At 42.5% G+C, this 230,686-nt stretch carries 216 protein-coding genes, 4 tRNA genes, 2 pseudogenes and 1 riboswitch; of the genes and pseudogenes, 94 read left to right on the top strand and 128 right to left on the bottom strand.

The genetic code is table 11. The features are described 5' to 3' along the window. Window positions 1–265 precede the first annotated feature (265 nt). The 3 genes from ompR to NG55_RS10200 all read left to right on the top strand — a co-directional run bounded on the left by ompR (window position 266) and on the right by NG55_RS10200 (window position 4,319). Complete coding sequence (gene ompR / locus NG55_RS10210; RefSeq protein WP_004657337.1) at window positions 266–1,030, top strand: osmolarity response regulator transcription factor OmpR; 765 nt, start codon at window positions 266–268, stop codon at window positions 1,028–1,030. A gap of 17 nt (window positions 1,031–1,047) precedes the next feature. After that, window positions 1,048–2,502: an ATP-binding protein gene (locus NG55_RS10205; RefSeq protein WP_016542936.1), complete on the top strand. Its 1,455-nt coding sequence runs from the start codon at window positions 1,048–1,050 to the stop codon at window positions 2,500–2,502. Window positions 2,503–2,804: 302 nt separating this feature from the next. Beyond that, window positions 2,805–4,319, top strand: a complete 1,515-nt coding sequence (locus tag NG55_RS10200) for an acetyl-CoA hydrolase/transferase family protein (RefSeq protein WP_016660112.1) — start codon at window positions 2,805–2,807, stop codon at window positions 4,317–4,319. 55 nt (window positions 4,320–4,374) lie between these two features. On the opposite strand, the gene NG55_RS10195 is transcribed toward NG55_RS10200, so the two are convergent. From NG55_RS10195 to NG55_RS10180, 4 genes are all read right to left on the bottom strand, one after another. Continuing rightward, window positions 4,375–5,112, bottom strand: a complete 738-nt coding sequence (locus NG55_RS10195) for a class I SAM-dependent methyltransferase (protein ID WP_065343182.1) — start codon at window positions 5,110–5,112, stop codon at window positions 4,375–4,377. A 97-nt stretch (window positions 5,113–5,209) separates the two neighbouring features. After that, window positions 5,210–5,285, bottom strand: a tRNA-Phe gene (locus NG55_RS10190). A gap of 140 nt (window positions 5,286–5,425) precedes the next feature. Then, a tRNA-Phe gene (locus NG55_RS10185) sits at window positions 5,426–5,501 on the bottom strand. A 100-nt stretch (window positions 5,502–5,601) separates the two neighbouring features. Beyond that, window positions 5,602–5,979 (bottom strand): GNAT family N-acetyltransferase, encoded by a 378-nt coding sequence (locus NG55_RS10180; RefSeq protein ID WP_004657331.1) that lies wholly within the window; start codon window positions 5,977–5,979, stop codon window positions 5,602–5,604. A gap of 104 nt (window positions 5,980–6,083) precedes the next feature. Between NG55_RS10180 and hisB the strand changes: the two genes are divergently transcribed. From hisB to NG55_RS10150, 6 genes are all read left to right on the top strand, one after another. After that, window positions 6,084–6,677 (top strand): imidazoleglycerol-phosphate dehydratase HisB, encoded by a 594-nt coding sequence (gene hisB, locus NG55_RS10175; RefSeq protein WP_065343181.1) that lies wholly within the window; start codon window positions 6,084–6,086, stop codon window positions 6,675–6,677. Beyond that, window positions 6,677–7,294, top strand: a complete 618-nt coding sequence (gene hisH / locus NG55_RS10170) for an imidazole glycerol phosphate synthase subunit HisH (protein WP_016542939.1) — start codon at window positions 6,677–6,679, stop codon at window positions 7,292–7,294. The genes hisB and hisH overlap by 1 nt, the downstream gene beginning before the upstream one ends. Before the next feature lie 155 nt (window positions 7,295–7,449). Beyond that, window positions 7,450–7,983 carry a DUF805 domain-containing protein gene (locus tag NG55_RS10165; protein WP_016542940.1) on the top strand — a complete coding sequence of 178 codons (534 nt, stop codon included), beginning with the start codon at window positions 7,450–7,452 and terminating at the stop codon, window positions 7,981–7,983. Between the two features lie 90 nt (window positions 7,984–8,073). Beyond that, complete coding sequence (locus NG55_RS10160) at window positions 8,074–8,742, top strand: 3'-5' exonuclease (RefSeq protein ID WP_081408988.1); 669 nt, start codon at window positions 8,074–8,076, stop codon at window positions 8,740–8,742. A gap of 66 nt (window positions 8,743–8,808) precedes the next feature. After that, the gene (hisA, locus tag NG55_RS10155; RefSeq protein ID WP_004803807.1) at window positions 8,809–9,540 is read left to right on the top strand and encodes a 1-(5-phosphoribosyl)-5-[(5-phosphoribosylamino)methylideneamino]imidazole-4-carboxamide isomerase; all 732 of its coding nucleotides are present in this window, start codon (window positions 8,809–8,811) and stop codon (window positions 9,538–9,540) included. A 226-nt stretch (window positions 9,541–9,766) separates the two neighbouring features. Further along, window positions 9,767–11,224, top strand: a complete 1,458-nt coding sequence (locus NG55_RS10150; RefSeq protein WP_065343180.1) for a SulP family inorganic anion transporter — start codon at window positions 9,767–9,769, stop codon at window positions 11,222–11,224. Window positions 11,225–11,289: 65 nt separating this feature from the next. On the opposite strand, the gene NG55_RS10145 is transcribed toward NG55_RS10150, so the two are convergent. Continuing rightward, complete coding sequence (locus NG55_RS10145) at window positions 11,290–11,841, bottom strand: helix-turn-helix domain-containing protein (RefSeq protein ID WP_016660111.1); 552 nt, start codon at window positions 11,839–11,841, stop codon at window positions 11,290–11,292. A gap of 159 nt (window positions 11,842–12,000) precedes the next feature. On the opposite strand from NG55_RS10145, the gene NG55_RS10140 reads away from it, so the two are divergent. Beyond that, complete coding sequence (locus NG55_RS10140; protein WP_378319710.1) at window positions 12,001–12,843, top strand: DMT family transporter; 843 nt, start codon at window positions 12,001–12,003, stop codon at window positions 12,841–12,843. 58 nt (window positions 12,844–12,901) lie between these two features. Here NG55_RS10140 and NG55_RS10135 read toward each other — a convergent pair whose 3' ends face one another. Together NG55_RS10135 and NG55_RS10130 are read right to left on the bottom strand one after the other, a co-directional pair. Then, window positions 12,902–14,161, bottom strand: coding sequence for an acyl-CoA dehydrogenase family protein (locus NG55_RS10135; RefSeq protein ID WP_023271175.1), 1,260 nt, complete (start codon window positions 14,159–14,161; stop codon window positions 12,902–12,904). A gap of 12 nt (window positions 14,162–14,173) precedes the next feature. Beyond that, window positions 14,174–15,424 (bottom strand): SfnB family sulfur acquisition oxidoreductase, encoded by a 1,251-nt coding sequence (locus NG55_RS10130; protein ID WP_065343179.1) that lies wholly within the window; start codon window positions 15,422–15,424, stop codon window positions 14,174–14,176. A gap of 354 nt (window positions 15,425–15,778) precedes the next feature. Between NG55_RS10130 and NG55_RS10125 the strand changes: the two genes are divergently transcribed. Next, a complete protein-coding gene (locus NG55_RS10125; protein ID WP_016542946.1) occupies window positions 15,779–17,179 on the top strand; it encodes an LLM class flavin-dependent oxidoreductase in 1,401 nt (466 codons plus the stop codon). Window positions 17,180–17,213: 34 nt separating this feature from the next. Here NG55_RS10125 and NG55_RS10120 read toward each other — a convergent pair whose 3' ends face one another. From NG55_RS10120 to NG55_RS10110, 3 genes are read right to left on the bottom strand one after another with little or no spacing between them, the layout of a single operon-like run. Further along, on the bottom strand, window positions 17,214–17,609 hold the full coding sequence (locus tag NG55_RS10120) for a DUF4870 family protein (RefSeq protein WP_065343178.1): 396 nt from the start codon (window positions 17,607–17,609) through the stop codon (window positions 17,214–17,216). A gap of 32 nt (window positions 17,610–17,641) precedes the next feature. Further along, window positions 17,642–18,259: a DUF1294 domain-containing protein gene (locus NG55_RS10115; RefSeq protein ID WP_065343177.1), complete on the bottom strand. Its 618-nt coding sequence runs from the start codon at window positions 18,257–18,259 to the stop codon at window positions 17,642–17,644. Between the two features lie 9 nt (window positions 18,260–18,268). Then, complete coding sequence (locus NG55_RS10110) at window positions 18,269–19,219, bottom strand: homoserine kinase (RefSeq protein WP_065343176.1); 951 nt, start codon at window positions 19,217–19,219, stop codon at window positions 18,269–18,271. Window positions 19,220–19,320: 101 nt separating this feature from the next. On the opposite strand from NG55_RS10110, the gene hisF reads away from it, so the two are divergent. Further along, on the top strand, window positions 19,321–20,079 hold the full coding sequence (hisF, locus tag NG55_RS10105) for an imidazole glycerol phosphate synthase subunit HisF (protein ID WP_004657307.1): 759 nt from the start codon (window positions 19,321–19,323) through the stop codon (window positions 20,077–20,079). 301 nt (window positions 20,080–20,380) lie between these two features. Here the strand turns inward: hisF and NG55_RS10100 are convergent, their stop codons facing one another. Beyond that, window positions 20,381–21,034, bottom strand: coding sequence for a sterol desaturase family protein (locus tag NG55_RS10100; RefSeq protein ID WP_065343175.1), 654 nt, complete (start codon window positions 21,032–21,034; stop codon window positions 20,381–20,383). A gap of 115 nt (window positions 21,035–21,149) precedes the next feature. Between NG55_RS10100 and NG55_RS10095 the strand changes: the two genes are divergently transcribed. Then, window positions 21,150–22,157, top strand: coding sequence for an AraC family transcriptional regulator (locus NG55_RS10095; RefSeq protein WP_016542951.1), 1,008 nt, complete (start codon window positions 21,150–21,152; stop codon window positions 22,155–22,157). A gap of 175 nt (window positions 22,158–22,332) precedes the next feature. After that, window positions 22,333–23,022 carry an aquaporin Z gene (gene aqpZ / locus NG55_RS10090; protein WP_016542952.1) on the top strand — a complete coding sequence of 230 codons (690 nt, stop codon included), beginning with the start codon at window positions 22,333–22,335 and terminating at the stop codon, window positions 23,020–23,022. Window positions 23,023–23,068: 46 nt separating this feature from the next. On the opposite strand, the gene NG55_RS10085 is transcribed toward aqpZ, so the two are convergent. The 3 genes from NG55_RS10085 to NG55_RS10075 form a co-directional block, all read right to left on the bottom strand. Next, window positions 23,069–23,311 (bottom strand): hypothetical protein, encoded by a 243-nt coding sequence (locus tag NG55_RS10085; RefSeq protein ID WP_016542953.1) that lies wholly within the window; start codon window positions 23,309–23,311, stop codon window positions 23,069–23,071. 68 nt (window positions 23,312–23,379) lie between these two features. Continuing rightward, window positions 23,380–24,453 carry a DNA/RNA non-specific endonuclease gene (locus NG55_RS10080; protein WP_032865896.1) on the bottom strand — a complete coding sequence of 358 codons (1,074 nt, stop codon included), beginning with the start codon at window positions 24,451–24,453 and terminating at the stop codon, window positions 23,380–23,382. A 157-nt stretch (window positions 24,454–24,610) separates the two neighbouring features. Next, on the bottom strand, window positions 24,611–26,491 hold the full coding sequence (locus NG55_RS10075) for a potassium transporter Kup (protein WP_016542955.1): 1,881 nt from the start codon (window positions 26,489–26,491) through the stop codon (window positions 24,611–24,613). Window positions 26,492–26,616: 125 nt separating this feature from the next. Between NG55_RS10075 and NG55_RS10070 the strand changes: the two genes are divergently transcribed. Beyond that, window positions 26,617–26,706: transfer RNA gene (locus NG55_RS10070), tRNA-Ser, on the top strand. Window positions 26,707–26,759: 53 nt separating this feature from the next. On the opposite strand, the gene NG55_RS10065 is transcribed toward NG55_RS10070, so the two are convergent. The 8 genes from NG55_RS10065 to NG55_RS10030 form a co-directional block, all read right to left on the bottom strand. After that, window positions 26,760–27,761, bottom strand: coding sequence for a T6SS immunity protein Tli4 family protein (locus NG55_RS10065; protein ID WP_016542956.1), 1,002 nt, complete (start codon window positions 27,759–27,761; stop codon window positions 26,760–26,762). A 65-nt stretch (window positions 27,762–27,826) separates the two neighbouring features. Beyond that, the gene (locus tag NG55_RS10060; protein WP_016660108.1) at window positions 27,827–28,027 is read right to left on the bottom strand and encodes a hypothetical protein; all 201 of its coding nucleotides are present in this window, start codon (window positions 28,025–28,027) and stop codon (window positions 27,827–27,829) included. A gap of 1,014 nt (window positions 28,028–29,041) precedes the next feature. Then, a complete protein-coding gene (locus tag NG55_RS10055) occupies window positions 29,042–30,904 on the bottom strand; it encodes an esterase/lipase family protein (protein ID WP_065343174.1) in 1,863 nt (620 codons plus the stop codon). 8 nt (window positions 30,905–30,912) lie between these two features. Next, the gene (locus tag NG55_RS10050) at window positions 30,913–31,914 is read right to left on the bottom strand and encodes a T6SS immunity protein Tli4 family protein (RefSeq protein ID WP_065343173.1); all 1,002 of its coding nucleotides are present in this window, start codon (window positions 31,912–31,914) and stop codon (window positions 30,913–30,915) included. A gap of 105 nt (window positions 31,915–32,019) precedes the next feature. Beyond that, window positions 32,020–33,021, bottom strand: coding sequence for a T6SS immunity protein Tli4 family protein (locus NG55_RS10045; RefSeq protein ID WP_065343172.1), 1,002 nt, complete (start codon window positions 33,019–33,021; stop codon window positions 32,020–32,022). A 105-nt stretch (window positions 33,022–33,126) separates the two neighbouring features. Further along, window positions 33,127–34,128 (bottom strand): T6SS immunity protein Tli4 family protein, encoded by a 1,002-nt coding sequence (locus NG55_RS10040; protein WP_065343171.1) that lies wholly within the window; start codon window positions 34,126–34,128, stop codon window positions 33,127–33,129. Further along, complete coding sequence (locus NG55_RS10035; RefSeq protein ID WP_065343170.1) at window positions 34,121–36,859, bottom strand: type VI secretion system Vgr family protein; 2,739 nt, start codon at window positions 36,857–36,859, stop codon at window positions 34,121–34,123. The genes NG55_RS10040 and NG55_RS10035 overlap by 8 nt, the downstream gene beginning before the upstream one ends. Before the next feature lie 56 nt (window positions 36,860–36,915). Next, window positions 36,916–38,172: a hypothetical protein gene (locus NG55_RS10030; protein ID WP_065343169.1), complete on the bottom strand. Its 1,257-nt coding sequence runs from the start codon at window positions 38,170–38,172 to the stop codon at window positions 36,916–36,918. Window positions 38,173–38,397: 225 nt separating this feature from the next. Here NG55_RS10030 and NG55_RS21265 point away from each other — a divergent pair, with 225 nt between their 5' ends. From NG55_RS21265 to NG55_RS10015, 4 genes are all read left to right on the top strand, one after another. Further along, complete coding sequence (locus NG55_RS21265; protein WP_228704173.1) at window positions 38,398–38,634, top strand: hypothetical protein; 237 nt, start codon at window positions 38,398–38,400, stop codon at window positions 38,632–38,634. Then, window positions 38,631–38,879 (top strand): hypothetical protein, encoded by a 249-nt coding sequence (locus NG55_RS21260; RefSeq protein WP_228704172.1) that lies wholly within the window; start codon window positions 38,631–38,633, stop codon window positions 38,877–38,879. The genes NG55_RS21265 and NG55_RS21260 overlap by 4 nt, the downstream gene beginning before the upstream one ends. A gap of 77 nt (window positions 38,880–38,956) precedes the next feature. Beyond that, window positions 38,957–39,283: a gamma-glutamylcyclotransferase family protein gene (locus NG55_RS10020; RefSeq protein ID WP_023271151.1), complete on the top strand. Its 327-nt coding sequence runs from the start codon at window positions 38,957–38,959 to the stop codon at window positions 39,281–39,283. Window positions 39,284–39,383: 100 nt separating this feature from the next. Further along, window positions 39,384–39,459, top strand: a tRNA-Thr gene (locus NG55_RS10015). 9 nt (window positions 39,460–39,468) lie between these two features. Here NG55_RS10015 and NG55_RS10010 read toward each other — a convergent pair. The 4 genes from NG55_RS10010 to NG55_RS09995 all read right to left on the bottom strand — a co-directional run bounded on the left by NG55_RS10010 (window position 39,469) and on the right by NG55_RS09995 (window position 43,327). After that, window positions 39,469–39,891: a GFA family protein gene (locus tag NG55_RS10010; RefSeq protein WP_065343168.1), complete on the bottom strand. Its 423-nt coding sequence runs from the start codon at window positions 39,889–39,891 to the stop codon at window positions 39,469–39,471. 7 nt (window positions 39,892–39,898) lie between these two features. Then, window positions 39,899–40,726, bottom strand: a complete 828-nt coding sequence (locus NG55_RS10005) for an SAM-dependent methyltransferase (RefSeq protein WP_065343167.1) — start codon at window positions 40,724–40,726, stop codon at window positions 39,899–39,901. A gap of 2 nt (window positions 40,727–40,728) precedes the next feature. Continuing rightward, window positions 40,729–42,027: an FAD-dependent oxidoreductase gene (locus NG55_RS10000; protein WP_065343166.1), complete on the bottom strand. Its 1,299-nt coding sequence runs from the start codon at window positions 42,025–42,027 to the stop codon at window positions 40,729–40,731. Between the two features lie 433 nt (window positions 42,028–42,460). Then, window positions 42,461–43,327: a pirin family protein gene (locus tag NG55_RS09995; RefSeq protein ID WP_016542679.1), complete on the bottom strand. Its 867-nt coding sequence runs from the start codon at window positions 43,325–43,327 to the stop codon at window positions 42,461–42,463. Between the two features lie 286 nt (window positions 43,328–43,613). Here NG55_RS09995 and ycaC point away from each other — a divergent pair, with 286 nt between their 5' ends. After that, window positions 43,614–44,240 (top strand): isochorismate family cysteine hydrolase YcaC, encoded by a 627-nt coding sequence (gene ycaC, locus NG55_RS09990; protein WP_016542678.1) that lies wholly within the window; start codon window positions 43,614–43,616, stop codon window positions 44,238–44,240. Between the two features lie 69 nt (window positions 44,241–44,309). Beyond that, entirely contained in the window at window positions 44,310–45,236 is a 927-nt protein-coding gene (locus NG55_RS09985; protein WP_016660103.1) for a LysR substrate-binding domain-containing protein, read from the top strand. A 7-nt stretch (window positions 45,237–45,243) separates the two neighbouring features. Here the strand turns inward: NG55_RS09985 and NG55_RS09980 are convergent, their stop codons facing one another. Continuing rightward, window positions 45,244–46,164, bottom strand: a complete 921-nt coding sequence (locus NG55_RS09980) for a LysR substrate-binding domain-containing protein (protein ID WP_065343341.1) — start codon at window positions 46,162–46,164, stop codon at window positions 45,244–45,246. A 136-nt stretch (window positions 46,165–46,300) separates the two neighbouring features. Here NG55_RS09980 and NG55_RS09975 point away from each other — a divergent pair, with 136 nt between their 5' ends. After that, window positions 46,301–46,978, top strand: coding sequence for a hydrolase (locus NG55_RS09975; RefSeq protein ID WP_065343165.1), 678 nt, complete (start codon window positions 46,301–46,303; stop codon window positions 46,976–46,978). A gap of 65 nt (window positions 46,979–47,043) precedes the next feature. Here NG55_RS09975 and ssb read toward each other — a convergent pair whose 3' ends face one another. From ssb to NG55_RS09960, 3 genes are all read right to left on the bottom strand, one after another. Further along, on the bottom strand, window positions 47,044–47,640 hold the full coding sequence (gene ssb, locus NG55_RS09970) for a single-stranded DNA-binding protein (RefSeq protein WP_016542674.1): 597 nt from the start codon (window positions 47,638–47,640) through the stop codon (window positions 47,044–47,046). Between the two features lie 51 nt (window positions 47,641–47,691). Further along, window positions 47,692–49,056, bottom strand: a complete 1,365-nt coding sequence (locus NG55_RS09965; protein WP_065343164.1) for an MFS transporter — start codon at window positions 49,054–49,056, stop codon at window positions 47,692–47,694. A gap of 155 nt (window positions 49,057–49,211) precedes the next feature. Then, window positions 49,212–50,294: a DUF475 domain-containing protein gene (locus NG55_RS09960; protein ID WP_004657231.1), complete on the bottom strand. Its 1,083-nt coding sequence runs from the start codon at window positions 50,292–50,294 to the stop codon at window positions 49,212–49,214. A 172-nt stretch (window positions 50,295–50,466) separates the two neighbouring features. On the opposite strand from NG55_RS09960, the gene tenA reads away from it, so the two are divergent. Further along, window positions 50,467–51,141: a thiaminase II gene (gene tenA / locus NG55_RS09955; RefSeq protein WP_016542672.1), complete on the top strand. Its 675-nt coding sequence runs from the start codon at window positions 50,467–50,469 to the stop codon at window positions 51,139–51,141. 152 nt (window positions 51,142–51,293) lie between these two features. On the opposite strand, the gene NG55_RS09950 is transcribed toward tenA, so the two are convergent. From NG55_RS09950 to NG55_RS09940, 3 genes are all read right to left on the bottom strand, one after another. Beyond that, complete coding sequence (locus NG55_RS09950) at window positions 51,294–51,647, bottom strand: DUF1304 domain-containing protein (RefSeq protein ID WP_016542671.1); 354 nt, start codon at window positions 51,645–51,647, stop codon at window positions 51,294–51,296. A gap of 66 nt (window positions 51,648–51,713) precedes the next feature. Beyond that, window positions 51,714–52,697, bottom strand: a complete 984-nt coding sequence (locus NG55_RS09945; protein ID WP_065343163.1) for a zinc-binding dehydrogenase — start codon at window positions 52,695–52,697, stop codon at window positions 51,714–51,716. A 3-nt stretch (window positions 52,698–52,700) separates the two neighbouring features. Then, window positions 52,701–53,303, bottom strand: a complete 603-nt coding sequence (locus NG55_RS09940) for a TetR/AcrR family transcriptional regulator (protein WP_065343162.1) — start codon at window positions 53,301–53,303, stop codon at window positions 52,701–52,703. 244 nt (window positions 53,304–53,547) lie between these two features. Here NG55_RS09940 and uvrA point away from each other — a divergent pair, with 244 nt between their 5' ends. Beyond that, a complete protein-coding gene (uvrA, locus tag NG55_RS09935) occupies window positions 53,548–56,379 on the top strand; it encodes an excinuclease ABC subunit UvrA (protein ID WP_065343161.1) in 2,832 nt (943 codons plus the stop codon). A 111-nt stretch (window positions 56,380–56,490) separates the two neighbouring features. Here the strand turns inward: uvrA and NG55_RS09930 are convergent, their stop codons facing one another. Beyond that, window positions 56,491–58,212, bottom strand: coding sequence for a GGDEF domain-containing protein (locus tag NG55_RS09930; RefSeq protein ID WP_065343160.1), 1,722 nt, complete (start codon window positions 58,210–58,212; stop codon window positions 56,491–56,493). 273 nt (window positions 58,213–58,485) lie between these two features. Next, window positions 58,486–58,938, bottom strand: a complete 453-nt coding sequence (gigD, locus tag NG55_RS09925; protein WP_065343159.1) for an Lrp/AsnC family transcriptional regulator GigD — start codon at window positions 58,936–58,938, stop codon at window positions 58,486–58,488. A gap of 147 nt (window positions 58,939–59,085) precedes the next feature. Here gigD and kynU point away from each other — a divergent pair, with 147 nt between their 5' ends. The 4 genes from kynU to NG55_RS09905 are packed head-to-tail and all read left to right on the top strand — an operon-like array spanning window position 59,086 to window position 63,731. Next, on the top strand, window positions 59,086–60,336 hold the full coding sequence (gene kynU / locus NG55_RS09920; RefSeq protein ID WP_065343340.1) for a kynureninase: 1,251 nt from the start codon (window positions 59,086–59,088) through the stop codon (window positions 60,334–60,336). A 40-nt stretch (window positions 60,337–60,376) separates the two neighbouring features. Then, window positions 60,377–61,783: an amino acid permease gene (locus NG55_RS09915; RefSeq protein ID WP_065343158.1), complete on the top strand. Its 1,407-nt coding sequence runs from the start codon at window positions 60,377–60,379 to the stop codon at window positions 61,781–61,783. Window positions 61,784–61,790: 7 nt separating this feature from the next. Beyond that, window positions 61,791–62,546: an alpha/beta hydrolase gene (locus NG55_RS09910; RefSeq protein ID WP_065343157.1), complete on the top strand. Its 756-nt coding sequence runs from the start codon at window positions 61,791–61,793 to the stop codon at window positions 62,544–62,546. A gap of 24 nt (window positions 62,547–62,570) precedes the next feature. Further along, on the top strand, window positions 62,571–63,731 hold the full coding sequence (locus tag NG55_RS09905) for a porin (protein WP_065343156.1): 1,161 nt from the start codon (window positions 62,571–62,573) through the stop codon (window positions 63,729–63,731). 339 nt (window positions 63,732–64,070) lie between these two features. On the opposite strand, the gene NG55_RS09900 is transcribed toward NG55_RS09905, so the two are convergent. Then, window positions 64,071–64,913, bottom strand: coding sequence for an OXA-286 family carbapenem-hydrolyzing class D beta-lactamase OXA-671 (locus NG55_RS09900; RefSeq protein ID WP_081401608.1), 843 nt, complete (start codon window positions 64,911–64,913; stop codon window positions 64,071–64,073). Between the two features lie 726 nt (window positions 64,914–65,639). Between NG55_RS09900 and omp33-36 the strand changes: the two genes are divergently transcribed. Then, window positions 65,640–66,539: a porin Omp33-36 gene (gene omp33-36, locus NG55_RS09895; RefSeq protein WP_016542660.1), complete on the top strand. Its 900-nt coding sequence runs from the start codon at window positions 65,640–65,642 to the stop codon at window positions 66,537–66,539. Between the two features lie 119 nt (window positions 66,540–66,658). On the opposite strand, the gene NG55_RS09890 is transcribed toward omp33-36, so the two are convergent. Then, entirely contained in the window at window positions 66,659–67,309 is a 651-nt protein-coding gene (locus NG55_RS09890) for a response regulator (protein ID WP_016542659.1), read from the bottom strand. Window positions 67,310–67,658: 349 nt separating this feature from the next. Between NG55_RS09890 and msuE the strand changes: the two genes are divergently transcribed. Both msuE and sfnG read left to right on the top strand, forming a co-directional pair. After that, window positions 67,659–68,399, top strand: coding sequence for an FMN reductase (gene msuE / locus NG55_RS09885; RefSeq protein ID WP_016542658.1), 741 nt, complete (start codon window positions 67,659–67,661; stop codon window positions 68,397–68,399). A gap of 24 nt (window positions 68,400–68,423) precedes the next feature. Continuing rightward, window positions 68,424–69,530: a dimethylsulfone monooxygenase SfnG gene (sfnG, locus tag NG55_RS09880; RefSeq protein WP_065343155.1), complete on the top strand. Its 1,107-nt coding sequence runs from the start codon at window positions 68,424–68,426 to the stop codon at window positions 69,528–69,530. A gap of 77 nt (window positions 69,531–69,607) precedes the next feature. Here sfnG and NG55_RS09875 read toward each other — a convergent pair whose 3' ends face one another. After that, on the bottom strand, window positions 69,608–70,021 hold the full coding sequence (locus NG55_RS09875; RefSeq protein WP_016542656.1) for a winged helix-turn-helix transcriptional regulator: 414 nt from the start codon (window positions 70,019–70,021) through the stop codon (window positions 69,608–69,610). A 104-nt stretch (window positions 70,022–70,125) separates the two neighbouring features. Here NG55_RS09875 and NG55_RS09870 point away from each other — a divergent pair, with 104 nt between their 5' ends. Continuing rightward, window positions 70,126–70,668 (top strand): cysteine hydrolase family protein, encoded by a 543-nt coding sequence (locus NG55_RS09870; RefSeq protein WP_065343154.1) that lies wholly within the window; start codon window positions 70,126–70,128, stop codon window positions 70,666–70,668. A gap of 58 nt (window positions 70,669–70,726) precedes the next feature. Here NG55_RS09870 and acs read toward each other — a convergent pair whose 3' ends face one another. Then, window positions 70,727–72,670, bottom strand: coding sequence for an acetate--CoA ligase (acs, locus tag NG55_RS09865; RefSeq protein ID WP_065343153.1), 1,944 nt, complete (start codon window positions 72,668–72,670; stop codon window positions 70,727–70,729). A gap of 339 nt (window positions 72,671–73,009) precedes the next feature. On the opposite strand from acs, the gene NG55_RS09860 reads away from it, so the two are divergent. Together NG55_RS09860 and NG55_RS09855 are read left to right on the top strand one after the other, a co-directional pair. After that, a complete protein-coding gene (locus NG55_RS09860; RefSeq protein WP_065343152.1) occupies window positions 73,010–73,573 on the top strand; it encodes a DUF805 domain-containing protein in 564 nt (187 codons plus the stop codon). 130 nt (window positions 73,574–73,703) lie between these two features. Then, window positions 73,704–74,684, top strand: a complete 981-nt coding sequence (locus NG55_RS09855) for a mechanosensitive ion channel family protein (RefSeq protein WP_065343151.1) — start codon at window positions 73,704–73,706, stop codon at window positions 74,682–74,684. On the opposite strand, the gene NG55_RS09850 is transcribed toward NG55_RS09855, so the two are convergent. The 5 genes from NG55_RS09850 to prfB form a co-directional block, all read right to left on the bottom strand. Further along, the gene (locus tag NG55_RS09850; protein WP_065343150.1) at window positions 74,664–75,374 is read right to left on the bottom strand and encodes a 16S rRNA (uracil(1498)-N(3))-methyltransferase; all 711 of its coding nucleotides are present in this window, start codon (window positions 75,372–75,374) and stop codon (window positions 74,664–74,666) included. The genes NG55_RS09855 and NG55_RS09850 overlap by 21 nt on opposite strands. Beyond that, window positions 75,371–76,690 carry a 3-deoxy-D-manno-octulosonic acid transferase gene (locus NG55_RS09845; RefSeq protein ID WP_065343149.1) on the bottom strand — a complete coding sequence of 440 codons (1,320 nt, stop codon included), beginning with the start codon at window positions 76,688–76,690 and terminating at the stop codon, window positions 75,371–75,373. Before NG55_RS09845 ends, NG55_RS09850 begins: the two co-directional genes overlap by 4 nt. Before the next feature lie 110 nt (window positions 76,691–76,800). Then, window positions 76,801–77,865: an alkene reductase gene (locus tag NG55_RS09840; RefSeq protein WP_016542649.1), complete on the bottom strand. Its 1,065-nt coding sequence runs from the start codon at window positions 77,863–77,865 to the stop codon at window positions 76,801–76,803. A 27-nt stretch (window positions 77,866–77,892) separates the two neighbouring features. Continuing rightward, window positions 77,893–78,195, bottom strand: coding sequence for an ArsR/SmtB family transcription factor (locus NG55_RS09835; protein ID WP_010590065.1), 303 nt, complete (start codon window positions 78,193–78,195; stop codon window positions 77,893–77,895). A gap of 162 nt (window positions 78,196–78,357) precedes the next feature. Beyond that, a protein-coding gene (gene prfB, locus NG55_RS09830) for a peptide chain release factor 2 (protein WP_141669894.1) occupies window positions 78,358–79,453 on the bottom strand; the annotation gives its coding sequence in 2 pieces (ribosomal slippage) (window positions 78,358–79,380 and window positions 79,382–79,453; 1,095 coding nt in all). Window positions 79,454–79,864: 411 nt separating this feature from the next. Here prfB and NG55_RS09825 point away from each other — a divergent pair. Both NG55_RS09825 and NG55_RS09820 read left to right on the top strand, forming a co-directional pair. Then, complete coding sequence (locus NG55_RS09825; RefSeq protein WP_016542648.1) at window positions 79,865–80,677, top strand: putative porin; 813 nt, start codon at window positions 79,865–79,867, stop codon at window positions 80,675–80,677. A gap of 222 nt (window positions 80,678–80,899) precedes the next feature. Beyond that, complete coding sequence (locus NG55_RS09820; RefSeq protein WP_016542647.1) at window positions 80,900–81,757, top strand: putative porin; 858 nt, start codon at window positions 80,900–80,902, stop codon at window positions 81,755–81,757. 48 nt (window positions 81,758–81,805) lie between these two features. Here NG55_RS09820 and recJ read toward each other — a convergent pair whose 3' ends face one another. From recJ to NG55_RS09770, 10 genes are all read right to left on the bottom strand, one after another. Next, window positions 81,806–83,506 (bottom strand): single-stranded-DNA-specific exonuclease RecJ, encoded by a 1,701-nt coding sequence (gene recJ / locus NG55_RS09815; protein WP_065343148.1) that lies wholly within the window; start codon window positions 83,504–83,506, stop codon window positions 81,806–81,808. Then, window positions 83,507–84,157 carry a pyridoxamine 5'-phosphate oxidase gene (gene pdxH, locus NG55_RS09810; RefSeq protein WP_065343147.1) on the bottom strand — a complete coding sequence of 217 codons (651 nt, stop codon included), beginning with the start codon at window positions 84,155–84,157 and terminating at the stop codon, window positions 83,507–83,509. It lies immediately after the preceding gene. Window positions 84,158–84,169: 12 nt separating this feature from the next. Then, window positions 84,170–85,507, bottom strand: a complete 1,338-nt coding sequence (gene glmM / locus NG55_RS09805; RefSeq protein WP_065343146.1) for a phosphoglucosamine mutase — start codon at window positions 85,505–85,507, stop codon at window positions 84,170–84,172. Window positions 85,508–85,635: 128 nt separating this feature from the next. Next, the gene (guaB, locus tag NG55_RS09800; RefSeq protein ID WP_016542643.1) at window positions 85,636–87,102 is read right to left on the bottom strand and encodes an IMP dehydrogenase; all 1,467 of its coding nucleotides are present in this window, start codon (window positions 87,100–87,102) and stop codon (window positions 85,636–85,638) included. Between the two features lie 267 nt (window positions 87,103–87,369). Further along, window positions 87,370–88,176, bottom strand: coding sequence for an oxygen-binding di-iron domain-containing protein (locus NG55_RS09795; protein WP_065343145.1), 807 nt, complete (start codon window positions 88,174–88,176; stop codon window positions 87,370–87,372). A gap of 162 nt (window positions 88,177–88,338) precedes the next feature. After that, window positions 88,339–88,914: a TMEM165/GDT1 family protein gene (locus NG55_RS09790; protein ID WP_065343144.1), complete on the bottom strand. Its 576-nt coding sequence runs from the start codon at window positions 88,912–88,914 to the stop codon at window positions 88,339–88,341. An 82-nt stretch (window positions 88,915–88,996) separates the two neighbouring features. Then, a riboswitch (yybP-ykoY riboswitch) is annotated at window positions 88,997–89,138 on the bottom strand. 34 nt (window positions 89,139–89,172) lie between these two features. Then, window positions 89,173–89,460 carry a hypothetical protein gene (locus NG55_RS09785; protein ID WP_016542640.1) on the bottom strand — a complete coding sequence of 96 codons (288 nt, stop codon included), beginning with the start codon at window positions 89,458–89,460 and terminating at the stop codon, window positions 89,173–89,175. 121 nt (window positions 89,461–89,581) lie between these two features. After that, the gene (locus NG55_RS09780; RefSeq protein WP_065343143.1) at window positions 89,582–91,549 is read right to left on the bottom strand and encodes a 2-oxo acid dehydrogenase subunit E2; all 1,968 of its coding nucleotides are present in this window, start codon (window positions 91,547–91,549) and stop codon (window positions 89,582–89,584) included. A gap of 2 nt (window positions 91,550–91,551) precedes the next feature. Then, window positions 91,552–94,269: a pyruvate dehydrogenase (acetyl-transferring), homodimeric type gene (gene aceE, locus NG55_RS09775; protein ID WP_016542638.1), complete on the bottom strand. Its 2,718-nt coding sequence runs from the start codon at window positions 94,267–94,269 to the stop codon at window positions 91,552–91,554. 204 nt (window positions 94,270–94,473) lie between these two features. Further along, window positions 94,474–95,178, bottom strand: a complete 705-nt coding sequence (locus NG55_RS09770) for a M23 family metallopeptidase (RefSeq protein ID WP_016542637.1) — start codon at window positions 95,176–95,178, stop codon at window positions 94,474–94,476. Window positions 95,179–95,283: 105 nt separating this feature from the next. Between NG55_RS09770 and NG55_RS09765 the strand changes: the two genes are divergently transcribed. After that, complete coding sequence (locus NG55_RS09765) at window positions 95,284–95,724, top strand: DUF721 domain-containing protein (protein WP_065343142.1); 441 nt, start codon at window positions 95,284–95,286, stop codon at window positions 95,722–95,724. A 98-nt stretch (window positions 95,725–95,822) separates the two neighbouring features. On the opposite strand, the gene lpxC is transcribed toward NG55_RS09765, so the two are convergent. The 9 genes from lpxC to NG55_RS09720 form a co-directional block, all read right to left on the bottom strand. Continuing rightward, window positions 95,823–96,725, bottom strand: coding sequence for a UDP-3-O-acyl-N-acetylglucosamine deacetylase (gene lpxC, locus NG55_RS09760; RefSeq protein WP_004657153.1), 903 nt, complete (start codon window positions 96,723–96,725; stop codon window positions 95,823–95,825). A gap of 111 nt (window positions 96,726–96,836) precedes the next feature. Continuing rightward, a complete protein-coding gene (ftsZ, locus tag NG55_RS09755) occupies window positions 96,837–98,018 on the bottom strand; it encodes a cell division protein FtsZ (protein ID WP_016542635.1) in 1,182 nt (393 codons plus the stop codon). A gap of 164 nt (window positions 98,019–98,182) precedes the next feature. After that, complete coding sequence (gene ftsA, locus NG55_RS09750; RefSeq protein ID WP_016542634.1) at window positions 98,183–99,445, bottom strand: cell division protein FtsA; 1,263 nt, start codon at window positions 99,443–99,445, stop codon at window positions 98,183–98,185. A gap of 61 nt (window positions 99,446–99,506) precedes the next feature. Next, window positions 99,507–100,364, bottom strand: coding sequence for a cell division protein FtsQ/DivIB (locus NG55_RS09745; protein WP_065343141.1), 858 nt, complete (start codon window positions 100,362–100,364; stop codon window positions 99,507–99,509). Window positions 100,365–100,370: 6 nt separating this feature from the next. Continuing rightward, window positions 100,371–101,297, bottom strand: a complete 927-nt coding sequence (locus tag NG55_RS09740) for a D-alanine--D-alanine ligase (protein WP_016542632.1) — start codon at window positions 101,295–101,297, stop codon at window positions 100,371–100,373. A 39-nt stretch (window positions 101,298–101,336) separates the two neighbouring features. Further along, on the bottom strand, window positions 101,337–102,782 hold the full coding sequence (gene murC, locus NG55_RS09735; RefSeq protein WP_016542631.1) for a UDP-N-acetylmuramate--L-alanine ligase: 1,446 nt from the start codon (window positions 102,780–102,782) through the stop codon (window positions 101,337–101,339). Window positions 102,783–102,795: 13 nt separating this feature from the next. Continuing rightward, on the bottom strand, window positions 102,796–103,893 hold the full coding sequence (murG, locus tag NG55_RS09730) for an undecaprenyldiphospho-muramoylpentapeptide beta-N-acetylglucosaminyltransferase (protein WP_081408987.1): 1,098 nt from the start codon (window positions 103,891–103,893) through the stop codon (window positions 102,796–102,798). Window positions 103,894–104,118: 225 nt separating this feature from the next. Then, a complete protein-coding gene (gene gshB, locus NG55_RS09725) occupies window positions 104,119–105,063 on the bottom strand; it encodes a glutathione synthase (protein ID WP_016542629.1) in 945 nt (314 codons plus the stop codon). A 225-nt stretch (window positions 105,064–105,288) separates the two neighbouring features. Then, window positions 105,289–105,768: a glutathione peroxidase gene (locus NG55_RS09720; RefSeq protein WP_004803595.1), complete on the bottom strand. Its 480-nt coding sequence runs from the start codon at window positions 105,766–105,768 to the stop codon at window positions 105,289–105,291. Window positions 105,769–105,947: 179 nt separating this feature from the next. On the opposite strand from NG55_RS09720, the gene NG55_RS09715 reads away from it, so the two are divergent. Both NG55_RS09715 and NG55_RS09710 read left to right on the top strand, forming a co-directional pair. Then, a complete protein-coding gene (locus NG55_RS09715; RefSeq protein ID WP_065343140.1) occupies window positions 105,948–106,400 on the top strand; it encodes a MarR family winged helix-turn-helix transcriptional regulator in 453 nt (150 codons plus the stop codon). Beyond that, entirely contained in the window at window positions 106,401–106,598 is a 198-nt protein-coding gene (locus NG55_RS09710) for a DUF3565 domain-containing protein (protein ID WP_065343139.1), read from the top strand. An 88-nt stretch (window positions 106,599–106,686) separates the two neighbouring features. Here the strand turns inward: NG55_RS09710 and NG55_RS09705 are convergent, their stop codons facing one another. Beyond that, window positions 106,687–107,046: a hypothetical protein gene (locus NG55_RS09705; protein WP_228704171.1), complete on the bottom strand. Its 360-nt coding sequence runs from the start codon at window positions 107,044–107,046 to the stop codon at window positions 106,687–106,689. A gap of 512 nt (window positions 107,047–107,558) precedes the next feature. Between NG55_RS09705 and NG55_RS09700 the strand changes: the two genes are divergently transcribed. The 3 genes from NG55_RS09700 to NG55_RS09690 all read left to right on the top strand — a co-directional run bounded on the left by NG55_RS09700 (window position 107,559) and on the right by NG55_RS09690 (window position 109,620). Beyond that, window positions 107,559–108,278 (top strand): SDR family NAD(P)-dependent oxidoreductase, encoded by a 720-nt coding sequence (locus NG55_RS09700; RefSeq protein WP_065343138.1) that lies wholly within the window; start codon window positions 107,559–107,561, stop codon window positions 108,276–108,278. Window positions 108,279–108,460: 182 nt separating this feature from the next. Further along, window positions 108,461–108,940, top strand: a complete 480-nt coding sequence (locus NG55_RS09695) for a hypothetical protein (protein ID WP_032865886.1) — start codon at window positions 108,461–108,463, stop codon at window positions 108,938–108,940. A 35-nt stretch (window positions 108,941–108,975) separates the two neighbouring features. Beyond that, window positions 108,976–109,620 carry a hypothetical protein gene (locus tag NG55_RS09690; RefSeq protein WP_065343137.1) on the top strand — a complete coding sequence of 215 codons (645 nt, stop codon included), beginning with the start codon at window positions 108,976–108,978 and terminating at the stop codon, window positions 109,618–109,620. 433 nt (window positions 109,621–110,053) lie between these two features. On the opposite strand, the gene pyrE is transcribed toward NG55_RS09690, so the two are convergent. Then, on the bottom strand, window positions 110,054–110,704 hold the full coding sequence (pyrE, locus tag NG55_RS09685) for an orotate phosphoribosyltransferase (protein ID WP_065343136.1): 651 nt from the start codon (window positions 110,702–110,704) through the stop codon (window positions 110,054–110,056). A 41-nt stretch (window positions 110,705–110,745) separates the two neighbouring features. On the opposite strand from pyrE, the gene NG55_RS09680 reads away from it, so the two are divergent. Both NG55_RS09680 and NG55_RS09675 read left to right on the top strand, forming a co-directional pair. Continuing rightward, window positions 110,746–111,570: an exodeoxyribonuclease III gene (locus NG55_RS09680; RefSeq protein WP_005209503.1), complete on the top strand. Its 825-nt coding sequence runs from the start codon at window positions 110,746–110,748 to the stop codon at window positions 111,568–111,570. A gap of 424 nt (window positions 111,571–111,994) precedes the next feature. Beyond that, window positions 111,995–112,345, top strand: coding sequence for an arsenate reductase (locus NG55_RS09675; RefSeq protein ID WP_016542622.1), 351 nt, complete (start codon window positions 111,995–111,997; stop codon window positions 112,343–112,345). 69 nt (window positions 112,346–112,414) lie between these two features. On the opposite strand, the gene NG55_RS09670 is transcribed toward NG55_RS09675, so the two are convergent. Next, window positions 112,415–112,852 carry a DUF2147 domain-containing protein gene (locus tag NG55_RS09670; RefSeq protein WP_016542621.1) on the bottom strand — a complete coding sequence of 146 codons (438 nt, stop codon included), beginning with the start codon at window positions 112,850–112,852 and terminating at the stop codon, window positions 112,415–112,417. A 204-nt stretch (window positions 112,853–113,056) separates the two neighbouring features. Between NG55_RS09670 and NG55_RS09665 the strand changes: the two genes are divergently transcribed. Continuing rightward, the gene (locus NG55_RS09665; RefSeq protein ID WP_065343135.1) at window positions 113,057–113,968 is read left to right on the top strand and encodes an alpha/beta hydrolase; all 912 of its coding nucleotides are present in this window, start codon (window positions 113,057–113,059) and stop codon (window positions 113,966–113,968) included. A 271-nt stretch (window positions 113,969–114,239) separates the two neighbouring features. After that, window positions 114,240–115,427 carry a GGDEF domain-containing protein gene (locus tag NG55_RS09660; protein ID WP_016542619.1) on the top strand — a complete coding sequence of 396 codons (1,188 nt, stop codon included), beginning with the start codon at window positions 114,240–114,242 and terminating at the stop codon, window positions 115,425–115,427. A 34-nt stretch (window positions 115,428–115,461) separates the two neighbouring features. On the opposite strand, the gene NG55_RS09655 is transcribed toward NG55_RS09660, so the two are convergent. From NG55_RS09655 to NG55_RS09635, 5 genes are all read right to left on the bottom strand, one after another. Next, window positions 115,462–116,157 carry a glutathione S-transferase family protein gene (locus NG55_RS09655; protein ID WP_065343134.1) on the bottom strand — a complete coding sequence of 232 codons (696 nt, stop codon included), beginning with the start codon at window positions 116,155–116,157 and terminating at the stop codon, window positions 115,462–115,464. 2 nt (window positions 116,158–116,159) lie between these two features. After that, window positions 116,160–118,010: a protein-disulfide reductase DsbD gene (dsbD, locus tag NG55_RS09650; RefSeq protein ID WP_065343133.1), complete on the bottom strand. Its 1,851-nt coding sequence runs from the start codon at window positions 118,008–118,010 to the stop codon at window positions 116,160–116,162. A 77-nt stretch (window positions 118,011–118,087) separates the two neighbouring features. Beyond that, on the bottom strand, window positions 118,088–118,816 hold the full coding sequence (locus NG55_RS09645) for a transporter (RefSeq protein WP_171257963.1): 729 nt from the start codon (window positions 118,814–118,816) through the stop codon (window positions 118,088–118,090). An 80-nt stretch (window positions 118,817–118,896) separates the two neighbouring features. Continuing rightward, on the bottom strand, window positions 118,897–119,442 hold the full coding sequence (locus NG55_RS09640; protein ID WP_016542615.1) for an ankyrin repeat domain-containing protein: 546 nt from the start codon (window positions 119,440–119,442) through the stop codon (window positions 118,897–118,899). A gap of 142 nt (window positions 119,443–119,584) precedes the next feature. Further along, window positions 119,585–119,959: an HPF/RaiA family ribosome-associated protein gene (locus NG55_RS09635; protein ID WP_016542289.1), complete on the bottom strand. Its 375-nt coding sequence runs from the start codon at window positions 119,957–119,959 to the stop codon at window positions 119,585–119,587. A 370-nt stretch (window positions 119,960–120,329) separates the two neighbouring features. On the opposite strand from NG55_RS09635, the gene NG55_RS09630 reads away from it, so the two are divergent. The 3 genes from NG55_RS09630 (at window position 120,330) to NG55_RS09620 (ending at window position 122,560) form a co-directional block, all read left to right on the top strand. Further along, the gene (locus NG55_RS09630; protein WP_065343132.1) at window positions 120,330–121,055 is read left to right on the top strand and encodes an outer membrane protein OmpK; all 726 of its coding nucleotides are present in this window, start codon (window positions 120,330–120,332) and stop codon (window positions 121,053–121,055) included. A gap of 134 nt (window positions 121,056–121,189) precedes the next feature. Further along, complete coding sequence (locus tag NG55_RS09625; RefSeq protein ID WP_065343131.1) at window positions 121,190–121,741, top strand: GNAT family N-acetyltransferase; 552 nt, start codon at window positions 121,190–121,192, stop codon at window positions 121,739–121,741. 81 nt (window positions 121,742–121,822) lie between these two features. Then, window positions 121,823–122,560, top strand: coding sequence for a hypothetical protein (locus NG55_RS09620; RefSeq protein ID WP_065343130.1), 738 nt, complete (start codon window positions 121,823–121,825; stop codon window positions 122,558–122,560). A 267-nt stretch (window positions 122,561–122,827) separates the two neighbouring features. Here NG55_RS09620 and urtE read toward each other — a convergent pair whose 3' ends face one another. From urtE to NG55_RS09585, 7 genes are all read right to left on the bottom strand, one after another. After that, the gene (urtE, locus tag NG55_RS09615; RefSeq protein WP_065343129.1) at window positions 122,828–123,526 is read right to left on the bottom strand and encodes an urea ABC transporter ATP-binding subunit UrtE; all 699 of its coding nucleotides are present in this window, start codon (window positions 123,524–123,526) and stop codon (window positions 122,828–122,830) included. 9 nt (window positions 123,527–123,535) lie between these two features. Beyond that, window positions 123,536–124,363, bottom strand: a complete 828-nt coding sequence (gene urtD, locus NG55_RS09610) for an urea ABC transporter ATP-binding protein UrtD (RefSeq protein ID WP_004657105.1) — start codon at window positions 124,361–124,363, stop codon at window positions 123,536–123,538. Next, entirely contained in the window at window positions 124,364–125,434 is a 1,071-nt protein-coding gene (gene urtC, locus NG55_RS09605; protein ID WP_065343128.1) for an urea ABC transporter permease subunit UrtC, read from the bottom strand. A 4-nt stretch (window positions 125,435–125,438) separates the two neighbouring features. Further along, window positions 125,439–127,061: an urea ABC transporter permease subunit UrtB gene (gene urtB / locus NG55_RS09600; RefSeq protein WP_065343127.1), complete on the bottom strand. Its 1,623-nt coding sequence runs from the start codon at window positions 127,059–127,061 to the stop codon at window positions 125,439–125,441. A gap of 91 nt (window positions 127,062–127,152) precedes the next feature. Next, window positions 127,153–128,433 (bottom strand): urea ABC transporter substrate-binding protein, encoded by a 1,281-nt coding sequence (urtA, locus tag NG55_RS09595; RefSeq protein ID WP_065343126.1) that lies wholly within the window; start codon window positions 128,431–128,433, stop codon window positions 127,153–127,155. Between the two features lie 258 nt (window positions 128,434–128,691). Beyond that, window positions 128,692–130,575, bottom strand: a complete 1,884-nt coding sequence (parE, locus tag NG55_RS09590) for a DNA topoisomerase IV subunit B (protein WP_065343125.1) — start codon at window positions 130,573–130,575, stop codon at window positions 128,692–128,694. A 14-nt stretch (window positions 130,576–130,589) separates the two neighbouring features. Then, the gene (locus NG55_RS09585) at window positions 130,590–131,180 is read right to left on the bottom strand and encodes a YqiA/YcfP family alpha/beta fold hydrolase (protein ID WP_016542281.1); all 591 of its coding nucleotides are present in this window, start codon (window positions 131,178–131,180) and stop codon (window positions 130,590–130,592) included. Window positions 131,181–131,442: 262 nt separating this feature from the next. Between NG55_RS09585 and NG55_RS09580 the strand changes: the two genes are divergently transcribed. Continuing rightward, a complete protein-coding gene (locus tag NG55_RS09580; protein WP_016542280.1) occupies window positions 131,443–132,789 on the top strand; it encodes a PGAP1-like alpha/beta domain-containing protein in 1,347 nt (448 codons plus the stop codon). Window positions 132,790–132,868: 79 nt separating this feature from the next. Here the strand turns inward: NG55_RS09580 and NG55_RS09575 are convergent, their stop codons facing one another. From NG55_RS09575 to gshA, 8 genes and pseudogenes are all read right to left on the bottom strand, one after another. Then, window positions 132,869–133,414 carry a hypothetical protein gene (locus tag NG55_RS09575; RefSeq protein ID WP_065343124.1) on the bottom strand — a complete coding sequence of 182 codons (546 nt, stop codon included), beginning with the start codon at window positions 133,412–133,414 and terminating at the stop codon, window positions 132,869–132,871. 17 nt (window positions 133,415–133,431) lie between these two features. Further along, the gene (locus tag NG55_RS09570) at window positions 133,432–133,962 is read right to left on the bottom strand and encodes a hypothetical protein (protein ID WP_065343123.1); all 531 of its coding nucleotides are present in this window, start codon (window positions 133,960–133,962) and stop codon (window positions 133,432–133,434) included. A gap of 160 nt (window positions 133,963–134,122) precedes the next feature. Then, entirely contained in the window at window positions 134,123–134,644 is a 522-nt protein-coding gene (locus NG55_RS09565; RefSeq protein ID WP_065343122.1) for a hypothetical protein, read from the bottom strand. Between the two features lie 90 nt (window positions 134,645–134,734). After that, window positions 134,735–135,649, bottom strand: a pseudogene (locus tag NG55_RS09560) (hypothetical protein). 104 nt (window positions 135,650–135,753) lie between these two features. Further along, complete coding sequence (locus NG55_RS09555; RefSeq protein WP_065343121.1) at window positions 135,754–136,131, bottom strand: hypothetical protein; 378 nt, start codon at window positions 136,129–136,131, stop codon at window positions 135,754–135,756. 128 nt (window positions 136,132–136,259) lie between these two features. Further along, window positions 136,260–136,571, bottom strand: a pseudogene (locus NG55_RS09550) (contractile injection system protein, VgrG/Pvc8 family); the annotation flags it as partial. A 177-nt stretch (window positions 136,572–136,748) separates the two neighbouring features. Then, a complete protein-coding gene (locus NG55_RS09545) occupies window positions 136,749–137,255 on the bottom strand; it encodes a disulfide bond formation protein B (protein WP_016542271.1) in 507 nt (168 codons plus the stop codon). A gap of 18 nt (window positions 137,256–137,273) precedes the next feature. Next, window positions 137,274–138,848 carry a glutamate--cysteine ligase gene (gene gshA, locus NG55_RS09540; RefSeq protein ID WP_065343119.1) on the bottom strand — a complete coding sequence of 525 codons (1,575 nt, stop codon included), beginning with the start codon at window positions 138,846–138,848 and terminating at the stop codon, window positions 137,274–137,276. 227 nt (window positions 138,849–139,075) lie between these two features. Between gshA and NG55_RS09535 the strand changes: the two genes are divergently transcribed. From NG55_RS09535 to NG55_RS09515, 5 genes are all read left to right on the top strand, one after another. Continuing rightward, entirely contained in the window at window positions 139,076–139,615 is a 540-nt protein-coding gene (locus tag NG55_RS09535) for a DUF924 family protein (protein WP_023271104.1), read from the top strand. A 36-nt stretch (window positions 139,616–139,651) separates the two neighbouring features. Next, entirely contained in the window at window positions 139,652–140,209 is a 558-nt protein-coding gene (locus NG55_RS09530) for a CC0125/CC1285 family lipoprotein (protein ID WP_016542268.1), read from the top strand. An 18-nt stretch (window positions 140,210–140,227) separates the two neighbouring features. Continuing rightward, window positions 140,228–141,535: a DUF445 domain-containing protein gene (locus tag NG55_RS09525; protein ID WP_065343118.1), complete on the top strand. Its 1,308-nt coding sequence runs from the start codon at window positions 140,228–140,230 to the stop codon at window positions 141,533–141,535. A 245-nt stretch (window positions 141,536–141,780) separates the two neighbouring features. Beyond that, a complete protein-coding gene (locus tag NG55_RS09520; RefSeq protein WP_065343117.1) occupies window positions 141,781–142,935 on the top strand; it encodes a pyridoxal phosphate-dependent aminotransferase in 1,155 nt (384 codons plus the stop codon). Window positions 142,936–143,032: 97 nt separating this feature from the next. Then, a complete protein-coding gene (locus NG55_RS09515; RefSeq protein WP_016542265.1) occupies window positions 143,033–144,400 on the top strand; it encodes an MATE family efflux transporter in 1,368 nt (455 codons plus the stop codon). Between the two features lie 437 nt (window positions 144,401–144,837). Here the strand turns inward: NG55_RS09515 and NG55_RS09510 are convergent, their stop codons facing one another. Continuing rightward, on the bottom strand, window positions 144,838–145,665 hold the full coding sequence (locus NG55_RS09510) for an SDR family NAD(P)-dependent oxidoreductase (protein ID WP_065343116.1): 828 nt from the start codon (window positions 145,663–145,665) through the stop codon (window positions 144,838–144,840). A 306-nt stretch (window positions 145,666–145,971) separates the two neighbouring features. On the opposite strand from NG55_RS09510, the gene NG55_RS09505 reads away from it, so the two are divergent. The 4 genes from NG55_RS09505 to NG55_RS09490 all read left to right on the top strand — a co-directional run bounded on the left by NG55_RS09505 (window position 145,972) and on the right by NG55_RS09490 (window position 149,557). Beyond that, window positions 145,972–146,649, top strand: a complete 678-nt coding sequence (locus tag NG55_RS09505) for a TetR/AcrR family transcriptional regulator (protein WP_065343115.1) — start codon at window positions 145,972–145,974, stop codon at window positions 146,647–146,649. Between the two features lie 251 nt (window positions 146,650–146,900). Then, window positions 146,901–147,611: a phosphate regulon transcriptional regulator PhoB gene (gene phoB / locus NG55_RS09500; protein WP_004657056.1), complete on the top strand. Its 711-nt coding sequence runs from the start codon at window positions 146,901–146,903 to the stop codon at window positions 147,609–147,611. A gap of 9 nt (window positions 147,612–147,620) precedes the next feature. Further along, window positions 147,621–148,979, top strand: coding sequence for a phosphate regulon sensor histidine kinase PhoR (phoR, locus tag NG55_RS09495; protein ID WP_016542262.1), 1,359 nt, complete (start codon window positions 147,621–147,623; stop codon window positions 148,977–148,979). 110 nt (window positions 148,980–149,089) lie between these two features. After that, window positions 149,090–149,557 carry a DUF2147 domain-containing protein gene (locus NG55_RS09490; protein ID WP_065343114.1) on the top strand — a complete coding sequence of 156 codons (468 nt, stop codon included), beginning with the start codon at window positions 149,090–149,092 and terminating at the stop codon, window positions 149,555–149,557. A 95-nt stretch (window positions 149,558–149,652) separates the two neighbouring features. Here NG55_RS09490 and NG55_RS09485 read toward each other — a convergent pair whose 3' ends face one another. Then, window positions 149,653–150,105 carry a PACE efflux transporter gene (locus NG55_RS09485; protein WP_065343113.1) on the bottom strand — a complete coding sequence of 151 codons (453 nt, stop codon included), beginning with the start codon at window positions 150,103–150,105 and terminating at the stop codon, window positions 149,653–149,655. 94 nt (window positions 150,106–150,199) lie between these two features. Between NG55_RS09485 and NG55_RS09480 the strand changes: the two genes are divergently transcribed. Then, the gene (locus tag NG55_RS09480; protein WP_065343112.1) at window positions 150,200–151,093 is read left to right on the top strand and encodes a LysR family transcriptional regulator; all 894 of its coding nucleotides are present in this window, start codon (window positions 150,200–150,202) and stop codon (window positions 151,091–151,093) included. A 265-nt stretch (window positions 151,094–151,358) separates the two neighbouring features. Here NG55_RS09480 and NG55_RS21370 read toward each other — a convergent pair whose 3' ends face one another. Then, the gene (locus tag NG55_RS21370; RefSeq protein WP_016542257.1) at window positions 151,359–151,484 is read right to left on the bottom strand and encodes a hypothetical protein; all 126 of its coding nucleotides are present in this window, start codon (window positions 151,482–151,484) and stop codon (window positions 151,359–151,361) included. A 96-nt stretch (window positions 151,485–151,580) separates the two neighbouring features. Here NG55_RS21370 and NG55_RS09475 point away from each other — a divergent pair, with 96 nt between their 5' ends. Continuing rightward, window positions 151,581–152,477, top strand: coding sequence for a LysR family transcriptional regulator (locus tag NG55_RS09475; protein ID WP_065343111.1), 897 nt, complete (start codon window positions 151,581–151,583; stop codon window positions 152,475–152,477). Window positions 152,478–152,735: 258 nt separating this feature from the next. Here the strand turns inward: NG55_RS09475 and NG55_RS09470 are convergent, their stop codons facing one another. Continuing rightward, window positions 152,736–153,545 carry a PhzF family phenazine biosynthesis protein gene (locus NG55_RS09470; protein WP_065343110.1) on the bottom strand — a complete coding sequence of 270 codons (810 nt, stop codon included), beginning with the start codon at window positions 153,543–153,545 and terminating at the stop codon, window positions 152,736–152,738. A gap of 200 nt (window positions 153,546–153,745) precedes the next feature. Here NG55_RS09470 and NG55_RS09465 point away from each other — a divergent pair, with 200 nt between their 5' ends. Beyond that, window positions 153,746–154,351 (top strand): LysE family translocator, encoded by a 606-nt coding sequence (locus NG55_RS09465; protein WP_065343109.1) that lies wholly within the window; start codon window positions 153,746–153,748, stop codon window positions 154,349–154,351. Here the strand turns inward: NG55_RS09465 and NG55_RS09460 are convergent. The 6 genes from NG55_RS09460 to NG55_RS09435 all read right to left on the bottom strand — a co-directional run bounded on the left by NG55_RS09460 (window position 154,332) and on the right by NG55_RS09435 (window position 161,153). Then, entirely contained in the window at window positions 154,332–155,228 is an 897-nt protein-coding gene (locus tag NG55_RS09460) for a LysR family transcriptional regulator (RefSeq protein ID WP_065343108.1), read from the bottom strand. The genes NG55_RS09465 and NG55_RS09460 overlap by 20 nt on opposite strands. 358 nt (window positions 155,229–155,586) lie before the next feature. Then, window positions 155,587–156,438 carry an archaetidylserine decarboxylase gene (gene asd, locus NG55_RS09455; RefSeq protein ID WP_065343107.1) on the bottom strand — a complete coding sequence of 284 codons (852 nt, stop codon included), beginning with the start codon at window positions 156,436–156,438 and terminating at the stop codon, window positions 155,587–155,589. After that, the gene (locus NG55_RS09450) at window positions 156,435–157,283 is read right to left on the bottom strand and encodes a sulfurtransferase (protein WP_065343106.1); all 849 of its coding nucleotides are present in this window, start codon (window positions 157,281–157,283) and stop codon (window positions 156,435–156,437) included. Before NG55_RS09450 ends, asd begins: the two co-directional genes overlap by 4 nt. Window positions 157,284–157,657: 374 nt before the next feature. Further along, on the bottom strand, window positions 157,658–158,875 hold the full coding sequence (gene pncB / locus NG55_RS09445) for a nicotinate phosphoribosyltransferase (RefSeq protein WP_065343105.1): 1,218 nt from the start codon (window positions 158,873–158,875) through the stop codon (window positions 157,658–157,660). A gap of 143 nt (window positions 158,876–159,018) precedes the next feature. Continuing rightward, entirely contained in the window at window positions 159,019–159,504 is a 486-nt protein-coding gene (locus NG55_RS09440) for an ankyrin repeat domain-containing protein (protein WP_065343104.1), read from the bottom strand. Window positions 159,505–159,629: 125 nt separating this feature from the next. After that, entirely contained in the window at window positions 159,630–161,153 is a 1,524-nt protein-coding gene (locus NG55_RS09435; protein WP_065343103.1) for a catalase, read from the bottom strand. A 194-nt stretch (window positions 161,154–161,347) separates the two neighbouring features. Here NG55_RS09435 and dtd point away from each other — a divergent pair, with 194 nt between their 5' ends. Next, the gene (gene dtd / locus NG55_RS09430; protein ID WP_065343102.1) at window positions 161,348–161,788 is read left to right on the top strand and encodes a D-aminoacyl-tRNA deacylase; all 441 of its coding nucleotides are present in this window, start codon (window positions 161,348–161,350) and stop codon (window positions 161,786–161,788) included. 50 nt (window positions 161,789–161,838) lie between these two features. Here dtd and NG55_RS09425 read toward each other — a convergent pair whose 3' ends face one another. The 3 genes from NG55_RS09425 to serB all read right to left on the bottom strand — a co-directional run bounded on the left by NG55_RS09425 (window position 161,839) and on the right by serB (window position 164,429). Beyond that, window positions 161,839–162,318, bottom strand: a complete 480-nt coding sequence (locus tag NG55_RS09425) for a hypothetical protein (protein ID WP_004657026.1) — start codon at window positions 162,316–162,318, stop codon at window positions 161,839–161,841. Between the two features lie 148 nt (window positions 162,319–162,466). Continuing rightward, window positions 162,467–162,802 carry a ciprofloxacin tolerance protein AciT gene (aciT, locus tag NG55_RS09420; protein ID WP_004657025.1) on the bottom strand — a complete coding sequence of 112 codons (336 nt, stop codon included), beginning with the start codon at window positions 162,800–162,802 and terminating at the stop codon, window positions 162,467–162,469. 406 nt (window positions 162,803–163,208) lie between these two features. Further along, a complete protein-coding gene (serB, locus tag NG55_RS09415; RefSeq protein WP_016542246.1) occupies window positions 163,209–164,429 on the bottom strand; it encodes a phosphoserine phosphatase SerB in 1,221 nt (406 codons plus the stop codon). Between the two features lie 61 nt (window positions 164,430–164,490). On the opposite strand from serB, the gene NG55_RS09410 reads away from it, so the two are divergent. The 8 genes from NG55_RS09410 (at window position 164,491) to glmS (ending at window position 172,793) form a co-directional block, all read left to right on the top strand. Continuing rightward, window positions 164,491–165,789: a DUF4175 domain-containing protein gene (locus tag NG55_RS09410; protein ID WP_167539971.1), complete on the top strand. Its 1,299-nt coding sequence runs from the start codon at window positions 164,491–164,493 to the stop codon at window positions 165,787–165,789. 281 nt (window positions 165,790–166,070) lie between these two features. Next, entirely contained in the window at window positions 166,071–167,192 is a 1,122-nt protein-coding gene (ribBA, locus tag NG55_RS09405) for a bifunctional 3,4-dihydroxy-2-butanone-4-phosphate synthase/GTP cyclohydrolase II (RefSeq protein WP_016542244.1), read from the top strand. 11 nt (window positions 167,193–167,203) lie between these two features. Further along, window positions 167,204–167,674 carry a 6,7-dimethyl-8-ribityllumazine synthase gene (ribH, locus tag NG55_RS09400; RefSeq protein WP_004657017.1) on the top strand — a complete coding sequence of 157 codons (471 nt, stop codon included), beginning with the start codon at window positions 167,204–167,206 and terminating at the stop codon, window positions 167,672–167,674. 3 nt (window positions 167,675–167,677) lie between these two features. After that, window positions 167,678–168,127: a transcription antitermination factor NusB gene (nusB, locus tag NG55_RS09395; protein WP_004657014.1), complete on the top strand. Its 450-nt coding sequence runs from the start codon at window positions 167,678–167,680 to the stop codon at window positions 168,125–168,127. Between the two features lie 14 nt (window positions 168,128–168,141). Next, window positions 168,142–169,059 (top strand): thiamine-phosphate kinase, encoded by a 918-nt coding sequence (gene thiL, locus NG55_RS09390; protein ID WP_065343101.1) that lies wholly within the window; start codon window positions 168,142–168,144, stop codon window positions 169,057–169,059. Continuing rightward, on the top strand, window positions 169,037–169,558 hold the full coding sequence (locus NG55_RS09385; RefSeq protein WP_065343100.1) for a phosphatidylglycerophosphatase A family protein: 522 nt from the start codon (window positions 169,037–169,039) through the stop codon (window positions 169,556–169,558). The genes thiL and NG55_RS09385 overlap by 23 nt, the downstream gene beginning before the upstream one ends. A gap of 19 nt (window positions 169,559–169,577) precedes the next feature. Then, window positions 169,578–170,942, top strand: coding sequence for a bifunctional UDP-N-acetylglucosamine diphosphorylase/glucosamine-1-phosphate N-acetyltransferase GlmU (gene glmU, locus NG55_RS09380; protein ID WP_065343099.1), 1,365 nt, complete (start codon window positions 169,578–169,580; stop codon window positions 170,940–170,942). Window positions 170,943–170,954: 12 nt separating this feature from the next. Further along, window positions 170,955–172,793, top strand: coding sequence for a glutamine--fructose-6-phosphate transaminase (isomerizing) (gene glmS / locus NG55_RS09375; protein ID WP_016542240.1), 1,839 nt, complete (start codon window positions 170,955–170,957; stop codon window positions 172,791–172,793). A gap of 187 nt (window positions 172,794–172,980) precedes the next feature. Here the strand turns inward: glmS and NG55_RS09370 are convergent, their stop codons facing one another. The 3 genes from NG55_RS09370 to pncA all read right to left on the bottom strand — a co-directional run bounded on the left by NG55_RS09370 (window position 172,981) and on the right by pncA (window position 175,027). Beyond that, window positions 172,981–173,619, bottom strand: coding sequence for a YitT family protein (locus NG55_RS09370; protein WP_016542239.1), 639 nt, complete (start codon window positions 173,617–173,619; stop codon window positions 172,981–172,983). A 219-nt stretch (window positions 173,620–173,838) separates the two neighbouring features. Further along, window positions 173,839–174,303 (bottom strand): Lrp/AsnC family transcriptional regulator, encoded by a 465-nt coding sequence (locus tag NG55_RS09365; RefSeq protein ID WP_004656983.1) that lies wholly within the window; start codon window positions 174,301–174,303, stop codon window positions 173,839–173,841. Between the two features lie 91 nt (window positions 174,304–174,394). Beyond that, the gene (gene pncA / locus NG55_RS09360) at window positions 174,395–175,027 is read right to left on the bottom strand and encodes a bifunctional nicotinamidase/pyrazinamidase (RefSeq protein ID WP_065343098.1); all 633 of its coding nucleotides are present in this window, start codon (window positions 175,025–175,027) and stop codon (window positions 174,395–174,397) included. A gap of 290 nt (window positions 175,028–175,317) precedes the next feature. Between pncA and dapA the strand changes: the two genes are divergently transcribed. The 4 genes from dapA to NG55_RS09340 all read left to right on the top strand — a co-directional run bounded on the left by dapA (window position 175,318) and on the right by NG55_RS09340 (window position 180,235). After that, complete coding sequence (dapA, locus tag NG55_RS09355) at window positions 175,318–176,211, top strand: 4-hydroxy-tetrahydrodipicolinate synthase (RefSeq protein WP_004656980.1); 894 nt, start codon at window positions 175,318–175,320, stop codon at window positions 176,209–176,211. A 15-nt stretch (window positions 176,212–176,226) separates the two neighbouring features. Further along, window positions 176,227–176,829: a hypothetical protein gene (locus NG55_RS09350; protein WP_023271095.1), complete on the top strand. Its 603-nt coding sequence runs from the start codon at window positions 176,227–176,229 to the stop codon at window positions 176,827–176,829. Window positions 176,830–176,864: 35 nt separating this feature from the next. Further along, entirely contained in the window at window positions 176,865–177,584 is a 720-nt protein-coding gene (gene purC / locus NG55_RS09345; RefSeq protein ID WP_004656976.1) for a phosphoribosylaminoimidazolesuccinocarboxamide synthase, read from the top strand. Window positions 177,585–177,826: 242 nt separating this feature from the next. Continuing rightward, entirely contained in the window at window positions 177,827–180,235 is a 2,409-nt protein-coding gene (locus NG55_RS09340) for a TonB-dependent receptor plug domain-containing protein (protein ID WP_065343097.1), read from the top strand. A 649-nt stretch (window positions 180,236–180,884) separates the two neighbouring features. Here the strand turns inward: NG55_RS09340 and NG55_RS09330 are convergent. The 7 genes from NG55_RS09330 to NG55_RS09300 form a co-directional block, all read right to left on the bottom strand. Next, window positions 180,885–182,624 carry an amidohydrolase gene (locus NG55_RS09330; RefSeq protein ID WP_065343096.1) on the bottom strand — a complete coding sequence of 580 codons (1,740 nt, stop codon included), beginning with the start codon at window positions 182,622–182,624 and terminating at the stop codon, window positions 180,885–180,887. Window positions 182,625–182,769: 145 nt separating this feature from the next. After that, on the bottom strand, window positions 182,770–183,888 hold the full coding sequence (locus NG55_RS09325) for an acyltransferase family protein (protein WP_065343095.1): 1,119 nt from the start codon (window positions 183,886–183,888) through the stop codon (window positions 182,770–182,772). Between the two features lie 127 nt (window positions 183,889–184,015). Then, window positions 184,016–184,900, bottom strand: coding sequence for an aromatic amino acid DMT transporter YddG (yddG, locus tag NG55_RS09320; protein ID WP_065343094.1), 885 nt, complete (start codon window positions 184,898–184,900; stop codon window positions 184,016–184,018). A 105-nt stretch (window positions 184,901–185,005) separates the two neighbouring features. Next, complete coding sequence (locus NG55_RS09315; protein ID WP_065343093.1) at window positions 185,006–186,280, bottom strand: replication-associated recombination protein A; 1,275 nt, start codon at window positions 186,278–186,280, stop codon at window positions 185,006–185,008. A gap of 82 nt (window positions 186,281–186,362) precedes the next feature. Next, window positions 186,363–187,550 (bottom strand): class C beta-lactamase, encoded by a 1,188-nt coding sequence (gene ampC, locus NG55_RS09310; RefSeq protein WP_081408984.1) that lies wholly within the window; start codon window positions 187,548–187,550, stop codon window positions 186,363–186,365. A 25-nt stretch (window positions 187,551–187,575) separates the two neighbouring features. After that, a complete protein-coding gene (locus NG55_RS09305; protein ID WP_065343092.1) occupies window positions 187,576–188,739 on the bottom strand; it encodes a PQQ-dependent sugar dehydrogenase in 1,164 nt (387 codons plus the stop codon). Between the two features lie 106 nt (window positions 188,740–188,845). Continuing rightward, complete coding sequence (locus tag NG55_RS09300) at window positions 188,846–189,298, bottom strand: YcgN family cysteine cluster protein (protein ID WP_065343091.1); 453 nt, start codon at window positions 189,296–189,298, stop codon at window positions 188,846–188,848. A gap of 188 nt (window positions 189,299–189,486) precedes the next feature. Here NG55_RS09300 and NG55_RS09295 point away from each other — a divergent pair, with 188 nt between their 5' ends. The 7 genes from NG55_RS09295 (at window position 189,487) to ahr (ending at window position 194,360) form a co-directional block, all read left to right on the top strand. Then, window positions 189,487–189,645: a DUF1328 domain-containing protein gene (locus tag NG55_RS09295; protein WP_004656956.1), complete on the top strand. Its 159-nt coding sequence runs from the start codon at window positions 189,487–189,489 to the stop codon at window positions 189,643–189,645. A gap of 165 nt (window positions 189,646–189,810) precedes the next feature. Then, window positions 189,811–190,548 carry a dienelactone hydrolase family protein gene (locus NG55_RS09290; RefSeq protein ID WP_065343090.1) on the top strand — a complete coding sequence of 246 codons (738 nt, stop codon included), beginning with the start codon at window positions 189,811–189,813 and terminating at the stop codon, window positions 190,546–190,548. 292 nt (window positions 190,549–190,840) lie between these two features. Then, complete coding sequence (gene mutY / locus NG55_RS09285) at window positions 190,841–191,878, top strand: A/G-specific adenine glycosylase (RefSeq protein WP_065343089.1); 1,038 nt, start codon at window positions 190,841–190,843, stop codon at window positions 191,876–191,878. A 76-nt stretch (window positions 191,879–191,954) separates the two neighbouring features. After that, window positions 191,955–192,452, top strand: coding sequence for a M23 family metallopeptidase (locus NG55_RS09280; RefSeq protein WP_279324151.1), 498 nt, complete (start codon window positions 191,955–191,957; stop codon window positions 192,450–192,452). A 9-nt stretch (window positions 192,453–192,461) separates the two neighbouring features. After that, on the top strand, window positions 192,462–192,707 hold the full coding sequence (locus NG55_RS09275; protein WP_016542223.1) for a hypothetical protein: 246 nt from the start codon (window positions 192,462–192,464) through the stop codon (window positions 192,705–192,707). 36 nt (window positions 192,708–192,743) lie between these two features. Next, window positions 192,744–193,298, top strand: a complete 555-nt coding sequence (locus NG55_RS09270; protein ID WP_065343088.1) for a DNA-3-methyladenine glycosylase I — start codon at window positions 192,744–192,746, stop codon at window positions 193,296–193,298. A 36-nt stretch (window positions 193,299–193,334) separates the two neighbouring features. After that, entirely contained in the window at window positions 193,335–194,360 is a 1,026-nt protein-coding gene (gene ahr / locus NG55_RS09265; RefSeq protein ID WP_016542221.1) for an NADPH-dependent aldehyde reductase Ahr, read from the top strand. A gap of 51 nt (window positions 194,361–194,411) precedes the next feature. On the opposite strand, the gene NG55_RS09260 is transcribed toward ahr, so the two are convergent. Beyond that, entirely contained in the window at window positions 194,412–195,230 is an 819-nt protein-coding gene (locus NG55_RS09260; protein WP_065343087.1) for an isocitrate lyase/PEP mutase family protein, read from the bottom strand. 41 nt (window positions 195,231–195,271) lie between these two features. Further along, on the bottom strand, window positions 195,272–196,699 hold the full coding sequence (locus NG55_RS09255; protein WP_065343086.1) for an aminotransferase-like domain-containing protein: 1,428 nt from the start codon (window positions 196,697–196,699) through the stop codon (window positions 195,272–195,274). A 90-nt stretch (window positions 196,700–196,789) separates the two neighbouring features. Between NG55_RS09255 and NG55_RS09250 the strand changes: the two genes are divergently transcribed. Next, entirely contained in the window at window positions 196,790–197,200 is a 411-nt protein-coding gene (locus tag NG55_RS09250; RefSeq protein ID WP_016660074.1) for a hypothetical protein, read from the top strand. Here the strand turns inward: NG55_RS09250 and NG55_RS09245 are convergent. After that, window positions 197,148–198,050, bottom strand: coding sequence for a LysR family transcriptional regulator (locus NG55_RS09245; protein ID WP_065343085.1), 903 nt, complete (start codon window positions 198,048–198,050; stop codon window positions 197,148–197,150). The genes NG55_RS09250 and NG55_RS09245 overlap by 53 nt on opposite strands. Before the next feature lie 138 nt (window positions 198,051–198,188). Here NG55_RS09245 and dkgB point away from each other — a divergent pair, with 138 nt between their 5' ends. Next, window positions 198,189–198,995 (top strand): 2,5-didehydrogluconate reductase DkgB, encoded by an 807-nt coding sequence (dkgB, locus tag NG55_RS09240; RefSeq protein ID WP_065343084.1) that lies wholly within the window; start codon window positions 198,189–198,191, stop codon window positions 198,993–198,995. Between the two features lies 1 nt (window position 198,996). Further along, window positions 198,997–200,184 carry an MFS transporter gene (locus NG55_RS09235; protein WP_016542216.1) on the top strand — a complete coding sequence of 396 codons (1,188 nt, stop codon included), beginning with the start codon at window positions 198,997–198,999 and terminating at the stop codon, window positions 200,182–200,184. Between the two features lie 38 nt (window positions 200,185–200,222). On the opposite strand, the gene NG55_RS09230 is transcribed toward NG55_RS09235, so the two are convergent. Beyond that, window positions 200,223–200,873, bottom strand: a complete 651-nt coding sequence (locus NG55_RS09230; protein ID WP_016542215.1) for an START domain-containing protein — start codon at window positions 200,871–200,873, stop codon at window positions 200,223–200,225. A gap of 96 nt (window positions 200,874–200,969) precedes the next feature. Continuing rightward, window positions 200,970–201,791 (bottom strand): 4-hydroxy-tetrahydrodipicolinate reductase, encoded by an 822-nt coding sequence (dapB, locus tag NG55_RS09225; protein WP_016542214.1) that lies wholly within the window; start codon window positions 201,789–201,791, stop codon window positions 200,970–200,972. Between the two features lie 108 nt (window positions 201,792–201,899). On the opposite strand from dapB, the gene NG55_RS09220 reads away from it, so the two are divergent. Further along, on the top strand, window positions 201,900–202,328 hold the full coding sequence (locus NG55_RS09220) for a hypothetical protein (protein WP_016542213.1): 429 nt from the start codon (window positions 201,900–201,902) through the stop codon (window positions 202,326–202,328). A 59-nt stretch (window positions 202,329–202,387) separates the two neighbouring features. On the opposite strand, the gene dnaJ is transcribed toward NG55_RS09220, so the two are convergent. The 4 genes from dnaJ to NG55_RS09200 form a co-directional block, all read right to left on the bottom strand. Beyond that, window positions 202,388–203,503 carry a molecular chaperone DnaJ gene (dnaJ, locus tag NG55_RS09215; RefSeq protein ID WP_004656932.1) on the bottom strand — a complete coding sequence of 372 codons (1,116 nt, stop codon included), beginning with the start codon at window positions 203,501–203,503 and terminating at the stop codon, window positions 202,388–202,390. A 144-nt stretch (window positions 203,504–203,647) separates the two neighbouring features. After that, on the bottom strand, window positions 203,648–204,025 hold the full coding sequence (locus NG55_RS09210; RefSeq protein WP_004656931.1) for a hypothetical protein: 378 nt from the start codon (window positions 204,023–204,025) through the stop codon (window positions 203,648–203,650). A gap of 133 nt (window positions 204,026–204,158) precedes the next feature. Further along, complete coding sequence (locus NG55_RS09205) at window positions 204,159–207,287, bottom strand: efflux RND transporter permease subunit (protein ID WP_016542212.1); 3,129 nt, start codon at window positions 207,285–207,287, stop codon at window positions 204,159–204,161. 2 nt (window positions 207,288–207,289) lie between these two features. Beyond that, on the bottom strand, window positions 207,290–208,390 hold the full coding sequence (locus NG55_RS09200; protein WP_016542211.1) for an efflux RND transporter periplasmic adaptor subunit: 1,101 nt from the start codon (window positions 208,388–208,390) through the stop codon (window positions 207,290–207,292). Window positions 208,391–208,541: 151 nt separating this feature from the next. Here NG55_RS09200 and NG55_RS09195 point away from each other — a divergent pair, with 151 nt between their 5' ends. The 3 genes from NG55_RS09195 (at window position 208,542) to NG55_RS09185 (ending at window position 213,537) form a co-directional block, all read left to right on the top strand. Further along, window positions 208,542–209,165: a TetR/AcrR family transcriptional regulator gene (locus tag NG55_RS09195; RefSeq protein ID WP_065343083.1), complete on the top strand. Its 624-nt coding sequence runs from the start codon at window positions 208,542–208,544 to the stop codon at window positions 209,163–209,165. An 84-nt stretch (window positions 209,166–209,249) separates the two neighbouring features. Next, complete coding sequence (gene ppc, locus NG55_RS09190) at window positions 209,250–211,931, top strand: phosphoenolpyruvate carboxylase (RefSeq protein ID WP_065343082.1); 2,682 nt, start codon at window positions 209,250–209,252, stop codon at window positions 211,929–211,931. Window positions 211,932–212,241: 310 nt separating this feature from the next. Then, window positions 212,242–213,537 (top strand): solute carrier family 23 protein, encoded by a 1,296-nt coding sequence (locus tag NG55_RS09185; protein ID WP_004656921.1) that lies wholly within the window; start codon window positions 212,242–212,244, stop codon window positions 213,535–213,537. Between the two features lie 54 nt (window positions 213,538–213,591). Here the strand turns inward: NG55_RS09185 and NG55_RS09180 are convergent, their stop codons facing one another. Continuing rightward, a complete protein-coding gene (locus tag NG55_RS09180; protein ID WP_065343081.1) occupies window positions 213,592–214,347 on the bottom strand; it encodes an SDR family oxidoreductase in 756 nt (251 codons plus the stop codon). Between the two features lie 123 nt (window positions 214,348–214,470). Between NG55_RS09180 and NG55_RS09175 the strand changes: the two genes are divergently transcribed. Beyond that, a complete protein-coding gene (locus NG55_RS09175; protein WP_065343080.1) occupies window positions 214,471–215,376 on the top strand; it encodes a LysR family transcriptional regulator in 906 nt (301 codons plus the stop codon). Window positions 215,377–215,476: 100 nt separating this feature from the next. Then, window positions 215,477–216,367: a LysR family transcriptional regulator gene (locus NG55_RS09170; RefSeq protein WP_065343079.1), complete on the top strand. Its 891-nt coding sequence runs from the start codon at window positions 215,477–215,479 to the stop codon at window positions 216,365–216,367. Between the two features lie 12 nt (window positions 216,368–216,379). On the opposite strand, the gene NG55_RS09165 is transcribed toward NG55_RS09170, so the two are convergent. The 3 genes from NG55_RS09165 to ilvD form a co-directional block, all read right to left on the bottom strand. Further along, complete coding sequence (locus tag NG55_RS09165) at window positions 216,380–217,111, bottom strand: sulfite exporter TauE/SafE family protein (protein ID WP_016542205.1); 732 nt, start codon at window positions 217,109–217,111, stop codon at window positions 216,380–216,382. Between the two features lie 81 nt (window positions 217,112–217,192). Next, on the bottom strand, window positions 217,193–218,482 hold the full coding sequence (locus NG55_RS09160; RefSeq protein ID WP_023271087.1) for a hypothetical protein: 1,290 nt from the start codon (window positions 218,480–218,482) through the stop codon (window positions 217,193–217,195). A 142-nt stretch (window positions 218,483–218,624) separates the two neighbouring features. Next, the gene (gene ilvD, locus NG55_RS09155; protein WP_032864358.1) at window positions 218,625–220,454 is read right to left on the bottom strand and encodes a dihydroxy-acid dehydratase; all 1,830 of its coding nucleotides are present in this window, start codon (window positions 220,452–220,454) and stop codon (window positions 218,625–218,627) included. A gap of 210 nt (window positions 220,455–220,664) precedes the next feature. On the opposite strand from ilvD, the gene fmt reads away from it, so the two are divergent. Both fmt and rsmB read left to right on the top strand, forming a co-directional pair. Continuing rightward, window positions 220,665–221,624: a methionyl-tRNA formyltransferase gene (gene fmt, locus NG55_RS09150; RefSeq protein ID WP_065343078.1), complete on the top strand. Its 960-nt coding sequence runs from the start codon at window positions 220,665–220,667 to the stop codon at window positions 221,622–221,624. Continuing rightward, the gene (rsmB, locus tag NG55_RS09145) at window positions 221,621–222,919 is read left to right on the top strand and encodes a 16S rRNA (cytosine(967)-C(5))-methyltransferase RsmB (RefSeq protein WP_065343077.1); all 1,299 of its coding nucleotides are present in this window, start codon (window positions 221,621–221,623) and stop codon (window positions 222,917–222,919) included. Before fmt ends, rsmB begins: the two co-directional genes overlap by 4 nt. 48 nt (window positions 222,920–222,967) lie before the next feature. Here rsmB and NG55_RS09140 read toward each other — a convergent pair whose 3' ends face one another. The 3 genes from NG55_RS09140 to NG55_RS09130 form a co-directional block, all read right to left on the bottom strand. Beyond that, a complete protein-coding gene (locus NG55_RS09140) occupies window positions 222,968–223,111 on the bottom strand; it encodes a methionine/alanine import family NSS transporter small subunit (RefSeq protein ID WP_065343076.1) in 144 nt (47 codons plus the stop codon). A gap of 10 nt (window positions 223,112–223,121) precedes the next feature. Next, window positions 223,122–224,600, bottom strand: a complete 1,479-nt coding sequence (locus NG55_RS09135; protein ID WP_023271083.1) for a sodium-dependent transporter — start codon at window positions 224,598–224,600, stop codon at window positions 223,122–223,124. 378 nt (window positions 224,601–224,978) lie between these two features. Next, complete coding sequence (locus NG55_RS09130) at window positions 224,979–226,421, bottom strand: aldehyde dehydrogenase family protein (protein WP_016542198.1); 1,443 nt, start codon at window positions 226,419–226,421, stop codon at window positions 224,979–224,981. A gap of 132 nt (window positions 226,422–226,553) precedes the next feature. Between NG55_RS09130 and NG55_RS09125 the strand changes: the two genes are divergently transcribed. Beyond that, entirely contained in the window at window positions 226,554–227,306 is a 753-nt protein-coding gene (locus NG55_RS09125; protein ID WP_065343075.1) for a TIGR04219 family outer membrane beta-barrel protein, read from the top strand. 51 nt (window positions 227,307–227,357) lie between these two features. Here the strand turns inward: NG55_RS09125 and NG55_RS09120 are convergent, their stop codons facing one another. The 3 genes from NG55_RS09120 to NG55_RS09110 form a co-directional block, all read right to left on the bottom strand. After that, window positions 227,358–229,133, bottom strand: coding sequence for an SLC13 family permease (locus tag NG55_RS09120; RefSeq protein WP_065343074.1), 1,776 nt, complete (start codon window positions 229,131–229,133; stop codon window positions 227,358–227,360). 361 nt (window positions 229,134–229,494) lie between these two features. Next, entirely contained in the window at window positions 229,495–229,803 is a 309-nt protein-coding gene (locus tag NG55_RS09115; protein ID WP_016542194.1) for an ankyrin repeat domain-containing protein, read from the bottom strand. Window positions 229,804–229,820: 17 nt separating this feature from the next. Then, window positions 229,821–230,513, bottom strand: coding sequence for a tetratricopeptide repeat protein (locus tag NG55_RS09110; RefSeq protein WP_065343073.1), 693 nt, complete (start codon window positions 230,511–230,513; stop codon window positions 229,821–229,823). Between the last annotated feature and the right edge of the window lie 173 nt (window positions 230,514–230,686).

Raw genomic sequence — 230,686 nt, 5'->3', positions numbered from 1 at the left:
TTTTTGAATATTGTGAGAGTAGTTTATGCAAATCTCGAAATGTTTCTAAAATACCAAGATTTTTTCGCCTAAATATTGAAAAATAGATTGATTGTCATCATTTTGCCTGTATATATTTGGTATCTATCTCTTGATTTTATTGGCAATATTTGTTGCTTTATAACATAGCCAAAACTGTGCAATGAATCGTATACTCAAAGTTGTATTGATATTTCACAATCGCATTGCATAAAGACGATGACAATAAACGATAAAGGAGCACATCATGAGTTTAGTTGTACCTGCCGAATCGACGGAAACTGTGCACCATGAGACAGACCGAGTCGAACGCATCTTAGTGGTCGATGACGATGTGCGCTTGCGTACGCTATTACAACGCTTTTTGGAAGACAAAGGCTTTGTGGTAAAAACTGCCCATGATGCAACCCAAATGGACCGTTTACTGCAACGCGAACTGTTCTCGCTTATCGTGCTTGATTTTATGCTTCCAGTTGAAGACGGTTTAAGCATTTGCCGTCGTCTACGTCAATCCAATATTGATACACCAATTATCATGTTGACTGCACGTGGTAGTGACTCTGACCGTATTGCGGGTCTGGAAGCGGGTGCCGATGACTATTTACCAAAACCATTTAACCCAAATGAATTACTGGCGCGTATTCGCGCAGTATTACGTCGTCAAGTACGTGAAGTGCCAGGCGCTCCAAGTCAGCAAGTGGAAGTGGTCAGCTTTGGTCCATGGTCTTTAGATCTTTCTACCCGCACCTTAACCCGTGAAGGTCAAGTCGTTACTTTAACGACAGGTGAATTTGCCGTATTAAAAGCACTGGTTCAACATCCACGTGAACCATTAACACGAGACAAGCTAATGAATTTAGCACGTGGACGTGAATGGGGTGCAATGGAACGTTCGATTGATGTACAAGTCTCTCGTTTGCGCCGTTTAATTGAGGATAACCCTGCCCGTGCCCGCTATATCCAAACGGTATGGGGTGTGGGCTACGTTTTTGTTCCAGATGGCGCTGAATAAGCTTAGGAAATAAAACGTTGAAACTTGAACCAATTGATCCACAAGAGTTTACGGACTTTTCGACTTATTCAGAAAGGCCTAGAACCAAATGGGAACGTTTTTTAGATAAAATTAAACCGCGTTCCGCCGCTATGCGCACCACCATTCTGGTGCTGTTCATGGTGTTCTTTAGCCTGTTTATGTCCTTGTGGTTCTTTTGGCGAACACTTTATCTACCTGAATTACAACAACATGCCCGCTATCTCGCGATTGAATTAGAACTGGTCAACAATCCAGATATCCGTATTCTACATCGCGATAGTGAAGTCGATGTCGATACATGGTTAAAAAATCGTATTGGCATCGAATATGTAACCGATCCAAAAGAATTTCCTAAAGTCGAAGATAAATTCTTAGCGGAACTGTTTACCAATCAGATTGAATCCAAACTGGCCAAAGAACTGGGCGTAGAAAACGTCACAGTTTATTTTAAATTTAAACCAATCCCACGAATTTGGATTCAAACACCCGAAATGAACGGGAACTGGGTCAGAGAACCATTAAAAACCTATACCAACTATAGCGTCGAACTGATCGCGGGATGGTTATTTGGTGTTCCTATCGTATCCTCCATCATTATTTTAATTTTGGTTCGACAAATGAATCGACCTTTGCGTCGTTTACAAAATACAGCCAACAATTATAGTAAAACAGGTAAAGCCCCGTATCTTGATACCAATCACGGGCCACTTGAAATTCGACAAGTGAATCAGGCCTTTAATCACATGGTGTATACGCTTGAGCAAACCGAACGTGATCGTCAGATTATGCTGGCAGGGATTTCACACGACTTACGTACACCTCTGACCCGTATCCGTCTGACCGCAGAAATGCTGCCAGATGAGTTTTTCCGTGAAGGACTGATCTACGATGTCGATGATATGGATGCAATTCTGAATCAGTTCATTTCCTATATGCGGGATGGTTCGGATGAAGAACTCACAGAAACCAACCTGAATACCCTGCTACAAGAACTGGTGGTGCAATTCAAACCACTGGATATCCGCTTTCAGGCACAAGAGCTCCCTATCATTGCTGCTCGTAGTTTGTCCTTAAAACGCCTGATTGCCAATTTAATTAACAATGCCAAACGCTATGGTGCAGAACCGATTGAATTGTCTGCTAGTCATGTCGACGAGCACATCTTAATTACGGTTGCCGATCATGGTGAAGGGATTCCTCCCGATCAAGTGGAAGAGTTAATGCAACCTTTCGTGCGTGGTAATTCAGCGCGAACAATTCAAGGCAGTGGTTTAGGTCTGGCGATTGTGAAACGGATTGTCGATATTCACCAGGGACAGATTAGCATTCGTAACCGTGAGCAAGGCGGCTTGGAAGTGGTGATTTCCCTACCCATTTCCACAACACCAAGTGACGAACCCCAAAATAATGCCATCGACAAAATCAAACAGACGCTAACAGGGCATTTTTAAAATTGCCTAATGAGCATCCATGCACAGTCTAGTCATAACTCTTCGACTAAAGTCTTCAGTCCCAGCAATACCGGATTGAGGGCTTGAGTTCGATTTTATACGGATTCAAACCAAACCATTGCCCTGTTCTGAAGTTTCTTTCCTGTATAAATTCAAGCAAATATCACACAGAAAATAAGCAACCGAAAAGCAGATGAATAAAGCGTATGCAGCTGTATTAGACCTTAGCCTTATTTCAATTCACTTTTCATGTTTTAGCGCTAAAATCCATAGCCAATGAAAAGCAATATTGAGAATGGATGATGTCTTTAAGTCGTATTCGTCTTGCAGCACTGCATGACAAAGTGATGAGTGCAGAGCAGGCAGCTCAGTTTATTAAAAATGATATGACGGTTGGCATGAGCGGTTTTACCCGTGCTGGCGAAGCCAAAGCTGTTCCACAAGCATTGGTTGAGCAAGCCAAAAAAAATCCGTTAAAAATCACATTAATTACCGGTGCGAGCCTCGGCAACGACTTAGACAAACAATTGACAGAAGCAGGTGTGCTTGCACGTCGTATGCCATTCCAAGTCGACAATACCTTACGTCGTGCCATCAACAATGGCGAAGTGATGTTTATCGACCAGCATTTGTCTGAAACCGTTGAGCAAATGCGTAACCAGCAACTAAAACGTCCTGATGTTGCGGTGATTGAAGCGGTTGCCATTACCGAGGATGGTCATATCGTACCAACCACCTCTGTCGGTAACTCTGCCAGCTTTGCGATTTTTGCAGAAAAAGTCATTGTTGAAATCAATACATCTTTGAGTGAAAACTTTGAAGGTTTACACGATATCTATATTCCGACTTATCGCCCTACCCGTACGCCATTGCCTTTGACACAAGTGGATGACCGTATTGGTTCAACCGCGATTCCAATTGATCCTGCAAAAATCGTAGGGATCGTCTTCAATGACACGGCAGATTCACCATCAACGGTGACTGCACCAGATGCTGAGACTCAAGGCATTGCCAACCACTTGATCAAATTCTTTGAACAGGAAGTGGCTGCAGGTCGTTTAGCGAAAAACTTAGGCCCATTACAGGCAGGCATTGGTTCAATTGCGAATGCTGTTTTAACAGGACTTAAAGATTCGAATTTTGAAGACTTGGTCATGTACTCGGAAGTGCTACAAGACTGTACTTTTGAGTTGATTGATGCCGGCAAGATGAAGTTTGCTTCTGGTAGCTCAATCACCTTATCAGCACAATGTGGCGAGCGTGTATTTGGCAATCTTGAGCATTACAAAGACAAATTGGTACTGCGCCCACAAGAGATTTCAAACCACCCAGAACTCGTGCGTCGTTTAGGTATTATCGGGATTAACACTGCGCTTGAGTTTGATATCTACGGTAACGTCAATTCGACCCATGTATGTGGGACCAAAATGATGAATGGTATCGGCGGTTCAGGTGACTTTGCCCGTAATGCACACCTTGCGATCTTCGTAACCAAATCCATTGCCAAAGGTGGTGATATTTCGTCAATCGTGCCAATGGTTAGCCATGTCGACCATAACGAACATGATGTCGACATCTTGGTCACAGAAGTTGGTTTGGCTGATCTTCGTGGTTTAGCGCCACGTGAACGTGCCCGCGTCATTATCGACAACTGTGTACATCCACTTTATCAAGGTGCGCTCAACGATTACTTTGACCGTGCTTGTGCACGTGGTGGCCATACCCCGCACATTCTTCGTGAAGCCTTGTCTTGGCATGCCAACTTTGAAGAAACAGGTCATATGTTAGCGCCAGCAGCTGTGGCCAAATCTGCTTAACGCTCGGCTCCCATCCAAATAAAAAGCATGTTCCGACATGCTTTTTTTATTCTTCCTATTCTGATGCAGCTAAGCGCCCCACTCTGAGCAAAATTGGAAAAGTGACTCCAATGGATTGCTGTTGTTGTAAAAGGCCCTGTAAGCTCAGCAATGGGCTCTTATGCTGTTGATCTTGGTAATGCTTCACCGCAGACCAAGTATTTAAATAATCCCACAATTGCGGCCCTGTCCAGCTTAACTTAATCTGAAATTGCGGCATGCTGATTTCCTCAAAAGGAAATGGGATCGTTTGATAAAGCTCATCAATATAACGTCGTTCCGCATCCCAAAAGCCCTTTAAAGTATGATGATAGAGCTGATCGATTCGCTGATTTAGATCTGTACCATCCAACTGGATTAAGCCATAACCAATCACCGCAAAAATACCGTCTGCTTTCAGCGTTCGCCTCACTTCTGCATAGAATTTTTCAAAATCAAACCAGTGAATCGCCTGGGCAACGGTAATTAAATCAAAATACTGATCTGGAAATATGGAGTGCTCTGCGGCTTGTTGTAAATACTGTACATTGGCGAAGACTGGAGCCTGATCTAATTGATTTTGACTGAGGTCCGTTGCAACCACTTGCTGAAAATAGGGAGCGATCAGTTGAGTTAGCTGTCCCGAACCTGCCCCGCAATCCCATGCGCAAGCAAAACCATTCAGTTGCTTGACCAAGCTATGGATCAACGAGTGTGGATAGGTCGGCCGTGCTTGTTGATAAAGTTTACTGTGTGCCGAAAATAAATCCTTCATCTGGGTTTATTCTTCAATTTTTCTACTTGTCATCAATATAACAAAATATTGAAGCAATAAAAAAAGCCCCAAACTTTCGTTTGAGGCTTTTTGAATATGGTGGCGAGACCCAGGATCGAACTGGGGACACACGGATTTTCAATCCGTTGCTCTACCTACTGAGCTATCACGCCGATGGGGTGTATTAAGCCGTATCTCAGCTGAATAGTCAATAATTATCATGAGCTTTTGATTTGAATGCACATTTTTCACGCAATCAATTTTAAGGCAAAAAAAATCCCTGATGGGATCAGGGATTGAAAATACAAATTTATGGTGGCGAGACCCAGGATCGAACTGGGGACACACGGATTTTCAATCCGTTGCTCTACCTACTGAGCTATCACGCCAAAGTGGGCGTATTAAACAATGTTTGTCTAAGCCCGTCAAGCAAATTTGTGGTTTTTTCTCTTAAACGCTTAATTTTACTACAAAGCAGTCACCTAGAACTTAGATTTTGCCAAGATGTGATAAACAGCGATGGATGGCCCCACAACCCGGTTCAAACTGTTTAACCCCTTGTTCTTCTTCCATACGGCACACCTCTTCAACCAAGCGTTCAGCGACCCCACGCCCACGATTGGCTGGGTGTACCACAATATATTCCAAAACACGGCTTTCACCTTGTCCTGTCGCCCAAATTGCACCTATAATTTTGGTGTTAAATTCAGCAGTATAAACTGTGGTATATTGCTGTAGATTTTGTTCAAGTTGTTCCATTGCATCTTGCCCATCGCCAAACTCTGGGCTGGTATCGTAAAGTCGCTCTAGCTGAGTACGAATTCCTAGATTATCCAGAGAACTGTAAGCATGTACGGTAATAGGCATTGATTAACCCTCCTGAGCAAACTATGATGCTGTCACTTTTTCGTCACAGCGAAACTATTGGTTTTTAATTCAATCATTTTTGACGTTTTTTGAGGAACGTGTCCATGACGCAACGTATCAGTGAAGTGGTAAGAAATACCAACGAAACAAAAATTCGAGTTCGTCTCAATCTCGATGGTACTGGTCAAGGCACACTCAACACTGGAGTTCCATTTTTAGACCATATGATTGATCAAATCAAGCGCCATGGTCTATTTGATATCGACATTCATTGCGATGGTGACCTAGAAATTGATGACCATCACACGGTCGAAGACTGTGGAATCACCTTGGGACAAGCCTTTGCGCAAGCACTCGGTGATAAAAAAGGCTTACGTCGTTATGGGCATTTTTATGCGCCATTAGATGAAGCACTGTCTCGTGTTGTGGTTGATCTGTCTGGTCGTCCGGGCCTGTTTATGGATATTCCATATACACGTGCTCGCATCGGAACCTTTGATGTCGATTTATTTTCAGAGTTCTTCCAAGGTTTTGTCAATCATTCGCTGATGACACTGCATATTGATAACCTGAAAGGCAAAAATAGTCACCACCAGATTGAAAGTGTGTTTAAAGCTTTAGCACGCGCATTACGTATGGCCTGTGAAATTGACCCACGTGCAGAAAACACCATCGCTTCAACCAAAGGTAGTTTGTAATGACCCGTATTGCTTTACTTGATTATGGCATGGGCAATCTACACTCTGCGGCGAAAGCGCTAGAGCATGTCGGTGCAACAGTTGATGTCACCAATGACCCGAAACTGATTGCCAAAGCTGATAAAATTGTTTTCCCAGGTGTAGGGGCGATGCGTGACTGCATGCAAGGTATGCATGAAGCTGGGATTGATGAGGTGGTCCGTCAGGCTGCATTCAATAAGCCTGTGCTGGCAATTTGTGTTGGTATGCAAGCCCTCTTACAAAGTTCGGAAGAAAATGGCGGTGTGGCTGCATTGGGTATTTTTGATGGTGTAGTGAAACACTTTCCTGAAATTCCTCATTTAAAAGTACCGCACATGGGTTGGAATCAAGTACATCAACTTGATCCAAGTCATCCCATGTGGAATAACATTGAGCAAGATGCACGTTTCTATTTTGTGCACAGCTATTATGTTGAACCAAAAGATTCAGCAGTCACTGCGGCAACGTGTGATTATGGCGTAAATTTCTGTACCGCAATTCATAAAGACAATTTGTTTGCAACTCAGTTCCATCCTGAAAAAAGTCATACCGCTGGTTTACAGTTGTTAAAGAACTTTGTGGAATGGAATATTTAAGCAGCCGTCGATGCAGATCAAGTTTCACGTTATGACTTGATCTGCAACTGATAAAATAAATTAAGCTTTAATTTAGAAAATTTTTCTTTATTATTCTAATGCATACATTTTTCAAATTTTACAACACCCATAAAAACACTTAGATAGGAATAACAATGACTTCATCAACTCAAACCGTGGATCACCCACTGAGCCCCAAAGGTCGCTTTGGCCGACTATCCTATGCTGCTTGGACATTTTTAAGTAGTATTATTTTCTTTATTATTTTCTTCGCACTTGCCCTGTCATCAGGACTATTTACAGCAGGTAGTCCGCAAGAACCTAACTTTCCAATCTTCCTCATTCTCGTAGTGGCAATTGTATATATTGGGTTTATTTATCTATCTTTTATTTTTACAATCCGTCGCTTACATGATCGAAATCAAAGTGGCTGGTTATCCCTGCTCATGATTGTGCCTTTAGCAAATTTATTTCTTATGATTTATCTATTTTGTGCTAAAGGAACAGATGGAGAAAATAACTTTGGTTTGGCGCGAATAACATCTGATTGGGAAAAAGTTTTAGGCTGGATTTATATCATTATCATCCCGCTTGCTTTTATTTTCGGTATTTTGGCAGCAATTTCGATACCTGCTTATCAAGACTATGTACAAAGAAGCCAGCACATTCAAATGGAACAGCAGAATTAAGGCTTACTCGTAAAAAAAGCCAAGTGTTGTGACTTGGCTTTTTTATTTCAATAAAACCCTTTAAGCTCAATCAAACGCTTTGAGCTTTTAATGCAAATGGATACGCCTCAACACACTCCTCCTTTAAGCAAAGAATACATTCGCGCCTTGCCTGCATTTCAGAATCCAAGCACAGATCGTATCTTGGTGATTCAAACACCTGCACAGTGCAAGGCCATTCAAGCGGAACTCGCATCTATTCAAGTTTTTGGTTTCGACACCGAATCTAAACCGACCTTCAAAGTCGGCGAGCAATCGACTGGTCCTCACCTGATCCAGCTGGCAACACCAAACCAAGCTTATCTGTTCCAAATCAGTGCTGAAATTTTAGCCTTCCTCAAACCAATCCTTGAAAATGAACAACAACTCAAAGTTGGCTTTGGATTAAAAAATGATACCCATATCTTCCGTCGCAAAGGTATTCAGTGTAATGCAATGATTGACCTATCCAAGAGCTTTACAAGTTTTGGTTATCGTAGCCAAGTCGGAATTCAAACAGCAATCGCGCTGCTTTTTCAGCGTTATTTTGCCAAAAGTAAAAAAATCAGTACTTCAAACTGGTCTGTTCAACATCTCAGCCCACAACAAATCAATTATGCCGCAGCAGATGCCTATGCCGCACTGCTTTGCTTCGAGCAACTGTATCAGCAACAATTACTCACAACCCAATTATTGCAACAAATCAGCAGAATACTGGAAGGTTCAGCAGACAAGGCTTAGCGATTGACCAATATTTTGCTAAGATGTAGCCAATTTAAACTCTATGATGATGCAAGGAGCGAAAGCATGCTAATCATCCCAGCAATTGACCTGAAAGATGGTAAATGTGTCCGTTTAAAACAAGGACGTATGGAAGACGATACCGTTTTCTCTGAAGACCCTGTGGCAACTGCACAACATTGGGTGGATGAAGGCGCACGTCGTTTACATTTAGTCGATTTAAATGGTGCTTTCGCAGGTACGCCAATTCATAAACCCGTGGTTGAAGCCATTGCGCGCGCACAACCTGAACTTCCAATTCAAATTGGGGGTGGTATTCGTTCACTTGAAACCATCGAGCACTATTTGGAAGCGGGCGTTTCTTTCGTGATTATTGGCACCAAAGCCGTGAAAGAGCCTGAATTTGTTGAAGAAGCATGCAAACGCTTCGCGGGTCATATCATTGTGGGGATTGATGCGATCAATGGCATGGTTGCGACTGATGGTTGGGCCAATGTGACTGATGTAAAAGCGACTGACCTTGCTAAACGTTTTGCTGATGCTGGCGTATCGAGTATTGTGTATACCGATATTGCGCGTGATGGCATGATGCAAGGTGTAAACGTTGAACAAACCGTGAACTTGGCCAACTATTCTGGTCTGCCTGTGATTGCTTCTGGCGGTGTCACCAATTTGGACGATGTACGTAACCTCAAAGACAAAAAAGGGATTTTGGGTGCGATTACAGGTCGTGCTATCTATGAAGGTACTTTAAGTCTTCGTGAAGCACAATTATTGCTAGACCAGCAATCACTCTAATCGTTTCAGGCTCTAGTTATTGTAACAATCGCTAGAGCTTTATCCCCTTGGGTGCTATGCTAGCACCAGTTCAAATAAAGCCCTCTCTGCTCACATGATGCTTACGCCACCTTAAGTTTTACATGCCCTATGTATTAACTCATCACTGTCTAGTGATGTGGTGTAGTCGTGTGTCTGTATATCACATCACTAGCCTTTAAAAATTCCTAAAAAATAGGCTATTTCTATGTTTTCCAATATTCGAGCGCAATGGTTCTCCAATATCCGTGCGGATATTTTGGCTGGACTGGTTGTCGGTTTAGCACTGATCCCAGAAGCCATCGCCTTCTCTATTATTGCAGGGGTCGACCCCAAAGTCGGTTTATATGCTTCATTCTGTATTGCCGTGGTGATTGCTTTTGTTGGTGGTCGCCCTGCCATGATTTCAGCCGCAACAGGTGCAATGGCCTTGGTCATGGCCAGTTTGGTCAAAGAGCATGGTTTACAATATCTGCTGGCTGCCACCTTGCTCACAGGGGTATTGCAAATTATCGCGGGCTATCTAAAGCTGGCGAAACTGATGCGTTTCGTATCCAAATCTGTGGTGATTGGATTCGTCAATGCACTGGCAATTTTGATCTTTATGGCGCAACTGCCTGAATTGATCAATGTCACATGGCAGGTTTATGCCTTGGTACTGTTAGGCCTCATCATTATCTATGCATTTCCGCTACTTCCGAAAATCGGAACATTATTACCCTCGCCATTGGTCTGTATCATTACAGTAACTTTGCTCGCCATCTATTTTGGCATTGATATTCGTACGGTGGGAGATATGGGTTCATTACCCGATACACTTCCCGTCTTCTTAATTCCAGATATCCCCCTTAACGTTGAAACCCTAAAAATCATCTTTCCCTATGCTGTTGCTTTAGCTGCAGTCGGTTTGCTTGAGTCCATGATGACGGCGACGATTATTGATGAAATGACCGATACACCAAGCGATAAATTCCAAGAATGTAAGGGTCAAGGTATTGCCAATATCGCTTCTGGCTTTATGGGTGGCATGGCAGGCTGTGCCATGATTGGGCAATCGATGATTAACGTCAAATCAGGCGGATTGACCCGTTTATCGACCTTCTCGGCAGGAATATTCCTCCTCATCTTAGTGGTATTTATCAGCGACTGGTTAAAGGTGATACCTATGGCCGCTTTGGTTGCTGTGATGATCATGGTCTCGATCAGTACCTTTGAATGGAAATCTATTCGCAGTTTTAGCAAGAATCCGATCAGCAGTAATATCGTAATGCTTGCAACCGTGGTTGTGGTGGTTGCGACTCATAATTTAGCCTTGGGCGTACTCACAGGCGTATTACTGTCGGCTTTATTCCTTGCCAATAAATTAGAACAGGACATTCGAGTTGAGCGATATTTTGAAAATCAGGCACGCGTTTATGATCTAAAAGGTCAGATTTTCTTTAGCTCTTCAGAAAAATTTATGCAAAGTTTTGATTTCAATGAAGATGTAAAAGAAGTCATTATTGATTTAAGCCATTCGCATATTTGGGATGTCACTTCAGTGGCCATGATCGACAGTGTGGTGCATAAATTCCAGCGTAAAGGCGTGCATGTCATGGTACGAGGTTTGAATGAGGCCAGCTCGATCATGATTGATAAGTATGGAACGCATCAACGCTCAAGCTAAGTTGGCATAAATAGCCACAAATGCTAAACGTGCTTAAGCAATCAAACTTAAGCACGTTTTGAGTATTAATAAATCACGTTTCGGATAAAGCGAACGGTGCTACTTCCTTGATTGAGATAACGATAATTGACAGAACTCTCAAATAAAATCGATTCGCCTGCCTGAAGTACTCGATTTTCCTGTTCAAACGAAAGCGTTAATTCTCCCTCTAAGACATAAATCAATTCTTGCCAGCCTTTTTGATCCGCTTCCGCCTGATACACCTCTCCAACTGCTAAAGTCCAGTTCCATAATTCCACCTGCGCATGCGTAGGTACAGCTGCGAGCAAAGTTGCCCGACTTTCAGGAAACTGCCCTTGCCAAGCCAAGCTATTCACAATTGCAGATTCATTTAAGTCCGACGCACTGACCAATCTTTTAAAGTCCACGGCCAAAGCTGTTGCAATCGCATCCAACTTGGCCAAACTAATATTGACTTGCCCAGTTTCTAAGGCTGCAATGGTACGGCGACTAACGCCAGCTTGATCTGCCAACTCCTGCTGACTCAATTGACGTTCCGTTCGGAAAAGGCGGATATTTTGTCCGACATACTCCAATACCACCTCTGAATGACTCATCGACAATCACAACAAATAAAAATATGAGCAATATATTGCACAATAGTATAAAGCAATGCAATATGTGCAGTATATTGCACTATATCTACCTGGAGCGATGTCTTGACTGCTTTATCGCAATCACCTAAAGCCGCACAATTTGCACTTATTGTGATTACCATGATTTGGGGTGGCACCTTTTTAGCGGTGCAATATGCACTGAACTTTAGTACGCCAATGTTTTTCGTGGGTTGTCGTTTTGCCGTTGCGACCTTGGCGATTTTCTTGATTTCAATGAAATCGATGCGTGGTCTAACCTTCAAAGAGACCATGGCAGGCACAGCGATAGGCGTTCTGATTGCCATTGGTTATGGCACGCAAACCATTGGACTCCAAACGATTCTGAGCAGTGAATCTGCTTTTCTAACCGCGCTTTATGTCCCTCTCGTCCCCATTTTGATGTGGGTGATCTTCCAAAAAAGACCATCTTTGATGACATGGGTCGGCACAGCGTTGGCCTTTATAGGATTGATCTTTTTAACGGGTAATGGTTTTTCAAATATTAGCTTCAGTTATGGCCAAGTACTTACCTTGATCTGTGCTTTTGCTGTTGCTTTAGAAATTATCCTGATTGGTTATTTTGCTGGGAAAGTTAATTTGAGACGGGTCACCGTGATTCAATTGGCGGTCGCATCATTACTCTCTTTTGCCAGTATGCCCATGGTTGGCGAACACAGCATTCCCAATTTCTCATGGGGCTTGTTGATTATTGCTGTGGCTTTAGGTCTGGCCAGCGCTTTGATTCAGTTTGTGATGAACTGGGCACAACGCATGGTGGACCCAACCCGTGCTGCGATTATATATGCTGGTGAACCAGTATGGGCGGGTGTAATCGGTCGTATTGCAGGAGAACGCTTAACTTTATTGGCCTTATTGGGTGGCTTATTGGTTGTGCTTGGTATTCTCGTTAGCGAACTAAAATTTAAATTTTTTGCGAAGAAACAACTGCCAGAAAATAAATAAATATAGAAACGTGCACAACTGGTTTTATAGAAAAAAAAACTGTTGTGCACTGGGCCTCCTAAGCAGGGATTTGTTTTTGCTCCGCAGCAACAGGGCTCTTGCCAATCTGCCAGACATAAGGCAATGGCGCCTGATTCACTTCCCAATCACCAATCACTTTCTGTTTATAGACTAATGGATTGTGTGAGGCGACCACACGGGCATTGCGCCAAAAACGGTCTAATTGCTTGTCAGTACTACTGGCCGATGCCCCCAAGGCATTAAACAATTCGGTACTCAAATTCAAGACCAACTCCGCAATCACCACTTGCCCCTGTGCTGATACTAATTCAGCACGCTCATTAGCCTCCAGTTCAGCCTGTTCATCATTCTGAAAATGTTGTAAATACGCAGCATCTAGGGCTTCAGCAGTACCCAGTGCAATCGTTTGCGCCGCATAAGCCTGTGCAGACGCTTTGCCAATCACTTGTAGGATTTGAGCATCGTCACGTACCAGGCTGGCATTGCCATGACTATAGATTCGGGTTCGCTGGCGCACTTCCTGCTTAAAAGTTTCTACTGCACTTTGTGCAATACCCGCCAGAGTGGCTAGATGAACCACTTGATAAAAGGCTGTTTGATATTTAAAGCGGTGTTCAAAAACCAAAATATGATCTCGGGCAATCTCCACATTGCTTAAGCTCAGTGTGCCGCTGCCCGTGGTTTTTTGCCCAAAGCCATCCCAATCATCCACAACATCAATGCCTTCTGCTTGCGTGGACACCGCAGCAATCACATGCTGATTGGTAGTTTCATCCAAAGCGAAGAGATCAATCCAGTCAGCGAATATCGTACCTGTGGAATAATACTTCTGACCATTCACACGGAGTTTTCCATCTGGTGCTGCCGTGACACGGGTCGCCACATCACCGATTTCAACTTGACCAATTTCCGTCCATGCATTACCCACAATCTCTCCACGGACAAAGCGTTCGAACCATAAGGTCTGAGGTTCCGTTTTTTGGGCATTTAAACGGTCTTCGACAAAAGCAAAATGCCCCCGTAAGGCCTGAACCACATTGGAATCTGCCTGAGCAAGCTCAATCAACAACTGAAACAATTGCTTTTGTGAAACACCATCACCGCCAAAAGCGACTGGCACTCGTACCGCACCAAAGCCTGCCTGTTTTAACCATTGAATCGGTTCATAGGGCAATGCTCGGTTTTTTTCCCGTGCTAAAGCACCTTCTGCAATGCGTTGGAAAATCGGACGGAACTTCGCCGCCACCTGTTCATAATGTGCACCCAAGGCAAGATTTTGATTGCTTTGACTTGTCATAATAACGCCCTCTTAGCTCCACGCATGACGTGGCAGTGCCACACCATTCAGATAATAATTACCCACCAGATTGAACTTCCAACGCACAGGATCATGTAGGGTATGGGTTCGTGCATTACGCCAATGCCGATCCAGATTCAACTCCGATAGGGTTGAACGCGTACCCGACAACTCAAATAATTTATTGGCCGCCAACAATGCAATTTCCGTGGTCAGCACTTTCGATTCAGCCGTGAGTAAGGTCGCCTCAGCGACAGTGTCTTCAGTCGGATTGGCCAAAACACGATCAATCGCCTCACCTGCCAAAGCTAAAACCGCCTCGGCTGCACGCTGTTTAATTTTCAGTTCGCCAATATTACTAATGGTATAGGGGTCTTGGCTGGCAAACTCCAAACCGGAGTCAATCCAAGGACGGGCATGCTCACGCACATAACGGATAGTTTCCTCAATGGCCCCACGTGCAATCCCAGCATCAACAGCGGATTGAATAATTTGTGAAATTGCACCTGCTGCGGTTGGGCGTTCAAATGCCTGATGAATCGGAACAACGTATTTCAAATCGACTCGGACTTGATCGAGCTGTACGCTGCCACTGGCTGTAGTGCGCTGACCAAAACTGCTCCAGTCATTTACAATGGTCAAACCTGGGCTATGTTGAGGTACCAGTGCGGCAAATACTTTACCATCGTCACTCACAGCAACCACTGGAATCCAATGTGCCAATAATGCGCCTGTGGCAAAAAATTTCTGACCACTAATCACCGCATAATCATCATGAAATTCAATTTTGGTGGTCAAATCTGCGACGGTTTTCGAGTTTTTTTCAGAGAATGCATTGCCTAAACGCTTGCCTTGCAGCACTTGATCGAAGAAGAACTGCTGCTGCTCAAGTGAAGCATCTAAGCGGATATGTTCTAAAAAGGCCCAATGATTTTGGGCAATTTGCCCTAAAGATGAATCTGCACTGGAAATGATGGTCACCACCTCAGCTAGAGTTTTATAACTCACCCCTGCCCCCCCGAACTGTTTCGGAATATTAATTCCCCACAGACCCGAGGCAGAATATTGCTGGATTTCTTGCAAGGGTAACTTACGCTCATGATCACGCTTTGCAGCCTCTTTGGCAAAAGCAGCCGCTACGCGATGCGCCACAGCAATGGCTTCTTGATCTGAAGCAATCACATGTGCTGGTGCATTATTCAGATAAAAATCTTGTGGAATACTCTGTGCATCTTCCAGTTTTATTTCTATTTTTGAGGTCATTATAAATACTCACTTTCTCAACTCCAAAATAAACTAGCATTATTTTTATTGCCTATTTATAAATTAAATATAGAAACTAATCGTTTTATTTTAAATAACCCAAAAATCATCGCTTAATAATTAAAAACCATTTAAAATCAAAAGAAAAACTCAAAATAACGACACCATACGTCAATACACCGCACTCAAGTAAAAATTAAATAATATTTTGAATTCAATCAAAAATAACCATTCAAACCACAATCCAAAACCCCGTTAAATACATTTGTGATAAAGATTTATTTTTTTATGATTAATCAATACGAGCATTATTCATTAATATCAACAAAAACGATTGATATACGATAGAGCGATATGACCAAGAAAATTAGATTTAATGCCTTTGAAATGAACTGTATTGCGCATCAATCGCCAGGCTTATGGCGTCATCCACTAGATCGCTCGACTGAATATAAAGACCTCGAATATTGGACCGATTTAGCCAAGATTTTAGAGCGTGGCAAGTTTGATGGGGTATTTATTGCCGATGTTTTAGGCATTTATGATGTTTACCATCAATCCGCAGAACATGCGCTCACAGGTGCCGTGCAAGTTCCCGTCAACGATCCCTTGCAAATCGTACCAGCTATGGCGGCAGTGACCGAACATCTAGGTTTCGGTCTCACTACCTCGATTTCTTTTGAACATCCCTACCCTTTTGCACGGCGTATGAGTACTTTGGATCATTTGACCAAAGGCCGTATCGGTTGGAACATCGTCACCTCATACTTGGAAAGTGGCTCAAAAAACTTAGGTCTTAAAACTCAAGTCAGCCATGATCAACGTTATGACATCGCCGATGAATATCTCGAAGTGCTTTACAAACTCTGGGAAGGTTCTTGGGAACAAGATGCAGTGCTGCGTGATAAAGAACGAGGGATTTTTGCGGATCATCGCAAAGTCCATCCGATCAATCATCAAGGTCAGTATTTCAGTGTTCCGGGTATTCATATTTGTGAACCATCACCACAACGTACCCCTGTACTCTATCAAGCAGGTGCATCCAGTCGCGGACAATTATTTGCCAGCCAAAATGCAGAATGTGTGTTTATTTCGGCACCGACCAAAGCAGCCGTGAAAAAGCTGGTCCAAGGTATTCGTTCCAAACTGATTGAACAAGGCAAAGACCCCCATTCGATTTTGATCTACACCATGCTGTCCATCGTAGTGGATGAAAGCGATGCCAAGGCCCAAGCAAAATTTAAAGACTATCAAAGCTACGCCAGCTATCACGGCGGCTTAACTTTAGCATCAGGCTGGTCTGGCGTTGATTTTTCACAATTTCATGCCGAAGACAAAGTGGAATATATTCATACCGATGCGATTCAATCCATGCTCGACTCTTATGTCAAAGCAGATCCAAATCGGATCTGGACCATTGAAGAGATTGCGAAATTTACCAGTATTGGCGGCAATGGCCCAATCTTGGTGGGTGCTGCTGCCACTGTGGCTGATCAACTCCAAGCATGGACCGAAGAAACCGATATTGACGGCTTTAACTTGGCCTATATTTTGGCGCATCAGACTTTTGAGGATGTGGTGGAGTATTTGGTGCCTGAGTTACAACAACGCGGTGTCTATGCAACTGAATATACCAAAGGGACATTACGAGAGAAGCTATTTGGGCAAGGCCCTTTGCTGACCGAACCGCATCGCGGGGCAAACTATCGCTATCATTCAGCAGCGAAAATCAACAACACGATAGAACTCGCTTAGTGCGCTACACGACCCAAGCGAGTGCTGATCAATGTTAGTCTTGATACATCGGTTTATTGTCATTTAAAGCAATTAAGCCACGGATGGCACGATACACGATCCACACCCATGCCCCAAAAATCACCGCAAAGGCAAAAGTGGTTGCAGAAATCGCAACACCTGCAAAGGCCGTCCCGTTATCACCAGTAAAAAACAAGAATGAGAACGGAATAAAGGCAATAATATTCCACGCCAAATACCACCAGAAGGTGCGGATTTGCCAAGTAAAGTGACTTTCAAAAATCGAGCCTTTTACATCACTGCGTTTGACATAGTTGATGATCAAGGCAATGATTGCCAATAGACCACCAGTAAAAATCGCAATGATATAAAGTACATATAACACCAAAGTTAAAGTACGGTTTGGGTCTTGATCAACGGAATAATTCATTTTTATTTATCTCCAGAAACAAAGCTCCCCGATCAATAAAACACATTGAGTGGAGAAATTAACCAACATATCAATAATATATGGAAGACTATGGTACAGAAATAAATCTTACCAAACGGTTGTTTTTGTGTTTTATGTCTCAGTTTTTGCTGGGCAAGCCAACCACCGCACCATCCACCCAAAGCGTCCACAATATGTAAAGTCTGTTCTGGGATGCGTCGATTGCCCAATTGTGCCGCCTCTTTATCTTGCGCGTAAAGCCAATAGCTCAGCACATTCATCAAGCTCACGAACAGAAAAGTGTAAGGTGGCAATAATTTGCTCAAACTTGCAATCACCATGAATACAATATAAATCACAATACCAATCTGCATCGCAGACCAACGTTTCGACGGCTTAGGCTGACTCGGACGAGCACGATGCTCAATCACCTGCGATGCTTTCAAATACGTCGCCTGTTGAGCGCGATAACGACCGCGCTCATCCAGAATCACCATATATTCCAAGGCACAGCCGACCAAGGGTCTTGGCCCAGTGCGAGCAAAGTCTTTAATATGAATAAAAACACGCTCTTTTGTGGTGTCATTGGGTTGGATAAAGCCATAACCCTTATCATCAAACCATTCAACTAAACGACCTTGATCTCGCATGTCTGTTTCCTAAGCTGTGATTCGTTGTAGACGGTCTTGTAACATCATGCGCATTTCCAGCGGATCTTTTTGCAAAATATCATCCCCAGTACGCCCTTGCTCAGCATTTTTCTGCGCCACTTGTAAACGCATACTCCAGAAACGGCACGCCGCCATTGCCAAGAAAATGTTTAAACAAGCCAACTCATCTGCAGTCAGTAGACGAACGCTTTGATATGCTGCAAGAAAGGCATCGGCCTTGGCTTGATCTAAATGTGCTTGAGGATAAGCAGTACAAAAGTCATTGATACTGATCGCAATATCAAACAACCATTCATCTTGATTCAATTCATAAAAATCAAGAATACCTTGTAGTTGATCGCCTTCAAACAAGGTGTTATCTCTGAATAAATCTGAATGAATAAAGCCCGTCGGACGATCTGGATGCTGCTGGGTAATTGCCGCAAACTGCTGGAACACCTGTGCCAATAGCGCCTGATCTTGCGCATTCATTTCTGGTTTAAGTTGCTCAGCGACATCTGACCAATATTGATGATTACGGTTGAAATCACGTTCTAAAGGAAAGCCTTGTAAGGCCAAATGCAATTTTGCCTGTGCTTGGGCAATCGCCTGAATTTGGATAATGCTGGCGTCTTCAGGATGCTCACCCATCAAGCGCGGTGCAATTTGCGCAGGCTTATCAGCAATAGTATGAATGGCCTGCCCACTATGCTTTAAAGGCACTGCCACAGGCACACCTGCCTCACCCAAACAATCCAGTACAGGTACCAGTTCACCTGCACCTTCAGCATCTAATTCTTCAAAAACCGTCAAAACATAGTGTTTCTGTGATTGATCCACCAAAAAATAATTGGTGTTTTGAATACCGCCTTGGATTGGAATCAGGTCAATCACCGCTAAACCATAAGGCTCAGCAAAGGCTTGAACTTCTTCTAAACTCAACGGGGTATAAACCGACATGGAAAACCTGCAAAAAATAGCTGTGAAGTTTGATAGAATACCTGTTCCCTCCATGAAGGTGTAGCACCCCTTTCTTTATTGGCGATTTTTTGGAAAATTTTATGCTCGCAAAACGTATTATCCCTTGCTTAGATGTTGATAATGGTCGAGTCGTCAAAGGCGTTCAATTCCTTGATATTCGTGACGCAGGCGACCCTGTTGAAGTGGCGCGTCGTTATAACGAACAAGGTGCCGATGAAATTACCTTTTTAGATATTACTGCTACCCATCATGGACGCGACACCACTTACCGTACTGTAGAACGTATGGCAGAAAGCGTTTTTGTCCCCCTAACTGTCGGTGGTGGGGTTCGTAAAGTTGAAGATATTCGTTTATTGTTGAATGCAGGTGCGGACAAAGTCAGTATCAACTCAGCTGCGGTCTTTACCCCTGAGTTTGTCCAAGAAGCCTCACAACGCTTTGGCGCACAATGTATCGTGGTCGCGATTGATGCCAAAAAAACGGGAGAAAACAAGTGGGAAATTTTTACCCACGGTGGTCGTAAGCCAACAGGCATCGATGCGATTGAATGGGCGGTGAAAATGGCCGACTTCGGTGCAGGTGAATTGTTAATTACCAGTATGGATGCCGATGGTACTAAAGCAGGTTATGACATTGCCTTGATGCGTCAAATTAATGATCGCGTCAATATCCCGACCATTGCTTCGGGTGGTGTCGGTAATTTACAACATTTGGCCGATGGTATCTTAAAAGGTGGTGCAGATGCAGTACTGGCTGCTTCTATTTTCCACTTTGGTCAACACACCATTCCAGAGGCAAAACAATATCTTGCCGCACAAGGCATTGAGATGCGTCTCTAACTCTTTACGATAAAAAAACCTCTCGCAGAAGAGGTTTTTTTATTTAAAAATAGCGATATATGGACAAAAAAATACCTTGCTGAGCAAGGTATGGAAACTGCGTTATACAACGCTAGAGGGTAAGCATCATCTCGTTATTTTGAACAAATTCTGAGCACTTAAAATGCTTGAGCTAAATTAGCGAGAAAATACACAAAGATATTGACATTAAAAACCAATTTTATTGACAATTCACGACAAAACCTCAGGCTTGATGTCATGATTTGTCAATAAAAAGCTTACTCCCCAACATCTATTCAGTTTAAGCCACCGATTCTTGTTTTGCTTCTGCCTCGGTTGGCTTTGCAGGCGATGCCACCAATTTGGGTTTCTGCTCGACCCACTTCACCGGGAATACCGCTTCCACCGCTTGAGTCAGTGCTTTAGACAATGCGGCTGGCAATGGAATACCTAAAGGATTGGCTTCTTTGAGATCCGTAGAAGAGACCACTCGGGTACCCATCACATAATCAAACCACGGACGCGTTACACACCAGTTGGCATCTTGGTTGGAATTCATATGGTGATCATAATGCCAAGGAATGGTTCGTTTTGCCCAATCAGGCTCTAAATGTGCACGACGATGCACATAATAATAGTTACCCGCACTATATAGTGCCGCTAAAGACATGCCTTTTGAGATTGGGTAAAACGCCACACTGGCAACGCCAGCCACCACAGCCAATGACATGATTTCGTTGCGGGTACGCCAATGCTCCACGCCCTCAACATAGCAATCATCTGAAAACTCCTGCTTACGTACTTCACGGTGATGTGCCCAATGCGACTCCATGCTTTTCGGTACAGGGCTATAACGTGGCTGACCCGAACGATGTACCCCATGCAAAATATATTTATGCGCAAACCATTCAAATGCATTGGCAACCGCTAAACCTGCAATAAAACCCTTAATCATGGTTTTCTCCAAATGTTTCCTTATTTTTATTCAAGATATAAATTTTTGTAGGCGAAGTATTGACGATACGATATATTTATATTGACAAAACACGACAAGATCAGAGGTGGACAGGATGTCTCAACTCAAGAACTATACTGGCTCAGTTTTTGGCGGTTTGGGGCATTTATTAAAAGCCTACTGCGAGGCAAAAAACATTGAAATTCCTGAACAATTACAAAAAATTCAAAATCAGGAACGCTTTGATTATGTGATTTGGCGTGACTTACTTGAAGACCTGAATCAACGCCATCCCAAAATTGGTTTAGGCTTAGAAATCGCAGAATATGTACAACCCAAACATTTGGGGATCATTGCCTATCTGGCCCTGTCCTGTGAAAATCTTGGTGAAGCTTTGGCGCGTTATCATGATTTTCATCGCTTAATTTATGATGGCAGCCCGCTGGTGGTCGAGTTTAGTCAACCTTATGGCTCTATCCGCTGGGAAGCACCTGAACCACATCCGACCCAATTGACCGATGAAATCGCGATTGCCTTGATGGTGCAGTTTCTTAAACTGTTTATGTCGGGTGACACCATTCATCTGCATGAAGTGCATTTCGTCAATGCTGCACCTAAAAATATCAGCATTTATGAGCAGTATTTCCATTGTAAAGTCCGTTTTGAACAGCCTAAAACCCAACTCCTGATCCCTGTCAGTGAAGCTTTTAAACCTCTGCGAACAGGTGATCATACGCTGCAACAGTTGTTGTTACAGCAAGCCCACGCCTTGCTGGATCAATTACCCAATTCGACCCAACTCGATCAACGGCTACAACATGCCATTTTGACTGGTCTACAAAAGAACCAATATCAGATCGATTTTATCGCCGAGAAACTGGGTCTTTCCGTGCGTCAATTACAGCGCCATTTACAACAACAAGACACCACGTTTCAAGAACGGGTACAGCAGGTTCGTTTTATGCTAGCGACCGAATATTTAAAAGACCCTCATCTGAGTTTGCAAGAAATTGCGCTACTGCTCTGTTATTCTGAACAAAGTGCTTTTCAACGGGCTTTTAAGATTTGGACGGGGCAAACCCCGCAACAGTGGCGAAACAACAACATAACTTACAATTCGTAATAAAAACACTCATGAACTAACGGTTTCGCAACTGATCGTTTTTTTCACTCGTTTTATATAAGAGCCTATATACCTATGTGAATTGGTTCACAATTTTTTCACGAGGGTTAAACATATCCATAATAAATTTTGGATGCTTGTTTTTTTATTTTTTATAACTGATGTGGTGATAACAATGAACAAATATTTAGCAGAATTTCTCGGGACCTTTTGGCTTGTTTTTGGTGGTTGTGGTAGTGCTGTACTTGCAGCTGCATACCCAGAACTTGGCATTGGTTTTTTAGGCGTTGCACTTGCGTTTGGTTTAACCGTATTAACTGGCGCTTATGCGTTTGGTCATATTTCGGGTGGTCACTTTAACCCTGCTGTCAGTGTCGGTTTATGGGTCGGTGGACGTTTTGATTCAAAAGACTTAGTTCCTTATATCGTGTCTCAAGTGATTGGTGGTGCGCTTGCAGCATTCGTACTCTACATTATTGTCCAAGGTCAAGCTGGCTTTGCTGGTACAGGCGGCTTCGCAACTAATGGCTATGGCGAACTTTCTCCAAACCATTTCTCAGTTGCTTCAGCGTTCTTGATTGAAGTGGTTTTAACTGCGTTCTTCTTGATTGTGATCATGGGCGCGACAGATCGTCGCGCGCCTGCGGGCTTTGCACCAATCGCAATTGGTTTAGCTTTAACGTTAATCCACTTGATCAGTATTCCAGTCACCAATACCTCAGTAAACCCTGCTCGTAGTACTGCGGTTGCGTTATTTGCGGAAACAGCAGCAATCAGCCAACTTTGGTTATTCTGGGTTGCGCCAATCATCGGTGCCATCATTGGTGCAGTGATCTATAAAGTGGTGGGTAGCGAGAAAAACTAAAGCTCACCTTGCATAAAAAAACAGCCTGCAACGGCTGTTTTTTTATTTATAGGAATGGATTTTCAATATCCTGCTCAGGTTTTCGTTCAATCTGCTCAGGCAAATCACCCTTCTCCAATGCCGCAACCACATCATTGATAAAGCTTTGCAATGCCTTTGCGGTTTTAAGGCCTGATTGATCTTTGGTAATCTGCAAATTGCCATATAAACTCACGCAATCGACCTGATTTTCCAAGGTCAGATCATAAATTGCTGAAGACTCATCACCCTGTTCAAAAGGCTTAAACATCGTTTCCCTCTCATTGTTGTTATCTATACCACAACATGGGCCAAGCAGACTGACTTTGCAAGCCGTACTTATCGCAAGATTTGTAAGAAATACTGCACCAAAGCATTCACCAATTGATTGATCAAGGCTTGCTTGGTCTCTTCATCAATTTGCGGGAATTTACTTTCAGTGGCATTGGTCGGTTGTGAACTAAACTCACGTTGCTGAGCTTGAATCGCATCGGTTTTAGCATCTTCAGCACATTGACTCTGACCATCCCAATGCAAATAGCTAATGTCTTTATTCGGCTTCACTTGCTGCGCAGAAACAGGCAGCTGATAGACGTTACGTTTCTGCTGCTCGGTCAACTGTGGAAATAAATTAATGCCCAGTTTCTCTTCCAAATAGCAAACACTGACCACTTTGACCTGCTGAGAATTATTATTCGGTGCATAATACGCCCCTATAATCCCTTGCTTGGGTAAATACACCGCTTTATAAACCGCAGTCGGGACAATCACGCCACTGCCAATGGTTTTCAGGCGTTTACCTTCAAATACGGGACCTGTCAGCACATAGGCGTCTTTATGCTGTTTGGTCACCATCGAGCGTACCGCTTCTTCTAATTTACGCCACACTTCCTGATTATTCTTCGGCGCTTGTGGCACCATATTGGCCAAAGAAAAGCTGTCATACTGTGCCGCCGTATTATTCATATCACCATTCGGTGCCATATGACCACGGTCATAGCCAGAACCACGATAGTCTGACAATAAAGCACGATGAGCGGGCTTTACTCGTGTTTCCTCGTGGAAATTATCTTCCCGTTTAATTTTGACGCTTAAGCGTTCTGGGGTCAGATATTCTGCTGTCCATAATGGGGTCTTGGAAATACCTGAATACATCACATTAAAATCATTAAAACACAGTGCATAACTGTCTTTTTTCAGACTGTCTTTGCTGAGTAAAGGCGGAACATCACGATAAAACTGTTTTAAACATCCCGTATTACTCGATTGAAATGGGATGAACTTGGAAATTTTTTCACTGCCAAATGCGATCGCAAAACTCCCTGTTGCGACCAGTGCCAACATCATTTTTCCAACATTTTGGCTCAAAAAAGCAAATGGGCTTTTACTCTTTCGGGTTGGTTTCTTTGCCATAACTACATCAAAATCAATATGAACGCGCAGCTTAGCAACTCAAAAGCCCTGTGTATATTGAGTTTCAGCCCAGAGCGACATTTTATGTCGCAAATCTGTACACTCAGGCAACAGACAATAAAAAAGGCACTCGAAAGTGCCTTTTTCTATTGTGTTATTAAATTTCGATCTGACTGCCCAACTCCACCACACGGTTGGTTGGAATCTGATAGAAGTCACTAACAGGACTGGTATTGCGCTGCATCGAGATAAATAACTTTTCACGCCACGGCGACATGCCATCGCCCACGGTATGTACAATACGATCACGTGAAATAAAGAAGCTCATTTGCATCATATCGAATTCAAAACCAAGCTCCTTATAAGCTTGTTCTAATGCATTCGGTACATTCGGCTGATCTTTAAAGCCATAATAAATATAGATACGATAAAAATGCTCATCCAGTTTTTCAACTTTTAAGCGATCTTCATCTGCCACATAGGGAATATCTTGGGTATAGACCGTGACCATGACATTACGCTCATGCAGCACTTTATTGTGCTTGATGTTGTGTAACATCGCATGCGGCACAATGTTTGGGGTTCCTGTTAAGAAAATCGCTTCACCTGGCACAAAATGGGTTTCTTTGCTCATGCCAATGCTCTTGATAAACAGTTCAATCGGCAAGGCATTGGTTTCCATACGGGTATAGACGATTTCGCGACCACGTTTCCACGTCATTAAAATGGTATACACCACCACACCAATCAAGATCGGCACCCAACCGCCCGACAAGATTTTTAATGAGGTTGAACCAACAAAAATTAAGTCAATGATCAGGAATGGTACCGCAAATAAAGCCACTTTCCACAATGGCCAACGCCATACGCCATAGGCCAAAGTCGAAATTAGAATGGTTCCGCAGAGCATGGTCATGGTCACCGCAACACCATAAGCACTGGCCAACTCGGCACTGCTTTCAAACAGTAGAATCAGGATCACCACCGAGATAAACAACACCCAGTTAATGAATGGCAAATAGATCTGCCCTTGTTCCACATCCGAGGTATGGTGCACGGTTAAGCGTGGTAAATAACGTAATTGAATGGCTTGATTGGCCATCGAAAATACACCTGTGATCACCGCTTGAGATGCAATCACGGCTGCTGCCGTCGCCAAGCCAATCATCGGGAATAAAGCCCAATCAGGAACCAGCAAATAGAACGGGTTTTCAATAGCTTTAGCATCACGTAATAGTAATGCGCCTTGTCCTGCATAGTTTAAAAGTAAGCATGGCAGTACCACCAAGAACCACGCCAATTTAATCGGCAAGCGTCCAAAATGTCCCATATCGGCATACAGCGCCTCACCGCCAGTCATGGTCAGAATCACGGCACCCATGGTGATAAAGGCAACTGTCGGTTGATCAAAGACAAAATGGAATGCCCAATACGGATTGACCATCATCAATACATACGGGGTCTGGATAATGCTCCAGAGACCAATCAGACCAATCGAAGCAAACCATAACAGCGTAATTGGGCCAAAGAATTTCCCCATGGTGGCAGTACCATGCCGCTGCACCATAAATAATGCCGTGAGAATACCCAAAGCAATCGGAACCAGCCAGCGATCTAAAGCAGGTGTCACCAGACTCAAACCTTCAATCGCAGACAGGACTGAAATTGCTGGGGTAATGATCCCGTCACCAAAAAACAGTGATGCCCCGATAAAGCCCAATGCAATCAGAAAGATTTTATTTTTATTGCTAAAAACGGAGGAGCGCAGATTCAGTGCGAGCAGTGACATGATCCCGCCTTCGCCATTGTTGTCCGCACGCATGATCATTGAAACATACTTAAAACTGATGGTCAGGTTCATACACCAGAAGATCAGAGAAAGAATACCAAGAATACTCGCTTCACTGATATCAACATGTCCTGTGACAAAGCATTGCCGTATTGCATAGAGCGGACTGGTCCCAATATCTCCAAATACCACCCCTAATGCTGCCAGCGTCACCGCGGGCAATGCGGCTTTTTTTGCAGTACTTTGCATATGATGTTGTCTTCAAAATAGAACGTTATATGGCGCAATATTATCACTAGCCAAAAAGTTTTTCTGCAAATCTGTTCGACTACAACTTGGCAGCGTGCATTTTTTTGGGTACTATCGCACACCTTGGTGAGGTGTCCGAGTGGCTGAAGGAGCACGCCTGGAAAGTGTGTATACGTTTGCGCGTATCGAGGGTTCGAATCCCTCTCTCACCGCCAGAATTTTTTATTCATAAAATCCATACATCAATAACTGCATATATAAATGATTATTAAAACTTTTTGATTGTATTTAATATGGCTTCATACAGCTGAATTGATTCTGTTTCATTCATACTTACTGTCTGGATATTATTTCGATCATAACCAGTATCGATCTCCAATTGAATAAGAGGATCTGTTGCTAATCTTGGTGTACCTAAATACTCCCATGTCGCCAACACACCATCTCTTTCAATTATTGGCGTTTTAATAACCCATTCAAATCCCTCTAATCTATCTCCCGAAATTTGAGCTTTAGCCCCTTTACGAATAGTTTTGATATTTGTCTTTGCCAAGAAACCTTCTTTTTTAAGGTTATAGTTCGTCCGAGTGATTAAATCAGAAGTAGCGCGAGCAAGGGCTTCCGTTTCTAAAAAGATTCGGAGGGAAGGATATTGCTTCAATTCGAGTCCAAACGAATGAACACTATTTCTGTAAGGATCACCAGAGTCCGTAATAAAACCGTTATTGATACAAACTCCTGCTTGCTTTGGCAGATTGGTATTATTTCTAAATGAAATATGATTCACTAAATTATTTAGAGCCTCATCACTTAGATCCTTGTATTTTAGTGAATATGTTCCTGTGATTGAAAAAAGTGTTCCTCGATCTAAAACCCAGGCAAACACATCATTTGCTCCACGACTATCTTTCCCATATTTTGCTTTAAATATCTTTATAATTTTATTTCCATTTTTTATTTCTGCTTTATCTTCAATGACTTTCATATTTTTATTAGAATACTTTTTTAACTGTTCAGCATAAGCATTTCTTAGGGCCTCATCACTAGCGTTCAATTCACTTTTAATCGTAAAAGAGTTGTATTTATCCATGCCACCAATCAGTAATGACTCTTTTGGAATTTTAAAAGTATATCGCCCTAAACACCAGCTTTGCATCTGTTCTACTTTGAACATTGACTGTTCATCTTGTGAATTATCAGCATAAGAACAACCTGAACTTAACAGTAGAATGCTCAATTTGATAAAAATTAATGGATACTTCAAATTCATATCGATTACAGCCTTCACGGTCATCATTGAGTTTATAAAATTAATAACATCTGAATATCAATTCGCTACCCCGCACATGAAAACAGTAACCCAGCAACACCTAACAGAGTAACCATAAGAATAATCATATCGTTTGTCTCTGACTTATTTTTTTTGCTTTTCATTCTGCACAAAGCTGATATACCAGCACCGATTAAAAATACGATACTAATGAGCATAACAATAGCTACCATTATTCCATGGCTAATATTTGCAGCACTCAACATAACTTTTCAAATCCTCTCAAAATAAATTAATTTAACCCCTAGCGAACACCCATAATTTAATATTAAAAACCAACCCTATATATAATGATCATTGATGTTTTTATAACTCGCCTGACCATCAAGTTTGGTCATTTTTGGAAATCACTTTAAATTATTAAACTCCCCAGATATCTCGAATTAAAGTTTGGCATCCACTCAGAAAAATGATAACCAACACACAAGCTATTTTCATAAAATCTGTCTTTTTCATGATTTAAATCCTTTATTTACACACGAATCAACATTTCTAACTCATTATTTCGATCAAAAATTTTAAATACAATGAGCTGCTTATTCTCATTAAATTGAAAATAGTAAAAATATAGCCAAATAAATTAGGCTGCATCCCAATAAGTCATAACAAATATGTCTAACAGCCTTCCATTGTACAAATGAAGGGATAAACTGACCACCCATTCCTTTTCGTAGTATGCCAGTCAGTCCTGTTTCTTACGTACCACTCCACAATGATCTGCTTCGAGCAGTCAAGTATTTAGGAAGGTCAATATGGAAAAATTGTCAGGCAAACCTAGAAGGAATTTACCAAATTAGGCAGACCTCATAGCCAAGTTATGTCTTAAATTTGAGTTGCTTGGGGAAGTATTAACTTTTAAATCTTCGTGCAACAAAGTCCCTTAAAAATAAAATCCAACAAGGTTAAATTAATTTAAACATCCTATATTTTTAACTAAAAATATATCGAACATATTGCATCTATGCTACTTTTTGTTAACTCTATTGTTCTAAGGCTTTATTTCACTTATAGTATTAAAATCAATACAGGAAGTATATGCTATGAATAAAACAATTTTAATCAAATTATTTTTTATTTCTATACCCTTTTTTATTACAGGATGCCAATCCTTTTTTGAAAGTTTCTATCGAGTTTAAGTTAGCAAAATACTCGTATTTAGAAATTTTATCTAAATTAGACCAAGTAAGATACTTACTCGATCTAATTTAAATTTTTAAAATCTAACAGTCTTTCTTAATGGAATCGACTATATTCGCAATACAATATATTGTATTTAGTTGAACATGTGCATTATCGTAGCTACCAGAATGCTCATAACCATTAATCACAAATGTCTCTTTTGGATTTCTTGTACTCGCCCGCACATCCTGTCCCGATTGATAACAAACAGTACCATCACCTTGGGAGGTTGGTTTTAAATCTAAATAAAATGTGGCTTTATTGGTTTTTGAAATATTTGATTTTTCATCTAATAAAATTTCTCTAACACCATCCTCTTTATATGCATTTGCATTTAAGTTATGTGTTTTAGAACCATCTATTACTAAATTCATCTCATCTTCTAGCAGATTGGTTTCATCGCTCTCTGTTGCATTGCTTCGATCTTTAATATTTGGTAGTCCAACCAAATTTTTCTTACCATACAAGCTCATTAGCTCAATCAGCTCAGCTTCTGAACGAATATTGAGCACTTCTTTACAACGCCAAACCACTTGCCCAAACGATTGATGCTCTGTATCTGACCCATAATGCGCATAGGTATTGGGATGATATGAATCTTTAATATGGTCATGTAATTTTACAACTATTTCAATGTTCTTTGCATAAATATCAAAAGTGCTTTCATATCCTTTTTCATTGGCTTCTTGTTTTAACAATCCAGCAGGGTCAATAAAGTCAGGATTCATCATTGCCCACCAACTGTCTTTCCTTTGATAGATTTCAGTATATGGGTCAGCTGTTTGCGGTAATGATGCAGTAATTTCACCCGCGGGTGTTTTGGCTTTAATTAACATCCAAGCTTTTGGATTTTGAGGAAAATCCACAGCATTGGAAAAATTGGCAAATGGCAATAGCTCTAAACCACCAGGCGCACTGGCTAAGGTTGCAGTAAGCCGCTCAGATGTATCTCCAAACATAAACTTGGTCGCCCAAGCCTTAATACTGTTCACGAATCCAGTTGATGCTTTCCAACCATCCCAACCCACTGTAAGTCGTTGATACACAGCTGGCGCACCACTCGCAGGCATAACACCATGCACTACGCCTGCAATTTTATCTTTAACCTTGTCATTTTGAATTAAGGCACGAGTGACCAATCCCCCCATGGAATGGGTCACCACAATAAACTTCTTAAATTTAGCTGTCGGATATTCTCTTTTGATTTGTGCCATAACCTCATTATTCATTCGATCAGCAACTTTGTCCGCAGAATTCATATTGGTATCCAGCCAATTATAACCACAAGCAAATACAGGGAAAACATAATCGGCTAGTTCTTCATGCTGTTCTAAACTAAGTAATTCAACCACTTTGCTACTTGACCAGTTTTTGAGTATTTTTTTAGTTTCCTTATTGCCTGGTTGGACGATTTTCTCCCATTCAGTTGTACCGTTAAATTTATCTTTCTGTTGCTCTTTTAGGGGCTTAAAGGGATTGTTGAGCTGGCTTTCTAAATAAATTAACACTTTGGCATAGCCAATCGGAATCACTGACCCCCAACCCCGTGCTCTGGCAATTTCTTCAGTGATATGCGGCGCTTTCTTTTTATTTATTTTAATATCCCCATCATAACCAACCTCAGTTGTTTTTGGGTTTAAATCAATTTGTCGTTCCTTTGCATCTCTTTTACTGTATTCAATTAAAGTCGAAATGCCAGGATACCAAACTCTCTTTTTATTGCTATCCTTGATATTAGATCCCATAATCCCTGGAATAAAAATAATTGGCACCACATATTTGACTGGTGCTGGGATTTCACATTCGGTATTAACACTATTGGGGGTGGTCTGTGAAACGTAGGAAGTTTTTCCAGACTGATGAAGGGTTTCATACGCCTCATGGTTATGTACATTATTTGACATTATTATTCTCAGAATTTACGAATGGTTTTTAAAATAGACTCATATAGTTTTAACGCTTCACCCTGCGCTAAACTACTGGTCTGATTTCCAAATGATGAATATGAGGTATCTACCTCTAGCCCAATTAAGGGGTCTTTATTATTACGTGCTGTGCCCGTATGTTCCCATAAGGCACTCAGGCCATTCCGACCTTTCATTTTCTCGACCGAAATCCATTCTTGCCCATTTAAATGAGTTGTATTTTTTTCACCTTTTCGAATATTGTCTTTATTTATTTGACGCTGACTTTGTCCTGCTTGGCTTAACTTACTTTCAATCCTTGGAATAAGGGCTGCTGTTTCTCTTGAGTTGGTCTCACTATCAAAACGTAATACGACACTCGGATAATCTTTAAAATCAAAACCCATTTTTTGTTTACTGTGTCTAAATTTTTGATCATTATCTTTGATAAAACCTTGATAAATACATTGACCATTTTCTGTGGGGATTTCATGTTCTGGACGATAGCGTAAATTTTTAACGAGATGCTGTATAGCCTCATTACTTTTTTCGGTCCACTCAGGTAGATCACTATGCCCACCTTCTATTAAAAACAGAGTCTTTTTATCGAGTACAAAACCAAAAACATCAAATGGAACAATTTTTTTGTCTGCTAATTTTCCTTTCATAATTTTAGTAATTCGGCCTTCAACTTTTTGCTCTTGGAAATCATCGAAGATTTTACTTCTGCCCTCGGAGTATTCTTTACTTACTTTTTGAATAGCCGCATCAAAATCTTGACGTGTCGCATTTTCTTTGACTTTAATAATAAATGAGTCGTATTGATCATAGCGATTTAAAGGATTGGCCTCAGCAGGAATCTCCACGGTATAGCGACCAACGCAATAGGTTTTTGTTTTTTCTAAATTTATCATATTATTTCCAGTATTTTCTATGTTCGATTTTGCAGATATACAGCCAGCACTGAATACACATGCAGTTAATAATAGAGAAGCATATATTTTATTCATCAACATATCCTAATAGTGTAATTACAGCCTGAGCTATTACATTGCTAAGTGCCTCTAGCAACTCGGTTTTAAATGATCCTATTACGTTTATTGACATAGTTATTCTCAGAATTTACGAATGGTTTTTAAAATAGTCTCATATAGTTTTAACGCTTCACCCTGCGCTAAACTATTAGTTTCATTACCAGAAGGTGAGTGCGCCGTATCCACTTCAAAACTAATCAATGGGTCTTGGTTGTTATTAGCACTGCCTGTATGTTCCCATAAGGCACTTAGACCATTAGGGCCTTTGATTTTTTCAACCGAAATCCACTCTTGCCCATTTAAATAGCTCGTATTTTTTTCACCTTTCCTAATATTGTTTTTGTCAATTTGACGCTGACTTTGTCCAACTTCTTTTAATCTTTTCTCTATCCTTGGAATCATAGCCAATACATTTTCATCATTACTTTCTGCCTCAAAACGCAATACTACCGTTGGGTAATCTTTAAATCTGAAGCCAAGTTTTTGAATACTATAACGGTACTGTTTCGTTTCATCTTTAATAAATCCCTTATAAATACATTGTCCTACTTCTTTTGGAATCTCTTGTTCATTGCGATAGCGTAAATTCTTAACTAAATTCTGAACGGCTTCATTACTTTTTTTGGTTCTTTCAGGAGAGTCACTATGCCCACCTTCAATTAAAAACAAAGTATTTTTATCCCACACAAAAGCAGCTACATCATAAGGGAGTATTTTTTTATCAGCTAACTTTCCTTTAAAAATTTTCGTTATTCGACCTTCAATTTTTTGCTCTTGTGGGTCTTCAAAAATCTTTCGATTCCCTTTTGAATAGTCACTTCTCCATTTCTGGACAGCCGTATCAAAATCTTGACGTGTCGCATTATCGACAACTTTAATATTAAATGAATCAAACTTATCATATCGAGGTAAAGGATTCGCCTCAGCAGGAATCTCTACGGTATAACGCCCAATGCAATAACTTTTGGTTGTTTCTAAATCCATCCTGTTATTTGCATTATTTTTAATTTCTGCTTTTGTAGATGCACAGCCAGTACTGAATACATATGTAGTTAATAATAAAGAGGCATATATTTTATTCATCAATATATCCTAATAGTGTAATTACAGCCCGAGCCATTACATTGCTAAGTCCTTCTAGCAACTCGGTTTTAAATAATCCTATTGCATTTATCGACATAGTTATTCTCAGAATTTACGAATGGTTTTTAAAATAGACTCATATAGTTTTAACGCTTCACCCTGCGCTAAACTACTGGTCTGATTTCCAAATGATGAATATGAAGTATCTACCTCTAGCCCAATTAAGGGGTCTTTATTATTACGTGCTGTACCCGTATGTTCCCATAAGGCACTCAGGCCATTCCGACCTTTCATTTTCTCGACCGAAATCCATTCTTGCCCATTTAAATGAGTTGTATTTTTTTCACCTTTTCGAATATTGTCTTTATTTATTTGACGCTGACTTTGTCCTGCTTGGCTTAACTTACTTTCAATCCTTGGAATAAGGGCTGCTGTTTCTCTTGAGTTGGTCTCACTATCAAAACGTAATACGACACTCGGATAATCTTTAAAATCAAAACCCATTTTTTGTTTACTGTGTCTAAATTTTTGATCATTATCTTTGATAAAACCTTGATAAATACATTGACCATTTTCTGTGGGGATTTCATGTTCTGGACGATAGCGTAAGTTTTTAACAAGATGCTGTATAGCTTCATTACTTTTTTCGGTCCACTCAGGTAGATCACTATGCCCACCTTCTATTAAAAACAGAGTCTTTTTATCGAGCACAAAACCAAAAACATCAAATGGATCACCTTTATCTTTTGATGTTTTACCTTTAATTATTTTAGTCAAATGCCCCTCAATTTCTTGTTCTTGGAAGTCATCCGTAAGAGACCAATCACCCGTAGAGTATTCTTTTCTTACTTTTTGAACCGCTTCATCAAAATCTTGACGTGTCGCATTTTCTTTGACTTTAATCATAAATGAGTCGTATTGGTCATAACGATTCAAAGGATTGACCTCAGCAGGAATCTCTACGGTATACCGCCCAATGCAATAGCTTTTGGTTGCTTCTAAATCCATCCTGGCATTTGCATTATTTTTAATTTCTGCTTTTGTAGATACACAGCCAGTACTGAATACATATGTAGTTAAGAATAGACAGGCATATATTTTATTCATCAATATATCCTAATAATGTGATCACGGCTTTCGTCATTGAAAGTGAGGTAACTTTTTCAGTTTTACCCTCTGAATCGGTCACTCCCTCAATTGTTTTTCCATCTTCTGTCTTAATTCGATATTTCATATTTGGCATCGCTTTGCCAGCTTTGTTTCGTAAAACAAAGAGCTCATCATAATCCATCTGTAATTTTGGCATGGCTGCGAGATCAGTACTTAATGTGCTACCAGACATCACCTGTACTTGCCCAGCTTTAAGGCTAATTTTACCAGGACAAACGATATCGATATTGCCACCTTCAATTTTGATATAACCACCACCAGAAGCGATTAATATGCCTTTACCACTTTCAACCTTAACGAAATCATTAATTGCATAGACATGCATTAACTCTTGTGAGGCTATTTTCATTGAATCCGCTTGTGCTTCAATTTCAATGGGGCCTTGTCCAGCTTTAATTTTAATACCTGCTGCTTTCGCAAATAGAGAAATTTTATCTAAGACATTCGCCAGAAATCCTCGCCCTGAAAAAATCTGTACATTCCGTTCAGAACTTAGATCTATATTTTCTTTAGCTTGTGCAACAATCCCTTTATCCGCATCTAGAATGATTGAATCTTTAGCATCAATCGCAATATACGGCGTAGAATCAGACTCATTCCACTGAGGAAGTTCAGTTTTTAAGGACTCTTGAAATTCTAATTCAGGTTCCGTGGTTTGATGCCCTTTAGCTGCCTCTTTTATTGCTGAATTAGTCGCTAAGAATTTCTCAATATTTTGTTGTAAATGAGGTCGATCCAGTTGGTTTCCACTCGCATTAGATGCACTTTCAGTCGTAATTAATATCCCTTTAGGTGCACGTATTCCTCCCCAATCATCCGTCCGTAACTCAAAACCTTCGCCACGACCTTCACTTTCAGGCTTGTCTTTAGGATGACTTAAATTGCCTAGGTTCAGTTGGGTTGCACCATGACTACTGTGTAACTGGGCACTGATTTGTCCTGTGGTATCGTCAAACCTCAATTGGTTATAGCCTTCGCCACCGACCTCTTTGGAACGAATGCCACTGAGTTTTTTGGTATCGGGAAGCTGGCCTTTAAGATCAAATTTAGTCGGTGAACGCTGTGCTTCATGGATGCGACCAGTCACAAAGGGACGGTCAATGTTGCCATCAAAGAAGTCAATCACCACGATCTCATCTTTACGTGGTAAGAAGCGCGCACCATAACCTTCACCCGCCCAAGGGGTGAGCACATCCACCCATGCCGAATCCGTATCACTGTCATTTGAACCTGCACCACCATCATGCGCATGATCTTCTGTACGGGTAAATAGAAAACGGACCTTGATCCGCCCCCATTCGTCGACATGGATTTCTTCACCATCACTCACCACTTTAGCACGTTGGACATGTGCGGTCGGACGGTGAGTCAATGGATCATATTCAGGCACAATAGCAATCGTTCGACGTACCAGCATCAATTCATTGGCTTGGCGTTCTTGTTCACTGTCTTTACTGATCGCCCAATGACTGAGACTTAATAGTTTTTCAACTTGCTCTTTAATCTCTTTAGGAAGGTTATTCTGGTTATAAAAATGCTTGCTTAGGATTAAGAACGCTTTATCTTCTGGGTGATTTTTTTCAAGTTCAGGGTGCTCATTTAACAGAAACCAATAGCCAACCTGTGTATCCCGCACACTACTATGCGCAGTAAAATATTTTGCTTGTAAGGCCTGATATTGGTTCAGCTGTTTATTGAGTTTATCTAACTGACTGTTTCCTGAAGCTGTGGCCTGATCTTCTCCTTTTAGATCAGCAATCCAAGCTGGTGAAATACTCCATGCTTGTTCCAGACTTAAACTTTCATTATCTCGCTGAGCACTGTGCTGATGTGAACTGATCACTGAACCACTGGCATCTTCTTGGCTTAAACTGTCCGCCTGCCAGCGCTGCACATGAATCGCGGTGGGTTGCAATTGGCGTTGTGCAATAAAGCTGGTAATACTATCAGCCTGCTCTGTGGCATGAGAGCGATGATAGCGAATGCTTCGACGTTCAAGCGCCTTAAATTGTGCATTATCATCAATTAAACGTAATTTTTGTGGCTCGATACTTTGGCTATTACTTGAAACAATATAATTCGATTCATCAATTAAAAAGTTAATCGACTCTTCGCGTAAAATTCTGGTTAAATAGGCATAATCACTTTCATTCGATTGCATTGAGAAAGGACGAATATCGTAGTTTTTGCTTAAACCGCTGCTATCTAGTTTCAGGCTGGCCGCAAATAAAGGGCTTTTGCTTTGCCATTCCTTAAAAATGATTTCACAAATCTCCACCGCACTTTTATTCATAAATACACGGCTGTTGCGTCTTTTATGCCATAAGCTGGTGGCATCCTGTAACGTCAGTCGATAAAGACTCAATGCGCCATCGCTTTGCCCTTGGCTTGCGCCTGTAATAATCCCCGTGGTTCTAAACAGTTGGCCTGAATCTGTCACTTGATCTACAGCAACTTGGCATCCAATAAATTGTTTGAGTTCAATATAGGGATTGGTCGATAAACAGATCAGTTCTACAGATAATCCATCATTAATGCCATGATAACCCTCTAGGCGTTGCAGCATGATTTGAGTATTTAGAGCTGCATTTGAAAACCGCATACTCATCGCACGTTTTTGAGTACCAACGCCTAGTTTATCTAAGACGCTAAAGATATTATTTAACATTATTATTGCCTTATTCTTGATCAATGAAAGCTACCAGAATGACCTGTCTGATTCAATTATGAACTGTTTTCATTTTGTGTCATTTCAAATAAAAGTCTTCGATAACCTTGAACAACATAGCGACCCAACTGATATTTTTCTTGTATTTTCACAATACTGAATTGCTCCAAATCCTGTTGGTGTTGTTTTACCCAAGCTCTCTTTTGATCCTCAATCGTAATATTTAGAAATTTTCTTAAAATCATACGATTTTTAATAATATATTTTTCACTCCGTTTTAATTTTTTTGCAATTTCAGTCACACTCAAATGTAAGTCTAATAAAATCTCCTGATTTTCTAAACGCCATGCCTGCACTTGATCCTTATGTTTTGGACGTCCTAAACGCTGTCTTAATTCATCTTTCTTCCGAAAAATTTGTTCAAGGCTCAGACCAAGCTTTTTAACTAAATCAGCATTACTCAGCTCAGGATTAAGGAGGTCTTCTTGATGTAACGCGAACCAAGCCTCTTTTTGCGCCTTAATTTTTGGAATATCAAGGATTTCTCTTAATCTTGCTTTTGCTCTTAAAATTTCTCCTGGCATTTTTTGGAATTGATCCGCTAAGACAGCAACCGTTTTTCCTGAGTTTAATAATTCCTCCTGATGATCCAATAGCCATTGCCGCTTTTCTTGCTTATCATTTTGAAATTTTTCAGAAAAACTGAATTCATCTAGCGCTTGCCGAATACGGTTATAAAATTTTTTAGCGATGAATACACTCACATCAAATTTTTCTACGATTTCTTGAACAGTTAAGCCTTTCAGCTGTTGTTTATTGGCTTGAAACCATTGTTCTTGAATCACCTCAGCTTGTTTTTTTCGAAGTCTCTTACGCACAGGAATATCGACAAGTTCAGCCAACCAGATTTTATGTTGATAAACTTGAGGTCGCGTTAGCCCATATTTAGCTTTTAATGTGTCTAAACTGTCATACAACAGTTCATCTTGATGCGCCAAAAGCCATCGATCATTTCGATAGATAAAATTTCTTTGAATACCCAATAATCGCCTGAATTTACCGACCATACTTAAAGACAGTTCAAGCTTATTTGCAGCTTCAAAAACTTTGTATTCCTTTACGAAATCAGCAACTTCTGGCGTTAAAATCACTGAAAATCCTGGCCCAACTCCCTCATCTTTAGCGCTCAGTCCATAAGGCCAGCCACGATAAACCATAATACCTACATGTGTTTTTCGCTCCTCATAGACATCCCAGTACTCCCCCTCCCAATCCTTAACGGTTTTAATTTTAAAATGTTTATATTTTCCCATTATTTTATTTCACTGTTCATAATCCAATATAAAGCCGTATCCATCAGGCTTCTTAATATGCTTGATACTAACTAATCTTTATTTTAAAGATCAACAATCAACCTAATATGGATATTAAACTGACCTATTATGTGTATTGTTTTAAATAATTTTTTTGGCATTCTTTTATTTGAAAAACGTAGAAAAATATGAATTCATCAAATTCAGTATAAAGGAAATTATGAAATGCAAATTTATGGAAGAGATACATTATCTACAGAAGAAATTTGGCAACTCTATCAGTTTATTATTCAAGCACCAGAATTATGGCGCCCTGAAACATTTAAAGAAGCTGCAAAGAAATGTGGTCTAAGTCGAGTTGCTGCTCGCAAAGGTTATTTCAGTTTTACAGGCAAAAAAATATTAAAGGGCAAGCTCATATTATCAATAACTTTGTCGAGGAGATCCGTTTTTTCATTGTGAATGAACCCAGAAATTTAACAGAAGAACTTTATAAAAAAGATCGCCATAAAGTTAAAAAGCTTGCTGCTGAATATTCAACCAAATTTAAGCAACAACTGGGAGAACCAAGAGTATCAAGCAATAATGATATTTTCGAATATAACGATCACCGCCTTAGAGTATTACCGAACAACCAAATTTGGGTGGTCATTTCTAAGCTTTCAATCCTTAAACAATTGCCAAATGACTGGTGGGCCGAGAAATAGAAAAATCATTTTCTCATCTGATACCCGCGCTTATCCATTTTTTGCTACTCTATTTGTTTTACTTTCTAGCTTTCACTATGCTCAGTTTATTTGTTTACGGCACATTAGGACCCAACCGCCCCAATGCCCATATCATGGAAAATATTGGTGGTACGTGGGCAGATGCACATGTATTTGGCACACTCAAACAACAAGGTTGGGGAGCTGAACTCGGCTTTCCGGGCATTGTGCTTGATCAAACAGATCAAAAGGTGTCTGGATTTGTGTTCTTCTCAGACAATCTAGAACAACACTGGCAAGCACTGGATGAATTCGAGGGTGCAGGCTATCAACGTGTCCCTGTTAAAGCACACTTAAGTACAGGTGAAGTGATTGATTCTTTTGTCTATGCACTCAATAGCTAAGCTGAAATTGGCGAAAATTCGACAATCCAATTAAATTTATCTGATTGCTCATTTTTTCGCTTGTTTTTTTAATTAGATTCTGTAGAATTCTCGCCACGTTGCCGGCATAGCTCAGTTGGTAGAGCAACTGACTTGTAATCAGTAGGTCCACAGTTCGAATCCGTGTGCCGGCACCATTTCTCGCTTTATTCTTGTTTCTTCCCCATCATTTTTTCAAAATGCGAAATATTCGGATTTAATAAATCCCATTCATTTGCATGACTCACAAAACATTCTGCTTGTGGTTGATACAAATTAGGATCATCCAGCGTTCCTGCACGGATTGAAATCATTTCGGGTACGAGTTCGGGTAGGCCAAACATTTGTGAGCCACAATTAGGGCAAAATGCACGGCGAATCGGCTTGCCTGATAAACCCAAAGATTCAAAATATTTTAATTCACCTTCAATTTTCAGTTCGGATTGATGAAAGAAGGCAATCGGCGCATAAGCACTGCCTGTAGCTTTCTGACAATCACGACAATGACAATTAAAACGATAACGTGGTGCAACCTCGGCCTGATAGCTCACTGCCCCACACAGGCATGAACCTTTATATTGATTTGGCATCTTGTTCTCACTTTTTTACTGCGCTGATTTGAATATAACGTACTAATTCATCTTGGTAGAGTTTTCGGCACAACTTGGCAGTCATGTTTATTTTGAGTTGGGCCAAATCAAAGGCAGATTTTTCATTTTTTTGTGTTTCGATATATTCAGCAAAACCATTCAATACAGGTTCGGAAAAATCCTGAATTTGAATTTCACCAAAACCATGCCGCGCTAAAGTCTGCGCAAGCTGCTGCTGATCCATCAATTGTTGCCAATTCACATCGGCACTTTTTAATAGATAGCGATATTTTTGTTTTTGTAGAGTAGAACACTGTAGCCAATTATCCGACCACATTAGCGTGTGAAATGCGATGCGACCTTTTGAATTCAAAACTGGAGATGTGGATTCAAGAAATGAATTCAAATCACTGTGATAAGCCGCATCTATACACAGCACCACATCAAATGAATTCAAAAGTCCGAGTGTTTTTAAATTCAAAAAAGATCCACAATGAATTTGAACCTGCGGTAATTGTTTTTGAATTCGTTTGACGCATTCGGGCTGTAACTCAACAGCACTAAGTTGTTGAATGTGATAATGCTGGAGCCAATGCAACAGACTGGCACCTTGTCCACAACCCAGATCTAAAACACGATCTGTAGATTTCAGTTGAATGGATTGTGCAATTTGATCAGCCAGACTTTGGCAGGCTTGTGGATAACTCTCATGTTGGCTTTGCCAAAAACCTAAATTACTCCAAGCAAGCCATGAATCATCACCAAGTCGTTTGGCATCAATCGCATATTTATGCCCAATGACTTTTTCGATCAACGCTTGCTTGAAGGTGGTCATGCTTAATAACCGAGTTCAGGCGCAACTTTAACTTTTGGTTTTAATCCAACAAAAGGTACGGCTGCACCTAAGATTTCAGAAATATGCATCGCTGATGTCACAGCAGATTCTAAAATTGGCAAGCCATCACATGACCATGAACCGCAATAAAACACTTTACGGTTTAAATCTAAATGACGTTGTTGAATTTGTTTATTCAAAGCCACGGTTTCCGAATCAACCACTGCGCGAGTGAGTTTGACTTTGGAAATCACTTTCTTTGGATCGATATCAATCACCGGACACCACGTCTGGAACACGGCATTTTTACCCACCAAGCTGGGTTCAATCGCATTAATCCACACGGTAAATTGCTGACGGGTAAATTTACGATCCATCATATAGCTCAATACCGCCCAATCTTTACGGCGTTGCGGCATCACAATTGGATCGGTGTGAATCACCAAATCACCCTGCTCAAAGCGGAATTTTTTCAGCAAGGCAATATCCTCAGCAAATTGTGGTTGCTTGAGAAAATCTTCAATTACTGGGGTTGGCGTCGCAATCACCACACGGTCAAATAATTGGCTTTCACCCTGTGCATTTTCCACCAAAACTTTTTCGCCCCGCTCTTCAACTTTTTGAACAGGCGAACCACTATGAATTTCAATGCCTTCAATCAAGCGATTGACCAGTGCAGGTGTTCCACCTTTCATTCGCAATAAGGCTTCACCTTCGGTCAACTGACGAATAAATTCCAATAAAGGTTTGGCTGGCCATTCTCCAATGGTTTTAGGATGGCAAGTACAAATGGTATACAGCACAGGCATCACCGTACCATGCCAAAACACTTCCTCAATATGATATTGATTCATGAATTCAGCTAGTGTGATGTCCTGATTCTCTGATTTAAAGAATTGATGTACCGCAGTTTTCAGTTGCAACATGCCTTTGACCAAGCGCCAACCATATTGCTGAATGCCTTTGCGGTTATTAATAATCGGGAAATTGCCGATACGGCTACGTGAAGTGGTGAGCCATGTATCGGTTTTATCTTCAAACAACCAACTGCAAGCCATAAAGGTACGGACAGGGAAAGTTTCGATACCTAAATAGCTGGCTAAACTTAAAGTATTTTGCCAAAGCTTTGGATTCATTACACGTAGCGGGGCATCAATAATGCCACCATCAAAATCAATACTATGACTATCCATGCCTCGCCCTGCGAGTGCTTCGAATATCGTTACCTTATGCCCTGCATCATGTAGGATTCTGGCTGAGGCAAGTCCTGCCATTCCACTGCCAATAATTGCAATATCCAAAATTATGTCCCATCAGTTGATGATTTTTCTTGATTATGACTGATAGTTAAGCGAAACACGGTATTAAAAAATACCAGATTCAGGGCTTCTGCCAGACTTTTGTCGTAATATCGTTGTTGATTTTTTGTTACATTTCATCACAAATTGCATTTCTATCTTAACATAATGAAAAAATTAAATTTATTACATTTTAGGCCACAAAAATATACAGAACATTCTATATTTTTTCATTTTCAGCACTTTACCGACTTCCCATTGCCCTAATTCAGTGCTATGTTTATTGAACAACAACGAGAATAAAGTCACATAACAAGCTGAATAATTATAAGTGACATAATATTAAAAAAATCAATAGAGGACCCTTACAGCGAAAGCCTATCACTCTAACGGAGTGATAGGCTTTCTTATATATGCAACTAATTTAGCTCAGCATTTAAGCTTCCATCGAACCAAATTTACCGCTATTGAAATCACGAACCGCATCCATGATTTCCGCTTTGCTGTTCATGACAAACGGCCCATAACCTTCAATCGGTTCATTCAGTGGCTGGCCTGTCAAGATCAGGAATTTACTGTCTTGTTCGGCCTTGATGCTAAAGTCAATTTCTTCACGGCTCAGTACCACCAAACTCGGTGCTTCTATGCTTTGGTTCTCATTTAAGATCACCTGACCAGAAAGCAAAACCAACAATGTGGTATGACCTTCAGTCGCATAAAAAGTATGTTCCTGATCTTTTACAATCATGCCATCCCAAACATTGACTGGGCTAAAAGTGGTTGCTGCACCAGCGGTGTCTTGATATTGACCTGCAATCACCCGCATTTCGCTACCCGCATCATCCAATTTAATGTGCTGAATTTGATCGGCTTCAATGGCTTGGTATTTTGCTGGCGTCATTTTCGAATGCGCTGGCAAATTAACCCACAACTGAACCATTTCAAACAAACCACCTTGATGGGCAAACTCAGGCGAATGAAACTCTTGATGCAAAATCCCACCACCTGCGGTCATCCACTGCACATCACCTGCTTTGATGGTTCCACCACCGCCACTCGAATCTTTATGGGTGACCTCACCTTGATAGGCAATGGTTACCGTTTCAAAGCCACGATGCGGATGCGAACCCACACCATGCTGAGCTGTGGTTGGATCAAATTGATACGGTGCAGCATAGTCCAAGAGTAGAAATGGACTAATGCTTTGACCTAAACGGTCATAAGAAAACAAGTTATAGACTGGAAAACCATCACCAACCCAGTGCATGTGTTTGTTTTGATACACACCAAGAATTCTTTTCATTCGCTTTCTCCTATAAGGTAGAAACTCTGTTCTTGAGGTCTATTTTACGCCTCCTCACACCGTGCTTATAGCCTCAGAATGACAACACATTATTCTACATATAGGACAATTTAAAATTAAAAACTGTATTGAACCCTAAACACTATCAATCATCCTATTTTTGATATTGTTTATCTCATTTTTTACGCTTCATCTACATGAAAAACTTAACTAGCATAATTTCAAGCACGACGGAAACTCACTGTCTTTTCCGTGTTCTTTTCTACAAAAACATGAGGATACAACCATGACTAAAGACTATATTCGCCTAGACAAAGACAACGCAGCCGTACTTTTGGTCGACCATCAAGCGGGGCTACTTTCATTGGTTCGGGATATTGATCCAGACAAATTTAAAAACAATGTCTTGGCATTGGCTGATGCTGCAAAATACTTCAACCTGCCGACAATTCTCACCACCAGCTTTGAAAATGGCCCAAATGGTCCATTGGTGCCAGAGCTGAAAGAACTGTTTCCCGATGCCCCTTATATCGCTCGTCCAGGCCAAATTAATGCCTGGGACAATGAAGACTTTGTCAAAGCAGTGAAAGCCACAGGTAAAAAACAATTGATTATCGCGGGTGTAGTGACTGAGGTCTGCGTGGCTTTCCCTGCTCTGTCTGCACTGGCAGAAGACTTTGAGGTATTTGTGATTACCGATGCTTCAGGAACATTCAATGCATTAACCCGTGATGCGGCGTGGGATCGTATGTCACAAGCAGGTGCGCAATTGATGACTTGGTTTGGGATGGCCTGTGAACTGCACCGTGACTGGCGCAATGACATCGAAGGCTTAGGTGCTTTATTCTCAAATCACATTCCTGATTATCGTAACTTGATGACCAGTTATTTCACCAATAGCTCAGAAAAATAAATAAAGCCCTCGGAAGATGAGAAGAGTTAATGCTATTCTCATCTTTTGTTATTTCGGATTCGCTTTGCCTTGATCAACTCATTTGATGACTTTCATTATTTCTATTTGGTGGTAAAACACGGCGGATTTAGTGCGGCCAGCGAAGCTGAGAATATCAGCAAATCTAAGCTTAGCCGTCGCATCATTGAACTTGAACATAAATTTAATGTCAGCCTGATCCAACGCACCACCCGTCATTTTAAAGTCACGGATTTAGGTCAAGAGTTTTATGAAGAATGCTGCAAAGTGATTGCTCAAGTCGAATGTGCCGAGAATGTCTTGCTCAAACAGAAAAATGAACCACAAGGCATGGTCAAAATCAGTTGCCCGCCGTTAATGATGCATTTCCAGATTCGGAAATTACTCAATCAGTTTTTAAAAGCCTATCCCAAAGTTGAAATCTCTTTAGAATTGACCAGCCGCCGTGTCGATGTGCTGCATGATGATATTGATATCGCGATCCGCACCAGTTTTGAACCGAATCAAGATTCCAGTTTAATTGTTCGCGATGTGATTCGTACTGAACATTGTTTGGTGGCTGCACCCGAGTTACTGCAAGACAGAACCATTCAACATTATTCAGAATTACAGCACTATCCAAGCGTAGCCCTAGGCATTCAAAAACATCAATATTATTGGCATTTATGTCATATCCACAGTGACGAAACTGTAGATATACCTTATCAACCACGAGTCAAAAGCAATGATTTGGCTGGGGTCTATTATGCGGTTCATGATGGTTTAGGTATTGCGGATTTACCTTATCTCACGGTGCAAGCCGATATTCAAAAAGGTAAACTGATTCACCTATTACCCGAATGGAAGTCCAATCGAGGTACCGTACAGCTGGTCTATGCCTCACGCAAAGGCCAACGTTTGGTGGTGGAAAAGCTGATTGAGACCCTGATGGAGGGCCTGAGAGAATTGGCAAAAACTGACAGTGGTTATTCTTTATAGTGCAGTATTAGTAAAGCACTGAATTGTGTTGTTTCAGTTCTGCAAATTTCTGTACCAGAAAATCAATCAATAATTTCATCGATGGCAATAATCCTCGTCTAGAGGTATAGACCAAATGAATCAGCTCAGGTTTAGGCTGCCATTGGGGTAATACATGAATCAAACGCCCTTGTTTAATGTCTTCAGCTACCATCAATTCTGGTAATTTTGCCACGCCCAAGCCTTGCAGCGTGGCTTCTCTAAGTGCAGTCAAATCCGTGGTGGTCAGTCGTGGATGACATTGGACTTTGAGTTCTTGCTGATCTTGAGAGAATAACTGCCAAGCATATTCAGGCGCAAAGGACTCCATCATCAACACAGGGAACTGCGTCAGTTGTTGTGGCTCATGGATTGAATAAAACTGATGTAACAGGTCTGGACTGGCAACAATCAATTGTCGTGCCAAGGCCAGTTCTCGCACAATCAATTCACTGTCGGCTAAGGGTAAAGGACGAATTCGTATCGCCAAATCAAAACGCTCATTGATTAAATCAACGCGGCGATTGGTGGCTTCGACATGCAGACTGATTTTGGGATATCGCTGCAAAAACTCATTCAGCATTGGACTAATATTGATATGCAATAAATTGGTCGGGCAAGACAGCTTGATCAATCCACGCGGTTCAGCGGTTAAAAATTCAATCGCTTCTTCGGCAGCTTCCGCTTCAATCAACATGGCCTTGCAATGCTGATAATAAATTTTACCCACCTCGGTAATCGACACCTGTCGGGTTGTTCGATTGATCAGCTTCACCCCAAGTCGATCTTCCAATTCGGCAATACGCCGGCTCAGTAAAGACTTGGTCACCATCAATTCTTGGCTGGCTGCTGAAAAACCACCGCAATCAATCACTTTCACAAAGAAATATAAGTCATTTAAATCTTTCATGTTATTTGCTCGACCCACCAATAATGACAACAATTGTTCTTTTGGCATGACAATATATCCTATATTAGATATTTTTCAGCCATCGTCATGCCTATATCATCAATTATACCCCCTAAGACAAGATGAGGATACAACAATGACAATGCCTGCAAACTTCAATGGTCAAGCACCTGTTATCGATGTCAATGATGCCGTGATACTTTTGATTGACCACCAAAGTGGTTTATTCCAAACCGTCGGCGATATGCCAATGCCTGAATTACGTCAACGCGCTGCAGCACTTGCCAAGATTGCCAGTTTGGCCAACATTCCTGTAATTACCACCGCTTCCGTACCACAAGGCCCCAATGGTCCATTAATTCCAGAAATCCATGCCAATGCCCCTCATGCCCAATATGTGGCACGTAAAGGTGAGATCAATGCATGGCACAACCAAGACTTTGTCAATGCAGTTAAAGCAACGGGTCGAAACACCCTGATTATTGCAGGAACCATTACCAGCGTGTGTATGGCTTTTCCAGCGATCAGTGCTGTTGCCGAAGGCTATAAAGTCTTTGCCGTGATTGATGCTTCTGGAACCTATAGCAAAATGGCAGAAGAAATTACCCTAGCTCGTGTGGTGCAAGCCGGTGTGGTGCCGATGGATACCGCAGCTGTGGCTTCTGAGATTCAACGCACGTGGAATCGTGATGATGCATTAGAATGGGCACAGGTTTATACCCAGATTTTCCCGGCTTATCAGCTTCTGATTGAAAGTTACAGCAAAGCTCAAGAAGTGGTGACTAACCACGAAACCTTGGACTCTGCGCGATAAAATCAACACCAAAAAAAAGGCATAGAACTGAGTTCTATGCCTTTTTTCATGCTGAACGCGAAGCGTTAAAACGGTAAATCGTCATCTAAATCCGCTGGCGCTGCCGCAGCAGGTTGAGGTGCTGCTTTTGGTGTATTAAAACCATTGCCTGCTTGTGGGCTACCTGCATAATTACCTTGCTGGTTGCCGCCATTAAAGCCGCCACCTTGGCCATAACCACCTTGGTTGTTGTTATTGTTATAGCCTGTATTTTGGTAACCACCGCCTTGGTTATTATTGTTGTTAAAACGAGGTTGGTTAAAGTCGCCACCGCTCTGCTCGCCTTGTTGACGGCTATCCAACATCTGCATTTGATCGCCACGAATTTCAGTGCTGTAACGCTCTTGACCATTTTGGTCTGTCCATTGACGGGTACGCAATGAACCTTCGATATACACTTTTGACCCTTTACGGAGATACTGTTGTGCAATTTCACCTAAACGGTTGTGCAACACGATACGGTGCCATTCTGTTTGCTCTTTACGCTCACCCGTACTTTTATCCATCCACGATTCACTGGTTGCAATCGAGAATTGAGTTAATGATCCACCATTTGGAAAAGTTTTAGTTTCTGGATCTTTACCTAAAGTACCTACTAAAATAACTTTATTCACACCACGCATTAGCTGTCTTCATCCTATATATTTCTATGTTTTACTTTATAAGAGTTATGATTAAATGGCTACCTCTTTGCCAATCAAGTGCGTTAAATCTTGTCGCCCAGCATCATCAATGCACTGTTTATCGACTTTAATATACGCAACTTGCTGTTCTGGCATCACCACGACTTCTTCAATACCACGAATCGCCAACAGTTTTGAAGTCCATTCATCTGTTTGTATTGCTTGAGGTAAAGGCAACACAATAGAAGACAAATATCTCGGCTGAGCCAGACCAAAACTAATTAGCAGCCATATTATAGCAATCCCCGTCAGCACACTCCACCCGAGCGCAGTATTCTGTAACATCAAAAGCTGACCACCCAAGGTTCCGCCAAAAAACGCTCCCAAAAACTGGCTGCTGGCATTGACGCCCATGGCAGTGGCTTTGGATTGGATCGGAGCTGCTTTGGATAACCAAGAGGGTAATAATGCTTCCATCACGTTAAATGCAATAAAGAATAAACCCAGTCCTGCCAACAATACATATTTAGACTCATAGCCAAAGATCAGAATCAGTAAACCACCAATAATCCCAGCAATGGCAGTGAGAAAAATGCCGCGCATTTTGCGATATTTTTCCGCAATGATAATGCTTGGGAAGGCAAAAAACAGGCTGATCACTAACAGAGGTAAATAGACTAAACCATGCTTTGCCAATGGAATTTGCGCGTACTCAATCAACTGTGAAGGCACATAAATAAACATGGCCGTCAGCAATAAATGTAGTGCAAACACCGACACATGCAAACGGTTCAACTCACCCATTTGGATGACTTGCTTGAGCTGATTCAAATAGCCTTGCTGATAATTTCGGTGGTGTCGCGTAACTTTAGGCACCAATAGCAACATCGAAATCGCAGCCAACCCCATAATGGTGGTGACAAAGAATAGACCTGATATACCGACCAAACTGGTCAGCCATGGCCCCAAACTAAAAGCAACAACGAAGGATAAGCCAATACTCATGCCCATCGCCGCCATAGCTTTGGTCCGTTGTTCTTCACGGGTGACATCGGCCAGTAATGCCATCACCACAGCCGAAACCGCACCTGCACCTGCAATCGCACGGCCAATAATCACCCCATAAATGGTGTCGGATAGACCCGCAATGGCACCGCCAATGGCAAATAACAATAAGCCGAGCACCACCAAAGGCTTCCGGCTGAAGCGATCGGCCAAGAGGCTAAATGGAATTTGTAAAATTGCTTGGGTTAAGCCATAGACCCCCACCGCGAGACCGATTAAGGCAGGTGTGGCATATTGATAGGATTGTCCTGCAACTGAAAATACAGGAATAATCATGAACAAGCCCAACATGCGTAAGGCAAAAATGCTACTTAAGGCAAAGGTTGAACGGCGTTCTAAAGCATTCATTATTGATAAGACACTATAACTGGCTCAGCGAATTATAAGCCATTCGCCTACAAAGGTTGTACGTAGATTATGAAAAACACAATCTTTCTGCAGAGAAAAAAATAAAGGAGCGATATTCGCTCCTTTATTTACACTAACTGATCAAGCTGAAAACAAGCTTAAGAAGCTTGCTGTTCTCGCTTGCTATACTGAATCGAAGCCAACACCGCCCACACAATAAAGGCCACCCCGATCAAACCCGTGACTACTTCAGGTACATGCAAGCCCGTACCACTTGCGATCATGATGAATGCCAGTGCACCAATCGCATAATGTGCGCCATGCTCTAAGTAGATATACGCATCCAAAGTGCCCTTTTCGACCAGATAAATGGTCATTGAACGGACAAAGATCGCACCAATCGCTAGACCGAGCATAATGATCACCACATCACTGGTAATCGCAAAGGCACCGATCACGCCATCAAAACTGAAGGATGCATCTAGCACTTCGAGGTAGAGGAAGCCACCAAAACCAGCTTTTACCACACCCGAAGCTGCGCCACTTGAATCATGGCCAATGGCATTGCCATTTTCATCAATCTCAGGCTCACCACCCAATAAATGACTCAAGACCTGCACCCCGATGTATACCACGATGCCCCAGATTCCTGCCATAGTCACAGCCAAGCGAGCAGACTCATCGACATTCGCCGCCATAATGATCATCGCGATCAAGGCCAAGAACACCGACATGGCCGGCACGTTGGCCAAATGGGCTAATTTCGCTTCCAACCATTTAAACCAATGGGTTTCTTTACCATCGTCAAAGAAGAAGTTTAAGAACACCATCAATAAGAAGGTCCCACCAAAAGCTGAAATTTCAGCATGATGCGCCATCAAACGCTCTGAATAGGTCTTCGGATCATTCAGGGCCATTTTGGCGACTTCAACCATGCCCATATCGGCAGTTACCGCGACAATCACCACAGGGAAGATTAAACGCATCCCAAATACGGCAATCAGGATACCCACCGTTAAGAAGATCATTTTCCAGAAATGATCCCAACCCCGCAGTACTGAGGCATTCACCACCGCATTGTCGAAAGAAAGAGACACTTCCATCACCGCTAGAATGGCAGTAATGGTCAGTGCTTTTAGCATGGTGGCAACACCCGCTTCAGGGCCATGCGTATAGCCCCAGTAGGCCGAAAGTGCTAAACACACAATCGTAAAAAATATTGAGAAACGGAAATGCTTCATGAGCAGCCTTTTATCCAAATGTAGAGTGATAAAAATGTGCTTATTGTAGGCGAGTTTTGACCCAAAAACAGAAAAGATTGTTGGACTTGTTTGGCAAAAAAAACCATCCCGACCAGACTCTGCTATAGTGCTGAAAAGATTTCTTTTATATGTACTTTCATAGGTTCATTCCATGACGTTTTCTCAAGATGTTTGGCAACGTAATCAAGATTTATATCAAAAAATATTAGCACTACCTTTTAATCAGGAGCTTGCAGCAGGCACACTCGATCGTTCAGCCTTTTGTCATTATGTGATTCAAGATGCGCATTACTTATTGGCCTATGGACGTGCCTTGGCTGTTGCTGCCGCTAAAGCCTATGAAGCTGATGATGTGATTCAATTTTCTGAAGCGGCTAAAATTGCCATTATTGTAGAACGAAGTTTACACAATGATTTTATGCAGGAATTTGATGTCAGCAAAACCGAGTTTGAAAACACACCACTAACACTGGCCTGCCATCATTACACATCTTTCCTGACAGCAACCGCATGGTCGGAAAGCTATCCTGTAATTTTAGCGGCCTTATTGCCATGCTTCTGGATTTATGCCGAAGTAGGTAAAGACATCGTCAGTCAATCGGTTGCCAACAATCCCTATCAAGCATGGATCGATACCTATGCAGGGGAAGAATTTAATACCGCGGTGCGTAATGTGATTGCGACGGTTGATAAAGTCGCTGCACGGTGTGATGAGGATACCTTAGCCAAGATGCATGCGGCTTATCGCATGGGTGCAAAACTGGAATGGTTATTCTGGGACAGTGCCTATCAACAACGTCAATGGTTAGGACTCGATCAAGCCTAAGTATCAGTTTAGTCGTATTTTCTCCAGACATAAAAAAGCCCCAATTAAGGGGCTTAGTCGTATATCGTATCGTCCGATATACTGTATGAGGCTCATCTCAAACTGAGCGCATTAAAACATAAATAGGCTCAAATGCCTATATCAATTTTCGATTAAAAAACATTCACTACTATTAAAGCAATCAATGCAGGCACCGCCTGAATGTAGATAATCTTTTTACTCGCAGTCAGACCCCCATAAATCCCGGCAATCAACACACAGCCTAAAAAGAAGTTGGCAATCGCCGTTGCATAGTCGGCAGGTGCCAGTAATGACCAAAATAAACCTGCGGCAAGGAAACCATTATACAGCCCCTGATTTTGTGCCAATACTTTGGTCAGTTGTGCTTTTTCCAGACTATTGCCAAAGGCCTTTAAACCATAGGGCTTGTCCCACAAAAACATTTCCAGTACCAAGATATAAACGTGCAATACTGCAATTAACCCGATCAATACTTGTCCCAACATGCGATTTTTTCCTTTTTATTGTGTTTGAATTTAATTGGATCAGTCGCAAAACTGACCCCTTATTTTTTACAATGATGGTGTTAACAACACTTTACCCTGACGCGCACCTTGAGTTGCTTTCAACGCGGCAGTATTAATCTGGTCAAAACTGAATACACCTTCAACTGGTAAAATTAGTTTTTTCTGCGTCGCCAATGTAATCAGTTCTACAAACAAAGCCTTTTTACGTTCCACTGGCATTTCTTTATTGACCACACTGGCCCAGAACCCTTTAACCGTGGCTTGTTTAAAAATCAGATCGCCCGATGAGATCTGCATGGTCTCGCCAGTCATACTGCCAAATGAAACCAACAGACTATTTTCACTGAGTAAACTCAACATTTCCCCGCTGGCGCTGCCACCAATTGAATCCACCCCAGCAATTAAGGGCTGATCTGTATGTATGGCTTTGACTTGTTGTTTCCAATCTGGCTGATCCGTCGCCACGATGTGCTGAATCCCCAAAGCCTGCATTTCTGCTATCGCATCAGTACGGCGAACTAAATTAATGACGTGTAGTCCACGCGCTTGGGCAATCATCGCAACGGTTTTACCCACTGCACCATTGGCCGTATTTTGAATCAACCATTGGCCTGCTTGTAGATTAACAAAATCAAGTAGCATCAAGGCACTGATTGGCATGCCGATCAGTTGAGCTGCCGTTTCATTGTCGATTGCATCATTTAACGGAATGATGCTTTGTGCAGGTGCAATAAAATATTCTGCCCAACTGCCATGTACGCCAGCAACCGCAACACGATGTCCTAATTTACTTGCATCAACACCTTCACCTACTGCATCGACGATACCTACCGCTTCGCTGCCACCAATGGCAGGGAGCGTTGGCTTATAGCCATAGCTACCACGTACGGTCCAAACATCATGGTTATGCATAGGAGACATGATGGTTTTAATGCGAACTTCACCTGCTTTAGGTTCAGGCTGTGGCATTTCTGCCAGCTGCAATACCTCTACAGGTTCACCAAAACTGTGATGAATAATACTTTGCATGGTTTATTCCTTAATCGGCTGTAACAGCTGTTGTGTGGTTTCTAAAGCTAAATGTAGCGGTGCTTTGTCTTGCGCTAACTTGGTCATCAGGGCCGCACCCAGCCACAATTGATACAACACCTGAGCGGTTTTAAGTGGGTCAAGATGGGCAGGAATCGAGCCTTGTTGTTGCCCTTCTTGTAATAACAAGGCCACACGTTGCGTCAATCGATGCACACCAAGGTTGAGAATTTGACGCATGTCGTCGGACAAATCAGCAACCTCTGCTGCTAATTTCACAATCAGACAATTCTCTGCCCAGCTGCCATAAACAGGATCATCGATCCATGCCTGCCATAACGCCATCAAACGTGCATGCGCACTTTGTTCGGTATGTTGCCAGAGCTGTTCGACACGGACTTTATAATCCGCCATATATTGTTCGAGCAAAGCACAGCCAAATGCTTCTTTAGAAGCAAAATAATGGTAGAACGACCCTTTCGGGACATCACAGGCTTTGAGAATTTCTTGCAAGCCAACACCGACAAAACCCTTACGTAATACCAATTCAAAGCTGGTATCGAGAATATGTTGTCGCGTGGCTTCACTTTTATTTGATCGTTTCATGCACACACTATAAATCAATATTAGACCAGTCGTCTAGTAAATTATGTATTTTAATAAGTGATCAATTTTTACATGGTAATCTGCGGCATTGAATGCTAAAAATACGAGGCGCATCGCGTGAGATAAATGTGAACCAGTTCATTAACCGTCACAATTTGTCGTTTTAATTATTTTTATACCACTTGAACGATTTTAAATCGCTATCATATACCTGTTTTCATATTCAGCTTATTGAGATGTATTTATGAGTCAAAGTCATATCCGTATTCGAGGCGCACGTACCCATAATTTAAAAAATGTGTCACTCGATATTCCACGTGACAAGTTTGTGGTGATTACGGGACTTTCTGGCTCAGGTAAATCATCCTTGGCCTTTGATACCTTGTATGCCGAAGGTCAACGTCGTTATGTCGAATCACTTTCGGCTTATGCGCGTCAATTCCTGTCACAAATGGAAAAACCAGAAGTCGACTCGATTGAAGGTTTATCCCCTGCAATTGCGATTGAGCAAAAGTCGACCAGCCATAACCCACGTTCAACCGTGGGTACCATTACCGAAATTTATGACTATTTACGTTTGCTCTATGCGCGCGTAGGTACACCCTACTGCCCTGAACATGATTTGCCGATGGTGGCACAAACCATTTCAGAAATGGTCGATGCAGTCAAAAGCCTTGAAGAAGGCACTGCCTTGATGTTGCTTGCGCCTGTGGTGCGCGAGCGTAAAGGCGAATACACCCAACTGTTTGAACAGCTGCAAGGCCAAGGCTTTGTGCGTGCCCGTGTCGATGGTGAAATCATTGATATTGATACTCCACCTGAACTGGACAAAAAGAAAAAACATACCATTGAAGTGGTAGTCGATCGCTTTAAAGTACGTGATGATCTGGGTAACCGTATTGCAGAATCATTTGAGACCGCACTGCGTCTAGGCGGCGATATTGCGGTGTTATCGTGGATGAATGGCGAACATCCTGAACGTGTGTTTTCAGCTAAACACTCCTGCCCTGAGTGTGACCGTGCCGTGGCTGAACTTGAACCACGTCTATTCTCATTCAACAACCCATTCGGCGCTTGCCCTGTCTGCGATGGTTTGGGAACGCGTAGCCATTTCAGTGCTGATAAACTGATTCCGAATCCAGAAGTATCCATTAGCCAAGGGGCGATTCGCGGCTGGGACAGACAGCGTCCGTATTACTACACCATGCTGCAAAAAGTCGCGGATCATTTCAATATTGACCTCGACCAACCGTGGAACACACTGGATAAAGACACGCAGAAAAAGTTCTTACAAGGCTCAGGCAAAGAGAAAATCGATCTGAGTTATATTGATGAACGTGGTCGTAAACACAGTCGTGTGCAAGCCTTTGAAGGGATTTTGCCGCATTTAGAACGTCGCTACCGCGAAACTGAATCGAATTATGTGCGTGATGATCTGGCGCAATATCTGTCGAATGCGGCTTGTGATGCTTGCGGCGGTTCACGTCTGAATGAAATCTCTCGCCATGTGCGGGTCAAAGACAAGACCATTGCCCAAATCACCAAAATGTCGATTGGCGATGCTGAACACTATTATCAAGACCTGAACCTTGAAGGGGCCAAGGGTGAAATCGCCGATAAAATCTTTAAAGAGATTCGTGAACGCTTACACTTCTTAGTTAGTGTTGGCCTGAATTACCTCAGCTTGGCACGTTCAGCTGAAACCCTTTCAGGCGGTGAAGCGCAACGTATCCGTTTAGCCTCACAGATCGGTGCAGGTTTAATGGGCGTGATGTATGTACTGGATGAACCGTCAATTGGTCTACATCAACGTGATAATGATCGTCTACTGCAAACCCTGATTCGTTTACGTGATCTCGGCAATACCGTGTTGGTGGTTGAGCATGATGAAGATGCAATTCGTGCGGCTGACCATATTATTGATATCGGTCCAGGTGCGGGGATTCATGGCGGTGCGGTGATTGCTGAAGGCACTTATGATGAATTGGCCAATCATGCGGACTCGCTCACAGGCCAATACCTGTCAGGCAAGCTCAAAATTGAAGTACCGAAACAACGTACCGTCTCACCGCGTCCAGATGAAGTTATCAAATTGTCTGGCGCTAGCGGGCATAACTTGCAGAATGTTGACCTGACCATCCCATTGGGCATCATGACCTGTGTCACAGGAGTTTCAGGTTCAGGGAAATCAACGCTGATTAACCGTACCTTATTGCCTTTAGCTGCGACTCAACTCAATGGTGCGACTACCCTGACTGCGGAAAAATTTGATTCAATCGATGGTTTACAGCATTTAGATAAAGTGGTCGATATTGACCAAAGTCCAATTGGTCGTACCCCTCGTTCAAATCCAGCAACTTATACGGGTTTATTCACACCGATTCGTGAGTTATTCGCACAAACCCCTGAAGCCAAAGCCCGTGGTTATAGTGCAGGTCGTTTCTCGTTTAACGTGAAAGGTGGCCGTTGTGAAGCCTGTGAAGGCGATGGCATGATCAAGGTCGCGATGCACTTCTTGCCTGATATGTATGTGCCATGTGATGCCTGCCATGGCAAGCGTTATAACCGTGAAACTTTAGAAGTCGGTTATAAAGGCAAAAACATTTCTGATGTACTGGAAATGACGGTAGAAGATGCAGCTGAATTCTTTAGCGCCATTCCGGTGATTCATCGTCGTTTAGATACCTTAACCCAAGTCGGACTCGGCTATATTCGCTTAGGGCAAGCCGCAACCACGCTTTCTGGTGGTGAAGCACAACGGGTCAAACTGGCACGTGAGTTGGCAAAACGCGATACAGGTCGAACCTTATATATCTTGGATGAACCGACCACAGGTCTGCATTTCCACGATATTGCCAAGTTACTCGACATTTTGTATGAGCTCCGCAATAAGGGCAATACCATCGTGGTGATTGAGCATAATCTGGATGTGATCAAAACTGCCGATTGGGTGATTGATCTTGGCCCTGAAGGTGGTTCGGGTGGTGGTCAGATTATTGCTGAAGGGACACCAGAACACGTGGCGCAAGTTGAAATTTCACATACTGGTCGTTTCTTAAAACCAATGTTGAAATAATATTCCCATTCAATAAATGTTAATGTTCTCAAGCAGGATGACGTATTGCAATTTCATCCTGCTTTTCATTTTTTATGAAAGGTGCTTGAATAAATCCAGCCTCTGTTCCCATCAAGTCTCTACGATATTCTTCCCTTTCGCTTTTGCCTTGAGCAAGGACTGATCCGCTTTTTCCAACAGCTCCAACCAACTTTTGGCGCCAATCGCCACACCGATACTGACCGAAACATGAAGCGACGCCGCTACATTCGGCACGACAATCGTTTCTTTTAAAATAGCCGCGCGGATACTTTCTGCAACCACTTTGGCAGCGCCCATCTGGATATTTTCAATCACCACCAAGAACTCATCACCGCCATAACGCACAATTAAATCCGAGGCCCGCACATTATGTTTTAGTTGATCAGCAATCATGCTAATCACCTGATCCCCGACAATATGCCCATACTGGTCATTCACGAACTTAAAATTATCAATATCAATTGCAATCACGCAGGTCTGTGACAAAGATTCAGGTTTGGATTCCAACATTTGAATATATTCATCCAAAGCCAAGCGATTGGCGACTCCGGTTAACACATCGGTATTCGCAATTTGTTTAAGTTGCAGTTCCATTTGATCACGCTGTGTCAACATGACTTTGAGTTTATCAATCGCCTCAAACAAGGAGAAAAATTCGCCTTTCCGCTTGTTTTCCGCAGGCAGCTCATCAGACGTTCCCGAAAGGCGTAAAATCATATTACGCGCATGAATTAATGGACTAAACACCCTTCGCTTGGCGTAGATCATGGTAAAAATAGCGATCAATAAAGATAGGCTAGAAATAATTAAAGTAAAAATAAACTGCCGCTTTGCGAATTTATTTTCATTCACTGCAACTTGGATGCTGTAATCCAGAATATAGTTTTGCAAATCCATTACCGTGGTAAATTTCCCCACCATTCGTTCTGTCAGCTCCGTACCCGACAGAAAATACGCCTGGTTATTCTTGCTTTCATCAAGCAGCTTCGCCACGATCGGCAAGCCTTTATCTAAAAATTCGGTTTTCACACGGCGATATAAACGCACATATTCAGGCGTCTTTGACTGTTCCGGCTGAATCGTGTCAATTAATTCCCAGAGATAAATGGCTTGATGTTGAGTCTGTAACGAGCGCGCTCGGTTCTCATCTGAAATTTTCTCATCAAAGGTCACAGGCGCCATAATATTAGATGCCACCCGCCCTGCCTGATCACGCATATCCGTGAGCACCAGAATTGCCGTAAAGTAATTCGACATCTTGCTATTCTTGCTGTTGGAACGTACCAATAACCACGTTAAAAAATCACGGCTTTCATCCCAGACACTAAACATCGATAAAATTGCATGATCATACTGTTTCGATGTTCGCTCAGCATGGGGTGTATTGGCATAGGCATCAACAATACCGCGCGCTTTGGATAATTTAACTTTTAAATCTGTTTCCAATTCATAGGCAATTAGCCTAAAACCGTTTTGCTTTAAGATCGCAATGGTGTCATCAATTTCTGCATCAACAATTTTACGGTACTCGAATAACTCCTTTTGATTTTCTAACAGCACCTCAGGCTGACTCGACATCAATTTATTGGCAGGAGCTCGTTCTCTGGAAATTTTATTGGATGTTTTGACTAAGGCGCGCAGACAGGTAATTTCTGTGAGGGTCTGGTCAGATTTTATATATTCTTGGTAACTATTGATAATTAAAGGAATGGAAAGATAAAAAATCGAAAAGATAATGACAATCATGCAGAAAAAGAGGCGACGGCTAATTTGCTCAGATCGTAATTTCGAGCTTTTTAATTTACGCCCCATTCACACACCTTGCACTTTTCAAGAACGATCTCAATTGATTTTTAAACAGAGATTAATTTTACCCGAATTCTAAATCGCACTACCACGCTTAAACCGAGGTTTTTGGTTACATTAATTGCGATGCAATGGATTAAATCATTATTTTAAGATCAATGTTATTTGTTAAAACCAAAAGTGAGAATGATTTTTATTTAAATTAAATTAACTAAGTAATTTATCTTATTAAAATAAATTTTTTGAAATCCAACCCAATTCGCCATATCCTCCTGTCAGTTAGAGCAGTTTTTTCTGAATTACCTTATCTAAGATGATCTTAGAATTAATACTCATAATGCCTTTAATCTTATTCAATTTATTAATAATGAATTGTGAAAACGCATTCAGGTCTTTGGTTGCGACATGCAGCACATAGTTGGACTCACCTGTAATCACATAAGCATTGACAACTTCTTCAAAGCCATCAATCTGCTTTAAGAAAAAATTATGATCAGTTTCAGTAAGTTGAATTAATTTTATTTCAACAATTGCCTCAATTTTAATACCCAGTTTTTCATAATTGAGCTTGGCTTGGTACTTCTCGATAATGCCATTGCTTTCCAAAAGCTTGACTCGTCGATGACAGGCGGAGGGGGAAAGATTCACCAGATCGGCCAATTCCTGATTACTCAGGCGTGCATCATTTTGCAAGAAATTTAGAATTTTCAGATCAATCGCATCAATATTCATATTCGGAAATTATTCTAATAATTTAAATATTATTGAAATCATATCCTAATTTTCAATTTTATCTACTGATTTTATCGGATAAAAAACAAAAATTGCAGTGATAAAATTTAACAGTGAAATTCAATGAATAAAGGGATGAAATTCAATATGGTGACACATGAACAATGTCTGTATTGGGATAAACAAGACGAGCTCGGCACATTTAAAAATCAATTTTCCTTGCCTAACAATGTGATTTATCTAGACGGTAACTCTTTAGGTGCAAGACCGAAGCAATCTTTAAATTATGCGCAGCATATTATTCAACAAGAATGGGGTGAAGATCTCATTAACAGTTGGAATAAAGCAGATTGGTGGGGCTTACCGACCCGTTTAGGCGATAAAGTCGGGCAACTGATCGGGGCCAATGCTGGCGAAACTGTGATTTCTGATTCGACCACCTTAAATTTATTCAAGGTATTATCGGCCGCAGTTAAAATTCAGGCTGAAAAATATCCACAGCGAAAAATTATTGTCGCGGAAAAAGACGCTTTCCCCACCGATATTTATATTATCGAAGGCTTCATTGACTTGATCAATCAAGGCTATCAGGTCGAATTGATTGAGGGTGTGGCAGGTTTAAGCGAAATTTTAACGACTGATGTCGCTGTTGTGGTGCTGTCTCATGTCAATTATCGCACTGGTTATTTCTATGATATGGCCGCAATTAATCAGCAAATCCATGCCCATAATGCCTTAATCATCTGGGATTTATGTCACTCTGTTGGCGCTGTACCCATCGACCTCAATCAAACTCACAGTGATTTTGCCATTGGCTGTACCTATAAATATCTCAACGGTGGTCCAGGCTCACCTGCGCTGCTCTGGGTCAACCCTAAACATCGGGATCAGTTCTGGCAACCACTTTCTGGCTGGTGGGGACATCAAAAGCCTTTCGCCATGGCTCAGCATTATCAGCCAGCCAACAATATTCGCCGTTATCTGTGTGGCACTCAGCCGATTATTTCCATGAGCCTGATCGAATGTGGGGTGGATATTTTCCTGCAAGCCAACATGCAGAAAATTCGTGAGAAATCGCTTAAATTGACTGACCTATTTATTGCGCTGGTTGATCAAGAATGTGCTGAGTATGGTTTCGAGCTGATCACCCCAATAGCGCATCAATATCGCGGCAGCCATGTCAGCTATCAACATCCGCATGGCTATGAAATTATTCAGGCACTGATTGCCCGTGGCGTAATCGGAGACTATCGTGAACCTGAAGTCTTACGCTTTGGTATCACCCCACTGTATCTTGGATTTGAAGATATCTGGCATGCGGTGCAACATCTCAAAGCCATCATGCAGCATCAAGAATGGAACAATGAAAGCTACCTGGTACGGGGGGAAGTGACCTAAGTCGTCACTTTCGGATTGAGCTGATGGCTAGGAGAGGCCAATGAATAATTTTGATAAGATTCAAGCACGTGAAGCAGGATTACATAAAAAATTATCCGCTAAACAGATGGCAATGATTGCCATTGGTGGTGCGATTGGAACTGGGCTGTTTATGGGGAGCAAATTTGCGATTAGCTTTGCTGGCCCTGCTGTCATTTTGAGTTATGCCATTGGTGGGCTGATTGCCTTTGCGCTAATGGCATGTCTCGCCGAAATGACAGTGCAACACCCGACTTCAGGCTCATTTGGGGCCTATGCTGAACATTATATCAGCCCCTTGGCGGGTTTCTTGGTACGCTACAGTTATTGGGCCTGTATCGTACTGGCGGTTGGAACAGAGATCACCGCCGTCGCAGACTATATGAAAATGTGGTTTCCCGATCTGCCCGCATGGATCTGGATCGTGTTTTTTTCAGGTACTCTGCTTGCAGTGAATGCTTATAGCGTCAAAGCATTTGGACTGGTGGAATACTGGTTTTCCACCATTAAAATCTTTGCCATTATCGTGTTTATTCTGTTAGCAATCGGCATTTTGACTCAAAACTCTCAGCAAAGTCATCATGTGCTGACTAATCTGACTGGACACGGTGGCTTCTTTCCCAATGGATTCAGTGGCGTCTGGATTGGGGTGATTATTTCTATTTTCAGTTATTTAAGTATTGAAATGATTGCTGTCGCTGCAGGTGAAGCATCGAACCCAGAAAAAGCGGTCAAATACGCCTTTAAAAGTACCGCACTGCGTCTGATTTTATTCTATTTACTGTCCCTGTCTTTAATCGTAGCACTGGTTCCATGGACAGAACTGATTGGCAAAGATGCCAGTAGTCCCTTTGTGACCGTGATGAAAATTGTCGGGATTCCATATGCTGATAGCATTCTCAATTTCATCGTAATTGTCGCCGCCCTCTCTGCCATGAATAGCATGCTGTACATTGCAACCCGAATGTTATTTAGCTTGTCACGGGCAGGCGATGCACCTCAAATTTTCGGTAAAATCCGCCCCAATGGCGTGCCCATCAATGCGCTGTTTTTATCCGCCATGGGGATTGCTGTTGCCAGCGTGGTGTATACCATCAATCCTGAATCAGCTTTCCCCATCATGATTGCCTTATCCATGTTCGGCGCATTATTTACTTGGGGCAGCATCTTTGTGACCCATATCTGCTTTAGACGGCATATGGCGAAAAATGGTATTGGATTAAAATACAAAATTCCAGCAAGTCAGTTCATTTCACTGTTTGGTTTATTCAGTATTCTGAGCATTACCCTCACCACGTGGTTCACTGCCGAATTTAAATCTACGCTACAGTTTGGCATTCCCTTTATTCTGCTGTTAATCGTTTTTTATATGCTAAAACGCAGCTCGGCAAAGCTCGATTTAAGCACAAACACCGAAGCTTCTGAGTAAACACGCCATGAAGCTTTATGATAATTCTCGAACGGTTGCAAATGAGCAAGCTATTCTGATGGAGTTTCAACAGCGTAGTCGGTTGAGCTATCAGCAACACCCCTGTATTCAGAATATTGCTTATGCTGAGACGGTTCGATCCTGCTTAGATCTCTTTCCTTTAGCACAGGCACGCAAAACTGTCGTGTTTGTGCATGGTGGCTATTGGCAATGGTGCAATAAATCCGATTTTGCCTTTATTGCCACTGATGTGCTTGCAAATAATATGCAATGTGTCTTGCTTGAATATGACTTGGCTCCGCAACGCAACATGGGCGAAATCGTCCAGCAAATCCAACAAGCACTTGATTTTATCCAACAACAAGCATGGAGCACTCAAGAGATGATGTTGGTTGGGCATTCTGCGGGGGCTCATTTATCTGCATTAATGCTCACCCATCCTGCTGTAAGTGAAGCCGTTTTATTGAGTGGCATTTATGATCTCGCACCCATTCAGCAGACCCATTTAAATACAGCATTGAATCTTTCTGAACAGGAGATTCGACAATATAGTCCCATCCTACTTGAGACCGCTGTCCAAAAGCCCTATGCCATTTTCTGTGGTGCGCAAGAGCTCGATGAATTGATCAGGCAAAGTCAGTCGTATTTTCATCGAAGGAAAGCCATCGACCCAGACTTTGTCTCCTTCCAGTTACTGGATAACACGCATCATTACAACATCTTAGATGAATATTTTCATCGGAGATTAACCGCTCACCCTTAAATCTATACATGGACGTATGTAAAAATGGTTAAGTTCAAACTTCAATACCATCGGGTTTTTATTGCCCTGAGTTTTGCACTCTGCTCTTCGGCATTTGCACAGATTGAATTGATCAATCAGGATCAGATTTTCACTGCGCAGGACAACTTTAAACTGAGCAGTGCTGGCAGTCTCCGACTGCAAGCCCTGAATTTCGATCAGTATCAGCCATCCAATGCAGCACAGAAATATCGTCGCAATGGCTATAGCTCAACCAGCAGGATCTATCTCAATAGCGACTATAAAATCAATGATGATCTACATTTGATTACGGGTTATCAAAATTTTATTAATCCAGCCAAAATTTTAGATTGGGATGGGCATTATCAAAGCAATGATGAGCGTCTGACCACAGAACAAGCCTATGCGGGAATCTCGAGCCATCGCTATGGCACTTTAAAATATGGAAAAATTTATAGTCTGTATTACGATGTGGTGGGAGCCAAAACCGATCTTTGGGACTACAGCACATTGGCACAACCGCAAACGTGGAGCCCTTTTGCTTATTTCGATGGGACTCAAGCAGCCCGTCAGACTTTAAGATATGAGAAAAAAACAGAAAATATTGATTTTTATGCGGCTTATTTATTTGAAGATCACACCAGTCTGAATCAGCTCCGTTATCAACGCAAATCTGGTCAAGAAGCCGCTGTCGATATTCACTTAAATAAAAACTTAAACTGGGCAATTTCATGGAAACACAACAAAGCTCAGCTGCAATCTGATCATGCAACATCTAAGCTCTCTCAAGATATGCTTGCGTCTGCCCTGTTCTATTTTGATGGGACATGGATGCTCAGTACTGGTGTTGGCTGGTATAAAAATCTATTGCCTAACTTTGATGCACTGGATCAGACCACCGCCCAATCTGTTGAAAACCTGTTAGACACTGAAGCGTATGGGCTTGAATATTATGCAGGCTATCATATCGACCTTGGCCATCATGGCATGCAATACATACAGCCTTATCTGATGGGGAATTATTTAAAATATCGGAGCGGCTACGATTTCTCTCGACGCGATCATGGCATTGGCGTGGCAATCCGTTTCAATCATGGTGTTGGCTTTGACTACGAGCACCTGTATACCCAAGACAGCAACCATACGCCTGACATGCATTTATTTCGCTTACGTTACGAGTGGTAATCACGAAATTTAATTCATTCAATGGGCAAAACGTTTTGAATCTCATTGCACATCAGCAGTGCTCTAAACGTTTTGCCGCTAAACTTCTAGTTTAAATAATATCAATCATATTTCACTTGGGTTCAGCGCAGGTTTTCAATCTTGAACCTACTTTAAAATCGAAAAATTCTATTCCAAACATATAAATTATCAATTTCACAAATCACCTTCCAAAGCACATAATTTAAACATACAGAGATTACAGAATTTTACCCCTAACCCTCTAGGATGTTTTCTCCCCCAAGTTAAACATCCTTTCTCAGCCCAGCTTTCCCCAAAAGCTGGGTCTTTTTTGAGTATTTAAGTGGCTAACAATCCCAACTGTTGCAAGGCTTGATACACAATCGCTTTACGTGCATCTGCATGTTCAGGCTGGCTCATTTGCATATTCAGTGAGAATGCAATGACCTTACCATTTGGCTGTTCAATCCACCCCGTCCACCAACCCACTTGCGGGCTGACATCCATTCCCCAACCGCTTTTGGCATAGATTTTGGTATCCTGGATCTGATCCACCAATAACATCGCTTTGACTTGTTGCTGTGTCGGCTGATCAAAGGGTAATTTCTGTTTTGCTAATGCATAGGCAAAACGAACTTCCTCTACGGGAGTAATTTTTAAGGGACCAACTAACCAGAAATTATCCACTTGCGTCCCAATATTTTTATTACCATAACCTACACGCTTCACTTCACGGGTCATCAGTTCTAAACCAATCCGTCTTGCCAACTCTTGATAAACGGGTACCGCCGATGCCTGCATCGCTTCAGCTAAGGTTAAATCTTTTTCCCAGCTACTAAATGCTCGCTTTTTTCCATCCCATTTAAACACTTCATTTGGTGCAGTCTTATGATGTTGTATCCCGATCAAAGCATTCAACATTTTAAAGGTTGAGGCGGGAATATAACGCTGCTCTGCACGATCAAGCGCATTGCCATAGCTTTGAATTTTCTTGCCGTCATAAATCACCAAAACACCACTGGTTTGAGCGCTCTGGAATAAACTTGAGATCTGCTGCTGATCATTTTTTTCTGTCGTGAGCTGTTGCTTTTGTTGGCTTAAACTTTGACAAGCAGCCATAGGAATTGCAAAAAAGATGGCTGTAAAAAGCGTCAGACATTTTAATTTTTTCGACATGATCATAAAGCTGGAAAAGTAGAATAATCTGTCACTATAAGTGTTTTATCGTCATTGTTCTGTAGTGTTATTTTCATCAATAATGTGTAAAAAACAAATAAAAAAAAGCTCAGCCTTGGGGAAAGCCGAGCTAGTAAAACGATGATGTAAAACATCAAAAAACTCAAAAGAAAATGTTATGAGATATTTAAATGCAAATTAGATATCTCTTGCTATGTATTATGTGAATTAGCTCTCAGAAAGTAAAGTTGATTAAATAGATCGGGTTTATCGTTACAATCGATTTTGTTAATTGATCATTAAAAGTTCGATTTTTATGTGATTTTTAGTTTATATTAACTGAGAATGAATATCATGATTTTGCAAAGTTCATCGCAGAAAAACTCAAAAACCAGATTAAATCTCACACTTTTAGCTGCATGTTTATGACAATAATAAGAATCTTTTGAGCGAAAAAAACGATTAATAAGATCGAATAAACCAATCAAAATAGTGATACATGACATTCTGATTACTTGCTTGATATTGTCAAAAAATAAACTTATCTATTTGTTTGATATGTATTTTATAAATGGTTGACACGATTTATTTTAATCGCTCATTTTTCACACACTAGCTGATCAGCATTTGTTCGTTTATCGGAAGCCCAAATTTATTACATTGACTTCATACTTTGTTACAATACAATGACTCCAACTTTACTCTTTAATTGTTTTAAAGCTGGAAATCATTATGAAAAAACTCGGTTTAGCCACTGCTTTAGTTTTAGCCATGACCGGTGCTCACGCATACCAATTCGAAGTTCAAGGTCAATCTGAATTCATCGAAGCTAAAGACTTAAATGACAAAGACTTTACAGGTGCTGCTCAAGGTACTTACTACTTTAAAAATGTAGATGCATCTAAAGGTCCTTTAGCTGAAGCTGCGTTCTTAAACCAAGCTTCTAATGTATCTGTAGCTTACAGCTTTGCAAAATTAAGCGGTGACGAAGTTGCAACTGTTAAGAACAACTCTTTCGGTGCAAAAGGTGAAGCTTACCTTCCAACACCTTACTTACCAGTATATACAAGCGCTTCTTATAGCCACTCTCAGACTAAGTCTGAAGGCGAAAAAGACAATGGCGACCGTTTTGCATTAGAAGTAGGTACAATGCTTACTCCTAACTTCTTAGTTGCTGTTGGTTATACAAACATCGCTGACCAATTTGCTTTAGACGCAAATAGCGTTCTTTCAAATGGTATTGCTAAATCAGTAGCTCAACCATTAGTTATTGGTGAAGACCAAGATGCGATTACTGCACGTACTAAATACGTAGGTAACATCGACGGTACAAACATGGCTGTAGGTTTTGAAGCTGGTCTTGTTTACGGTGACTTCCAAGCATACGAATTGAAAACTGACGTATATGTAACGCCTAAGTTAAGCGTTGGTGCGTCATATGCAGAAGCTAACTTCAGCTCAAACCCATTAAATGAAGACAACTTCTCTCCAATCAAATCTGCTTGGGGCGCGAATGTCAACTACTTCATCACTCCAGCAATTGCTGTAGGTGCAACATATGTAAACGCGAATGCAGTACATGCAAACGTAGATACACAAACTGTTGGCTTAAACGCGAAGTTCCGTTTCTAATATTGGATTTAGGTTCTATACAGAACATCTAATTCATAGCAAAAAACCAGTTCTTATGAACTGGTTTTTTGTTTTTCGATCTGATTAAGCGAAGACATTCAATCCCTCAGTTTTAAACCTTACATCTTCTTATCTTCAATATTTAAGGCACTAATCGCCAAGACAGCTTGGGTGCGATTTTGTACGCCTAGTTTACGGAAAATCGCAGTCACATGCGCTTTAATCGTCGCTTCTGATACCTCTAACTCATAGGCAATTTGTTTATTCAACAGGCCTTCTGCCACCATCATCAACACACGGAACTGCTGAGGGGTGAGCGATTGTAAACGTTCGGCTAAAGCCGTCTCATCTGCCGCACGCGGATCAAAGCCCGCATGGGTTGGTAAGTTCGGTGGTAACCAGATCTCGCCTTCTAACACCTGCTTAATCGCTTCACCGATATGGCTTGGATGAGAAGATTTTGGAATATAGCCCATTGCACCATGCGCAATCGCACGTTGAATAATTGAAACTTCTTCATGTGCTGAGACCACAATAATCGGAATTGCGGGATATTGTGCGCGCACATACACCAAGGCAGAAAAACCGGATGCACCTGGAAGATTTAAGTCCAGCAACACCAGATCAGGCTCTGAGCCATGCTCTAAACGTGCATAAAACTCATCAACATCAGCTGTTTCCTGAATCTGCGCCTGTGGCAAACTATAACGAACCGCTTGAATCAAAGCATGTCTAAATAAAGGATGGTCGTCTACAATTAAAATATTCATAAGCGCTTAAGCTATCTGCAAGTACGTCACTGTACGATGTTTATTTAAATTCAATCCGCTTAAGCCTATTTTCAATTCAAGGCTAGGTCAAGCACAAGACAGGATTTATTTCCTTTTCGCGCAAAATAAATCAAATATTGATATAACTTCATTAAAATGTTCTGTAAATAAAATAGATTCAAAAATCTTGAATAGAAACAGAAAATTAACCACCTGAAATTTGATATTTATTGTGATTTATCGACATATCTTTAAAAAAGATAAGCTTGCAGCATTTCCTTATTTTACAGCTTGGCCTGCGGTGTAGATAAATAAATAGCAATTCGAAATGATCTTTTAGGCCGTTATTATGTCCAATCGCAATACTCTCACAACTCCTCTCAATATTGTCGCTGTATCAGGTGGTTTAAACAGCCCATCAAAAACTGAAAGTTTGGTTCAGGCGATTCTGGATGAACTTTCAGAAGCGATCGATATCAAAGTCCATTTCGTTAAACTCAGTGAAATCGGGCCATTATTGGGTGGAGCCATTTACCGCAATCAATTGCCACAACGCGTACAAGATGATCTCGCAGCGGTAGAAGCAGCAGATGCACTGATTGTCGGCACCCCAGTTTATCGTGCTTCGTTTACAGGTTTATTTAAACACTTCTTCGATTTTGTTGAACAGACGGCTTTGGTCGATGTACCCGTTTTACTGGCAGCCTCAGGTGGCAGTGACCGTCATGCGCTGGTATTAGAACATCAATTACGCCCTTTATTTAGCTTTTTCCAAGCACAAACCTTACCGATTGGGGTCTATGCCACTGACCGTGACTTTACGCCTGAATATACGGTCAAAAGCGAGCAATTATCAGATCGCGTGACCCTCGCCGTGGCACGTGCCTTACCGATTTTAGAGTGGGCACCAGCCAAAGGCCAACGTGCAGCGGCAATCAAAACCAAAACTGAACAAGCCAATCAAAATCTCGGCATCAATAAACAGATTGAACAGGCAGAGGTACTCCCATCTGCTGCGGTACCGAATCTGGATGCAGCTGAATCTCGCTTACACCCCAAGTCAGCCAAGAATCTTACTCACGTGGCATAAGCATATTGAATGGAGGATACAACGATGACAACAACAGCATCCGCAATTAAATTTGCCTACTGGGTTCCGAATGTGAGTGGCGGTCTCGTTGTAAGCAACATTGAACAACGTACCGACTGGAGCTATGACTATAACGTGCGTCTCGCACAGGCAGCCGAACGCAGTGGCTTTGAATATGCCCTCACCCAAATCCGTTTTACCGCGGGCTATGGCGCAGACAACCAACATGAATCGGTCAGTTTCAGTCATGCCCTCTTGGCAAAAACTGAAAAACTGCGGGTGATTGCCGCTATTCTGCCCGGCCCTTGGAAGCCTGCGTTGGCCGCCAAACAACTGGCCACGATTGACTATCTCACCCAAGGCCGTATCGCCATTAATGTCGTCAGTGGTTGGTTCCGCGGCGAATTTGATGCGATTGGTGAACCTTGGCCTGAACATGATGAACGTTATGTCCGTTCAGAAGAATTTATCCGCACCCTAAAAGGGGTATGGAGCACTGACAATTACAGCTTTGATGGCAAATACTACCAATTTCAGAATTACACGCTTAAACCAAAGCCGCTGCAAAAACCTTATATCGAAGTGTTTCAAGGCGGTAGTTCACGTGCCGCACGTGATATGGCTGCGCGTGTATCGGACTGGTATTTTACCAATGGCAATAGCGTTGAAGAAATCAAAAAGCAGGTTGATGATGTGCGCAGCAAAGCCAAGTTAGCCAATCGACAGGTCAAAATTGGCGTCAATGCTTTTATTATTGCTCGTGATACTGAGGCGGAAGCCAAAGCAGTCCTGAATGAAATCATTGCTCAAGCCAACGTCGAAGCAGTGAATGCCTTCGGTGATGCGACTCGTGAAGCAGGTGCAGCAGCGCCTGAACGTGAGGGAAATTGGGCAAAATCGACCTTTGACGATCTGGTTCAATATAACGACGGTTTTAAAACCAATCTGATTGGCACACCGCAGCAAATTGCGGAACGCATTCTTGCTTTAAAAAATGTCGGGGTAGATCTTGTTCTTTCAGGCTTTCTGCATTTCATTGAGGAGGTGGAATATTTTGGAGAAAAAGTTTTACCGCTGGTCCGTCAACTTGAACAACAACAGGAACATCATCTCGCAGCAAAATCAGCGTAGTTTTCAGCGTTAAATAAAAAGAATAACAAAACAAATGGCAGATACTCCCCCAAGGCTCGGCTTGGGGCTTTTTTATTTTAATGGGTCTCAATTTCACGCATGACGGTTTCAACCGAATAACGGCACCACTGCGACAGCTGTTCAATAAATTCATTTAATTGTGGCGGGTTAAAGTGGCTCACGATCATATAGCAGGCATTGCCAAGAATTTTAAAACACTCATCCACTTGCTCATATTGTTTAACCAAACGCTCAACCTCAATAAAAGCTTGCTGATCATTCATAAACAATTGGATGAATTGTTGATGTTCATACTTTATCGCGATGGTGTAATTTTTGATAATGCCTGCATCCATTAACTGTGCAATACGAGCACCCACTGCCTGCCCAGTACGATGCACGCGCTGTCCAATTTCTTTATGGCTTAAACGTGAGTCTTGCTTCAGCAATTCAATAATTTTTAAGTCGATGGGATCAAGTTCAATATTCATTTTTCATTACGAAAGAAAACCAGCAACAATGCTTTCACCTGAATATAGCCGATTTCTCTGTTTCACCCTATGCTTGTTTTATCTTAATCTTGGAACTAAACATAATGAAACAGGCCCTACTAATTATTGATGTGCAAAATGATTATTTTAAAAATGGCAAAATGGAATTGGTCAATCCAGAGCTTGCTCTGCAATATACCAACCAATTAGAAGATCATTTTATCCAAAACAATTTACCGATTATTTATATTCAACATATTAATCCAGCTTCAGCCAGTTTCTTTCAGGAAAATACCGTCGGTGTTGAATTACATCCACAACTGAAAGTGACCGAGAACTCAATCATTGTTGAAAAACATTTTCCCAATAGCTTTCTAGAAACCAATCTTCAAGCGTTGTTACAGCAGCATCAAGTTGAGCAGTTAGTGATAACTGGCATGATGACCCATGTCTGTATTGATTCGGGTACACGTGCAGCCAAAGAACTCGGCTATCAACCTATTGTGATTGCAGATGCCACTGCAACCCGTGATCTCGAACATGCGGGTAAAACCGTCAAAGCCGCAGATGTGCAAACGGCGTTCTTATCTGCACTGGGTTTCTTCGCCACTGTACAAAACACGGCAGATTTTTTGGCGCACAATTAAATAATACAGATAAAAAAAGAGCGTTCCATCGAACGCTCTTTTCACATTTGCATCGGGTTTATCGGTTTGGATAAACCGTGGCAATCAAATGTTCAACCACAGCAGGTTCAGCCAACGTTGAGGTATCCCCCAAAGTATCCAATTCATTTGCCGCGATCTTTCTTAGGATACGGCGCATGATTTTACCTGAACGGGTTTTGGGTAATGCAGGCGCCCAATGCAGTGCATCTGGGGTGGCCACAGGCCCAAGCACTTTACGCACCCAATTGACCAATTCCTTACGTAGCTCCTCAGACTCAGCCACATCAGCTTGTAAAGTGACAAAAGTACAAATGCCTTGACCCTTAATCTCATGCGGCATGCCGACCACCGCAGCCTCAGCCACGGCCTCATGTGCCACCAATGCACTCTCAATTTCAGCCGTCCCTAGACGATGACCAGATACATTGAGTACATCATCGACACGTCCAGTAATCCAGTAATAGCCATCTGCATCTCGGCGTGCGCCATCACCAGTGAAATAACTGCCTTTAAAGGTCGAGAAATAGGCTTCAATAAAGCGTTCTGGATCGCCCCAAATGGTTCGCATTTGACCTGGCCATGAATCTTTAATCACCAGATTACCTTCGGTTGCACCTTCAAGCTCATTGCCCTCAGCATCGACCAAGGCGGGTTGTACCCCGAAAAATGGACGTGTCGCGGAACCTGGTTTTAAGGCGGTTGCACCCGGCAATGGGGAAATTAAAATACCGCCAGTTTCAGTTTGCCACCATGTATCGACAATTGGACAGCGACCTTCACCCACCACTTCGTGATACCAGTTCCATGCCTCTGGGTTGATCGGTTCACCGACCGAACCCAGTAGGCGTAAACTACTGCGATCACTTTCACGCACATAGGCATCGCCTTCACGCATCATGGCACGAATCGCAGTCGGCGCCGTATATAGAATGGTAATGTTGTGCTTATCAATTACATGACCGATACGTGCCCAAGTTGGGTATTGTGGAATCCCTTCAAACATCACGGTGGTGGTGGCATTACTCAACGGACCGTAAAGTAAATAACTATGCCCTGTAATCCAACCTACATCGGCGGTACACCAATACACATCATCTTCGCGTAGATCAAAGACTTCTCTAAAGGTGGTATTCACATAGACCAGATAACCACCTGTGGTATGCAATACACCTTTCGGTTTACCTGTTGAACCAGAAGTGTACAGAATAAAGAGTGGATCTTCGGCTTTCATTGGTTCTGGTGGACAGTGCTCATCCACTTCCATGATGGCAAGGTGATACCAAATATCACGCTCAGCATTGAACTGAATCGGATTACCTGTACGATGCACCACAATGACATTTTGGACACTATCCGTTCCATCAATTGCTAAAGCAGCATCGACATTTTCTTTGAGTGGCAGTAACTTGCCACCACGCATCCCCGCATCTGCGGTAATCACTAATTTCGCTTGGCTGTCTTCAATACGGCTGGCCAATGAGTCTGGCGAGAAGCCACCAAACACCACACAATGCACTGCACCGATACGTGCGCAGGCCAGCATGGCTATTGCCGCTTCAGGCACCATTGGCATATACAGCACCACACGGTCGCCTTTACCAATACCTTGCTTCTTTAACACATTGGCAAAACGGCAGACTTCATCATGCAGTTCAGAGAATGAGATGATTTTATGACGTGAGGGGTGGTCACCCTCCCAGATAATGGCAGGCTTTAATGGATTATCTTTAAGATGACGATCTAAACAGTTGGCTGAAACATTCAACTCACCATCTGCAAACCATTCGATTTTGAAATTGTCTTGCTGGAAACTGGTATTCTTAACCTGTGTGAATGGCTTGATCCATTCAATCTTGTTGGCTTCTTCTGCCCAAAAAGCATCAGGCTGCTCAATCGAATGCTGGTAACGTTTGAAATAGTCTGCTTCAGAGATTCTGGCCGTTTCTTTGAATTTATCAGGCACTGGGTAGATTTCTTTCATAGCTCACTTCCTTGGTTTTTTATCTTATACCTTAGATGTTCTCATCTATTGCTCGGGTATGCTTTGTTCTCTCTCGCAGTATGGGCACCATTTACAAGCGCAAACAATGCGGCTTTGGTCGTAGAAATGTCAGGACGATGCTGTTGCAACTTTTTAGCTGACATGCTCAACTAAAATAACAAAGCCTGTTGTTTTACAACCCACTTACTTTCAAAAATTTACTCAAAATAATTTAAATTTGAACTGCTTGTCTATGCTTTTTGTTCTTAAAATAAGTGATTATTTTGATCATTGCCAAAAGCTTAAAAGATTTAATAATCAGAAAAATAGGAATACACTATGTTTGATCCCGCAACAACTGTGCAAGTACAGCCCCGCAGTGACCATCCACTCTCGCCAAGCGGCCGTTTCAACCGCCTCAGTTATCTAGGCTGGTATGGTTTACTCAGTGTGACCTGTCTGGCTGCATTTATCTTGATCTTTGCCTTCGCGGGTATTTTTGCAAGCAGCAATGTTGATGCTGCCATATTCAGTGCATTTTCAGGCATGTCTGTCTTTGCCATGATTGCCGTGTGGTTAGGTGCCTTTTATTTGCAAATCGTGTTTTTGATTCGTCGCCTGCATGACTTAAATAAAACAGGCTGGCTCTGTTTGCTGTTATTGGTGCCTGTGATTCAGCTGCTATTTACACTATATGTTCTATTGGCACCAGGTACACCTCATCGCAATGATTATGGTGATATTCGCCCCTCTCGTGCTTGGGAAAAACTACTGGCATGGTTGATGATTTTGGTCACCTTACTGATGATGTCAGGTATCTTCATTTTTGCTTATTATTTTGCCAGTCCAGATCTCTGGGAAGCCCCAACACAGATCATTCAAAATAGCACCGAATATTTTTAAGCGACCGCATTTAGCGAATTGATTTAATCATGAGCGGAAGCAAATATTGAATTTCACATGCGTATTGAGCATAAATTCATTATGATTGCTCCCCTCATTTACTCCTCCTTTGCGAAATAGAGATCTTGCTGTGGCAAACGAACAAACAACATTGACTGAAGTGGCGAAAGATACGGGCGCGCTGATTCATCAAGCAAGCACCAAGACCACTGAAACGGTATTGGCCCATACCGAAAAGTATCACGATGCCTATACCACCATTGATAAAATCATGGATAGCTTTTGGGAGCGCATTCCCTATATCGGGATTGCGATTACTGTTTTCATTATTTTTTGGCTGCTCACCAAGTTGTTTAAACTCTTTATTCGCAAGACTTTAGAAAATCGCAGCTATACCCGTCAAAATCTAGTTCTCGTCCTCAATCGTGTCGGTAGTACCTTTATTATCTTCTTTGGCTTCTTGATTGCGTTGGTGATTGCCATTCCAGGCTTTACCCCGAGTCAATTGATTGGTGCTTTGGGGATTGGTTCAGTTGCGATTGGTTTTGCCTTCAAAGATATCTTCCAGAACTTATTGTCAGGAATTCTGATTTTGATCAGCGAACCCTTCCGCATTGGCGATGATATTGTGGTGAATGGTTTAGAAGGCAATGTCGAAGATATTCAGATTCGTGCCACCTTCTTACGCTCACCAGATGGCCGCCGTATTGTGATTCCCAATGCCACAGTCTATACCAGTGCTGTCACGGTCAATAATGCTTATCAACGTCGTCGTTGTGAGTTTGTGGTCGGTATTGGCTATGAAGATGACATGCAAAAAGCCAAGAAGATTATTCTGGATATCTTAGACCGTAATCTGAATGTACTGAGTCAACCAGGCTTCTCGGTCAATGTCACCGCACTGGCAGATTTCTCAATTAATTTAACCGTACGCTGGTGGGTCAATACCACTGAAACCAGTACCTCAGCATCTATCAGCGAAATTCAAGAACTGGTGGTGACGGCTTTTGACGAAAAAGGCATTTCAATTCCTTATCCAGTGCAGGAAGTCAAAGTCTATCGGGGTGATCAATCTGAACAGAGCGATGCTTTAGACAAACAAACGTCCTAAAATATTCGACACCGCTGTTTCAGTTCGTAAAATTCGGTTGCCTAAGCTCATTGCTTGGCAGCCGTTTTTAATGAGCAGATCGACCTCATAAGGAATAAATCCTCCTTCTGGACCAATGATCACACTACAAGGCTGTTGAACTGCATACGGCATTGGCTGCTCAGCATAAGGATGCGCCACATAAGCAGGCTGTTCTGCACTCATCAAGGTCGGTAAAACATCTTCAACAAAAGGCTTGAAGCGTTTATAGAGCTGAATGTCTGGTGCAATGGTATCGCCTGCTTGTTCCAAGCCCAAAGTTACATAATCATTCAGTTGCTGTAAAAATGGCGTTTGCCAATAGCTTTTATCCACACGATAACTATGAATCAAGCTAATCCGCTCCACCCCCAAAGTCACTGCATCCATGATGATGCGACGCAATACTTTAGGGCGGGGTAAAGCCAAGATCAGATGGACTGGAAGCTTGGCAGGAACGACTTCTGTTTGAATTGGACGAACCGTAATACCATGTTCGCTGATACAAACAACCTCCGTAAGGTAGCGCTGACCTGCACGAACTCCAACTTTCAGGGTATCACCAACATTGAGCTGTAAGTGCTGGCGTAAATGTTGTAATTGTCTAGCTTGGTTAATCTGCCATGCATCGATTGAGTGACATTGTTCGGTTTCAAGTAAAACAATATTCATGATAATGCTGTTTGCTGTAAATAGTGATCAAGGCACTGAATGTGCTGCTGTAACGAGCCTTTATTTGCCTGTAACACCTGATCAGCCTGTCGAACCAATTGCTGAGTCTGTGCATTACCCCCTAGGCAGGCTAATAACTGCTGCCCCACCTGTGCTGCATCCTCTCCAATCAAAATGCCTTGTTGCGCCACAAACTCATCCACAATCGTTTGAAAATTGAAATGACGCGGACCAATGACGGTTGGCACATTCAAGACCATCGGTTCTAAAATATTATGCCCGCCACCTGGCTCATTCAATGAACCACCAACAAAACAGGCTTGGCTGAGGGCATACCAGAGCCACATTTCCCCCATACTATCAGCCAGAAATACTTGAGTATCCGCTTGAATGGATTGTTGCAAACTACGGCGTTGGGTTTTTAAATTTAAACCCTGACAAACTTGGTACACCTCATCAAAACGTTCTGGATGACGCGGCACCACAATACACAGCAACGCTGGATTTGAATTTAAATGCGGCTGCAATTGTTTGAGTAAACTTTGTTCTTCGGGTGCATGCGTACTGGCTAAAGTGATGATCTGACGATTCGCCAATTGCCACTCTTGTTTGAGTTGCTGTGCTTGCACAACAAAGTGCTCTGGCGCAGCAATATCAAATTTAATATTGCCAACCACCTGACTTTTGACTGGATCAAGACCTAGATCGACATAGCGTTGTTGCGTTGCCACATCTTGGGCCAATAGCCAAGTCAACTGTTGCAGCATCGGTTGAGTTAAACGACGAACCTTGCCATAACCTTTGGCCGATTTTTCGGAAAGGCGTGCATTCAATAAAATACAGGGAATCTGTTGCTGCTGTGCTTCGGCAATTAAATTGGGCCAGATCTCCGTTTCAACCAATGCCAATAGCCGAGGTTGATACAAATTAAAAAAACGTTTTAATAATGCTTTTTGATCGACAGGCAAATACACCGCCTGAAATAAATCCAGATAAGGGTCTTTTAAAAACAGGGATTTTGCCCGAGCTTGCCCCGTCTTGGTGGTATTGGTCACTAAAACGGGATGACCTAATTTTAAATAATGTTCAATTAAAGGCTGTGCCGCGTTGGTTTCACCAACAGAAACAGCATGAAACCAAATTGCCCCTAAATTTTTAGCAGGCTTAAACGGCCCAAAACGCTCGATACATTCCTGCTGAAACAGCGCATCAGTTTCTGCCCGTTGTTTGATTTTCCAACGGTATAAGGGCTTGATAACAGCCAATAGAACGTTATACCAAAACGGTGTTTGCTGTGCTGCTGTGTTCTGCGCCATCCGAGACCATAATTGACAATGTGATTCCCGCTCATTATGCGGAATTTAAAACAAAAACTCATGCAATTTTGGTAAATCACATGAGTCATTTTTTAAAGTTTTAAAGCAGATTAAGCTTCTAACTGTTCAAAGGCCGGATAATCAGTATAACCCTCAGCGCCGTCACCATATAGCGTTTGTGGTTGAAGTGGGTTTAAAGGTAAATCATGTTGTAAACGTTCAAATAAATCAGGGTTCGCGATATATTGTTTACCAAATGAGACTGCATCGGCTTGGCCTGTCGCCAGAATACGTTTCGCAGAATCCGCAGTTAAACCTTCATTGGCAATCCACACCCCTTTAAATTTAGGACGGAGTTTTGGCAATACACTATCTTCAGCTTCATACTCGCGTGTGAAAATAAAACCAATATTGCGTTGATTCAATTGCTCAACCACATAACCAAAAGTTGCCAATGGATTTTCATCGCCCATATCATGCGAATCACCACGCGGTGCAAGATGCACACCGACTCGACCAGCACCCCACACCTCGATAAATGTATCTACAACTTGGAGCAATAAACGCGCACGGTTTTCAATTGCACCGCCATATTCATCATTTCGCTGGTTAGTTGTGCTTTGTAGAAATTGGTCAATCAGATAACCATTGGCTGCGTGCAATTCCACACCATCAAAACCAGCAGCTTTGGCCTGTTCAGCAGCATTTCTATATTGCGCGACAATTTCTTGAATTTCTTCATGCGATAAGGCACGTGGTGTCACAAAAGGACGCTTTGGACGAAGTAAGCTCACTTCACCTGCAGGTTGAATCGCACTGGGTGCCACAGGTGTATCACCATCCAATAAGTCTGGATGTGAAATACGACCGACATGCCACAGCTGAACCACAATTTTTGAACCTTGTGCGTGCACGGCTTCAACAATTTTATGCCATGCCTGTGCTTGTTCTTGCGACCACAAACCTGGTGTATTGGCATAACCTGCTGCTTTTGGGCTAATCACCGTTGCTTCGGTAATAATAAGGCCAGCATTAGCACGTTGTTGATAATATTCCACCATCAAATCGTTTGGAATACGCTGTGCACCACTACGTGCTCTAGTTAAAGGAGCTAAAACCAAGCGGTTTTTAATCGTGAAATCACCTACTTGCAAAGTAGAATTTAGTTCAGCCATGATCGCCTCAACTTACACTTCTTCGATTTAAAGTGCTTGTTTTAAATGTTCGATATATTGCTGAATCAAAGCTTCATTGCGCGTGAAATAAGACCACTGTCCATATTTCTCAACCTTAATCAAACCTGCCTGTTGCAATACAGACAAATGATTCGACATAGTTGATTGTGCAACTTTTCCTAAACGTTCGATGTGCCCTGCACATACACCCCGTTCAAAACTACCACCACATTGCTCAACGGGTAGAAATTGCTCAGGCTCTTTCAGCCATTGCAAAATCTGTCGACGTAATGGATTGGCTAAGGCTTTGCTTATAACATCAATATCCATAGACTCACCACGTTTCTCAAGCGGCAACGCTTTGTTCAGCACCTGAAACCAGTATATCGAAGTTTTTAAATATTAATATCCATTTTTTTCGATATTAATATCATATTTTTTCGATTAACCAGCCGATGCTGAACGAGATTGCCGTTTTAATTGGATTAAAACTTATAAACCTTGCTTCAAACTTGCTTCGATGAACTTATCTAAGTCACCATCTAACACTGCTTTGGTATTGGAATTTTCCACACCAGTACGCAAGTCTTTAATGCGTGAGTCATCGAGAACATATGAACGAATTTGACTACCCCAACCAATATCTGACTTCGAGTCTTCTAAGGCTTGAGCAGCTTCATTACGTTTGCTCATCTCTAATTCATAGAGTTTGGCACGTAATTGCTTCCACGCATGGTCACGGTTAGCATGTTGTGAGCGTTGGTTCTGACAAGCCACTACAATCCCTGTCGGTGCGTGAGTTAAACGTACTGCAGAATCGGTTTTGTTAATGTGCTGACCACCCGCACCCGAAGCACGGTAAGTATCGGTACGAACATCGGATGGATTGATATCAATCTCGATATTGTCATCAATCTCAGGGGAGATAAATACCGCAGAGAATGAAGTATGACGGTTGTTATTACTGTCAAATGGTGACTTACGGACTAAACGATGTACGCCACTTTCAGTACGCAACCAACCATAAGCAAACTCACCATCAACACGGATGGTTGCTGATTTAATTCCAGCCACATCACCGTCTGACACTTCCATCAATTCAGCTTTAAAGCCATGACGTTCGATCCAGCGCAAATACATACGCAATAACATCGACGCCCAATCCTGTGCTTCTGTACCACCTGAACCTGATTGAATTTCAAGGAAGCATGGATTTGGATCCATTGGATTGCTAAACATACGGCGGAATTCAAGATTGCCCAATGCTTCTTCAGCACTATCCAACTCGGCCTGAACATCCAATAATAAACTTTCATCATCTGCTTCAACCGCAAGGTCAAGCATGGCTTTGGCATCATCTAACTGTTCAGCAAGGCGATCAAACACACCAATCGTATTTTCTAAGCTGCCCTTTTCTTTGGCGATGGTTTGAGCACGGTTTTGATCATTCCAAATCGCTGGGTCTTCTAATTCTCTTAAAACTTCTTCTAAACGCTCAACCTTTAGATCGTAGTCAAAGATACCCCCGTAGTGTTTGGCTACGATCAGATAAATCTTTCAATTGAATTAAATACGGATTAATTTCCACGCGTCTGTTCTCACACTATTTTTTCACTTAATCCGTTATTTTAACATAACTGTTTTAGTCGACACAGCCATGTCATTTTTAATACTTTTATTTATTAAAATAAAAATTATAAATAAATTTATTTTATCTTTTAAATATTTCTAAGCCCTGATTTTGCTCGGCCCATTGTGTGAAAATTAGACTAAATATACTAAAACACACAATTCCTCCTAAATTTTAATAAATCAAAACAATGAATTTTTAATGATAAATATCAATAATTTAAAATGTAATTATTACAAGTTAATTACATTTGTACAGTTCGATTACCTTATCAAGATTGACGCTCGCGAAAATTGCTCTAGACTCAAGTTGTAACAAAACATGTATCAGTGTTTAACACTTGGTTTAAATCTTAATGAGGAAACAACCATGAAAAAATTAGCAATTGCATCAGCACTTTTATCTGCAATCGCAGTAACAGGAACTGCTCATGCTTATCAAGCTGAGGTAGGTGGTTCTTATACCTATAAAGACCAAGATCGTTTTGGTGACAGTGATCGTTTCAGTGTAGATGGGAAATATTACTTCAACCCAGTGCAAACACGTAATGCACCGCTTGCTGAAGCAGCTTTCCTTGACCGTGCGAGCAACGTAAAAGCACAGTACGCTTATGAAAAAGATGATGCATTCAAAAACAATCAATATGGTGCAGGTATTGAATACTTTGTTCCTAACAGCGACTTCTATTTAAGCGGTAATATTGGCCGTGAAGAAATCAAACCAAATTCTAAATATGCAACTGATGAAGACAAATTAAAAATCAACCATTATTCAGCTGAAGTGGGTTACTTACCAGCACCAGGTTTATTGGTTGCTGCGGGTGCAAAAACGGTTGACGTGAAAGACGGCGACCGTGAAACCAGCCCGACGCTTCGTGCCAAATATGTCACTCAAGTTGGTCAAAATGACGTGAACTTAGAAGCTTATACTGCTTTTGGTGACAACAAAGAAGTGAAATTAAAAGGTGATTACTTCATCGACAAAACTTTAAGTGTTGGTGTTGATTATCAAAAACTTAAGTATGACGACACAATCGTTAACTCAAATGAATGGGGTATTTCTGCGAAGAAATTCTTCAATCAACAAGTGAGCTTGGAAGGTCGTGTAGGTTTCGGTAACGATAAATCATATATCGATAATGACTACACCTCTTTCGGTCTTCGTGGTGCATACCGCTTCTAAGACCTGAACAGAAGCATATAAGCTAAAAAACGCCCTGAATCATTCAGGGCGTTTTTTATTGCTTTAAATAGTGCTCTTATCCACTTTTAATCCCTACTCTCCCTTTCTTCCCTTATAAGTTTTTCAACTGCTGTCTGCATTTAGCAATTGACGCTTATCCATTTTTGAATACACTACTCAATGTAACAAAATATGTATTATTTTTAATCGGGGGAAATTCTAATGAAAAAATTAAATCTTCTTGCAACACTTGTGAGTGCTTGCTTTGCAGTCAATGCCCATGCTTATCAAACCGAAGTTAACGGTGCATATGAACATATCAATATGGATGACGGTAAAGGTAACAGTGCGGTCATCACGGGTAAATATTATTTTAACCCTGTGCAAACCCGTAATGCGCCTTTGGCAGAAGCTGCTTTCTTAGATAAAGCATCGAATATCGGTGGTGGTTATGCCTATAGTAAACTCAAAGATGACCAAGATTTTGGTGACTTACAATTCAACATTATCGGATTTCAAGGTGAATTTTATGTTCCTAATTCACAATTCTATCTTTCTGGGGCCTTGCACCGTACCAATATCAAAGCAACAATTAATGGTCTAGGTTCTGATTCTGAAAATGGCGATGGCTATAGTCTTGAAGCTGGTTTCTTGCCCATCAATGGATTACTCCTTGCAGTCGGTGTTGCCGATTTATCTGATAGCCTAAATCCAGTGCAAATTGCTCAATATGGCTTTACCAATACCCTTTCAAATGCTGCAATCGTGTCTGGTGAGAATGATGATACTGCTGTTTCTTTACGCGCGAAGTATGTTTCACAAATTGGGGGTTACTATACCAACTTTGAAGCACTCAGTTATATTGGTGATGAAACAACTTATCGTTTAGGTGCCGATCTTTATCTTGATCCAACCCTCAGTGTTGGTATCTCATTTGCAGATTCTACTGCGGATGATTCAGACAGTGTTTTCAGTCTTCGCGCACAAAAATTCTTTACCCCACAATTTGCTTTAGGTGTCGGTTATACCACAACAGATGGCGCTGACTCTTACGGCCTTAACGGTACTGTCCGCTTCTAATCAATCGCATATTACCAATAAAAAAATCCGCTCATCAGAGCGGATTTTTTATTGTTTTAAATAGGCAATTTGCAGTTGTAGACTAGTGCTGCCATTAAAGATATTACGCTCCAAGGTATACACTAAATCGACATAGCCTAGCATTGGATTAAATTCAAAACGATCCATGGCATTAAATGCAATCGCATCAATGGCATGTGACCCAACCGCCAACTTGAGTTTTAAATGTTGCTCCTTGAGCCAACGATAATCAATGACTTTGAAGCGTCCTTCAAACTGCGGTAAAGGAAACTTTTGTCCCCAAGGTCCAAGCTGCTCAATCCAATCCAAGGTTCCTAAATGCAAATCTGACTCATGTAATTCCCCATCAGTCCATAAAGTCGCCGTAAATAAATCATCATCCATCTCAGCAATCGCTTGGGTGAAAGCAGCTTTGAATGCATCAAAATGTTCTTTCTTCAACGTCAGGCCCGCTGCTGCTGCATGGCCGCCAAAATGACTAACCAAATGCGGATTTTGCTCTGCAACTTGCTCAATGGTATCGCGAATATGAATACCATCGATTGAGCGTGCTGAACCTTTAATATGGATACCATCTTCATCGGGTGCAAATACCAGACTTGGACGATGGAATTGCTCTTTTAAGCGCCCAGCCACAATACCAATCACACCTTGATGCCATTGTTCATCAAACATCACCAGTGCAGCAGGTAAATGCTCTGTTTCTAACTGAATATGTTGCAGTGCACTCAGTGCTTGTTGCTTCATTTCAGTTTCAACTTGACGGCGTTCAATATTGAGCTGATTCAATTGCTGCGCAATTGGATAAGCTGTTTGCATATCGGCAGCGAGTAGACACTCAATCCCAATCCGCATACTTTCCATACGACCTGCGGCATTAATACGAGGACCGACGACAAAACCTAAATCCTGTGCGCGCAAGCTCGTAGCATCACGACCCGCGATATCCAATAACGCTAAAATGCCTGCACGACATTGATGTTGCTGAATCCGCTTTAACCCAGCATCAATCAAAATCCGATTGTTATAGTCTAGACTTGCGACATCCGCATAAGTTCCCAAAGCCACTAGATCTAGATACTGGGTGACTTTGCTACTGCTTTTAGCTTGCTGACTGCGGTAACTCGCCAATTTCGCTAGTACATAAAAGGCAACGCCTACCCCTGCCAGTGCTTTACTGGGAAAGTCACAATCTAGCTGATTCGGATTAACCACAGCCTCAGCACTCGGTGTCGGCTTAGTGGTTAAGTGGTGATCGGTAATAATCACCTGCATCCCCAGTGCCTGTGCCGTTTCCACACCGGCATGGCTGGAAATCCCGTTATCGACTGTGATCAAAAGATCAGGCTGATAACTGTGCTTGGCTAATTCAGCAATGGCCGGCGTGAGTCCATAGCCATACTTAAAACGATCAGGCACCAGATACTCAACGCTAGCCCCCATATCTTGCAAGACAAGAACCATTAAAGCAGTACTGGTCGCCCCATCGGCATCGTAATCACCGACAATGACGATCTGTTTTTGCTGATCAATGGCTTGATCAATCAATACAACGGCCTGCTCCAACCCTTTGAGTTCAGGAGAGAGCAAATGTTTGAGTTTCAACTCCAGCTCTTGCTCAGACTGCACACCACGTCTTGCTAAAATTTCGGCAATAAATGCAGGCACGCCCTGAAACTGTTCAGGGCGCGTCAGTAAAGGTCTTTGTTGAATTTGAATCTGGGTCATTTATGGCATCAAGCGTTGTATAGTCCAAAGACCATTTTGTTTTTCATAACTTAAACGGTCGTGTAAGCGATTTGGTCGCCCTTGCCAAAACTCATAGTAATCGGCTTCTAAGCGATATCCACCCCAAAATTCAGGCTTATCCAACTCATCTTGAACTTGGCTTTGCAGCGCTTGAAAACGTTGTTGCAATAACTCACGGCTTTCAATCACCCCACTTTGCGGGGTACTGATATGTGCAGCAATCTGACTATCACGTGGACGCTTATGGTAGTAATCCGTCGATTCTTGTTCAGAAATCTTAACAACTTTGCCACCAATACGGATCTGACGCTCTAGACTTGGCCAGTAAAATAGCAGTTCAGCATAAGGGTTTTCTGCCAAGTCCAACCCTTTTTGACTGTCATAATTGGTATAGAAATCATAACCCGCTGCTGTCGCGCCACGTAATAATACGGTACGCACATGCGGACGACCTTGCTGATTTGCTGTCGCCAACGACATGGCATAAGGCTCATGCAAATGTGCTGCAAGGGCATGATTGAACCAATTCAGAAATTGCGCATGCGGTTCAGCACTGATCTGAGCTTCATGTAATTCACCTTGCTCATAGCTCAAACGTAATTCGCTGAGGTCTTTAATGACATCACTCATGATGGCCCTCCCTTAAGCAGCTTGAGCTTGAGCGCGTACTGCATCGGCCAAATGATTGGCCAAAGCCTCAACTTCTTGCTGCTGATCGCCTTCCACCATGACACGAATCACAGGTTCCGTACCTGATTTACGAATCAATAAACGGCCTCGACCTTTTAGTTGCTGTTCCGCTTTCTCAAATTCTGCAACCAAGGCAGGAATCGAATAAGGGTCAATCATGTGTTGCAGCCGAACATTGACCAACACTTGCGGGAATAACACAAAACCGTCCACTAACTCATGTAAGGCTTTGCCTTGTTCAACCATCACCGTTAACACTTGCAGAGCTGCGATAATGGCATCTCCTGTCGTACTCTTATCCAAAGTCAAAATATGGCCTGAAGGCTCACCACCTGTCACCCAATTCTTTTCTTCCAGGGCTTGTAATACATAGCGGTCACCCACTTTGGCACGGACAAAGCCAACCTCAGCTTTTTGCAAAGCCAACTCAAGCGCCATATTACTCATGACCGTACCTACAACGCCCTCTGGCTTATGTTTTGCCTGAGTTGCAAGGACATACAAAATATGGTCACCATCAATCAATTGACCATTTTTATCCACCATCACCACACGGTCAGCATCACCATCGAAGGCGATACCCACATCGGCTTGATGTTCCAATACCGCTTTCTGTAATTGTTCTGGATGAGTTGAACCGCAGTTTTCGTTGATGTTTAAACCGTCTGGCTCGTTAAACAGTGGAATAACTTTAGCACCGAGCTCACGGAACACTGACGGACCTACGCTATAGGCTGCTCCATTGGCACAATCCACTACGATTTTTAAATTACGTAAGTCAAAATGGTACGGGAAAGTTGATTTACAAAATTCGATATAACGACCATTGGCATCCTTAACACGCACACTCTTTCCTAGATTTGCAGTGTCCTCAATCAGTAACTCTTTTTCCAGTTCCTGATTGATTTGGTCTTGTAGAGAGTCTGGTAATTTTTTACCTTCGCTGGAAAAGAACTTAATGCCATTATCAAAATATGGGTTATGCGATGCAGAAATCACAATCCCAGCATGCGCATGTAGCGCGCGGGTAAGGTGCGCAATCGCAGGAGTGGGTAGTGGCCCCAATAAATGCACATATACACCTGCCGCATTCAAGCCTGCTTGTAACGCAGCTTCTAAAATATAGCCCGATAAGCGCGTGTCTTTCCCCAGCACCACAATCGGCTTATTTTTAGGGCTATTTCTTTTTAATACTTTTCCTGCGGCAAAGCCTAATTTTAGTGCGAACTCAGGAGTAATTGGCAGTTGTCCAAATTTACCGCGAATTCCATCAGTACCAAAATAACTCATCTTCTACTCACTTTCTTATCTTTTATATGGTCTGTAACCATATCTTTCTTCATCTACTTCACTTTACACCAAAACAAAAAAAACCGTCAGTGGCCTGACGGTTTTTCAATCAGCAAAATTACCAAAAATCAACCAACTCGATAGTTTGGTGCTTCCTTAGTAATAGTGACGTCATGAACATGTGATTCCGACATACCTGCTGAAGTAATTTTCACAAATTTTGCATTTTGACGAAGATCTTCAATCACCGATGAACCGGTATAACCCATTGATGAGCGTAGACCACCCATCATTTGGTGAACGATATTCCCCATTGGTCCTTTATATGGAACTCGACCTTCGATGCCTTCTGGGACTAACTTTTCAGCACCCGCTTTAGCATCTTGGAAATAACGGTCTGCAGAACCAGATACACCCGCCATTGCACCCAATGAACCCATGCCACGGTATGCTTTGTAGTAACGGCCTTGGAAGAATTCAACTTCGCCTGGTGCTTCTTCAGTTCCAGCAAGGAGTGAACCCACCATAATCGTGCTCGCACCTGCGCCAATCGCTTTCGCCATATCGCCAGAGAAACGAATACCACCATCTGCAATCAAAGGAATTTGATCTTTCAGTGCATTGGCAACACTATCAATTGCCGAAATTTGCGGCATACCAATACCAGCCACGATACGTGTGGTACAAATCGAACCAGGGCCGATACCGACTTTCACGGCATCTGCGCCTGCATCAAGCAATGCCAATGCTGCATCACCAGTCGCAATGTTGCCACCAATCACTTGCACTTGTGGGTAGTTGGCTTTGACCCAACGTACACGTTCGATTACGCCAGCAGAATGACCATGAGCGGTATCGACCACAATCGCATCAACACCAGCATCGACCAAAGCTTCGACACGGCTTGGTGTTTCAGCACCAGTACCCACTGCAGCACCAACACGTAAACGACCAAGGTCATCTTTACAGCTGTTTGGATAACTTTCAGCTTTACGGAAATCAGTCACCGTAATTAAGCCTTTCAGTTCATGGTTTTCACCAACAACCAATACTTTTTCAATACGGTGTTTTTGCAATAATGCTTGGATATTTTCTTTAGACTCGCCTTCACGTACAGTCACAAGACGATCTTGACCTGTCATGATGTTACTTACAGGCTGTTCAAGATTGGTTTCAAAGCGTGTATCACGACCTGTCACGATTCCAACCACTTTGCCGTCTTTCACAACAGGTACGCCACTAATATTATTGGCCTGAGTGATTGCAATCAATTCACGAACTGTTGTTTCAGGGGTGACCGTAATTGGATCTTTCACCATACCTGCTTCAAATTTTTTCACACGACGGACTTCAGCGGCTTGCGCTGCGATATCCATATTTTTGTGCAAAATACCAATACCACCGTTTTGCGCCATCGCAATTGCCATACGTGACTCAGTCACCGTATCCATTGCAGCAGAAACGAGAGGGATATTAAGTTGAATTCCGCGAGTTAAACGTGTCTTTAAGGAGACATCTTTTGGGAGAACAGTTGAGTAGGCAGGAAGTAATAAGACATCATCGAAGGTTAACGCTTCTTGAACGATGGTCAGCATAACAATCTCACTGGTAATTTCCGTGAGCTATTATAAACAAATTTCGATGTGATTTTCATTTTCTATGATGAAAATAATTTGAATCTACGCTTGAATGACTTTTCACCTAATCGGTTTTCGTCTTGAACCTTAAAACCACAGTCCGTATCTTGGCGCTTCAATATGAGAATTTTCAATAACCTACATTGAAAATTATAAAACTGACTAGTGGGATAACGACTTTGCTATTCCACCAGCCATAAAACGTTATATTTCACTGATCATTGCTTAACTCATTTCAGCTGGCAAACTAAAGACATATTCATTCATTAAGTCCACACCACATTCTAAGGTTTCAATCCAATCTAAGAATTGATTGATCATCTCCTTACCAATAAAAGCGGTCCCATGTTGCGGTACAATCATTTCCAAATCCATTTGTCGCACCATATTCACCCATAAACGAATCACTTTATTGGAACACATATAGCGTTGATGAAAGCCTTTCATCTTTTTAATATGGGCGTCAAAATCAGTAATCGGCAGACTGGCATCCTCAACAATGGAAGCCCCCATATCGCCTGAAAACAGAATTTTGGCAGTTGGATCATAAAACTGAAAATTCCCCACCGAATGCAGAAAATGCGCAGGGACAGCCACAATCGCAGACTCGCCCAAAGGAATAATTTGCCCTGTATCTGACAGTTCAATCAGACGCTCTTCCCAATTCCCTTTCATGCGATCACTCATAAAGGCTGAATTTAAATGAGGTAAAAAGCGCGCCCATAGCTTAGAGGCCACCACTTTGGCATCGGTATACACCAACCAACGCGGCATTGAGGTAATAATGTCAGGGTCTTGATGTGAAGCCATCACATAGTCCAAATTCTTTAATTTGGTATAGCGATTGAGCTCCATGGTTAAAGGCACATAAGTAAGGTCGCCACCTGGATCTAGAACCGCTGCACGCTCATGATCAATAATTAAAAATTGATTGGCCTGAATGCCTTCCCCTTTAACCAAACTGGTAAAACTAATGCATTTATGTGTGCCATTATCAAACAGTATTTGCGATGTTGTCCGCTCAAAACTCATAACTACCCCAGAAAAATTCTTTAAATATGAAATATTTTTAATTCCATAATAAAATAATGGGATTTAGTTCATGTTTCAATCAGATATTGGATTTTTATCCTAATTTATCAGAAAAAACCCATCTCTATTGGATGGGTCTGGATGATCTTAAATTCAAACCATTTAGAAGAAATAATGCTGCACTAGAGTTGAAACACCGACAATCAAGAAAATCGCAGCGCCAATTTTGTGAATCAATGAAATCGGTAATTTATCTGCCAACTTATTACCAATAAATACTGCAGGCGCATTGGCAAGCATCATCCCGAATGTGGTACCCAGCATCACCCAAAACACACTGTCGAAGCGCGCTGCTAAGGCCACTGTTGCAATCTGAGTTTTATCACCAATTTCAGCCAAGAAAAACAGAATGAAGGTTGCACCAAATACCCCAAACTTCTGCCATTTATTGATATTTTCAGTTTCATCACCTAATTCATCTGGTATCAGCATCCAGATTGCCATGCCAATAAAACCAAGTGCCAGAATCCATAATAAAATTTCAGGACTGAGTACGGTGGTAATCCATTGTCCCAATACAGCAGAAATACCATGGTTAATTGTGGTGGCCAGTAAGATGGCTATTAAAATCGGAATCGGTTTACGGAATCGTGCAGCCAGTAACAGGGCAAGCAATTGCGTTTTATCACCCATTTCAGCAATGGCAACAATTGAAGTGGAGATGAGGAATTCATACATAGTGAATGCTCTGGCTAGCAAAATATACCGATGACCTACCGCTCCTGCTAGCCAAAATCAAATAGATTGATGCAGAGTGGTAAATCAAAGGTCTTGCCAACAAAAGCACAGCTGAGAAGCTGTTCTTGGTTCTTTGCTATGATGACCATGTTCGGTTGAACAATTATGTTGATCATCACCTCTTTACTTTGCGTAAAGAGCGGCTACTCCCCAATGAAGTGAATCCATTCTAGCAAACAATAAAATGCTTTTGAATGGTTATGCCCAAAATTTTTGGTAACTCCACAGCAACACCCGTAAAAGACCAAGCAAAAAAGCCAAATAGGCACTTAGCCCCAAAAAACCAAAGCTGCCCCAACCACTCGCTCCGCCCACATCTTGTGCTTGAAACTCCATTGCCATCACAACGGTCGCAAGCAACACTTCAAGCCCCATGACCACATACATCACCCAATCCCATGGAAAATGTAAGAAGCTGACCCACAAGCCCATCGCTACAAAAACAATCAGCAACAAAGGCAGCATCACCCGATAAATCACCAACATCCCCGCTCCCTCTAGCAATGAAAATGTATTCTCAGCTCAACATAACATACATCTATTCATATTTTGTTCAGCCTAAAAACAGAAAACCCCGCTTCTGCGAGGTTTTCCAAGTTCAAAACAATTAGAGCAATAAGCTACGGATGTCTTTTAACAATTTAGTCAACTTATTGGTAAAACGTGCTGCGTCAGCACCATTAATCACACGGTGGTCATAAGACAATGACAACGGCAACATTAAGCGCGGATCAAAGTCTTTACCATTCCACACAGGTTGCATCGTGGCAGGTGAGATACCTAAAATCGCCACTTGCGGCCAGTTGACCAACGGCGTAAATGCGGTACCCCCAATACTGCCTAAGCTGGTAATGGTAAAGTTAGCACCTTGTAGATCTTTCGGTGACAATTTACGATCACGAGCTTTTTGGCTAAGTTCCGCCAATTCAGCTGCAATTTGCTTAATTGATTTCTGGTCCGGATTACGCAGTACTGGAACTGTTAAACCATCTGGTGTTGCAACCGCAATCCCCATATGAATTTCGTTACGCAACAAGACTGACTTCTGATCATCAGCCAAATGGCCAGCAAAGTACGGCTCTTCTTTCAGCAAATGCGCAACCGCCTTAGCAATAAAGGCCAAGATGGTTAAGCTGAGACCCTGCTTTTTAAAGCCATCTTTCAGTTCGCCACGCCATGCTTCGAGTTCAGTAATATCCGCCAAGTCAAACTGCGTCACTTGAGGAATGAAATTGTTCAATGACAATTGCGGTACAGACACTTGCTGTAAACGCGTCATTGTTTTCACTTCACCGCCACCAAATGCACTAAAGTCTGGCAACTTCGGCAAGCCTGAAGCCACTGGAGCGGCTTGCGTTGCAGCAGTCGGTTGTGGTGCAGTCAGACGTGTTTTCACATAAGCAAAGACATCGTCTTTCATCACACGACCATGCTCGCCTGATGCTTTAACCTGCCCAAGAACAACACCTAACTCTCGTGCCAGTTTACGCACGGCTGGACCCGCGTAGACTTTGGCATTGTCTGCTTCTTGCTGTTTAGTCAATTTTTCAGCTTGCGCTGGCGCACTTGGTGCTGCTGTCGCTGCCGCCTGTGGTTTTGCTGGTTCAGCTTGAGTAGCAGGCGTAGTGGCTGGTTGAGCTTTTGGCACTGTTGCTGGTGCAGCAGCCTGACCACTCACCTCAATCGTTGCCAAAGCCACGCCTTGTCGCACTTCTTGATTGGCAGAGACATGAATTGCTTTCACAATCCCTGCAACTGAACTTGGCACTTCAACCGAAGCCTTATCTGACTCAACCACGCATAAGCTTTGTTGGGCTTCGACGCGATCACCAACATTGACCAGAATTTCTGAAACAAGTGCTTTTTCTACACCCAGATCAGGCACTTCAATTTCAACATGACCTGTTGAGGTATTCGTTGCAGCTGGTGCTTCTGTTGTTGCGACTGGCGCTTCTGTTTGAGCAGGTGCTGCTTGCGATTCTGGTGCAGCAGCCGAACTTGCGGTCTTGACCTGAATCAAGACCACGCCTTCCTTAATGCTATCGCCTTCTTTGATTTGGATGGCTTCAACAACACCAGCAACAGAGCTTGGGACTTCTACCGTCGCTTTGTCTGATTCAACCACGACAATACTTTGTTCTGGCTCAATCTGATCACCGACTTTGACCAACACTTCTGCAACCAGCGCTTTTTCCACACCAATATCTGGAACTTTTACATCCACAACCTGGCTTGCTGTCGCTACTGGAGCGGCAGCGGGTTGTGCTTTTGTTTCAGCTTCGACAGGTTTCGCTTCTGCTTTTGGCGCTTCTGCTTTCGGTGCTTCGTTCGCAGGTGCTTCAGCAGCAGACTCAGACTCCAATTCAATCAATGCGACCCCTTCAGTCACTTCATCGCCCTGCTGAACCAGAATACTTTTCACAATACCGGCGGCAGTGCTTGGTACCTCTACCGTTGCCTTATCTGATTCTAAAACCAGAAGGCTATCGTCAACTGCAACATGGTCGCCTACTTTGACTAAGATTTCTGCAACCAGTGCTTTATCTACGCCAATATCAGGTGCTTGGATTTGCATGATTATTTCCCCTCACCTGTTTGCGTTTCATGGTATTCAGCAACAGCCTGAACTTCTGGGTGCGCTTGTGGCGCCCATGCTACTGGACGGTCAGTATCTAACTCAAAATTAGAAATCGCATCTTTCACTAAACGTGCATCCACTTCACCTTCATCTGCTAATTTTTTCAACGTCGCAACCACGATATGCGCAGCATCAACACCAAAGAAACTACGCAAGTTGGCACGTGTATCTGAACGACCGTAACCATCAGTACCTAAGGCAACAAATGGACGACCATCTGGGAGATATGCACGGATTTGTTCGCTATACGCACGCATATGATCTGTCGCAGAAACAACGATACCTTCTGTACCACGTAACTGTTTAGATACCCAAGATTCTTTCACTTCTTCAGTCAGTGGGTGTAGGCGGTTGTATTCTTCACATGCCATGCCATCACGCGACAACTCATTAAAGCTGGTTACACTCCAAACGTTTGAATGGATTTGGTATTCATCACGTAAGATTTTCGCAGCTTTGATCACTTCGCGAAGAATGACACCTGAACCCAATAATTGCACAGTGGCTTTTTCGTCTTTTTCGAACAAGTACATACCACGTTTAATGCCTTCCTCAGCCCCTTCTGGCATTGCAGGATGCTCGTAGTTTTCGTTCATTACGGTTAAGTAATAGAACACTCGCTCTTGGTTCACATACATACGTTGTAAACCATCATGTACGATCACTGCCAATTCATAACCAAAACATGGATCATAAGATACACAGTTTGGAATGGTGTTCGCCAAGATATGTGAATGACCATCTTGGTGCTGTAAACCTTCACCATTCAATGTGGTACGACCAGCAGTTGCACCGAGCAAGAAACCTTGTGCCTGTGCATCACCAGCAGCCCATGCAATGTCACCAATACGTTGGAAACCAAACATTGAGTAGTACATGTACATTGGAATCATCGGCAAGTTATTGGTTGAATAACTGGTTGCCAACGCAGCCCATGCACTCATCGCACCCGCTTCGTTAATGCCTTCTTGCAACATGTGACCATCACTTGCTTCACGGTAATGCATTAACTGTTCTTGGTCTTCTGGGGTATATTTTTGGCCATGAGCGGCATAAATACCCAGCTGACGAAACATCCCTTCTAAACCAAAGGTACGTGCTTCGTCTGGAACGATTGGAACAACGCGGTCTTTAATGGCTTTTTCTTTCAGTAAAGCCGCAATTAAACGCACCATCAGCATCGTGGTCGATTGTTCTTTACCACCTGAACCATTTAATACCGCATCAAATACAGAGAGTTCAGGAATCGCTAAAGTTTCACTCTCACGACGACGTGCAGGTAGGTAACCCCCTAATGCTTCACGACGCGCCTTCATATACTTCATTTCTGGAGAGTTTTCACTTGGACGATAGAATGGGAGCTCTTCTAACTTATCATCTGTAAATGGCAGATTAAAACGGTCACGTACATACTTCAAAGAGTCGATCTGCATTTTTTTGATTTGGTGGGTTTTGTTCACCGCTTCAATTTCTTCAGATAAACCGTAACCTTTAACTGTTTTCGCAAGAATAACGGTAGGTTGACCTTTGGCTTTCATTGCTTCTGCATAGGCAGCAAAAACTTTGTACGGGTCATGACCACCACGGTTAAGATTATCAATATCTTCATCGCTCAAATCTTTGACCAGTTCCGCAGCTTCAGGGTACTTGCCAAAGAATTTCTCACGGGTATATGCACCACCTTTCACTTGATAGCGTTGGTACTCACCATCAACTGTTTCTTCCATGACCGCTTTTAAAGCGCCAGAAGCGTCTTGTGCAAGCAATGGGTCCCAATGACGACCCCAAACCACCTTAATCACACGCCAGCCTGCACCACGGAACAATGATTCAAGCTCTTGGATGATCTTACCATTACCACGTACTGGGCCATCCAGACGCTGTAAGTTACAGTTCACCACCCAAACCAAGTTATCTAATTTTTCACGACCTGCCAGTGAAATTGCACCCGTACTTTCAGGCTCATCCATCTCACCATCGCCTAGATATGCCCAGACTTTACGATCTTCTTCTTTGATCAAGCCACGATTCATCAAATACTTCTGAATGTGCGCTTGGTAAATCGACATAATCGGGCCTAAACCCATTGATACAGTCGGGAACTGCCAGTAATCAGGCATTAAATAGGGATGCGGATAACTTGGAAGACCATTTCCACCCACTTCACGGCGGAAATTATTCAATTGATCTTCAGTTAAACGACCTTCAAGGAATGAGCGCGCATAGATACCAGGCGCACAATGTCCTTGGTAATAAATCATATCACCGCCAAAGTTATCTGAGGCAGCACGGAAGAAATGGTTAAAACCAACATCATAAAGCGTTGCAGACGATGCAAAACTGGCAAGGTGACCACCCAAATCATCACCCGTTTTATTGGCACGCAACACCATTGCCAATGCATTCCAGCGAATCAAGGCACGGATACGACGTTCCATATCCTGATCACCAGGCATCGCTGGTTGTTCTTCAACTGAAATGGTATTGAGGTAAGGGGTATTTAGGCGTTGGATTGGAACATGTTTTGCAATAGCCCGTTGATAAAGTTTTTCTAGTAAGAAAGCAGCACGCTCCGTGCCCATATGTTGTAATACTGAATCAAATGCTTCTTGCCATTCCTGGGTTTCTTGCGCGTCAGAGTCGCCATAAAACGCCATACAATTCACCTTTTCCCTTAAGTTATTTGTCAACCCTATTTTTATCATGTTTTGCGGTGATAGAGGTATTGCCCTAAATGAATGCAAAACGCCTTATTATTTTCTGACAAAATAGTCATTGACCGAAATGAAACAAAAAACATAAAAAATCGCCAATAAAGGCGATTTTTTTGGATATTTATATACAACTGTTAACAAATTACATTAAGGCAACATTGCTAAATAAGTTGATGGATTTTTCCGTTGACCATCTTTCACAACTTCAAAATGTAAATGTGGTCCAGTACAACGACCTGTACAACCGACATTGGCAATATGCTCGCCCGCCCCAACACGGTCACCCGCATTGACCATTAAGCGCGATGCATGTGCATAACGGGTGATATAACCATTGCCATGATCAATTTCAACATACTGACCATAACCTGTACCCCAACCTGACTTAGTCACCACACCAGGGCCTGTCGCATAGATTGGCGTACCTGATGGTGCAGCAAGATCAACACCTGAATGGTGACGGGTTGAACCGAGTAAAGTACGAGTTCCCCAAGATGAGCTAACTCGCCCTTCCTGTAATGGGTGGCTAACCAACCAAGAATAACCTGTATTTGCAGAGAACGAAGAAGGTGCATTGTCTTGAGATGAAATCGCTGAACGACCATATTTCTTCTCGATCGTTGCATTGTTCAATTCAATAGTTTTTTCACGTAATTTAACTGACACATTCGATACGGCTGGCAGATCCATATCAGCAGAATGAGTATAAGAACCTTGAGCCAAGGTTTTTGATAATTGCTCTAAACGGTCATCACCTGTGGCTTGACCAATGTTCTGATAATCTGCAAAAGCAACCGAAGCAGCTGAAGCAGCCAATGAAAATGCGAGTAAAATACGACGCGTATGATGCATAAAAAACCTCTTGAAACCGTCCTTCAAACGTTCCTTTATCATCTGTTCCTTGATAACAGTTGGAGCAAACGCTTAAGATGGACACATTACCTCCGAGGAAGTTCTATGTCTGAGCCTAACAACGTTTTCCAACAGAAAGGACAACACATAAAAACTGGAAACTTAACGTTTCTGACGACGCAAGTCACACAATGGAAACAACTTACGAAAATTATTCAACCCTTACTGCCCCAACCAGAGCAATGGCAGGTTGTTTGTTATCAACATGGCGTTTTGATCATCACTGGTGAAAATCAAGCAATGATTAGTCAACTCAGCTATTTACAAAGCCACTATGTTGCGCAGTTAGCTCAGCTCGAAGGACTCAAGGAATTACGAAAAATTCAAGTTCGGTTAAGAAACAAAACAGTTGCCTCTCGTGAACCCTCTCCCCCAACAAAAACACTAACATCAGAGACCCAAGAGCAATTGCGCAGCGCCGCTGAATATGTGAGCGACCCTAAGCTTAGCCAAGCTTTACTACGTTTGGCAAGCAATAAAAAGTAAACTGCATAGATTAAGTGTTGGAATACACTCTAATTTTGTGTGATGAAAATCTCAGATTCAATTGTTATAATATAACATAGGCAATAAAAGACAATGACTTATGTCACACTCACATAAGGAATTGGACAATCACTCTCGTTATTAAATGTTACAATTTCATAGCTGCTTGGATCGTTTTGAACATTGCGTAATAGCTGGTTGTTCAACGCATGCCCTGATTTGTATCCATCAAACTTGGCAATAATCTGATGTCCAAGTAAATATAAATCACCGACGGCATCTAAAATTTTATGTCGTACAAACTCATCAGCAAAGCGCAAGCCTTCCTCATTGACCACACCGGTATCATCCACGCCAATCGCATTTTCAAGACTCGCACCCAACGCCAGATTATTGGCTTTTAAATAGTCTAAATCTTTCATGAAGCCAAAGGTTCGTGCTTCACTGACTTCATAGACAAAGGTTTCTGTTGAAAAATCGATCGTCGCTGATTGGTATTCTTTGGCAAAGGCAGGATGATCAAAGTCGATGGTAAAGTTCAGCTGGAAGCCTGAATGCGGTGAAAAAATGGCTTTTTTGTCGTCGATTAAAGCCTCTACAGGCTTTAAAATGCGAATGAACTTCTTTGGCGCATCTTGCTCCGCCAGTTCACCTTGCATCAATAAATAAATAAACGGTCCCGCGCTACCATCCATAATCGGTACTTCGGATGCAGACACTTCTACAATCAGGTTATCAATCCCCAAGCCAGCAATCGCACTCATCACATGTTCAATGGTTCCGACCTTAATGTCGTCACGCACCAGATTCGAACACATAAAAGCTTCTTGGATTAACAGCGCATTGGCCGTAATATCCACCGGAGGATTTAAGTCGATACGGCGAAAGACAATACCCCCATCAATATGATGCGGAACAAAATTAATCAGCACCTTTTGACCACTGTGCAGACCAATACCGCTCGCTTTCACCACACGCTTGAGAGTACGTTGTTTCAACATGCCATACCAACTTCATTTGCAAAAACCGATATAACTTAGCATATTTTGCCATTTTAAAAAAATAAAAAAGGGGGCAATTAATTGCCCCCTTTCTCTAAATATATGATTTTATTATTTACGCTGTTGATTTTTCAGATAGTCTTGAATGCTCATTGGCGATGATCGTGGCGTAGAACTTGCCGCAGCGCTCACTGGCGCATCGGTATTTGTACGTTTGCTGATCGCAGGAACATCATCCTCATCAACCGACTGCTGTACAGATTGAGAAGCTGGTGCATGTGAAGTCACCGCACGACGCTTCTGATCAACTTCACTCGCATTACGGGTTAAACCTGTTGCAATGACCGTAACGCGTAATTCATCACGTGCATCCGGATCAAATACTGTGCCGTAGAAGATTTCACCTTCATCCAAATCAACGATTTGATTGACCACATCAGTAATGATTTCAGTTTCACGCAGAGTAATATCATCTCCACCCGTGATGTTAATCAACACACCTTTGGCATTGATAATATTCACATTATCAAGCAATGGGCTACGAATTGCCTGCTCAGCTGCTTGGCGAGCACGATCTTCACCACGGCCTAAACCAGCACCCATCATGGCATAACCACGGGTACTCATCGCTGTTTTCAAGTCAGCAAAGTCAAGGTTAATATGACCACGATTTACCACAAGATCAAAGATACTGCGTACCGCATTCAGCAACACATCATCTGCCTTTTTATAGGCATCTTTCATTGAAATATCACCATATACGCTGAGTAAGCGTTGGTTTGGAATGATGATCAATGAATCCACATGTGCTTCTAAAGCATCAATGCCTTTTTCAGCAGACTTTTGACGACGACGGCCTTCAAAGTTGAATGGCGTAGTCACCACACCTACAGTCAAGATGCCCATTTCTTTGGCAACTTCGGCAACCACTGGTGCAGCACCGGTACCTGTACCACCGCCCATACCGGCAGTGACAAACACCATGTCAGTCCCTTCAAGATGCTGACGAATCACTTCACGACTTTCTTCTGCCGCAATTTGACCCACCTCAGGATTCGCACCAGCACCTAAACCACGTGTACTTTGTTCACCCAATTGAATTTTGAACGGGGCATTCATGCTATCCAAGGCTTGTTTGTCGGTATTTGCACAAACGAACTTTACACCTTGAATGTCAGATTGCGCCATATGCTGCACGGCATTACCACCGCCACCACCAACGCCAAATACTGTGAAACGGGCTTGACCGTTGCCATTGTCTAGTTCATCTTCTATAAATTCAAATGAGGCCATGACCTTTAGATTTCCTAATATTAATGGCAGTTACTTCAGCCCGTTACTGCCCTGATTTTTAAACAACTGATGTTTAGGATGCTGTTCAATAATCGCTAGCTTGTCAAGTACAGTGGCGGATTTAGAACAACTTCCTAACAAATTTTCCCAAAAATAACTACAACTTAAAAGATGGCCTTTAATTTGCTATTTAATGCATTCCAACCATTGGCAACGCGATCAACAAAACTACGATCACTTGCCTCTTCTGGTTCTTCCACCGTATCTTGCAAATCACTTTGGCTAAACATCAACAAACCCGCTGCGGTTGCGTACATAGAACGACGCAAGGCTGCCAAGTGCTGATCATCAGCATAGACCTGTAACGGCGGATTGCCCAAGTGCGCAGAGACACCCAACATACGACGTGCCAGATTCACCATGCCTTCAATTTGACAGGCATCCCCAGTGAGTACCACGCCATGATAGAGACCATGAATTGCACCACTATGCTCTAACTCTTCACGAATGAGGCTAAAGATTTCTTCATAACGTGCAATGATGATTTCTGCAAGCTCAATACGACTGATGGTTTGTGTACCATCAATGCCTTGTACTTGAATCATGTGATCAGGTTTGACTACGCTCATATCCACGCAGCCATGCAAAATCTTGATGCGTTCCGCTTCTTCCGTGGTGGTTTGCAAAACAGCGGCAATATCACGGGTGACATTCTCACCACCACGTGGCAAGGTCCGTGCAAGTGCCAAACGACCATCCAGATACACCGCAATATTGGTAATACCCGCACCAATATCCACTAAGCAAACACCATATTCTTTTTCGTCTTTGAGCAGACTAGCTTCAGCGGTTGCCAAGCAAGACACCACCATTTTCTCCACCCCGATATTGGCCCCTTTCATGGCACGATCAAGGTTTTGCATGGTGCTGATCGGCATCATCATCAACTGATAATGCCCCGTCATGCTATGCGCCGACATATTGACTGGGTTTTGCACCCATTCCGCCGAATCACCCAGCTCAAAGCCCAATGGCACTGCGCTAGCAAGATAATAATCTGGCGACACATGACTGGCTTTGGCCAATTCTAACGCGCGTACCACTTCATTTGTCGTAATAATATGATCGTGGTTGGCAACTGGCGTACGGCCTGAGGCATAAAAACTTTGTAATTCAGTACTTGGAATCGATACCCATGCACTATGAATACGGCATTCAGCCATATCCTCTGCTTCGGATACCGCATTTTTAATCGCCGCAATCACCTTGTCTAAGCTAACAATCTTGCCTTTAACCATACCTCGGTTGCGAGCAGTTGCCATGCCAATGACCTGGATCTTATCCGGCGCATGGATCTTACCAATCAAAACTGTGACTTTATGAGTCCCAATATCAATCGCAACAACTGAGGGAACAGCTTCACTCATTACTTCAATACCATATCTTTAGTGTTGTTTAGGACCACTGCCCTTTATTTTAAGCCACGTATTATGGCTTTGCCTGAATTGCCCCTGCAAGGCTTGTGTCATCAATCGTTACAACTAACTGACCGTTGACAATCTTTGGCGGAGCTGCATTTTTCCACTGAATAGCCAAGCCATTCCGATAACGCAGATCAATTGCCGTGATTTTTGACCATACAGGTTTTAAATCCGTTTGTGCCAAATGGCTTAAACGCTGAAGCTTATTCATGGTCTGATCCTGATCTACAATAATCCGTAGGCCTGAATCAAATTGCATGAACCACGTCATACGCTCGGTTAAATACAATTCTTTTAATCTCAAATTCGCTGGATGAAACAGTTGATTAATTTCATTATAGCGACGCATCATCATTTTGGATTGGCTGGCTGGCCCATGCAGTAGCGGCAAGTTTGGATGTGCTGTTGGCACTGCCTCGCTAAATACATCACCATTGTCACTGAGCAAACGCCCTGTTCCCCAACGTGCAATCGCATGACGCGGCATCACCCGCACCCGAATTGCATTTGGCCAAGCCCGTGACACCACCACACGATCAACCCATGACACTTTTAATGCTTGATCGCGAATTTGCTCTAAATCTGAAGTGAAGTAGTTATCTTTAATAATCGGATTCAGATATTGAACTAACTGCTGGTTCTCAACATCAGAATTGGTCCCGACCACCTGCAACTGCGCCACTCGAGCATCTGTCATAACTTTATATAAAGCAAACAAACCCAGTGCCAACACCACAAATGCAATCACCAGCAATATCCAACCACCCGCATTCACCATCTTTTGTCGAGGCGAAGGCGGTTTCTCGTGAATCGAGCTAATGGCTGGCCGTGTTTTACGGCGCATCGAAGCAGGTAATTGAGCCATAAATCGTTAAGCCGACTTTGTTAAGGTTTGCTCTAAAATCGCAACGCAGAGCTGATCAAAGTTATAGCCCACTGCTTGCGCCGCTTTTGGCACCAACGAGTGACTGGTCATACCTGGCACTGTATTTACCTCTAATAACCAGAAGTTACCCTGTTCATCCTGCATCGCATCAATACGACCCCAGCCTTCTGCACCGACCGCTTGGAAAGCGCGTAAGCAAAGCGCCTGTAAGCTTTTTTCTTCTGCTTCACTCAGACCGCAAGGAATGCCATATTCCACATCATTGCGTTGATATTTGGCTTCATAGTCGTAGAACGCCACATCTGCGGGTGGCTGTAAACGAATCACCGGTAATGGCTGACCATTTAAGAATGAAATGGTGAATTCACGACCCGTGATCCACTTTTCTGCCATCACCACAGCATCGTGCTGAGTGGCTTTTTCAATCGCAGCAGCAAAATCTTCAGCTTTTTCAACTTTACTCATGCCAACGCTCGAACCCTCATGCACTGGCTTGATAATCACAGGTAAGCCCAATTCTGCAATCACAGGCTCAAGATCCGTGTCTTTGGTAATGATACGGTAGGGTGCAGTTGGCAGATCACTGCCCTGCCAGATTTGCTTGGTTTTGACTTTGTCCATGCCAATCGCAGAACCTTGTACACCCGTACCCGTATATGGCAGGTTTAACCATTCCAATACGCCTTGGATCTGACCGTCTTCACCGCCACGACCATGTAATACGATAAAAGCACGATCATAACCCACCAGTTCAGTCACGCTTCGATCTTGTGGGTCAAATGCTTCTGCCTGTACGCCCGAACGCAATAACGCCTCTAGAACAGCTTGACCGCTGTCCAATGACACAGCGCGCTCAGCCGACTTCCCACCAAACAACACAGCAACTTTGCCGAATTTTGCAGCATTTGACACGTTTATATCCTTAAAACTTTTAATATTCACAAAACAAAATTATTTGGCATACAAGCGATGCTGAGCCAATTCTACCGAAATTGCACCGACGTTACCTGCGCCTTGTGTTAATAACAGGTCATTTGCTTGTAACACTTTTTGTAAAACGTTCGGTAAATTACCATCCACTGGATCAACCAAGATCGGTTCAACTTCGCCACGTAACCGAATACTGCGTGCCAAAGCACGACTGTCAGCACCCACAATCGGCTTTTCACCCGCTGGATAGACTTCCAGTAATAACAATTGATCGACTTGTGATAACACATCGACAAAGTCATCAAAACAATCACGGGTACGGCTAAAACGGTGTGGTTGGAACAACATCACCAAACGACGGTCTGGATGGCTGGCACGCGCGGCTTTAATGGTCGCTTCAACTTCTTTCGGATGGTGACCATAGTCATCCACTAACTTCACCAAGCCTTCGCCCACTTCATATTCACCTTGAACTTGGAAGCGACGACCGACACCACTAAAGCCTTCTAAAGCACGGCAAATCGCACCATCAGAAACACCCTCATCGGTTGCCACACCAATCGCAGCCAATGCATTCAAGACATTATGCAAGCCCGGTTGATTGATGGTGACACGCAATGGCTCACGGTCTTTACGCAATACGGTAAAGTGCGACTGCATGCCTTCTTGTTCAACATCAACCGCACGAATATCGTTGTCTTCATCAAAACCATAGGTCAAGACTGGGCGGCCCACACGCGGTAAAATTTCACGAATATTGGCGTCATCACCACAGACCACAGCCAAGCCGTAGAATGGCAGGTTATGTAGGAACTGAATAAAGGTATCTTTTAACTTATCAAAGCTGCCTTCATAAGTGTCCATATGATCTGCATCAATATTGGTCACGATCGCAGCCATCGGTTGCAAATACAAGAATGAGGCATCTGACTCATCTGCTTCCGCCACGATGAAACGACTTTCACCGAGTGCAGCATTCACACCTGTACTATTCAGCAAACCACCAATCACATAGGTCGGATCAAGGTTTTCTTCTGCCAACATGGTGGTCAACAAACTGGTGGTGGTGGTTTTACCATGCGTACCCGCAACCGCAATCCCGTGGCGGTAACGCATCAATTCACCCAACATTTCCGCACGGCGTACAATCGGAGTCCGCTGTTCAATCGCTGCTTTAATCTCTGGATTTTCAGGATCAATCGCAGTCGACACCACCAATACATTGGCATTTTTAATATTGTCAGCCGAGTGACCAATAAATACTTTAATGCCATTGGCTTCAAGTTGAGCTGTGGTTTTCGACGCTTTAATGTCTGAGCCTGAAATCTTATAACCTTGGTTACTCAATACTTCGGCAATACCGCACATCCCCGCACCACCAATACCAACAAAGTGGATATTTTTAATACGGCGCATTTCTGGCACTTTAATCAGCTTTTTGGCTTGGCTTGGATTTGTAGGAGACATAGATAAACTCGAATTACAATTTTTTAATTAGATCAACCACATGCTGTGTTGCATTCGGTTGTGCTTGTTGACGTGCTTTAACTGCCATTTCAGACAGGAGTTGGCGATTTAATAAGGTTGCTAACAACTCATCCAAAACAGCAGGTGTCATGTCTGCTTGCTGGCAAATCTTGGCAGCACCCGCATTGGCCAAGAATTTCGCATTTGCAGTTTGGTGGTCATCCACCGCAATCGGTAACGGCACAAAGATTGCAGCCAAACCTGCAGTTGCCACTTCGGTTACCGTTAAAGCACCGGCACGACAAATAATCAAATCAGCTTCACTATAAGCCTTGGCCATATCCTGAATAAAAGGTTCAACCTGAATATTCAAACTGGCAGGGGCATCTTGATACAGTGCACGCGTGGCATCTTGCTTGTTTTGACCACATTGATGAAATACCTGCAGCGGCACAGTGACCTTTTTCAAGGCCTCAGGCAAACGCTCATTCAGCGCTTGCGCACCGAGCGAACCACCCACAATCAAAACATTCAATGGCAGTTGTTCTTGTTCGCGGGTTTGATAGCGCCAAGAAGGATTTAAAATCGCAGTGATTTCCGCACGCACAGGATTACCTGTGGTCACGACTTTATCACTGTTTGCAAATGTATTTGGAAAAGCCTGACACACGGTCTTGGCAATACGTGCCAATTGAGTGTTGGTAAAACCTGCAATCGCATTTTGCTCATGGATCAATACAGGAATACCGAGTAAACGTGCAGCCAAGCCGCCTGGGCCTGCCACATAACCACCGAAACCAGCGACTGCATCAATCTTGAGCTGTTTCATATAGCGCATAGCGCTTAAAGTCGCTTTTAAAATTTTAAACGGTGCACTGAGTTTACGGACCAAACCATTGCCGCGCACACCTTGAATATCAATTTGATAAATCGGAATATTTTGATCTTTCAACAACCGATTTTCCATTCCTGTCGGGGTCGCCAACCATGAGACCTGACAGCCTTCTTGTTGCAGTTGTCTAGCAACAGCAAGTGCAGGAAAAACGTGTCCACCTGTACCAGCGGCCATCATCATGACATGTTTAGGTTTGTTTTCTGGGGAATTGGTCACAGTCTAATTCTTCAACTCAAAAAAGAAGGTTATCGTCTATTGTTTTCGGCAGTTATTTTAATCCTAAAGCTTCATTCACGAAAAGCGAATTTCACCTGTTTACAACAGAAAGCTGGGCTTTTTTCGATTCTTTGTTAAAAACAAGGTTCTGCCGATATACAAAAGCCCGTTTGCCTGCCAATTATGCTGACATTCAAACGGGCAATTCGGTCAAAAAGCAACTTTTTAGTTTTGACGACCAGCTTCTAAAACATCAAAAAGATCATCGGCAATTGACGTCCCAAACTGTGCATCAATCTCACGGATACAGGTTGGACTAGTGACGTTAATTTCAGTCACATAGTTGCCAATCACATCCAAACCCACAAAGACCAGCCCTTTTTCACGTAGGAATGGACCGACTTTTGCCGCAATCAATTTATCATTTTCAGTCAGTGGACGGGCCTGGCCTAAACCACCTGCAGCCAAGTTACCTCGCACTTCACCATTTTGTGGAATACGCGCCAAGCAATATGGAATCGGTTCACCATTGACCATCAAGATGCGTTTATCACCTTCCACAATTTCAGGGATATAGCGTTGCGCCATAATTGGACGTGTGCCCATTTCCGTAAGCATTTCCAACGTCGAACCAATGTTCACGCCATCTTGGTATAGGCGGAAAATCCCCATGCCGCCCATGCCATCCAAAGGCTTTACAATCACATCGCCATGTTCTTTGATAAATTCACGAATCAGGCTTTGTTGTGAAGTCACCAAAGTGGGTACTTGAAGCTCTGGGAACTGCGTAGCAAACAATTTTTCATTACAGTCACGTAGCGATTGTGGTTTATTGATAATCCACACCCCTTCACGCTCGGCTTGTTCCAAAATATAGGTGGTATAGACAAAGTTCATGTCGAAGGGTGGATCTTTACGCATCAACACCACATCGTAATCTGCCAACGATTCTTTGCGCTGCTCGCCTAGCTCATAGTAATGGTTATAATCTTCAAAGACTTTCAGCGGTGAGATTAGGCCAAAGGCTTTGCCTTGATCGATATATAAATCGTGCTGTAATGCATAACCCAATTCATGTCCGCGACGGCTGGCCGCCCATAACATTGCCATGGTTGAATCTTTTTTGAGATTCACAGTTTCAATCGGGTCCATCACCACCAGTACACGCATATTCTGACGCTCGTATTTTTAATCTTGGCAAAAAGTATAGCGAAGTTTGCGGTCAATCGTGAAACAAGTTGTATAAATCTTAAAGATTAAAAAATCTATTTTGTTCAATTAATTACAACATATTAAAAATATTCAGCTTTATGATTTAATTTGTTTCGGATGAGGAAATCACCAGTGGATGCATCGTAGACCAGTCATTTCCATCTTCCTCATTTTCTAGGCTATTTATCGCAAAAGCTTTTGAATATCTTTGGCAATTTTTTCAGGTTTGGTGATTGGGGCATAGCGTTTGACCACTTCACCGTTTTGATTGATCAGAAACTTAGTGAAGTTCCATTTAATGCTGCTGCCTAATAGACCTTTGGCTTCAGAAGTAAGGTATTGGTATAAGGGATGTGCGGTTGGGCCATTCACATCGACCTTGGCAAACATCGGGAAAGATACGCCATAGTTACGTTGACAGAAACTGCCAATTTCTTCATTGCTGGATGGATCTTGATTGGCAAATTGGTTACATGGAAAACCCAGAATCACCAGCCCTTGTTGTTGATAGTCCTGATATAGCTTTTCCAAGCCTTCAAATTGTGGCGTTAGACCGCACTGGCTTGCGGTATTCACCACCAATAAAACTTTGCCTTGGTAATCCGCGAGGTTCTTTTGTTCGCCTTCTAATAGTTCAGCCTGAAAATCATAAATCTTGCTCATAGGTGTTCTCTCATCTATCCAATGGTGGAATTGCTCAAAATCATTTGCTGAATCTTTCAGCTTGCTTAATTTAATATTGCACACAATTATCTTGTGCACAAGTTTATTATGCGCAATGTACTTTTAAAGCAATCCAATTTATACTGAATGTTCAACAACCGAGTCGAGGACAGATCATCATGGCTGACGTTTCATTTTTGGATAACCAAGTGTGTTTTGCCATGTATTCCGCGACCAATGCGATGATTCGCCAGTATCGCCCTTTGCTGCAGGAATATGATCTGACCTATCCGCAATTTATTGTATTGCTGGCCTTGTATGAACAGGACAATGTGATGTTGTCTGAGATTGGGCAAAAGACTTTTTTTGATTCTGGAACGCTGACACCGATTATTAAAAAACTCGAAGAGAAGCAGTTTTTAAAGCGTGTTGCGGTCAAAGAAGATGAGCGGATGAAGAAAGTGATCTTGCTGGAAAAGGCACTGGCTGCAAAAGATGAAATTACTCTGATTCCGTTTAAGCTCGCCTGCTCTTTGGGTATGGACCCGAATGATCTGCTGGCGATTCATAACTTATGCCATCGCTTTTTAAAGGGTTTGGAACACTCTAAACTCGAAAGTCTGGAAAATTAAATGCAGCAAGCGATTGTGGGTTTTCATCTCGATGAAGAAGCTCATTGGATAGCTGATCTTGCCTGTGGTCATGGGCAGCATGTGCGCCATGATCCACCGTGGCAAAATCGCCCTTGGGTGTTAAGCGAACAAGGGCGCAGAGAGAAATTAGGGGTAATGTTGGAATGTAAGAAGTGTGGGGATGTACAATTCGGATAAGAGATTTTATGTTAATCAGATGATCGAAACGCCCTATTTATGGGCCATGGGACTGTTCTAAATTTTGTGTAAGTACTTAATTTTCATTTTAATCACACTTAAATCCTGATAACTGTAATTCTTGTTTTAGATTATCAGCACCTTCTGAGGTCATAAAATTTTGGAGATAGTTTGTTGATTCAAAATAAGACTCGTGGACTGTGTTATTTATGATAATGTTGTCAGCGTTTATAACTGCATTTGCCATTGAGCACACTTCTTTTTTCTCTTTATCAGTCAGAACCTTTACATCATTTTCAGCGTTATTCAATATCAATTTGCCACGAACAATGATTTCTAACTGTGGGTAAACTTTTTCTAGCATCTGTAAATATTTCTTTTCATCTGCATAACTTGGATATTCTTTCGCTTGAATTGTACTGATTGCTGAAATAGCAAGTAGGCTCATTAGGATCTTTTTCATTTTATAAGTTTTTGTAAAGCTTCGGATAACTAAGTATAGCATTCTATTGTTGAGCCGTTGAATGAGAATTTAGGCTTATAGTGATACTCATTCATTTTGGTTTTGAACTTCACTTCCATGTCATAGACCTTATCGGTAGGCTTGTACAACAAAGCCAAATTAACATAATACGGCTTATGCAAAACGCTCGAATCTTTTACTTACATATCGATCTCTTAAGTTAATCCGTTCAAGGGTTCAGCGCACTGGAACGGATTTTTTATCACTTTTCACGTTCCACACCTTTTTAATCATTATTCCCAATAATCAATTAGCCAAATTCAATAAGAAGGAAGCCCTCTCTGCTTCCTTTTCTACATCTAACATTTAGATACCGCACTTTTCAAGATAGGTTTATATATACCAAAGCGTATTCTAGAACTATAGGTTTAAGTATTGACCTCAAGCCAACTTGAGCTTTTATAGTCATCTTTTAATCTAAAAATACGGATAGATGGATGGATAACTCAAATAAAACGTTTCTCATATACGGCGTCAGTAAAGGTCTAGGCAAAGCCTTTGTTCAAGCTGTACCAAAACCAACAGATACCATCTATGGCGTCTCTCGCAGCCAACCACAAGAAACTCCAAACTTAAACTGGATTCGTGCTGATCTATCTAAGCCAGAGCAGGCTGTAAACGATGTAAAAACAGCAATTGGACAGCAAAAAATTGATGTACTGATTTACAATGTGGGCATTTGGGAACAACAAGCTTTTAGCGAAAACTATAATTTTGAAGAGGTTTCTGCTGCTGAAATCAACCAAATCATCAATACCAATATCAGCACCTGTATCCTGTCGATTCAATCTCTCATTGAAAATCTCAAACTCTCCGACAACGCCAAAATTATTCTGATTGGCTCAACGTGGGGGGTTGATAATCATAATGGTAAAGAGCTTATTTTCTCCGCAACTAAATTTGCGTTAAGGGGCATTGCGCAATCTCTTCGAGAAATCTTGCGTGAACACTTGATTGGCGTCAGCGTACTGAACTTGGGCTATCTGGCCAGTGAATATGAGATTGATCAACCTACTCAAGATGTTTTAGAACAAACCGAATATTCTCTCATCCCTTTAGCCGATGTGATTCAGGCGATTCATTTTATTCTTTCAACCACTAAGGCAAGCTGTGTTAAAGAAATCCTGATGCCTGCAATGTTGGATCAGAATGTTTAAATTCTGGTCCGCATGACCACAGACCTCATCATCGTTTTATTTCCTATTTTTTATAAAGACACCTCTGTATACTATGCTCTTGAAATAACCGCTTATAAGCTCAACTTTCCAAAACGATTAGATCAACGCAGATGTACAAAATAATTCTAATTCTCTTTTTATGTGGGCTATCTACCGCCTGTATGAATGCAAAATATATTGATGATCCAGATCAATATTTTGATCTTTTGGGTGAAACAACAGAAAGTAAAAATTTTGAGCGATTTGTTCATCAACTCGAACCCAAAGAAATGCCCCAGCTCAGCAATCAATTCTGGAATGACGAATTTCCTAAGCTTGATTTCTATGATCAAAGCTTAATGTTTCCTCAAAATGGCATCGAAATGCTGTTAAAGAATAAAAAAATTGTCTCGATCAAGTTATATCTACCTGATCAAGAGGTTTCATTTGCAAACTATAAAGGGCGAAAATTACCCCTCGGTCTTTTCAGTGATGACACCGAAAAAGAAGTGACGAAAAAACTAAAGACCCACAAAGACACCAATACCAATCCTCATCGGAACGTCAAAGAATTTGAAACTGAAAAAGCCAGTGTTGCGATTGATCAAGCCACTGGAAAAATCATTTACATCGAACTACATGAGCACCCCCTACAAGACTAAAACATTAAGCAATTAATTAAATTGGATAATTTTGAATGAAAAGCACACTTAAATATGTATTTGCCAGTATCGTTTTACTGCAATCGAGTCACAGTTTTGCAGATAAAAAGATCAGTACAGAAGAAAAGGCCGTTTATCAAGATATCGGTGCATTACTATTCGGTCAGTCTAAAGATACTCAAGTCACGTCAACCCCTGATGGTGTTTATATTGAATCTCTATTTTGTCGGAAACAGACGCCTCCTTTCGCAGCATTATTAAAAGGGCGACTCGCCATCAAACAGGATCAGGCCTTAATTTCTCTTTTCCAAAATATGTTCTGCGCACCTGCAGATGCGGATTCGCAAGTGAGCTTAAAAGCTTTTTCAAACCAGATTCAGGATTCACTGCCCTTTAGTTTGGCCCCTTATATGGGGATGCAAGAGTTAGGACACTGGTCCCTCAAGGATTCTATCGTCCTTTCCAATACCCCAGCCAAACAAGTTGAAGTCAATATGTTTGGATTAAACCCTAGACAGGTTTCAAGCTCAGTGGTTTTTTGGCAGGTTGTTTCACCCACACAAGTACGTGTTTGGTTTGGTATGTTTAAAATGGCCCCTTCAGATGCCATTATCTATGAATTTAAATTTAAAGATCAGCACTGGAAACTCACCCATCTTTGGATGAGTACTCGTTTGTAAAATAGAGACGAGATAAAAATTATCTCAGCTGAATAGTCGAATATTTTTTGTGAAAATACCAACTGGGGACGACTAAAAATAATGGTCCGATTCACGTTTATAGAAGCGCTTTTTCTTATTCCTGTTCTATTTTGGCCAATCACTCAAGTTGTATTGGCTATACTACTGGCACTTTGCTATAGCTATCGCCGTTATTCCATAGCTAAATATCTTTTGTTCTTCTTTATCCTACTCACCGTCTTTTTCTCACTCACTGTAATTTTTTTCTTTTGGAACAACTGGATATAAAAAAGAGTATAAAGTGGTCAAAATCTTAAAGCCCACCCGTTATTTCGCAAGCCAACAGCAACTGGACTAAGATCAAAAATCAATCCAACCTGCGCCTTATAATAAAAAAGGAAGCCTCAGCTTCCTTTTCGTTCACATCTAAAGCTTAGATGCCATATTTTTCACGATAGGCCTGCATGTTGGCCAAAGCGTCTCTTTCGCCTTTTGTATCTAAATAATCCATCAAATCTTTCATGGTAATCAATGCATGAACTGGAATTTCGAGTTCTTTTTGTACTTCCTGAATCGCAGAAAGCTCACCTTGACCACGTTCTTGACGATCTAGCGCAACCAATACACCTGCAATTTCAGCACCTGCATTCTTTAAAATGGTCACAACTTCACGAATCGCAGTCCCCGCAGTGATCACATCATCAATGATCCAAACTTTTTGACCTGCAACCGATGCACCCACCAACACACCGCCTTCACCGTGATCTTTGGCTTCTTTACGGTTAAAGCCCCAAGGTACGCTCTTACCATGCACTTGAGACAATGCCACCGCTGTTGCTGCGACAAAAGGAATCCCTTTATACGCTGGACCAAAAATCACACCGACATTGTCGCATTGTACTAGTTTGTCGGCATAGCCTTGCGCTAACAAAGACAGTGCTTCACCATCGTTTAGCAAACCTGCGTTAAAGAAATAAGGACTGACACGGCCTGATTTTAAGGTAAACTCACCAAATTTAAGCACTCCACGTGATAATGCGAGTTCGATAAAAGCTTGCGGATGAAATGACACAGGCGTTGTCATATAAAGTGCTCCAAATTCTTCAATTGAGGTTAAACAGACGTATGATACCAAAGGATAGCTATCCAAGTGATGTAAAAATTCTTCGAGTCGTTTCAATTAACGTAAATGGCTTGCGCTCATCAGTCACCAAAGGCCTGCTCGAATGGTTAGAACAGTCAGGTGCCGATGTGGTATGTATGCAGGAAAGCCGCATCACCCATGAACAATGGACCGATAAATTTAAACCAGAAGGCTGGTATACCCACCTGTTCCCTGCTGAACGCGCAGGCTATGCAGGTACGGCAATTTATAGCCGTCTGCCATTTGTATCGGTCAAAGATGGTTTAGGCTTTGAACTCGCCGATTCCCAAGGCCGTTTTACCACGGCGGAATTTGATTTAGGCTTGTCACAAACTGTTCATATTGCCTCGTTATACTTGCCATCAGGATCAAGCGGTGACGAAGCGCAAGCACGCAAAGACGTGTTTTTACAAGAATACGCCAAAATACTCAAACAGTGGCGAGATGAAAATAAATCAATCATTGTCTGTGGGGATTACAATATCGTGCATAAACGCATCGATATTAAAAACTGGTCAGGCAACCAGAAATCTTCGGGGGTTCTGCCACATGAACGTGCTTGGCTCGATCATATGTATGATGAGTTAGGTTATGTGGATAGCTTCCGCGAAGTTCGCCCTGAAGCAGAATTGTATTCATGGTGGTCAAATCGCGGTCAAGCACGTGCGAAAAATGTTGGGTGGCGTATCGACTACCATGCCTGCTCTCCAGACTGGAAAGCACGCACAACAAATGCATGGGTGTATAAAGAACAATGGTTTAGCGACCATGCACCGGTGATTATCGACTATAAAATACACGAATAAGTGAACACTTGTTCACTTTGATCGCTTCTTTAGCTTACATAACTTGTCGCTTTTGTGTATTTTTATTTCACTTCTAGAACGGCATTATAGCTTCACGGCACAGGGAAGCGGTCAGGATGACCAAAAAGGGATAGGACGCCGTAGGAAGATAAAATAAACTTAGATTAAGTTTATTTGCATGGATGAGACATTGGACGTTGAAATGAGACCCGCATAATCAGGAAGATTATATGCGGGTTTTCTCTTTTCTAAATCTTGGATTTTATTTCTTTAATTTATCTTTATCACTTCTGCTCAAACTACATAATTATTTCTGTTTCATATACATGACCGATCAACATGATAAAAAATTTCAACTGGTACATTCCCCTACTTTTACGTTAGGCTTTGACTCATCTCTTTTATTGTTTTTATGGTTTTTCACATGTTTAAAATTTACGGGATTAAAAATTGTAATTCGATGAAAAAAGCCTTTGATGCATTACAAGCCAACGGTATCAATTACGAATTTCATGATTATAAAAAACAAGGCATTGATGCAGAGACTTTAGCACTCTGGCTAAAAGAGATCGGTGCGGACAAAGTACTGAATAAAAAAGGCACCACATGGCGCAAACTCACTGCCGATGAGCAAACACATGCCACCAGCAATGAACAGAACCTGATTGAAGCCCTAATTGCGCAACCAAGCCTGATTAAGCGTCCTGTACTGCAAACCCCTCAAGGTTTTGTGATTGGCTTTGATGAAGCCACCTATCAAGCTTTATCCGCTTAAACGCTAAAGATGAGCAGAAATAAAAAAACCGAGTATCATGACTCGGTTTTTTTATTATTTAAATTTAGCTTAGTTGGCACGAATCCAAGTTTGGTTACGACCTAAAGCAGCGACACCAATATAGCCACGTAATTTCAGCTTCTTACCACCTTCAATGATTTCAGCTTTCAATTTATAGGTTTTACCATTTTTAGGATCGATAATTGAACCGCCATCGTAATTCACACCACCGACATTTTTCAGACCATTCACAATGGTCACGCCTTTCAGTGGTTTGTTATGATACGTTCCTTCACACTTAGAGCAGGCATTTTCCTGACCTGCCACTAAATACTTTTGAATTGATGCAGTGAGCGTTCCATCCTTTTGCTCCGTGAACTTCACGATCGCCTTTGGCTGTTTTGTTTCATCATCAATGGTCTGCCAAACACTGCCATTCAGCGCATCCGCTGCATTGGCAAAAGTTGTCAAACCGAGCAATCCAAATGCTAAAGCAATTTTCTTCATTTTTGTAATATCCTTAAGGGGTCTTTCAAACTGAAAGTATTGAGAACTTCAATCAATATTGCAATTCTTGATTATGACTATTTGGTATAACCTGAGTAAGGGTGTCATAGCGCACATTTTTTCAGAGATTATCGTCGTGCGTAGCCATCACTTATTTTCAAGAACTTTCTTATTGGTATACTGATCTAACAATATGGAAAAATTATGAAATTTGCTACTGTTTGGAAATATTATTTTACTGAATCTTTACTTAAAGCGACGATTCGGACACCGAGTCAATTTAATTTGGCCCCAAATGCATTACGCCCTTTACTCGATCAATTGTGTCGCCTATTTCCACAAGATCCAACAGTACAAGTTCGCCCGATCCGCTTAGCAGGTGTGCGCGGAGAAGAAATTAAAGCGCAAGCTACCGCAACACAGCTGATCTTCCACATTCATGGTGGTGCCTTTTTCCTCGGCAGTTTAAACACGCATCGCGCCTTAATGACCGATCTTGCTGCACGCACCCAAATGCAAGTGATACATGTTGATTATCCACTTGCACCAGAACACCCTTATCCTGAAGCGATTGATGCGATTTTCGATGTTTATCAAGCGTTATTGGTACAAGGGATTAAACCCAAAGATATTATTATCTCTGGCGACTCTTGCGGTGCTAATCTTGCTTTGGCACTGTGTTTACGTCTCAAACAGCAAACTGAGTTGATGCCAAGTGGCTTGATTCTGATGTCGCCTTATCTCGATCTGACCTTAACCAGTGAGTCGCTACGCTTTAACCAAAAACATGATGCACTCTTGTCTATCGAGGCCTTACAAGCAGGTATCAATCATTATCTCACAGATAACATTCAGGCCGATGACCCACGTGTTTCCCCCTTGTTTGATGACTTAAAAGGGCTTCCACCCACCTTGGTACAAGTCGGCTCTAAAGAAATTCTATTGGATGATTCAAAACGCTTTAGAGAAAAAGCGGAAAAAGCCGATGTCAAAGTCCAGTTCAAGCTGTATACCGGCATGTGGCATAATTTCCAAATGTTTAATGCTTGGTTCCCTGAAGCCAAACAGGCATTGGCCGATATTGCCGATTTTGCCCATGCACTTGATCGTGACTGAACCAAATAAAATCGTGTAAAAAATGGTCAGCTATGGCTGGCCATTGTCACTCTTAATTCCCTTTTGTCATCATAAAATAAAAGTCATTGGATATTTAGATTACAGCTGATTTATCAAAGAATTTTTCCCGTCCTAATTTGCACTAAAAGCCTAGAGTTCGTCTTTTTTCTCATTCTAAAGATGTTATTGTTATTTCAATAATCGTTCTTCAATATTTTGACGACAGATCTACAGTTGCTGGGAATCTCATTGCATAAAAGGATGCATGCCAATGGTGAAGATTCGTTTTAATCGGACAACTGACACAAAAGGATGGGGCTTTAAGCTTTCTTGGGAACATCATATTGTAGTCAATTGGACCATACTTAAAAAAAGTATTTTATTGCTGATACTGGCTGCATTTATGAGCCTATTTTGGATCAGCTGGGACATTTTTGTGCTGACCCACCCCCAATATGCCGAATGGGTGAATCTCGGGATTGTGCGTTCACACTTAATCACCAGTCTGATTACCTTAACGGTGATGCTGCTGCTGATTATTCCTTGTGCGATATTTAAAGATCGGACTTGGGCACAGAATGTGCTCCCGATTCTCAGTGTGCAAATTTTCACAGCGATGCTGTGCCACAAAGGCTATCTCGCAGGCAGTTTTAGCCCAGCCACCATGGTCGGCTATGTCAGTGTTGTCGGTGTGGGTTTGGTTCTATTTGACCGCAGGATGGTCTATTGTGCGCTTATTCCTGCAACATTGGCTTTGCTGCTTTGCAACTATCTAAGCATGATTGGGGTGTTGACCTATGCGCCCCTGTTCAACATGCAACGCTTAAATGAAGTACCAATGCATCCTTTTTGGGTGGGCAGTATGGTGTTTTTCTTATTGCCAATTTTGTTAGCCTGCTTATTTTTATTTGAAATCTTGTTAACGCAATGGCGGACTCGGGAGATGACCATTCAAATTCTCAGTCGTCTTGATCCGCTGACCAATGTGCTCAATCGGCGCAGCATTGGGGGCTATTTGAATAAGTTACACCAACATCCGAACCCGCTGTACTCGATTATCCTGCTTGATCTGGATCATTTTAAAAGCATTAATGATCAGTATGGACACAGCATGGGGGATCAAGTCTTGGTCCAAGTTGCAAAATGCTTGACCAACAATCTACGCGATCAAGACATTATTGGTCGTTTTGGTGGAGAAGAGTTTATTTTATTACTGCCCAGTACCACGACCATACAAGCTCAAAGCATCGCAGAACGCTGCCGTATTGCTATCTCACAACTGCGTTTTATCACCGACTATAAGCAAGAATTTAGCATCAGCGCCAGCTTTGGGATAAGCAGTTCACTCAGTGCCGATGAGCCACATTTGATCATCAGTCAGGCTGATCAAGCTCTGTATGCAGTCAAAGCAGAGGGCCGTAATCAAGTTAAAATCTTTACTGAACTGGCAATAACCTAGACTGATTAGGGCTTTGCCAATCCTCACTGAACCCTTATGCTTTCAAAAATTCTTCTCGATGTTGCCGATAAGGCTCGTCAAAAGGTACAAACATCTGCTCTTGTCTGGCCTCGGCTATCCATTGCTGTACCGATGCCAAAGACAAGATTTTTTGCACATAGGCTTGGCTGGATGCAGACAATGGCAGTTGATAACATTCAAAACGCATTACCACAGGCGCATAGAATGCATCGGCAATACTAAACTCGCCACATAAAAAGCCGTCTTCGCTCGGACGTTCAGACCAGATCTGATCAATTCGAGCCACATCGGCACGTAACTGCGCATGTTCGGCCCAGAGTTGTTTGCCAATATGACCTAGATCCGCTTCTACATTCATGGGGCAGAGATTGCGTAGGCTTTGAAAGCTGCTGTGCATTTCTGCACTAATACAACGTGCTCTAGCCCGTAATGTTTTCTGTTGTGGCCACAACTCTAGCTCAGGGTGCTGTTCAGCAATATATTCACAGATCGCCAGACTATCCCAAACGATGAGATCACCATTCACTAATGCAGGGACTTTCCCCGTTGGATTGAGCTTTAAAATCTCTGTTTTAAATTCACTTTCAGGTTCAAAGCTATCAAACTGAATCACATGCTCCTGAAAGGAAATTCCCGCTTGTGTAAGTAAAATCCATGGGCGCATCGACCAAGTAGAGTAGTTTTTATTGCCGATAAAGAGCTGATACATGATTATGGTTTCCCTTTAAATAAAGCCAGTTGTTGTAATAGTTCTGATTTCTGGAATGCACCAGTCAAGCGCAGCGAGCGAATTTCTTGTTGTTGCTGATCTAAGAATAAGTAAGTCGGTGGCCCTAAAATATCCCACTGTGCCAATAGCGCTTGATGGGAGGCATCATAATGGCTTAGATCCATTTTAATCAGATAATAGCCCGACAATGCCTGCTGTACCTCTGCATCTTTTAAAATACGATGCTCAATCGGCTGACAAGCCACACACCAATCCGCATAGACATCAATCACAATGCCACGGTCTTTGGGTGCATTGGCTAAAATCTGCTGAAATTCATCTGCTGTTTTTGCCACATGCCATTCGGCCAATTGATCTGCCTGAACTGAACTGAGACTTTGAAAATGCTGATATTGATTAAAAGCCAGTGCTGGAATGGCTAAAATCAGTAACAATGCATAGAGCCATTGCAGCTTAGATTTCTGTACAAACAGACGATATGCCGCATAAACGATAAAGGCCAAACCTAGAACTAGGCTGAGAATTTGAATCGCGAGTTCTGGCAATAAAGGGCGAATAAAATAAATGCTCAAGGCCAGCATTAAAAAGGCAAAAATGACTTTGATTTGATTCATCCAGTCACCAGCTTTGGGTAAGGCTTTCGCCCCCAACACACTGGCGAGTAGCAATGGAATCCCCATGCCAAAACCGAGCGTAAACAGCAACAATCCACCTTGCCATTGACTCTGTGTTTGCGAGATAAACAGTAACACCCCCGCCAAAGGTGCGGTCATACATGGCCCAACCAACAGGGCAGAGATCATCCCCATGACACTAGCGCCAACCAAGGTACCGCCTTTTTGATTGGACTGCAGCTGATCCAGTCGATTGACCCAGTTCTGAGGCAGTTTCAACTCGAACAAGCCAAATAAATTGAGGGCAAACACCACAAACAAAAAGCTAAATGCAATCAGTGTCGCGGGTTGTTGTAACCAGCGTTGGAAATTCAATCCTGCTGCTGAAGCAATTAAACCCAATACCGCATAGACCAAAGCCATGCTCACGACAAAAGTCAGTGCAATCGACCAAGCCTTGACACCTTTATTGTCACGTACAATCAAGGAAGTCAAAATCGGCAGCATTGGTAAGGAACACGGCGTAAAGGCCAATAAAATCCCTAAGCCCAGGAACAGTAAAAGACTATAAGCCAAGGAATGCTGTTCCAGCGCACTGGACCATTTTTGGTCTTGCGCCATCACGCCTGAGTTATTTGAATCTGAGGTTTGCGCAGTTGGCTCAGCTTGCGCTTCATTATTGCTTGCTGTTTGGGTATTTAAAGCTTGAGATGAACGTACGACATCTAAAAAGCTTTTTTGGGTATTTGTGCTGACATTCTGAGCACTGACCAAGCCATCCGCATCAGTTTGGAATTCAATATTCTGTGGCGGATAACAAATGCGATCTTTGGCGCAACCTTGCCAAGTGACCCGATAATGTTGCGAGGCTTGAGTTGGAATACTAAATTCGGCTTGTTGATAATAAACTTGGCTATGACCATAGTTCTCATCATACTGCTCGACTGCTTTCGGTAAAGTCAGTGCAACGGGCTGATTACCCTGCTGCACTTCAAACTTATGCTGATAGAGATAATAATTCGGCTGAATTGACCAATGTAAACGTGCCTGATTGGACTGGGTAGATTCAACCGTAAATGCAAAAGCCTGTTCAGGACTCAGCAACTGTGCGGATGAATTTTCTTGGGCGTAAGTCAGAGACCCACATAACAGCAATAAAGTCCCGAGAAAGTAACGCATCAGCGAGAAAGACGTCCCCACCTGAACAGACATTTTCATGATTCTCTCACTACGACCTACCTGAAGCTCTCCCATTCATATAGAAGTGAGTTTAAGCACATTCAGGCGGATTGTTCTTAGAATAAAACCGATACGCCGAAGCCACCGTTATAACTTTTTTGATCGCCATTGAGGTCAACACCGATGCTGGCATCCAATTGCGTGCGATTATTCAAAGCATAAATCAGACCTGTACCAAGACCATATTCATAATCTTGGCTCTCGGCTTTACGGTAAACAAACTCTGAATAACCCGATAATTTACCAGCAATTTTATAGTCAATGGTTGGAATCGCAGTCACAGCCCAGTCACTGTTCTGTGCTTCATAACGCATGGTGATCGACGTACCAATCAGATCGCTAAACTCATACGCAACAGCTGAGGTGAGACTATAGATATCATCATGGTTGGTGAATTCATCATTACCGGTTGCAATAATGGCTTCTGCCAACAATGCCATGGATAAACGATCATCTTTTAAATCAATGGCTTTTTTCAAACCAATGCTGACATCGCCTAGACCATTGGTCTCTTTTTTTGTGCCCGCACGTTTGTATTGCTGCCACACTGGACCTTGCCAACCCAATTGCAATTCGAGGCCATCAGCCAAACCCGTACGCAATAACATGTCACCGTTGAGGGTTAAAGTCTTCTCTTTGACCCCATCGACCTTACCTTCTTGGTAACTCACACTCGGTAAACTTTGTTCCCATGCCAAATGTCCCACAGGGGTAATCCCTGTGCCCATACCCGCACCTGGGCGGTCAAACGAAAAGTCAGCCGCAAAAGCCGTACTTGTGAGCATTGATGCAGCCACTAAGCTCAATGTTTGCAATGTTTGCAATGTTTTCATTCTATTCCTCATTCTATTTCTAATGGCTTCGCTTATGCGCTGAGCTCTTTTGACATTTTTGCACCATGTTGGCGTAGCAATTCCAGTGTTGCACGCTCTTCTGGCAATGATTCTGACCAATCAATCTCATCAAATTCACAATCAAAGAATAACTGGCTGATCGAAGATAAAATGGTGAGACCTTCTTCGTCACGGGTATTTGGATCTACTTTTTCATCAAGTAAACGTTGAACCACAGGTACACAAGCAGAACTTGCTGCATCCCAAAGTGGACCGTAGAATTCTTCTGCATCCCACAAATGTAAATTGGCTTTGGCTTGAATAAGCGCATCTAAAATATCAAGATAGACTTTAAGTTCTTGTTGCTTTTGTTCTTCGCTCAACGGTTTACCTGCTTCGTAAGCTTCACAGATTTTTTCCCACCACGCGAATAAGCCATCACAAATCAAAGAAACAGGTGGGCCTTGTTCAGGATCAATAAAATTTGGGTCGAGTCCTTCAGCAAGTAAAGTTTGCACTTGGTCTAAATCGAGTTGTTGTATGGCTTGCACCAAGGCCTGCTGTTGCTTATTTAACATGACCAATTCTCACAATATTTTTTAATGGGTCTATTATGCCGAATATCCTGACAGGATTTTATAAAAGCATCTAAAAAATCATGTATAAATTTGATACACGCATAAAAAAAGCCCTAAACAGGGCTTTTTTTATGCGTCATTTTTACGCTTCATCATCCACTTTTACGTCGTCATCGACATCAACATATTCTGGTAAACCACCACGATGATGCTCTTTTTTCTCATATAGATGCTCCAAACTACGTTTCAGTTTCTCAATCGCACCATGAATCGAATTATCAATATTGCCTGCTTTATGTGTTACTGCAACAGGTTTCATTCCTGCTGGACGAGCCTCAATCATACAACGTTTGTCATGATCGCCCGTTTTCTCCCCGTTCTCATCACTAATATGAACCGAAAAATGTGTAATACGCTCGCTATAGCGTTGAAATTCTTGTGTAAGTTCTGCACGAACATAACTGATTAAGCGTTCACTACCTTGAATGTTTTTATCTGTACGGATTTCAATATTCATAAATATCTTCCTCTCTTATCTGTGAGACGGTGCTACAAAACTTTCTTATCTGGCACACTTTGAGCATGCAATCATTCAGTGCAGTTGTATATTCTGATTATGTAAATACCTGTTGTCTCCTCGCTTTGCATCTGTTGCTTTTCAGTATGTAAGAAGATCTTCTATACCTCCAATATCTGACTTTCCTTTGAAATATGCAAGCTGATTTTTGACATTTTGATGAAATCTTCAACAAAAAGTTGCTTAACATTCATGCCTTTTTAGACACGTCTATGCATATACAATTCTTTTGTTCATTTGGTCAAATTTGGCTTTATTTTTGCTTAATACCTTGTATCCTTGACACGCCTTTTGGGGGGAGATTTTTTAAATGCAATTGAAGCAACTTGCAGCAACAGGTTTATTGGTATCTACAGCAGCGTTCACTCAAGCAAAGCCAATTTGGCAAGATTTCAGCTTGACTGGTTTGTATGGTGAGAACTACGAAGTTGTTGATGAAAAGCAAACAACCATCACGGTTGAATATGCGGCAAAAGTAAAATATGCCGATGTATTCTTCTTTATGGACCGTATGCGTGGCAGCGATGACCACAAAAGCACCTATTTCGAGCTTTCTCCACGTTTAAGCTTGGGTGAAATTTCAGGTCAAAAACTTGCGTTTGGTCCAATCAAAGATGTGCTGATCTCAACTACTTGGGAAAGCAACAATGATGACTTTTCTAGCTTTGACAACTTCTTGTATGGTGTCGGTTTCGATCTTGCCATTCCATATTTCCAATATGCGAATGTAAACTTCTACCGCGCCAACAACGAAAATACCGCTGATGACTATCAAATGACCATTGCTTATGCTTTGCCATTTAAAGTATCGAACGAAGATTTCTTGGTGGATGGTTTCCTTGACTGGTCGACTGGCGAAAAAGATCACGCCAGCGAACTGAACTGGACCACACAATATAAGTGGAATCTAGGCAAACACATTTCACCAGACACTCGCCTTTATTTAGGTGTTGAGCATTCAGTTTGGAATAACAAATTTGGTATGAAAAACCGTGACGAAAACAACGTCAGCGCTTTGATTAAATACCATTTCTAATCTGATTAGAATGTTAAAAAACAGCAAGGATTCCCTTGCTGTTTTTGTTTGCATCACCGAATATAAATGCGAGTTGATCTTTTGTTCGACCAATGTTGCATCTGTTGTTTTTCCTGATTTGATGACCTTCGCCCATGTCTGTAAATATTGCACTTGCCGCTTCTGCCCTAGCCGCACATTTCCACATTCGTTTTGCCACGGTGGATGACCTCGAACAAATCCTCGCGATCTATAATACAGAGATCCTGAATGGCACAGCGAATTGGAATGATCAGGCGGTTTCCTTAACAGATTATCAGCAACGTTTTCACGGCATGCAGCAACAACAATTTCCCATGATCGTGGTTGAAGACCTAAATAGCCATCAAGTGGCAGGCTATGCCTATTACACTGCATTTCGGACCATCAGCGGCTATCGCCAAAGCATTGAACATTCTGTTTTTGTTGACCCAAGCTACGCTCGCCAAGGACTGGGTAAAGCGCTGATGCAACAGCTCATTCATCTGGCCAAACAGCAAAACATGCATATCATGGTAGCTGCGATTGATAGTGAAAATAAGGGCTCGATTGTGTTACATGAACAGCTTGGCTTTATTCAAACTGGTTATATGCCACAAGTGGGTCAAAAGTTTGGCACATGGCGGGATTTGGTCTGGATGCAACTGCAACTCACAGAATCTCAATAAAAACCTTACTGTTACCCTACTGTCCTACGACTAAATTGTGGCTTAGAATGAAAGCAATACTTGATTTCAAAAATAGCCAAAATGATTAAAACATCTCAACTCAGTCTGTGTATTTCCGTTGCAATCGCTTCAAGCGCGAGCTTTGCCGAAGTTTCTTTTGAACAAGAATTGCAACAAGGTTGTGCCAAAGTAAAGCAATATGCGCAGGCAGGTAAAAAGTTTTACGATCAAAAACAATATCTCAAAGCTGCCAAGCAATTTGAAGACCAAGCTGCATGGACACATTTCTGTCAGGCCAATGCTGATGAAAGTGGCATTCAGGTCAGTGACCGAGACATTGAAATCGCCAACAATAATGTCGGCTTGAGTTATGCCAAATTGGGCAAACCGCAATGGGCCAGAGTCTGGTTTCTCAGAGATAAGGGTTCTAAAACCAGTCAATACAACTTAAAACAGTTGCCCAAGCCAAAACTATCTTCAGACTTACAAGGGACTTATGTCCGCGCCAATGGTTTTGGGCAATGGGATTATCTCAAAGTCAGTAAAAAACAGAATCAATATGCGATTGCATTTGATGGCTATTACTTCGGGCTGCGCGGCTTGATCTATGGCCCGAATATGGGGCAGTTTGAAACGAGTATGCCACTCAAGTCAAAACAAGCCAGCTATCGCTATGAGGACTGTCAAATCAAACTTCAATTCGCCAATGATGCAAAGCTTGGACAAAAAATTGAAGTTGAACAAAACAGTGGTGAGTCCTCATGTGGCTTTGGACACAATGTTCATGCAGGTGGCACGTTCTATAAGGTTGAAGGTTAACAAACCATCAAAAGTCAGCCTCAAATATGATACTCGGAAATGTCATCTACAACCTTCGTGGTATTCGCAAGAGACTGTTTTTGCAATATCATTTGATGTATTGAAAGAAGCGAACAGGTTTTGTAGATGACAATGCCTTTGCCTACTTTGGGCGAAACCAAAGTAGGGCGAACCGCAGGTTTATCCTAAGATTAGATATAAAACAATAAGATTCCACAATGATCACTGTTTAATCAGGCCGTAGGTGGAAAATCTCTTTCGAGTGTTTTAAATCGCCACCAACTCCCGAATCCCCTTTTCAGGCATTTCTACCCCTAGCCCCTGTGCAATCACCTGCCCACGCGCCATCACGGTATACGCATCCGCCAACTCTTCGGCAAAATCATAAAACTGCTCCACCAAAATAATCGCCATTTCACCTTGATCAGCCAACTTACGGATCACCCGCCCAATATCTTTAATAATTGAAGGCTGAATCCCTTCGGTCGGTTCATCCAGAATTAATACGCTTGGCTCTGAAGCCAACGCTCGAGCAATCGCAAGCTGCTGCTGCTGCCCCCCCGATAAATCACCGCCACGGCGGTGCTTCATTTCATCCAGTACAGGAAAGATTTCATATAAATGGCTTGGCACCTTACGTGTCTTAGCCCCTGAGAATTTCGCCATGCCAATTAAAATATTTTCTTCTACCGTTAAAGTCGAAAAGATATCGCGACCTTGCGGCACATAGGCCAAACCTGCTCGCACCCGTTGCTCAGGGGACATTTTGGCGATATCTTTACCATCCAGCAAAATTTGCCCTGACTTAATCGGCAGAATCCCCATCAAGCATTTCAGCAAGGTGGTTTTGCCCACCCCATTACGGCCTAAGACCACACTACATTCACCCACAGGCGCGTTAAAAGACACATCACGCAGAATATGACTGCCACCATAGAATTGATTAATTTGCTTCACTTCTAGCATGTGTCTCTCCTAGCGTCCTAAATATTTTTCAATCACATCTTCATTGGCCTGAACTTCTGCCAATGTACCCTCGGCCAAGATTGCCCCTTGTGCCAGTACCGTGACTTTTTCACTAATGGTGTCAATAAAGCTCATGTCATGTTCAACCACCACAAGGGTGTGATTCTTTTTCAGTTCCAGACACAGTTCAGCGGTGCGTTCAGTTTCAGCATCGGTCATCCCTGCAACAGGCTCATCCAGTAAAATTAATTTTGGTCGTTGCATCAGTAACATACCAATTTCCAACCACTGTTTTTGCCCATGTGACAGCAGACCCGCGGGCTTGTGTACAAACTCCTTTAAACGAATCTGTTCCAAACTTTCATCCAAAGCCAGTTGCGCTTCTGGGTCTAAACGAGAAAAGAAGCTTTTCTTCACCCGTTTATCTCGAGGTGCTGCCAACAGTAGATTTTCCATGACAGTAAAATTTTCAAATACTGTTGGTTTCTGGAATTTTCGACCGATGCCTGCTTCGGCAATTTGCTCGGTACTCATTTTGGCAAGATCATAGTTTTGCCCAAAAAATGCCGTGCCTGTGGTTGGACGGGTTTTACCAGTAATCACATCCATCAGCGTGGTTTTTCCTGCCCCATTCGGTCCAATAATGCAACGCAACTCACCCTCGGCAATGTACAGCGACAGATCATTGAGCGCCCGAAATGAATCAAACCAGACACTGACTTTTTCCAGATATAAAGCAATGCCATGGCTAAAATCCGCACCTTGTGGCTTGGCACGACCATAGCCCTCGCCCAGTTGACCGCCATGTTGAGCTGAGTCTATTAATACATCACTCATTTAATCACGCTCCTTTTTAAAACGGTCAAATAAACCAATCACACCCTTAGGTAAGAACAAGGTCACCACAATGAACAGCGCCCCCAAGATCAATAACCACGCTTCTGGCGCAGCCACAGTGAAGTAGGTTTTTACTGCATTGATTAAACCTGCCCCTAAAATCGGGCCAATCAAAGTGCCACGTCCACCCGCAGCCACCCACACCGCCATTTCGATTGAGTTGACGGGGTTCATTTCACTTGGATTGATGATGCCCGCCTGCGGCACATATAACGCCCCAGCAATACCCGCAATCACCGCCGACAATACCCATGCCGACAGCTTGTACCACAGGGTGCGATAACCGAGATATTGCAAGCGATTTTCACTGTCACGAATTGCACCCAAGACCCGTCCATAAGGACGATTCATCAGTTGGCGCAGACCAAGGAAGCACAACATCAACATCAACGCAGTCACAAAGCATAGCGTTGCGCGCATTGGTGCAGAGGTAATATCAAAACCCAAAATTGTTTTAAAGCCTGTAAAACCATTATTGCCCCCAAAGCCTGTTTCATTACGGAAGAACAGTAACGCTGCAGCAAAGGTCATGGCTTGAGTAATAATCGAGAAATACACGCCTTTGATTTTGGAGCGAAAGGCAAAAAAGCCAAAGATAAATGCGATCAAACCTGGTACAAGAATGACTAAAGCCAAGGCCCAAGCGATATGCTCAGTCCCGATCCAATACCAAGGCAACTCGGTCCAACTGAGGAAGCGCATAAAATCAGGCAGACCGTCACCTGCGGATTGACGTATCAGGTACATGCCAAAGGCATAACCACCCAAGGCAAAATACAAACCATGCCCCAAGCTTAGAATTCCAGCATAGCCCCAGACCAAATCCAATGCCAAAGCCACCAAAGCCAAACACATGATTTTGCCAATCAAGGTAATCCAGTAAGCAGACAGATAAAAGGCCGAGTCAGGAGATAACAGGTGTAGCCAAGGCAACAACAATAGCACGCCGAAACAGACTACAATCGCCACAGCGCTATACGGTTTGTCGGCAAATAAAGAAGTGATTTTCATTGGCTTACTCCACAAAACGGCCTTTGATGGCAAACAAACCTTGTGGACGCTTTTGGATAAACAAAATCACAAGAACCAAGAGAATAATTTTTGCGAGCACTGCGCCTAAGCCAATCTCTAAAACTGTACCGCTAATCCCCAGTCCGAGTGCTGCCAATACCGCACCCCACACTTGACCGACACCACCAACAACAACCACAAGGAAGGCATCAATAATGTAGTTTTGACCGAGATCTGGGCCAACATTCCCCACCTGCGCCAAGGCACAACCTGCCAACCCAGCCAAGCCTGAACCCAGACCAAAGGCCATCATGTCAATTCGCGCAGAACGGATGCCCACTGCACGTGCCATTTGACGATTTTGTGTCACCGCACGCACAAATAAACCAAAACGGGTTTTATTGAGTAAAAACAGCAGCAGTAATAGCACTGCAACAGTAAAGCCAATAATGGCAATTCGGTTATAAGGCAGCATTAAGCTTGGCGTCACCGCGATGCCACCACTCAGCCATGCCACGTTAGAAACCTCGACATTTTGCGCACCAAACACCATACGCACCAATTGCATCAGGATCAGACTCACCCCAAAGGTCGCAAGTAAAGTCTCCAATTGACGGCCATACAACGGACGGATCACGGTGCGTTCAATCAACATGCCCATCAAGGCACTGACCAGAAAAGCCGCAGGAATTGCCGCCAATAGATACCAGTCCACCAGCCCAGCAAAATGGGTTTTAAAAAAGCTTTGAATCACATAGGTGGTATAGGCACCGATCATGATCAGCTCACCATGTGCCATGTTAATCACCCCAAGCAGACCATAGGTAATGGCTAAGCCGAGTGCCGCAAGCAGCAAAATGCTGGCCGTACTCAGACCTGAAAAGACATGGCCTGACCACTCACTGATTTGTAATCGGGTTTTAATTTTATTGTGTGCATCCTGCAACGCTGCCTTCAATGCAGGATTGCTTTGCGGTTGTTCTAAAGTTTGATTGATTAAGGCGAATACATCAGGACGATTTGAATCAGCCAAGACCTTTACTGCTTCAAGCTTGGTAAACGCATCAGCACTGTTAAAATCCAAACGGGCTTTGAGCTGTGCTAAACGTGCTTTGACCTGATCATTTTTTTCATTCAGATAAAGCTGCTTCACCATCGTTACATCGAGTTCAGCCAAATTATTTTCTAAAATATCCACCGCAGCTAAACGTTGTGAAGCATCTGTAGAATTCAGCTTGGCCTTGGCTTGACCAAAATTCAGCGCCTTGCGTAAGGTATTCACCAAAGTCACTTGGGATAAATCCGCAGGCCATTGTTCCAGCGCCTGCTGCTCAGGATAACTGAACAGCTTGTCATCATTTTTTAACAGATAAGTATTGCCTGCGCTATCGGTATACAGCTCATTTTGATCAATATAGGCGACCAGTTGATCCAGTTGTTCAATACTGGCAGGCCATTGATTGAGCATGGCACGACGCGTCGCAAAATCGGACTTCACAAAGGTCTGAATGGCATCTTGAGAAGCTGTAGACGTCACGGTTGTTGCGGATGTGGCTTCTGCCCATACTGGACTAAAAATCATCTGTGCCATGATGCAGAGCAGTGCCAAAACATAGTGTTTCGCCATAGAACTCCCCTTATGATTAACGGTTTTAAATAGATCAAAAAATCAGAATAAAAATACCTGCTGCCAATACAGCACAGCAGGCGAAAAAACTTTATTTCGGGATATACGGACTCCAAGGCTCCGCCTTGATGGTTTGCGGTGTTTTATAGACCACATCAAATTGACCATCAGCACGGATTTGCCCAATCATTACGGGTTTATGCAGATGGTGATTGGTTTCATCCATTTTGAGCGTGTAGCCCGATGGTGCAGCAAAGGTCTGACCTGCCATCGCATCACGGACTTTGTCGACCTCTGTCGTGCCTGCTTTTTCAACCGCTTGCTTCCACATATTGATACCGACATAGGTCGCTTCCATCGGATCGTTGGTCACCACTTTGTCTGCATTTGGAAGTTTGTATTCCACTGCATATTGTTTGAATTTATTCACAAACTCAGTGTTCTTCGGATTTTTCACCGACATGAAATAATTCCATGACGCTAAATGACCGACCAATGGTTTGGTATCGATCCCACGTAATTCTTCCTCACCCACCGAGAAGGCCATCACAGGAATATCCGATGCTTTAATGCCTTGATTGCCTAGTTCACGATAGAACGGCACATTGGAGTCGCCATTAATAGTCGAAATTACCGCAGTCTTTTTACCCGCAGAGAACTTCTTAATATTGGAAACAATGGTTTGATAATTGCTGTGACCAAATGGGGTGTACTCTTCCATGATGTCAGCATCCGCTACACCCTTCGACTTCAGGAAGGCACGTAAGATTTTATTGGTGGTTCGTGGATAGACATAATCGGTGCCGAGTAATACAAAACGTTCTGCTTTACCGCCTTCATCCCCCATCAAGTATTCAACCGCTGGAATCGCTTGTTGATTTGGCGCTGCACCGGTGTAGAAGATATTTTTAGATTGTTCTTGGCCTTCATATTGCACGGGATAGAACAACAAGCCATTCAGTTCTTCGACCACAGGTAGAACTGATTTACGCGAAACGGATGTCCAACAACCAAAAATGACTGCGACCTTATCTTGAGTAATCAACTGACGGGCTTTTTCTGCAAACAATGGCCAATCCGATGCAGGGTCAACAATCACAGGTTCTAATTTTTTACCCAGTACCCCACCATTGGCATTGATCTCATTAATGGCCATCAAGGCAGTGTCTTTCAGCGACGTTTCTGAAATCGCCATGGTGCCCGAAAGTGAATGTAGAATCCCGACCTTAATGGTATCGCCGCTGGCTGCGGGCGCAGTTTTGGCTTCTGTTTTGGTTTGTTCTGTTTTTTCTGCTGGTTTTGAACAGCCAACCAGACCGATCCCCATCATGGCTGTCATCAGGATTGACATCGACATCAATTTGTTTTGCATCTTTCTCTCCACCCATCAATATTGTGATTTTTACTGGGTGGAGTTATTCAATTTCTGTGCCAACACAACAAGCTATTGTTTTTAATTAATTTAAATAAAAACGAAGCCTTAATTCTTTCATCTTGTATACAACATTGCATACAAAAAATACGCGATGAACTAAAATGATGCAAATTTGTTCAGCTCGGACATTAAAAGTTCAGCTAAAGAAAAAGCCAAGCTGATGCTTGGCTTTAATCCAACAATGAAACGAAGCGCTTAAACAGTAATATCCGCCAAATTACCCTTTTGTTCTAACCAGTGCTTACGGTCAGCTGAACGCTTTTTCGCCAGCAATTTATCCAATAAACCTGCGGTTAAATGTGCATCATCCAAATCCAACTGCACTAAACGACGGGTGTTCGGGTCCATAGTCGTTTCACGTAACTGACTGGCATTCATCTCGCCCAGACCTTTGAATCGGGTGATCTGTGGATTCTTATTACCTTTGACTTTTTTCAGGATGCTCTCGAGCTCGTCATCATCCAAGGCATAGTACACCTCTTTACCAATATCGATACGATAGAGTGGTGGCATTGCTACGAACAGATGACCTTCCTCAACCAAAGTCGGGAAATGTTTGACGAATAAAGCGCATAATAAAGTGGCGATATGCAGACCATCTGAGTCCGCATCGGCAAGGATACAGATCTTGCCATAACGTAATTCAGACAGATCATCACTGCCCGGATCAACGCCAATGGCGATAGCAATATCATGCACTTCTTGAGAGGCTAAGACCTCGTCCGAAGAGACTTCCCACGTATTCAGGATTTTTCCGCGGATCGGCATAATCGCTTGGAAATTCTTGTCGCGTGCCTGTTTGGCACTGCCGCCTGCAGAATCCCCTTCGACAATAAACAACTCACTGTCTTCACGGGTTAAACCAACACAATCGGCCAATTTACCTGGTAAGGCTGGGCCCGCTACAATCTTTTTACGTTCAACTTTTTTCGCCGCTTTGAGACGACGCCCTGCTTTGGCAATCGCCATTTCAGCCAGTTGTGTCGCAATCTCCGCATGTTGATTCAACCATAAAGCAAACGCATCTTTGGCGATGTTCAGTACAATATTAGAGGCTTCGCGACTGGATAAACGTTCTTTGGTTTGGCCTGAAAATTGAGGCTCTTGGAATTTCAGCGATAGAATAAAGTTTACCCCATCCCAAACATCTTCCGCAGACAGCTTCATATTACGCGGCAACAAATTGCGTAATTCACAAAACTCACGTAAAGCCTCCGTCACACCTGAACGCAGGCCATTGACATGGGTCCCGCCTTGCGCGGTGGGAATCAAGTTGACATAGCTTTCCTGAATCTGCTCGCCGCCTTCCACATTCCAACAAATCGCAAATTCACAGGCTGCGCGGTCTGCTTGTCCACTACTGACAAATGCGGGATCTGGCAAGATGTCCCGATCTTGCAGTTTATCCATTAAATAGTCGACCAGACCATTTTCAAACTGCCATTCGATCTTTTCGTTATTGATTTTATCGTCATAAATGATTTTTAAGCCCGCAGCTAAAACCGCCTTGGCTTTTAAATTATGCTTCAATGCCTTCAAGGCAAATTTGGGACTATCAAAATATTTAGTTTCTGGCCAGAACCGTACTGTTGTGCCTGTCGCACGCTTAGCGACCTTACCTTCTAAAACCGACAAAGGGGCAACGGGTTCACCTTGTTCAAAGGCCATTTGATACAAATTACCTTGACGCTGCACTGCCACTTCAACACGGGTCGATAAGGCATTGACCACCGAAATCCCAACCCCGTGCAAACCACCCGAGAACTGATAATTATCGGTGCTAAATTTACCGCCAGCATGCAGTTTGGTCAGAATAATCTCGATACCACTTTGCCCATATTCTGGATGGATATCGACTGGCATACCGCGTCCATTATCTTCAACCGACAATGAGCCATCTTCATAGACCGTGACACAAATTTGATTGGCATGTCCTGCAAGTGCTTCATCGACTGCATTATCAATCACCTCTTGCGCCAAATGGTTTGGACGTGAGGTATCGGTATACATGCCTGGTCGACGACGAACAGGATCTAAACCAGAAAGAACTTCAAGGGATTGGGCCGTGTATTGTGTCACTTGGTCTGACTTCCTTATTGGATCGCTGCCGATAAAAATTCGAGAATTAAAGGTAATTTTTCTTCAAAATCATCCATTGCATGATTACCATTAGCGTCGGTTAAAATCAATGATGATGGATGAACTGCACTATAATAACGTTGAGCTTGCTGATAATCCAAGACTTCATCGCCTTGTTGCAATAGCACCAGAATTTTATCAGCATGAACGAGTTTCGTGTCAGCAATCGATTGTAATTGCTGCAATTGATCAGCATCAAGTGTCCATGATGCAGTGACTTTGAGCGGGATTTGCTCAATCCCGAATAAATCTTCGAATAACTGCCATGGTTGCATAGCTGGATTAATCAGTACAGCAGGATAACCATATTTTGCGACAAGGTATGTCGCATAAAAGCCGCCCAGACTGCTTCCAACTAAAACCACTTTATCGTTTGGTAAATTTTCGATAAGCTGTGACAGCTGTTGCAGTACTCGATTGGGTGATTGATTTAAATCAGGTAAATGCACCTGTATCGTCTCGTACTGTGCACAATATTGTTGCAGTTGTTGCCCTTTTATCGACATCGGACTACTGCGAAAACCATGTAGATAGATAATTTGCATACGCACCAAAATAGGCAATGGCTTGACATAAAGTGAAATAAATCACATTATTTTGATTAATTGTTAATCAAATAACAATATAAATTACATTTAAGCTCGATATTGTCTGACACAAAAAACGATACTGTACTCCGTTCATCAGTATTCTAAAAAAATTACGTTTGAAAGACATAAGATGTAAGAGTTTGTTGTAGTTTATCTAAATAATATTCAGAAAAATCACTTCAAACCTTCGGTATATATCAAGGATGGGGAAATTAATATGCCAAGTTTAACGCCTCTGCATGAAACCTATTGTAAGTGGGATCGTACCCCCCCAAGTCAGGCAGATGTTTTGGAGGGTTTGGCACAGCTGGTCAGTACCAGTCTCAGTGGCGTACACGAACTGATTCAAGTGGTACAAACCGAAGTATTAAGGACAACGCTCGGTTTAAGTGCACAAAAAGCCAAACAATTACAAAAACACCCACAACTGCAAAAATTTTATCAGTTCTCTTATGTGGCACTGCAAAAATATGGCAGTCATTTTCTAGCGCCTAATTTACGTCGCATTATTGAAAAATTTCCAGTCTTACATGACAAGCCCTTAACCCCAACCCTGCATTTTTTAGTAGGTGCACTGAATGGAATTTTTGGTGATTTCTTTTTAAAGCAGCACAATCCAATGGCTTTGCCGATGGTGCTTTATGATCACTATGGTTCTTTACAGCAAGGCGAGTTAACTGGACGTGTGGTGATTCTTGCACATGGTTTGTGTATGAACCATTTGACTTGGTCTAATCATCGTTATGGCGGGATTGGTGAACGCTTACTTGCACAACGTGATAACAACACCATGTTGTATCTCAACTACAATACTGGGCGTCGAATTTCCGCCAATGGCCGTAGTTTTGCCAATACCCTAGAGGATTTGGTGCAGCGTAATCCACGTATCACCAGTATTGACCTGATAGGCCACAGTATGGGCGGCTTGGTTTCACGTAGTGCCCTGTTTTATGGCAAACAGAATCTGTATCAATGGGTGCATATGGTCGAGAATTTGGTCTGTATCGGTTCGCCTCACCATGGTGCAGTGCTCGAACGCTTTGGTTTTGTCTTGCAGGACAAACTCGGTGGCTTCCCGTTTATCAACTTGCTTGGTCAGTTAGTAAATGTGCGTAGTAACGGCATACTCGATCTGCGTTATGGCAGTGTTCGTGATGATGACTGGGAGCATAATGATGCCCGCATTGGCTTTGCCGATGACAATCGTAAACCCGCTCCGCTACCATCCCATATCAATACCTTCTTGATTGCAGGAACATTAGAGTTTGAGAAGTTACGGAATAAAGCGTTGTCTGTGATTGGGGATTATCTGGTCAGTGTTAAAAGTGCTTTGGGTGAACACCAAAATCCACGTTTCCAACTGAAATTACCTGATACGCATAAAGCGGTTTTCTATGGACTGAATCACTTTGAAATTCAATATCACTCCAGTGTCGCTGAGCAAATTACGCGTTGGTTATATCCTGATGCGGGTGAAAAAGTTGAGGCAGGTGTGCAAACCCATATGATCAATGTCCCTCAGAACTATACCTTTGATGATTTAGAAGGCATTGTTGAGACCTAAACCATAAAAGCTCAGTTAGGTTCTAGCTGAGCTTTTCCGATCAAAAGCTGTAATAGGCTCAATCTGGTTAGGAATAGCTTTACTTCACAAATTCACCTTGGTCATTTAATTTTAGTTTTAGATCTTTTCCATCTTCTTTATATAAAATTTCATACTTCTGATTAATAACAATATTTTGAGATGCATCTAAGGTAATGCTTTTAACCAAGCCAAACTTGTTCACTGTTGTCAGATTTATTTCTGGATTTCCAGCTTCACTTGAAGAAGGAGATGTAATTAATAAAATACCCGTGCTTGTTTCAGGGAAAACAACGGAATCTCCATAGCTTGGGTTAATAAAGTTATAAACTTTAATCAGACGACTGCTATCAATCAAATTGATTGAGCCACAGTTCATTCTTTGTGCCGATAAAATACAGTTAAGATGTGCATTTGAGTTATAAGGAAGTGAAGTGATCAGGAAGCCATTATTTTCTAGTTTTTCAGGAATTGATGAGGCCTTTTTTATTTGGCTTTGATCGGAAATTTCATGTTTTATTTCTGGAGCATTGCTACAGGAACAAGCCAAGAGACTTAGACTAACCAAGCCTAGAATGTAGGTATATTTTCTATAGGATGAAGTCATAATAAATTCCTTTAAAATTAACCACAACGACCATAATATTCACTGAATTTAATCTTTTTCTTGGTTAAGCAATTTACCTGCTTCGGTATGTAATCATCAGGTGTTTCAGCTTTAGGATAAAGTAAATAATCATCTTGAATTAAAACAGGTTCCTTATTCTTTTCTGTTTTAAAGGTTGAATACCTATGTCCGACTTCAGAACGATCTGCACAAGTGCGATATTCCAAGGTAAAGTTATTTTTGCTAACAGCAATATTATCAAATGAGCTATAAATGCATCCATTATAAGAATTATTAAAAATTTGACTGTTCTCATACATTAGTGATTTATCTATGCCACTCAAAATACGTATAGATGTCAACTGATCTTTTTTTCCTAAAATTTCAATTAAATCAATAACACCATCACGATTAACATCCATTCTGTAAGATTGTAAAACTATTGCTTTCGGATTCAAAGAAACGTTTTCTGCAGAATGTGTCGACGCTGTCGCAAAACTTAAACTAACAGTAATTAACAATCCTTTGAGCAAAAGATTAAATTTCATTTTTTCCTCCAGAATAGAACAGTTTTATCATAATAGATTAAAGAAAAATTGGCTTAGCCTCAAAAAACTTAAAATTAGATTCAGAAAGATTCTGTAAAATTAAAATAGTAATTGAGTTATGCTATCTAGAGTTTTTTCCATCATTTCACTTAACTCTATCTCACTTTTTTAAAAAACTTCTATCTTTTAAATTAAATATATAACATTCATTCTCAACATTTATATTATTATCTTGATAGGAAAACGTTGTACCTGACAAACAAACTTGATTGCTAACTTGACTAAACTTAACGATAGAGGGCTCTGATGCAATCTCTTCGAATCTATCATCAACAAAATAACCTACAGACTGCTCTAATGGATATACATTCTTCGTTGCAGGATCCAATACAACAAAATATTTGACTTTCCTAGGTACCCCCTTTCCTGCATCTCTTTCTTTTTCAATTACTAAAGCAATTTTATTTTGAGAAAAATTTACTTTTTTGCTTAATGCATTATTATAAATTTTTAAAAAGTTATCTGAGCAAAAATCAATATATCCTTGCTCAAACTTACACTTAGCAACATTGTCTCGTGTAATTGTATCAACATCAAAATATTGATTATTTTCTTTAGAAAAACAAGAACTTGAAAGAACTAAACCAATAGTAAATATCATTACTGCTTTCAAAAAACTCATTTCATACTTCCTATTAATGATTTTAAAATTTATTAAAAAATATAAAAAAAACACCTCAAAACTATTAGGTTATACCAATACAAAATAAAATTACTCTTGTTTTAAATTTCTCTTTAATAATTTTCCATTTTTATCCTTATAACTTATTACTCCTGAGCTATCAATTGATTAATAATCACCCATTTTCTCTACACTTAGTATAGGTTTTATTTTTATTAAATAAAATTCAGAGCTGGACTCTTCCTCTGTATCTATATATTTTTCAGCAATAGAGTAGAAGCTGTCTTTAAATTCTGGTAGAAATCTAAATGTATTTGCATTTAATGAATTTACTTTTGAGTCATTTAACAAGTCTACTAAACTTGGTGATACTTTTTTTAATTCAGATAAGGAATATGCACGATTATTAGTCTTTTCAAGTTGTTCACATTTTTTAATTGAATTTTTCTCAGCACATTTAGAAAAATAATCCGAAGAAATTGGAAGCTTTATTTTATTTACCAAAAATTTAAAACTAAGATTTTCCTGTTTTTGCACCTGCCTCCCCAAATCAACTCTGGATTTAAAATCAAAACTTCCATTATTATATATATAGCAAGTTCTCACAGCGGCATATGAGTTTCGATACTGATTAAAATCTCCATTTAGGCAAAATAAATTTTTATCCGATGAAAATTCTATAGGTTTAATATTTGACACTACACTCAATGATGCTGGAAATGTATAAACTTTTTTACTTTCCAAATCTATGACTGCTAAATATAAATCATTTCTTTCTTTAAAATTTATTAAAAATTTATTTTTATCAAAATTTGATTTTTTACTTTTTAAAATATTACTATAGTTTCTTAATTTCTCACTGGTACAAAAATCAACCTCATCATAATCAATAGAACAGCCTTTTACATCAATTTCACTAATATCCTTTGCTGCAAATATTTTAGTTGAATATCCTAAAATTGATAAAATTACAAATACATTTAAGCTAATAGAAGTTTTTTTCATTCTTACTATGTCCACTACAGTTCATTTTAACTCATCAATTCAAGGCTTAGTTATTAAAACTTAAATAGAATCACCTAAAAATTTATAACTATATAAGAATAAAGTTATCGTTTCATATAATTCACCTTGTCAACCACAAAAATTAAATTGGTATAATGAAACATAGAATCAGCTGAATACAGACCTTTACACGTTATTTGTGCGGGTTTGTGATATTCAATATTATATTTCACATCTAAATAATTCAACTGAATTTCTTTTATCTTTTTATAATCTTCACCCTCTTCTTTCAAATAAAAATCTTTAGCAGTTGCCAGTAAAACAACATCATAGGAATGTGCTTTATTTTCTTCATCTATGATTTTTTTATTTAGTATATGACCTGTTAAGATTATAAAATTATCACTCGCATATGTCTGTGATAAAAATATGATGTTCGCTACTATGGCAAAAAACAAAGCGTTTATTTTTAGGTTAATCATCACGGCACTCTACTTTTACTAATTTACCGCCCTCTTCCCACTCTATCCAATTTAACACCCTTTTTATAAGTACTATCATAGATAAAAATTTGAGAAATGGGTCACATCGTTTTTTAAGGTCAGCTTTACAGGGTTAATGCGCCATCACTTTGCCCATAACTGGCCTCAGTCACAATCCCCGTGGTGCGAAACAGTTGCCCTGAATCGGTGACCTGATCAACCGCAACCTGAACCCCAATAAACTGTTTGAGGGGAATCTGGGCATTGGTCGACAGGCAGATGAGTTCAGCTTCCAAACCCACATTGAGTTGATGCTGGCCTTGTATGCGTTGTAAAAAAACTTGATTATTCAGCAGTTTATTAGAAAATTGTACGTGGATGGCACGTTTCTGTGCATTTAGCCCTATTTTTTCTAATACATTAAATATATTAAAAAGCATTTTTTATAATCAGATCGTACGGGGAATCGGCTGAACTTTACAAAAAACAGAATGATCTGTCCATAAAAATAGTCTTTAAACAACAAAATGGCACATATTGTTTAGTTATTGAGAAAATAAAACCCGAAATAGGCATTCATATTTCGGGTTTTAAAATCATTTAGAACAACGATTCGCTTATTTTTGTGTAACGCTATAGTTTCTAAATAATTGCCATAAGCAGATCAACAAAATCAAACTGAAATAAGCCAGAGACCAAACAGGTAGAGATTGACCGAGGAAAGTCCAATCTATTGCGGCGCATTCACCTGAACCCGAAAGCACTTCTTGCAGTACGGTTTTCATTGGCAAGGCATCCACCAGATAGTTTAAGCCAGGTCCACAGCTTGGCACCTGATCAGGCGGTAAACTTTGCAGCCAAACATGACGTGCCGCAACACCAACCGACCAACCAATCGATAAGGTCGCTAAGAAGGCATAAAAACGTTTAAATCCGCTTGAAACTGGATTATGAATAAATGCCACAAGCGCAATTATACCCATTCCAATTAAGCCAAGGCGTTGGAAAATACAGAGTGGACAAGGATCCAAACCTTGCACATGTTCTAAATACAACGCAAATGAGATACCAATGATGCTGGTCAGTACCAAAACAGCGCTGACTAGGCGGTAATTCCAACGCATGGGAAATCCTCTAAAATATTAGCGATATTGTGCAAGATATTGTTCAAAACTCATGTCGTTATCTTGTTCAAGTTGCGCCTGTTTTTGCAACGATGTTTGCGCCAATTGTTCAAAATAGTGTTTGCGTTCTTCACTGAGTGGATGCTGGTCATAATGATCAACATGTTGCTGTGCCATGACACTCCCAAAATTCCATGTACCGCCATGCTGCAAGGTGTCTGCAATCACGTGCGCCGAAGGGGTATTTTCGACATGGTCTAGGCGTTGCTGCATCACTTGGATCGCATCTTGATACAGCTGGGTGCCATCCATTTGATCTAGTAGCTTGGCACAGGCTTGAATCGCATTTAAATGGCTTTGCGCCCAATCTTTTAACGAGATCGAACGATCTCCCTCTTCGATCTTGGCATCTGCCGCACGACCACGATTCACCACTTCCGTTTGGTTACGATCAATCTGTTCTTGTTCTTCAGCAAATAGATCTGGACTGTCTTTGAGTAAGCAGTACAAAGCTAAACTTTCAAGGAAGCCTGCCGAAATTTCATCAATCCCAATCGCGCTATACGGATTCACATCCACTGCACGTAATTCGACATAGCCGACACCACGATTTTTTAAGGCTTGTGAAGGCGTTTCACCCGCTTGTGGTACCTGTTTAGGGCGCACCAGACTGTAGTATTCATTTTCAATCTGTAATACATGATCATTGATCTGAATCGCCTCACCCTGCTCATCGTTGAGGCCCAGTGCCGTAAACTCTGGATAGGGGGTATGCACGGCTTTTTGTAAGCCATCCAGATAATCATGCAAGTCGTTATAATGAATGCCAAGCTCTTTTTGTGCTGAGTTTTGATAGCCCAAACGCCCCATTCGTAAAGCGGTTGCTTCAGGTAAATAGAGCGTACCCTTCACTAAGGGTTGTAAATGGTGCTGACGACCGGTCAGGAAGCAACGACACACTGATGGACTTGCGCCCAACATATACATCACCAAAGGAATCAGACGAATAAAATTACGGATCAAACCAAAATAACGATGGCTACGATAATCTTGCAGACTGAGCTGTTTTAATTGTGGGTTGCTTTCATGCTGCTGCAAAACCGCAAACAGTTGTTCTGGAAAGGATAAATTATAGTGTACCCCTGAAATGGTCTGCATACGGCGACCATAACGCACCCCTAAACCGCGGCGATACAGGGTTTTAAAGCGACCAATATTGGAACTGCCATATTGCGCCAGTTTAATATTTTCTTCGTTATCATCCAGCATGCAAGGCATCGACAAAGGCCAAAGTTTTTCACCCTCTTCGAGCTGCTGGTGCACCACACTATGGATATCACTTAACTCAGTTAAGGCTGCCGCAATGGTACTTTGTGGCGTGGTGATAAACTCCATCAACGCTTCTGAATAATCAGTGGTGATATGTGGATGTGTCAGTGCCGAACCTAACGCAATGGGGTGATTTTGTTGTGATAAAAATCCATTGCTTTGCATGCGTAGGCTTTCACGCTCAATCCCACGTAACATCCCCTTTAATAGCGAGGCATCTACCCAAGTTGGTATCACAGAGGAAGTAAGGCTGGGTTGATTCATATTCTATGCTCGCTTATTCAAGATCAGCCGACCACATACATGGTAACGACGTCGTCGATGCTACAGACATGTTCAACATGCCAATCCCTTCGACTCAGCCAATTATAACGACAATTACAATCTAGTCATCTGATTTAGTTTGGCAATTTTTATCACAATCTTGTTACATAAGACACGCAAAAATTGTGATTTTATTGAAAAATAAATCTTCCAATGGATACTCGACCATGCAAGCGCAAGACATTCTTAATTTTTGGTTTGACCCCGAGCATCGTTCACTTTGGTTTGCCAAAAGTGATGATTTTGATGCAAAAATTCGTACGTCCTTTGCAGAGATTCATCATCAGGCCGCTCAGGCGGAGCTGTGGTCTTGGCGTCAAACGCCTGAAGGCCGTTTGGCTGAGATTATTGTCCTCGATCAGTTCTCACGAAATTTATATCGAGATCAGGCACAGGCCTTTGCCTACGACAGCTTGGCACTGACCCTGTCACAAGAAGCAATTAGCTTGCAGCTGGATGCACAACTCAGTCCTGAGCAACGCTCCTTTCTCTATATGCCGTTTATGCATAGCGAATCCAAGCTCATACATGAATTTGCCCTAAAATTGTTTCAACGCTTAGGCAATGAAATTAATTTAAACTTTGAGAAAAAGCATAAAGTAATCATTGATCGTTTTGGACGTTATCCGCATCGCAATGCAATTTTAGGCCGTCACTCAAGTGCGGAAGAACTGGAATTTTTAACTCAACCGAATAGTAGTTTTTAAGTCGATCTCCCTCGACACTGTACACAGGAATGGCATATGAAAGCTTTATTAATATGCACCCCGCTCCTTGTCGCACTGACATTTGCAGGATGTGCAACGGTTCCCTCCAAACCCAGAACCTTTGACCAACTGGGTCAATTCACCGCTTATCCGTTAAATAACAAAACTTACCGCGTTGGTTTCCAAGCGGATAATAATTTGAGTTATGGTACGGCTGAGGAAATTACCTTGCTCAAAGCAGCGCAAACCACGGTCAAAAATGGTTTCCGTTATTTTAGTGTGGTGGATGATCCAAGTAATGCCCGTCATAAAACACCTCGTCAGGCGGTAATTTATCCGACACCATCTTATTATCCATATGGTTATTATCGTCGCCATCCAGCCTTTTGGCCGGATCCCTTCTACGATACCCCACAAGTGGTCAATATTGATCCGATTCAAGTGTCGTATACTATCGAGTGCTTTAAGACACAGCAGCAATCACCAGATGCCTTTGATGCACAGCTGATTTTGCAATCCTTGGGGCCTAAATATGGCTTGAGTCCAACAGGAGAGGTGTTGCAGCCCCCTGCACCACCTCAAAACAAGAAATGAAATTAAAAGGGTGACTCAATGAGTTCAGTCGAAGAAATCCACGTCCCAAGCTTACAACGAAGTAAATACTTCGCCACCATGGCCCTGATTATTGCAGTGGTGTCATGGGTCGCTTTAATGGTCGCGGCGCATTTTCTGCCTGAATATAAATGGCTCATCCATATTTTCATGCTTGGTGCAGAAGCCGGTGTGGTCGGTGGCTTAGCCGATTGGTATGCAGTGACGGTGTTATTCCGTAATCCTTTCGGCAGAATGCCCTTACCCAAACTGTTGCGAGATCATACCGAGATTATCCCGCGCAATAAGGCCCGTATTGCCGAGTCAATGGGGCGCTTTGTACAGGAAAATTTCCTTTCTCCACAGATCGTCGAACGTAGCCTACAAAATGCCGATATCAGTTTGGCTGTGGGTCAATGGCTGGCTAATCCAAAGAACAACCAGCACGTGGTGCAAATGATTCAGCACACGGTGCCGAGAATCTTTGAGTTTGTCAGCCAAGATCAAATTGCACATTTTGTTCAAAATAATAGTGTGCAATGGGTCAGAAGTACCAAGGTCAATAAATTGGCCAGTGAAATGCTGCGTGCCGTACTGGAAAATGATTTTCATCAAGATGTGTTGCAGCGCGGTCTCGATCTGGCGCATGAATGGATGGTGTCTCATCCTGAAGAAGCACGTGATTTATCACGTAAATTATTCCAAGAATTAGGCGTTTGGAAGTTAGCCAAAGGTGCAAGCTGGATCGGCATTGATGTACAGCAGCGTACCATTGATTCTCTGATTGAAAAAGTTGAATCGATGCTGGCCAATCCCGACCATCCTTGGCGTCAGGATATTGAAGCCACCACGCATAACCTGATGCTGGAACTGGCAAAACCTGATAGTGAAGCCAGCCAGCGTCTAAATCGTGGCAAAGATGCGCTGCTCGATAGCCAACAAGTGCTGAACTTTATCAGTGGCGCTGTGGCGATTTTATGTGATGCGATTAAAACTGATTTAATGCAGGAAGATTCAGGCATTGCCACCAATTTACAGGCGGCGATACAGCAACTCGGTGAAAGTCTGATCCAGAATGAAAAAGTGCGTCAGGTACTGAATGAAAAGATGATCGGCTTGGCCACCAATTTCAGTGAGCAATATAGCGACAAGATCATTCGTTACATCAGTGAGCGTATACATGAATGGGATTCTCGTGAAATGATCGCCAAAATTGAAAGTGAAGTTGGCGGTGATTTGCATATGATCCGTGTTAATGGTGTGATCGTTGGTGCCTTTATTGGTTTAGCACTCGGCGTGATTCGTGCCATTGTTGAAAATGTTTTGTAAATAAATCAAATCCTAAAATCCTCTAGCTAAATTTAAATCAGGATTAGCTATCGTGACGGCGGCATGGATGCCGCCCGTAGTGCTGCGGCCTCAAGGATGGGCCGTCAGCACTACAAAGGATTTTTGTTACTTTTCATCCTTGAAAAGTAAAACATGCCCATGCAAATTACATATAATTTCTCACAGCATACGAGGCTGTGCAGAGTCATCGTAAAAAAGAAATTAGAGATTAAAAAGGACATCCGATGTTGCAACTTCAGTCAAAACTCCCAAGCCAAGGCGTTACCATTTTTAGTGTCATGACTGAACTCGCACAACGACTCAATGCCCTGAACTTATCCCAAGGCTTCCCCGATTTCCCTGCGCCACCAGCCCTGCTCGAAGCACTGAGCCAAGCGACACTTTCAGGCTATAACCAATACCCTGCGGGTGACGGGGTACTGGCCTTAAGACAACAACTGGCGACACAATTCTTAGCACGCGATCAACTGCAACTCGATCCTGTCACTGAAATCACCATTACCCCAGGTGCAACCATTGCGATTTTCTGTGCCATTCAAGCCTGTATCCATGCCGGTGACGAAGTGATTATTTTCGACCCAAGTTATGACAGCTATGCCCCTGCGGTTCAGTTGGCAGGTGGAAAATCAATACATATCCATTTAGATGCACCCAGCTTTCAGGTGAATTGGCAAAAGGTCAAAGACAGTATCAATGCCAACACCCGCATGATCATTGTCAACACCCCACACAATCCAACAGGGGCAATTTGGTCAGAACAGGATTGGCGACAGTTAATTGAGCTGATTCAAGATAAAAATATCGTGGTGCTCTCCGATGAAGTCTATGAACACCTGATTTTTGATGGGCAAAAACACCATAGCGCACTGCAATTCCCTGAATTACGTGAACGCAGTTTTGTGATTGGTTCTTTCGGTAAAACCTATCATGTCACAGGCTGGAAAACTGGCTATTGTGTTGCTGCGCCACAACTCATGCGCCTGTTCCGCCAGATTTATCAATTTGCCAATTTCTGTGGCACCACCCCATGCCAGATTGCACTGGCCAACTATATGCAGCAACACCCAGAGCATATTCAAGAATTGCCAAGTTTTTATCAGGCGAAACGTGACTTGTTCAATGCCCAAATTCAAGATTCACGTTTCGACTTCATCCCATCTCAAGGCACCTATTTCCAAAATCTGGATTACAGTGCTATTCGCCCTGATCTTAATGATATCGAAATGTGCCAATTCCTTGCGGAGCAACATAAAATTGTGGCCATTCCAATTTCGGTATTTTATCAGCAGGCACCTGAATCATTACGCTTGATTCGCTTCTGCTTTGCCAAAACCGATCAAACACTGCAACGCGCAGGTGAAATCCTCGTACAATGTTGATCAACAAAAAGAAACTGAACCCTCATCTTCAACACAATTGAGAATGTTATGTTGAAAAAAATACCATCGTTTCAGGATGAAGCGTGAAGGAAATTGAATGACACCACGCCAACCCTTGGTGATGCAACCGAACCTCTGGAAAACCTTTTTTGTGTTTCTGGTGCCGCTGATTGCCACCAATATTTTACAAAACCTGTCAGGAACCATTAATACCATCTTTGTCGGTCAAATGATGGGCGTGAATGCGATTGCTGCTGTATCGGTATTCTTCCCGATCCTGTTCTTTTTACTGGCCTTTGTGATTGGAATTTCTGCAGGCTCCACGGTGCTGATTGGGCAGGCATGGGGTGCGCAGAATCTAGAAAAAGTTCGTGCCGTGATTGGCTCCACGGTCTATATGACCTTGATTGGCGGTAGCATTATTGCGGTTTTAGGTCTGATCTTCGCCAAACATATTTTGGAGTTGCTGGGCACCGATCCCAAAGTGATGCACCTGTCCTTGCCTTATGTGCAATGGATGTTGGTGGGCAGCCCCTTACTGTTCGTCTATATTATTTATACCTCGATCTTGCGGGGTGTCGGTGATAGTGTGACGCCACTGATTGCCCTGAGCCTGACCAGCTTGATTGGTTTGGGGGTGACCCCCGTTTTACTGAAAGGTTATTTTGGTTTCCCTGCTTTGGGGATTGTTGCCCCTGCGATTGCCACCATTATCGGTTATGCCGCTGTGCTAATTTTCTTAGCAATTTATCTGAACTATAAAAATCATCCGCTGAAAATTGATGGTCTATTGCTGCAACATATTCGTCATGATGCAGAGCTGAGTAAATTAATTTTAAAACTCGGCATACCGACTGGGATTCAGATGGTCACCACCTCCTTAGCGGGTCTGGTGATTATTGGCTTGATTAACCATTATGGTGCACATGCCACCGCAGCTTATGGTGCAGTCAATCAGGTACTGAACTACATCCAATTTCCAGCCTTGTCGATTTCAATTGCCGCTTCGATTTTTGCCGCACAAGCGATTGGTGCAGGTAAGCCTGATTTATTGGCCAAGGTCACCCGTACCGCTTTAGGCATGAATTTCTTATTCACGGGTAGTTTGATTGCCTTGGCTTATTTGTTCTCAAAATACTTAATGGCGCTGTTTATTACCGATCACAGTGTGATTGAGCTGGGTCAACAACTGTTATTCATTGTGCTGTGGTCAATTTTATTCTTTGGTGCCAGTGCCATTTTTGCCTCGATCATGCGGGCCAGTGGTGCAGTCAACATTCCGATGATGATTAATATTTTGACCATTGTTCTGATCGAAGTCCCGTGTGCCTATTGGTTTAGCTCACTTTGGGGTTTAACCGGGATTTGGATTGCTTACGCGCTGTCTTTTGTCTGCCTATGCCTGTTCCAAGCGTTCTATTATCAATTCTTTTGGAAAAAGACCAAGATTAAAGTCCTTATTTAACCTGAGTTCGAGGCTGAATATGATACTCGGAAACGTCATCTACAACCTGAGCAAGCCAAAGCGACTAAAGCTTTGGTGAAGCGCAAGATAAACACTGTGCGTAGTTTGTTATTCAAGCATAGCTTTCACCTTGTAGTACGGCAAAGATTATTAATCTTCGCTATTCGCCCCTCAGGTTTTGCTCTTACGGAGCATTCGCTCCTCATACCAAAACAAAAGTAGGGCGAGCCTGAACAAAGTTGAAATATATTTCAACTGAAGTGCAAGACGTAGTGGCTGATCCCAAAATTGGGTGAGAACATAGCAAGATTCCACCAAGCTAATTATTTTTAATAGGTTAGAGAGGACTTCAACCGAACTCAGATTGTTTAATATCTGTTTGTTCTAAAGGATATAAAAAAGCCATTCACAAGAATGGCTTTTTTCATGCTAACAACTTAGATCATCTTAGTTGCAAACGCTGCAATACGTTGATAACCCGTTGGGAATAAACGTTGGAACGAATCTACAATACGCGCATCGGTACCAATCAATAAACGGCGTTTATCTTTCAATACCGCATTTAAAATCTGACGTGCTGCTTCTTCTGGTGGGGTACGTAGGAACTTATCAAACTGCTTGATCGATTTGTTCGGGTCCATACCCAAGCTCTTCAAACTGTCATTCATTTTCGCTGCTTTGGCGATATTGGTACGAATCCCGCCTGGATGTACACAGAGAGAGCTGACACCGCCCTTCTCAATATCCAACTCCTGACGTAATGATTCAGTGAAACCACGTACCGCAAATTTGGTAGCGTTATACGCTGATTGCGTTGGTTGCGAGGTTAAACCAAAGATACTGGAGATGTTGATGATATGACCATCTTTACTTTGTTTGATGAATGGCAGGAATTCTTTGGTGCCATAAACCACACCCCAGAAATTAATGCCGACAATCCATTCTAAATCTTCATAGCTCGCACCTTCGACGGTTGAACCGAGTGCTACGCCTGCGTTGTTGAAGATCATGTTGACCGAACCATGATCTTGCACGGTTTCTTGTGCCCACTGTTTCACCGCATCGCGATTTGAAACATCGAGTACTTTGGTGGTCACTGTTACTGGATACTGCTTCACTAATTCGACAGTCTGTGCCAAGCCCTTTTCATTGATATCACTCAATGACAAATGACAGCCTTGTTTCGCCAACAAAACGGCCAATTGTTGTCCAATCCCAGAACCTGCGCCGGTGATCGCTGCGACTTTATTTTTAAAATTTTTCATTGCCTATCCTTTGTACTGCGAATGATACGCACATATTCGCTTAGCTCATGTGCTGTTTAACCTGTAACCAATATAATTTTGACAATACATGTTGTCAATATAGTACACTCTAGCTTTAAGACAAATGGCAATAACCAACACCCTACATGTCATAATAGGCCTATTTACATTTCATGACTGATGATGTTTAAAAGAGACAAGGCATATTTTCAAAATTTGGTTATGCTAGTCAGCACAACAAGGTTGAAATGCACATATTAGACTTAGACATACGATTTAAAGACTTTTTAGGGAACGGTTTTCTCAATGGCAACTCAAGATCAAACGACACGCAAGAAAAATAATACCGAAGTGAAAGAACGACAATTCAAAGGTCTGTCTTTAACTGAACGCAAAGAAGCACGTCGTGAAAAATTGATTGAAGCAGGTATCGCCACCTACGGCACACAGGGCTTTTTCTCGGTCACGGTCAAAGATGTCTGCAATGAAGCCAAGCTGACTGAACGCTATTTTTATGAATCATTTAAGAAAAGCGAAGAGCTGTTTCAAACCGTATTCTTAAAAATGATTGAGAAAATGCAAACCTGCTTAACCCAAGCTGTTCTGATGGCTGCGCCTGAACCCAAGAATATGGTGACTGCAGGTTTGTCGGCGTTATTGAGCGCAATTAAAGATGACCCTCGTATGGCACGGATTATTTATATTGATGCCATGCTAGTGCAAGACCTACATAATCAAGCCACCATTCAAGAAACGCTAACTCAGTTCGATCGCATCATTCAAGGCTTTGTGATGATTACCATGCCCAATGCCCCACATAGCACTGAAGAAGTCTCGTTGATGGCAACTGGCCTAAATGGTTATGTCACCCATATTATTATTCGTTGGGTCTCTGAAGGCTTTAAACAGCCTTTGGAAGATGTTCTGTCAGCATGCTGTGCTGTCTTTTTGTCTTTTATCGAAACCACCTCGCAAAAAAATTAAAATCGTTTTACAGTTTTGTGACACACAAAGCTGTTAAACTACAGTCTAGTTAAGCAAATGAATTCATTTGCTTTCTTGCTAGGCAAATTGTCATCAATCCGTCACGACTCTGCCCCATACTTGTCACAATTTATTGCTAAATTCGACTTTATTAATTCTTTTGCAATGATATTGTCATAATTAATCTTTGTAATAAGCCTGTCATAACAACAAAACGGTTAAACCGTTACAGATTTTAAGGGTATTGCGCTGTGAAAGATGACTATATTTTAATTGTCGATGATGAGCTACCGATCCGCGAAATGATCCATACCTCATTGGATATGGCAGGCTTCCAATGTTTACAAGCTGAGGATGCTAAACAAGCGCATCAGATCATCGTTGATCAGCGTCCTGCGCTTATTTTGCTGGATTGGATGCTACCGGGTGGTGTGAGTGGTGTAGATTTATGTCGCCGCCTCAAACGTGATGAAAACTTGGCCGAGATTCCAGTAATCATGCTGACTGCCCGTGGCGAAGAAGACCATAAAGTACAAGGTCTAGATGCGGGTGCTGATGATTACATGACCAAACCGTTCTCGACGCGTGAACTGGTATCTCGTATCAAAGCAGTACTGCGTCGTGCCAATGCACTGAGCGGTGAAAAAGTCATTGACGCCAATGGTTTGTTACTGGATCCTGTCAGCCAGCGTGTCAGCTTTGGCAATAGTATTTTAGATATGGGGCCAACCGAATATCGTTTATTGGCCTTCTTCATGACCCATCCTGAGCGCGCCTATACCCGTGCTCAACTCCTAGATCAAGTCTGGGGTGGCAATGTCTATATTGAAGACCGTACCATTGATGTGCATATCCGTCGTTTACGCAAAGTGTTAGAACCTTTTGGTGTCGATCGTTTTGTACAAACCGTTCGTGGCACAGGTTACCGTTTCTCGACACGAGCAGATTTAGCAGTAGGTTAAAAATCCTTTATGTATGAGCCTTACCCCGTCCCTGAGCTGGCACGTGAACACCAACGTTTTCGCTACAGCAGTTTATGGACCTTTGCGAAGCAAGATTTAAGACTGTTACTTTTTTTCTTATTGATTGCAAGCTTAGTTGGATTCGGGGTGGGTTACTTCTGGAGCTGTGTTTTTATTGCCTTCGTGCTGTTTTTTTTCCTACAGCTTCGTTCGCTTTATCTGGTCAATGAATGGATTTCTAATCGTCCTTATGATGTCCCACCCAATCTCAACGGGATTTGGGGCGCTTTGCTGTTCAATGTTTACCGTGCACAACGTCAAGAACGGATTGTTCAAGCAGAGATGGTCGGTTTAATTGATCGGGCACAATCCTCTTTGGTGGCATTGGCCGAAGCAGTGGTTTTAATTGATGATCAACATCAAATCGAATGGTGGAATCCTGCCGCTGAAAAACTATTGGGTATCAGTCCTCTAGACCGTGGTCGCAATTTATTGTCGATTCTGCGCCAACCCAATTTTATTGAATATTTCAACCATAGCGATCAATCTCCTGATGGTATCCGTTTACAGGCACAGATGGATGAAGAACGTTATGTACAAGTCAAACTCACCCGTTTTGGTGGCGAAAGCCGTCTGCTCGTCGCTTATGACACCACACGGGTACATAATCTGGAACAGATGCGTAAAGACTTTGTCGATAATATTTCACATGAGTTACGCACGCCCTTGACGGTGCTTAGTGGCTATATCGAAACCTTTACCGATCAAGATGATATTACTCCGCGCTGGAAGCGGGCTTTTACCCAGATGCAATCTCAGACCAAGCGCATGAATGCTCTGGTGAATGACCTATTGTTGTTATCTAATTTAGAAAATAATAAAAAAGTCGCGAAAAATCAGATTATTGATATGGCCAACCTGATGAACCAGATCTTTGATGATGCACGTGCCTACAATCTCGATTATGGCCATACCTTAAATTTGGATATTGATAGCCATTGCGATCTGATCGGTTCTGATATTGAAATTGCCAGTGCATTCAGCAACTTAATTACCAATGCCATTAAATACACGCCTGCAGGCGGCATCATTACCATTGGCTGGCACGAAGATGGTGACCATGCCTACTTTACCGTTCAGGACAATGGGATCGGAATTAATCCCAAGCATTTACCTCGTTTAACTGAACGTTTCTACCGTGTCGATAGTGCACGTAGCCGTCAGACAGGTGGAACTGGACTTGGACTGGCCATCGTGAAACATGTGTTGATGCAGCACGGCGCACATTTGGAAATTACCTCTAAAGAAAATGAAGGTTCAACCTTTACTGCGGTGTTCCCGAAAGAACGCTTATACCGCATGATTTAAACACGATAGGGAACTGCCAAGTTCCCTAAAACATGCTGTGATCATCCTACCAAAACAATATAATAAACCGTTGTTTCATTTCATTATTTATATTTTTCGACGTATTCCTCATGCTCAATACCTCTTTTATTCGTGCTTGTATTCTCTTACTTGGGCTCAATACGCCTTTGGCGATTCACGCTGCTCCGACAGATCCATTGATTGGGACGTGGAAAGTCGTGGATGAGCGTACAGGTTCCTATCTCTCTGATATCGTAATTCGTAGACATTCAGCCACTGAACAATACAGTGCCGTGATTGTCAAAATGTATCCTTCTGCCAAGGAAGCAGCACCAACCTTATGTACAGCCTGTACGGGCACGTTAAAAAACCAGCAGATGATCGGCATGGAAGTGCTAACCGGTCTAAAGATGTTGAGTCAAAATGAGGAATTTGGACAAGGCGTTTGGCTCAATCCGTACGATGGACAGAAATACAACCTGAATGCGCGTTTAAGCAAAACAGGCAAAATGCTGAGCATCAATGCCAAAAATCCAGCCAATAACAGTTTCCGTAACATGACTTGGATTCGACTTTAATCACTCAATTTTTATGTTAAAAATTAATTGATAAATCATATAAAAAGAGTGCATTTTATGCACTCTTTTTATGAATTCAGCCATAAAACTGTAGACTAAGAGCTGGCTTTGGCACTCAACGTTTTCGGCTCAAGCAAATGGCTAGGCAAGCCAAAAATATGATCAAAAAAGTAATTATAAACAAAGGTATAACATGGAATCAGCACCATCAAACTGAAATCCAGCAAGAAGGCTTTCACCAAACTGATCTGCATCCACCATGCAATGAGCGGAATCAAAATCATCACCAAAACAATTTGAAAGCCAATTGCATGCGCCACACGTCTCCACACTGTGCGCTTTTTGGAGATCTGCTTCTTTTCCCACAGCTCAAATACATAGTTATAAAAAAAATTCACCGTCACTGCGATCACGGCAATCAAGATCGACAATGGCCCTGTATGGCTGATGGTGGTACCCGAAAGTACGGCCAACACCATTGCACAGATAAAAAAGCTAAAAACTTCATAGAAAAACACATAGGTGACTCTTCTCTTGGTTCCTTGCATGACCACACCTTAAAATCAATAATGGGTGGATTTTACGCTCTAAATTTGATAAAAAAAGTCAATCGTTATCAGACTGACTGACAAGTAAATCGCCATGAAACTAAATCGTGAACAGCTTGAACTGATCCTTGAAATTATGGATCGTGGTAATTTTTCCGCTGCAGCGCGCGCCTTAAATCGAGTGCCATCAGCAGTCAGCATGGCGATTGCCAATCTCGAAGCAGAGCTAAATTTAAAATTGTTTGAACGTAGCAAAAATCATCTTGCCCCCACCGAAGTTGCGCTTTCAATCGAACCGCATGCCCGATTAATTCTGACTAAATTAGGTCAGCTCGACCTGCATCTGACTGAACTTTCAACTGGACTCGAGACCAGTCTCTGCATTGGCATTGCTGCGGATGTGAATCAAAAGTTTTTATTGGCGGGGATTGAACAACTGATTCAACGTTATCCCTTGTTAAATATTGATATGGTCAGCGCACCACAACAGGAGCTCAAAACACGACTGCATAATAACGAAATTGATCTGTATATTGCCTATAGTTCATCACAACTCGATAATAATGAACGCTTTCGTTTATTGGGCATGGAACAATTTGTTGCGGCAGTTTCCCCCAAAGATGCACAACAGCTCAAAGCGCAGAATAAAAATGAACTCACCATGCTGTCTGAACTCAGACAAATTATTGTAGCCAGCAAACATTATCCATTACCTGACAGTCGAGTACTGGTCTCAGATTCATGCTGGTATAGCGATAATTTATCTATAGCCATTGATATGGTGGAACAAGGGCTCGGTTGGGGTAATTTTCCGCTTTCCGTAGTGCAAACGCATTTTGCCAAACAACGTCTAGTACGCTTAGCTTTTCTCGATACCACCAATGGACTGGATATGCCGATTCATGCGATTTGGCCAGCTTATAAGCCACTGAGCAAATCCATGCAACTCTTGATTGAACTGTGGGAAAAACAAATCCATCGCGCATAAAAAAAGCCCGACATCCGAGTCGGGCTTTTTCGTATTCCTTTCACTAGATACAACTCCTGTCATATCTCACATCCTGATGCGCAAACTTATCATTCTTGTTTTATGTTTTGGAACTTCCTGTTCCTGATGAGTTCATATTAGGCAATTCGTCTGAGGCTGAAAATGGGACATTGCCTTTAATCGGTGTAAGAAAAAGCGTACACTGCCGAGCTTTCTCACCCTTTAAAAAGTCAGTAAATATATGGAACGGAACACGGAGAACGTATCAATCTCCTAATAAATCAATCGACTGCCCTTTCGTCATCACACCCATATACTGATCATAGCTTTGTGCCAGTAGACAAATCACTACAGCAGCAATTAAAGTCAAAATCTTATTTCTCATTGTCATCGTCAGCGACCTGAATCAAGGATCTATAAAAAAGGTATAAGATTTCTTCCATCTAATCTAATATAGAAAAAACAAGCACTGATCTAATTTTGAGATATGTGGACCTTCAAACAATTTAATTATCTAATCACGATTGTTGAAACTGGGGGCTTTATTGCTGCCTCGGAGAAGCTGTTTATTGCTCAATCGGCCCTAAGCAGACAAATCAAAAATTTAGAAGAAGAAATCGGTTTTGAAATTTTTGATCGATCCGAGAAAAAAATTAGACTCACACCTGCAGGTGAAGCACTGTATAAAAGTCTAAAAACCAATATTGATCATTTAAAAAGTTCCATTGTCAGCGCCCAAAGTATCAGTCGGGGTGAAGGTCGAATCATTAAAATTGCCCATTCCAGTAGTATCGTATTAGATCAAAACAAGCTGGAAATTTTTGAACAGCTCTGTGATACCCATCATATTGATATCGAGATGAATACTTTATCCTCTGAGTTACAACTCGAATATTTATTGAATGGGACGATTGATCTGGGTTTTATCCGCCCCCCGATTTATCATAATTTGAGTGATGTCAATTCGATCAGTTTATATACCGCTCCTTTATACGTCGCTGCCCATATTTCAGATCCATTTTTAAGTGAAAAAGAAAGTATCTCGATCCGTGAATTGGCACCCTTGGATTTTGTTTCTGTGCCACATAAAGCCCGTGGTGGCTTGAGCTATTTGGCCGCCAATTTATGTTTGGTCAATGGCTTTAATCCGAAAAGAACTCGAATTTACTCAAGAAAAAGGTCGCAACTGGAACTGGTCGCCAATGGCTTTGGTATTTGTATTGTGCCTGAAGAATTTAACGTGATTCTCCCCAGCAACGTCAGACTCATTCCAATTCAGGATGAGAACACGCTCAGCGAAGTGAAACTCATCTGGAAAAAGGATGAAGACTCGATCATTGACCGTTGTGCAGCCTCGATTCATGCCTATTACAGTGCCAAGTAAATCAACTAAACAACTGACTGTGTTTCAACTCAAATGAAAAAAGCCCGACATCCGAGTCGGGCTTTTCCGTATTCCTTTCACTAGATACAACTCCTGTCATATCTCACGTCCTGATGCACAAACTTATCATTCTTGTTTTATGTTTTGGAACTTCCTGTTCCTGATGAGTTGATATTAGGCAATTCCACTGAGGCTGAAAATGGGACATTGCCCTGAATTGATGTAAGCAAAAACGTACATGGTTTTTTAGTTCATCAATTAAATGAAAATTTCACCTTCTAGATATAAGCGACATTCGCCTGAAATTTCAATTCGGTCATTTTCAAGTAACTTGCAATACAGTACGCCCCCTCGTTTTGAAGCTTGGTAAGCAACAATATTTTCTTTGTTGATGAATGGCTGCCAAAGCGGTATCAGTGATGTATGTAATGAACCCGTGACAGGATCTTCATCAATTCCCATTGAGGGCGTAAAGTAACGGGAGACAAGGTCAAACTGAGCAAAGCCTTCATCTATAGCATCATTTAATGTGGTAATCGCGACACGTCGCCCACCAAGTTTTTTTATCAGATCAAAATTCGGCTGTTCATTTAAAACGGTTTGGGTATTTGGATAGATCACGATATAGGCCTGTGGATTGATATACACTTCAGTGATTTCTTGAGACAGACTGTCTTTTAAGGCTTGGGGAATCACCTCTAATCGATGAGGAATCTGTACAGGAAAATTCATTTTGATTCGGCCCTTTTCACTGCGAGTAATAAAAAACTCGCCCAAGTTCGCCACATGAAAAACTAACGATTCAATTTCAGGTTGATTTTTAAAAATAATAAAACTGGTCGCTAGCGTGCCATAACCACAAAACTGCACTTCTTTGACGGGTGAAAACCACTTAATTTCATAATTTTGATCATCAATTTTTCTGGCAAAACTGGTCTCTGACAAATTGTTTTCTAATGCAATGTTTTGCATTACATGCTGATCTAACCACTGTTCTAATAACACAACCGCAGCAGGGTTTCCTTTAAATACTTGATCACTAAATGCATCGACTTGGTAAATTTTCATGATTTCTAGCAGCAATAATTTTTAGATAAGATACTCAACTCATGCACCCAATAATGTTTGTTTTTGATGAATAAAATGCGTTACTGCTTCACTTTAAACCCTCAAAAAATCAAAATCTAATTTTGATAAAACCAGACTAATCTTATTTAAACCAAACGGTATCATCTCATTTTAAGCTTTAATTAAAAAAGATATCAGTAATGTCTCTTTCTATACTTATCAGTATGTTTGTTTTCTCATTCACCATGTCCATTTCACCTGGACCAATTAACATTACCATTCTTTCATCCAGCTTAATGTATGGATTTAGAAAAACACTGCCCTTTATCTCAGGTGCAAGCATTGGCTTTAGTTTACTGCTTATATTTTTAGGTTTTGGGATATCTAAAACCATCATGCATTACCCTACATTTTTTATGATCATTGAGGTTTTAGGTAGCTTATTTATTTTCTATCTCGGTCAAAAAATTATCTTTTCAAAAGCAGAAGTTGAAATATCAAACAATATCGTTACTGCTAAATTTATGGATGGATTTCTCTTACAATGGCTCAATCCCAAAGCATGGATTGCCTGCCTCTCTGGTATCTCATTATTTTCTTCACCAGTGAGTTATCATCCCTTGATTCTATTTATCCTCATCTATTTCTTTACTTGCTATATCTGTTTAATCCTTTGGGGCATTTCGGGGCATCATCTCGCCAAAATATTAACCAACTCACACCAGCTCAAAATCCTGAATATTTTAATGGGCGGGTCTTTAATCATTCTATCCATTTATATGCTGATCAAACTCTTTTGGCATTAAATGATTGATACAACCGCTCAAGCAAGGCATAGGCAATCCCATTCATTGGAATATTAGCAGGCCAAACTGCATAAACACGTAACGGCTCTAGTATCCAAGCGGGTAAAACTTTTACGACTTTCCCCTGTTCAAGATCGGCTTGGATTAAATCATCAGGAGGTGCTGCCAGCCCTGCATTTAATTTTACCAGTTCATATGAGGCTTCAACATTATTCACATAAATATAAGGCTGATATGAAATTTCTATTTCTTCTCCTGTATGTTTATGCCGCAATATTCTCTTATTTTTTCTCATACTCAAACCAATCCATTTCATCTGGATCAGATCTTTAGGATGAGTAATAACGTGCTGCTGATTTAAAAACTCAGGGGTTGCAACGATACTTCGGGCTAAAGGAAATAGATAGCGAGCTTTAAATGAACTATCTGGAAGCTCGCCAATTCGAACAGCAATATCCACATTCTCAGCGATCAAATCTGTCCGGCTATCATCACAAGTAATATGTACAGTTAAGTCCTGATACACCTCACAAAATGTTGTGATACATTGCATTAACTCACTATGGATAAAAACCGCAGGAATCGAAATATGCAATTGTGTCTTTCTCAGAATAGAACGTTGCTTAAAATCTGAAATACCTGATTCATAGGTTGCCAACATAACTTGGGCGGTATCTAAAAGTTTTTGCCCATCGTGAGTTAAGGTCATTTTCCGCGTATTTCGATAAAATAAGGCACACTCTAAATTCTTTTCCAATTTGGCCAAATGCAGACTAACCGTTGCGGTAGATAAGCCTAATGCTTTGGCCCCTTTTGAAATTGAACCAAACTCAGCAATTTTCGCAAAAATAATTAAATATCTGATATCTTCAATCATACGTTTCAATCTACAGCAGATAAATGCATAAACAGGAGCAAAATTAATCAGATATCGTCATGTTTCTTTTATAACGCATATAAAAATTGAAACTGGATAATGCTGCTGAAAAAATACAATACAGCATAAAAACAGTCATATTGATCAGTGGTCGATCCAGAAAGTAGTTACTGAATATGGTTGCGAAAGTTAAAATTCCTAAAAATTCAAAAAATGAAAATTGTGGTATTAAAAATTTCATCATTATTTGCCTTTATTTTAAATTATCTGAGATTATTTCAAGTACTACAAAATATATAAGATTTAAACTATAAATAAAAAGCCCCAATTTTGGAGCTTTTTAAAAATTACATCTAAATTAAACCGAATGACCTAAACGCTCACCCATCACCACTGTCGAATTGGCTTTAAACTGTTCTTCCCAAACCATTTTATCTTTTTCAAATAAAACCACAGCGGTTGAACCTAGGTAGAAACGACCTAACTCTGCACCTTTATCCAATTTCATTTGATGATGTTGCAATTCAACTTTGCCAGAGGGTTTCACTTTACCTGTCGCAACCGTTTCAATCCCTGCCACAATCATGGCGCCAACTAAAACCACCGCCATACGACCCAGCTCGGTATCAAACAAACACACCATACGTTCATTACGTGCAAACAAACCCGGTACGTTTTCAGCCGTGGTTTGGTTGACCGAGAACAACTCACCTGGAATATATAAAGTTTCGGTCAATGTGCCCGCCAAAGGCATATGGACGCGATGATAATCTTTTGGCGATAAATACACGGTCGCAAATTGACCATCCTGAAAAGGTTTTGCCAGTTGTGGATCACCAATCAATTTCTCAACAGAAAAGCTTTGACCTTTGGCTTGAAAAATATCACCCGCTTCAATTTTACCGAGCTGTGAAATCGCACCATCGGCTGGACAAACAATGCTATCCACTTGTTCATCGATGCCACGGACACCCTCTTTTAACGCACGGGTAAAAAATTCATTAAATGACTTATATTGCAATGCATTGCTTTGCGCCGCAATGCTCATATCAATGCCATATTTTGCTTTGAAGGCCTGAATCACAGCAGTTTTTACCAAGACATTTTCACTTGCGGCAACCTTACCAACCACACGACTCAGTTGATGTTGTGGCACAAGATTCTGTGCTTTGATAAAGAGTTGTTTTTTTAAATCTGCTGTAAAACTCAAGACGGTGACTCCCCTGAAATAATAGGACTATCGAGGCGATTGCCCCATTCACTCCACGCACCATCGTAAGCTCTCACTTGCCAATTGAGCAATCTTGCCAAAATATACGCCAAGCCAGAACGGTGATGAGACTGACAGTACACCACCACAGGTTGTTGTAAATTAAAGCCTAATTGTTCTAAACGTTGTTGTGTGCGTTCAAGCGGGTGTAATTTTAGATGATTTTCACGGTTTAGGGCAGTACTCCATTCAAAATGCAGTGCATTTGGGATGTGACCGCCGCGTCGCGCAGCGAGGCGTAAGCCTGTATATTCCTCGTTAGTACGGCAATCCCAGAGTTGAATATTTTCTTGTTCAACTTGTTGTAACAATTCATGATATTCGATTCGATGCTGCTGTACCGTATCTAAATCAACCTTGAACAGATCAGCAACGGGTTGGACTGGATCAACTTCAGCTGTGGTCGGTAAACCTGCGCCCAACCAGCCGTGAATACCGCCATTAATCAAACTGGTGCGGTTAAAACCCAAGCAATGTAAATTCCAGATTAAACGTCCAGCCCACGCCCCACCTTCATCGTCATAAACCACGACATGATGCTGAGGTGAAATATTTAACTTCTCAATTAAGGCCTGTAAACCTGCTAACTCAGGCAATACCCCATTGGCTTGTTCTTGTTGTGCAACCAAGTATTTAGGTTGTAAATGAATTGCATGGGGAATATGCAATTGTTCATATACCGAAGCTCGGCTTAAATCGACAATACGAATCAACTCGCTGCCCAAATACGGCACCAGTTGTTCAGGCTCAATCAGTAAACCCAGTTTAAAATCTACGTCAGTCATGGTTATGCTGTTTTATCATCCGCATTGGGGATGATATTAACATAGCCGACTTTTTATCTTTGTCTGATTTTTTGCATTCATTTAGCAGAAAAGTAGATATACCGACTGATGAATATCCATAATGCTTTTGAGGTTTGATATGACCTATCCTATGAAATAGGATACTCGAAAACGTCATCCACAACCTGCGTAATATCTACAAGATATTGTTTCTGCGAAATATAAAATAGTCGAAGGAAATGAACAGGTTTTGTGGATGACAATGGTTTTGCCTACTTTTCCCGAAAGAAAAGTAGGTCGAACCGAAGGTTGAACCTAATATTTAAAAAATGCCCAGTAAGATACCGCCATCACCATCCTCTAAATTTGTTTGCTTAGACACTAACTTCGCTCTCTTCAATATCAAACACCTGACGCAAATACGCCAAGAAGGTATCATTATCAGTCATAGTCTTACCCGGACTATCCGAAATCTTCGCTACCGACTGACGATTACACTCCACCAATTTCAACACAATATTCAACGGCTTCTGCCCCATATCATTGGTCAAATTAGTACCAATCCCGAAGCTTACCTGAAAACGGTCTTTAAAATACTGATGCAATAACCATGCTTTTTCCAAATTCAACCCATCACTAAAGGTCAACATCTTGGTCTTGGTATCAATCTTGAGTTTGCGATAATGTGCATACGCCTTATCACCCCACTCATACGGGTCACCACTGTCGTGGCGTAAACCATCAAACAGCTTGGCAAAATACAAATCAAAATCACGCAGGAAAGCATCCATTCCCACCACATCGGTCAAGGCAATACCCAAATCACCACGATATTCTTGTACCCATGCTTCCAAAGCTGCTTTCTGGAAATTACGTAATCGCACATCAAGCGCTTGAAACGCCTGCAAGAACTCATGTGCCATGGTACCAATCGGACTAATCCCTAATTGCTTGGCCAACAATACATTACTGGTACCACGAAAGACTTTAGGTGCAACAGCCTGAAATGCCTGTACCACATGCTTCTGCCATTCAAAACTATAACGGCGGCGTGTGCCAAAATCAGAGACTAAGAACGGTGGCTCTTTATCTTGTTGTTCTTGGGCATAATGCTGTAATTGCAGCAATTTCTGTTGCAGGCGGCGTTCACCCTCAAGCAATACCTCATCGCTACGAATACGACGGAAATACAATTCATTGACGATAGCTAAGACAAAAATCTCAAACATCATCGCCTGAACCATAGGCCCTTCAATTCGGATATCTAAACGCCCAGCCTCATCAATACTGGCTTGGATAAAACGACGTTTCAGTTGGAACAGTTCCAGATAATCAACAAAATCACTTTTAATAAAACGCAATGAACGCAGGTACTGTAATTCATCTTCTGCAAAACGCAGTTCACACAGCAAATCCAGCTGCTGATTCAAGTCATCCAAAATATCTACTAAAGGATAAACCGTATCTTCTAAATTGCGGCAACGAAATAAATACACACTATGCGTTTGCGGAAACTGATGCAACACCACCTGTAACATGGTGAATTTATATAAGTCGGTATCCAGTAAAGATTGAATAATTGGTGTAGACATGACTGAATTAGGATCTATTCTATTTCAAGCATTAAAGCATACTTTTATCCAGAAATGAGACTGTCTACGACGATGGATATTTTTCTCAAAATCATCTGATTGAACGTCTTTTAAAATTCAATAGTTTAGAGCAATAGCAAAGCTTAATTGGATTGCTCAGCCTGAATCTGCTTTAACTGTTGCTGTTGTCCGAATTGAATTGCAAACTGTTCAGCGCTGAGTTGACCCATTTTTGCGGCATTAACATCACAATCGACCTGACGCAATTGTTTGGCAATGCTCCATTCCGCTTTGACAATCGCCCCCATTAAGGCGGTATGTCCACGCTTGTCTCGAAGACAACGATTGGCGCCTTGTTTAATCAAAACATCAACCGCTTCTTTTTGCCCATAATAGCTCGCCATCATCAGTGCGCTATAACCAGAGTGATCCTGCACATCGATCGGAAAACCATGCTTTAAAAACTCTTGTAAAACCTCAGTATTGCCAACTTTTGCTGCTGAAAAGAACAGCTCAATCACTTCATCTGAACCGTTCACTGCGGTCGAAACTGTGTTCGCATAACTTGAGACGGATAAACTACCGCAGAATAGGCCGATTGCACATAATGTAGCTCGTAAATGAATCATCACAATATCCTAAAATTGAATCAGGAGTGCCTGTAACGCTCGCCCTAGGTGCAGGAAAGGCTATTGAGGTTACAGGACTTTCTGGGGGTAACATTCAGGCACCTGTTACCACATGCTAAAACGACTTATTCGTCTTTCAATTGCGCTGCTTTCGCTTGAGCATTTTTAAGATTGACACCCACAGCCTTGGCAAGACGTGTTCCATAATCTGCATCGGCTTTATAGAAATAAGACACCATGATGGTCTTGGTCTCGATATCTTTGACTTGTCCAAGGTCTGCAGCAAGATTACGAATCAAGTCATTCTTTTCGATTGCAGAATAACTGCGATATAACTCACCTGCCTGTTTAAATGGCTGCTCTTTTTGAATCGCATGCTGCATCACTGTTCCTTGTAAAGGTGTAGCAACTGCACGTGCAATCTCAGTTGAAGGCTTCGGTTCAATCGTACTTGGCTCATAATTGACATGTGACTCAGTTTGTCCCATGTTCATAAAACCTTCTTGGTTGTTGTTATTCACCGCAACCCGAGGACGATTCACTGGAATCTGTTGATGATTGGCACCTAAACGATATAACTGGGTATCCGAATAAGAGAAGATACGACCTTGTAATAAACGGTCTTCTGACGGTTCAATACCTGGAATCAAGTTGCCTGGTGCAAAAGCCGATTGTTCCGTTTCCTGAAAGAAATTCTTCGGCATACGATTCAACGTCAAGGTTCCGACTTTGACTTCAGGCACCGCATCACTTGGCCAAATTTTAGTTGCATCTAATGGATTGAAATCAAATTTATCTAAGTCTTTTGGATCAAGTACCTGAATGTACAAATCCCATTTTGGATAATTACCTGCATTCACATTTTTATACATATCATTGGTTAAATGATTCCAGTCACGACCTTGAACTTCACGTACCTGATCAAGATTCAAGCCTTTCACGCCTTGTTTAGAACGCCAGTTGAACTTAACGTACTTATATTCGCCTTTGTCGTTATAGAGTTTAAAAGCATGCACGCCAAAGCCATCTAGCGTGCGGTAGCTTTCTGGTGTGCCTAAATTTGAATAAACATAGGTCAACATATTGATTGACCAAGGCTGGCTTTTTAAGAAATCAAAAATACGATTCGGATCTTGGACATTGCTGACTGGATCAGGCTTCATGGCATGAACAAAATCAGGGAACTTGATTGCATCACGGATAAAGAATACTGGCAGATTATTGCCGACCAAATCCCAATTGCCTTGCTGAGTATAGAATTTCACGGCAAAACCATGCGGATCACGTGCGGTTTCAGGCGAACCCTTCGGATGGATGACGGTTGAGAAGCGGACAAAAACAGGTGTGGTTGTACCAGTCTTAAACATCGATGCGACAGTTAAATCAGACAAATCTTTTGTTGCGACAAAATCACCATAGACGCCTGTACCACGTGCATGCACCACACGCTCGGGAATACGTTCACGGCCAAAACGTTGTAATTTTTGAATCAGCTGGACATCTTGCAACAAGGTTGCGCCATTGGCACCCGCGGTCATGGAGTTTTGATTGTCACCTACAGGTGCACCATTGTCTTTGGTTAAAGGGGCTGCATACGCAGTGCTCAGCGTTGCTGCCATTATTGTGAATAAAAATGTTCGCTTAAACATACTGTTAAATCCAAAATCTAAATACCTTTCCTGCACGGGGACTATACAAAGATTTAGACAATAGATAAAAAAGATAATTTTAATAAAATAAATCGAAAAATAAGATCAAAGACAATCTAGTGCCTTGATGAGGTCATGCTGAACAAGCAAATCTGTTAGACTGCTGCCCTGATTCAATACCGATCTTCATTTTTATGCGCGCATTAATTCAACGTGTCCTCGAAGCCAAAGTTGTGGTTGAAGGGCAAACCACAGGCGAGATTCAACACGGCTTATTGGTGTTTTTAGGTCTAGGTAAAGACGATACTTTAGAAAAAGGCCAAAAGCTGATTGATAAAATCTTGAAGTATCGTATTTTTGATGATGAACAAGGTAAAATGGGCTGGAATGTCAGCCAAGCCAATGGTGGACTGCTACTGGTCTCTCAATTTACGCTGATGGCGCAAACACAAAAAGGCTTAAGACCAGATTTTGGCCCTGCCATGCCACCTGCAGCAGCCAAAGACCTGTATGAGCAATTGGTCAAGTACGCACAACAACAATTTAACCATGTCCAAACTGGGATTTTTGCCGCAGATATGAAAGTGCATCTGATCAATGACGGTCCAGTGACTTTTAACCTAGAAGTCGAATAAGTCGTGGCAATAAAAAACTCCCCAGTGGGGAGTTTTTTATGTCAGCGTATTTATTTGCCTGTTTTTTCTTTAATAAAGGCACGTGCTTGACGAATTTTTTCTTTGACTGGTTTTGGCACTTTTGGTGGAATCAATTTCGCTGCTTGGTTAAACCACACCAATAAGCTAAAGTCACCTTCCATTTTGATGCTACCATCTTGCATACCCGTCATAAATGCGGTTGGGTCACCTTTCAACAAAGTTTTAACACCTTGCTCGCTTGATGCAAATTGTAAAATAAAGTCTGCTTTTTCTGGGCTACCTGCAACCGTATCAATCTTGCCACGATTCACAAGAATCTGACGAGCAAAGCCTAAATCTGTACCAATCTGAATACGGAATTCACGGTCATGTACCAATTCAATAAACTTTGGGCTGGTACGTGCCAATTGCTTCATACGCAATGCCAAACCTGCCACTAATAAATCCAGCGGATCAGTGCTTACATCAACGATAGGTAACTTAACCACAGGTAAAGAAGAAAGCTTCATGACAATTATGCCTACAGTATTATGATGAAAATTAAGACAACCGTATCCTAGCACAGTTGTAGAGCGGTCTGTAAAAGCTTTGTTGCAAAAAATTAGTACAAAAAAGGCATGCTGAGCATGCCTTTGATGTTGTTCGAATTATTATAATTTATCTGCTAGAACATTGTTGCTGGTCATCCTTATAAACAGGTGTATGTTCAATATACTGGCGATTTGCCAGCTGTTTTTGTGCTTGTTTGTCTTCACGTAAAAGAATAAATGTAACCGTCATCATCGCGAGGCTCAAGGCGGTTAGGTAGCTATAAGCAACGGACATCTCGAACATGGTTTGCACACCAAAGCGCACCACTTCTAATAGTCCCCAGCACAGCATACCTGCCAACATAAAACCTAACCAACGACGATAAGGAGAAAAGAAAACAGCAATAACTGCGACAGCGATTAAGCCAAATCCAACCAACATGGTGAAATTCGCTGCTTCCATAGAAACCTCCGTCTTAAAAAGGGTGATCTGTATCGTGTTCAGACCTCTATCTTGTTCTGTAATCTCTAACAGTACTTCGTGTTGCATTAACGTCTTTATGCATTATGGAGCGTTTTTTTTAGAAAAAAAGAGCCTGAAATTAACCTTACGACACAAGCTGTCGCAATATGCTTTTGTCATTACATTTTTAAAACAGAGAAAAGTCCTGAATGTCCATATAGCATCAATTGCCGCGTGTCATTACAAAAAACTATGCCTCTTTTTTACTGCAAAAAAACTTTTTTCGGAATTTTTTTATCGTTGTTTTTCTATACATTTAGACATAATTATGACGGATAAATGACGTACAAAAATTGAATAGGGCCGCTGAAAAAGCGACCCTATTTTGAAGCATTTTAGCGTCAGCTTAGGCACGATTTAAATCTTTGTCATGCATACCTAATAAGTACAATACGCCATCCAAACCAACACTCGATATGGCTTGATTGGCATTTTGACGAACCAAAGGTTTAGCACGGAATGCAACCCCTAGACCTGCAATTGAAAGCATCGGTAAGTCATTGGCACCATCACCCACGGCCATCGCCTGCTCTAGCGAGATCCCCATTTTTTCTGCCAGTTGACGTAGCAGTTCAGCTTTACGGGCACCATCCACAATTGCACCTTTGACCTCACCAGTAACCACACCATTTTCGACATCTAAAATGTTGGCATGTACTTCATCAATCCCAAGTTTTGCTTGTAAGTACTCAGCAAAGTACTGGAAACCACCTGATAAAATTGCGGTTTTATAACCCAACGCTTTCAGTGTTGAAATGAGACGCTCCGCCCCTTCAGTTACAGTCAAGCGCTCCGCAATCTTTGGCAACACCGAAGCATCTAAGCCTTTTAATAACGCCACACGGGCACGGAAGCTTTGTTGGAAATCAAGCTCTCCCAGCATCGCACGCTCAGTAATTTCAGCCACTTGTGCACCGACGCCTGCTTCTAATGCTAGTTCATCAATGACTTCTTGCTCGATCAAGGTGGAGTCCATATCAAAGCACACTAAGCGACGATTACGGCGATAGGCATTGTCTTCCTGCACCGCAACATCAATATTTAATTCACCAGATAAACTGAGGCAAGCTGCACGCATCGCCTGTGCATCCAGCATCTGTCCACTTAAACCAAACTGAACACAAGCACGGCGTGGGAATGGGCTTTCCGCATCAAGTTCTAAACGTCCTGATAATCGGGTAACCGTTTCAATATTAAAGCCCTGACTTGACACAATTTTTGTCACTGCTTGCAGGTGTGCAGCCGTCAGTTCTGGCGCAAGTGCGGTCACGATATAACGTGTTCGACCGCCTTCACTCACCCATTGATCATATTCTGCGTTGGAGATTGGTTTAAATCGCACAGTTAAGCCAATATCATGTGCTAAAATCAGAATCTCTTTCATTGCTAATGCTGTTGCGGTCTCATTATCCGATGCAACAACGATCCCAAGGGTCAGTTGATTATGGATAACCGCCTGACCGACATCGAGAATTTGCAAAGAATGTACGGATAGTACCTGCATTAATCGAGTAAACTGATTCGGTTGATCTGGTCCTAGAAAGGATATAAGAATGATTTCTCGCATGAATTGACTCGTGGTTGAGCGACAACTATTGTAAGAATCATAACATAACCCATGAATCTATTTGCCTTGGAAGTTTAACTTGAATGCGCCTCGCCAAGGGCTATTTGCTAGCCTACTGATCGTAAGTTTTGCATTGCATACCTTTTTATTGGTGATTGCAACGACACATCAACTCAATGAAAACCGCGCTAGCCAAGGACAACTGATGACCAGTCAGTTAGTGGCAGATAGTCTTGCAGAGTTGGAACCAGCCAATACCGTTTCACTCGCGTTGGTGGCAAATCGTTATGCCACCAATCCAAGTGTTGCCTCTATACGAATCTTGGACGCCAATAAACAAGTGCTTGCAACCAGCGGCATGGCCAAAACTCGCCAAGGCGAAGTTTTTGTTCGAGATGCGCTACAAAACGAAAAGAAAGTGGGTACCGTTGAAATTACCTTAATCCAGCCGAGTATCGGTGAGATTTTACGGACACAATGGTTAGCTATTTTAGTTTCGTTATTTATTCATGGATTAATCTGGCTGGCTTATCGCGCGATTGCGCGTCCAACCCGCAGTGAATACTTGGCACGCATCAATCAAGAAAATCATCTCAAGCATGAGATTCAGCGTTTAACCCAAGCATTGGCCTTGGAAAAGCAAAATACCGTGACCTTGGTCGCTCAAGCACAGCAACAAGCAAAAGCTCAACCAAGCAAAGCACGCGTAGAAAAAAGTCCAATCGAGTCAGCGCAATTGGATGATCAAGCTCTGGCACTCAATATTCAGTTTTATGATCCGAAGCAATTGCTCAGCAGTGTGAATCAGTCTGTTTCTGTCCCATATTTCAAGCTGTGCCAATTGTTCTTAGATAAAAGCATTGCACTCTGTGCCAAGCATTACCAAATTGATCCTACTCAAATTCAAGTGGTTCAGGAATTTAATGCGGAAGGCGCAACTTTGGCAACTAGCTCGGAAAAATCACATGCACTGGAATGCCTGATGATGGTGGGTGCTGTGTTCCAATTATTGGCCGATGTTCTATATAAACGTTATCGTGAAGATAAACGCTTTGCGCTACAAACCCGTGGTGCGGTGGCAAGTGCAGTTGATGCCATGCAACTGGATGCCGTTGAAGCGGCAAAGCGCTTAGCGCAGCATTTACATGCCAAAGAAGCGGCATTGCATTTAAATCACGAGCAACTTAAAAATGTTCAAAACAGTTATGAATTGGTAGCGATGCCAAATCCAAGTAATATCATGACACGCCACGCCTTTATGATTAATGGCATGAATGAAGAATGTGCAACCTTAGCGCAAACGCTGCGCACCGAAATTCTAATGGGTAAAAAAGCCAAGGCATCAACAGAGTTTGAATAAATCGCGGTTCGCACAGGCGAACCAAGTGAGCTAACAGAAGGCTTTGTCTCAAGATAAAGCCTTCTTTTTTTATTGAGCCTGATCAATCTCAACAAGATAAAGCCTCTCGACTTTCTGATTAAATGGCAAATACGACGCCAAATAAAGTATGGCTTGACCAGTTTTTTAACTGGTCTTGTTATTGATAAAGAAGCACAGGCGAAAATTTTTAAAATGCGGTAAACTATGCCAGATTTATCGAATACTAGTGCCTGAAAAGGCAGCATCAAAGGTGAAAGCGAATGCCGCTGAGTCGTGTTGAAGAGCTTGTCGCAGATATTCGTGCAGGCAAAATGGTTATCCTTATGGATGACGAAGATCGTGAAAATGAAGGTGACTTAGTCATCGCTGCAACGCATGTTCGTCCTGAAGATATTAACTTCATGATTACCCATGCACGTGGCTTGGTCTGCCTGACGCTCAGTCGTGATCGTTGTAAGCAACTCAACCTCCCTTTAATGGTTGATCAAAATGGCGCACAGCACGCAACCAACTTCACGCTTTCGATTGAAGCGGCCGAAGGCATCAGTACGGGTATTTCAGCCGCTGAACGTGCACATACCATTCGTACTGCAGTGGCAGCACACGCTAAACCAAGTGATATCGTCCAACCAGGTCATATCTTCCCATTGATGGCACAACCAGGTGGTGTACTACACCGTGCAGGTCATACTGAAGCAGGTTGTGACTTGACCCGTTTAGCTGGTCTAGAGCCGGCTTCTGTGATCTGTGAAATTATCAATGATGACGGTACAATGGCACGTCGTCCTGATTTAGAAGTATTTGCAGAAAAACACGGTTTAAAAATTGGCACCATCGCGGACCTGATCCATTACCGCATGACCAATGAGCAAACGGTTGAACGTTTGTCTCAAGAAAGCATCGAAACCGAATACGGCGCATTTGAACTGTACAAATATCGTGAAATCGGTAATCCAGATATTCATGTGGCATTGGTCAAAGGTGATCCGAAACAGGGTGTGACTACGGTTCGTGTACATGGTTTCAGCCCGATTCGTGATTTATTGAAACTCAATAAAGCCGATGGCTCATCTGCTTGGAATTTAGATCTTGCAATGAAAACCATTGCTGCCAGTGATCGTGGTGTGTTGGTGTGGATTGGTCAGGATCACCTAGAAGATCTAGGCCCTGCACTCAATAGCTTAAACCAACCAAAACCATTGAAATCCAATGCAGCACTTTCTCATCAATATCAAACCATTGGTGTAGGTGCACAGATTTTACGCGATTTAGGTGTTGAGAAAATGAAGCTGTTGAGTTCTCCTCTTCGTTTCAATGCCTTATCTGGTTTTAATTTAGAGGTAGTGGAATACATCACTGCCGATCAAATCACAGCAAAATAATCGAGGTTGCTATGGCAATTCGCCGAATTGAAGGTTTATTACATCTCGCAAGCGAAGGTCGTTATGCGATCTTAGTGGGTCGTTTCAACAGCTTCGTGGTTGAACATTTACTCGAAGGTGCGATCGACACATTGAAACGCCACGGCGTTGCAGAAGAAGCGATCACTGTGATCCATGCACCAGGTGCGTGGGAACTACCGATCGTGGCAAAAAAATTAGCGGCTTCAAATCAATTTGATGCCATCATTGCATTAGGTGCAGTGATCCGTGGTAGCACACCACATTTTGATTTTGTTGCGGGCGAATGTGCAAAAGGTTTAGGTGTAGTTGCACTTGAAAGCACAATGCCTGTGATCAATGGTGTCTTAACCACAGATAGCATTGAACAAGCAATCGAACGTTCTGGTACGAAAGCAGGTAACAAAGGTAGCGAAGCTGCATTGACTGCAATCGAAATGGTTAACTTATTAAAGGCAATTTAAAGCATGTCGCAAACACTTCAGGCCGCTTATGCAGCGAAACGCAAAGCACGTCGTTTTGCTGTACAAGGGATTTATGAATGGCAAATGAGTCATAACCCAGTTCATGAAATTGAAGCACGCACGCGTGTTGAAAATGCCATGCACAAAGTTGACCTTAACTATTACCATGAATTGCTCACTCAAGTGGTTGCTCAACATGAAGCTTTAGATGAGTTACTCATCCCTGTACTTGACCGTGAGTTAAATGCCCTGGATGGCGTAGAACTTGCAACCTTACGACTAGGTGCATATGAACTTCGAGATCATCTCGAAGTTCCGTATCGCGTTGTACTTGATGAAGCGATTGAGCTAGCTAAACACTTTGGTGGTGCCGACAGTCATAAATACATCAATGGTGTATTAGACCGTCTTTCATCAAAGCTACGTGAAGCTGAAAAACAGCAAGCAAAATAATAGGCTTGTGTTAAATGGCTGAGTTTTCAATTATTGAGCATTACTTTAAACGCACATCCAATACCGATGTCAGTTTAGGTATCGGTGATGACTCAGCCATTATTACCCCACCATCTTCACAACAACTGGTGATCTGTGCAGATACATTAGTTGCTGGTCGCCATTTTCCCTTCGACACCGCTGCCCATGCCATTGGCTGGAAAAGCGTCGCAGTCAATTTATCTGACTTGGCGGCTATGGGGGCAAAACCCCACAGTATTTTACTCGCACTGAGCCTTCCCTCAGTTGATCACGACTGGCTGGCTGCATTTAGTCAGGGGCTGTTCGATTGCTGCGATCAGTTTGGTGTTAGCCTGATTGGTGGTGATACCACCCAAAGTACTCAACTCACGATTAGTGTGACTGCGCTAGGCTGGATCGAACATGGTCAGGCCATTACCCGTGCAGGTGCCCAAGTCGGTGACTATATCTGTGTTAGCGGCCAAATCGGTGATGCTGCATTTGGATTACAACACCTTGGTCATGCCTTGCAACAACGTTTGGATTATCCAACCCCACGTTGCCAGCTGGGCCAACAGCTCAAAGGGCTGGCTTCCAGTATGATTGATATCTCGGATGGATTGGCGCAAGACTTAGGCCATATTTTAAAAGCATCCAATGTCGGTGCAAAATTACAGCTTGAGCAACTTCCATTAGATTCATCACTCAAACAACTGGATCTGCAACAGGCTTGGCATTATGCACTTGCAGGGGGCGATGATTACGAATTATGCTTTACAATATCACCGCAAAACTTTAAACAACTATCGCGACAACAATTAGATGTTCCGCTTACAATAATCGGCGAAATTACCCAACAAACTGGATTGTTATTTGAGTATATGGGCAAAACACACCCATTACATGTTCATGGATACCAACACTTTGCATAAGCCTCCCATTCACTTTAACCAAATGACTTGGTTCGACCGTTTCATCGTGTTCTGCGGTGTCGGTTTTGGTTCTGGTTTAGCGCCCAAGGCCCCTGGAACCTTTGGTTCGGCCTTTGCTCTGTTATTTGTTCCACTGTGGCTCTATCTAGGTCTGTCGGCCAGTATTGTCGTGATTGTTTTGATGTCTTTGATAGGCATCTATATCTGTGGGCATACTGCAAAAGTCATCAATGTGCATGACGATGGTCGCATTGTCTGGGATGAATTTGCAGGACAATCAATTACCCTCCTGCCTTTGCTCTATTTACAACAGATGAATTGGCTGTGGGTCATTGTCGGGTTTATCTTATTCCGTATATTTGATGTCTGGAAACCATTCCCCATTAGCTGGGCTGACCAAAAAGTATCTGGCGGCTTAGGGATTATGTTGGATGACATCATTGCTGGCCTTTGGGCAGCACTTTGTATTCTTATTTTTCATTTTTATCTTTTGACTTAAGCCACTATTAGAGTTAGTTATGTCAACAACTGTTATTATTCTTGCAGCAGGGAAAGGAACGCGGATGCGTTCACAATTACCAAAAGTATTACAACCACTTGCAGGTCGTCCTCTGCTCGGTCATGTCATTCAAACTGCAAAAAAACTCAATGCCCAAAACATTATTACCATATATGGGCATGGCGGTGAACTGGTTAAGCAAAGCTTTGCGGCAGAACAGATTGAATGGGTTGAGCAAGCAGAACAACTCGGCACAGGTCATGCAGTACAAATGACCCTCCCTGTTTTGCCTCAAGAAGGTGTTTCACTGATTTTATCAGGCGATGTACCTTGTATTCATGCAAATACGCTACAAAAATTATTGGATGCATCAACTCAAACAGGCATTGGCTTAGTGACGCTCACTGTCGATGATGCAACAGGTTATGGCCGCATTGTCCGCCAAGATGGTAAAATTCAAGCCATTGTTGAACATAAAGATGCCAGCGAAGAACAACGCCAAATTAAAGAATTTAATACGGGCATTTATTGTGTCAGCAATACAAAACTTCACCAGTGGTTGCCGCAACTTTCCAATGAAAATGCGCAAGGTGAATATTACCTCACTGATATTGTCGCGATGGCAATTGCGGATGGCTTAGAAGTTGCCTCAGTTGAACCCGAACTTGCGTTTGAGGTTGAAGGGGTCAATAACCGCTTACAACTTGCGACCTTAGAACGTCAGTTCCAACAACAACAAGCCAAAGAATTGATGCTACAAGGTGTTCACTTAATTGACCCAAATCGTTTTGATTTACGTGGTACCTTAAGCTGTGGACAAGACGTACAGATTGATGTCAATGTCATCATCGAAGGCGACTGTGAACTGGGCGATAATGTCCAACTCGGCGCAGGCTGTATTCTAAAGAATACACGCATTGCGGCAGGCACTAAAGTTCAGGCTTATAGCATTTTTGAGAATGCGATTGTCGGTGAAAATACCCAAATTGGTCCTTTCGCGCGTTTACGTCCAGGTGCCAACCTTGCCAATGATGTGCATATCGGTAACTTTGTAGAAGTGAAGAACTCGAATATGGGTCTAGGCTCAAAAGCCAATCACTTTACTTACTTAGGTGATGCCGATATTGGTGCGGATTGTAATATTGGTGCAGGTACCATTACCTGTAATTATGATGGCGCGAATAAACACCGTACTGTGATTGAAGACAATGTATTCATTGGAACCAATAACTCTTTGGTTGCACCAATCAAAATTGGTCGAGGTGCCACAACAGGTGCAGGATCAACCCTCACTCGAGATGTGGCTGAGCATAGTTTGGCTGTCGAACGATCAAAACAGTTTGAAAAAGCAAATTATCAACGTCCCCAAAAACTGAAAAAATAAGAGGATAAAATTATGTGTGGTATTGTTGGTGGCGTTGCTGAACGTTGTGTAACCGATATTCTGATTGAAGGACTGAAACGTCTGGAATATCGTGGTTATGACTCTGCTGGTTTAGCATTACTCAATAATCAGAAAATCTTGCGTGAACGTCGTGTTGGTAAAGTTGCCAACTTGGCCGAAGCCGTGTCAGAACAACATTTAACGGGTAATGTGGGTATTGCACACACCCGTTGGGCAACTCACGGTAAACCGACAGAAAACAATGCCCACCCGCATGTTTCGGGTGATGTTGCAGTGGTTCATAACGGGATCATTGAAAACTACCAAGAACTCAAAGATGAATTGCAAGCTTTAGGCTATGTGTTTACCTCGCAAACCGATACCGAAGTGGTTGCACATCTTGTTAACGATGCGCTAAAGCAAACAGATAGCCTGCTAGAAGCTGTACAAAAGATTACGCCACGCCTTAAAGGTGCTTATGCGCTTGGGATTGTGCATACGGCGCATCCTGACGAGCTGATTACAGTCCGTGAAGGTTCACCATTGGTGATTGGTGTCGGTATAGGCGAGAACTTTATTAGCTCAGACCAACTGGCTTTATTGCCTGTGACCAACCGCTTCGTTTATCTAGAAGAAGGTGATATTGCGCGCTTAACCCGTAGCAGCATTGAAGTTTTTGTTAATGGCGAGCCTGTACAACGTCCAGTCAAAGAGTTAGATGCCACAGTCAGCAATGCATCTAAGGGTGAATATAAGCACTTCATGCTGAAAGAAATCTATGAGCAACCTGAAGCGATTCAGCAAACCATTTCGCAAGCATTGAACGGCAATAGCTTACGTGATGATTTCCTCAATCATGCCAATGCCGATTTTGACAAGATTCAACAGATTCAAATTATTGCCTGTGGTACCAGCTATCATGCAGGGATGATTGCCAAATATTGGTTTGAACAACTGATTGGTGTGCCTTGCCAAGTTGAGATTGCGAGTGAGTTCCGTTATCGCACCCCAGTGATTGTGGCAAATACACTGTATATCTGTATTTCTCAATCAGGGGAAACTGCGGATACTTTAGCTGCGTTACGTGAAACCCAAAAACGTGCCAAAGCCAATCACATTGACATCACCACCATGACGATTTGTAACGTTGCGACCTCATCAATGGTGCGCGAAACAGATCATCATTTACTGACACTTGCAGGTCCAGAAATTGGGGTGGCTTCAACCAAAGCCTTTACCACCCAGCTGGCAGCATTGATGTTATTGATCTTAAAAATTGGTCAAGTTAAACAAAAGCTGTCTGCCGCACAACTGACTGAAATTACTGAAGCATTGTGGCATTGTCCAAAAGTCATTTTAGATACCTTACAGGGTAATACTGAAATTCTGCGTTTATCAGCACTTTTTGTTGAGAAAAATCACTGCTTATTCTTGGGTCGTGGTACACACTTCCCAATCGCACTAGAAGGCGCATTGAAACTGAAAGAAATTTCATATATTCATGCGGAAGGTTATGCTGCAGGTGAATTGAAGCATGGTCCACTGGCTTTAGTCGATAATGAAATGCCCGTGGTCATCTTAGCACCACAGGATGACATGCTCGATAAACTCAAATCGAACATGGAAGAAGTTCAAGCCCGTGGTGGTGAATTATTCGTCTTTGCAGATGAGAACAGTGGTATTCACGGTAAAGATCGTCAACATGTCGTACATGTTCCAGCGGTAAATGAATGGCTAGCACCGATCGTTTATAGCGTGCCTGTACAACTGCTGTCTTATCATGTTGCAGTGTTACGTGGTACTGATGTCGATCAACCACGTAACCTCGCCAAGAGTGTGACAGTCGAATAATTCGATACGGATTTACAGCGTCGCTTGCACTACGCTGATACAGTAAAAAGCGCCATAAAGAGATTCTTTATGGCGCTTTTTTTTGAATTTCATGATATCAGTCATTTAATGGATTAGATCACATCTAGCGTCTCATGATCGATTGCGTTCTGCGACAGTCAAACCCATCTCAGAGCGTACACTTGCATTAAGCCACATAACGCGTGCTTTTATGATTCAATAACACAATCGAATTAAGAATAATTACACCCAAAATTGAAATCAGAATTAACTTCCAATCGACAAAGAACAATGATGCTAACAAGATTGCGAGATCAATACCTAACTGTACTTTGCCTGCAGGAATCTGAAAGCGCTCCTGCAAATACAACGCCAGTAGATTGATGCCACCTAAGCTTGAACGATGTCTAAACAGGATCAAAAAGCTCACCCCCATCAATACATTAGCAAAAACTGTAGCGTAAATGGGATTCACATCGGAGAGATGAAAAAATTGTGGAATGATTTCAGTAAATCCGGCCAACAATGCAACAGCGATAAAGGTTTTCACCACCAGCGCAATACCCATCTTTTTATAGGCAAAATAGTAGAACGGGATATTGATCAGGAAAAATAATACGCCGAACTTCAGATCAGTAATGTAATGAATCAGCAAAGATAAGCCTGCTGTCCCTCCGGTCATAATGCCTGCCTGCTGCAATAAAGTCATTGCGAAAGACAAGATGAATGTTCCGATCAACATCGCTAATGCATCTTCAATTTTAGAGTGCTGTTCAATCACAGGCATGACTGGACTTACCAGAGATACATTTTGCTCAGTATTCATAACGGTACAACTCAAATAGGAGAACAGCTAAAGGGAGAGACATCTTTCAAAGAAAGACATGGCATATTTGATCATTTTTATTAGAATTTCGCAATTTATTCTTATATTTTTGCCATAAATGCAATTTATATTCAAAATAATCCATTTCGAATAGTCTACGCACTTCGATCAGCTTTACTTTGGCTTTGCCTTAGATGATGTGACAACGAATTCCTTTTTTTATTTAATCGCAATCCCGTTTTCTTTTAATTTTTCCAACACAATTGAAGTATTGAGATTACTGACACCAAAGTTCTTAGAGGACAAAATTCCAATCAGTTTGACCATCTCATCGAGATTTTTAACTGCTACTTTAAGGGCAAAATCATAACTGCCCGTTAATTTATGAATATCTTTCACAGCAGGTTCGTGCATCAAGAATTCAACAAAACGATCATGGGTTGCATCACTATAGTTTTGCAATTTCACTTCAATAATGCCCATGATCGGGGCAGGATCAGCACTCAATGCGATTTGGGCATAATAACCCGTGATAATTTTCTTCTGTTCAAGCTGAACCCGACGACGTGAACATTGCGAGGTCGATAAACCAACCAATTCAGCCAATTCCTGATTGGCCAAGCGTCCATTCATTTGTAAATGATGGATAATTTTTTGATCAAAATCATCAAGTTCAATGGTCATAAAACGCTCAGCTTAGGTTTAAGGCATAATTTAACTGATGCTGTTGCATCAGCTTGAGAAGTTTAACGCCTTTAGATCAATCAGCTCAAGCTTATGCCAAAATTGCCGCAGACTGAATCCGCTGAATCCCCTGTTCTAACATACTTTGCCATGCGCTGTGCAATGAACCATTCAAATCAATCGCTTTACACGCATCTTCAATCACAAAGGTTTTAAAACCCATCTGCGCGGCATCCAAGGCTGTCCATGCCACACAAAAATCAGTGGCAATCCCGACAATATAAACCGTATCAATTTGATGCTCTTGAAGATAGCCCTTTAACCCCGTTGGTGTTTTACGGTCCGCCTCCATAAAGGCTGAATAACTATCAATATTGGCATGAAAGCCTTTGCGGATAATCAATTGTGCCGTTGGAATATCTAAATCAGGGTGAAATTCGGCATCCTGCGTCCCCTGTACACAATGCTTTGGCCACAATACCTGCGTGCCATAAGGTAACTCAATGGTTTCAAAAGGCGCTTTATGTGCATGATTATCAGCGAAAGAAATATGTTGATCAGGATGCCAGTCTTGGGTCAGCACCACCGTTTCAAACTGATGTGCCAATTGATTAATCACCGGGATAATCTGATCGGCATCCGTGACTGCCAAGTTTCCACCTGGGGTAAAGCCATTTTGTACATCGACGACAATTAATGCGCTATGTTTCGAATCTGTCTGCATCTCAATATTCAATCTAGATCGCTTCTTGCTACACCATACGCTGCCGATCGTCGTCTGACTAGCCATCGCCCAACTTTTCATAAGATGAAAATCATTCAGGACAAAGATGAATGAAAGTTTTCAGCTGTTTGACTAAAGCATATTGTTCTTATGCCGCCGATCAGTCATAATTTGCATAATTGTCATTCAATCGAATTCATTATTGAACGACGAATCAAAATACTGCAACCATCCAACATTTCGTTTCAACTAATTCAATCTCGGATGGGAAAATAGGATAGTTTTTTAAAATGACTCAGCTAGCACAGAATATTCAAGGCTCAATTGTCGCACTCGTCACCCCTATGTTTGAAGATGGTCGCGTAGATTGGAAGAGCCTTGAGAAGCTCGTTGAGTGGCACATCCAACAAGGTACACATAGTATTGTTGCTGTTGGCACAACGGGCGAAGCGTCTACATTAAGCATGGAAGAGCACACACAGGTCATCAAAGAAGTGATTCGTGTAGCCAATAAACGCATTCCAATTATTGCGGGTACAGGTGCAAATTCGACTCACGAAGCAATTGAACTGACCAAAGCAGCCAAAGAACTCGGTGCAGATGCTGCATTGCTCGTTACGCCATATTATAATAAACCCACACAAGAAGGCTTATATCAACACTATAAAGCAATTGCTGAGGCCGTTGATATTCCACAAATTCTTTATAATGTCCCAGGTCGCACTGGCGTTGACATGCAAAATGAAACCGTGATTCGTCTTGCTGATGTTAAAAACATTGTTGGGATTAAAGATGCAACAGGCGATGTACCTCGTGGTCAAGCCCTCATCGAAGGTTTAAAAGGTAAAATTGCAGTTTACTCAGGTGATGATGAAACCGCTTGGGAACTGATTTTACTTGGCGCGAAAGGTAATATTTCGGTTACCGCCAATGTTGCACCAAAACAAATGAGCGAAGTTTGTGAAGCAGCCTTAGCTGGCGATCAAGCCAAAGCACAAAGTTTGAATCAACAAATTGCAAATCTACACAATATTTTGTTTTGCGAATCAAACCCAATTCCTGTGAAATGGGCATTGCATGAGATGGGATACATTAGTACAGGTCTACGCCTGCCTTTAACCGCTCTCGCAGAACAATATCGTGAACCGCTCCGCACAGATTTAAAAACTGCGGGCATTATTTAATACGAGCAATTTATGATGCAATTACGTCTTGGTGTTGTCCTTGTCATTTCAGCTTTAAGTTTGGCTGGTTGTGGTCGTTTTGCCCTCAATAATCATTCTTTAGATTATAAAAAAGCGCAAGCGCTTGAACCACTCAAATTCCCTGAGAATGCAACGGTAAGACCATTCACGCCATTGTATCCAGCACCAACGGTTGATCCACTTGCGATTCAACATGCGCCAACATTTGAAAACAAAACTGGCAACCGTTATGCATTACCTCGTCCAGAGTCAATGCAAACTGCAAGCACTAGCACTGAAGCGACAGCAACCAGCTTGGGTCGTCCACAATTGGTGATGGATGGGAATAAAAACCCATTACTGAAAGTGGAAGGTCCAACAGCCACTGCTTGGCAATATGCCTTTGCAACTGTGAGCAGCCTCAACTACAAAGTCATCTCTCAAGCAGATCATGGCTATGAAGCAACAATTAAGGTCGGTGAGCAAAACTACCTGTTGAAGCTTTCTGCGGTTGGCTCAAGCAATACTATTGCCCTCTTCAAACTCGACACGACTTTTGCAGAACCAGCGGTTGCAACTGAAGTGTTAGCCCAGATTTACCAAAATTGGCCAGCCTAGTCGTTTACTAGGCATTTTTTTCAAAAGGTTCCCCCATGTTAAAACAAACCTTGCTCTATACTGGTAAAGCTAAATCTGTATACGAGACAGATAACGCTGATCACCTGATTTTAGTCTTTCGTGATGATGCTTCGGCATTCAATGGCGAAAAAATCGAGCAACTCGATCGTAAGGGCAAGGTCAACAACCGTTTTAACGCCTTCATCATGGACAAATTAGCTGCTGCGGGTATCGAAACGCATTTTGAAAAATTGCTTTCTCCAACTGAAGTGCTGGTTAAAAAACTTCAGATGATTCCAGTTGAATGCGTGATTCGTAACTATGCAGCGGGTTCATTATGCCGTCGTTTAGGTGTTGAAGAAGGTAAGGAATTAACTCCGCCAACATTTGAATTGTTCTTTAAAGATGATGCGCTTGGCGATCCTATGGTGAACGAATCTCAAGCAATTGCTTTAGGTTGGGCGACTGCTGAACAACTTGAAAAAATGAAAGAACTCACTTACCAAGTGAATGATGTGCTCAAAGCATTATTCGATGCAGGTAATATGATTCTGGTTGATTTCAAACTTGAATTCGGTGTGTTCCATGACCGTATCGTATTGGGTGATGAATTCTCTCCAGACGGTTGCCGTTTATGGGATAAAGACACCAAGAAAAAACTAGATAAAGACCGTTTCCGCCAAGGTTTAGGTGGTGTGGTTGAAGCATATGAAGAAGTGGCTGCACGTTTAGGCATTAACTTAGACGATATCTAAGCCTAGCTAAGCTGTTACTTCTAAACAAAAAACCAGTCCAATCGGGCTGGTTTTTTATTCTTTATTCAAAAATAATTAGCTTCGCTTTAAATATCAATATCATATAAATCATTTACTTAAAAAGCATTCCATCAGCTTTGCAACTTTAATTCTAACCTTATGTTTTTATATTGTTTTTGAAAATATTTTGATGCTCCTACCATGTTCACAAATGTTTACAAAACTTGAGTTAGAAGATCAAAATGAATGCTCCCCTTGTAAAAACTTTCCCTTTAAGTCTGAGTAGTAGTCTGATTTTGCTTGCCCTGTATAGCAATGTACATGCCGCTGAGAACACGCCCATAGAGCCCGAACAAGTCAAAACGCTCGCGACCATTGTGGTCACAGGAACGCGGACCAACAATCGTTCACAAACAGAGTCCTTACAGCCAATTGATGTGATTAGTGCCAAAGAACTGACTGAACGCACGGGCTCCAATGAACTCGGGACAGCGCTGTCTCGAATTATTCCTTCAATTAACTTTCCACGCCCAACGGTGGTGGATGGAACCGAGCTGGTCCGTCCTGCCCAATTAAAAGGCCTTGCACCAGATCAGGTGCTGGTTTTAGTCAATGGCAAACGTCGTCACACAGGGGCTTTTATTAATCTCGGCGGTACCATTGGTCGAGGTTCTGCCCCAACTGATTTAAATGCTATTCCCATCTCTGCCATTAGTCGTGTCGAAGTACTCCGCGAAGGTGCATCGGCTCGCTATGGCTCTGATGCGATTGCTGGGGTGATTAATATTATTTTGAAATCCAATCCAAAACATGGTGAAGCTGGGATTAAATACGGGATTTATAACAAAGGAGATGGTGAACAAAAACAATCCTTTGTTTCAGGTGGAACCCAACTGAATCATTATGGCTATGCGATTTTTTCAGGGGAATGGCAGGATAGCCAAGCTACCAATCGCGCCGGTGCTGACCTGCGTGATCCAAAATCAACCACCTATGGACAGCGTACGTTCCGTTTTGGAGATCCAGACTCAGACGAAGTTAAAGCAGCAGTAAATCTGGGTTATGATCTCAGTGATCATGCCGAGCTGTATTCTTTTGCGACCTATAGCCATCGTAATGCCGAGACGGCTGGATTCTATCGTTTAAGTAATGCATCAAATAATATTCCTGCCCTCTATCCAAATGGCTACCTACCCATTATACAAGGACAACTGGATGATTTTGGCGCAGTGGCAGGGATTAAAGGCGATTGGTCAGCATGGCATTATGATGCATCCGTCAATTATGGTTTGAATCGTTATGATGTCGATACCAAAACGATTAATGTCGATCTTTATAAAGATACTGCCACGACACCATTCGGCTTCCAAAATGGCACACTGAAAAATGCTCAAACGGTGGTGAATTTTGATGTTTCTCGAGAGTTTAATCTCGCAGCACTCGCTAGCCCATTGAATGTTGCCTTTGGTACACAGTATTTGAATCAAAAATATCAAATCCAAGCAGGTGATCCAACGTCCTATTATAAAAGTGGCTCTTCAGGGCTTGCAGGTTTTCGATCGGCCGATGCAGGTGAATGGTCAAGAGACAGTTATGCCGCCTATCTTGATTTAGAAGCCAATTTAACTGAAAAATTGTCTGCATCTACAGCCTATCGACATGAATATTATAATGATTTTGGTCACACCGATAATGCTTCATTGTCTTTGCGTTATGCCGTCCATCCCGTGCTTGCGCTACGTGGCAGTGCCTCTACAGGTTTCCGTGCACCGAGCTTAGCGCAACAATATTTTGCTCAAACCTCATCACAACTGGTCAATGGTCAATTGGTTGAGGCTGGCACCTTTCCAACTAGCTCACAAGTGGCCCAATTACTTGGTGCTGAACAGCTAAAACCAGAAAAATCAAAAAACTATAGCGTGGGTATAGTACTGACACCTACAGACCAGTTGTATGTGACCTTGGATGCCTATCAAATCGACATTGATAATCGAATTAGTCTGTCTTCCAATATCAATGCGAGCAGTACTGCCGTTCGTCAATATCTAAATTCAAAAGGAATCACCGACACCAACTTCAGCACCATTCGTTATTTCAACAATGCCAGCGATACCCGCACACGCGGTGTTGACTTAGTGGCAACCTATAAATGGAATGCTTTGCCTTATGGCGAACTGAATACCTCACTGGCCTATAACTACAATAAAAATAAAGTCACTCAGGTGGATGGAAATCCCGCTATCTTAGATGCATTGGGAATCAACCTGACCCGCCTAGACCGTCGAGAACAATACGGTTTATTGGCTGGCAGTACCCCTGAACATAAATTCAGTTTAGCGAATGACTATAAGCTTGGAAATTTCAGTGTGAATACCAATCTCACCCGCTATGGCAGTTTTAAAACCTTTAGTAATTCAGGCGAAGCCAAAGACCAAAAATTCTCAGCCAAATGGTTATTGGATTTAGCCCTGTCTTACCAATATCAAAACTGGAACTTTACTGTTGGTGGCGACAATATTACCGATGTTTATCCTGATAAAGATGTCTATGACATCAACCAACCGACAGGGGGCAGCTTACCCTATAGCCAGTTCTCACCTTTCGGCTTTAATGGTGCGTTTTATTACGGCAAAATCAATTATCGTTGGTAATAATCAAAAACCGAGCCAGATGGCTCGGTTTTTTTAAGTTATGATATTGGCACGATCAGCTCTAAAACCCATAAATAGGTATTCCAATATTAATGAAGCCGCTAAGCCGATCCTGAATATTTTGTAGAAGCATGGGAATTCGATCTATCTTTAGGCTTAAGTTTATAAAATGATGATGAGATATCTTTCAATTTTGTTCTTCTTGATGTCAGGCATAGCTGGATATACCATCGATAAACTTGGACAGGATCTATGCCTTTCTGACTATATCGCGGTTGGTACGGTCACCTACTTTAAAGAGCTACAGGGCGTTTCTGCAAATGATCCGTCCATGCTCAGCATCTGTGGAATACTCTCTATCATCTTTTCATTCATTCTCATTTTAATAAAAAACAAATATTTATATTTAACAGTAATCTTTATCTTATTCATCCTAGAATTTATATTCATAAATATGATGGAAACAGCCTCCTATACAGAAATCATCTACGACTCAATTACGAAATGTTCAAATCTTTCTGTACTTGGGTGGGTGGCCGGCCAACTAATCGGTTTAATCGGAAGTATTTGCTATATCTTTAAAAACAACGAATAAGGTTTATTCGCTTTACAGAAAAAGAAAAACGAGCCATCGGGCTCGTTTTGCTTTTTAGTCACTTGCATTCTGATAAATCAGTTTGCCCTCTTTGTAAGTTGCCAGCACTTTAATGTTTTTAATCTCACGACTCGGGACAGTCAACGGGTTCTGATTCAGAATGACCAAGTCAGCCAATTTACCTTGGCTCAAAGTGCCCTTGGTCTGGTCCTCAAAATACTGATACGCTGCCCAGTCCGTCATCGACTTTAATGCCAGATAAGGGCTTACTCGCTCTTCTGCCCCTAACACATAATTGCTCCGCGTTACTCGGTTCACGGTCGCATCCAGCATCATCATACTGCTCGGGGGTACCACAGGTGCATCATGATGCTCGGTAAAGATCAGATGCTTTTTTAAAGCCGTTGCGGTTGGTGAAATATGGGCAGCTCGGATTTCGCCTAGCGTTTGTTGACGATGCCAATCACCCCAATAAAAGGTATGCAACGAGAAGAAGGACGGAATAATATCTAAGGCTTTGAGCTGATCTAGCTGATCGTCACGGATGGTTTGCGAATGGATCAATACGCTGCGACGGTCGCCTTTACCTTGCTTCGCAGTCGCATCTTTTACCGCCCCAATAAATTGATCAATGGCGGCATCACCATTGGCATGTGCAAGTACCTGCCAACCTTGCTTAAATGCTAAGTTAATATAGTCCTTGACCTGTTGATCATTACTCATCGCAGGATAGCCCTTGTAGGTCTTATCTTTACCTTCAGGTGGGATTAAATATGGTTGAGTCAGCCAAGCAGTTTTCCCTTGAGGTGAGCCATCTAAGCTGATTTTGACCCCACCAATCCGAAAATGCTGATCATACTGATGGCTGCTACCTTGCTTGAGCATATAATCTTGACTGGTGGTGATATCAGGGTAAGACACCACATCAATCGGCAGACGATTCTGCTGAGCCAAAGCATGCCACATTTCAGTGGTGCCCTGATCAGCCCGTCCTTCCTGTACCGTAGTGAAGCCATTCTTCACATAGGCAGCAATGCCTTTTTCTGCAATCTGAAACATCACCGCAGGGGGAACATCTTTAAAAATTGAGCCAATCGCGGTAAATAAAGCGGATTCTTCCAACACACCATTTGGGATATTTGAATTGGTTTCACGGCGAATCACCCCACCCGCTGGATTCGGAGTATGTTGATTGATCCTCAGTAATTCCAGTGCCTTGTGATTGACCGAGGCCAAATGCCCGGATTGATGTAAAATCATCACGGGTTGGTCTAAAGATACCCGATCTAGATCTGTTGCCGTCGGATGACGCTGCTCATTCAATTGCGCATCATCATAGCCATTACCCAAAATCCAGCCGCCCATGGTTTTAATTACAGCTGGATTCTGAGCTTTCCATTGGTTCAATACATTTACCAACGAGTTGATATCTGAGACCTGACCATCAGGCATGGGGTAGAGATTAGCCACCATTTGATGAAAACCAACCATATTCACATGACTATGCGCATCAATAAAGCTGGGCAATAAGGTTTTATTGTTTAGATCAATCGACTGAACTTTTTTATCCGCCAAGCGTTCAGCCTGCTGTTTTGAGCCCACAAAACGAATTTTTCCATCCTTCACCAATAGAGCTTCTGCATATTCAGGACTATTGCCCGACATGGTTAGAATCGGGCCACCATAAAACAGTTGTTCTGTTGCAGTAACAGGTACAGCCATCGTTGTACAACCCGCAATAGTCAATGAAATAGAAGTGAATAAGGTACAGTGTTTGAGATAAGTACGGTTCATGAATTAAAACCCATATTTTTATTATGTCTTTTTTGATTAAAACTGATTCTGCCTGCAATAGAAAGCATTCACTGATTATTTTTGTAATGTTTGATCAATTTTTTATGGTGCAGCAGCATTACCGAGATGCTGCACCGCTCAGTGGTTAAAACATTTTTGCCAATTTATTCGAGATCTTAATCGCGGCATCATCGACATAACGGCTATAGGGTTGTGCCAAAATAATGCTCAGCAACACGATCAGTAAACTTGCTACTAATCCCGCATTGAGATAGGAAAAACCGCCTTGTACATGTAAAAGATTAAACAATGGAATGCCCAAAGCGTACAACACTGCCAAGTGGATCAGATAAATTGAAAATGAGATTTTGCCTAAAAACACGAACACACGTTGGTCAAACAACTGTGCCAGCCACCTGCCCTTGAGCACCGCATAAACAATGCAAAAACCACCGACAAAGTTAAGGTAGTCGTAAGTTTGTTCACCTAAAAACTGGGTAAACAACTGATAGCTGGCACTACTGTTGTGTGCACCACACAAATATAAGCCCAATATAAACAGCACAACCGAAACGACAGTACTCAGCTCTACAGCATACAGAAACAGTCCCATGCCCAAAATAAAACTGAGTAGGCCCAACAATACGGTTTGCGAGATCATATAAGCGGTCACAATGCTGATGATAAGAAATAGACCACATAGAATTGGCAGCTTGCCATAAAGATAGCAAGCCAGATAAATCACCAGTGACCCAAGCAACTCAATTTGCATGGTCCACAGTACCCAGTTATAACTGGAATCGCCGAATAAGAATGCACCCATACTGCCTTCATACAAAGCGGTACGCAGTTGCGGATGTGGATTGGCAAGCGCTGCTCCCCACTCGGAAACATGCGAGACGTCCACAGGCACAAAACACACCAGATAAGCGATAATACAAGAGACAAAGGCAGGAATAGCCAAGCGCGGGTAACGTTTAATCAAGGAATTTTTCAATTGTGTTGCGGTATTGTGCTTTTTAAAACTGGATAATGTCAGTACAAAGCCACTTAAAACAAAGAATACAAAAACTGCACCTGTACCTGAATAAAAAAAGGCCAACGGTGAGTGATGTAACTGCGCAAAAAAATCATATTGCGGTACCGCACTGATATCAAAATTATGCAGCTGCGGGAAAAAAGTCAGTGAGATATGTGACAACACAACGGCGAGACATGCCAAGCCTCGGATACTTTCCGCAGCATTAATTTTGTTTGTGGTCATGGTGGAGCTTGATCATCCTTGATAAGCGGGATGATGCGACCTTTTATATAGAGTGTCTAGAGGTCACTTACAAAAATACAGTGACTGTCCAGCGCATCAGCAAGACCAAACAAAACCAGACAATGTTTTAGTGTTTTTTCTGCGTTGCTACCCAGCATAGAATTGAACCTAAACACACCATAAATGCACCATACCAAAAAGAAAGGCCTAATGGCGTACTGAGGAGAATTGCCGAAAAAAAGGCAGATAGAACTGGAATAAAATAGGATGCACCGGCCAATAGTGTCACATTGCCATGCAAAATTCCTACATTCCAAGCGGCATAACCAAAGCCCATTGCTGCTGCCGCAAAAAACAATGAAATTGAAGAAGACCAATCAAAATCAAATGTACCACCACCCATCAATGCATATTTAATCCAAAGCACCACCGAGACCAGAATAAAGAATAGGGTGATGCCATTGGTTCCCTGCGCAATTCTCGCTGTGAGCGTACAGTAGGCAGCCCAGAGTAATGTTCCAATAAAGGCAAGCCCATAACTGAATGGATTGTGCTGTATGTTTTGCAGCATACCAGCCAAATCAAAACCCTGCTCGCCACCGAGCACCCAACAGATCCCCAATATTGAAAGGATAAAGCCAGGAATAATCAAGAAATTGGCTTTTTGCTGATTAAAAACAATGGCAGCCACCATGGTAAAGGTCGGCCATAAATAATTAACCATTCCCACTTCAATCGCTTGTCGATTATTACTGCTATAGCCAATCGAAAGCGATAAACAAATTTCATAGGCAACAAATAGAATACTGCCCCAGATCAAATAGGTTTTAGGAAAGCTTTTTAGACTGGTCCAACCGACCGAGAAAAACAGAAAAATTGAGGCCAGTGTATAAATCAGTGCTGCACCACCCACTGCGCCAAAATGGCTACTGACATCCTTAATCAAGGCAACGATCAAACTCCACAGTAAGATCGCAACCAATCCAATCAATGTTGCTTTTTTTGCGTTCATTTTTATACAAATAGAATATTGAGGCCAAAGCAGAATCTATCGATGCGATTCGGGTTCTTGCTTTGGACAATTTTAAAATGATCGGTGAATCAACCGAATTTTTGATTACTGCTGCTGTTGTTCCTGTTGCCAACGGCGCTGCTGCAAACGTTCGCCTTCAACTTCACGCTTATTTAAGGCTCGCTCGTACAGTTTGGTACCGCGCAACTCGGGTGGCAAATAGTCCTGTAGAACAAAATGTTCAGGATAGTTGTGTGGATACAGATAATCCACCCCATAACCTTGCTGCTTCATCAACTTGGTTGGCGCATTGCGTAAGTGCAAAGGTACTGGCAGGTTTGCGGTTTTTTCTGCCAACTCCAAGGCTTTGTTAATCGCCAAATAGGTGCTATTACTTTTCGGGCTAGTAGCCAAATACACGGCACATTGTCCTAGAATAATGCGCGCTTCAGGCATCCCCACGGCTTGGACTGAACGGAAACACTCTCCCGCCAGCAACAAGGCATTTGGATTGGAATTGCCAATATCTTCCGATGCAGCAATCAGCATACGGCGCGCAATAAAGACTGGATCTTCGCCACCTTTCAGCATACGTGCCATCCAGTACAGCGTCGCATCTGGATCACTACCACGAATCGATTTAATAAAAGCCGAAACCAGATCATAATGCTGCTCACCTGATTTGTCATAGCGTGCAATATTTTGCTGCGCGACTTTAACAACGATGGCATTGGTTACAATATTCTCAATGTCAGGCTCAAAGGTACTGGCAATCAGATCAATCAGATTAAGCGCCTTACGTGCATCACCTGCCGCAAATTGAATCAGCGCATCATATTCTTCAATCTGGATAAAACGTTCTTTTAAGAACTTATCCGTTTGAATGGCTTTATTCAATAGGGTTTGAATCGCCTCAGCACTCAGGTTATTCAGGGTATAGACCTGACAACGCGATAACAAGGCACTATTCACTTCAAAAGAAGGATTCTCTGTAGTTGCCCCAATCAAGGTGATTTTGCCTTTCTCAACCGCATTGAGTAAGGCGTCTTGCTGCGATTTATTGAAACGATGAATCTCGTCAATAAATACCACAGGGGTCAACAAGTCCCCACTTTCCGCAATCACCTCACGCAGTTCTTTCACGCCTGTATTGAGTGCAGATAGGCTGATAAAAGGACGATCCACGGCCTGCGCCAATAACAATGCAATCGTGGTTTTCCCTACCCCAGGAGGCCCCCAAAAGATGATCGAAGGCAGGTGCCCTTGATCAATCATCTGACGTAAAGGGGCATTGTCACCCAGCAAATGATCTTGTCCGATAATTTCGGACAAGTCACGAGGACGTAAACGTTCAGGTAAAGGAATATGTGTATCTGACATCATCACTGGCTTTATGATCTTTTACCCTAGTCTATTGTGTCTGGCTCAAATCTACAATTTGAATCTGCACTCACGCGACATTCTATTGCGCGCTGTTGTTCTGAACCAACTGTTGCATCACCCGATAGCTGGCTTTGATCCGCTCTTGATTCGGAAAATTGGTATTAGCCAACATCACAATTCCAATTTTTTGCTGCGGAATAAAGGCCACATAGGCACCAAAACCATTGGTCGCTCCTGTTTTATTAAAGAAGGTCTCAGGTGGTGCAAGCTTCGGTTGTTTAATCGCTGTGATTGCATGACTCTCTAAAGCCATTTTGCTGGAGTTACCCTGTAACAGTGTCTCGAGCGATACGGGATAGGCATACTGCTCCCAACCCAGACCTTGGGTCATTGCCCCGACTTTAAAATAACCCACATGAGTATTTTCAATCGCTTTGCGAAGCGGTTGTTTGAACTGCCGCGGGTTGATTTGTGCATCCAGAAATTTCAGCATATCCGCACTGCTACTTTTCAGCCCATACGCTTCTGCATCAAACATACCTGGTGAAACACGCATGGCTTGATCTGCTTTATATCCCCAAGCGTATTGCGACATATGCTGCTCAGGTACTCGAATAAAACTTTGTGTCATTCCCAATTGCGGCAGCAAAGTTTTTTCAATCAGTTCGCTATACGGTTTTTTCATCGCCAAGGCGGTGACATAGCCCATCAAACCAATACTCGGGTTGGAATATTGACGCGCAGCGCCAACTTTGGTTTTTGCTTGCCAAGTCTGAAAATACTTGATCATATCCTGCTGCTGAACCACTTCATCGGGGAACTGCAACGGAAAACCGCCTGCGTTATAGGTCCCCAGATTCAATATCGTGGCACGATTGACCGCAGTATGTTTCAGTTCCGGAAAATATTTTGCAGGATGATCCGACAAAGACAGTTGTCCTTGTGCCTGTGCATAGCCCGTTAAAGTCGCATTAAAAGTCTTACTCACCGAACCAAGTTCAAACAAAGTATTGTTGCTGACCGCTTGTTGATTTTGCTTAGAGGCCAATCCATAATTCACGAAATAATGTTGACCATTCAGGGTCACAGCAACGGCCATACCCGGAATTTTATATTGTGCTAATAAAGGTTTAAATTGTTGATCAACAATCGTTTTAACCTGTTGCTCAGTCAAATTTCCAGCCCAAAGCGCCGAACTGCAGGACAACAATCCTGTAAGTAAACATAGTTTTTTTAAAGTCATAGAACAGGCTTTCGGTTGATTCATTATGTATATCACTTAGAGTTAAAATTTAATTGGCATGCAGTTTCAGTAGTTTGGCTTGAGGACCATCTTCGATCACCCAGATTGAACCATCTGAGGCTTGATGTAGCCCACGAATTCGTTGTTTCATCTCAAGTCGTTGAACTTCTTGCACAGGTCGAGATTGAATGTCCACCACCACAATGGCTTTAGAGGATAAACCACCAATCAAAGCCTTGTGTTGCCATAAAGGAAACTGCTGAGCGGAATAAATGATCATGCTAGACGGTGAGATCACAGGGGTCCAATCGATTTCAGGAGCTTTAAATTCTGGACGGGTATCATGATCAGGAATCGGCAACCCTGAATAATGGTCGCCATTCGAAACCGTTGGATAGCCATAGTTTTCCCCTCTCACAATACGGTTTAATTCATCGCCACCTTTAGGGCCCATTTCAACCACCCACAATTGCCCTTGCTGGTCGAAAGCCATGCCCAATGGATTACGATGACCGAGTGACCAAATTTCAGCCGTTATACCGCCTTTTTGGTGAAACGGATTGTCTTCCGCAGCAGTTCCATTTGCATTTAAACGCAAAACCTTACCTAAATTACTGTTTAAATCTTGGGCGGGATCAAACTTCTGGCGCTCCCCCGAACTGACCCAAAGTTTGCCATCAGGACCAAACTGCATACGATGACCATAATGGCCTTGCCCTGACACTTTCGGCACTTGTTGCCAGATGGTTTTTAAATCCGTGAGCTTGGGTTGCTTGGGATCAGATAAATCCAGTGTTGCATGTGCAATCTCGGCACCATAACCACCCTGACCTTTGCTGGCATAACTTAAATATAATGCATGATTTTGCTGAAAATCAGGATGCAAAATGACATCACCTAAGCCTCCTTGCCCACCATAACTGACAGTTGGAACGCCACTCACATTGATACTGGATTTGGTTTGGGGATCAAATAATTTTAATTGCCCTTTACGCTCAGTAATCAGCAAACGCTGATCGGGCAAACTCGCAATCGCCCATGGCTCATCAAATTCAGCGACGCTCTCAATCTGATACTTTTGTGCAATGCGCTGGCTTGACGCCTGTTGTGCTGTATTCTGTTCTGGCGTTTTAGAATTGCTGTTATTGGCACCGCAAGCCAGTAAAAATAAAAAGCTACTACACAATACAGGCGTCATTAACCGTTTATTCATTGTATTTCTCCCTCTCTTATTCTCATCTTAGGGAACATCGCCAATAAAAATACTGCAAAAGTGTTGTTTTTATGATCATCATGTCTTATTGATTTGCTAGACGCAATTAACGTATCCAACGCACAACATAATCTTCAATCTGTTCTTCATCGATCTCACTTTCAGAGATACAACGTCCTGCAGCCGACTTTTTTGCCTTGATCACACTTTGCCGTGAACCTGTATTCAGGTAATGCCATGAGGGTAAATTTTTACCTTCATTCAAACGACGGTAGGCGCAACTCGGTGGCAACCACGAAATGGTGCTGAGTCGTTCAGGCGTCAGTTGGATACAATCAGGCACTTGCTGCTGACGGTTGGGATAATCTGAACAACGCGCGGTTTTACAGTCCAGTAATTTGCATGCCACTTTGGTATACGCAACCTCTGCTGTTTCCTCATCTTCCAACTTGATCAAACAACATAAACCACAGCCGTCACACAATGCCTCCCACTCCGCATTGCTGAGCTGATCAAGCGGATAGTGTTTCCAAAAGTTGGGGCGCAGTTCGACGGACATACAGAGCTTTCAATATTTAAAAATGAGCGTCCTATTATAGCATTCATCTTTGCTTTGCTGACTTCAATCTCTTTTAATTGGTTTAACACTTCTTTAAGTATTAAACATTTAAACCACATAAACACCACATTTTGTGCAAAAAACACACGTTATAGTGGATACATAACGAAAAATTAGGAGGACACGACATGTTCCGTTGGGCCATTATTTTTGCAGTCATCGCACTCATTGCCAGTTTATTAGGTTTTGGTGGCGTAGCAGGTTTATCCAAAGATTTCGCTGTCATCTTATTGGTTGTTGCCGTCATCTTAGCAATCGTCGGCTTCTTATCCAGAGGCAAAGTTTAGTTATTTCGACCTACGCAAAACATAAAAGAAGAATCTTAGTATTCTTCTTTTTTTTATTTTGATCATCACTAAAACAAGCGTATTTATTATGTTTTTACGATGCCATCCATTTTCCTTTTTATGTTTTAATCAATGCATTCTAAAAATATAGATCAGGATTAAACAATGAGCTTCCCGATTAACACCCGTGAAATTGGATATACCGCGCCAGATGGTCAACGCCTAATTGGTTATTTCGCTGCACCTGCAATTGATATGCCCGTTGCTGGGGTGATTGTGGCACCTGAATGGTGGGGCCGTAATGAATATACAGAGCAACGTGCCCGTGAACTTGCAGAACATGGTTTTGCTGCGCTCGCGATTGATATGTATGGCGATAAAAAAGTGACCACAGCCGTGCCTCAAGCATCGGAATGGATGAACCAAACCTTTGAACAGCCAGATACCATTGTTGAGCGTGCCCAAGCCGGTCTCGCAACGTTAGCGGCTCAGTCAGAAGTGAATGCCAACAAGCTGGCAGCGATTGGTTTTTGTTATGGTGGCAAAGTGGTGCTAGATTTGGCGCGTTCAGGTGCAAATATCGAAGCAGTTGCTACGTTCCATGCTGTATTGAGTCCGAAAGCTCCCGCTGAAAAAGGTAAAGTCAAAGCCGAAATTTTAGTCCTACATGGCGAACTGGACAGCATGGTGACCTTGGACAATGTGGCCAGCTTCCGTCAAGAAATGCATGATGCTGCTGTGGATCATGAGGTGATTATTTTTGAAGATGCCAAGCATGGTTTTAGTAATCCGCTCGCAGATGAGCGCGCTAAGGCCAACAATGTTGACTTAGGCTATAACGCGGAAGCAGAACGTCAAAGTCTTGACGCGATGTATGAGCTGTTAGATAAACATTTAAAGTGATTTGAAAAGCGATCTCTAAACACCCAATCCATATGGAATTGAGAGAAGATCTCGGTTGTTTAAATCCCAGATGATTGCTACACGTGCAAGGCGACATGGATGTCGCCTGTTTGGCTGCCTTGCTCTGCTTTCAATTGGGCAGTGCAAACTTAACGGAGTCTTGCCAAGTTCTCATCGAATTTCCCACTATGTCTTTGACGACCTACATCTCGTTGATGTTCCAATAGAATTTTAACGCCTAAAAAAACCTATTTCCGCTATACTATGCCTCTGCTTTTTACTGTTCTGATTCATGTCTGATTTCTCATTTTCTGATGCACTACTTACATGGTTCGACCAACACGGTCGTCACGACCTGCCATGGCAAGTGGCCGATGATCCCTACAAAGTTTGGGTTTCAGAAATCATGCTGCAACAGACGCAAGTCAAAACCGTACTGCAATATTTTGATCGTTTTATTGAACGTTTTCCAACGGTCGAAACCTTAGGTCGAGCCAGTTGGGAAGATGTCGCACCTTATTGGGCAGGACTCGGCTATTACGCCCGCGCACGCAACCTGCATAAAGCTGCAGCTATCGTTAGCCAACAAGGAAAATTTCCTGAAACACTCGAACAATGGATTGAGCTACCAGGTATTGGCCGCTCCACCGCAGGTGCGCTCATGTCCCTTGGCTTACGTCAGTACGGTGTGATTATGGATGGCAACGTGAAACGAGTATTGGCTCGTTTTCTTGCGATTGAAGATGACCTATCCAAGCCCCAACATGAACGAGCACTCTGGCAAATTGCTGAAAATCTTTGTCCAGCAGAGCGCAATCATGATTACACCCAAGCAATTATGGACTTGGGCGCAACCGTGTGTACCCCAAAAAAACCACTGTGTTTATACTGCCCGATGCAGCAACACTGCCAAGCCTATCAACAAGGCATGGAACAGGAACTTCCTTTCAAAAAAGCCAAAAAACCTGTTCCCGTCAGAACGGCGGATGTCCTGCTGATTCAGTCAGGTGATGAATGGCTATGGCAGCAACGTGAAGCACATGGCCTTTGGGGTGGACTGTATTGCCTACCCATTATTGAGCATGCAACCGAATTACAACAGATTGAGCAGCACTTTAAACTACAAGCTCAAGTATCATCTTTGCAGATTAGCCATAGCTTTACTCACTTTACTTGGTTGCTACATGAACAGTTGTTCCACGTGGAACACGATCAAAAAGAACAACTCAGTATCGAATTAAATGGCATATGGCTCAGTCCAGAAACCGCGATTGCCAAAGGCATTCCAACAGCCATGAAAAAATTGATCACAGCAAAACAAAAGGCCTAATGCTCGAAATGTTGTAGATCAAACGCAAGGAGTTTGTGTGCGTCATTCGATTTCCTATACGGTTCTAGGTGTGTTGATGATTTTATTATCAGCCTGTGCCACCACCCCAAAGAAACCTACCCCCTTACCCAATGCTCAGGTGAATAAGCTCAAGAGCATGCGTTTAGACAGCCGCCTTCCTGTTCCGGTCAAAGGGGTGAGTCGCAATCAATTACGGGATACTTGGGGCGCGGCACGAAGTCAGGGCCGTAGCCATGAGGGAATCGACATCATGGCAGAGCGTGGTACGAAAGTGTATAGTGCTACCGAAGGCTTAGTTGCTGATTTACGTAATAATAATTTAGGTGGCAAGGTGGTCTGGATCATGGGTCCAGCTGGCACTTGGCACTATTATGCGCATCTGGATGGACATAAACGTGGTCTCAATGTGGGAGACTATGTCCGTAAAGGTGATCTGATCGGTTATGTGGGCAATACGGGTAATGCCCGCTATACCGCTCCGCATTTACACTACGGCATTTATTTAAATGGCAAAGGGCGTGGTGCAGTCAACCCATACCCATATTTACGTTAGGAACACACAATGTCAGAAGCATTGATTGAACGTCTGGTTGAATTTGCAGAGTCTGGAAATCAGCAAAAAATCATCCTGAATGGCACCAGCTATCAGGGTTGGATCATGGAAATTACTGAAGAAGCCTTGCTGATCAGTACCGGTTTTGCCGATAAATCAGGTAAAGACTTTTGGCTTAAATTTGCTGATTTAACCGATGCAGAATTGTATTATTGGGATACTCGCCCAAATGAATGGGTGATATTCAAACTCTAATTCATTCTGTTCTAATAACAACAAGGAGCATCAAATATGACAATTCAACGCTGTGGCTGGTGCTCCGATGATCCGCTCTATATGGCTTACCATGATCAAGAATGGGGCAAGCCACAACACGATGAAACTCACCTATTTGAAATGCTCTGTCTGGAAGGACAGCAAGCAGGTTTATCATGGATCACGGTGCTGAAAAAGCGTGAGCATTATCGCTCACATTTCTTTCAGCATTCCATCGCAGACGTCGCAGCACTCAGCGATGATCAACTCGAACTCAAACTCAGTGATGCAGGTTTAATCCGCCATATTGGTAAGCTCAAAGCCATCCGCGACAATGCCATTGCTTGGCTCAAACTCAAAGATGAAGTTGAAGATGTCCCTGCTTGGCTGTGGAGTTTCGTCGACCATCAAACCGAACATAATGATGTCGTGAATTACCGCGAAGCACCCGCACAAACTGAGCTAAGCCAAAAACTATCCAAAACCTTAAAAAAGCGTGGCTTTAAATTTGTGGGCCCAACCACCTGCTATGCTTTTATGCAGGCGGTGGGTATGGTCAATGACCATGAAAATGATTGCCAATTTAAATAACCAATCATCATCGATTTTCCTTGAATGGGAGTTCCAATGAGCAATAATCAAATTCGCGCTTATGCTGCAATGCAAGCAGGTGAGCAAGTAGTGCCTTACCAATTTGATGCGGGAGACTTAAAAGCCCATCAAGTTGAAGTCAAAGTTGAATATTGTGGTCTGTGCCACTCCGATCTTTCCGTCATTAATAATGAATGGCAATCGTCGGTTTATCCTGCAGTGGCTGGGCATGAGATCATTGGTACCATCATTGCACTGGGATCAGAAGCCAAAGGCCTCAAAGTCGGTCAACGCGTTGGCATTGGCTGGACTGCGGAAACCTGCCAAGCCTGTGATCCCTGTATTGGCGGCAATCAAGTCTTATGTACAGGTGAAAGAAGCGCCACCATCATCGGACATGCCGGTGGCTTTGCTGATAAAGTTCGTGCTGGTTGGCAATGGGTCATTCCCCTTCCAGACGATTTAGATCCCGAAAGTGCTGGCCCACTGCTGTGTGGTGGCATTACGGTCTTTGATCCTTTACTCAAACATAAAATTCAAGCCACCCATCATGTCGGCGTGATCGGTATTGGTGGTCTCGGTCATATTGCGATTAAATTGCTGAAAGCATGGGGCTGTGAAATTACCGCTTTCAGCTCGAACCCAGATAAAACCGAAGAACTCAAGGCCATGGGCGCTGATCATGTGGTCAATAGCCGAGATGCCCAAGCTATCAAGGCGCAACGTGGCAAGTTTGATTTATTACTCAGCACCGTCAATGTGACCTTGAACTGGCAAGCCTATCTGAATACCCTTGCACCACAAGGTCGTCTACATTTCCTTGGCGTGACTTTAGAACCGATCCCTGTCTCTGTCGGTGCAATCATGGGAGGTGCCAAATCTGTCACTTCTTCACCTACGGGTTCACCTCTGGCACTGCGTCAGCTTTTACAATTCGCTGCACGTAAAAACATTGCACCACAGATTGAGCTATTTCCAATGTCACAGCTGAATGAGGCGATTGAACGACTGCATTCAGGCCAAGCACGTTATCGCATCGTACTCAAAGCCGATTTCGATTAATTTAGGCCTTTGCACACCTCATCCGCCAACGGTTGAATCGCTTGGCGGATCTCATCGTAATCTTTTATTCAACTCCGCCCCAGAGAGATTCTCTTCAAAACAATGAAAACGGCCTGTTTCTGCAATCGAGCTGGCCGCTTGAATAAAACCTTTCCATGCCGTCCGTGCCAAAGCACTTCCAACACTGATTCGTCGAACACCTAAAGATGCCAGCGCTGGCACACTCAGTTCACTGTCCCAAGCGATCAGCACATTCACAGGTTTGGGTACCACTGCTTGAACCACTGCAACAATCTGATCTGATGTTTTGATACCAGGTGCATAAAGACAATCAGCACCCGCAGCAGAATAGGCTTTCAGTCGAGTTATGGTATCCTCTAAATCTGGAACACCAATAAAGAAGTTTTCAGCACGTCCGATCAACATCACGTCTTCGCCACTTTCATCAATTGCTTTACGTGCCGCAGCGATCCTCATAGCAGCCTCTTTAATCTCTCGTAATGGCTTGTCCGCATTTCCAGTAGAATCTTCTATGGATATCCCTGCAACCCCTGTTGCAATCGCCATGGTTACGCTTTCAAACACGCCCTCAATGGTCTCTGCAAAACCACTTTCTAAATCGGCATTCACAGGGAGATCAGTTGATTGAACCATAGCGCGAAGATGCGCGAGTACCTCTGCACGTGACAACTGCCCATCTGTCTTGCCGCAAGACCATGCATAACCTGCACTAGTTGTTGCCAAAGCTTGATAACCGAGTTGTTGCAACATTTTGGCACTACCAGCATCCCACGGATTGGGCAACACAAAACAGCCTGACTGATGCAGATCGCGAAATATTTTTCTTTTCTCAGCAATCGTAAGTTGCATTTTTTCTCCCCTCTTTTTTAATTCTGATTGTCGATCAGTGCTTAATACTCTGATGAGCCCATACTAACCCGCGTCCACTGCGCCAATTGCTGAATCGCTTGGCGGATTTCTACTGTTAACGCATGACCTGCATTTAAGCGGATAAAATGCTGATAACGGCGGTCTTCACCAAACACTTCACCAGGCACAATGTTGATCCCCTGCGCTTGCGCCAAATAATACAGTTCCAAACCTGTGATACTGTCAGGAAGCTGCATCCATAAGGCATACCCTCCCTGAGATTGGCTCAGTGCAATCGGAATACCGTGGAAGCACTCTAAAATATACGCTCGATACTGCTCCACTTGCTGCATCAACTTGGGTCTGAGTCGATCTAAATGCTCCCGATAACCACGGCTATAAATAAAGTCTGCTAAACCCAACTGTAACGGCGTATTCACTCCCACGTTATTGGCCAACAACTGCGGACGTAAATGTTGTAATTGCCGCCCTAAACAAAACCATCCCACTCGATAAGCAGTGGATAATGATTTAGAAACCGAACCACACCAGATCACATAACCTTCCTGATCCCAATAACGAATTGGCAAAGGGCGTTCTTTTTGGAAACTGCATTCACCATAAATATCATCTTCCAAAATAAAGCATTGATATTTTTGTGCCAGTTGAGCAATCTGCTGTTTCTGTTCATTGCTCAGACAATAACCCAAAGGATTTTGAAAATTAGCAGTGAGTAAACACAGTTTGGCACTGCCCTGTTGCATGAAAAACTCTAAACGTTCCAGATCAACACCACGATGATCGGCAGGAATTTCGATAATATTACGCTTCAGGCTCGCCAGCATTTGCAACTGACCATTAAAGGTCGGGGTTGGGATCAAAATACTATCGCCTTCTTGGCTGATCTGTTGAATCAACAGAGATAAAGCAGGCATACAGCCATTACTAATAAAAATATCCTCAGTCGCAACATAGATGCCATCTTCACGCCAATGGTCTGACAACGCTTGGCGCAAATGCTGATGACCCTGCTTATTACAATATAAAAAATCTTCGGGCTGACAATGCTTGAGCGCGCGTTGTAGAGAGCGACGCAGCCCATCCACAGGAATCAAATGGGGTGACAATTGAATCGCCCCCAATGGCGTTAAATGATGTTGAATTGAGGCGGTCTGAATCTGGTTTTGCAGATCTAAATTTGAAACTTGCCTCGCCTTAGATTCAAAATGGGGACTGTCAGGCACAGCACTTTGATATTGTCTTGAATTGACAAAATAGCCCGATTTGGCTTTTACATAAATCAACCCTTTGGCTTCCAGTAGCTCGTAACACTGTTGCGCTGTACTCAGGCTGATACTTTGCTGGCGTGCAAATTCCCTTAAAGAACTTAACTTCTGTTGTGGCTGTAACTCATGCTGGTAGATTTTATGCGCCAGCTGTTCTGCTAAACGTTGATATTGGAAGCTCATCTCTGTACTGCTTTTTTATAAATTTCTGTATCTGTATTGGTTTATACAACACCGTTAAGCTATAAAAATCAACAGCCAAAGGATAAGACCATGAAAAATAATATCTTATTTATATTAAGCGTCATTTTATTGACAGGCTGCGATCTGACTGACCAAGCCACCTATCAGCAACAACAAGTGTGCAAATCACTCTCACAGGGCTATCTGCAAATTCAAAACCAGCCGACCTATGAGTTATGGAAAATGGAAAAAAGTGAAGCCCCCGAGCAGACCCGCATCATCAAAATGACCTATAAGAAGCCCAATGAAAATGGTTTGATACTCTCAAGCAACTTTCTGCCAACAGTCGAACTTGAATGCAAGCTACAGCAGCAACATATTGTGGTGTCAGTGATACAGAAAACAGGCCCATCAATTCCGGTGCTGAATGTACAGCTTCAAAATGAAGCTATAGGCAAACCGAGAAGCCCTGACTTAGTTGCTCAGTCAAAAACTCAATAAATAAACGGACCCGTTTCGGCAAGTGCTCTTGTTGATAATAAACAGCATGGATGCTTTGATAAGAATGTTCGATTTGATCTTCAAACAGCGCCTCAAGACGCCCTTCTCGAATGTCCTGCCAGATTTCAAATTCAGACAGTCGAGCAATCCCCTGCCCACGCAAACAGAGCTGTCGCACGGTTTCACCACTTGACGCTCTCACTTTAGGTTGTGCTTGAAAATACTCACCCTCAATTCTAATCGGCCAAGTATTGATATAGGTTGGACGAGTAAAACCAATCACATCATGTTCAGGCAATGCTTGAGACTGTAAAGGCGTGCCCTTGCGTTTTAGATATTCTGGACTGGCAACAATATAGATACGACTTTTACACACCAATTTAGCGTGTAAGCTGGAATCATGTAATTCACCAAAACGAAACGCCACATCGGTTTTATGTTCCAGTAGATCAATCACCAAATCATTGCTATTCAACTCGATTTCAATATTGGGATAACACTGCCGAAACTTGTGTACCAATGGCGTAATCACATGCAGAATAAACGGTGTGGCTGAGTCAATCCGAATCACCCCCGAAGTATCCTGATCTGATTTTTGTAAGGCTTCTTCGGCGGCATTCAAATCACTGAGGATTTTACGAGCATGTTGCAGAAACTGCTGACCTTCTTGGGTAAGTTTTAATTTTCGCGTGGTCCGTTCCAGCAAAGTGACTTCGAGCTTGGATTCTAAACGGCTGAGTGAACGACTGAGCCCAGATGCGGTCTGCCCCAATCGTTCAGCTGCGGCAATAAATGAACCTGTATCGACAATGGTCATAAAAGCAAGCAGTTCTTCTACCGTAGACTTCATTGCCACCCTCTCAATTATTGATATTTAGTCAACTGTATTTTGCAAATTCCTCTATTTTTTAGCAACAATAATCATCGCAAAATAACAGCCATCCACAAAACAGCTCTTTAGAGCATGAAAAAAGATTAGGTGAAAAATATGCGTATCCCTCAATTCGGTTTAGGTACTTTCCGACTTAAAGATCAAGCGGTGATTGATTCTGTTAAAACGGCACTTGATGTCGGCTACCGTGCCATTGATACCGCACAGATTTATGAAAACGAAGCAGCGGTAGGTCAAGCCATTGCTGAAAGTGGTGTTGCTCGTCAAGATTTATTCTTAACCACAAAAATCTGGGTCGACAATTTTGCTGAAGACAAATTCATTCCCAGCTTAAAGGACAGTCTGCAAAAACTACGTACTGATGCTGTCGATCTCACCTTGATCCACTGGCCAGCTCCAGCACTGGGTGTATCCATTCCAAGCGTCATGCAATTGCTTTTAGAAGCGAAACAACAAGGTTTGACCCAGCAAATTGGTGTCTCGAATTTCAATATTGCTTTGACCCAACAAGCAATTGACAGCATTGGTGTCGAGCACATTGCCACCAACCAGATTGAACTTAGTCCTTATTTGCAGAACCGCACCTTGGTCAATTTTTTAGGTGAACAAAATATTGACGTGACTTCATACATGACCTTGGCTTACGGCAAAGTACTGCAAGATCCAACCTTAGTTGAGATCGCTGCACAGCATCAGGCAAGCAGCGCACAAGTCGCTTTGGCTTGGGCCTTACAAAATGGCTTTGCTGTGATTCCCTCATCAACCAAACGTGAAAACCTGATCAGCAACTTAAAAGCGCAAGACTTAACTTTAAGTGCAGAGGAAATGCAGTTGATCGCCCAACTTGAACGCAATGGTCGAGAAGTGAGTCCTGAACCCTTTGCGCCTGAATGGGACAAATAACATGAGCAGCCGCATCAACCTTCCTTTGCTGGCCTTGGCCATTGGTGCATTTGCCATTGGCACAACAGAGTTCTCTCCAATGGGGCTGTTGCCCAATATTGCCAATGATCTTGGGGTATCGATCCCAAGTGCGGGTATGTTGATTACGGGTTATGCACTGGGCGTAATGCTGGGTGCACCGATCATGACCTTATGGTTTGGTGGCTTTGCCCGTCGTAATGCCCTGATTCTACTGATGGCAATCTTCACCCTTGGTAATCTGATCGCAGCCTTTGCACCCAACTATATGAGTTTAATGGGTGCCCGATTAATTACCAGCTTAAACCACGGTGCCTTCTTCGGGATTGGTTCTGTGGTGGCTGCCAGTGTTGTTCCAGCAAATAAACAGGCCAGTGCGGTGGCCACCATGTTTATGGGTCTCACCATCGCCAATATTGGTGGCGTACCACTGGCAACATGGGTAGGACAAAACATTGGCTGGCGCATGTCTTTCCTTGCGATTTCTGCACTCGGTGTCATCACCATGCTGGCACTCTGGAAAGCACTGCCTGTCGGATCTGTCGGTCAAAAACCGAATGTCAAAATGGAACTGAAAGTTCTGACTCGCCTGCCTGTGCTGTTGGCACTCTTAACCACAGTATTTGGTGCTTCCGCAATGTTTACCTTATACACCTACATCGCGCCAAGTCTGGTTGAATTTAGCCATGCTTCACCAACTTTTATCACCCTGATGTTGGTCTTGATCGGGATCGGCTTCTCCATCGGCAACCATTTCGGAGGAAAGTTTGCAGATCTGTCCATTGATAAGACCTTAATTGGTTTCTTGCTGTTACTGATTACATTGATGCTGATTTTCCCAATCCTTGCTCAATCACAACTGGGGGCAGCAATCGGTTTGGTGATCTGGGGTGCTGCTGCCTTTGCCATTGTTCCGCCTTTACAAATGCGCGTGATGTCGGTTGCTCATGAAGCGTCTGGTCTCGCCTCTTCAGTCAATATTGGTGCCTTTAATCTCGGTAATGCCATTGGTGCAGCTGCAGGCGGTGCAGTGTTAAGTCTCGGCTTAAACTATGCCGCTGTTTCCATAATTGGCGCTGTGTTGGCGGGTATCGGTCTGATTTTGGTTTTGATTCAAATCAAACTGGCAACCAAATCCAGTTCGCAATTACAACAATGTCCGCAAGCCTAATGTGTAATAAAAAAGCCTGATTTAATCAGGCTTTTTTATTATTTCAAGACATCGGGCAATTTCGGTTGTGCGTATAAAGGATTATTCACTTCCTTTTTCATTTTCATCAGCATTTGATAAGGTTGCTGTTGCACAAACATATTCACAAAGCTCAATGGAATCGAACCCGCAGGATCTGCATAACCATTGGTCGTGACTTTCACTTTATTATTGGCGAGTTTCTGGAAAGTCCAATCACCTGCGTACTTGGTTAAACGCACCACATCAGGTTGTTCAGGGTAATTATTCTGAATGGCGTTATTTTTAATACTAATGCTGCCATCCGCATTTTTGCTCATTTTACCTTTAATCACCACATCACGGTCTTTTAAAGGAAAAGGAAAATCCAGCACCATATACAGGGTAAATTCACCTTTTTTATCATCCCGAGATAACATTTGCACCTTACCCACATAAGGTACCCATTGTGGAGTACGCTCTACATCAAGGACCACTGCTACGGCGCGTTCTAAAGGCACATCAAAGGTGGTTTCCGCTTTATATTGGATAATCGGATTATTTTCTGTTTGATAAGTCCAAACCTTAATATTGTTCCGATGCAAACTGAGTTTGGCGGTTTCTGATGCTGCAGTCACCGCAAAGCTGCTGAGACTGAGCAGTGTAGCAAGGACGATATGTTTTTTATTCATGTCATGCTCGATTGTTGTAATGAAGGCGAGAGCTTGTTTCACTCCTCTCGGAAAGAAAGCTCAACAAGCTCTTTTATAGTACAAAAAAGGAACGTTTTAAACGTCAATCTCGTTAAAGCCTAAAACATCTTTCATATCATATTTACGTGCTTCACGGCCAACCACCCACGCCGCGGCACGGACTGCACCTGAGGCAAAGTTCATACGGTTGGTGGCTTTGTGTGTCACTTCAACACGCTCACCTTCACCAATAAACATCACCGTATGTTCACCGACGATATCGCCACCACGAATGGTTTCAAAACCAATGGTTTGACGATCACGCGGGCCGGTATAACCTTCACGGCCATACACTGCCACTTCTTTTAAGTTACGACCCAAGGTATCGGCAATCGCCTCGCCCATCATAAATGCGGTACCAGAAGGTGCATCGACTTTATGACGATGGTGCGCTTCAATAATTTCAATATCCACCGTATCGCCAAACACTTTCGCTGCGAGTTCCAATAATTTAATCGACACATTGACGCCGACCGAATAATTAGCAGCATAAACAACTGGGGTCTGGGTTGCGGTTTCATCTAAAAATGCCTTTTGTTCATCCGACATTCCCGTGGTTCCAATCACCATAGCCACACCAGCTTCACGGCATAGCTTTAAATGCTGTTCAGTCGCTACAGGTGCAGTAAAATCAATCACCACATCACAGTCTTTTAAAACCTCACCCAAACTTCCCACAATCTTGACACCGAGGTTGCCGATCCCTGCAAGTTCTCCTGCATCCGCCCCCACCAAGCTGCTTTCAGGACGTTCAACAGCTGCTGCCAGTTGGTAGCCTGCTTGTTGTACCGCTTGAATCAGAATACGCCCCATGCGTCCGCCTGCACCCAAGATTCCAATGCGTGGAGAAGTTGACATAATTTTTCCCAGTCTTTTATTTAAACAATCGAGCTACTATAGCAAAACTCTGTGTTTCTAAAAAAGTTAAAATAAGGCATTTAAGAAAATTGAAATTTAAGGCATAAGATGTCAGTCAAACCTTATGATGCATTTGAAATAGATAGACTGGTTAAATATTATCGAAATATTCCCAATTTCCCCAAGACGTCTCAGGAACTCTATCTAGATGATGCGGCAATGATGGCAGGTCTATATATAGACCCGATCTCCAACTTAGAAGATCGATTTCGTGATATTTTCGTTTTTTCAGAATATAAAAAACCTGTCGATATCAAACAAGCCCAAACGATTGGCGGAGTTGATCAATTTGATATACAGGAAATAGCTTATTTTATCAGCGATATTTTAGTCCATGAAAAATACCATACTGGGCTCTTCGGCTCTATGATTATCAATGGTGTGATTGAAAATATGATCTGTCGTTTAGAAACGCTCTTACAAGATGAAAAAGTACTACATTCCCCACAAAAATCTTGGTGGAAATTTTGGCGTTAATCTGTTGCCGTTTCCCATAAAAAAACCTGCCGCAGCAGGTTTTTTTTATGGGTGTCTAATTAGTCAAATAGACGATCAAAGAATGATTTTTTCTTAGGTGATGCAGCATGGCCATCACCATCAAACGAAGCTTGTAATTCTTTCAATAATTCACGTTGGCGGCTGTTTAAATTCACAGGAGTTTCGACCACGATACGACACAATAGATCACCAACCATGCTGCTACGTACAGGACGAACACCTTTACCACGTAAGCGGAATAATTTACCGGTTTGCGTTCCTTCTGGAATTTTTAAGCTGACACGACCATCAAGGGTCGGGATTTCAATTTCTTTACCCAAAGCCGCATCTGCAATGCTAACAGGCACGTCCATATACAGATCTGCACCATCACGTTGGAAGACTTCGTGTTCACGAACTACGACTTCAACGTATAAATCACCTGCTTGACCATCACGAATCGCTTCACCTTTACCAGTTAAGCGTACGCGGTCGCCATTGTCTACACCAGCAGGAATGGTGACTTCCAGAGTTTGCTGACGATCTGCAACACCTGAACCATGACAGCTGCTACATGGATTTTTGATGATTTTGCCTTGACCACGACAAGTACTACAAGTTTGCTGAACTGAGAAGAAGCCTTGTTGCATGCGCACTTGACCCGCACCATGACAGGTACGACAGGTTTCTACATCATTTGGATTTTTAGATCCTTTACCATCACAGGTTTCACATGGTGCTGGTGCTGTGAACGTAATGGTTTTTTTCACGCCTTTGACCGCTTCTTCAAGCGTCAGTTCCATCACATAACGGAGGTCTGAACCACGGCGTTGACGTTGTTGCTGACGGCCACCGCCACCAAACGCTCCACCAAAAATATCGCCAAACTGACTGAAAATATCTTCTGCGCTAAAACCGCCGAAGCCACCACCTGCACCGCCAAAGCCGCCTTCAAAGGCACTATGTCCAGCGCGGTCATACATGCTGCGCTTTTCTTCATCAGAAAGCACTTCATACGCTTCAGCCGCTTCTTTGAACTTTTCTTCAGCTTCAGCGTTGTCCGGGTTACGGTCTGGATGATACTTCATCGCCAACTTACGATAGGCTTTTTTGATCTCATCATCACTTGCGGTTTTCGAAACGCCTAAAACCTCATAATAATCACGTTTAGCCATGGTTGGCGATGCTCCTCACGGAATTTATTTAAATCTAAAAAACAAATAGGCTCTGCTGACTTTGGTAATAAAAAAGTCAACAGAGCCTTAATAGGGGCTGTACGATAAATTTACAAGGGCTATTGCAATAAAAAAGCCATAAATTTAGAAAACGGCTTTATTTTTAAAGTACTTGGCAATTCCTTTCAGCCAAGCATTCAGTAAAAATAACCAAGCAATTGAACTAAACACCACGCCAGCAACCGTCATTGCGGTCACCCAAAGTACGCTGTTCCAGGCAAAAAAGAACAGGGGGATAAACCATAGCGCTGCGAAGAAAGCCATCAATAAAAATAACAGCACATTACGCATAATCCAGAGTGCATGCGCATGTATCCATACTTCGGCATTATCCACAATCGCAACTTTCTTTGCTAATAGGTATGCAAACACCGCAAACACTATTGTAAATAATGCAAGAAACATGAACACGTAAGAAATCGCCACGTAGCGGCGATGCTGCTCAATATTGTCTTGCCCCATGCTCTATATCACCTCGATTCACTGCATCGTACAAATTTGATCATGCAATGAAATTCAATTATTTTTTGGTCTTAAAATATAGGTGCTACTATATTGAAATTTTCAATGTTTCGCACCTTTATTCACAAAATAATTACGATAGTTGTGTTGTTTTTTTAACCTTAAACCATGCTGCATAAAGTGCAGGCAGGAAAAACAAGGTTAATAAAGTGGCGACAATCAAGCCACCCATAATCGCAACCGCCATCGGACCAAAGAAAATACTGCGTGATAAAGGGATCATGGCCAGTACCGCAGCCAATGCTGTCAACACAATTGGACGGAAACGGCGCATGGTTGCACCAATCACCGCCTCCCACGGCTCATGTCCTGCCAAAATGTCCTGCTCAATTTGATCAATCAAGATCAGCGAGTTACGCATGATCATGCCTGACAAGGCAATGGTGCCCAACATCGCGACGAAACCAAAGGGTTTATTGAACAGCAACAGGAACGCCACTACACCAATCAAGCCTAAGGGTGCGGTGAGCAAGACAATGGTTGCCCGCGACATACTGCGCAACTGAATCATCAATAAAGTCATCACCACCGCCAAGAACAAGGGCATACCCGCATTAACCGAATTTTGCCCCTTTGCCGACTCTTCAACTGTCCCCCCCACTTCCAGTAGATAACCACTTGGCAAGTCTGCACGGAGTGTCTGCATCTGATCAGCCAACTGTTGCACTACAGTTGCAGGTTGTAAGTGGGTACGAATATCAGCACGAACGGTAATGGTCGGCAAACGGTTACGATGCCAAATTAAACCTTCTTCAAAACGCGATTCAATCTTGGCAATCTGCGCCAAAGGCACAGTGGTTCCTTTGCTGGTCGGCACCGCCAAGCTTGCCAACGATGCCACTTCAACGCGTTCCGATTTATCACCACGTAAGCGGATTTCGATCAATTCACGTTTTTCGCGATATTGATTCATCACCGACCCCGTCACGGAGGCATTTAAGAAATTGGCTAAATCGACACTAGAAACACCCATTTGCCGCGCACGGTCTTGGTCAATTTCAATCGCAATGATTTTGCTTGGCTCACCCCAATCCAAATGTACATTGGTGGTATTTGGGTCTTCACTCAGCACTTTGGCCACTTTCTGCGCCCATTGACGTACCGTCCCGAGGTCTTCACCCGAGACACGATACTGCAATGGATAACCCACTGGTGGACCATTTTCCAATAAAGACACCCGAGTACGGACTTGCGGTAATAATTGCTTGATCTGCTTGTCCAAAGAACGGCGGATCTCATCACGATCATCTAGAGACGATGCCAAAACCACAAACTGAGCAAAGCTGGCTTGTGGTAATTGCTGATCGAGCGGCAAATAAAAACGTGGCGAGCCTGTACCCACGTAAGCCACATAGTTGTCAATGCCCTGTTGTTTAGACAGGAACTGCTCCACCTTATGCACTGCTTGTTCCGTCGCCGTCAGTGAAGCCCCTTCTTCCAGTTTTAAATCCACCAGAATTTCAGCCCGATTTGATGGCGGGAAGAACTGTTGTGGCACCAGCTTAAACATGGCCACCGACAGGACAAAGATGCCAACAGTCACCGCAATCACGGTTTTACGATAGGTAATACAGATTTCCACCACACGGCGGAAAGATTGATAAAACTTGGATTGATAAGGGTCATGATGCTGACCATGCGCTTCTACCACAGGTGCAGGTTGCTTGCGCAATCTCGCCCAAAGACGGACATACCATGCTGCTTGTTGCTGTTGTTTAGTAAAATCAGGTAATAGTTTTTCACCTAAATACGGTACAAACAACACGGCTGCAATCCATGACACGATCAATGCAATGGTCACCACTTGGAAAATAGAGCGGGTATATTCACCTGTACCCGATTGCGCGGTGGCGATCGGCAAGAATCCTGCTGCGGTAATCAGCGTTCCCGTTAACATCGGAAAAGCAGTAGTTTGCCAGGCAAAACCTGCCGCTTTCAATCGGCTATAGCCCTGTTCCATTTTAATCGCCATCATTTCCACAGCGATAATGGCATCATCGACCAGCAATCCGAGCGCCAGAATTAACGCCCCCAGTGAAATCTTATGCAGACCCACATCAAACAGATTCATCCCCGCAAAAGTCATGGCCAGTACTAAGGGAATAGACAACGCCACCACCAAGCCGGTGCGGAAACCGAGTGAAAAGAAACTGACCAATAACACGATAATCACCGCTTCGGCCAAGACCTTTAAAAACTCTTGAATACTGCGTTGTACCGCCACAGGCTGATCGGAGACTTTTTGCAGTTTCATGCCCAAAGGCAGGGTTTTCTGTAGACGGTTAAATTCGGTTTCCAAATTTTTACCGAGCGCAATGATGTCGCCACCTTTACGCATCGAAACCGCAATCCCGATCCCGTTCTCCCCCATAAAGCGCATGCGGGGTTGTGCCGGTTCACTAAAGCCACGATATACGTCCGCAACATCGCCCAGTTGAATGGTTTTATCACCCACCAACAATGGCATTTTTTTCAGGTCTTCGACACTATGCAAATGTCCACTGACACGAATTTGAATACGGTCAGTGCCTGTTTCAAAGAATCCAGCACCCGCCATGTCATTTTGTTTTTGAATCGCTTCCTGAATGGCGGTAACAGGTACACCTAATTGCACTGCCTTGGTATTGGACAGTTCAATCCAGATTTTCTGATCTTGCAGACCGACCAGATTAACCTTGTTGACATCCTTGACCCGTTGCAATTGTAGTTGCAAACGGTCGGCATATTCCTTCATCACCGCATAGTCAAAGTCCTTGCCTGTCAGCACATAGATATTGCCAAAGGTGTCCCCAAACTCATCATTGAAAAAAGGCCCTTGTACACCACTCGGCAGTTGCGAGCGGATATCATTGACCTTCTTGCGTACGTTATACCAAACGTCAGGAATAGCACTGGACGGCAAACTGTCTTTGGCCACAAAGGTTACCAGCGACTCACCTGGGCGCGAATAGGCCATGATGCGATCATACTGACCTGTGGTCATCAATTCTTTTTCAATTCGATCCGTGACCAGTGTTGAGACTTCTTTGGCTGTTGCGCCCGGCCAATAGGTCTGTACCACCATCACCTTAAAAGTAAACGGCGGATCTTCACTTTGCGAAAGTTTGGAATAAGACATGATGCCGACGATGCCGAGCAACAGCATAAAATAAAGGATAATGCCCTTATTCTTGAGTGCCCATTCTGAAAGGTTAAATTTCATCTCTAACCTCCCGCTTTTATGGTGACTTCACGATTATCACGATCAACTGGATGAATTTTTTGCTGGTCACGCAGTAAATGAACGCCACCAACCACTACCCAGTCTGTGGCTTTTAAACCAGACACCACGGGTACGCTATCTCGACCATAAGTGCCTAAAGTCACAGGCACTTTGCGTATGCTTTGATTGGCATTCACCACCCAGACATAGGCTTGCTGCTCATTGGCTGTAACACTGGATAAAGGCACGCTCAACACGTTATTGTCCTGTGCCACAAAGAACACCCGTGCGCTTTGCCCGAGTTGAATACTCGATTGCCCTTCCAGTAAAGAAACCTTCACCGTAAAAGTGCGCGATTGATCGGCAGCAGGAGAAACTTCACGTACTTTAGCCGCAAAACGTGCATCAGGTTGCGACCATAAAGTGACCCATACAGGTTGTCCAACCTTGATGGTACTGACTGCTTGCTCAGGTACACCGAACACCACTTCGCGCTCACCATCAATCGCCAATTGATAAGCGGCTTGCCCTGCGGCAAGCACTTGGCCAATCTCAATTTGGCGCTGGGTAATCACCCCATTTTTATTGGAGATTAACTGGTTATAACCGGTTTGGTTAGATGACACTTCATAGTTCGAGCGTGCTTGTTGCAAACTGGCTTGCGCAGATTCATACTGATTTTTGACTGCATCAAATTGTGAACGACTCACTGCATTGACAGGCAGTAACTGCTGATAACGCTGATATTCTTCCGCCGCAATTTTTGCTGCAGCCTGTGCACTTTGTAACTGCGCCTTAGCTGCATTCATTTGCAATTGCGCATCTTTGACATCCAGTTTCGCCAGCACTTGGCCGACTTTGACCCGATCACCGACATCCACATAACGTTCGGTAATCTGTCCCCCGACACGGAAGGCCAAAGCGGTTTGTTGTCTTGCCTGTACATCCCCTGCATAGCTTTTCTGATCGATATGATTACGACTGGGTTGAGTCACCATGACATAGGGAATTTCCTCAGTCTTTGGCAGCTCTTTCTGACAGGCGCTGAGGAGTACACTACTGACAATGAGTAACCCCAATATGATACGATTGATCTGATTCATCTGTTTGCGCTCTTATTCAAATTGATTTTTAAGGCGTGATCTGAGCATTATCATAGATTGTTTATTTTTTAATTAATATACTCATGGGTACATTAATTAAAAAATAAAGCGATTTTTTTGATTTCTACATTGATTAAAAGAGAACGATAACGTGCACATCAGCAGTGGCCGCCCTAAAGATTTAGAAAAAAGAGCCAAAATTTTACAGGCCGCAAAATCTATTTTTTTAAAATTGGGCTATCACGCCACCAATATGAATCAGATTGCCAAAGAGGCTGGCGTCACCAAACTCACGGTGTACAACCACTTTCAGGACAAAAGCAATCTATTTATGTGCGCCATTGAAGAAAGCTGTGAAGAATCGATTCGAACCAAACAGATTGAACTGACCGCCGATGCTGATTTTAAACAGGCACTGGTGCTCATGTGTCAGCGTGCATTAAGTATTATTTATCTGCCTGAAGCACTGAAATTGGATTGTTTACTGTTTGAACTGGCGGCGGAACAAAGCCCCTTAACCCAACAGTTTTTTGATGCCTCACATAGTCGCATGTGTCATGTCTGGTGTGATTTCTTTGAACAGGCTATCGGCTTTAAATTTATTCAGGCAGATGAACCCATTAAGCAAACCGAGCTGATCATTTCACTCATGTTAGGCATCCGTCATCAACAAGTGTTGCTGGGTTTAGCGCCTGTGCCGACGGCAACTGAAATCGATCAGATGATTCAACAGGCCATCGAGATTTTTTTGCTTAAATATCAACCCATAAATTAGAGAATATTCACATTTTTTTACGTTCTGCTCTTGGAATGTCTCCCAATCGCGCTATAGTCGAGTAAGAACAACAGGAGAATTAGAATGATTCAGCAAATCACTGCTCCACTACGTGAAGATGTCCGTTTACTCGGCAATTTACTTGGAGAGACCTTAAAGCAACATGCTGGGCAAGATTTGTTTAATCAGATTGAACAAATTCGCGCATTAGCCAAAGGTGCACGTGACGGCCAGATCGAAGCAGAAAAACAGCTCGAACAATTGTTTCTCGGTTTAAAAGATGAAGAGATTTTGCCGCTGACCCGCGCATTCTCACATTTTCTTAACTTCGCCAATATTGCTGAACAATATCATGTGGTACGTAGCCGTCGTCAGGCCGAGTTCGATGAGCATGCGCCTAGCCCAAACCCATTGCCACATTTATTTGAAAAATTCAAAACCCAACAGATCAATGCACAACAACTATTTCAACAAATCTGTGACCTCAAAATCGAATTAGTGTTGACAGCGCATCCAACCGAGGTCAGCCGCCGTACCCTGATTCAAAAATATGATGATATTACCGACTGTCTCTCCCAGCTGGATCAACAAAAACTCACACCGAGAGAACGCCAACAGACCATTGCGACCCTGAAGCAATTGGTCAGCTCAGCTTGGCAAACCGATGAGATTCGTCAGCATCGTCCAACGCCTGTCGATGAAGCCAAATGGGGCTTTGCCACCATCGAGCAGTCGCTCTGGAATGCAGTACCGAAATTCGTACGTGAACTGAATGAACTCACACAGCAGCATTGTGAGCATGCCTTGCCTTTGAGCATCGCACCAATTCGTTTTGCCTCTTGGATGGGCGGTGACCGTGATGGCAACCCAAATGTGACCCATCAAGTCACCCAAGAAGTGCTGTGGTTATCACGTTGGCAGGCGGCGGATTTATATCTACGTGATATTGAAAATCTGCGTTGGGAATTATCCATTCAAAGCTGTTCTGAAGAACTGACACAAGCTTTAGGTTATGAACACCCAGAACCCTATCGTGAATATTTGCGTGATACGCGTGAACGTTTAAAAGCCACTCGCTATTGGTTGGGACAACGCTTACAAGGTGCTGAAGCCGATGACAGCAATATCATCAAAAATAAAGATGAACTATTAGCGCCGCTACTGCTTTGCTATCGCTCACTGATTGACAGTAACTTGGCCGAGATCGCCAATGGACAATTGCTAGATTTCATTTATCGTGTCAACTGCTTCGGCATTGAACTGCTCAAACTGGATATTCGTCAAGAATCGGGTCGCCATCGCCAGGCGATTTCAGCGATTACCGAATATCTGGGCCTAGGCAATTTTGAATCATGGACTGAACAAGCCCGTCAAAACTTCCTAATTCAGGAACTGCAAAGCAAACGCCCGTTATTGCCTAAGTTTTTCAATGAACCCGAAGGTAGCCTGATTCAGCATCCTGACGTACTGGAAGTATTTGCCACCATGCGTACCTTGGCGGAACAGCCGACCGAGAGCTTGGGTGCCTATATTATTTCCATGGCAGAATATCCAAGTGATGTACTCGCAGTTTTATTGCTGCAAAAGGAAGCTGGGATTCAACATCCGCTACGCGTCGTGCCTTTATTTGAAACCTTAAAGGATCTGGATGGTGCAGCCAAAACCATGAACACCTTGTTCAATATGCATTGGTATAAGCAACATATTCAAGGCAAACATGAGGTGATGATTGGCTATTCCGACTCTGCCAAAGATGCAGGCTTTATGTCCGCCAACTGGGCGCAATATCGCGCTCAAGAAGAATTGACTGCAATTGCCAAACAACATGGTGTGCAATTGACCTTGTTCCATGGTCGTGGTGGTTCAATCAGCCGCGGTGGTGCACCAACGCAGCAAGCCCTGTTCTCGCAGCCACCAGGTTCAATTTCAGGTGCGATTCGAGTCACTGAACAAGGTGAGATGATTCGCTTCAAATTCGGTCTAGAAGGTATTGCACTGCAAAATCTGGAAATCTATACCGCAGCGACTTTAGAGGCGACCTTATTGCCGCCGCCTGAACCGAAACAACAGTGGCGTGATCTAATGAATCAAATGACGGATTTATCGGTCAAAGTCTATCGTCAGACGGTGCGTGAAAATCCAAACTTTGTCAGCTATCTACGCACGGTTACGCCTGAACTTGAGCTACAAATGCTGCCATTGGGTTCACGACCAGCCAAACGAAAAGTCAGTGGTGGTATTGAGTCACTGCGTGCCATTCCTTGGGTATTTGCATGGACACAAATCCGTTTGATGCTGCCTGCTTGGTTGGGTACAGGCACGGCGATTAATCAGGTGCATGAACAACACCAAAACACCTTGAATGACATGCTGGAACAGTGGCCTTATTTCCAAACCCTGATTGATATGCTGGAAATGGTGTTGTCAAAATCGGATGCCGATATTGCCCTGTATTATGAATCACATCTGACTCAAGATCAGGACTTAAAAGTATTGGGAGTTGAATTACGTCAGCGTCTGCAAAATGCAGTGGATACTCTGTTGCGTCTAAAAGGTGAATCGAAACTGCTCAGTAATAATGAAGTACTGGATCAATCCATGCAGGTACGTAAACCGTATTTATTGCCACTACATTTATTACAAGCAGAGTTGATGAAACGTCGTCGCCTGTATCTGTCTGAACATCAAACCGAACACAGCCCTGTCGATCACGCCTTGATGGTGAGTATTGCAGGGATTGCTGCAGGTCTGCGTAATACTGGTTAAGCCCTAAACTCAGCTTTGCCATCAATAGAAACACTGCCTATTGATGGCAAGACTGGCAAAATATGCCATTTCAATTTAAAAATGAGAAAAAAATCAAAAATTATTTTGAAAATAAGAGCGTTAACTTTTCAAAGCATCAGCATGAAAATAAATAATAAAACCGCTAGCTTATTTTGAAACATATTTTACCAAAAGGTAAAAACAAGAACTCACGATGCCTATTCTGGCAATATTCTCAATGGCTTATAGGTGAAAGCTCGTTTTAAGACAGGGTATCATACGCGCTGATATCACATAATGAGTCTAATTTATGTCAAGTTGGTTTCCAAAATGGCAACCGTATCAGGGGAAGATTGATCATCGACCTGTTGCGACAAATGAATATTTACCGCCCTTACAAAGTGCGGTGCTCGGGGTTCAACACGCATTTGCAATGTTTGGTGCAACGGTTCTGGCACCCTTATTGATGGGCTTTAGCCCAAACCTTGCCATCTTAATGTCAGGGATTTGTACCATTATTTTCTTCCTGATCACAGGTGGACGGGTACCAAGCTATTTAGGTTCAAGCTTTGCCTTTATCGGAGTGGTTGCTGCGGCGACAGGACATATCACCGGCTCTGGGGCCAATCCTAACCTTTCAGTTGCACTTGGCGGCATCGTTGCCTGCGGTATTTTTTATGCCTTGATTGGTTTTGCCGTGATGCTGACGGGCACACGCTGGATTGAAAAACTGATGCCACCCGTCGTGACTGGCGCGATCGTGATGATCATTGGTCTCAACCTTGCACCTGTCACCATTAAAGGGGTTGCGGGTCAACCCTTTGAGATGTGGATGGCGCTCATCACAGTACTGAGTATGGGCATCATTGCCGTCTTTACCAAAGGCTTATTACAACGCTTATTACTGCTGGTTGGCCTACTGATCGCCTATGCGATTTATGCCATTGCCACCAATGTTTTAGGCTATGGCAAACCGATTGATTTCTCCCAAATTGCTGCGGCACCATGGTTCGGTATTCCAAGCTTTTCACATCCAACTTTTGATTTAAATGCGATTCTAATTATTGCTCCTGTGGCTCTGATCTTAGTGGCAGAGAATCTGGGACACATCAAAGCGGTGGGGGCAATGACTGGCGAAAACCTGACCCCGCAATTGGGCAAAGCCTTTGTTGCCGACGGTTTAGCCACCACATTATCAGGCAGTGTCGGTGCACCGGGTATGACCACTTATGGTGAAAACATTGGTGTAATGGCGGTGACCCGCGTGTATTCCACCATTGTGTTCGTGATCGCTGGTGTGTTTGCGATTTTCTTGGGCCTTTCACCTAAATTTGGTGCCGTAATCAGTACCATTCCAACTGCAGTCCTCACAGGTGCTTCGATTGTGGTGTTTGGTTTGATTACCATTGCCGGTGCCAAAATCTGGATCGAAAACAAAGTCGATTTTTCGAATAATAAAAACCTGATTATTGCCTCAGTCACTATTATTTTAGGTGCAGGCAATTTTGAATTGTTATTTGGTAGCTTCAATTTAGGTGGTATCGGCACCGCAACGTTTGCTGCAATTTTCCTGAACCTGTTGTTCAGTTTAAAAGATAAAAACTAGAATGTTCAAAGGCAGCGCAAGCTGCCTTTTTTTATTTTGAAAAGGATGCCACGACTAAATAATACCCCCGTTGGCTCTAATCACTTGAGCATTGATCCAGTTACTGGCATCACTCACGGCAAAATCAAGCACCGCAGCAATATCTTCTACTGTACCTAGACGCTCTAAAGGGGCAGCTTTGGCGAGCTGTGCAATCAATGCCTCACTCTTACCTTCAAAAAACAGTTCGGTTGCGGTCGGACCTGGTGCAATCGCATTGACGGTAATGTTTCTGCCTCTTAATTCTTTGGCAAGGATAACCGTCAAAGCTTCGATGGCTGCTTTAGACGCGGTATAAACGCCATACCCTTCCAGCTTCATACCAATCACACTACTGGACAAATTGATAATTTTTCCACCCTGCTCAAGTCGTTTTGCCGCCTCACGCATGGTATAGAGTGCACCTTTTAAATTAATTGCTAAAACTTTTTCAATCGTTTCATCCTTGAGCGCTTCAATTTTTTCAAGAGACATGATGCCCGCATTGTTAATCAGAATGTCGATACGCCCATAATTTTGGATCACATAATCAAACAGCTGCACAACCTGATCAGATTGACTGATATCCGCTTTAAATGCAGTTGCCGTCCCGCCTGCCGCTTTAATTTTTTCAACCAGCTGATCTGCCTCTAAGGCATTATTTGCATAATTGATCACGATCTGGTGTCCTTGCTGTGCCAATAAATTCGCGGTAAAAGCACCAATCCCTCTCGATGCACCGGTAATCAAAATTACTTTCTTCGGATTGATCGCATTTGCTGGTGTATTCATGTCTAACCTCAATCAAATCAACTTATCACTGGATACGATCTATGATACTGTTCAGTGATAACAAGATAATCCATCAAGTTTCGGCTTCTTTATCCGAATAGAGCGAACAAAAGAATTAAGCCTATGGACAAGTTAAATGCAATGTCGGCATTTGTGCATGTGGTTGAGCAGCGCAGTTTTACCAAAGCAGCACAGATCCTGAATCTACCACGCTCGACCCTGACAGATGCGATTAAACAATTGGAAGCGCAACTCAATACCCGCTTACTGTTCCGGACCACACGACAGGTTAATCTGACTGACGAAGGTCAGCTTTATTATCAACGTTGTAAATTTATTCTGGCTTATATCGACGAATCCGACCATGATTTTCTACATGCAAAACCACAAGGTAGTTTAAAAGTCGAAGTCCACGGCATCTTTGCCGCTCATTTTATTATTCCAAAACTACATGAATTTCTCAGTGAATACCCACAGATTCAAGTACAACTGACCGAAAGTGACCGCTATGTCGATATCATTAAGGAAGGTATTGATTGTGTGATTCGGATTGGGCATTTAAATAATAGTGAATTGGTGGTCAGACCCTTGGGACACATTCAACAAATCACCCTTGCAAGTCCTGCATATCTGAAAAAATACGGTACACCGAACACACTCAGCGATTTAAAACAGCATGTGATGGTGGGCTTCTATTCCAGCGCACGACAAAAACCGCTTCCCTTAGAATTCATCATCAACCAGCAAGTGGAACCTTATGATTTAAGTACATTGATTCAGGTCAATGGAGCGCATACCTACTCAGCAGCGGCAGAACAAGGCTTTGGTCTTATCCAAGTCCCGCGTTATGGGCATGTCAAGCAAATCGAAAATGGCCGACTCTGCCCTGTGTTAAGCCAATACGCTGTGCCTTCTTTACCCGTTTCGTTGCTTTATCCCTCAAAAACACGGGTTTCACCCAGACAACGGGTGTTTATTGAATGGATTGTGCAATTGTTTAAAGATCACCCGTTGGATCAGCATGAATAGATCCCGCTCAGTAGCACTTTGCTGCTGCACTTAAGTCCACTATCTTTATTGAAGCGATGTTTAGTATGATGGCTTTTTTATATTTCAATACGTTGCCACCATGCGTTTTGATTTTTTTGATTTACAGCTCGTTCTGCACATCGTCAACACAGGCAGTCTGACCAAAGGCGCGGAACGCTCTGCGATTTCCTTGCAAGCGGCCAGCGAACGGATGAAAAAGCTTGAACAATATTTCGATACGCCTTTATTCATTCGACACACCACAGGCGTTGAGCTCACCAGTGCAGGCCATGCCTTCGCCGAATATGCACGACGCTTGCTGCGACAAAAAGACCAGCTTGAACAAGAGATGCAACGCTTTCGGCAGCAACAACCCGAATCCATAACCCTATGGTGCAACTCCTCCGCACAAAGTGAATATCTGCCACCGCTGTTACCGCAATATCTGATGCGTCATCCTGACATCAATATCGATCTGCATGAAGCTGAGAGTTCTGAGATTATTGCGGCTCTCGGTAAAGGCATGGCCAAATTAGGCTTAGTTTCCAGCTTTTTTGATATTCGTCCTTTACAAACTCAGGAATTTGCCAGTGATCCCTTGGTGCTGATTTGTCCCGCCTCACATGCTCTCGCCCAACACGCACAGTTGAATTTGGTCGAAGCCTTGAACTACGGCTTTATTGGGTTGATGCCGCATCATTCTTTGCAACAATCCATCGAAACCCAAGCCAAACTGCTGGGCTTTAATATTCAGTACCGTTTGCGCTTACCCAATTTTGCTGCGATTGCCGAGGTGGTGGCAAAAGGTGTTGGTATCGCCATTATGCCTGCCCGCGCTGCACAGCGTTTAGCACCAGATTATCATTTCCACACCGTACAACTCATGGGTGCATGGGCCAATCGGAAACTTTTGTTGGCAACACAGGATTTCAGTCAACTGCCCGAAACTTATCAGCAATTTGCAGATTTTTTATTGCAACATCGCCCTTAGTTCAGCCCCCAATTAATGCGATAGCATATAAGCACCTAATGCGACCAACCCCATAAAAAATAGGCGGCGGAAGCGTTGCTCATTCAATTGATAGCGGATTTTTTTACCCAACCACATGCCAATTAAAGCTGCGACCAACGCCACAACCGATAGACGATAATCGAGGGTGATGCCTGCCATCGGATTATGCTGTAAAAACACGGCGAGACAAATGGTGGACACGGTAAAGGTCAAGCCCAAAGCCTGAACCAGCTCATCCCGCTTTAAATGCAAAGACTGTAAATAAGGCACCACGGGAATAATCACCACACCTGTCGCTACGGTCACCGCCCCACCGATATAACCAACTACGGGTGAGAGCCAACGCTCATATTTGCCCAAATGAGGTAGATTCTTAACGCATAGGCCATAAAGCCCGTACAGTATCAGCATCGTCCCCAAGAGAATTTCACTGCTTTGGCCATGGCTTTGGCTTAACGTGGGTAAAAAACTCCAGATCGATCCAACCACTATACCGACCAGTAAGGACCAGAAACGACGCACAAAGGTCCAGACCCGACCCTCAGCAAACAGCTGCCAGATATTGGTGATCATGGACGGAACGATCAGCAGAGAGGCAGCCTGAAACGGACTCATGGCAATCGTCAGTAGTCCCATCGAAACTGCTGGTAAGCCTAAGCCGATCATGCCTTTAATCATGCCCGCAAAGACAAATACCATCACAATAATTGCTAAAAAAGTCACGCCCGAATCTCCGATATTGCATCGGAGTTATGCTACGAAAAAAAGCGCAGCTTGCCCTATTCTTATTTTTGGAAGTAGGCCTCAGGCAGAGCTTGAGGCGGTTCTATATTTATCTTCCAACACATTGCTGATGATACTTTCAATCATCCAGACTCGATACAAGCTGTTAAAGACATAACTTTGCCCATCAATACGCAATTCTAACACTGGAAAATCAGGCTGATGCTTTTGCTGACACAGTTCATCGTTCTGCTTCAGTAAAGCTTCGACATCCTGCTCAGTGATGTGCTCGATCTCTAAACGCTTTTGCATACGCTGGAAATGGGCTTTAAATGACAGGTCTTTACCATGTGTCCACACCCCTGCAAAAATTTGGTGGATACAATCGACTTGTTGTTCTTCAGGCACACTATAAAACAGTCGTGCCATCTCATAGGTCGCTTCTTTGGTCGGACGGCAGAATGGCGTAAATGCCACTTGGGTTCGCTTGGAGACACGAGTAGCCAAGCTCCAGTCAAACCAATCCCGTCCGTGGTAACTGAGCGGATAGACTTTCAGCTGGATATTATAATAATTGGCCAATTCTTCTTTGATATAGGCCAATAATAACCAGCTCATGGGATCTTCAAGTGCGATGTATAAATCTAGCTCGGGATGCATGGCCTGCACTTCATTGAGTGCCTCACCATCATTAATCAAATGCTCACGCCATTCGATATGATTAATCAGGAAAATTGGATTTCCGGTCAGTAATTTTTGCTGTTTCAGACGACGCGTCAGACGCAGTAAATCGTCAACCGCTTGGTATTTACGTTCACCAAATTCAAAATAGCTGGCAGCAACGGGCACATCTTTAAAAATGCGTTCAGGATAATCTTGCGGGCTTTGGTGCTGACTGGCCATTGCGTATAAGGTACGCAATTTTCCATATTGTTGCTGCCACAGCATATGGAACACGTCTTCCAGTAAATGCAAGAAGTTCTGTTCACGTAAAGGGGTATTTCGAAGAATGGTTTCAGCTTGTTGTAATGCTTCTGCGCTGGGAATTTCTGGAGTGTCATCAAAGCCAAAACGATGCTGCTTGGCCAGAATCTTAGCATCATTTAAACAGTAACTGAGCCATTCCTGCTTGGACATGCCATTCGGAGGCTCTGCGTCCTGCCTCGAAATAATCACTTTTAACGGTTTCAGCTCATCACTCAGGATTTCATTGAGCTGATCCAGTTGTTGTACCGCAAGATAGCTATAAACATCGTCTAGACGTAGGTAAATGCTTAAACCCTGTTCCGTGGGTAACACCGCCTGACGAGAAGGTTTCTGATAGAACCAACTCGATCGGATGGGATCAAACCAACGACGTAACAAAGACATGTCGATCGCCTCTAATGGTCATAAAGTGAAATATGAATCGATTACTCAAACTTGGGTTGGAACAAGTGAGTCAATAAGTATGTTCAGTATCTTATAAAATAACAAAAAAGTCCCCCTTAATTGAAAGAGGGACTGAAAGGGATTACAAAACTCGTACTGCGCCTTTGGCTGCGCTGGTCGAATGCATTGCATAAATCTTCAATGACTTAGACACTTTACGTTTACGCTCTTCGGCAGGATGCCAACCTTTGGCTTCCTGCACGGTACGGCGATGCGCCATAGTCGCATCATCCACATTCAAGTGAATGGTACGGTTTGGAATATCAATTTCAATGGTATCGCCATCTTCAACCAAACCAATCGCACCACCTTCTGCTGCTTCTGGAGACACGTGACCGATCGACAAACCTGACGAACCACCTGAGAAGCGACCATCAGTAATCAAGGCACAGTCCTTACCTAGGCCTTTCGACTTCAGGTAACTGGTTGGATACAACATTTCCTGCATACCCGGTCCACCACGTGGGCCTTCATAGCGAATCACCACGATGTCACCCGCTACGATTTTATGATCCAGAATCGCTTCAACCGCGGCATCTTGGCTTTCAAAAACGCGTGCTGTACCCGTGAATTTAAGAATTGATTCATCCACACCCGCAGTTTTGACGATACAGCCATCTAGAGCGATGTTGCCGTAAAGAACCGCTAAGCCACCGTCTTTAGAGAAGGCATGTTCAGCATTACGAATCACGCCTTTCTCACGGTCACCATCCAAAGTTGAATAATAACGGTTTTGCGAGAATGCCACTTGCGTTGGAATGCCCCCTGGCGATGAACGATAGAATTCATAAACATCCGCATCTTCAGTGCGGATAATATCCCACTTGTCTAATGCATCTTTTAGCGTAGGTTCATGCACGGTTGGGCATGAAGTATTCAATAAGTTGGCACGATCGAGTTCGCCCAAGATTGCCATGATGCCACCTGCACGGTGTACATCTTCCATGTGCACGTCTTGTTTTGCTGGTGCAACTTTTGACAATACTGGTACTTGACGAGACAGGCGGTCGATATCATCCATAGTGAAATCAACTTCTGCTTCATGTGCAGCCGCAAGCAAATGCAATACGGTATTGGTTGAACCACCCATTGCAATATCCAAAGTCATGGCATTTTCAAATGCGGCTTTGGTGGCAATTGAACGTGGCAAGATGCTGTCATCATTCTGTTCATAGTAGCGTTTCGCCAGTTCAACCACTAAACGACCAGCTCTTAAGAACAATTTTTCACGGTTGGCATGGGTTGCCACGATCGAACCATTGCCCGGTAGAGATAAACCTAAGGCTTCAGTTAAGCAGTTCATTGAGTTGGCCGTGAACATGCCTGAACATGAACCACACGTTGGACATGCTGAGCGTTCAAATGCAGCCACTTCTTCATCGGTATAGCTTTCGTCGGCTGCAACCACCATGGCATCAACAAGGTCAATCGCCTTTTCATCACCACGGAATTTAACTTTACCCGCTTCCATTGGCCCACCAGACACGAACACCACTGGGATATTCAAGCGCATTGCCGCCATCAACATTCCCGGAGTGATCTTGTCACAGTTCGAGATACATACCATTGCATCGGCGCAATGAGCATTGACCATGTATTCCACAGAATCGGCAATCAAATCACGTGATGGCAGTGAATACAGCATCCCGTCATGGCCCATGGCAATTCCGTCATCGACGGCAATGGTATTAAATTCTTTTGCCACACCACCAGAAGCTTCAATTTCTCTCGCAACAAGTTGACCTAAATCTTTAAGATGCACGTGACCGGGAACAAATTGGGTAAATGAGTTGACTACCGCAATAATTGGCTTGCCAAAATCTTCATCTTTCATACCGGTCGCACGCCATAAACCGCGCGCGCCCGCCATATTTCTTCCATGTGTTGATGTTTTCGAACGATAATCAGGCATTTTTTATTCCCAACAAGTGTGTGCTCGAGAAAAATAAGACTTTCTCTCTGGCGAAATGATACTGAGCTGTTTGCATCATACTACAAGTTATCGTTTAACAGATGACCAACAGGCCTATCTTTTTTTGCACAAAAGCAATTCAAGCAGTGAATTAGGGGCTCGTGGCTTTTTCGCTTATAATTTGGGGTAAGTTTTATTTGGATTCCATTTGTGAAAATCATTTTTGCTGGTACGCCTGAATTTGCGGCAACCGCATTGGCGGCATTATTAAAAACATCCCACCAGATCATTGCGGTTTATACCCAACCTGACCGTAAATCAGGACGTGGGCAAAAATTAACGCCATCGCCTGTTAAACAATTGGCACTTGAACACGGTTTACCTGTTTATCAACCTTTGAACTTTAAAGCGTCTACCGAAGAAGGTTTGGCCGCTCGACAAGAACTTGCTGCACTTGGCGCAGATGTGATGGTGGTTGCGGCCTACGGCTTGATTTTACCGCAAGCGGTTTTAGATACACCGAAATACGGTTGTTTAAATATCCATGGATCACTGTTACCCCGCTGGCGTGGCGCTGCGCCAATTCAACGTGCCATCGCGACAGGGGATACTGAAACGGGCATCACCATCATGCAAATGGCGGCAGGTTTAGATACGGGCGATATGATGTATAAAACCTACTGCCCAATCACCGCTGAAGACACCTCTGCCAGCTTGCATGACAAATTGGCGCTTCAAGGTGCAGAAGCGATTTGTACCGTGCTTGAATCAGAATCAAGCTTGCAGGATTTTATTGAAAAACGTGAAGTGCAAGATGAGGCGCTGACCGTTTATGCGCACAAATTAGTGAAAGCCGAAGCGCGTATCGATTGGACTGTAAATGCAGTTCAAATTGACCGTAATATTCGTGCTTTTAATCCTTGGCCTGTGTCGTTTTGTGAGCTAGACGGACAAGTGTTACGTGTTTGGGCTGCAAAACTTACGATTACTGAGTTTAGTAACAAAGTCGCAGGTGAAATTGTTACGGTAGACAATCATGGTGTGATGGTGGTTTGTGGGGATGGACGGACGTTACTATTAACTAGCGTGCAATGGCCAGGTGGTAAGGCACTCAATAGTGTACAAATGTTACAAACCCAAAAATTACAAGTGGGGCAAATACTGCTATGAACCAATCATCTGCAAAAAATTTAAATCTGCGTGCGCAGGTGATCAAAACACTTTTGGCGGTTCAAAATGGACAATCTTTGTCTTCCGTTTTGAATCAACATATCAATATCGTTTCTGAACGTGACCGCGGTTTATATCACGAGCTTACTTTAGGTTGTTTGCGCCAATGGTATTCGTTAAAAGCCATTACTTTACCCTTGCTCACAAAACCATTAGACAATGAAGCACTCGAAAGTTGTTTATATCTGGGTTTATATCAAATTTTATGTACGCGTATTCCAGTGCATGCTGCGATTTCAGAAACTGTAAATGCGGCTAAGCAACTCGGTTTCGAGCCAATGAGTGGTTTGGTCAATGCGATTCTGCGTCGTGTTTCACGTGAAACAGATGAATTTCAAACCGCATTGAATCATACCCATGGTTTACCAAGTTGGTTATTCAAACGACTCAAAAAAGATTGGCCTGAGCAAGTAGAGCCGCTATGCCAAGCCTTAAAGCAAGTCGCACCACTGACCCTGCGCGTCAACGAACGCCAAGTCAGTCGTAATGAATATTTAGAGATTTTGGACGAAGAACAGATTGATGCTCGTCCTTGCACACTTTCAGATGTGGGTATTGTTTTGGAACAAACGGGCAATATTACCCATTTACCCGGTTTTGAGGAAGGCGGTTTTTCTGTTCAGGATGAGCATGCACAATTGTGCGCCACGCTTTTACCTAACTTAGATGACCAAGTAGTTGTCGATGCTTGTGCTGCACCAGGGGGTAAAGCTGCACATATCCTTGAGCGCTTTAACCCGAAAAAACTGATTGCACTTGATCATGATGCAAAACGTTTATTACGTGTTTCTGAAAATTTAGAACGTCTTGCTCTAGATCAGAACCTTGTTGAGATTGTGACGGCAGATGCCACTACCTGGCAGGCACAGCAACTGGTCGATTGTATCGTGCTGGACGCACCCTGTTCCGCAACAGGCGTGATTCGTCGCCATCCCGATATTCGCCTATTAAGGCAATCAACCGATATCGCGCAAACCGTGGCGTTACAGCAACAGATTTTGCAGCAAATGTGGCAACAACTTAAAGTTGGCGGGACGTTGCTGTATATCACCTGCTCGATTCTCAAAGCTGAAAATGAGCAGCAAATGGCGGCATTCTTTGCAGAACATGCGGATGCTGAAGAAATCAAAATCGAAGCCGATTGGGGAATTGAACAGACTTATGGTCGTCAATTATTACCGTCTGCGCACTCTGGCGATGGTTTCTATTATTGCCGAATTAAAAAATTGGCCTAATCAAAATAAAAAAGCAGGCTTCAAAGCCTGCTTTTTTATTCATTCTATTTAGAGTGTATGCTGATCTTTAACGTCTTCAAGAACATCATCTAACTCTTCTGGGTTTTTGGTTAAGTGTAGAATAGACAATGCCAATCCACCCCATAAAAACACCATTGAAATCACCATCATTACGATTGCTGAAGTATTCATAGTTGTTCTCCTAGCGATCTTTGATTCGGCTGAGTACAAGTGCAACGACAGCACAGAAAATCACGCTGCCCCATCCAAAGATGCCTTGTAAACTCATGCTATAACTATCGTAACCGTTTTTCACCAAGTTAAATACGGTCATACTTAAAGTGGTTAACAAGATCAACGAAGTGATCACGGTTAGGGTGAAATCCCAACCTTTGCCCAGTTGAACAGTCGAGATACGGTTGACATGGTCACGTAATTCACGCAAGGCAGAACGCTTAAACCACGCAATACTAATAATCGAGATCAATGCACCACCAATAATCCCGATGTTATTGATGAAGTGATCGACGATATCCACTAGTTTAATCGCATTCACACTAGAGAATAAGATCACTGAAACCAGTGCACTACCACCACCAATAATCGTTACAGCTTTGGTACGGCCCCATTTCAACTTGTCCTGCATTGCAGCAATTGGCACTTCCAAAATACTCACCATGGAAGAGATACCCGCCACAAACAGCGAAGAGAAGAATAAGAAACCAAATAAATCTGCACCCGCACCTAAACTTGAAATGATTTTAGGAAATGCGATGAATGCCAAACCGATACCACCACTTACAACATCGTGTACTTCTTTACCTGCCGCATGTGCCATAAAGCCCAACGCAGCGAAAATACCAATACCTGCCAAAATCTCGGTTGATGCATTGGCAAAACCAACGATCAAGCCCGAACCAGTTAAGTTGGTTTTTGGTTTTAAGTAAGAGGCATAAGTCACCATGATTCCGAAGCCAACCGACAACGAGAAGAAGGTGTGGCCGTATGCCGCTAACCAAACTTTATAGTTCATCATCGCTGACCAGTTCGGGGTAAAGAATGCATTTAAGCCTTCTACCGCACCAGGTAAACGTAAGGATTGAATCACCAGAACCGTAAACAATACGAATAACAACGGCATGAAGATCTTATTGGATAATTCAACACCCTTCTTCACTCCGCCATACAAAATGATCAAGGTCAGTGCCCAAATCCCAACAATCGGCCAGAACAAATGACTCACGAATTGTAGATCAAAGCCAGTCGCTTTCGAGGTCTGCAAATAGGTATTGAAGAAGAAGCTTTCTGGATCACTGCCCCATGCCTGACCAATCGAGAAGTAGACATAACTCCCCGCCCACGTCAGTACGCTGGCATAGTACAAACCGATGATAATACAGACACAGACTTGCCACCAACCCAGCGTCTCACCCCCTTTAAATAGCGCACGATACGCCTTTGGAGGTGAATTACGCGCGCGGTGTCCGGTTGCATAATCTAAAAATAAAAGGGGTAAACCAGCGGTAATCAACGCCAGTAAATAAGGGATAAGAAACGCCCCGCCGCCATTTTCATACGCAACATAAGGAAAACGCCAAATGTTACCTAAACCTACAGCTGAACCAACAGCTGCAATAATAAAACCAGATCGTGATGTCCAGTTTTCACGAGAATCTGCCATAAAACACCTAAGTTGTCCTGCTGGCTCTTCCATGCTGTGTTAGGTTTTTATTATCCAACAGACATGAAAAGTGCCATAAAAAATCTTGTTTTGCTTGCATGAAATTTCAACCTTGTGGGTCTCCGTTTACATGGACAAACAAAGCAAAAACCAAACCATCTTCCTTAAAGATTGGGCTTTGTTTTTCTGCTTTTAATAGCCGAACAATACCTGTTTTTATTTCTTTTTACTGTAAATTCTGAAAGAAAAAGTCATCTTTTTTTCAACAACTGATTATTTTTCAACAGACTGTAATTTTGACCTTGCAGTCAACTTATAAAAATCAAGTACATAAAACAATCAAGCGAAGCTAAAACTCCGCTTGGGCCACAATCTTTTTTATTGTTTAATGGCTAATAATCGTTCCTCTTGCATATCCCGAATTGCAGAATGAATTCCCTCTCGACCAAGGCCAGAATCCTTCACCCCGCCATAAGGCATATTATCGACACGGAACGTTGGAACATCGTTAATAATCACACCTCCAACATCTAAATGATCCCATGCGTACAGCATCTTATTCAAATTCTGCGTATATACGCCCGCCTGTAAACCAAAGCGACTTTGGTTAATGGTGGCAATGCCCTGCTCAAACGTCTTAAACTTTTCTAAAATTGCCACAGGACCAAAGGCTTCATCTTTATAGATTTCCAGTTTGGCATCGACATTTTCCAGTAAAGTGGGTTCAAACAACATGCCCTGTAAGTTCCCTCCTATCAATATTTTCGTTCCTTTCTTTTCAGCTTTATCCAGCCATTTTTTCAAACGAATGGCCTCAGCCTCCTTAATCATGGGCCCAACCAATGTGGTTGCTAAAGCGGGGTCATCCACTTTGATTTTTTTCAGTTTGGCGACCAGTTTCTTTTTCACTTCTGCATAAAGATCAGCATGCACTAAAATCCGCTGCACGCTGATACAGACCTGCCCCGCATGCCCATAAGCGGCGCTAAGCAAACGATCTATGAGCGCTTCATCAATCACAGTATCTGCATCAATCAGAACCGCAGCATTACCACCGAGTTCTAAGGTGACTTTCTTGCGGCCTGCACGCGCTTTCATATCCCAACCGACCTGATCCGACCCAGTAAAGCTCAAAAGCTTAAAACGATCATCGGTCACCAAAATATCTGCGGCTTGACGCTCACAAGGTAATACCGACCATGAACCTTTAGGCAGATCAGTTTCAGCTAACACCTTGGCAATCATTAAGGCACTAATCGGCGTTAAACTGGCTGGTTTCAGCACAAACGGACAACCTGCTGCAATCGCGGGTGCAATCTTATGTGCAACGAGGTTGAGAGGAAAATTAAACGGGCTGATTAAAGAAATCGCACCAATCGGTACATGCTTGACCATGCCCCGAAAATGGGCAGCAGCAGGTGTCACTGCCAAAGGCAACATGCGTCCATCATCCAGTTGAGTCACTGCATCCGCGGCCAACTGGAAGGTATTAATCAGGCGTTCAACTTCGGCACTCGCTGCCCCGCGAGGCTTGCCGCCTTCAGCAATCAGAATTTCGATCAGTTCTTCGCGCAGTTCATTAAAACGCTTCACACAATGCAATAAGATCTGTTGTTTTTGAAAAGGTTTTAATGCTGCCATTTCCTGTTCTGCTTTTACCGAAGCAGAAATGGCTTTTTCAAGCACTTTGGCATCAGCCAGAGCAACACGTGCATAGACGGTATTTCGATACTTATCATGTACTTCAAGCCATTGCCCCGTGCTCACCGCTTTTCCCGCGACATACAATGGATAATCCCGCACGTTTGCTGTATCTGTCATTCTTCTTGATCCCGTTATAAAAATTTAAAATTAGACTACTGCATATTTTCCAAGATCACTATATGATTCGCCCATTCGCTGATGAATTCACAACAATTCATTACGGTTTTTGATACTGATTAGGACAATGCAATGAAAATATTAAAAATATCAATGTTTGCTATAGGGACGAGTATTTGTGGTCTGGCACAAGCAGATGTGATTGGCGTAAAAGCAGATGCAAGTTATTGGTTTTATGATGGTAAGGCTCAAGTTCAGCCCCATAATACAACATCTTTATCCAACCAAACTGGCGTAGATAATCTTCTATTGGATCCTTATGCAGACTCTCGGGAGTATGATTTAGACCGTAAAGGCTCTGCTCAAATATCACTTGCAATTGAACATCCAATTCCATTGATTCCAAATGCAAAAATTCGCTATGTGAATTTAAAATCACAAACAGAAAAAGAGCTCGCAGGCCAACCTGTTTATGACCTAAACATCGACCATACTGACTTCATTTTATATTATGAGATTTTGGACACCATCGTAAATGCCGATGTGGGCTTAGGTGCAACCAATCTCAATGGCGATATCAAAACACTGAATGTCAGAAAAACAGATATTGATAAGACTGTTCCTGTGATCTATGGATCAGCAGGGGTCAAGTTGCCATTCACAGGCTTAAGTGCAAAAGCTGAGTTGCTCTATAGCAACATCAATGACACCAAGATCACTGATGCACAAGCTGAATTACAATATAACTTTATTGACAATCTCTTAGTCGATGTTGGCTTAAAAGCAGGCTATCGTATCTTGGATGTCAAATTAGATGATTATGATAAAAATGATGTTAAGTTTAATTTTAAAGGCCCTTATATTGGCTTAGATATGCATTTCTAATGTAATGCGCTCACAAAGAAGCAAGCCCTGAATGATTCAGGGCTTTTTCATTTATAACGTGATCGGAAAAAGTAAAAGCAGCAATAAAATCGTTATTGAACCAATCAAGATATTCATCGGTAAACCCACTTTAATAAAATCACTAAAACGGTAATTACCAGGTCCAAGTACCATCAGATTGGTTTGATAACCTAGTGGGGTCGCAAAACTTGCAGAAGCCCCCATCATAATGGCAAAAACAAAAGGGATTGGATTCAAACCAGCTTGCGTCGTGATTTCTAACACAACTGGTAAGGTTAGCAATGCCGCTGCATTATTAGTAATTACTTCGGTCAGTATAGAGACAAAAAAATAGGTCAAAATTAATAATAAAATCGCCTCACCTGCACTGAAATGTACGATCAACTGTGCCAGTATCTCAGCAACCCCCGTTTTCTCTAAGGCGGCCCCTAAAGCAAAAGAAGCGGCAATGGTTAAAATAACCGTCAGATCAAGACTCTTCTCAGCCTGCTTTACTGTTAAACAGCCTGTCAACAACATCATCCCAGCTGCTAATAATGCAGCATTCAACATACTCAGTATGCCAAAGCCTGCTGCAAAAACTGCTGCGAGTAAAATTCCCCATGACAATAATGCCTTCTCATGTTGAGGCGACTCATGGTCGAGTTCATTGACCAAAAGAAAATCTTTATTATATTTTTGACGCGTTACAAAGGCTGGACGTGCTTCTAACAATAAGGTATCGCCAGCCTGTAATTTAATCTGCCCTAAACCACCCTTTAAGCGCTCACCATTACGTGCAACCGCCAATACCACAGCACCGTAGCGATTACGAAACTTAGAATCACGAATTGCGCTACCAATTGCCTCACAATGCGGAGAAACAACCGCTTCGACTAAACGACGACCCGCATGTGCTTCTTCCAAAGTGGTTTTTTCATCAATACTTGCTGGTGCAACCAAACCATGTATCTTCAAAAGTTCAGTGATCGCTTCAGTATCTCCTGCAAATACTAAGCGATCATTGCCGAATAAAATTTCATCCGAAGACACTGCAGTTAAAATCGTTTGCTGCCGTTCAATTTCAACCAGATAAACGCGTTTTAGATGTCTCAAGCCTGCGGCCGCGACTGATTGCCCAACCAATGGTCCATTTGGACTGACCACGACTTCTAAAGTAAATTCTCGCAGATTTGAAAAAACATTTTGCTCTTGGTAATTGGGCAATAATTTGGGTGCGAACCAATACATGATCAACATGCCAATAATCGCGACAGGTAAACCAATCACCGTAATATCGAAAATACCAAAGCCTGCTTGGCCTGTTAGCGCTTGATATTGCCCATTAACCACCAAGTTCGTACTTGTCCCGATCAAGGTAATCGTCCCACCCAAAATCGCGGTATAGCTCAAAGGAATCATTAATTTTGACGGTGCGACCCCAATTTTTTTCGACCAGCTATTTAAGGCTGGAATCATGGTTGCAACAACAGGTGTATTATTTAAAAATGCGCTGAGCGGAGCGATGGGTAAGAAAATTCGCAATAATGCCATGCGTTCAGATTTTGGGGTACCCAATAACTTATTTACAAATAGATCAATTCCTCCTGAATTAGAAATACCCGCCGCAACGACAAACATCGCTGCCACTGTAATCAATCCAGAATTACTAAAACCTGCCAAAGCTTCCTGAGCGGTTAATACACCAAAAACACTTAATATTGTCAAAATTGCCAGCATGACAATATGCGGGGCAATTTTTGAAAAGATGAGTGTAAGTAGCCCCCCAAGTGTTAATCCCAACGACAACCATCCTTCCCAACCCATAGACAGTTTTCCATAAATATACGATTGACTGGAGTCTATATAATTAAAGTTGATATACAAATGTGATTTACTGCTATCTTTAGCTGAAATTATGATAATGCGGTGTGTTTATCGCTAAAATTTCAGAATAGATTTGGAAGCAATGTACGCTAAAACCTACAGCAATCGCAGCAATTGGCGAATATCCCAATACAAACTTTTCACCTATCATACAAAACATAGAGAGACAGGAAGTCTCATTGAGAATAAGAACAGACACAGGACGTGGTCGTTAATAGGATATCAACGACATAAACTGAATATGAAGAAGCCCCGTCAGGATGATGGGGCTTCTTTTTATCTATTCTTTTTTATGCAGGATTTAAAGACTTTTAAGATACGCTACCACTTCGCTATGCTCTGCCATTTCTGCAAGCTGTAATGCGCTATATTCACTTTTATAGGTCACATCCGCCCCCTTGCTCACAAGTAGCTTTACCACCGCCAAATGATCGTTCTCAGCAGCGGCCTGTAATGCACTATAGCCTTCGTCATCGGTCTGGTTTGGGTCTATCCCCTCTGCCAGTAGTTGCTCAACTTGTTCCACATCACCGAGGGATGCCCAATACACCAGCTCAGGCAGATGCAGTTCATCATCTTCAGAGAGTGGAGAGAAAGAATTGAGTTTCATCAGAAATACCTAATTTTTTATTTAAGATAAAGTGTTTTATACTGATCAGCTAGCTCCTTAGCCTTCTTCATTTCTTGGATATTAAAAATTTGAGTAAAATTCTTCAAATTTTTAATTGCCTGATCATTTTCTGTTTCAGCTGAAACACTGATCCATGCGTAAGCTTTATAATAATCTTGTTCAACGCCTAAACCTTGAGCAAATAATAAACCATACTCATTTTGAGAAAAAGAATAGCCAGCTTTTGCTGATTTTTCATACCAAAAAGCAGCTTTAGTATAATCTTGTTTAACAAAGTTCCCTTTGCGAAAAGCATTACCTAAATTAAATTGAGATTGCAAATCTCCTGCATTCGCAGCCTTTTTAGTATATTCAAAACCCTTTTCAGGATTTTTTTGTACTCCAATACCTTCATAATACATAATCGAAAGATTTGCTAAGGAGGGAGCATAACCTTTTTGAGCAGATTGATTAAATAAGTTAAAAGCCTTTTCTACATTCTTTGGGACACCTAAGCCTTGAAAATACAAACTTGCTAAATAGTGTATTGCCTGAACGTTTCCCGTTTTTGCTGATTTTTCAAAACTGTCAAAAGCAACTTTATAATTCTTTTGATAATAAGCTTTTAGACCTGTATCCAACTCATTGATTGCAAAAGCCATACTTGAAACTAATAAGCTAACAACCAATACCAACAAGCCTTTTTTCATATCTACCCCATGTCCCTAGACAAATATAGAGCGATATTAACACAAGCCAATTTATTTATTCTGCCCGCAATAAAAAACACCCCCTCAGCGTTAGCGGAGGGGGTGTTTAGTATTTAAAAGCTGGCGATGACTTACTCTCACATGGCAAGTGCCACACTACCATCAGCGCTAAG

Source organism: Acinetobacter gyllenbergii (assembly GCF_001682515.1).
GTDB classification, from domain to species: domain Bacteria; phylum Pseudomonadota; class Gammaproteobacteria; order Pseudomonadales; family Moraxellaceae; genus Acinetobacter; species Acinetobacter gyllenbergii.
This window is presented reverse-complemented; position numbering and strand designations above follow the sequence as displayed.

Excerpts from the sequence above, each read along its gene's own strand:
- ompR (WP_004657337.1), top strand. The coding sequence starts at position 266 with ATGAGTTTAGTTGTACCTGCCGAATCGACGGAAACTGTGCACCATGAG.
- NG55_RS10200 (WP_016660112.1), top strand. The coding sequence starts at position 2,805 with ATGTCTTTAAGTCGTATTCGTCTTGCAGCACTGCATGACAAAGTGATG.
- NG55_RS10195 (WP_065343182.1), bottom strand. The coding sequence starts at position 5,112 with ATGAAGGATTTATTTTCGGCACACAGTAAACTTTATCAACAAGCACGG.
- NG55_RS10180 (WP_004657331.1), bottom strand. The coding sequence starts at position 5,979 with ATGCCTATTACCGTACATGCTTACAGTTCTCTGGATAATCTAGGAATT.
- hisB (WP_065343181.1), top strand. The coding sequence starts at position 6,084 with ATGACGCAACGTATCAGTGAAGTGGTAAGAAATACCAACGAAACAAAA.
- hisH (WP_016542939.1), top strand. The coding sequence starts at position 6,677 with ATGACCCGTATTGCTTTACTTGATTATGGCATGGGCAATCTACACTCT.
- NG55_RS10165 (WP_016542940.1), top strand. The coding sequence starts at position 7,450 with ATGACTTCATCAACTCAAACCGTGGATCACCCACTGAGCCCCAAAGGT.
- NG55_RS10160 (WP_081408988.1), top strand. The coding sequence starts at position 8,074 with ATGCAAATGGATACGCCTCAACACACTCCTCCTTTAAGCAAAGAATAC.
- hisA (WP_004803807.1), top strand. The coding sequence starts at position 8,809 with ATGCTAATCATCCCAGCAATTGACCTGAAAGATGGTAAATGTGTCCGT.
- NG55_RS10150 (WP_065343180.1), top strand. The coding sequence starts at position 9,767 with ATGTTTTCCAATATTCGAGCGCAATGGTTCTCCAATATCCGTGCGGAT.
- NG55_RS10145 (WP_016660111.1), bottom strand. The coding sequence starts at position 11,841 with ATGAGTCATTCAGAGGTGGTATTGGAGTATGTCGGACAAAATATCCGC.
- NG55_RS10140 (WP_378319710.1), top strand. The coding sequence starts at position 12,001 with ATGATTTGGGGTGGCACCTTTTTAGCGGTGCAATATGCACTGAACTTT.
- NG55_RS10135 (WP_023271175.1), bottom strand. The coding sequence starts at position 14,161 with ATGACAAGTCAAAGCAATCAAAATCTTGCCTTGGGTGCACATTATGAA.
- NG55_RS10130 (WP_065343179.1), bottom strand. The coding sequence starts at position 15,424 with ATGACCTCAAAAATAGAAATAAAACTGGAAGATGCACAGAGTATTCCA.
- NG55_RS10125 (WP_016542946.1), top strand. The coding sequence starts at position 15,779 with ATGACCAAGAAAATTAGATTTAATGCCTTTGAAATGAACTGTATTGCG.
- NG55_RS10120 (WP_065343178.1), bottom strand. The coding sequence starts at position 17,609 with ATGAATTATTCCGTTGATCAAGACCCAAACCGTACTTTAACTTTGGTG.
- NG55_RS10115 (WP_065343177.1), bottom strand. The coding sequence starts at position 18,259 with ATGCGAGATCAAGGTCGTTTAGTTGAATGGTTTGATGATAAGGGTTAT.
- NG55_RS10110 (WP_065343176.1), bottom strand. The coding sequence starts at position 19,219 with ATGTCGGTTTATACCCCGTTGAGTTTAGAAGAAGTTCAAGCCTTTGCT.
- hisF (WP_004657307.1), top strand. The coding sequence starts at position 19,321 with ATGCTCGCAAAACGTATTATCCCTTGCTTAGATGTTGATAATGGTCGA.
- NG55_RS10100 (WP_065343175.1), bottom strand. The coding sequence starts at position 21,034 with ATGATTAAGGGTTTTATTGCAGGTTTAGCGGTTGCCAATGCATTTGAA.
- NG55_RS10095 (WP_016542951.1), top strand. The coding sequence starts at position 21,150 with ATGTCTCAACTCAAGAACTATACTGGCTCAGTTTTTGGCGGTTTGGGG.
- aqpZ (WP_016542952.1), top strand. The coding sequence starts at position 22,333 with ATGAACAAATATTTAGCAGAATTTCTCGGGACCTTTTGGCTTGTTTTT.
- NG55_RS10085 (WP_016542953.1), bottom strand. The coding sequence starts at position 23,311 with ATGTTTAAGCCTTTTGAACAGGGTGATGAGTCTTCAGCAATTTATGAT.
- NG55_RS10080 (WP_032865896.1), bottom strand. The coding sequence starts at position 24,453 with ATGGCAAAGAAACCAACCCGAAAGAGTAAAAGCCCATTTGCTTTTTTG.
- NG55_RS10075 (WP_016542955.1), bottom strand. The coding sequence starts at position 26,491 with ATGCAAAGTACTGCAAAAAAAGCCGCATTGCCCGCGGTGACGCTGGCA.
- NG55_RS10065 (WP_016542956.1), bottom strand. The coding sequence starts at position 27,761 with ATGAATTTGAAGTATCCATTAATTTTTATCAAATTGAGCATTCTACTG.
- NG55_RS10060 (WP_016660108.1), bottom strand. The coding sequence starts at position 28,027 with ATGTTGAGTGCTGCAAATATTAGCCATGGAATAATGGTAGCTATTGTT.
- NG55_RS10055 (WP_065343174.1), bottom strand. The coding sequence starts at position 30,904 with ATGTCAAATAATGTACATAACCATGAGGCGTATGAAACCCTTCATCAG.
- NG55_RS10050 (WP_065343173.1), bottom strand. The coding sequence starts at position 31,914 with ATGAATAAAATATATGCTTCTCTATTATTAACTGCATGTGTATTCAGT.
- NG55_RS10045 (WP_065343172.1), bottom strand. The coding sequence starts at position 33,021 with ATGAATAAAATATATGCCTCTTTATTATTAACTACATATGTATTCAGT.
- NG55_RS10040 (WP_065343171.1), bottom strand. The coding sequence starts at position 34,128 with ATGAATAAAATATATGCCTGTCTATTCTTAACTACATATGTATTCAGT.
- NG55_RS10035 (WP_065343170.1), bottom strand. The coding sequence starts at position 36,859 with ATGTTAAATAATATCTTTAGCGTCTTAGATAAACTAGGCGTTGGTACT.
- NG55_RS10030 (WP_065343169.1), bottom strand. The coding sequence starts at position 38,172 with ATGGGAAAATATAAACATTTTAAAATTAAAACCGTTAAGGATTGGGAG.
- NG55_RS21265 (WP_228704173.1), top strand. The coding sequence starts at position 38,398 with ATGCAAATTTATGGAAGAGATACATTATCTACAGAAGAAATTTGGCAA.
- NG55_RS10020 (WP_023271151.1), top strand. The coding sequence starts at position 38,957 with ATGCTCAGTTTATTTGTTTACGGCACATTAGGACCCAACCGCCCCAAT.
- NG55_RS10010 (WP_065343168.1), bottom strand. The coding sequence starts at position 39,891 with ATGCCAAATCAATATAAAGGTTCATGCCTGTGTGGGGCAGTGAGCTAT.
- NG55_RS10005 (WP_065343167.1), bottom strand. The coding sequence starts at position 40,726 with ATGACCACCTTCAAGCAAGCGTTGATCGAAAAAGTCATTGGGCATAAA.
- NG55_RS09995 (WP_016542679.1), bottom strand. The coding sequence starts at position 43,327 with ATGAAAAGAATTCTTGGTGTGTATCAAAACAAACACATGCACTGGGTT.
- ycaC (WP_016542678.1), top strand. The coding sequence starts at position 43,614 with ATGACTAAAGACTATATTCGCCTAGACAAAGACAACGCAGCCGTACTT.
- NG55_RS09980 (WP_065343341.1), bottom strand. The coding sequence starts at position 46,164 with ATGAAAGATTTAAATGACTTATATTTCTTTGTGAAAGTGATTGATTGC.
- NG55_RS09975 (WP_065343165.1), top strand. The coding sequence starts at position 46,301 with ATGACAATGCCTGCAAACTTCAATGGTCAAGCACCTGTTATCGATGTC.
- ssb (WP_016542674.1), bottom strand. The coding sequence starts at position 47,640 with ATGCGTGGTGTGAATAAAGTTATTTTAGTAGGTACTTTAGGTAAAGAT.
- NG55_RS09960 (WP_004657231.1), bottom strand. The coding sequence starts at position 50,294 with ATGAAGCATTTCCGTTTCTCAATATTTTTTACGATTGTGTGTTTAGCA.
- tenA (WP_016542672.1), top strand. The coding sequence starts at position 50,467 with ATGACGTTTTCTCAAGATGTTTGGCAACGTAATCAAGATTTATATCAA.
- NG55_RS09950 (WP_016542671.1), bottom strand. The coding sequence starts at position 51,647 with ATGTTGGGACAAGTATTGATCGGGTTAATTGCAGTATTGCACGTTTAT.
- NG55_RS09945 (WP_065343163.1), bottom strand. The coding sequence starts at position 52,697 with ATGCAAAGTATTATTCATCACAGTTTTGGTGAACCTGTAGAGGTATTG.
- NG55_RS09940 (WP_065343162.1), bottom strand. The coding sequence starts at position 53,303 with ATGAAACGATCAAATAAAAGTGAAGCCACGCGACAACATATTCTCGAT.
- uvrA (WP_065343161.1), top strand. The coding sequence starts at position 53,548 with ATGAGTCAAAGTCATATCCGTATTCGAGGCGCACGTACCCATAATTTA.
- NG55_RS09930 (WP_065343160.1), bottom strand. The coding sequence starts at position 58,212 with ATGGGGCGTAAATTAAAAAGCTCGAAATTACGATCTGAGCAAATTAGC.
- gigD (WP_065343159.1), bottom strand. The coding sequence starts at position 58,938 with ATGAATATTGATGCGATTGATCTGAAAATTCTAAATTTCTTGCAAAAT.
- kynU (WP_065343340.1), top strand. The coding sequence starts at position 59,086 with ATGGTGACACATGAACAATGTCTGTATTGGGATAAACAAGACGAGCTC.
- NG55_RS09915 (WP_065343158.1), top strand. The coding sequence starts at position 60,377 with ATGAATAATTTTGATAAGATTCAAGCACGTGAAGCAGGATTACATAAA.
- NG55_RS09910 (WP_065343157.1), top strand. The coding sequence starts at position 61,791 with ATGAAGCTTTATGATAATTCTCGAACGGTTGCAAATGAGCAAGCTATT.
- NG55_RS09905 (WP_065343156.1), top strand. The coding sequence starts at position 62,571 with ATGGTTAAGTTCAAACTTCAATACCATCGGGTTTTTATTGCCCTGAGT.
- NG55_RS09900 (WP_081401608.1), bottom strand. The coding sequence starts at position 64,913 with ATGATCATGTCGAAAAAATTAAAATGTCTGACGCTTTTTACAGCCATC.
- omp33-36 (WP_016542660.1), top strand. The coding sequence starts at position 65,640 with ATGAAAAAACTCGGTTTAGCCACTGCTTTAGTTTTAGCCATGACCGGT.
- NG55_RS09890 (WP_016542659.1), bottom strand. The coding sequence starts at position 67,309 with ATGAATATTTTAATTGTAGACGACCATCCTTTATTTAGACATGCTTTG.
- msuE (WP_016542658.1), top strand. The coding sequence starts at position 67,659 with ATGTCCAATCGCAATACTCTCACAACTCCTCTCAATATTGTCGCTGTA.
- sfnG (WP_065343155.1), top strand. The coding sequence starts at position 68,424 with ATGACAACAACAGCATCCGCAATTAAATTTGCCTACTGGGTTCCGAAT.
- NG55_RS09875 (WP_016542656.1), bottom strand. The coding sequence starts at position 70,021 with ATGAATATTGAACTTGATCCCATCGACTTAAAAATTATTGAATTGCTG.
- NG55_RS09870 (WP_065343154.1), top strand. The coding sequence starts at position 70,126 with ATGAAACAGGCCCTACTAATTATTGATGTGCAAAATGATTATTTTAAA.
- acs (WP_065343153.1), bottom strand. The coding sequence starts at position 72,670 with ATGAAAGAAATCTACCCAGTGCCTGATAAATTCAAAGAAACGGCCAGA.
- NG55_RS09860 (WP_065343152.1), top strand. The coding sequence starts at position 73,010 with ATGTTTGATCCCGCAACAACTGTGCAAGTACAGCCCCGCAGTGACCAT.
- NG55_RS09850 (WP_065343150.1), bottom strand. The coding sequence starts at position 75,374 with ATGAATATTGTTTTACTTGAAACCGAACAATGTCACTCAATCGATGCA.
- NG55_RS09845 (WP_065343149.1), bottom strand. The coding sequence starts at position 76,690 with ATGGCGCAGAACACAGCAGCACAGCAAACACCGTTTTGGTATAACGTT.
- NG55_RS09840 (WP_016542649.1), bottom strand. The coding sequence starts at position 77,865 with ATGGCTGAACTAAATTCTACTTTGCAAGTAGGTGATTTCACGATTAAA.
- NG55_RS09835 (WP_010590065.1), bottom strand. The coding sequence starts at position 78,195 with ATGGATATTGATGTTATAAGCAAAGCCTTAGCCAATCCATTACGTCGA.
- NG55_RS09825 (WP_016542648.1), top strand. The coding sequence starts at position 79,865 with ATGAAAAAATTAGCAATTGCATCAGCACTTTTATCTGCAATCGCAGTA.
- NG55_RS09820 (WP_016542647.1), top strand. The coding sequence starts at position 80,900 with ATGAAAAAATTAAATCTTCTTGCAACACTTGTGAGTGCTTGCTTTGCA.
- recJ (WP_065343148.1), bottom strand. The coding sequence starts at position 83,506 with ATGACCCAGATTCAAATTCAACAAAGACCTTTACTGACGCGCCCTGAA.
- pdxH (WP_065343147.1), bottom strand. The coding sequence starts at position 84,157 with ATGAGTGATGTCATTAAAGACCTCAGCGAATTACGTTTGAGCTATGAG.
- glmM (WP_065343146.1), bottom strand. The coding sequence starts at position 85,507 with ATGAGTTATTTTGGTACTGATGGAATTCGCGGTAAATTTGGACAACTG.
- guaB (WP_016542643.1), bottom strand. The coding sequence starts at position 87,102 with ATGCTGACCATCGTTCAAGAAGCGTTAACCTTCGATGATGTCTTATTA.
- NG55_RS09795 (WP_065343145.1), bottom strand. The coding sequence starts at position 88,176 with ATGAGTTTTGAGCGGACAACATCGCAAATACTGTTTGATAATGGCACA.
- NG55_RS09790 (WP_065343144.1), bottom strand. The coding sequence starts at position 88,914 with ATGTATGAATTCCTCATCTCCACTTCAATTGTTGCCATTGCTGAAATG.
- NG55_RS09785 (WP_016542640.1), bottom strand. The coding sequence starts at position 89,460 with ATGTTGGTGATTTATCGGGTGATGCTGCCTTTGTTGCTGATTGTTTTT.
- NG55_RS09780 (WP_065343143.1), bottom strand. The coding sequence starts at position 91,549 with ATGCAAATCCAAGCACCTGATATTGGCGTAGATAAAGCACTGGTTGCA.
- aceE (WP_016542638.1), bottom strand. The coding sequence starts at position 94,269 with ATGGCGTTTTATGGCGACTCTGACGCGCAAGAAACCCAGGAATGGCAA.
- NG55_RS09770 (WP_016542637.1), bottom strand. The coding sequence starts at position 95,178 with ATGCATCATACGCGTCGTATTTTACTCGCATTTTCATTGGCTGCTTCA.
- NG55_RS09765 (WP_065343142.1), top strand. The coding sequence starts at position 95,284 with ATGTCTGAGCCTAACAACGTTTTCCAACAGAAAGGACAACACATAAAA.
- lpxC (WP_004657153.1), bottom strand. The coding sequence starts at position 96,725 with ATGTTGAAACAACGTACTCTCAAGCGTGTGGTGAAAGCGAGCGGTATT.
- ftsZ (WP_016542635.1), bottom strand. The coding sequence starts at position 98,018 with ATGGCCTCATTTGAATTTATAGAAGATGAACTAGACAATGGCAACGGT.
- ftsA (WP_016542634.1), bottom strand. The coding sequence starts at position 99,445 with ATGAGTGAAGCTGTTCCCTCAGTTGTTGCGATTGATATTGGGACTCAT.
- NG55_RS09745 (WP_065343141.1), bottom strand. The coding sequence starts at position 100,364 with ATGGCTCAATTACCTGCTTCGATGCGCCGTAAAACACGGCCAGCCATT.
- murC (WP_016542631.1), bottom strand. The coding sequence starts at position 102,782 with ATGTCTCCTACAAATCCAAGCCAAGCCAAAAAGCTGATTAAAGTGCCA.
- gshB (WP_016542629.1), bottom strand. The coding sequence starts at position 105,063 with ATGCGTGTACTGGTGGTGATGGACCCGATTGAAACTGTGAATCTCAAA.
- NG55_RS09720 (WP_004803595.1), bottom strand. The coding sequence starts at position 105,768 with ATGAGCAAGATTTATGATTTTCAGGCTGAACTATTAGAAGGCGAACAA.
- NG55_RS09715 (WP_065343140.1), top strand. The coding sequence starts at position 105,948 with ATGGCTGACGTTTCATTTTTGGATAACCAAGTGTGTTTTGCCATGTAT.
- NG55_RS09710 (WP_065343139.1), top strand. The coding sequence starts at position 106,401 with ATGCAGCAAGCGATTGTGGGTTTTCATCTCGATGAAGAAGCTCATTGG.
- NG55_RS09705 (WP_228704171.1), bottom strand. The coding sequence starts at position 107,046 with ATGAGCCTACTTGCTATTTCAGCAATCAGTACAATTCAAGCGAAAGAA.
- NG55_RS09700 (WP_065343138.1), top strand. The coding sequence starts at position 107,559 with ATGGATAACTCAAATAAAACGTTTCTCATATACGGCGTCAGTAAAGGT.
- NG55_RS09695 (WP_032865886.1), top strand. The coding sequence starts at position 108,461 with ATGAATGCAAAATATATTGATGATCCAGATCAATATTTTGATCTTTTG.
- NG55_RS09690 (WP_065343137.1), top strand. The coding sequence starts at position 108,976 with ATGAAAAGCACACTTAAATATGTATTTGCCAGTATCGTTTTACTGCAA.
- pyrE (WP_065343136.1), bottom strand. The coding sequence starts at position 110,704 with ATGACAACGCCTGTGTCATTTCATCCGCAAGCTTTTATCGAACTCGCA.
- NG55_RS09680 (WP_005209503.1), top strand. The coding sequence starts at position 110,746 with ATGATACCAAAGGATAGCTATCCAAGTGATGTAAAAATTCTTCGAGTC.
- NG55_RS09675 (WP_016542622.1), top strand. The coding sequence starts at position 111,995 with ATGTTTAAAATTTACGGGATTAAAAATTGTAATTCGATGAAAAAAGCC.
- NG55_RS09670 (WP_016542621.1), bottom strand. The coding sequence starts at position 112,852 with ATGAAGAAAATTGCTTTAGCATTTGGATTGCTCGGTTTGACAACTTTT.
- NG55_RS09665 (WP_065343135.1), top strand. The coding sequence starts at position 113,057 with ATGAAATTTGCTACTGTTTGGAAATATTATTTTACTGAATCTTTACTT.
- NG55_RS09660 (WP_016542619.1), top strand. The coding sequence starts at position 114,240 with ATGGTGAAGATTCGTTTTAATCGGACAACTGACACAAAAGGATGGGGC.
- NG55_RS09655 (WP_065343134.1), bottom strand. The coding sequence starts at position 116,157 with ATGTATCAGCTCTTTATCGGCAATAAAAACTACTCTACTTGGTCGATG.
- dsbD (WP_065343133.1), bottom strand. The coding sequence starts at position 118,010 with ATGAAAATGTCTGTTCAGGTGGGGACGTCTTTCTCGCTGATGCGTTAC.
- NG55_RS09645 (WP_171257963.1), bottom strand. The coding sequence starts at position 118,816 with ATGCTCACAAGTACGGCTTTTGCGGCTGACTTTTCGTTTGACCGCCCA.
- NG55_RS09640 (WP_016542615.1), bottom strand. The coding sequence starts at position 119,442 with ATGTTAAATAAGCAACAGCAGGCCTTGGTGCAAGCCATACAACAACTC.
- NG55_RS09635 (WP_016542289.1), bottom strand. The coding sequence starts at position 119,959 with ATGAATATTGAAATCCGTACAGATAAAAACATTCAAGGTAGTGAACGC.
- NG55_RS09630 (WP_065343132.1), top strand. The coding sequence starts at position 120,330 with ATGCAATTGAAGCAACTTGCAGCAACAGGTTTATTGGTATCTACAGCA.
- NG55_RS09625 (WP_065343131.1), top strand. The coding sequence starts at position 121,190 with ATGTCTGTAAATATTGCACTTGCCGCTTCTGCCCTAGCCGCACATTTC.
- NG55_RS09620 (WP_065343130.1), top strand. The coding sequence starts at position 121,823 with ATGATTAAAACATCTCAACTCAGTCTGTGTATTTCCGTTGCAATCGCT.
- urtE (WP_065343129.1), bottom strand. The coding sequence starts at position 123,526 with ATGCTAGAAGTGAAGCAAATTAATCAATTCTATGGTGGCAGTCATATT.
- urtD (WP_004657105.1), bottom strand. The coding sequence starts at position 124,363 with ATGAGTGATGTATTAATAGACTCAGCTCAACATGGCGGTCAACTGGGC.
- urtC (WP_065343128.1), bottom strand. The coding sequence starts at position 125,434 with ATGAAAATCACTTCTTTATTTGCCGACAAACCGTATAGCGCTGTGGCG.
- urtB (WP_065343127.1), bottom strand. The coding sequence starts at position 127,061 with ATGGCGAAACACTATGTTTTGGCACTGCTCTGCATCATGGCACAGATG.
- urtA (WP_065343126.1), bottom strand. The coding sequence starts at position 128,433 with ATGCAAAACAAATTGATGTCGATGTCAATCCTGATGACAGCCATGATG.
- NG55_RS09585 (WP_016542281.1), bottom strand. The coding sequence starts at position 131,180 with ATGCAAATTATCTATCTACATGGTTTTCGCAGTAGTCCGATGTCGATA.
- NG55_RS09580 (WP_016542280.1), top strand. The coding sequence starts at position 131,443 with ATGCCAAGTTTAACGCCTCTGCATGAAACCTATTGTAAGTGGGATCGT.
- NG55_RS09575 (WP_065343124.1), bottom strand. The coding sequence starts at position 133,414 with ATGACTTCATCCTATAGAAAATATACCTACATTCTAGGCTTGGTTAGT.
- NG55_RS09570 (WP_065343123.1), bottom strand. The coding sequence starts at position 133,962 with ATGAAATTTAATCTTTTGCTCAAAGGATTGTTAATTACTGTTAGTTTA.
- NG55_RS09565 (WP_065343122.1), bottom strand. The coding sequence starts at position 134,644 with ATGAGTTTTTTGAAAGCAGTAATGATATTTACTATTGGTTTAGTTCTT.
- NG55_RS09555 (WP_065343121.1), bottom strand. The coding sequence starts at position 136,131 with ATGATTAACCTAAAAATAAACGCTTTGTTTTTTGCCATAGTAGCGAAC.
- NG55_RS09545 (WP_016542271.1), bottom strand. The coding sequence starts at position 137,255 with ATGCGTTGGAATTACCGCCTAGTCAGCGCTGTTTTGGTACTGACCAGC.
- gshA (WP_065343119.1), bottom strand. The coding sequence starts at position 138,848 with ATGAATCAACCCAGCCTTACTTCCTCTGTGATACCAACTTGGGTAGAT.
- NG55_RS09535 (WP_023271104.1), top strand. The coding sequence starts at position 139,076 with ATGCAAGCGCAAGACATTCTTAATTTTTGGTTTGACCCCGAGCATCGT.
- NG55_RS09530 (WP_016542268.1), top strand. The coding sequence starts at position 139,652 with ATGAAAGCTTTATTAATATGCACCCCGCTCCTTGTCGCACTGACATTT.
- NG55_RS09525 (WP_065343118.1), top strand. The coding sequence starts at position 140,228 with ATGAGTTCAGTCGAAGAAATCCACGTCCCAAGCTTACAACGAAGTAAA.
- NG55_RS09520 (WP_065343117.1), top strand. The coding sequence starts at position 141,781 with ATGTTGCAACTTCAGTCAAAACTCCCAAGCCAAGGCGTTACCATTTTT.
- NG55_RS09515 (WP_016542265.1), top strand. The coding sequence starts at position 143,033 with ATGACACCACGCCAACCCTTGGTGATGCAACCGAACCTCTGGAAAACC.
- NG55_RS09510 (WP_065343116.1), bottom strand. The coding sequence starts at position 145,665 with ATGAAAAATTTTAAAAATAAAGTCGCAGCGATCACCGGCGCAGGTTCT.
- NG55_RS09505 (WP_065343115.1), top strand. The coding sequence starts at position 145,972 with ATGGCAACTCAAGATCAAACGACACGCAAGAAAAATAATACCGAAGTG.
- phoR (WP_016542262.1), top strand. The coding sequence starts at position 147,621 with ATGTATGAGCCTTACCCCGTCCCTGAGCTGGCACGTGAACACCAACGT.
- NG55_RS09490 (WP_065343114.1), top strand. The coding sequence starts at position 149,090 with ATGCTCAATACCTCTTTTATTCGTGCTTGTATTCTCTTACTTGGGCTC.
- NG55_RS09485 (WP_065343113.1), bottom strand. The coding sequence starts at position 150,105 with ATGCAAGGAACCAAGAGAAGAGTCACCTATGTGTTTTTCTATGAAGTT.
- NG55_RS09480 (WP_065343112.1), top strand. The coding sequence starts at position 150,200 with ATGAAACTAAATCGTGAACAGCTTGAACTGATCCTTGAAATTATGGAT.
- NG55_RS21370 (WP_016542257.1), bottom strand. The coding sequence starts at position 151,484 with ATGACAATGAGAAATAAGATTTTGACTTTAATTGCTGCTGTAGTGATT.
- NG55_RS09475 (WP_065343111.1), top strand. The coding sequence starts at position 151,581 with ATGTGGACCTTCAAACAATTTAATTATCTAATCACGATTGTTGAAACT.
- NG55_RS09470 (WP_065343110.1), bottom strand. The coding sequence starts at position 153,545 with ATGAAAATTTACCAAGTCGATGCATTTAGTGATCAAGTATTTAAAGGA.
- NG55_RS09465 (WP_065343109.1), top strand. The coding sequence starts at position 153,746 with ATGTCTCTTTCTATACTTATCAGTATGTTTGTTTTCTCATTCACCATG.
- NG55_RS09460 (WP_065343108.1), bottom strand. The coding sequence starts at position 155,228 with ATGATTGAAGATATCAGATATTTAATTATTTTTGCGAAAATTGCTGAG.
- NG55_RS09450 (WP_065343106.1), bottom strand. The coding sequence starts at position 157,283 with ATGACTGACGTAGATTTTAAACTGGGTTTACTGATTGAGCCTGAACAA.
- pncB (WP_065343105.1), bottom strand. The coding sequence starts at position 158,875 with ATGTCTACACCAATTATTCAATCTTTACTGGATACCGACTTATATAAA.
- NG55_RS09440 (WP_065343104.1), bottom strand. The coding sequence starts at position 159,504 with ATGATTCATTTACGAGCTACATTATGTGCAATCGGCCTATTCTGCGGT.
- NG55_RS09435 (WP_065343103.1), bottom strand. The coding sequence starts at position 161,153 with ATGTTTAAGCGAACATTTTTATTCACAATAATGGCAGCAACGCTGAGC.
- dtd (WP_065343102.1), top strand. The coding sequence starts at position 161,348 with ATGCGCGCATTAATTCAACGTGTCCTCGAAGCCAAAGTTGTGGTTGAA.
- NG55_RS09425 (WP_004657026.1), bottom strand. The coding sequence starts at position 162,318 with ATGAAGCTTTCTTCTTTACCTGTGGTTAAGTTACCTATCGTTGATGTA.
- aciT (WP_004657025.1), bottom strand. The coding sequence starts at position 162,802 with ATGGAAGCAGCGAATTTCACCATGTTGGTTGGATTTGGCTTAATCGCT.
- serB (WP_016542246.1), bottom strand. The coding sequence starts at position 164,429 with ATGCGAGAAATCATTCTTATATCCTTTCTAGGACCAGATCAACCGAAT.
- ribBA (WP_016542244.1), top strand. The coding sequence starts at position 166,071 with ATGCCGCTGAGTCGTGTTGAAGAGCTTGTCGCAGATATTCGTGCAGGC.
- ribH (WP_004657017.1), top strand. The coding sequence starts at position 167,204 with ATGGCAATTCGCCGAATTGAAGGTTTATTACATCTCGCAAGCGAAGGT.
- nusB (WP_004657014.1), top strand. The coding sequence starts at position 167,678 with ATGTCGCAAACACTTCAGGCCGCTTATGCAGCGAAACGCAAAGCACGT.
- thiL (WP_065343101.1), top strand. The coding sequence starts at position 168,142 with ATGGCTGAGTTTTCAATTATTGAGCATTACTTTAAACGCACATCCAAT.
- NG55_RS09385 (WP_065343100.1), top strand. The coding sequence starts at position 169,037 with ATGGATACCAACACTTTGCATAAGCCTCCCATTCACTTTAACCAAATG.
- glmU (WP_065343099.1), top strand. The coding sequence starts at position 169,578 with ATGTCAACAACTGTTATTATTCTTGCAGCAGGGAAAGGAACGCGGATG.
- glmS (WP_016542240.1), top strand. The coding sequence starts at position 170,955 with ATGTGTGGTATTGTTGGTGGCGTTGCTGAACGTTGTGTAACCGATATT.
- NG55_RS09370 (WP_016542239.1), bottom strand. The coding sequence starts at position 173,619 with ATGAATACTGAGCAAAATGTATCTCTGGTAAGTCCAGTCATGCCTGTG.
- NG55_RS09365 (WP_004656983.1), bottom strand. The coding sequence starts at position 174,303 with ATGACCATTGAACTTGATGATTTTGATCAAAAAATTATCCATCATTTA.
- pncA (WP_065343098.1), bottom strand. The coding sequence starts at position 175,027 with ATGCAGACAGATTCGAAACATAGCGCATTAATTGTCGTCGATGTACAA.
- dapA (WP_004656980.1), top strand. The coding sequence starts at position 175,318 with ATGACTCAGCTAGCACAGAATATTCAAGGCTCAATTGTCGCACTCGTC.
- NG55_RS09350 (WP_023271095.1), top strand. The coding sequence starts at position 176,227 with ATGCAATTACGTCTTGGTGTTGTCCTTGTCATTTCAGCTTTAAGTTTG.
- purC (WP_004656976.1), top strand. The coding sequence starts at position 176,865 with ATGTTAAAACAAACCTTGCTCTATACTGGTAAAGCTAAATCTGTATAC.
- NG55_RS09340 (WP_065343097.1), top strand. The coding sequence starts at position 177,827 with ATGAATGCTCCCCTTGTAAAAACTTTCCCTTTAAGTCTGAGTAGTAGT.
- NG55_RS09330 (WP_065343096.1), bottom strand. The coding sequence starts at position 182,624 with ATGAACCGTACTTATCTCAAACACTGTACCTTATTCACTTCTATTTCA.
- NG55_RS09325 (WP_065343095.1), bottom strand. The coding sequence starts at position 183,888 with ATGACCACAAACAAAATTAATGCTGCGGAAAGTATCCGAGGCTTGGCA.
- yddG (WP_065343094.1), bottom strand. The coding sequence starts at position 184,900 with ATGAACGCAAAAAAAGCAACATTGATTGGATTGGTTGCGATCTTACTG.
- NG55_RS09315 (WP_065343093.1), bottom strand. The coding sequence starts at position 186,280 with ATGTCAGATACACATATTCCTTTACCTGAACGTTTACGTCCTCGTGAC.
- ampC (WP_081408984.1), bottom strand. The coding sequence starts at position 187,550 with ATGAATCAACCGAAAGCCTGTTCTATGACTTTAAAAAAACTATGTTTA.
- NG55_RS09305 (WP_065343092.1), bottom strand. The coding sequence starts at position 188,739 with ATGAATAAACGGTTAATGACGCCTGTATTGTGTAGTAGCTTTTTATTT.
- NG55_RS09300 (WP_065343091.1), bottom strand. The coding sequence starts at position 189,298 with ATGTCCGTCGAACTGCGCCCCAACTTTTGGAAACACTATCCGCTTGAT.
- NG55_RS09295 (WP_004656956.1), top strand. The coding sequence starts at position 189,487 with ATGTTCCGTTGGGCCATTATTTTTGCAGTCATCGCACTCATTGCCAGT.
- NG55_RS09290 (WP_065343090.1), top strand. The coding sequence starts at position 189,811 with ATGAGCTTCCCGATTAACACCCGTGAAATTGGATATACCGCGCCAGAT.
- mutY (WP_065343089.1), top strand. The coding sequence starts at position 190,841 with ATGTCTGATTTCTCATTTTCTGATGCACTACTTACATGGTTCGACCAA.
- NG55_RS09280 (WP_279324151.1), top strand. The coding sequence starts at position 191,955 with ATGATTTTATTATCAGCCTGTGCCACCACCCCAAAGAAACCTACCCCC.
- NG55_RS09275 (WP_016542223.1), top strand. The coding sequence starts at position 192,462 with ATGTCAGAAGCATTGATTGAACGTCTGGTTGAATTTGCAGAGTCTGGA.
- NG55_RS09270 (WP_065343088.1), top strand. The coding sequence starts at position 192,744 with ATGACAATTCAACGCTGTGGCTGGTGCTCCGATGATCCGCTCTATATG.
- ahr (WP_016542221.1), top strand. The coding sequence starts at position 193,335 with ATGAGCAATAATCAAATTCGCGCTTATGCTGCAATGCAAGCAGGTGAG.
- NG55_RS09260 (WP_065343087.1), bottom strand. The coding sequence starts at position 195,230 with ATGCAACTTACGATTGCTGAGAAAAGAAAAATATTTCGCGATCTGCAT.
- NG55_RS09255 (WP_065343086.1), bottom strand. The coding sequence starts at position 196,699 with ATGAGCTTCCAATATCAACGTTTAGCAGAACAGCTGGCGCATAAAATC.
- NG55_RS09250 (WP_016660074.1), top strand. The coding sequence starts at position 196,790 with ATGAAAAATAATATCTTATTTATATTAAGCGTCATTTTATTGACAGGC.
- NG55_RS09245 (WP_065343085.1), bottom strand. The coding sequence starts at position 198,050 with ATGAAGTCTACGGTAGAAGAACTGCTTGCTTTTATGACCATTGTCGAT.
- dkgB (WP_065343084.1), top strand. The coding sequence starts at position 198,189 with ATGCGTATCCCTCAATTCGGTTTAGGTACTTTCCGACTTAAAGATCAA.
- NG55_RS09235 (WP_016542216.1), top strand. The coding sequence starts at position 198,997 with ATGAGCAGCCGCATCAACCTTCCTTTGCTGGCCTTGGCCATTGGTGCA.
- NG55_RS09230 (WP_016542215.1), bottom strand. The coding sequence starts at position 200,873 with ATGAATAAAAAACATATCGTCCTTGCTACACTGCTCAGTCTCAGCAGC.
- dapB (WP_016542214.1), bottom strand. The coding sequence starts at position 201,791 with ATGTCAACTTCTCCACGCATTGGAATCTTGGGTGCAGGCGGACGCATG.
- NG55_RS09220 (WP_016542213.1), top strand. The coding sequence starts at position 201,900 with ATGTCAGTCAAACCTTATGATGCATTTGAAATAGATAGACTGGTTAAA.
- dnaJ (WP_004656932.1), bottom strand. The coding sequence starts at position 203,503 with ATGGCTAAACGTGATTATTATGAGGTTTTAGGCGTTTCGAAAACCGCA.
- NG55_RS09210 (WP_004656931.1), bottom strand. The coding sequence starts at position 204,025 with ATGGGGCAAGACAATATTGAGCAGCATCGCCGCTACGTGGCGATTTCT.
- NG55_RS09205 (WP_016542212.1), bottom strand. The coding sequence starts at position 207,287 with ATGAAATTTAACCTTTCAGAATGGGCACTCAAGAATAAGGGCATTATC.
- NG55_RS09200 (WP_016542211.1), bottom strand. The coding sequence starts at position 208,390 with ATGAATCAGATCAATCGTATCATATTGGGGTTACTCATTGTCAGTAGT.
- ppc (WP_065343082.1), top strand. The coding sequence starts at position 209,250 with ATGATTCAGCAAATCACTGCTCCACTACGTGAAGATGTCCGTTTACTC.
- NG55_RS09185 (WP_004656921.1), top strand. The coding sequence starts at position 212,242 with ATGTCAAGTTGGTTTCCAAAATGGCAACCGTATCAGGGGAAGATTGAT.
- NG55_RS09180 (WP_065343081.1), bottom strand. The coding sequence starts at position 214,347 with ATGAATACACCAGCAAATGCGATCAATCCGAAGAAAGTAATTTTGATT.
- NG55_RS09175 (WP_065343080.1), top strand. The coding sequence starts at position 214,471 with ATGGACAAGTTAAATGCAATGTCGGCATTTGTGCATGTGGTTGAGCAG.
- NG55_RS09170 (WP_065343079.1), top strand. The coding sequence starts at position 215,477 with ATGCGTTTTGATTTTTTTGATTTACAGCTCGTTCTGCACATCGTCAAC.
- NG55_RS09160 (WP_023271087.1), bottom strand. The coding sequence starts at position 218,482 with ATGTCTTTGTTACGTCGTTGGTTTGATCCCATCCGATCGAGTTGGTTC.
- ilvD (WP_032864358.1), bottom strand. The coding sequence starts at position 220,454 with ATGCCTGATTATCGTTCGAAAACATCAACACATGGAAGAAATATGGCG.
- rsmB (WP_065343077.1), top strand. The coding sequence starts at position 221,621 with ATGAACCAATCATCTGCAAAAAATTTAAATCTGCGTGCGCAGGTGATC.
- NG55_RS09140 (WP_065343076.1), bottom strand. The coding sequence starts at position 223,111 with ATGAATACTTCAGCAATCGTAATGATGGTGATTTCAATGGTGTTTTTA.
- NG55_RS09135 (WP_023271083.1), bottom strand. The coding sequence starts at position 224,600 with ATGGCAGATTCTCGTGAAAACTGGACATCACGATCTGGTTTTATTATT.
- NG55_RS09130 (WP_016542198.1), bottom strand. The coding sequence starts at position 226,421 with ATGACAGATACAGCAAACGTGCGGGATTATCCATTGTATGTCGCGGGA.
- NG55_RS09125 (WP_065343075.1), top strand. The coding sequence starts at position 226,554 with ATGAAAATATTAAAAATATCAATGTTTGCTATAGGGACGAGTATTTGT.
- NG55_RS09120 (WP_065343074.1), bottom strand. The coding sequence starts at position 229,133 with ATGGGTTGGGAAGGATGGTTGTCGTTGGGATTAACACTTGGGGGGCTA.
- NG55_RS09115 (WP_016542194.1), bottom strand. The coding sequence starts at position 229,803 with ATGAAACTCAATTCTTTCTCTCCACTCTCTGAAGATGATGAACTGCAT.
- NG55_RS09110 (WP_065343073.1), bottom strand. The coding sequence starts at position 230,513 with ATGAAAAAAGGCTTGTTGGTATTGGTTGTTAGCTTATTAGTTTCAAGT.